The sequence below is a fragment of the Serratia liquefaciens ATCC 27592 genome, from assembly GCF_000422085.1.
Lineage (GTDB): Bacteria > Pseudomonadota > Gammaproteobacteria > Enterobacterales > Enterobacteriaceae > Serratia > Serratia liquefaciens.
Genome location: NC_021741.1, coordinates 1148950 through 1376374 on the forward strand (window position 1 = coordinate 1148950; position 227425 = coordinate 1376374).

Genomic DNA, 227425 nt, shown 5'->3' on the forward strand with positions numbered 1-227425 from the left:
ACAAGCTTTTGCTGAAAGAAAATGTTTCAGCTAAAAATCAGCTTATCGGTCGCGATTGCCCGCCGGTCTATGTTTAGGGTGCGGCAGTGACAAAAGATTGTTGCTGCGCTTCAGTGGCCAGGCGCTGCTGCAGCTGAGCTGCTTGCTGACGATCGCTGAACGGGCCGAGCTGTACGCGGTAGACGCTGCCGTTGGCGGCAACTTTACCCGGTACGCCGAATTTTTGGCTCAGGCTTTGCTGCCAGCTTTGCGCGCGCTCGGCACTGCTCAGCGCGCCGACCTGCACCACATAGCCGCCTGTTGAAGAGGCACTGCTTGCTGCAACGGCTGCGGTCGCGGCGACCGGTGCGGCAATGGCGGCGGGTTCAGGCTCTGAGCTTTCCAACACGCCGGCCGGTACGGCGCTTGGCGCGCCGAGGAAGCCGCTGCGGCTATTGCCGGCGCTGCTTGCCGGAGCCGCGTCGCCGGTGTTCAGGCTGCCGTTGTCAATCGGGCGCACGGCGGCACCGCTGGCTACTGGGACGTCCTGTTGAATGGGAGTTCCCATGCTGCTGGAGCCCAGATCCGGGCGAGCGGGTAGGGCATAGCTTTGTTTGGCGACGGTAGTGCCGATGGTGCCAGGGCCACTGAGGGTGCCATCCGGGGCAACGTTGATGAAATCAACCTTGACCTTGGTGTTGTTGGACAGGTTCAGACGATCGGCGACGGCTCGCGACAAATCGATGATGCGACCTTTGGTGTAAGGCCCGCGATCGTTAACGCGCACTACCAGTTGGCGACCGTTGGCCAGGTTGGTCACGCGTACGTAGCTTGGGATCGGCAGCGTCGGGTGTGCGGCGGTCAGGCCGTTAGGATCAAACTGTTCCCCCAGCGCGGTGGTATTCCCCCTGGCTTCTTCGCCATAGGAACTGGCCAGACCGGTCTGCGAGAAGTTCTGAGGATCTTTTACAATGCGGTAAGTGTCGCCATTAACCTTATAATCCTGCAGGTTATTGGGGTTATAGGGTTCATATTGAGGCTCTACGCCACCGATTTCCACCACCGGTCCGTTATACGGCTGCTGCGGCGGCGCTTGCTGTTCCGTGGTCGGGGCGGTACAGGCGGAAAGTAATACCGCGACTACGCCGACCCAAAGCCATTCCTTACGCATTACTCACCTCTTATAAACTTTTAGACATCATTTTCCGATGCGTGTGGATCGACATGATAATGCCGAACCCAGCCATAAGCACAATCAGCGCCGAACCCCCGTAACTGACCAGAGGCAAAGGTACGCCAACTACCGGTAAAATACCACTGACCATACCAATGTTAACAAACACATAAACGAACAAAATCAGCATCAGCCCGCCGACCATCACTCGGCCGAAGGTGGTTTGCGCCTTGGCGGCGATCATCAAACCGCGGATGATCACCAGCAGGTATAGCGCCAGCAGCACCAGTACTCCGACCAGCCCCAGCTCCTCGGCCAGCACCGCAAAGATAAAGTCGGTGTGGCGTTCCGGCAGAAATTCCAGTTGTGACTGGGTACCATGCAGCCAGCCTTTACCGGACAGACCGCCGGAGCCGATGGCAATTTTCGACTGAATAATGTGGTAGCCGGCGCCAAGGGGGTCGGTTTCCGGATCGAGTAGCATCATAACGCGGTCGCGCTGATAGCCGTGCATCAGGAAGAACCACAGCACCGGGATAAAGGCCGCCAGCAGCACGGCGGCTACGGCGATCAGCTTCCAGCTCATGCCGGACAGGAATAGCACGAACAGGCCGGAGGCGGCGATCAGAATCGAGGTACCCAAATCCGGCTGTGCGGCAACCAGCAGCGTAGGCAGGAAAATCAGTACCAGCGCAATCGCCGTATTCTTCAGCGAAGGGGGGCAGACGTCGCGGTTCATAAAGCGCGCTACCATCAGCGGTACCGCGATTTTGGCGATCTCGGACGGCTGGAAACGCACGAAGCCGAGATCCAGCCAGCGCTGGGCGCCTTTACTGATCTGGCCGAAAGCATCCACCAAAATCAGCAGTATCACGCAGAAAATATACAGATACGGTGCCCAGCTTTCATAGACCCGCGGCGGGATTTGCGCCATGACGGCCATGACGATCAACCCCATGACAATCTGGCCGATCTTGCGCTCCATCATGCCGATGTCCTGGCCGCTGGCGCTCCACATCACGAAAGCGCTGTAGACCAGCAGGGCCAGAATTAACAGCAGGAATGTGGGGTCGATATGGATTTTGGTCCAGATCGACGCTTTTTGTTGGCTTTCAGTCATGTTCTACCTTAATCACCTTCTACACCAGGCGGCAGCGGAGCCGCGTCCGGTAATTGCGTATTGTTGTCGCCCAGCAAGATATGGTCGAGGATCTGACGAGTGATCGTCCCGACCGCTGGACCGGCACCGCCGTTTTCCAGAATGATGGCGACCGAAACCGTCGGATTATCGAAGGGAGCGAAGGCCGTCATCAGTTTGTGGTCACGCAGGTGCTCTGCGAGTTTGTGGGCGTTATAGGTTTCGTAACCGAATACCTGTGCGGTCCCCGATTTCGCCGCGGCTTTGTATGGCGTACCTGCAAAGTACTTGCGTGCCGTCCCATTTGGGCGGTTGGCCACGCCATACATGCCGTCTTTGGCAATTTCCCAGAAGCCGGAATGAATATCGCCGATCTGCGTGCTCTCTTCCTGCTGGAAAGGCACCAGCACGCCATTGATACGGGTGCTCTGCAGCAGGTGCGGCGTTTTGACGTTGCCGTCGTTAATCAGGGTGGTCAGCGCCTTGGCCATCTGGATCGGCGTCGCCGTCCAATAACCCTGGCCGATACCTACCGGAATGGTGTCCCCCTGATACCAGGGTTTTTTATAGCGCTTGAATTTCCAGTCACGAGTCGGCATCAGGCCGGAACGCTCTTCTGACAGATCGATGCCGGTATATTCGCCGTAACCGAACTTGGTCAGCCAGGTTGACAGGCGATCGATGCCCATGTCGTAAGCGACCTGATAGAAGAAGGTATCCGCGGACTCTTCCAACGCTTTGGTGACGTTCAGGCGGCCGTGGCCCCATTTTTTCCAGTCGCGGAAGCGTTTTTCCGAGCCGGGCAATTGCCACCAGCCGGGATCGAAGACGATGGTGTTCTTGGTGATCACCCCGGCGCTGAGCGCCGAAACGGAAATATACGGCTTCACCGTGGAGGCGGGTGGGTAGAGCCCTTGCGTGGCACGATTGATCAGCGGCCGGTTCGGATCGTTGAGCAGCCCCTGGTAATCCTTGCTGGAGATGCCGTCGACGAACAGGTTCGGGTCATAGCTGGGGTTGGACACCATAGCCAGAATGCCGCCGGTGCGCGGATCGCTCACCACCACTGCCGCACGGCTGCCCACCAGCAGCTGCTCGATATAGCGCTGCAGGTTGAGATCCAGCGTCAGATAGACGTCTTTGCCGGCGGAAGGCGGTTGCTCATGCAATTGGCGGATCACCCGGCCACGGTTGTTGACTTCAACCTCTTCGTAGCCGGTTTTGCCATGCAGGGTTTCTTCGTAATAGCGTTCGATGCCCAGCTTGCCGATGTCGTGCGTCGCAGCGTAGTTGGCCAGCTTGCCGTCTTTATCCAGGCGTTCGACGTCACGGTCGTTGATCTTCGACACGTAGCCGATCACATGGGTCAGGGCGGAACCATAAGGGTAATAGCGACGCTGGTAGCCTTTGACCTCTACGCCGGGGAAGCGGAACTGGTTAACCGCAAAACGCGCCACCTGCACTTCACTCAGGGCGGTTTTCACCGGGATAGAGACGAAACGGCGCGAGCGCTTGCGCTCTTTTTCGAAGTTTGTGATGTCGTCATCGGTCAAATCGACCACCGAACGCAGCGCCTGTAGCGTGGCTTTCAGGTCATCGACCTTTTCCGGCATCAACTCCAGTTGGTAGATGGTGCGGTTGAGCGCCAGCGGAGTGCCGTTGCGATCGTAAATAATGCCGCGGCTGGGCGCGATCGGCACCAGTTTGATGCGGTTTTCGTTGGAGCGGGTGCGGTAATCCTCAAAGCGGACGATTTGCAGGTTATACAGATTGGCGATGAGGGTGCCGGTCAGCACCAGGATGACCAAGAACGCCACCAGGGCGCGGCGTACAAACAGGGCGGATTCGGCCGTATAGTCGCGAAAAGGGTTACGTTCTATTTTCATCCCGCTGCTTTATTTCACTCTGTCACTATTACCACCGGTTATTCCCGGTGGTAAGGATGATTTGTTGTAATGCTCCAGGCGCGATAGAGGCTTTCAGCCACCAGCACGCGCACTAAAGGATGCGGTAATGTCAACGGTGAGAGCGACCAACTCTGTTCGGCGGCGGCCTTACACGCCGGGGCCAGCCCTTCCGGGCCGCCAATCAGCAGGCTGACGTTGCGGCCGTCCTGCTTCCAGCGTTCGAGTTGTTGCGCCAACTGCGGCGTTTCCCACGGCGTACCGGGAATATCCAGCGTGACAATGCGATTGCCTTTGCCTACCGCAGCCAGCATCTGCTCGCCTTCCTTTTCCAGAATGCGTTTGATATCGGCATTCTTGCCGCGCTTGCCCGCCGGGATTTCGGTCAGCTCAAACGGCATGTCTTTCGGAAAGCGGTGCAGATAATCCATAAAGCCGGTCTGCACCCAGTCTGGCATTTTAGTGCCGACGGCTACCAGTTGCAGTTTCACCGCTTAGCTCCAGAGTTTTTCCAGCTCGTACAACTGACGGCTCTCTTCCTGCATCACGTGAACGATCACGTCACCCAGGTCGACAACGATCCAGTCGGAGGCTTCCTGGCCTTTCATGCCGAATAGTTCCATACCGGCGGTGCGGGCTTCCTGCACCAGGTGGTTGGCGATCGACATCACGTGACGGGTAGAGGTCCCGGTGCAGATGATCATGCAATCGGTGATGCTGGATTTGTCTTGTACATCCAGAGCGATAATGTCTTGGCCTTTCAGGTCATCAATTTTATCGATGACGAAATCTTGGAGCGCTTTACCTTGCAAAGGTTCCCCTCGGGTGTGTTCTGTTCATTCGACTGCGGCGGGCAACTTGCCCGTTTTGCGGCCTGAATCAATGATAAGTCGGCAGGATGCCGCTGAAAGCCAGCTGGTGACTGCCCGGCCAGCTAAGGATTCCGGGGTTTTCAGCGAATACCTGAAAAATAGCGGCGCAGTATATCACGCGGCTGTTGCTAGCGATATAAACCCTGTAACTCGATATAGCGCTGTACTGAACGCGGCAACAGGTCGTCACAGTTGAGTCCCTGATGGCGACGCTGACGAATTTCCGTGGCCGAAATCTCCAGCTGTGGCGTATCGGCCAGATAAATAAATCCGTGAGGATGCCGGCTGAGCTGGGCGGGATCGCTCACCTGATGTTGCTCTAGCCACTGCTGTAGCTCAGGCGTATCCATGCGATCGTTGTAACCAGGGCGAGCGAGCACCAGCAGATGACAGGTATCCAGCAGCGACTGCCAGCGGTGCCATTTGTGCAGCGTCAACAGCGAGTCCTGGCCAATGATAAACGCCAGAGGCAAGGCGGCGCCACGTTCTTTACGAATGGCTTCCAGCGTCTCGATGGTATAGGAAGGGGTGGTGCGATGCAGTTCACGATCGTCAACCGCAAACAGCGGGTTATCGGCAATGGCCAATTCCACCATTTTCAACCGTTGCTGAGCGTTCGCTTCGGGCTGAGGGCGGTGCGGCGGAACATGGTTCGGCAGCAGCGTGACCCGGTTCAGACCAACCTCTGCGGCCAGCGCTTCCACCGGCCGCAGATGGCCGTAATGGATAGGGTCGAAGGTGCCGCCAAACAGGGCGTGCAGAACGGGAGTGCCTTGCGGATTAGTGGACATCTGAAAAACTCGTGGCCAGAGGTTTGCCGCACAGCAGCATCGACAGGGTTTCCAATTCAGACCAGACCGACTGGCCGTAATCCTGCTTAAGGGTGATTTCTATCTGCGCGAGCAGATGAACCGCTTGCCGCAGCTGGGTGCCGGACAGCCGTTGCAATGCCTGAGTTACCAGGTTACGGCGGTTTTGCCAAACCTTGTATTGATCGAATAGCGTACGCAAAGGCACTGTCGCCATGCGGCGTTGCAGGTTGAGCAACTGCAGCAGTTCCCGTTGCAGGGTTCGCAGCAGGATCACCGGCTCGACATCTTCCTGCTGCATCTGCTGCAGGATATGCCAGGCGCGTTTGCTTTTTCCGGCCAACAGGGCGTCCAGCCAGTGGAATGGCGTGAAGTGGGCGGCATCGTTCACGGCCAGTTCAACGCGCGGCAGCGTGAGTTTGCCATCCGGATGCAGCAACGACAGCCGCTCCAGCGCCTGCGACAGTGCCAGCAGGTTGCCTTCGTAGCAGTAACACAGCAGTTGGTTTGCCGCGTCGTCCAGTTCCAGCTTCAGGGTTTTGGCTCGTTGAGCGACCCAGCGGGGGAGCTGCGCCTGTTCCGGCGTCTGGCAACTGACGTAAGCGCCGTGCGGGCTGAGCGCCTTGAACCAGGCACTGTTTTCTTGCGCTTTGGTCAGGCGTGGCCCACGCAGCATCAGCAAAATGTCGTCATGCAGCAGTGCGGCCAGTTTGATCAGCTGTTCGCCGATCGGTGCCGTCGGCCCGTTCTCAGGGAAGATCAGCAGCAGCGTCTGACGGCTGGCGAACAGGCTCATGGCCTGACAGATGCTGAAGATGGCATCCCAATCGGTATGGGCGTCGAGCGAAATGCTGTAATGCTCGGTGAACTGCTGCTCTTGGGCCGCGTGGCGGATCAGATCCTGGCTTTCCTGCAGCAGCAGCGGCTCGTTGCCGGTCAATAAATAACAAGCGCGCAGCCCCTCTCGGAGCTGCGCGGCAAGTTGTTCAGGGTAAATACGAATCATTGATCTACGCGACTGGCCGCTTTTTCACCGGCGGCAGCGGCTTTCTGTTGGGTTTCTTCTTCCGCAGCGTGCACCGTCAGCAGCTTACGTACCAGCTGTTGGGCGGCCTGCTCGCGCATTTCCTGGCGAATAATGTCTTGTTCGGAATCTTTTGCCAGTGCGGTCAACGGGTTATCGAAGAACGAACGGAAAACTTTAACGTTTAGCGGATACAGATCGTGACCCGGGATCAGCACCTGTGCCTGAACGGTCAGTACCATTTGGTACTCAGCGGTTTTACCGTCCTGGAAGATAGAGGCGGTATCCTGGCTCTCCGTGGCGCCAATGATGCGCAGGGAAGGGAGATCCTTACGCTTGGCATCCTTGACGATGGTCACGTCGCTGAGACGTAACTGCTCACGCACCGCGCGGGTCAGCGGACCATAAGGGTCCGAGCTGTCCAGCAGCAGTGTCTTCATTTCCGAAGGGACCTGCGTGGTACCACGCAGGTGAAAACCGCAGCCAGCGGTGACCAGCACCGCCAACCCCAGCAACAACGTCAGAATACGATGTCGCACAACGCCTCCTTGTGTTAACCCACAACCAGGTTAAGCAATTTGCCCGGAACATAGATCACTTTACGAACCGTGACCCCGTCCAGATATTTAGCGACCAGATGCTCCTCAGCGGCACGCGCACGTACCTGCTCTTCGGTTGCATCGGCAGCCACGGTGATTTTAGCGCGAACCTTACCGTTGACCTGCACCACCACCAGCTTGGAGTCTTCGACCATAGCCTGCTCGTCGGCTTGCGGCCAGGCTGCGGTATCCACATCGCCTTCACCGCCCAGCGCCTGCCACAGTGAGAAGCACACGTGCGGAGTGAACGGATACAGCATGCGAACGACTGCCAACAGCGCTTCCTGCAGCAGGGCGCGATCTTGCTCGCTCTCTTGCGGTGCACGGGCCAGCTTGTTCATCAGTTCCATCACGGCGGCAATCGCGGTGTTGAAGGTCTGACGGCGGCCGATATCGTCGGTCACTTTGGCAATGGTTTTGTGCAGATCGCGGCGCAGCGCTTTCTGATCTTCGCTCAGCGTTGCCACGTTCAGCGGCTGAACGGCGCCTTTTTCCAGGTGTTCGTAGGCCAGTTTCCACACGCGTTTCAGGAAGCGGTTTGCCCCTTCTACGCCGGATTCCTGCCATTCCAGCGTCATTTCTGCCGGTGAAGCAAACATCATGAACAGACGGACGGTATCTGCGCCGTATTTCTCAACCATCACCTGCGGGTCGATGCCGTTGTTTTTCGACTTCGACATTTTGCTCATGCCAGCATAGACCAGTTCACGACCTTGTGGATCGGTGGCTTTGATAATGCGGCCTTTGTCATCACGTTCAACGTTGGCGTCGACCGGGGAAACCCAGACGCGTTCGCCGCTGTTGCCGGTGTAATAGAAGGCGTCTGCCAGCACCATGCCCTGGCACAGCAGGCGTTTTGCCGGCTCGTCGGAGTCGACCAGGCCAGCGTCACGCAGCAGCTTGTGGAAGAAGCGGAAATACATCAGGTGCATGATGGCGTGTTCGATGCCGCCGACATACTGATCGACCGGCAGCCAGTAGTTGGCAGCGGCTGGATCCAGCATCCCCTGGTCGTACTGCGGGCAGGTATAGCGCGCGTAGTACCAGGACGACTCCATAAAGGTGTCGAAGGTGTCGGTTTCGCGCAGCGCCGGTTGGCCGTTAACGGTGGTTTTCGCCCACTCAGGATCGGCTTTGATCGGGCTGGTAATGCCATCCATCACCACGTCTTCCGGCAGGATCACCGGCAGCTGGTCTTCTGGAGTTGGCATCACGGTACCGTCTTCCAGCGTGACCATCGGGATTGGTGCGCCCCAATAACGTTGGCGGGAAACGCCCCAGTCGCGCAGACGGTAGTTAACCTTGCGCTGACCAACGCCTTTGGCGACCAGTTTGTCGGCAATGGCGTTGAAACCGTCTTGGTGATCCAGACTGTCAAACTCGCCGGAGTTGAACAGCGTGCCTTTCTCGGTCATCGCTTCGGCTTGTACATCCGGTTGGCTGCCGTCGAGGGCCAGAACGACCGGTTTGATTGGCAGGCCGTATTTGGTGGCGAATTCCCAGTCGCGCTGATCGTGAGCCGGAACCGCCATCACCGCGCCGGTGCCGTATTCCATCAGCACAAAGTTGGCGACCCAAATTGGCACTTGCTCGCCGGACAGCGGATGGATGGCGAACAGGCCGGTCGGCATGCCCTTTTTCTCCATCGTCGCCATTTCGGCTTCGGCCACTTTGGTGTTGCGGCACTCTTCGATAAATTCAGCCAGCGCCGGGTTGTTCACCGCGCCTTGCTGCGCCAATGGGTGACCTGCGGCTACGGCCACGTAGGTCGCGCCCATAAAGGTGTCAGGACGGGTGGTGTAAACCGTCAGCTTTTCGTCGCTGCCCGCTACGTCAAAGGTGATATCCACCCCTTCGGAACGGCCAATCCAGTTGCGCTGCATGGTTTTCACCTGTTCTGGCCAGCTTTCCAGCGTGTCCAGATCGTTGAGCAGCTGATCGGCGTAGTCGGTGATTTTGATAAACCACTGAGGGATCTCTTTACGCTCAACCTTGGTGTCGCAGCGCCAGCAGCAGCCGTCGATCACCTGTTCGTTGGCCAGCACGGTCAGATCGTGTGGGCACCAGTTCACCGCGGAAGTCTTCTTGTAGACCAGGCCTTTTTCGTACAGCTTGGTGAAGAACCACTGTTCCCAACGGTAGTAGTCCGGATCGCAGGTGGCGATCTCGCGATCCCAGTCATAGCCGAAACCCAGCAGTTTCAGCTGGTTCTTCATGTATTCGATATTGTCGTAGGTCCACGGAGCCGGTGCGGTGTTGTTTTTAACCGCAGCGCCTTCCGCCGGCAGGCCGAACGCATCCCAGCCGATGGGCTGTAGCACGTTTTTACCTAACATGCGCTGGTAGCGCGAGATCACGTCGCCGATAGTGTAGTTACGAACGTGCCCCATGTGCAGACGGCCTGATGGGTACGGCAGCATGGATAGGCAGTAATACTTTTCCTTGCTCGCATCTTCGGTAACTTTGAAAGTTTGCTTCTCTTCCCAGTGAAGCTGTACGTTCGATTCTATGTCTTCTGGACGGTATTGCTCTTGCATGGCGGCTGGTGGTCCTGTAGGTGTAAAACAGCTCCCCCTTCATCTTTCAAGCCACAGCGTTGTTGGCTGCGTACACTCAACCCAGTCACTTACCTTTGTAAGCTCTTGGGTTTCACGTACTGGCCGCCTGGCCGTGACTCGAAACCTATCGGGGGGATTTCTGTAGCATTCTGTTGAGTACTTATAGATCCGCATAGCATAGCTGATAAGACCTCCCGGCAACAACACCAAGCGCCCGACTCGACGTATTTAAAAAATACCGGCCATGATATGACTCACATCTTGAGGAAACCATGTCTTGCCAAGTGACATCAGCAATTTACGGCTAAAATGATAAGGGATAGTTTATACCCATCATCTTTCAAGCTGCAGCGTTGTTACCTGCTTACAAGGCCCATCCATGGTCCTTGCCCTTTCAGGGCCGCTGCAAGCAGCGTTCAAATCTGTTCCCGACAGATTTGTCGCTCACCCCAGTGACTTACTAAAGTAAGCGCCTGGGGATGAGTGAACCGGGCGCTTAGCTGCAACTCGAAAGCTATAGGGTATGGGAGGTAAGCCCAGTCACGTAAGTTCATCGAGGAGAGATTATGAACAAGGTTGCTCAGTACTACCGCGAATTGGTGGCATCTCTGACAGAACGCCTGAAAAATGGCGAGCGTGATATTGACTCGCTGGTCGCGAGCGCAGAAAAACGGCTAAACGAAGCGGGTGAACTGACGCGCGACGAAGTTGAGCAGGTTACACAGGCGGTACGGCGCGATCTGGAAGAGTTCGCTCGCAGTTATCAGGAGAGCCGGGACGAGTTTACCGACAGCGTTTTCATGCGGGTTATCAAGGAAAGCCTGTGGCAGGAACTGGCGGATATTACCGACAAAACTCAGTTGGAATGGCGCGAGGTGTTCAAGGACGTCAGCCACCATGGCGTTTACCACAGCGGTGAGGTTGTCGGGCTGGGTAATCTGGTGTGCGAAAAATGCCACCATCATTTGGCGTTTTACACGCCGGAAGTGCTGCCGCTGTGCCCGAAATGCGGTCATGACCAGTTCCAGCGTCGGCCTTTCGAACCTTAAGCTTGCTGCGCGCCCTGGCCTCTCCGCTGGAAAAGGTCAGGGCAGGCGCTGCTCTTAGCCAAACAGTTTTTTCATCAGGTTGCCAAGAAAGCTTCCGCCAGCCGAGGCCGTAGCCACTTCAGCCTGAGGGGCGGTGTCGATTTTGGCGGGCACTTTCTGTGCCACCGCAACCCGGCTTTCCTGAGCGGCTTTTTCTGCTGCTTCAGGGCCGTAAGCAAATCCTTCCGCCAGCACGAACTCGACGTCGGTAATGCCGATAAACGCCAGGAACAGCTTCAGATATGGCGTGATCAGATCGGTTGGCGTATCCGCGTGGATACCGCCGCGGCTGGAGATCACAATCGCTTTCTTGCCGGTGACCAGACCTTCAGAGCCTTCAGAGGTGTAGCGGAAGGTTTGGCCGGCGCGCGCCACCAGGTCGAAATAGATTTTCAACTGCGTCGGGATGTTGAAGTTGTACATCGGCGCGCTGATGATAATGGTGTCGTGCGATTTCAGCTCGGCGATCAGCTCATCGGAAAGTGCCAGCGTCTTTTGCTGATGCGGTGTTAAAGGTTTGTCACCGGCGCTAAACCCGCCAATCACTTCTCCATCCAGCTCCGGCAGTGTCGGGTTGGCTAAGTCGCGAACCGTAAAGCTGTCATTGGGGTGTGCTTCATGCCACTGTTGAACAAAAAAATCGACTAATTTTCCAGACTGGGAGTAATCACCCAGGATACTTGATTTCAGGACCAGTATACGACTCATTGGGCTATCTCCAGGCTTGGTCTAAGGTATCAGCGATGCTGTGCGTTTAACAGCATCTTAGAGGCAAGCCTGGGCCAGTGATAGCGTAAAAATTCGCTGAGTTAAATCAAAAATATTGAATATCAGGGCGGTTTCCCGCCCGGTGGTCAATAGCGGGCTACGCGCTCGGCCAACAGATCGATAAAGCCTTCGCGATCGATATCGGTCAGCACTTCAACGTTGGCCGGCTTGCCGTTCTGGCCGAAGGTATCCACCACGGTCATGCCGAGGGTATATTCCCCTTTGGTTTCCACGCCGACCCAGCGTTCGATACTGTCAAACAGCTGTGGCGCCAGCAGCCAGGCGATGGTGCAGGGGTCGTGCATCGCGGCACCGGGCAGCCCACGCGGATGGCTAAGGTACAGCGGCAGGTAGAAGTCGAGCATTTCGGCCACCGCCTGCGCCACCGGGTTGTTTATCTGACGGATGCGTTCGATATCCTGTGGCAGCACCAGCGCCTGGTGAGTCACGTTCAACCCGGCCATGGTCAGCGGTACGCCGGATTTCAGTACCATTTCGGCGGCTTCGGGATCGACATAGATGTTGAACTCTGCCACCGGGGTGGTGTTGCCGGCATTCATGCCTCCCCCCATAAACACGATGCGTTCAATGTTACCTTTCAGCTCTGGGTGTTGGGCCAGCAGCAGGGCGATATTGGTCATGGGGCCAGTGACCACCAGCGTGATCGGCTGCGGACTGCTGCGTAGCAGGCTGGCGATCAGCTCTACGGCAGTTTGCGCCACCGGCTGGATGGCGGGCGTTGGCAGATGGGTATTGCCCATGCCGGTTTTGCCGTGAACGTAGTCGGCAATCACCAGGTCTCGCATCAACGGCGCGGCAGCACCGGCAGCGACGGGAATGTCTTCACGTTTCATCAACGTCAATAGACCCAGCGCATTGTGCAGGGTTTTTTCCGGCGTCTGGTTACCGGCGGAGGTGGTAATGGCTTTAACGTCCAATTCTGGTGAACTCAGCGCCATGGCAAGGGCAATGGCATCGTCCAGACCAGGGTCGCAATCGATAATGATAGGGCGGGGCATGTTTATCTCCTTATTTGTTATCCAGTGAGCATCGGATCAAAATCGGGGAGAAACAAGTGCTTTTAGTGCCGGAAAGAGGGAATGAAACTGCGCCCCGGGCGGGGCGCAGGCGAGGCATCAGTGCAGGATTTTCGCCAGGAAGTCCTTCGCCCGTTCGGACTCCGGATTGTTGAAGAAGTCGTCTTTATTACGGTCTTCGACGATTTTGCCTTCATCCATAAAGATCACCCGGTTCGCCACTTTACGGGCAAAGCCCATCTCGTGGGTTACCACCATCATGGTCATGCCTTCATTGGCCAGTTCGACCATAACGTCCAGCACTTCGTTGATCATTTCCGGATCGAGCGCCGAAGTGGGCTCATCGAACAGCATGGCGATAGGATCCATGCACAGCGCTCGGGCGATAGCCACGCGTTGCTGCTGGCCGCCGGAAAGCTGGCCGGGGAACTTGTTGGCGTGTGCGGTCAGGCCGACGCGCTCCAGCAGTTTCAGGCCTTTCTCGCGCGAGGCGTCTTTGTCGCGTTTGAGCACTTTCACCTGCGCCAGCGTCAGGTTATCGATGATCGACAGGTGTGGAAAAAGCTCGAAGTGTTGGAATACCATACCGACCTTGGAACGCAGCTGCGCCAGATTGGTTTTCTTGTCGTTGACCGGGGTACCGTTCACCAGGATATTGCCCTGCTGGATCGGCTCCAGACCGTTGACGGTTTTGATCAGGGTAGACTTGCCCGAGCCTGAAGGACCGCAGACCACCACCACCTCGCCTTTTTTTACTTCGGTGGTGCAATCGGTCAGAACCTGAAAGTGACCGTACCACTTAGAAACATTTTTCAGGGATATCATCAAACAGTCCTTTTCTTCAAATAGCTTACCAGCGCCGAGGCGGCGAGACTGATAACAAAGTAGACAAAGCCGGCAAACAGGATCATTTCAACCTGGGTGCCGTCGCGCTCGCCAATGGTCGAGGCGGTACGGAAGAAGTCAGCCAGGCTCAGTACGTACACCAGGGAGGTATCCTGGAACAGTACGATGCCCTGGGTCAGCAGCAGCGGCACCATGGCGCGGAACGCCTGCGGCAGGATCACCAGCTTCATTGACTGCCATTGGGTCATGCCCAGTGCCAGCGCGGCGGAGGACTGGCCGCGTGAGATGCTGATGATACCGGCGCGGATAATTTCCGAGTAATAAGCCGCTTCAAACAGGGAAAAGGCTACCATAGCCGAGATCAGGCGAATATCGGTTTTCGGCGACAGCCCTAGAACCTGTTGTAATAAGCTTGGAACCACCAGATAGAACCACAGCAGCACCATCACCAGAGGGACGGAGCGGAACAGGTTGACGTAAACGGCAGCGAACCAGCTGATCGGTTTGATGGGCGACAAGCGCATTACCGCCAGAACGGTTCCCCACAGAATACCGACGACGATGGCGGTCACGGTGATCTTCAGCGTGATCAACAGGCCCTGCAGCAGATAAGGGAAACTTGGGACAATCGATGCCCAGTCAAATTCGTACATTATTTACTCCCCAAGTTGCCGGGCAACTGCACTTTTCTCTCTACCAACCGCATAAACAGCATGATCACGGCGTTGATGGCGATATAGGCCAGCGTAATCGCGGTAAAGGATTCATAGGCATGCGCAGAGTAGTCCAGCAGTTTGCCGGCCTGGGCAGCCATGTCGACCAACCCGATAGTGGAAGCGATGGCGGAGTTTTTGACCAGGTTGAGCATTTCTGAGGTCATCGGCGGCACAATCACCCGGTAGGCATTCGGCAACAGCACGTAGCGGTAGGTTTGCGGCAGCGTCAGACCCATCGCCAACCCGGCCGCTCTTTGACCGCGCGGCAGTGACTGAATGGCAGCACGTACCTGCTCGCAGACGCGAGCCGCGGTAAACAGCCCGAGGCACAGCATCGAGGAAACAAAGAATTGCACGTTAGGATCGAGTTCGGTTTTGAACCACATGCCGATATTCGCCGGCAGCAGTTCCGGGATCACCAGATACCAGGTAAAGAATTGGACGATCAGCGGCACATTACGGAACAGTTCGACGTAACAGGTACCGAGCGTGGAAAGAAAGCGGTTGGGCACGGTACGCAAAATACCGAATAGCGAACCGACAAAGAAAGCGATAATCCATGCACAGACGGAGAGGGCTACCGTGACCTGAAAGCCGGACCAAATCCAGCCGAGGTAGGTGGTATTCCCAAACGGGGCCTGCTGCAGGAAGATACCCCAGTTCCAATCTATTGACATAACAAACTCCGTTAAGCGGGCGCAGAGCGCCTAAAGATTGATGACTATTCAACGCCGAGGGCGCCGCGGCCAGTCGGGCTGACTTATGTGTGCGGGCATCGGTAATGCGTTATGGGAAAAATACGGGAGGGGAACGGCCTCCCGTATTCCTGTCTGTCCCAGCCATCAACAGGGCTGGTTTGGCCTGGCGGCCGCCCCAGCTCTTGTTCTATTAGTTCAATGCTTTATCGTTAGGCTCTTTGAACAGTTGCTTCATGTCGTCGGACAGTTCGAAGTTCATGTTGAGGTTCTTCGGTGGAATAGGCTGTTTGAACCACTTATCAAACCATTTTGTTGCTTCGCCTGAAGTTTGAGCTTGAGCGATGGTGTCATCGACCAGTTTTTTGAACTCAGGATCGTCTTTACGCAGCATACAGCCGTAGGCTTCTTTCGACTGCGGTGTGCCCAGAATTTCCCATTGGTCCGGCTTCTTCGCTTTCGCGCGTTCACCCGCCAGCAGGGCGTCATCCATCATAAAGGCTACTGCACGACCGCTTTCCAAGGTACGGAAGGAGTCGCCGTGGTCTTTGGCGCTGATGATGCGCATGTTCATCTTGCCGCTGTCGTTCAGTTTATTGAGCAGCACTTCAGAGGTGGTGCCTGAGGTCACCACGACAGGTTTGCCCGCCAGATCCTTGAAGTCTTTGACGTCAGAGCCTTTTTTCACCAGCAGACGGGTACCGACCACGAAGATGGTATCGGAGAAGGCCGCCTGTTTTTGGCGTTCGAGGTTGTTGGTGGTCGAGCCGCATTCGAAGTCAAAAGTGCCGTTTTGCAGCAGTGGGATACGGTTCTGTGAGGTGATCGGCAGCATTTTGACCTGCAGATCAGGAGCGTTCAGTTTTTTCTTAACCGCTTCAACGATTTGGTTGGAGTAGTCCTGGGAGTAACCCACAACTTTTTGCTGGTTGTCGTAGTAGGAGAACGGCACTGACGATTCGCGGTGGCCGACAACGATCACGCCGTTGTCTTTGATTTTCTTCAGCGTACCGGTCAGTTCTTCCGCATGGGCTACGTTACCTGCCATACCGATCAGCAGTAACGATAACGCCAATTTACGCATTTGCATGGTCCAACTCCTTTGCTGTTGTGGTGGCTCAAATTCAAAGAGCATCAGATTCTAAATGGAGATTTATTGCTCAAGTATAAAGATAGTCTTAGAACACATAACCGTTAGAAAATAGCCGATTGTGAATGGATTGAAACTAAAATGTTTCTTTTTTTGAGACGCCACGCGCACCAAATTAATGCAACAAAACCCCAATGCACCTTTGTGGTGCCGGTCATGCTCTTGAGTTGTGCACAGGTGCGACAAAACGTCAGTAAAAGTAAATCGGCTCTCTATAACAGCGTAATTAAAGCAAGGAGTGTGCCAGAAGCATTGATTTGGCGACGCTTTATGCTAGTCGCGTGGGAGAGTGCGGCGTGGAAAGCTGCAAGGTGGATGAGGGAAACGGGGCGCTGACGGGCAGCGCCCCGGGGGGGTTATTTACGGCGCAGGCCGAGGATCAACGCCAGGCCGCCAAGCAGCAGGGTGATTATCCACAATGGCGTGGCGCCAAAACGGGCATAAGGTGTTATGCCAGTGGTTGGTGTGACTTTCACCTCCAGCACCTTGCGGGTGAACTGAGGGATCTCTGCGATCACCTCACCGTTGGCGTCTACCGCGGCGGTGACGCCGTTATTGGTGCTGCGCAACAGAGGGCGACCCAGCTCCAGAGCACGCATGCGCGCCATCTGGAAGTGCTGCCATGGGCCGATGGAATGGCCGAACCAGGCGTCGTTGGAGATGGTCAGCAGGAAGTTGGTGTCCGGCCGGAAGTTGTCGCGAACCTGCTGGCCGAGAACAATCTCATAACAGATCGCCGCCGTCAGGTTATAGCCTTTCACGCTGAGCTGTGGCTGGACGTAGTCGCCACGACTGAATGAAGACATCGGTAAATCGAAGAACGGTGCCAGCGGGCGCAGCAGCGTTTCCAGCGGTACAAACTCGCCAAACGGCACCAGATGGTGCTTGTTATAGCGGTCCTTGGCCGGATAAACGTACGGCGTCGGCTCGCCCAGCACGATGGCGCTGTTGTAGATTTGCTGGCCCTGCGGCGTAGCACGCACATCAACAATACCGGTGATCAGGCTGCTGTTTTTGGCGCGCATCAGGTCATCCATCATGGTCAGGAAGCCGTTCTGGCTGGCTTCGTAATCCGGAATGGCAGACTCCGGCCAGATGATGATCGGCGCTTTGCCCATATAAGGACGCGTTTCGTCCAAATAGGTTTGCAAGGTGCTGACCAACGCTTTCGGATCCCACTTCATCGACTGAGCGATATTGCCCTGCACCATCGCGACGTTGACCGCCTTGTCCGGTTGCGGGGTAAACCAGTGCAGCTGGCGCAACGGCCACGGCAGCAACAGCAGTGCGATGGCAACCCCTGCCGCGGCGATCCGGCGTTGATTGACGGCGTACACCAACAGCCCGGCGATCGCCATCAGCATAAAGGTGATGGTATCTACCCCGAGCAACGGCGCCACGCCTTTCAGCGGGCCGTTAATCTGGCTGTAGCCAAATTGAAGCCAGGGGAAACCGGTCAGCACCCAGCCACGTAAAAACTCGGTGACTTGCCACAACACGGGGGCGGCAATCGCTAAACGGTACCAACTGGTGGTCGGCCACAGACGTGCCAGTAACCCGGCGAACAGCCCGGTATACAGCGACAGGTAAGCCGCCAGCAGCACAACCAGGAAAATGTTGATGGAGAAAGGCATGCCGCCGAAGTCGGCAATGCTGACGTAAACCCAGTTGATTCCCGTCCCGAACAGACCGAAACCCCAGCAAAAACCGAGCAAGGCAGACTGTTTGGTGGTGCGGTTCAGGGTTACGGCCAACAGGCCGAACAGAGAGACAAGGGCCGCCGGCCAGATATCGTAAGGGGAAAACGCCAGCGTGCCGCTGGCGCCGGTCAACAGCGCCAGCAGGGCGCGAACCCACTGGCGTTCAAGGAAAGAGGCTTTAGCCATGTTTGATTTATTCTTCCAGTTTCGGTTGCGGAGAATCGTCCGGAATTTTTACATGAACCTGGATGATACGTCGACTGTCCGCCATCGCAACTTTAAATAGGTAACCTTCGATTTCAATGGTTTCCCCGCGTGCAGGCAGGTGACCGAAGGCTTGCATCACCAGGCCGCCGATGGTGTCGACCTCGTCGTCGCTGAAGTGGGTGCCGAAGGCTTCGTTGAAGTCTTCAATTGGCGCCAGCGCTCGCACGGTATACATATGGCGGCTGAGCTGGCGGATATCCAGATCGTCTTCGTCGTCGTATTCGTCTTCGATTTCGCCGACAATCAGTTCCAGAATATCTTCGATGGTGACCAGGCCGGACACGCCGCCGAACTCATCAATGACAATCGCCATGTGATAACGCTGGGAGCGGAACTCCTTCAGCATCCGGTCTACTCGCTTGCTTTCAGGCACCACCACGGCGGTGCGCAGCACCTTGTCGATGCTGAATTCCTCGGATTCCGCGCGCATAAACGGCAGCAGATCCTTGGCCATCAGAATGCCTTCGATGTGATCTTTATCTTCGCTGATCACCGGGAAGCGCGAGTGGGCGGATTCAATGATCACGTCCAGGCACTCTTCCAGCGTTTGGTTACGCTTGAGCGTCACCATCTGGGAGCGCGGGATCATGATATCGCGCACGCGCTGCTCGGCGATATCCATCACGCCTTCCAGCATGTCTCGGGTATCGGGATCGATCAGGTCGTTTTGCTCGGAATCACGGATCAGCTCTACCAGATCGCCACGGTTTTTGGGTTCGCCGTGGAACAGCTGGTTAAGGATAAGAGTAAAGAACCCCTTCTTGGGACTGGGGCTGTCATTGCTTTGTGAATGGTCGTCGCTCATGGCGTTTTAGTTAATATCACTCATGTCAGAGTTAGGGGAGTCAGCGGCAGCCCCATACGGGGGCTGCGGGGAAATCAGCTGACGTCAGAGGGGGTCTTTTTCCGCCAGGTACGGGTCCGGGTAACCCAGTCCGTGCATGATTTCGGTTTCCAAAGACTCCATTTCTTCGGCTTCATCGTCTTCGATGTGGTCATACCCTAGCAGATGAAGGCTGCCATGGACAACCATATGCGCCCAGTGGGCCTCCAGCGCCTTCTCTTGCTCGACGGCTTCCTGTTCAACCACCTGACGGCAGATGATCAGATCGCCCAGCAGCGGCAGCTCGATACCCGGGGGAGCTTCGAACGGGAAAGACAGCACGTTGGTCGGTTTGTCTTTGCCGCGATAGGTCAGGTTCAACTCGTTACTTTCCGCTTCATCCACCAGGCGAATGGTGACCTCGGCCTCCTCCTGAAACTGCGGCAGCACGCCTTCCAGCCAGCGCTGGAAGGTGGCTTCATCCGGCAGGCCGTTGCTGTCTGCACAGGCAATCTGCAGATCCAAAATCACCTGGCTCATGGTGTCTCCTGCTCGGAGGCGATGGTTGCCTCGCGTTTACGTTGTTCGGCAATCGCATCTTTGCGTTTTTGTTCGGCGGCTTCCCAGGCTTCATAAGCGATGACCACGCGGGCCACCACCGGATGGCGTACCACGTCTTCGCTATGGAAGAAATTGAAGCTCAGTTCTTCGACGTCCGACAGCACTTCCACCGCGTGGCGCAGGCCGGATTTTTGATTGCGCGGCAGGTCTATCTGCGTCACGTCACCGGTGATGACCGCCTTGGAGTTGAAGCCAATACGCGTCAGGAACATCTTCATCTGTTCGATGGTGGTGTTCTGGCTCTCGTCGAGGATGATAAACGCGTCGTTCAACGTACGGCCGCGCATATAGGCCAGCGGCGCGACTTCTATCACGTTACGTTCGATCAGCTTCTCCACGCGCTCAAAGCCCAGCATTTCGAACAGGGCGTCATACAGCGGGCGCAGGTAAGGATCGACCTTCTGGCTCAGATCCCCCGGCAGGAAGCCCAGTTTTTCACCGGCTTCAACCGCTGGACGGGTCAGCAGAATGCGGCGGATCTCCTGGCGTTCCAATGCGTCCACCGCAGCGGCGACCGCCAGGTAGGTCTTGCCGGTACCGGCCGGGCCGATGCCGAAGGTGATGTCGTGATCGAGAATATTGGCAATGTATTGCGCCTGATTCGGCGTGCGCGGTTTCACCATGCCGCGTTTGGTTTTGATGGTCACCGCCTTGCCGTAATCCGGCACGCTGTCGGCAACCTGTTCCAGCACCCGGCTTTCTTTGATCGCTAAATGGATCTGCTCCGGGTCGATATCCGGGATCACGCCGCGAATGGGGGCGGTGTCCACATACAGATGGCGCAAGATATCGGCGGCGGCAACCACGCACGGGTTCTTGCCGACCAGCTTGAAACGGTTGTCACGGCGGTTGATCTCAATGCCCAACCGGCGTTCGAGTTGTTTGATATTGTCATCAAACGGGCCGCACAGGCTGAGCAATCGCTTATTGTCTGCCGGCTCTAACAAAATTTCTTGTGTTGCGACGTTCAAACTATTCCTCAAGGCTCATATCGGGCCTGGTTGGTTTTCGGTACGCGCGTCCAGGGCCAAGCCTGAACTCTCTACCTTGAATTATTCATGGTGCGCCGCACTGGCGCAAGTTTACCCATGATCTATCTGTGCGTCGGCGGCAAAATTCAAGGGCCGAAGGAGGAAAAACGCGGCCAAAACAGCCGCGTAATGCTTTGGAGATTCAGGGCTGGCGATCAGTTCTTTTTCACGAATTCGGATTTCAGCTTCATCGGGCCAAAGCCATCGATCTTGCAGTCGATGTTGTGGTCGCCTTCCACCAGGCGGATGTTCTTCACTTTGGTGCCGATTTTCAGCATGGAAGAGCTGCCTTTGACCTTGAGGTCTTTCACTACGGTCACGGCGTCGCCGTCGGCCAGCAGGTTGCCGTTGGCGTCTTTGACAATCAGCGTATCGCTGTCGTCCGCCGGCGCGCTGTCGCTCCACTCGTGGGCGCACTCAGGGCAGATAAACAGGTTGTTATCCTGGTAGGTGTATTCGGAGTTGCACTTTGGGCAGTGTGGGAGTTGCATGTTATGTCGCCTCTTAATCAAAAAAATAAAAAAAAAGAAAATAGCCGGGCATCGAGACCCGGCTGATAAGTCATAAGGATAATCGCTGACGTGGCGTCGGGCGCCACGGCTTACAGCACTGCGGAGAGGGCGTCAGGGCTGATAAATGCCGACGCCCAGCGCGTTCTCTTTTCGGGTTCGGGCGATGACTGACTGCGGGGATTCATGCACGCGCAGGTCCATCTGCTGTTCGGTACGTACCACTGCGCCACGCAGTGTGTTGGTCAAAACCTCGGTGATTTCCACATCAACGAACTGACCGATCATATCCGGCGTGCCTTCAAAGTTCACCACGCGGTTGCAGGCTGTCCGGCCCGCCAGCTCCATCACGCTTTTGCGGGAAGTGCCTTCCACCAAAATACGCTGTACGGTTCCGAGCATCCGGCGGCTGAACTGCAGCACCTGCTGGTTGATGCGATCCTGCAGGATATACAGACGCTGTTTCTTTTCCTCTTCGCTGACGTCATCGACCATATCGGCCGCCGGTGTGCCAGGGCGGGACGAGTAGATAAAGCTGAAGCTGGTATCAAAGTTGATCTCGGCAATCAGATTCATGGTCTGTTCGAAATCGGCCTGGGTTTCACCCGGGAAGCCGATAATAAAATCGGAGCTGAGCTGGATGTCCGGCCGCGCCTTGCGCAGCTTGCGAATGATCGCTTTGTATTCCAACGCGGTATGCGCGCGCTTCATCATGGTCAGTATACGGTCTGAGCCGCTTTGTACCGGCAGATGCAGGAAGCTCACCAGCTCCGGCGTGTCTTCATAAACCGCGATGATATCGTCGGTGAATTCAATCGGATGGCTGGTGGTGAAACGGATGCGGTCGATACCGTCGATGGCCGCCACCAGGCGCAGCAGTTCGGCAAACGAGCAAATTTCGCCGTCGTAAGTCGCGCCGCGATAGGCGTTGACGTTCTGGCCGAGCAGGTTGACTTCGCGTACGCCCTGCGCCGCCAGTTGGGCGACTTCAAACAGGACGTCATCGCTTGGGCGGCTGACTTCTTCACCGCGGGTATAAGGCACCACGCAGAAGGTACAGTACTTGTTGCAGCCTTCCATGATGGAGACGAAGGCGGTAGGGCCTTCGGCACGCGGTTCCGGCAGACGATCGAATTTTTCGATTTCCGGAAAGCTGATGTCGACGATGGGGCTGCGGGTGCCCTGCACGTGGTTGAGCATTTCCGGCAGGCGGTGCAGGGTCTGCGGCCCGAACACGACGTCGACGCAGGGCGCGCGGCTGCGAATGTGTTCGCCTTCCTGTGAGGCCACGCAGCCACCGACGCCGATGATCAGCGCCGGGTTCTTTTCTTTCAGCAGTTTCCAACGCCCTAACATGGCGAAAACTTTTTCCTGCGCTTTCTCACGGATCGAGCAGGTATTCAGCAGCAGCACGTCCGCTTCTTCAGCGTTGTCGGTCCATTGGTAACCGTGTGTGCTTCCCAGTAAGTCCGCCATTTTCGATGAATCATATTCATTCATCTGGCAGCCCCAGGTTTTGATATGTAGTTTTTTGGTCATTGACTTGCCATTACTCAGTGCGGACGAAAGTTGCGATACGCGACATGCAGGGCGCTTATTGTAAACATTTGACGCCGTTGTGACCAGCGCGGGGAAAACACCATGCGACCTGAAGCCAAATTAAAAATCCGTTACACTGGAGCCAAACGCCATGCCGGTGGGAATGGCGATAATTCACTAAGAAAACATAGCCAATATGAACGTATCTCAAAAACGGTATGACGCCGTGGTGGTAGGCGGCGGAATGGTCGGCGCGGCCGCCGCATTGGGGCTGGCGCAGGCCGGTTGGTCGGTGGCCTTGCTGGAACATCAGGCGCCGCAGGCGTTCGATGCGCAAAGCCCGCCGGATCTGCGTATTTCCGCCATCGGCTGCACCTCGGTGGGGTTGCTGAAACAACTCGGCGCCTGGCCGGCGGTGCAAGCGATGCGCTCGGCGCCTTACCGCCGATTGGAAACCTGGGAGTGGGCCTCTTCACGGGTAGCGTTTGACGCCGCCTCGCTCGGCCTGCCGGAGCTGGGTTTTATGGTAGAAAACCGTATTTTGCAACTGGCGCTCTGGCAACAGCTGGAGCAGTGCGAAAATCTGACGCTCTATTGCCCCGCCAGGCTGCGTTCGCTGCAGCGGAATGACGACCACTGGCAAGTGACGCTGGACTCTTCACAGACGCTACAAGCGCGTTTGGTAGTGGGGGCCGATGGAGCCAACTCGCAGGTGCGCAATTTGGCCGCTATCGGCACCAGCGGCTGGCAGTACCGCCAGTCCTGCATGCTGATCACCGTCGATACCGGCGCGCCGCAGCAAGATACGACCTGGCAGCAGTTTTTCCCTTCCGGTCCCCGGGCTTTCCTGCCGTTGTATGATCAATGGGCCTCGCTGGTGTGGTACGACAGCCCGCAGCGCATCCGCCAGCTGCAGGCGATGCCGCCAGCGCAGCTTGATAAAGAGATCGCCGAAGCCTTTCCTGCCCGCTTAGGGGAAGTGAAGGTGCATGCGGCCGGATCTTTCCCGTTAGCGCGCCGCCATGCACAACGCTACGTGTTGCCGGGGTTGGTGTTGCTCGGTGACGCGGCACATACCATCAACCCGTTAGCCGGGCAGGGAGTAAACCTGGGGTATCGTGACGTAGAAGCCTTGCTGGCGGTTTTGTGTGATGCACGCGAGTTGGGTGAAGACTGGAGCAGCGAAGCGGTGCTGATGCGTTATCAGCGTCGCCGTCGCACCGATAACTTGCTGATGCAAAGTGGTATGGATCTGTTTTATACCGCTTTCAGCAATAATTTGTCGCCGCTTTGCGTGGCGCGCAATATTGCGTTGATGGCGGCCCAGCGGGCGGGCAAGTTGAAGGAACATGCGCTGAAATACGCGCTGGGGCTGTAGGCGGCCCTTCCTACAAGGGCGCAGTTCAATGTCGCGCCCTTATTCATCCGGTCTCGCCAAATTCCAGATAGCAAAAAGCCCGCCGAAGCGGGCTTTTCTAAATGTGGCTGGGGTGCCAGGATTCGAACCTGGGTATGCTGGTATCAGAAACCAGAGCCTTACCGCTTGGCGACACCCCAATGGTGTAACAGTAAAATATGGTGGCTACGACGGGATTTGAACCTGTGACCCCATCATTATGAGTGATGTGCTCTAACCAGCTGAGCTACGTAGCCATTTTTCGATATTTTACTTTAAAAGTCAACAGCATTGGTATGGCTGGGGTACCTGGATTCGAACCAGGGAATGCTGGTATCAAAAACCAGTGCCTTACCGCTTGGCGATACCCCATCAACACGTTTAACTTTTTTGCAACATCCCCATCCTAAAAAAGATGGCTGGGGTACCTGGATTCGAACCAGGGAATGCCGGTATCAAAAACCGGTGCCTTACCGCTTGGCGATACCCCACCTGTTGCCTGCAACTCGATGAAAAGAAATGGTGCGGGAGGCGAGACTTGAACTCGCACACCTTGCGGCGCTAGAACCTAAATCTAGTGCGTCTACCAATTTCGCCACTCCCGCAAAAAAGATGGTGGCTACGACGGGATTTGAACCTGTGACCCCATCATTATGAGTGATGTGCTCTAACCAGCTGAGCTACGTAGCCATCTTTTTTCGCGCAACCTTCATCGGCGTTGCGGGGCGCATTATGCGTATATGGCCGTTTTGCGTCAACAAGTTTTTTCCCGAAAAAGCGGCTGGATGTGTCGTTTGTCTGGGTTGTGAACAGTATGGCGATAAAAGCATCAGTTCAGGCAATTAATGGTTGAAAACATCAGCAAAAAGGCGGGCCCAGAGGCCCGCCTTGGGGAGAAAACCCGGCGTGATTATTTGTAGGCGGACTGGTGAACGCCGACTGCACGACCAGAAGGATCGTCCATTTTCTTGAATGACTCGTCCCATTCGATGGCTTTGGCTGAGGAACAGGCCACTGACGGGCCGCCAGGCACGCATTCTGCCGCGCTTGGCAGCGGGAACAGCTCTTCGAAAATTTCGCGATACAGGTAGCCTTCTTTGGAGCTCGGCGTGTTGTACGGGAAACGGAAACGTGCGGTTTCGAGCTGTTGATCGCTGATCTGCTTGGCAGCGACCTCTTTCAGCGTGTCAATCCAGCTGTAACCCACGCCGTCGGAGAACTGCTCTTTCTGGCGCCAGGCGACGCTGGCCGGCAGATAGGATTCAAAACATTCGCGCAGGATATGTTTTTCCATTTTGCCATTGCCGCACATTTTGTCCTTAGGGTTGATGCGCATAGCCACGTCGAGGAATTTTTTATCCAGGAAGGGCACACGGGCTTCCACACCCCAGGCGGACATCGCCTTGTTGGCGCGCGCGCAGTCAAACATATGCAGTGCTAACAGTTTACGTACGGTTTCGTCGTGGAACTCACGGGCATCCGGCGCTTTATGGAAGTACAGGTAGCCGCCGAACACTTCGTCCGCGCCTTCGCCAGACAGCACCATCTTGATGCCCATCGCCTTGATCTTGCGTGACATCAGGTACATCGGGGTGGAAGCGCGAATGGTGGTAACGTCATAGGTTTCGATGTGATAAATCACGTCGCGAATGGCGTCCAGACCTTCCTGTACGGTGAAGTGGATCTCATGGTGCACGGTGCCCAGGTGATTTGCCACTTCCTGCGCGGCGCGCAGATCCGGTGAACCCTCCAGACCCACGGCGAAGGAGTGCAGCTGTGGCCACCAGGCTTCGCTGCGCTCTTGATCTTCGACACGGCGTGCCGCGTACTTTTTGGTAATGGCGGAGATCACCGAAGAATCCAGGCCGCCGGACAGCAGGACGCCATAGGGTACGTCGGACATCAGGTGGCTTTTCACCGAGTCTTCCAGCGCGTTGCGCAGGGCATTGGCGTCGGTCACGTTGTCTTTAACGTTGTCGTAATCGAACCAGTCACGTTGATAATATTCGCGGATCTCGCCGTCCTGGCTCCACAGGTAGCTGCCCGCCGGGAATTCTTTAATGGTGCGGCAAACCGGCACCAACGCTTTCATTTCAGAGGCGACATACAGGTTGCCGAATTCGTCATGGCCCATGTACAGCGGGATAATGCCCAGATGGTCGCGGCCAATCAGGTAAGCGTCTTTCTCTGAATCGTACAGCGCGAAGGCGAACATCCCTTGCAGTTCGTCGAGGAAGTCAGGGCCTTTCTCCTGGTACAGCGCCAGAATCACTTCACAGTCGGAGCCGGTCTGGAATTGGTAGCGATCGCTAAACTGCTGGCGCAGCGCCTGATGGTTGTAGATCTCGCCGTTAACGGCCAGAACGTGGGTGTGCGCAGCGTTGTACAGCGGTTGGGCACCATTGTTGACGTCGACAATCGACAGGCGCTCATGCACCAGGATGGCTTTATCGCTGGCGTAAACACCGGACCAATCTGGGCCGCGGTGGCGCATCAGACGGGACAGCTCCAGCGCTTTCTTACGCAATTCAACGGGATCGGACTTCAGATCGAGCACACCGAAAATAGAACACATATACCGACTCTCCTAACGACTTTTTTATACCTGTCATACTTCAAGTGGCTTGGGTGTTGGCTGCCTTCACTCACCCCTTGAGTAAGCTCCTGGGGCTTCGCTCAGTTGCCGCCGACAAGCAACTCGAATTATTTTGGGCATAGACTGTGATGTTGTATTTGCTGTTATAGGCAGCATGGCCGCTGCATCAACGATGGCGCGGTTTTGCTGCGTTGTGTTTATGAAAATGCGTCAAAACCGGCAGGGGATGCAAGCGTTTTAGCGCTGCGCCGAAAAATAGTTGTTTGGGGGAGGTCGAAAATTAGCGGATGTTCAGTTAAATGATATAAAAATTGATGAATATTCATTTTTTCAATCAATGGATGAGTTGCCGGGTAATTTTACCGGCAACTCATTGCCGACTATCAGGCGATCAACTGCCACAGGGTGAAGGCCGCATCCGGCGTCCATCCCGCATTGGAGGTGTGCGCCTGCAGGCAGGTGTATTTCTTGCCTTTATACGTCACCACGTCACCGGCTTTATAGCTGTGGTTGTTCTGCCACTCGGCCACGCCCGGATCGGGAGGCGTACCGCCGTCCGAGGTTTTAACTGCCAGCGCACTGCTTGGCAGCGACGTATTGCCTTGGTTGTCGGTGGCGGTGACAAAATAGCTGTACTGTGTGGCAGCCGTCAGGCCGCTGTCCTGCAGCGACAGGCCACCGGTTTGGCCAATGGCGCTGCCGTTACGGTAAACCGTATAATGGCTAATCGGTTTGACGCTGCTTGCCGCAGCCCAGTTCAACGTCAGCGACGTTGCGGTAATCGCACTGGCGTTCAGCGCGGTAGGCGCTTCAGGCTTTCCCGGCGGCGGGGTGACTCCTCCCTGAATAAGCGCGGCATAACGAGTTTTGAATTCCCAGTTATAGGCCACGCCAGCCTTACTCTTGCCATTGTCCCAGTTCACCGACCAGGTCATCAGGCCCTTGATCGACAAGCTTTTGGCGTCAAGGCGCGCGAAAGCGTTATAGACCGCCTGTTTGTCGACCACATAACCGGTGGCGGCGGCATCATTGTTGGTAGGTAAACCGATCACAAATTTGGATGCCGGGATTTTGGTGTAGCCGCGGGTGCCGGTAACCAGGCTTTCGGTCAGGTAATACAGAAAGTCTTCTTTCATCGCGTCGTTATTCTGGGTGATCCAGGCGCCTTTGCCGCCATTGGCTTCATCGACCCAAATACCGTCACCGCCCTGGTTATAATATTGCGGTGCAATAAAGTCATAAAACCCTTCGAGAGCGGTAATATAATCCAGGTAAGTCCCATTAGTCCGCAAATAAGGGAATTCTGGCGCCATGCTGACAATAAAGTTTTTACCTTCGGCGGCATAATGCGCTTTTACTTTTTTCAGTGCGGCAGGCAAAACGGTTTTATTATTGGCTGCACCGATAGCCGCCTGTTCCAGATCGATATCCAGACCGTCAAAACCGTAGGTTTCCACCAGACGGATAATTTCATTGCTCAGTTTGTCTTCGTCGCCGGTTTTCAATTCGATATGCGCGTCGGCGCCGCCCAGAGAAATCAGTACCGCGCGGCCTTGGCTGTTCAATACGCCGACCTGGCGACGGAACTCGGCATCGGACAGGTTGTAAGGTTTGAAGGTTGGGATACCCACGCCCTTCATAAAGGCTACGGCCACCACGTTATATTCGGCCGGGATGTCGGTCAGGTTCATATTGGCGAATTGGCCCTGCTGATAACCGTCACTGGCGCCGGCGGCCCAGTTGTGCCAAAAACCCATCATGATTTTTTTATTGGACATATCCGGCATGGCGGCTGCGTCATCTGCAGCTTGTGCATTGATAATGTTATCGGAGCTCATAGTAACCTCGTTATTTTAGGTAAGATTAATTCCACACGCCGTCAATAGGGATTATTGACGGGGCGTAAATACATAGTGCGGATTTTTAACGAGGGCGGGGTGAAACCTTTTCGCGACAATAATAAATTAAATTCAAATTGGGGCGAAAATAAGGTGGCCGCGATGGCCACCTCAGCGATTAGAAAATATTGATATCGGCAACGGAAGGGAAGATGTAGCTCGGGCGGAACGGCATGGTTTCCACGTCGTTCAACGTCGAGACGCCGGACAACACCAGCACGGTTTCCAGACCGGCCTGGAAGCCCGCCAGGATATCGGTGCGCAGGTTGTCGCCGACGATCACCGTTTCTTCCGAATGCGCCTGCATTTTGTTGAGCGCGGCGCGGATGATCCACGGGCTGGGTTTGCCGACGTAAAACGGCTTGCGGCCGGTGATTTTCTCGATCGGGGCGCACAGCGCGCCGCAGGCAGGCACAAAGCCATGGCCGTGAGTATCCGGGTTGGTCGCGATAAAGCGCGCACCGTTATTCACGAAGTAGGCGGCCTTATGCATCATGTCCCAGTTATAGGAGCGGGTTTCCCCGACAATCACGAAGTCCGGGTTGATGTCGGTAATGGTGAATCCGGCTTTATACAATTCATGGATCAGCGCGCCTTCGCCCACCACGTAGGCCTTTTTGCCTTCCTGACGGCGCAGGAAATCGGCGGTGGCCATGGCGGAGGTATAAAACGCGCTTTCCGGGACTTCAAGCCCGGCGGCGGAGAAGCGGTTCGCCAGATCCTGCGCCGTCTGCGACGGGTAGTTGGTCAGCACCACCAGCGGCATGCCCTGTTCCTGAATCCGCGCCAGGAAAAGATCGGCGCCGGGAACTGGCGTGTTGTCATGCAGCAGCACGCCGTCGATATCACATATAACGTTTTTGATTGTCATTGTTGCTGTTTCTCATGATTGGCGGCAGGCAAAACGCGAAGATAACACACCTGCCTTAGGCGGCGGATCAGCTTTCCAGCAATCGCTGCAATAGCACGCCGTTGAGCATTGCTCGCTTGGCCAGGGCGAAAGCCCCGATCGCCGAGCGATGATTGAGTTCGGAGGTGACCACCGGCAGGTTCTTGCGGAAGTCCTTCAGCACCTGAGTATTGATGCAGCTTTGGATTGCTGGCAGCAGCACTTTTTCCGCCTCGGTAATTTCACCGGCGATCACCACTTTCTGCGGATTAAACAGGTTAATGGCAATGGCCACGGCTTTGCCGAGGTAGCGGCCGACGTGTTCGATTACTTCGCTGGCCAGCAGATCCCCGCGGTTGGCGGCCTTGCAGATGGCGGAGATGCTGCAGTCGTCGAGTGTCAGCTTGCTCGGGTAGCCCTGAGTCAGTAACTGGCGCACGCGGTGTTCAATCGCGGCATTGGCAGCGACGGTTTCCAGACAGCCGAAGTTGCCGCAGTGGCAGCGTTCGCCCAGCGGGTCGATTTGAATATGGCCGATTTCGCCGACGTTGCCGTTATTACCCAGGAAAATCTGACCGTTGACGATAATGCCGGCACCGGTGCCGCGGTGCAGACGCACCAGAATGGAGTCTTCGCAGTCGCGTGTGGCGCCAAAATAGTGCTCGGCCAAAGCCAGGCTGCGGATGTCATGGCCGACAAAGCTGGTGACGTTAAAACGTTGCTGCAGGTTGTCTACCAGCGGCCAGTTGCTGACGCTGATGTGCGGCATATAGCGCACCACACCGAGCGCCGGGTCAACCAGACCTGGCAGGATCACCGCGATGGCGATCAGTTCGCGCAGCTTGCGCTGGTAGTCTTCGATAAATTGCGCAATGGCGGTGAACAACGCATTTTCCAGTGTTTCCTGGGTCCTTTCCGGCAGCGGATAGTGCTCTTCACCGAGCGATTTTCCGCTCATGTCGTACAGGGTGATGGTGGCATCGTGACGCCCGAGGCGAACGGCCACGGTGTGGAAATGCCGGGTTTCGGAGACAATGGAAATGGCGCGGCGGCCGCCGGTGGAGGCTTGCTGATCGACTTCTTTGATCAGCCCGCGCTCCAACAGCTGGCGAGTAATTTTAGTGACGCTGGCGGGCGCTAGCTGGCTCAGTTCGGCTATTTGAATGCGCGAGATCGGACCCTGTTGGTCGATCAGGCGGTAAACTGCCGCGCCGTTGAGTTGTTTGACTAAGTCAACGTTCCCTATCTGTGCCTGTCCGCCAGTACTCATCAATAATTTTACTCGCTGTTCATGAAATTAAACCTCGTTACCGTTAACGAGCGTCTTGGTGATGCTAAAGTCGCGGGTAAACGCGGTCAGGTTTGCCACCTTACCGGCTTCGATCGTGCCTAAACGATCGTCCACGCCGATAGCACGCGCCGGATAGAGTGTCGCCATACGCAGCGCTTCATCCAACGCGATGCCGACGTGTTCAACGCTGTTTTTCAACGCGTCAATCATGGTCAGCGCAGAGCCGCTCAGGGTGCCGTTCTCGTCCACGCACAGCCCATCGCGATAGTATATTGTTTTACCGGCAAAAATAAATTGGTCAATATCGGCACCCGCCGGGGCGGTGGCGTCGGTGACCAGCACCAATTTATCACCTTTCATGCGTTTGGCGTTACGGATACTCGCCCAGGCCACGTGATGGCCGTCGGCGATAATGCCGGTGTAGACTTCAGGCGTGTCGAAAATTGCCCCCATCAGCCCCGGTTCGCGCCCGGTGATATACGGCATGGCGTTATACAGGTGCGTGGCGAAAGTGATGCCGGCAGCAAAACCGGTGCGGGCCTGTTCGTAAGTCGCATTCGAGTGACCGGCGGACACCACGATGCCGGCGTCGGTCAGTTGCTTGATAAAGTGCGGCTCTACCATTTCCGGTGCCAGCGTCACCTTGGTGATCACATCGGCATTCGCGCACAGGTAGTCGATCATCTCGCTGGTTGGCTTGCGGATAAACGCCGGGTTATGGGTGCCTTTTTTCAACGGGCTAAGGTACGGCCCTTCAAGGTGCAGACCCAACGCCTGATTCTGGTGTTTTTTCAGATAAGCGCGCATCACTTCGATGCTGTGCTTCATAAATTCGTCGCTGCTGGTGATCAGCGTCGGCAGATAGCTGGTGCAGCCGGATTTTTCGTTGGCACGCTGCATAATTTCCAGCGTCTCTTCCGAAATGGCGTCCAGCGAATCGTTAAATTGCACGCCGCCGCAGCCGTTAAGCTGCACGTCGATCAAACCGGGGGCCAGGATAGCGCCACCCAGATCGCGCGTTTCAATGCCGGCCGGCAGTTCAGCCAGCGGGCAAACTCGTTCAATCAGCCCATCAGCGATTACCACTGCATGGTCGTCAAGTACGTCGTGGCCGGTAAAAATACGGCCGTGGGTTAAAGCGAACATCGTAGCCCCCTGCAGGAATTAAAGACTCTTCACGCTTTCCGCTTCTAATTCGCGGAAATACTTAACGGTTTTGACTTTCAGCTCCATGGTGGATGGCTCATCGCACACCACAACGGCTTTGGCATGCAACTGCAGGCAACTGATGGTCCACATGTGGTTGATGTTGCCTTCCACAGCGGCTTCCAGCGCCTGAGCCTTGGCGTGGCCGGTCACCAGAATCATCACTTCCTCAGCGTCGAGCAGCGTGCCCACGCCCACGGTCAGTGCAAACTTCGGTACCAGGCTAACGTCGCCGCCAAAGAAGCGGGAGTTGGCGATGCGGGTATCTTCGGTCAGGGTTTTGATGCGAGTGCGCGAGGCCAGAGATGAAGCCGGCTCGTTAAACGCGATATGACCGTCGATGCCAACGCCACCCATGAACAGGTTGATCTTGCCGTAGGATTTGATTTTCGCTTCGTACTGGCGGCACTCGGCGTCAACGTCCGGTGCATTACCATTCAGCAGGTTGATATTTTCGCGTGGGATATCAACGTGATCAAAGAAATTACGGTACATGAAGGTATGATAGCTTTCCGGGTGTTCCTGCGGCAGGCCAACGTATTCATCCATGTTGAAAGTCACCACATGCTTAAAGCTTACTTCACCTGCTTTGTGCATCGCAATCAGATGTTTGTACGCTTCCAGCGGAGTACCGCCGGTTGGCAGGCCGAGCACAAACGGACGCTCCGCAGTAGGCTTGAATGCGTTGATGCGCTGGACGATATGGCGTGCGGCCCATTTGCCGACTTGTGCAGTATCTTTCAGTGGGATAAGTCTCATCTAACACCTCTTGGGGTAAGTAAACTAAAGCTATACTGGTTCGTGCCTGAACGAGAGTCTTAAGCCTAACCCAGGTTTATGATTCTCACGTGATGCGTCAGGTTCGATGATTTTTTTAATGATAAAATAAGTTTTGTGTGATGGCTAGCAATGTGGCAGCTTAAGACTGCTTTTTGGTGATATAAATCACAAAAAAGGAGGTTTTAATTTGCGATACGAAATAATTTTTTTACACTCCACTTTGTTGTCGTTCGTCCAGAGTTAATCGCAGTGTGTGATGGCGCTAGCGTAAAATATGATAAAGCCCATAAAAGGGCATTAGGGGGAATATTAAGGTGAACATACTCGGCTTTTTCCAAAGATTGGGCAGGTCGTTGCAACTGCCAATCGCAGTACTGCCCGTGGCGGCGCTTTTGCTCCGCTTCGGCCAGCCCGACTTACTCAATATTTCGTTCATCGCACAGGCCGGTGGATCAATCTTTGATAATTTGGCGTTGATCTTCGCTATCGGTGTGGCAGCAACCTGGTCGAAAGACAATGCCGGTTCAGCAGCACTGGCGGGTGCGGTAGGTTACTTCATCCTGACCAAAGCGATGGTCACCATCAACCCGGCGATCAATATGGGTGTGCTGGCCGGTATTATTACCGGTCTGGTGGGCGGGGCGGTTTATAACCGCTGGTCCGGCATCAAACTGCCTGAGTTCCTTTCCTTCTTCGGCGGTAAACGCTTCGTTCCTATCGCAACCGGCTTTTTCTGTTTAATCCTTGCGGCGATCTTTGGTTATATCTGGCCACCGGTTCAGAATGCCATCCACGCCGGCGGTGAATGGATTGTGTCCATGGGCGCTGTGGGTTCCGGCATCTTCGGTTTCGTTAACCGTCTGCTGATCCCAACCGGCTTGCATCAGGTATTGAACACCATCGCCTGGTTCCAGATTGGTGAATTCACCAATGCCGCGGGCACCATCTTCCACGGTGACATCAACCGCTTCTACGCGGGCGACGGCACTGCCGGGATGTTCATGTCCGGCTTCTTCCCAATCATGATGTTCGGTTTGCCGGGTGCGGCACTGGCCATGTATTTCGCTGCGCCGAAAGAGCGTCGCCCAATGGTTGGCGGTATGTTGCTGTCTGTGGCACTGACCGCGTTCCTGACCGGTGTGACTGAGCCGCTTGAATTCCTGTTCATGTTCCTGGCTCCGCTGCTGTATCTGGTCCATGCTATTTTGACCGGTATCAGCCTGTTTGTAGCCACCCTGCTGGGCATTCACGCTGGCTTCTCCTTCTCTGCAGGCGCCATCGACTATGTGTTGATGTACAACCTGCCGGCCGCCAGTAAAAACGTCTGGATGCTGGTCGTGATGGGTCTGGTCGCCTTCGCGGTGTACTTCGTACTGTTCTCCATCATTATCCGTGCATTCAACTTGAAAACTCCGGGTCGTGAAGATGCGTCTGACGATATCGTTGCACCGGAAGCCAACAGCAATACCGACGAAGGCTTGCGCGCGCTGTCTCGCAGCTATATCGGTGCCATCGGCGGTTCAGACAACCTGACCGGCATTGATGCTTGCATCACCCGTCTGCGTCTGAGCGTGAAAGATTCTTCGAAAGTGCTTGATGCAAGCTGCAAACGTCTGGGTGCCTCCGGCGTGGTGAAACTGAACAAGCAAACCGTTCAGGTCATCGTGGGTTCTAAAGCGGAAGCCATTGCCGACGGTATGCGTGCGGTTATCGCAGCCGGTCCGGTTCCTGCGGCAGAAGTGGCACCGGCAGCCGGTGTGACCGCAGTAAAAGCACAGGCGGTGCCTAATGCGGTGAAAGTGGCCTTCGAGTCGCTGGTGGCTCCGGTCACCGGTGAAGTGGTGGCGCTGGATCAGGTTCCTGATGAAGCCTTTGCCAGCAAAGCGGTAGGTGACGGTCTGGCGATTCGCCCAACCGATAAAACCGTCGTGGCGCCGGCTGACGGCACCATCGTGAAAATCTTCAACACCAACCACGCCTTCTGCCTGGAAACGGACAAGGGTGCGGAGATTGTGGTGCACATGGGTATCGACACCGTGGCATTGAACGGTCAGGGCTTCAAGCGTCTGGTTGAAGAGGGCGCTGAGGTGAAAGCCGGTCAGCCAATCCTTGAACTGGATCTGGACTTCCTGAACGCCAACGCACGCTCGATGATAAGCCCGGTAGTGGTCAGCAACGCTGACGATTACGCCGGTCTGTCGGCGCTGGCGACCGGTTCTGTGGTCGCAGGCCAGACCAAACTGTTCGAGATCCAAAAGTAAACCGATTTACCTGAGTAGTACCCGGGGTGTTTAACGAGTCATGACGGAACGCACCCTACCTTTGGCGGGAAGAGAGCAATCTCTTCCCGCTTTTTTATGGGCGATAGGTGACGAAAGTTGCCCCGATGTGGTGCGGCGATCTGTCGTGGTGCAGCGCCCCGCATTTTTCATGAAACAAACGGTTGTTTCCGGGCGTGGCTTGTTGGATCATAGGCGGTTATGTGTAGCGCTTTGCATTGAGGAATAGTGAAATGAGTGAGGCTGAAGCCCGCCCAACCAATTTTATCCGTCAGATCGTCGATGAAGATCTGGCTTCAGGGAAACATACGTCGGTACATACCCGTTTCCCGCCGGAGCCGAATGGTTATCTGCATATCGGCCATGCTAAATCCATTTGCCTGAACTTTGGCATCGCCAAAGATTACCAGGGCCAGTGCAACCTGCGTTTCGATGACACCAACCCGGTAAAAGAAGATATCGAGTTTGTTGAATCCATCAAACACGACGTGGAGTGGCTGGGCTTTGAGTGGAGCGGCAACGTCCGTTACTCCTCAGATTACTTCGATCAGCTGCACCAGTATGCGGTAGAGCTGATTAACAAAGGGCTGGCCTACGTCGACGAGCTGTCGCCTGAGCAAATCCGTGAATATCGCGGCAGCCTGACCTCTCCGGGCAAAGACAGCCCGTACCGCGGTCGCAGCGTGGAAGAAAACCTGGCGCTGTTTGAAAAAATGCGCAACGGCGAATTTGCCGAAGGTAGCGCCTGCCTGCGTGCCAAGATCGACATGGCGTCACCGTTTATCGTGATGCGCGATCCTGTGCTGTACCGCATCAAGTTCGCGGAACACCACCAGACCGGCAACAAATGGTGCATCTACCCGATGTACGATTTCACCCACTGCATTTCCGATGCGTTGGAAGGGATCACCCATTCGCTGTGTACGCTGGAATTCCAGGACAACCGTCGTCTGTATGACTGGGTATTGGACAACATCACCATCCCTTGTCATCCGCGTCAGTACGAATTCTCACGCCTTAATCTCGAATACGCCATCATGTCTAAGCGTAAGCTGAACCAGTTGGTGACCGAGAAAATCGTTGAAGGTTGGGATGACCCGCGTATGCCGACCGTTTCCGGCCTGCGTCGTCGTGGCTATACCGCCGCATCCATCCGCGAATTCTGCCAGCGTATCGGCGTGACCAAGCAGGATAACAACGTTGAAATGGTGGCGCTCGAAGCTTGCATCCGTGAAGAGCTGAACGACAACGCACCGCGTGCGATGGCGGTGCTGGATCCGGTTAAGATTGTCATTGAAAATATGACTTCCGGCGTGGAAATGGTGACGATGCCTAATCACCCGAACAAGCCGGAAATGGGCAGCCGTGAAGTGCCGTTCAGCCGCGAGGTTTATATCGACCGTGCTGACTTCCGCGAAGAAGCCAACAAGCAATACAAGCGTCTGGTGCTGGGGAAAGAAGTGCGTTTGCGTAATGCCTACGTGATCAAAGCGGAACGCGTGGAGAAAGACGCAGAAGGCGAGATCACCACTATCTTCTGCAGCTACGATCCGGATACCTTGAGCAAAGATCCTGCCGATGGCCGTAAGGTGAAAGGCGTGATCCACTGGGTGTCTGCCGAGCACGCGTTGCCGGCGGAAATTCGCGTGTACGATCGTCTGTTCAACGTGCCAAATCCGGCAGCGGCAGAGGACTTCCTTGCCACCATTAACCCTGAGTCGCTGGTAATCAAGCACGGCTTTGTGGAGCCAAGCCTGGCAACTGCACAGCCGGAAAAAGCCTATCAGTTCGAGCGTGAGGGCTATTTCTGCGCCGATAATCGTTACTCCTCGGCAGAGCATCTGGTGTTTAACCGCACCGTTGGTTTGCGCGACACCTGGGCTAAAATCGGTGCCTGAGTGATAAGTGGTTAACGCAATAAGAGCGCAACTTCGGTTGCGCTTTTTTTATGTCTGTCGCCGTTATTTACCTTTCCTGTTGCGATGTAGTTCGCTCAATCAATGTTTAAATTTTTATCTGGCCGTTGTATCCGTAATTTCTTGATATAAATCATCACTCATATAACATTGTCTTATATATTCGTGATGCGAATTAATGTCATCTGGAGAGCGCTCTCATATTTTTTCCTCTGGCTGACTTTTTTGATTCGGCTGAAACCATTAATCGTCTTATATTGACCTCATATCATTATTTATTCTGATTTTATTGAATTTTTTATTCGACACTCTCCTTGCATAGCCGCGTAACAAAATCTCATCGATATGTGCTCTTTGTCATACTTTGACAAATCTCTCTGATATTTCATTTGATAATTCGCGTCGCGAAAAATAGTCTGTCTGTAGCAATAAGTGCTGTGGGGTTTTAGCCCTGTCAGCAATTTTTTTTACCCGATTGGGTTTTTATTGGCAGTCGTGCAGGGCAGTGGTGAACACGGGCGGCTGCAACTTTTAAAGTTAAGTCAAAGAGGAATTTCATTATGGGTACGCACGGTGCTCAGCGTAAAACGCTGGCGCTCGCAGTCGCGGGTGCGCTGTTGGGAACAGGGTTTGCCATGGCCCCTGAGGCGAAAGCCGCAGGATTTATCGATGATTCCACGATGACCGGCGGCGTATATTACTGGCAACGTGAGCGTGACCGTAAAGATCTCAATCCGACCAGTGACGATTACAATAAATACACCACCAACTTGTCGCATTCGACGGCCAACCTGAGCCTGGATTTTGCCTCGGGCTATGCCTGGGACATGTTCGGCCTGGACGTCGGCGCCTTTACCGCCATCGAGCTGGCTGAATCCAGCGCCAGCGGCCACCCGAATGAAATCGCGTTCTCTTCCAAAAACCGTACCTACGATGAAGACTACTCCGGCGACAAAGGCGGCATCAGCCTGTATAAAGCCGCCGGTAAATTCAAATATGGCCCCGTCTGGGCACGTGGCGGTTATATCCAGCCAAGTGGCCAAACTCTGTTGGCGCCGCATTGGAGCTTTATGCCCGGCACCTATCAGGGTGCAGAGGCCGGTGCCAAGTTTGACTACGGCGATGCCGGTGAGTTGAGCTTCTCTTATATGTGGACCAATAAATATAAAGCGCCATGGCATATCGAGATGGACGACTTCCGCCAGAACGATAAAAAAACCGGTGTCTCCTATCTGCACTCGCTGGGTGCCAAATACGACTTCAAAAACGATTTGGTGCTGGAGGCGGCATTCGGCCAAGCCCAGGGCTATGTGAATCAGTACTTCACCAAGGCATCTTATAAATTCGATCTGGTAGGCAACCCGCTCACCACCAGTTACCAATTCTATGGCACCGAAGACCGCATTAACGACAAGAACGACCCGAACAGTATTTACGACGGCCTGGCCTGGCTGCAGGCACTGACCTTTGGTTACACCACTGGCCAGTTCAACTGGCGCCTGGAAGGGACCATGGTCAAGGCCGAAGGCAACCAGGGCTACTTCCTGCAGCGTATGACGCCAACCTACGCTTCTTCTAATGGCCGTCTCGACGTGTGGTGGGATAACCGTTCCGACTTTAACGCCAACGGCGAAAAAGCGGTTTATGCCGGGGTGATGTATGACCTGAGCAACTGGAACCTGCCGGGCATGGCGGTGGGCGGTTCTTACGTTTATGCCTGGGACGCCAAACCGAGCACCAACCCTATGTACGATCAGAGCCAGCGTCTGAAAGAGAGCGCCTGGAGCCTGGACGCCATGTACACCATTCAGGAAGGCCGCGCCAAAGGCACGCTGCTGAAACTGCACTACACCCAATACGACAACCACACCAATATCCCAAGCTGGGGCGGGGGTTACGGCAACATCTTCCAGGACGAGAAAGACGTCAAATTCATGGTTATCGCGCCATTCACCATTTTCTAAACCTACCTAGAGCTTTCGAGTTGCAGCTGGTGCAGATAACGACGCTGCGGCTTGAAAGATGGCGGGTATATTCCCCGGCGGCAGCGCCGGGGTCATTTAACGGGAATAACACGATGAAAAAAATCATGATGATGTTGGCTGCGGTAGCCACGTTGAGCGCCTGTGTACAGCCTGCGGCACCGCCGGAAGATGCCAAATTGAAACAGGCCTACAGCGCCTGTATCAACACCGCGGAGGGCTCACCGGAAAAATTGCAGTCATGCCAGGCAGTGCTGAACGTACTGAAACAAGAGAAACAGCATCAACAGTTCGCCGAGAAAGAAACGGTGCGGGTGATGGATTATCAAAACTGCATTCAGGCAGTTCATAGCGGTAACGGCCAGGCCTATGACGCCAAATGTGGCCAGATTTGGAAAGAGATCCGCGATAACAACAATTAAGGACGATGATAAAAATGAATAAATTCAAATTGAGCGCGCTTGCCGCACTGACGGCAACCATTGGGTTATTTGGCAGCGTGGGGAACGCGATGGCCAATCAGCCGCTGGTGGATCAACTGAGCCAGTTGAAACTGAATTTGAAAATGGTCGATAACCGGGCAGCCGAAAACGGTCTGGATTGCGGCAAGCTGGGTGCCGACTGGGCGGCTTGCAACAAGGTGCTGATCGGCCTGACCAACGACAATCAGGAGATCAAGGGTCAGGACTGGGCGATTTACTTCCACAGCGCCCGTCAGACCCTGCGTGTGGATAACGACAAGTTCAAGATATCTCACCTGACCGGTGATCTGTACAAGCTGGAACCTACCGACAAATTTACCGGCTTCCCTGCGGGGAAAACGGTAGAGATCCCGATTATCACTGAATATTGGCAACTGTTTAAAACCGACTTCGTGCCACGCTGGTACGCCACCTCGGGCGATGCAAAGCCTAAAATTCTGGTCAATACCGATACCGAAGATCTGAACCAGTTCGTTGCGCCCTTTACCGGCGACCAGTGGAAGCGTACCAAAGACGACAATAACATCCTGATGACGCCGGCCTCGCGCTTTACGAAAAACGCCGAGCTAAAAACCTTACCCACCGCGTCGTTACGCGGTCAGATAGTGCCAACGCCGTTGCAGGTTAAAGTGCATGCGCAGGATGTTGATCTGAGCAAAGGCGTTGCATTGGAGCTGAGCGCATTGTCCAAACCGGCGGCGGACGCCGTAGCCCAGCGTTTCGCGCTGTTGGGAATAACCAGTAACGCAGCCGGTTATCCGATCAAGACCGATATTCAACCGGGAAAATTCAAAGGCGAGTTGGCGGTACCAGGCGCTTATGAATTGATCATCGGCAAGCAGGAAGCGCGAGTCATTGGTTTCGATCAGACCGGGGTGTTCTATGGCCTGCAGTCCATCTTGTCATTAGTGCCTACCGAAGGTAGCGCCAAAATCGCTACGCTGGAGGCCAAAGATGCGCCGCGCTTCCAGTATCGTGGCATCTTCCTGGATGTCGCACGTAACTTCCACCAGAAGGATGCGGTGTTGCGCTTGCTGGACCAAATGGCGGCGTACAAGCTCAATAAATTCCACTTCCATCTGAGTGATGACGAAGGTTGGCGCATCGCCATTCCGGGCTTGCCGGAACTGACCGAAGTCGGTGGGCAGCGTTGCCACGACTTGAGCGAAACCACCTGCCTGTTGCCGCAGTATGGACAGGGTCCGGAGGCTTATGGCGGCTTCTTCTCTCGCCAGGATTACATCGACATTATCAAGTACGCCAAGGCGCGCCAGATTGAAGTGATCCCGGAAATCGATATGCCGGCGCATGCCCGTGCGGCGGTGGTCTCAATGGAAGCGCGCTATAAGAAACTGCATGCCGCCGGTAAAGAACAAGAGGCCAACGAGTTCCGTTTAGTGGATCCAACCGATACCTCTAACACCACCTCGGTGCAGTACTTCAACCGCCAAAGCTATCTCAACCCTTGCCTGGATTCATCCAAACGTTTTGTTGACAAGGTGATCGGCGAGATTGCCCAGATGCATAAAGAGGCCGGGCAGCCGCTGAGTACCTGGCACTTTGGCGGTGACGAGGCGAAAAACATCCGGTTAGGTGCTGGTTATACCGATGTGAACAAGCCGGAAGCCGGCAAAGGCATCATCGATCAGAGCAAAGAAGACAAGCCATGGGCAAAATCTCAGGTCTGCCAGGCGATGATCAAAGATGGCAAGGTCGCCGATATGGAGCACCTGCCAAGCTACTTCGGAGTAGAAGTCAGCCAATTGGTGAAAGCGCATGGGATCGACAGAATGCAAGCCTGGCAGGATGGCCTGAAAGATGCCAAAAACGCCAAGGCCTTTGCTACCCAGCGTGTCGGGGTTAACTTCTGGGATACGCTGTATTGGGGCGGGTTCGACAGTGCCAACGACTGGGCGAACAAGGGCTACGAACTGATCCTTTCAAACCCGGATTATGTCTACATGGACTTCCCGTATGAGGTGAACCCGGACGAGCGTGGTTACTACTGGGGAACGCGTTTCAGCGATGAACAGAAAATGTTCAGCTTTGCGCCAAACAACCTGCCGCAAAACGCCGAAACCTCGGTTGATCGCGATGGTAATCACTTTACCGCCAAGAGCGACAAGCCCTGGCCGGGGGCTTACGGTATTTCCGCGCAGATGTGGAGCGAAACCCAGCGTACCGACGAGCAAATGGAGTACATGATCTTCCCTCGTTCGCTGTCGGTGGCCGAGCGCGCATGGCACCGGGCAGAGTGGGAGCAGGATTACCGGGCGGGCCGGGAGTATAAAGGCGGCGAAACCCACTTCATCGATACCAAGAAGCTGGACCGCGATTGGCTGCGCTTTTCCAACCTGCTCGGTCAGCGTGAGCTGGCAAAACTGGACAAAGGTGGCGTGAACTACCGGTTGCCGGTGCCAGGCGCCCGAGTGGTGGGGGGCAAGCTGGAAGCCAATATTTCGCTGCCGGGTCTGGGCATTGAATATTCCACCGACGGTGGCAAACAATGGCAACGTTACGATGCCAAGGCCAAGCCTGGGGTTAGCGGTGAGGTACTGATCCGCGCGGTGAGCCCGGACGGCAAGCGTTACAGTCGCGCTGAGAAAGTGTAAACCTGAAACTCGGCCCCCTGTTCGCAGGCGGGCCGTTGTTACTCGACCAGGGCAGCGTCCGGCGTAATCGGACATGAATTTGACTATCGGTTGCGTTTTTTCCGGGATTGCCGGTACCTGTTAATACCGAACCAAGCTCTGTTGCTCATCCGCGTGTCGGCGGGTGGGGTAGTGCTGAGAGTGTAAGTGGGAAGCGAGAGAAGTGCTGTAGAGAAGTGCCGCTGCAATTGTTGTATTTAACGCTGTGAACTTTCCCCGGCCTGTCCGGGGATTTTTTATCCTATTATCGCAGGCACAAAAAAACCGCCGTTAAGGCGGTTCTCAATGCCGGTTAGGACATTATTTTTTGTCGTGCAGGGTGTCGTCTTCGCGGCAGTCACCTGTTTCACAGTGGCCGTACAGGTACAGGCTGTGGTTGGTGAGCTTGATGCCGTGTTGTTTGGCGATATCACGCTGACGCACTTCGATAGACTCATCGCTGAATTCGATCACTTTGCCGCAATCCAGGCAAATCAGGTGATCGTGGTGATGTTGCTGGGTCAATTCGAACACGGACTTGCCGCCTTCGAAGTTGTGACGGGTCACAATGCCGGCATCATCAAATTGGTTCAGTACGCGGTAAACCGTAGCCAGGCCAATTTCTTCGCCCATATCTATCAGTTTTTTGTACAGATCTTCCGCACTGACGTGATGGCATTCCGGATTTTGCAGTACTTCCAGGATTTTGAGTCGCGGAAGCGTGACTTTTAAGCCGGCCTTCTTCAATGCGGTGTTGTTGTCAGTCATGCGGATTCAGTCCTGTTACTATGCTAATCAAGTTGAGGCGTTCTCGCCTTTGGCATCGGTCGGCACAAAGAGTTAATTGCGTCTCATTATAGAACCGGTTGCTCTAAATGGAAACCGCCGGTTGTTAACAAAGCTATAATTGCACAATTGCATGTTATACATGCAACGTCTTGATGAATGGGATAAACCGAAAACTCAGTCTACCTTGATGGTGTGGGAAGTTACAAATCTGTAGCTTCTATTGCAGTAATTTGTACTGCCAATGATGGCCCTGCCGGCACACTATGCACTTTGCAGGGCTTTTGTTCAACCTTTGGCGTTACCCGACGATTTCGGCCAGGCTCAGCTCTTCGACGATTTGTTTTACCCAGCCTTCGACACGTTCGTTGGTCAGCTCAGGTTGGCGATCTTCGTCAATGGCCAGGCCGATGAAATGGCTGTCGTTAACCAAGCCTTTGGAGGCTTCAAAGTGGTAACCCTTGGTTGGCCAGTGGCCTACGATCGCGGCGCCACGCGGTTCAATGATGTCGCGAATGGTACCCATCGCATCACAGAAATACTCTGCGTAGTCTTCCTGATCGCCACAGCCGAACAGCGCAACCAGCTTGCCGTTGAAGTCAATTTCTTCCAGCGTTGGGAAGAAATCGTCCCAGTCGCACTGCGCTTCGCCGTAGTACCAGGTTGGGATACCGAGCAGCAGGATATCGAAAGCTTCCAGATCTTCTTTGCTGCTTTTGGCGATGTCATGAATTTCAGCCACATCTTTACCAAACTGCTGCTGAAGAATTTTCTGGATCATCTTGGCAATGTTTTCGGTATTGCCAGTGTCGCTGCCAAAGAAAATGCCTACATTAGCCATATCGCGTATAACCTTTAAATTCAATAAATTGCATTCACGATGTTAGCGTTGACTACGATAACACCGATTAAAATGATGCCATGGCAAGAGGTTATCTCTTACCGGTAAGTGCGTATCATGCCAGAAATTTACCCCGGGTATTTATCACTTTAATGCGATGCCGGGTGGAATAAAGCGGTGTTGATCGGGCGTCATCCTTAACGCCGCGCCGCATGTGCGGCTGCAATGATCAATGTTCTGGCTGCTCGTCCGCCAGTTGTGCCAGCAGCATTTGCTCAATAAGCTCGCTGCGGCTGATATTACGCTGTTCCGCCAGTTTGTTCAGGGCGTCCACCGCATCCGCATTGATCTTCAGTTCCACACGCCGTAAGCCACGGACTTTATCGCGTCGAAGCTGATTACGCTTATTGATTCTAAGCTGTTCATCTCGGGATAGCGGGTTGGTTTTCGGGCGCCCCGGACGGCGTTCATCTGCGAACAGATCCAGCGTCGTGCGATCCGTTTGTTCTTTTGCCATAGGTAGCGGTACTGCAAGGGAGTTTGCATCAAAAAGCGCTTACACGCTTCCGGACGGTTCGGTTAACACACTTCGGGCCAATAAACCCTAACCCAAATTCACCCCAGCCTGACGTTAGCGAACACGCTCGGCACGGCGGCAAAATTATAGCGCGCCATATTACCCCAGCAGGTAGAGCGACGACAATGCTTAACTGAGCCGAAAACGCGCTAAGCCGTTATCTTTAGCGCGTTTTTTCATCAGATGGTGACTTTGGGAGAGAAACGGCCCATTTGTCGGGCCTGGCGCGACTCAGGCTTCGCCGAGAAAGCGGTGAATGGCGCGCAACACCGCCTCCGGTTTTTCCGCATGAACCCAGTGTCCGGTACCGGCAACGACGTGAGCGCGAGCCTGCGGGAATTGACGGGCAATATCTTCGCGATAGCTGTCCTGCACGTAAGGCGACAGGCCGCCGCGGATAAACAGCGTCGGGTGAGGCCAGGCCGGCACTTCCTGCCAGCCGGTGATGTTCTCGTACTCTTCGATCAGCACCGGCAGATTGAAACGCCATTCGCCTTGATGGAAGGATTTCAGCAGGAACTGGATCACGCCTTCCTCTTTCAGGTAGCCACGCATCAATTCCGCCGCCTGCTGGCGTTGGGTAATGCCGGCGGCGCTCACCGCCTGCAACGCGACAAAAATTTCGTCGTGGCGGCGCGTTTGATAGTCCACCGGCGCAACGTCAATGATGATCAGCTTCTCCACGCGCTGCGGGGCGATTGCCGTCAGCGCCATGGCCGCTTTGCCGCCCATCGAGTGGCCAATGACAATGACCTTCTCCAACTGCAAATCGTCCAGCAACGTCAGCAGATCCTGCGCCATCTCCGGGTAGGTCATGACCTCAGAACGCGGTGACAGGCCGTGGTTGCGCAGATCGACTTTAACTACGCTGTGCTGCTGGTTCAGGTCGCGCGCCAGCACGCCCAGGTTGTCCAAATTGCCAAACAGCCCGTGGATCAGGATCACCGGCAGTGCATCGGACTCGGTGGCCAGCAGTTGATAATGTAATTTCATGGCGAAGTTCATACTGAGAGAGATTCAGATTAGGTTATCATGATTAAAACACTCGATGAATAAACCCGTCGCCTTTCAAGCGGCAGCGTTGTTCGCGGTACTTGCTGCAACTTAAAATCCATAGGATAAAACGTGGATTTTTCATGATAAGGTGCAGGTTTGGCAGCGCCGGTGTCCGGTGGGCTATAGGTAATAGTCTGCTTTTGCCGCATTGGGGCACATTGTTATGTTCGCCTCTGCGCTTTTAACCTTATAATCCCATGGCTTGAATGCCGGATCTGGCTTCAGGTTCTAAGTAGAAAAAAACAGTACTGGATAAAGATGAAAACTATTGAAGTCGACGAAGAGCTCTACCGCTATATTGCCAGCCACACGCAACATATTGGTGAGAGCGCGTCCGATATTTTGCGCCGTATGTTGAAATTTACCGCAGGCCAGCCGTTACGTGCAGCGCCGGCCGCCAGCGCTCAGAGCGCCGAACAGGATAAGATCGTCGCCGTGTCGCGCCCGCGCGATCGCGTGCGTGCCGTGCGTGAGCTGTTGTTGTCGGATGAGTATGCCGAGCAGAGCAAAGCGGTGAACCGTTTTATGCTGGTACTTTCCACCCTGTATACCCTCGATGCGGCCGGCTTTGCCAGCGCCACCGATGCGTTGCATGGCCGTACCCGTACCTATTTTGCCGGCGATCAGCAAACCCTGTTGGCGAACGGAACGCACACCAAGCCAAAGCACGTTCCGGGCACGCCTTACTGGGTGATCACCAATACCAATACCGGTCGCAAACGCAGCATGGTTGAACACATCATGCAGGCTATGCAGTTCCCGACGGAACTGACTGAAAAAGTTTGCGGCACTATCTAATTTAGCGAACAGCCCGTCATGGTGGCCGTGAGCGACATATTGCCAGGCCGCAGGACAGGGATTAGGGAGATATGTCGATGGCGAATAACCCACGTGCCGGGCAGCCGGCTCAGCAAAGCGATTTGATCAACGTAGCCCAGCTGACGTCGCAGTACTATGTACTGCAACCGGAAGCGGGCAACGCCGCACACGCGGTCAAGTTCGGGACTTCAGGCCATCGCGGCAGTGCGCTGCGCCACAGTTTTAACGAAGCCCACATTCTCGCGATCGCGCAGGCGATTGCCGAGGTGCGTCATCAACAGGGTGTGACCGGTCCATGCTACGTGGGTAAAGACACCCATGCGCTGTCGGAGCCTGCCTTCATTTCAGTGCTGGAAGTGTTGAGCGCCAACGGCGTTGATGTGATCGTGCAGGAAAATAACGGCTTCACGCCAACGCCTGCGGTCTCCCATGCCATCCTGTGCCACAACCGTAACGGTGGGGCATTGGCCGACGGCATCGTGATCACCCCGTCCCACAATCCGCCTGAAGATGGCGGCATCAAATATAACCCGACCAACGGCGGCCCGGCGGACACCAATCTGACCTCGGTGATTGAAAAGCGCGCCAATGAATTGCTGTCTCTGCAGCTGAAAGGCGTTCAGCGTCAATCGCTGGATAAGGCCTGGGCCAGCGGCCGTGTGCATGCACAGGACCTGGTGCAGCCATATGTTGAAGGGCTGGTGGACGTGGTTGATATGCCTGCGATTCAGCGTGCCGGCCTGAAGCTGGGTGTCGATCCGCTCGGCGGTTCCGGCATCGCCTACTGGCAGCGTATCGCCGAGCATTACAAGCTGGATCTGACGCTGGTGAACGATTCTATCGATCAGACCTTCCGCTTTATGCACCTGGACCACGACGGTGTGATCCGTATGGACTGCTCTTCAGAACCGGCGATGGGTGGCCTGCTGGCATTGCGCGACAAGTTTGACCTGGCGTTTGCCAACGATCCGGATTACGACCGCCACGGCATAGTTACGCCTGCGGGGCTGATGAACCCGAACCATTATCTGGCGGTTGCCATCAACTATCTGTTCCAGCATCGTCCACAGTGGAGTGCTAACGTAGCGGTAGGCAAGACGCTGGTTTCCAGCGCGATGATTGACCGCGTGGTGGCTGATTTGGGCCGCAAGCTGGTGGAAGTGCCGGTGGGCTTCAAATGGTTCGTTGATGGCCTGCATGACGGTAGCCTGGGCTTTGGCGGCGAAGAGAGCGCAGGGGCTTCGTTCCTGCGTTTCAATGCTACCCCGTGGTCTACTGATAAAGACGGTATCATCATGTGCCTGTTGGCTGCGGAAATCACCGCAGTGACCGGAGAAAATCCGCAGCATCACTACGAAGACCTGGCCAAGCGTTTTGGTGCCCCGAGCTACAACCGCATTCAGGCACCGGCAACTTCTGCGCAGAAAGCGGCGTTGTCCAAGCTGTCACCGGAAATGGTCAAGGCCGATACTCTGGCGGGTGATCCTATTACCGCACGTTTGACGGCGGCACCGGGCAACGGCGCATCGATTGGTGGCCTGAAAGTGATGACCGACAACGGTTGGTTCGCAGCACGTCCTTCAGGGACCGAAGAAGCCTACAAGATTTACTGTGAGAGCTTCCTCGGTGCTGAGCACCGTGAAAAGATCGAGCACGAAGCGGTAGAAATCGTCAGCGAAGTGCTGGCTTCTGCCAAGTAAGGCCTCTCTCCCTTGAAAAAAAGCGCTGTAAAAACAGCGCTTTTTTTATGCCTGCAATTTAGATATATCTTTTTCATTCTTCCCCTCTTGCGCATTTAGATATATCGATCTAGATTAGATATATCGAAGTGACTTAGATATATCTAAATCACCTCGTCAACTGATTATCCAATGCGAGGTACAGACTATGTTTCACCGTTTAGATTTACACCGTCGTCACGGCTGCCGCCATGACAGCGAAGAAGGGCACGAACATCACCATCGTCGTCGTGGCGGTCGCCATCATTTTGGCGGCGACCATGGTGAAGAGCATGGCCGGGGAGGGCGCGGCGGTCGTGGCGGCCGTTACCGCATGTTTGAACACGGCGATCTGCGGCTGGTGCTGCTGGCGCTGGTGGCGCGTAAACCGAGCCACGGTTACGAACTGATCAAGGCGATCGACGAGGCGTCTTCCGGTCTCTATGTGCCAAGCCCAGGGGTGATTTATCCGACACTGACGCTGCTGGAAGAGCAGGATTTCCTCGAGCCGATCACCAGCGGCAACGGCCGTAAAAGCTATCAGATCACCGAGCTGGGCCAGAGTGAATTACAAAAACACCAGGCCGTCGTCGATGTGATCCTGGCCCGTTTGGCCGGTGCCGGTCGCGGCCACCATCATCATGGCAATCTGGCGGAAGGCATCTCCGACGCCATGAACCGCCTGCGCAGTTTGTTGCGTGGCAATGTGATGCGCGCCGATCTTTCGCCACAGCAGGTCGAACGCATCAATGCGGCGCTGCTCACCGCGGTGGCGGCAATTGAAAGTGAAATGAACATTGCTCCAACAGATACAGATAAGGAAAACAACTGATGCCTGGCCACCGTTTCCGCATTACCGTTGAAGCCCTGAGCGATCGCCAAGGCGAGCCCGTTGAGAAAACGCCACTGAGTTTTGAGGTGGAAAACCACGACGATATTCTTGGCATCGTTGAGCGCATCAAAGCGCGCGAAGATCTGAACTTTGGCGAGAATAACAGCGCGGCCTTCGCCGTCGGCTTGAAGCTGTTCTCTGAAGTGATGATCGAAAACCGCAAGCACCCGGTGTTTGCCCCGCTGCGCGAGGCGTTCAAAGAATTTATGGTTGGGCTGAAGAAAGGCCAAAACGTGTAGGGGTGCCACATGCTGCACCCGTTTAATCGAATTTTGCATCAGCTTAACCGTATGCTGCGCCGTTTCACCTCATGGCATAAAGCGGTAACCGACGCCGGTTTCGGTCAGCAAGTGTTTTGGCCGGGCCGGATCGGCCTCCAGTTTTTGCCGCAGATGCCCCATATAAATTCGCAGATAGTGGCTGTGTTCGACGTAGTTCGGTCCCCAGACGTGGCTTAATAGCTGACGCTGGGTGATTACCTTGCCGGAGTTGGCCAGCAGTTCGGCCAGCAGGCGAAACTCTATCGGTGTCAGATGCAGATCTTCACCCTGGCGCAGTACCCGGCGGTTGATCAGATCGACGGTGATTTCGGAAAAGCTGACCAACGGACTTTCCTGTAGGCTGCCTGAATGGCGGCGCAAGGCGACTCGCACGCGGGCCAGCAGTTCGCCGATGCCAAACGGTTTGCTGAGATAGTCATCCGCCCCGGCGTCCAGCGCGGCAATTTTGTCTTCTTCGGCATTACGCGCCGACAGCACAATCACCGGAATGGCGCTCCACTGGCGTAGATCGCGGATATAGTTAAGCCCGTCACCGTCCGGCAACCCTAAATCGAGAATAATCAGATCCGGCTTGCGCGTGCCGGCTTCAATCAGCCCGCGCTGCAGCGTTTCGCTTTCAAACACCCGTAGCCCCTCACTTTCGAGCGCGGTACGGACGAAGCGCCGGATCTCTTTCTCATCTTCGACAATCAGAATATTGGTTGGCGTGCTGCTCACAAGGCTCCCTGGAGTTGGTTAGAGATCAAAGGCTTCGCTGTCTATTTCCGGTGGTTTTTCCAGCGGCAGCACAAAGCGGAAGCTGGCACCGCCGTTAGCGCCGTTTTCCGCCCAAATGCGGCCGCCGTGCACTTCAATAATGGCACGGCAAATCGCTAACCCCAAACCTACGCCGGGAATGGCCGACTCTTTATTGCCGCGGGAAAACTTATCGAAGATAAGCTGTTTTTTCCCTTCAGGAATGCCTGGGCCATCGTCCCAGACTTCGACTTCCAACCAGTCGGGCAGCGTATGGGCGCGAATGCCGATAGTAGCATCGATACCGGCGTATTTATTGGCATTTTCCAACAGGTTAGTGAAAACCCGCTCCAGCAGGCTGCCGTCGCAGTTGACCAATATCAGCTCCGGCGGCAGCTCAACCTTGATCTGGTGTTGGGTCATCAGCGGTTCCAGCATGTGCAGCGAAGCGCCGACGATCTCCTCCAGCGACTGCCACTCTTTTCGCAGATTAAAGCCACCGGATTGAATGCGTGCCATATCCAGCAGGTTGTTCACCAGCCGGGTGGTGCTCAATACCTGCTGGCGGATCTGACTGGCCTGCGGAGCATGGTTGGAGCCTTCCGCGGCCAGATCGAGCGTCAGAATTTCCGCCTGGCCGAACAGCACCGTCAGCGGTGTGCGCAAATCGTGGGACAGCGCCGCCAGCAGCGAGTTGCGCAGCTGCTCCCGCTCGGCGTCCAGTTTGGCTTCCTCGGCGCTGCGCGCCAGATGCAATCGTTCCAGTGCGCTGGCGATCAGCACCGCAAAGGTTTGCAGCAGCCGCTGTTGTTCCGGCACCATCAGTTGGCGCAGGTTACTGGGTTCGATAGCCAGCAGGCCGAAGGTTTGTTTCGACGTGGTGAGCGGGAGCAGTTGGTAAGGCACGCCAGGCAAGGTGTCGGTACCGGCGCCGGCCGGCATGCCCTTGTCGAAACTCCAACGGGCGATAGCCTCATCCACCGACAGCAGCCCGCCCGTTTCGCCAACCATTTGCTGCAGCTTGCCGTCTTCCTGCGGCAGCAGCAGGACGGTTTTGGCCTGGAAGCTGCTGGAAAGGAAGTGGCGGCTGGTTTTGGCGATATCTTCGGTGGTCAGCGCCTGGCTGAGCCCACGAGATATTTCATACAGGTGCCGAGCTCTTTGCTCACGATAACGGGCCACTCGCGCCTGATAACGCACGCCAGCGGTCAGGTTGCCGATGGTGATGCCGACGATCAGCATGACGCCGAAGGTCAGCAGATACTGCATATCGCTGACGGCAAACGACCATTCAGGCTGGACGAAAAACAGATCAAAGCTGGCGACGTTAATCACCGCCGCCAGTACCGAGGGCCAACGACCGAAGAACAGCGCGACGATCGCCACCCCGAGCAGATACACCATCACCAGGTTGGCCTGGTCAAAGCCCGGCAACAACCATTGGGAGAGCAGGGTAATCAGGGCGCAGAGTGCAACGGCCACGGCGCAGCCGCGTAATTGCATGCGCCATTTTTCGGTAAAGTTGCGGCCATCATGTTCTTTCCCCTGCGGTGCAGGGGTGTCGTTTTCCAGCGCGACGATCACCAGATCGAGATCGGGTCCCAGGCGACCGAGACGATCGGCAAAGCTGCCGCGCAGTTTCCAGCGTTGTTCGCTGCGGCGGCCGATAATGATTTTGCCCAGGTTATGTTCGCGGGCATAGCGCAACACTGCACGTTCTTCATAAGGTTCAGACAGGGTGGCGGTTTCAGCCCCCAGCTCCTGCGCCAGCCGCAGCGCCCGCAGGATCGCCCGGCGTTGATTCTCCGGCAAGCGGTGCAGTTTCGGTGTTTCTACATATACCGCGTGCCAGTGGCAACCCAATCGGGCCGCCAGCCGCGCCGCGATACGCACCAGTTTCTCATTGCCGCTGCTATGCCCCACGCACAGCAAAATGCTGTCGCGAGTGTGCCATACCCGCTCGCGGCCCTGAGTATCGCGAAAGGCGCGCATCTGGTCATCGACCCGGTCGGCGGTGCGGCGCAGCGCCAGTTCGCGCAGCGCGATCAGATTGCCCTTGCGGAAAAAGTGCTCGATGGCGCGCTCGGCCTGGCCGGGAATGTACACCTTGCCTTCATTTAATCGCTGACGAAGATCGTCTGGCGGCAGGTCAACCAGCACCACCTCGGTGGCCTCGTCGAACACGTGATCGGGCACCGTTTCACGTACCCGCACGCCGGTCACGCCGCCGACCACGTCGTTCAGGCTTTCCAGATGTTGGACATTGACGGTGGTCAGCACGTCGATACCGGCGTCCAACAGCTCTTCCACATCCTGCCAGCGCTTCGGATGACGCGAACCGTAGGCGTTACTGTGCGCCAGCTCATCCATCAGGATCAGTGCCGGGTGGCGTGCCAGCGCGGCATCGAGGTCAAATTCCTGCACTAAGCGTCCGCGATGCTGGATGCGTTTTTGTGCCAGCAGATCCAAGCCATTCAGCAGCGCTGCGGTTTCGCTGCGGCCATGGGTTTCCACCACGCCGACCAGCACGTCCAACCCCTGGCTGCGCAGCCGCTGGGCTTCCTGCAGCATGGCGTAGGTTTTGCCCACCCCGGCACAGGCGCCGAAGAAAACCTTCAACCGGCCGCGGGGCTTTTCATTGGCCAGCGCCAGCAGGCTGTCAGGGTCAGGGCGTTGTTGTTCCTCATCCACCATCGGAGTTCCTTTTGCAGCAATGTACCCGTCATACTGCAAGCTGCTTGGGTGTTGGCTGCCTTCACTCACCCCAGGAACGATCTTGAGTAAGCTCCTGGGGATTCACTCAGTTACCGCCTACAAGCAACTCGAATTATTTTGGGTATATATATCGGGTTCGGCACGCCGAACCCGATACTTATCCTTTAACACGCAACGGATTATTTCAATGCGTCGAGCGCCAGGTTCAATTTCAGCACGTTTACCACCGACTCGCCCATAAAGTTGGGGGTGGCCTGATCGGTGCTTTGATCAATCAGCTTGGCGATTTGCTCCGGCGGTAGTTGGCGCGCCGCCGCAACCCGGGCCAGTTGATATTGCGCCGCCGCGAGAGAGATCTGCGGATCCAGTCCGCTTCCCGAGGCCGTCAGCAGATCGACCGGGATCGGGCCCTTCATCGCCGGGTTGACCAGACGCAATTGCGCGGCACGCTCGGCGATGGCTTTATCCAGCGCCGGGTTGGTGGCGGCCAGGTTGCTGCCGGCGGACGCCATCGCATTATAGGCCGAATCGCCGGTGGCAGAAGGGCGGCCCCAGAAATACTCGGGTTTGGTAAAGTTTTGGCCGATTAACGCGGAGCCGACCACCTTATCGCCCTGATACAGCAGCGAACCATTGGCCGCGCCGGAAAACAGCAGTTGCGAAAGTCCGGTCGTCAGCAACGGGTAGGCGATACCGGTAATCAACGTCAGCAGAATCAACATCACCAACGAAGGGCGTAAATAAGACATTTTCATTTCCTCTCAATGATTAACCGGCGATGTGCAAGGCGACCAGGATCAGGTCGATCAGCTTGATGCCGACAAAAGGCACCAACAGACCGCCCACGCCATAGAGCCACAGGTTGCGTCGCAGCAGTGCAGCGGCGCTCATCGGTTTATAGCTCACCCCTTTCAGCGCCAGCGGGATCAGGAATACGATCACCAGGGCGTTGAAGATCACCGCCGACATAATGGCGGAGGCCGGGGAGTGCAAATGCATCACGTTCAGGGCGTTAAGCTGCGGATAGGTTGCCGCAAACGCCGCCGGGATAATGGCGAAATACTTGGCCACGTCGTTGGCGATGCTGAAGGTGGTCAATGAACCGCGCGTCATCAGCATTTGTTTGCCGATGTGCACCACTTCAATCAACTTGGTCGGGTTAGAATCCAGATCGACCATGTTGCCCGCCTCTTTAGCGGCCTGAGTGCCTGAGTTCATCGCCACCGCCACATCAGCCTGAGCCAGCGCTGGGGCGTCGTTGGTGCCGTCACCGGTCATCGCTACCAGACGGCCTTCCGCCTGATATTGGCGAATCAACGCCAGCTTGGCTTCCGGCGTCGCTTCCGACAGGAAGTCGTCTACCCCGGCTTCGGCGGCGATCGCGGCGGCGGTCAGTGGGTTATCACCGGTGATCATCACCGTTTTGATGCCCATTTTACGCAGCTCGGCGAAACGCTCTTTAATGCCGCCTTTGACGATATCCTTCAGCGCTACCACGCCCAATACGCGCGGGCCTTCCGCTACCACCAGCGGCGTACCGCCAGTGCGCGCCACGCTGGCGACCAGCTCGTCCACCGCCTGCGGGAAGTGGCCCTGATTGGACTCCACGTGACGACGAATGGCGTCCACCGCGCCTTTGCGGATCATCCGGTCCTGCACGTTGACGCCGCTCATGCGCGTTTGGGCGGAGAAGGGCACGAAAGTGGCGTTCAGCGCCTGCAGGTCACGTTCGCGCAGGTTGAAGCGTTGCTTCGCCAGCACCACGATGCTACGGCCTTCCGGCGTTTCGTCCGCCAGGGATGACAGTTGGGCCGCGTCGGCCAGATCTTGCTCCTTCACGCCCGGCGCAGGCAAGAACTCGGAGGCCTGACGGTTACCCAGCGTAATGGTGCCGGTTTTGTCCAGCAGCAGCACATCAACGTCACCAGCGGCTTCCACCGCGCGCCCGCTGGTGGCGATCACGTTGGCCCCCAGCATTCGGCTCATCCCGGCCACGCCAATGGCCGACAGCAACCCGCCGATGGTGGTAGGGATCAGGCAGACCAGCAGCGCCACCAGCACGGTAATGGTGACTACCGAACCGCCGTTGGCGGCGTCCACGCTGTACTGCGAGAACGGAAACAGCGTCGCGGTCGCCAGCACGAACACGATGGTCAGTGCGACCAGCAGAATGGTCAACGCTACTTCGTTTGGGGTTTTACGCCGTTTGGCGCCCTCCACCATGGCGATCATCCTGTCGAGGAAGGTTTCGCCCGGATTGACGCTGCACTGCACCACCAGCCAGTCGGACAGCACGCGGGTACCGCCGGTCACCGACGAGAAGTCACCGCCGGATTCGCGGATCACCGGGGCGGATTCGCCGGTAATGGCGCTTTCGTCCACGGAGGCGCCACCTTCCAGCACTTCGCCGTCGCAGGGGATGGTATCGCCGGCTTCCACCAGTACGATGTCACCCTTGCGCAGGCTTTCGGCGGACACTTTCTCGGTGGCACCATCACGGCGCGGCGCGGCCAATTTTTTCGCCCAACTGGTTTTCTTGGTGCCCCTCAGGCTTTCCGCCTGGGCTTTGCTGCGCCCTTCGGCCAGCGCTTCGGCAAAGTTGGCGAACAGCACGGTGAACCACAGCCACAGCGCGATGCTGCCGGTGAAAGCCGCGCTGCCGTCGGTCTGTCCGGCGAGGATCGCCAGCCAGATGGCCGTAGTCAGGATGCTGCCGATATACACCACGAACATCACCGGGTTACGCCACTGGGTGCGTGGATCCAGCTTTTTCAGCGCATCGATCAGCGCGGTACGGACCAGTGCCGGTTCAAACAGCGCACGTTGTTTGCGAGTCATCACTTAATCTCTCTCTTTATTTCATTCCCTATGGATTTCGAGTTGCAGCTAGGCACCCAACTCGCTCATCCCCAGGCGCTTACTTGAGTAAGTAACTGGGGTGAGCGAGTGCCAGGTAACAACGCTGCGGCTCGAAAGGCGACGGGAATGCGCCTGTTATTTGGCCAGCCAAAGTTGCAAATGTTCGGCCACCGGTCCCAGCGCCAGCGCCGGTACGAAGGTCAATGCGCCCACCAGCAGCACGGTGCCGATCAGCAGACCGATAAACAGCGGCCCGTAGGTTGGCAGAGTACCGTTGCCCGCCGGCTGACGTTTCTTCGCACACAGCGAACCGGCAATGGCCAGCACCGGCAGGATCACCCCAAAGCGGCCGACGAACATGGCGAAGGCCAGCAGCAGGTTATAGAACGGCGTATTGACGCTCAGGCCGGCAAAGGCGCTACCGTTGTTGTTGGCGGCGGAAGACAGCGCATACAGCACTTCGCTGAAGCCGTGCGCGCCCGGGTTAAGGATGCCTGCACGACCGGCGTCGGTGGCGATGGCCAGTGCCGTGCCCAACAGCACCAGCGTCGGCGTGACCAGGATCGCCAGAGCGGTCATTTTCATGTCGTAGACGTCGATCTTTTTGCCCAGGTATTCCGGTGTGCGCCCGATCATCAGCCCGGCAATAAACACCGTCAGCAGGACGAACAACAGCATGCCGTACAGGCCCGAGCCCACACCGCCAAACACCACTTCGCCAATCTGCATCAGCCACATCGGCACCATGCCGCCCAGCGCGGTGAAGGAGTCATGCATCGCATTCACCGCACCGCAGGACGCCGCGGTGGTCACCACCGAGAACAGGCTGGTGGCGAGAATGCCAAAGCGCGACTCCTTGCCTTCCATATTGATGTTGCTGGCACTGCCCAATTCGCCCAGATGAGGGTTACCCGCCAGTTCGGCGAACATCACCACCACCACGGCAACCACGAAGATCAGCGCCATCGCCCAGATCAGCGCGTGGCCCTGGCGGTTTTCACCGGCAACCTGACCGAAAGCAAAACACAACGCGCAGGGGATCAGGAAGATCGCCAGCATTTGCACAAAGTTGGTCAGCACGGTCGGGTTTTCGAACGGGTGAGCCGAGTTGGCGCCGAAGAAACCGCCGCCATTGGTGCCGAGCATCTTGATCGCTTCCTGAGAGGCCACTGGCCCCATCGGCAGCGTCTGCTGCGCGCCTTCCAGCGTGTTGATGTGCAGGTAGGGCAGGAAGTTTTGCAGCGTGCCCTGGCTGACGAAGAACAAAGCGATCAACAGCGAAATCGGCAGCAGCACATACAGCGTCACGCGGAACATATCGATCCAGGCGTTGCCGATAGTGGCGCTGGAACGACGGGTGAAGGCGCGGATCAACGCGAAGGCCACGGCGATACCGGTCGCGGCGGACAGGAAGTTCTGCACCGCCAGGCCGGCCATTTGGCTGAGATAGCTGAGAGTGCTTTCACCGCTGTAGGCTTGCCAGTTGGTGTTGGTGACAAAGCTGACCGCGGTATTGAACGCCAGATCCCAGGACAGGCCGGGGAAGCCCTGTGGGTTAAGCGGCAGCGAGCCTTGTGCCATCAGCAACGCGAACAGCAGCACCAGACCGAGCAGGTTAAACCACAGGATCGCCAGTGCGTATTGCCACCAGTTCATTTCGGCGGGGGTTGTGCCACAGCAACGCCAAATGCCGGCTTCCAGCCGACGCAGCGCCGGCAGCGGCTCTCCTTCAATCAGGCGTGCCAGGAAACCGCCCAACGGTCGCGCCAGCAACAGAAGCACCAGCAGGAAGCTGGCAATCAATAAAAAGGCTGAAGCTGCCATCAGAAATCCTCCGCATTGAACAGGGCATAAACCAGATAGCCCAACAGCAGCAGAACCAACAGCGCACCACCAATAACGCTGATACTCACGGGACACCTCCAGAGGTGTAGTTTTTGATAGAGCGAGTGTAGGGAGGGCGGTAGAAAGAAGATGAAAAAATAGCGTTGGCCGGTGTAAAAAAAGTATAAAAATGGCTGAAATTACAGCAGAAAATGGCTTTTTAGCCTCGATTTTGGGGGGCGTAGCGCGATTGGACTCCTGTTTGGGGGCGTGAAGATGAAGGTTTGCGTAAACAGGGTATAAATAACCACAATGTAACCAATGATTAGTTAATTATTAACCTTGATGTAACAAAATTACGGATTAGGCGAATTATTTGCGATTTTTTGTGCGATTCAGTGGTCGGATGAGTAGTAAACTTTCATCAATTGCGCTAAAATTTTGTCCAGTTACCAAATGGTCTTGTTTCTATTGTTTACGCCAGCGCTGTTTCGCAGTAAATCAACGGCCAGGCGTTTTTGAGGAGGTTCGCATGTCTACTTATCACGCTTATTCATTGCATCGGATTCTCCTGCGCCGCAGCGCAGTGATCCTGGCAGGTGTGTTGGCTTTACCGGTAATGCTGTTCCGCAGCGACCGCGCCCGTTTTTACAGCTATTTGCACCGCGTCTGGTCAAAAACCAGCGATAAGCCGGTCTGGCTGCAACAGGCGGAACTGGCGTCCTGCGATTTCTACTGATCGCAGCTTGCCCAACGAAAACCCTCGCTCTCCAGCGGGGGTTTTTTTATGGCTGCGGTTCGGGCATGGTGTCGATAGCGTTCGTGTCATAGCGCGAATTCTTCTACACTTTTAGTCACATCCAACGCTGCGGGAGCCTATCAATGAGTGACAAAATTCCGGTCGGTATCAGCGCTTGCCTGCTTGGCGAGACGGTGCGTTTTGACGGCGGCCATAAACGGCTGGCCTTTGCGGTGGAACAACTGGCCCCTTTTGTGCGGTTTGAGCCGATTTGCCCGGAAATGGCCATCGGTTTACCGACCCCGCGCCCGGCGCTGCGGTTGATCAAAAAACAACATCACGTGGCACTGCGCCACAGCAATGACGATAGCATTGACGTAACCGAGCGGATGCAGCAGTTTTCCGAGCAGCGAATCGCCGCTTTGCAGCACCTGTGCGGCTACATTGTTTGCGCCAACTCGCCAAGCTGCGGCATGGAGCGGGTCCGTCTGTATGATGAGAACGGTAGCGGCGCGCGTAAAAGTGGCGTCGGATTGTTCACCGCCGAGCTACTGCGGCAAATGCCCTGGCTGCCGGTGGAGGAGGACGGGCGGCTGAACGACGCCACACTGCGGGAAAACTTTGTCGAACGCGTTTATGCGCTGTATGAGTTAAACATGCTGTGGCGTAAAGGCCTGAGCCGCGGCGGCCTGATCGCCTTTCACAGTCGCTATAAGCTGTCGCTGTTGGCGCATTCGCAGCAGGAATACCGGGAGCTTGGGCGTTTTGTGGCGGGCATCGATAAATGGGATTCGCTGGAAGCCTTCACCCTCGAATACCGCAGTCGCCTGATGAAACTGCTGGCGCACAAGGCTACCCGTCGTAACCACACCAACGTATTGATGCATGTGCAGGGCTATTTCCGCAATCATCTGAGCTCCGCGCAGCGCCAGGAACTGGCGCAGTTGATCGATCGTTATCGGCAGGGCGTGCAGCCGTTGTTGGCACCGATAACCCTGCTCAAACATTACATGGCCGAATACCCCGATCGTTATCTGGCCGACCAACGCTATTTCGAGCCCTATCCCGAGGCGCTGCGCCTGCGTTATGGCCACTGATTGACAAGGAGTTTTATGACCACACATCTGGTCTGGTTGCGTAACGATTTGCGTATCACCGACAACAAAGCCCTGCACGCCGCCTGTAGCGATCCCGAAGCTCGGGTGATGGCGGTGTTTATCGCCACGCCGCAACAATGGCAGCAGCACCAAATGGCGCCACGTCAGGCGGCGTTTATCCATGCGGGTTTGCTGCAGGTGCAGCAGGCCCTTGCCGAGCGCGGCATTCCCCTTAGCTATCACCAATGCGACGACTTCTCAGCTGCAGTGGATTGGCTGGTGGCGTACTGCACACAGGAGCGGGTGGATGCGCTGTTTTACAATCGCCAGTACGAAATCAACGAGCGCCAGCGCGACCAACGGCTGGAACAGCGTTTAGCCGGGCAGGTGATTTGCCAGAGTTTCGACGACAGCCTGCTGCTGCCGCCGGGGAGCGTGCAAACCGGCGGCGGTGAAATGTACAAGGTCTATACGCCTTTTCGTAAAGCCTTTATCCAGCGTCTGACCGAATCCGACATCCGCTCTGTTCCCGCACCAAAACCGCGAGCCGGTGGCGCACTGCCCACCCCTGCGGTACCCGAGGCGTTCGATTATCCGCCGGCAGAGCCGAGCGGGGATTTTCCAAGCGGGGAAGAGGCGGCTTTGCAGCGATTACGTTCTTTTTGCCGGGAGCAGGTGCAAGACTATCTTAAGCAGCGCGATCTGCCGGCCATTGCCGGTACCAGCAGCCTGTCGCCCTATTTGGCGATTGGCGTGTTGTCACCGCGCCAATGCTTTAACCGCCTGCGTGCTGAATGCCCACAGGTGCTGGAAAATCCCGACGGCGGCGCTTTTAGCTGGTTGAATGAACTGATCTGGCGCGAGTTTTATCGGCATTTGATGGTGGCCTATCCTGCGTTATGCAAGCACCGTCCCTTTATCGATTGGACGGATAAGGTACGCTGGCGGAACGACCGTGAGCTGCTGCAGGCCTGGCAGCAGGGCGCCACCGGCTATCCGATCGTTGATGCCGCTATGCGCCAATTGAATAAAACCGGCTGGATGCATAACCGGTTACGCATGATCAGCGCCAGTTTTCTGGTGAAAGACTTACTGATCGACTGGCGCGAAGGTGAGCGCTATTTCATGTCGCAACTGCTGGACGGCGATCTGGCGGCCAACAACGGCGGTTGGCAGTGGGCGGCCTCCACCGGTACCGACGCCGCGCCGTATTTCCGCATCTTTAACCCGACCACTCAGGGCGAACGTTTTGATCCGCAAGGCACTTTTATCCGTAAATGGTTGCCCGAGCTGGCGGATGTACCGGACAATGCTATCCATCAACCCCATCGCTGGGCAGAACAACAGCAGCGCGTGCTGGATTATCCGCTGCCGATTGTCGACCACAAGCAGGCGCGGCTGGAAACGCTGGCGGCCTTTGAGGCGGCGAAGCGCGGGGAATATTAAGGCAACAGCAAGGAGCGAAATAATGATGAAAAAGGTGCTGGCCCTGTGCCTGAGCGGCTATTCAGCCCTGGCGCTGGCCGGTTTTGACGTGGTGGCGCTGGGCGTGGATGGCGGCGTTAGCGACGGCAATCTGACCTCTTATCTGATCCGCAGCGACAACCAACCGCAGTATCTGGCGCTGGATGCCGGCTCGTTGTTACCGGGTATTGCTAAAGGGCTGGAGAAGGGGAGTTTCCCGCAGGTGACCCCTGAACTGGCGGCGCCTTATACTCCGCAGGGTTATGTATTCCGCCAACTGATCGGCGCTTACTTTATCAGCCATGGTCATCTGGACCACGTGGCGGGGTTGATTATCGGTTCGCCGGAGGACAGCAAGAAGAATATCTATGCCCAGGCCGATACCATTCTGACCCTGCGCAATCATTACTTTAACTGGAAGGCCTGGCCCAACTTCACCGATTCCGGCAACGGATCGCGATTGGGGACTTACCGGCTGCAAACCGTGCGCCCGCAGCAGCGTGTGACCTTGGGCGTGACCGGTTTGAGCGGCGTAATGTATCCGCTCAGCCACGATCGGTATCCTTCTTCGATGATGCTGGTCTCCGATCGCAGCGGCTCTTTCGCCTATTTCGGCGATACCGGCCCGGATGCGCTTGAGCAGTCGCGCAATCTGGACGGCGCCTGGCGCGCGTTGGGGCCGCTCATCGAGCAGAAAAAGCTGAAAGGCATGATCATCGAAAGCTCCTATCCCAACGAGGTTGAAGATAAAAATCTCTACGGGCACCTGACGCCGGCATGGTTGTTGAAAGAGTTGAAAAACCTGACCCAGTACAGTGGGGGAGAAGGATCGCTGAAGGATTTCCCGGTGGTGATCAGCCATATCAAACCCAGTCTGAAGCAAGGGCAAGATGTGCGGGCGACCATCAAACAGCAGTTGGAACAGGGCAACGATCTGGGCGTGAAATTTATCCTGATGGAACAGGGCGACCGCCAGACATTTTGAATTGAAGAGAGAATTTTTATGCGTAACCTCGATCTTGAAAAGTTGATCAACACCGAACTGAATACCGTCGCGTTTCAGGATTACGGCCCTAATGGGTTGCAGGTGGAAGGGCGGCCCCATGTGCAGCGTATCGTTACCGGCGTTACCGCCTGTCAGGCGCTGCTGGATGCGGCGGTGGAACACCAGGCCGACGCCGTTGTGGTACATCACGGCTATTTCTGGAAAAACGAGGCACCCTCGGTACGTGGCATGAAGCGCAATCGGCTGAAAACGTTGTTGAGCAATGATATCAACCTGTACGCTTATCACCTGCCGCTGGACGCGCATCCGGTGTTGGGCAACAACGCGCAGCTGGCTTATCAACTGGGCATTCGGGTGATTGGCGAAGTGGAACCGCTGGTGCCGCATGGCGAATTCGAGCAGCCGCTGACCGGCGTTGAACTGCAGCAACGTATTGAGAGCCGCCTCGGACGGGCCGTTCTGCACTGTGGTGATAACGCCCCGGCGCATATCCGCCGTGTGGCCTGGTGCACCGGTGGCGGTCAGGGCTTTATCGACAGCGCCGCGCGATTTGGTGTCGATGCTTTCATCACCGGGGAAGTTTCTGAGCAAACCATTCACAGCGCGCGTGAAATGGGCATTCACTTTTTTGCCGCCGGGCATCATGCCACTGAACGCGGCGGCGTCAAGGCACTCGGTGAATGGCTGGCTGAGCAGCATGGTTTTGATGTGACCTTTATCGATATCCCGAATCCCGCCTGATTTCCCTCCGAGGATCCAGCCCGGTTTATACCGAGGCTGAATCCTTTTAATAGCCTAATCCCTTATTTTCTCGAAGGTTGTTCTATTGACAGCCGGAGCGCTGTCGCGCATAACTGATGTGTTTTCATCGCGATAATAATAAGGAGAAAAGGGTGCAACGAGCACGATGTTACCTGTTAGGTGAACGCGCGGTAGTGCTTGAACTGTCGCCGCCGGTGACGCTGCCAAGCCAGCAGCGGATTTGGGCGCTGGCCGAAAAGCTGAATCATCATCCCGACGTGCGCGAAGTGGTGCCCGGCATGAACAACCTTACGCTGCTGCTTAAGACGCCGCAGGCCGACGCCGAAATGATGTTAGCGCTGTTGCAACAGGGATGGGACAGCGAGGAGATCCTGGTGCCGGAATCACGTCAGGTGGATATTCCGGTGATCTACGGCGGCCAGGACGGGCCCGATCTGGATGAGGTAGCGCGCCACACCGGCATGACTCCGCAGCAGGTGGTGGAGTGTCACTCCTCTGCGGATTACGTAGTCTATTTCCTTGGTTTTCAACCTGGTTTCTCCTACATGGGCGGCATGCCGGACAAGTTGGCAACGCCGCGCCGTGCCGAACCGCGCCTGTCGGTGGCGGCTGGCTCCGTGGGTATCGGTGGCAGTCAGACCGGTATTTATCCGCTGGTGACCCCCGGCGGCTGGCAGTTGATTGGCCGTACACCTCTGGCGTTGTTTAATCCCTATGAAATGCCGCCGACCCTGCTGCGCCCTGGCGACAGCGTGCGGTTTGTGCCACAGAAGGAGGGCGTATGCTGAAGATCCTGCGTGCGGGCATTTACACCACGGTGCAGGATTTGGGCCGTAACGGTTTCCGTCGTCTGGGCGTCAGCCAGGGCGGCGCGCTCGACGAACCCGCGTTGAGGATCGCCAACCTGCTGGTGGGTAACGATACGAATGCCGCCGGGCTGGAAATCACCCTCGGGCAATTTAGCGCCGAATTTGCCCGGCCAGGCTGGATCGCGCTGACCGGCGCCGGTTGTGATGCGCAACTGGACGGCAAGCCGCTGTGGACCGGCTGGCGTTATCAGGTCAGTGCGGGCCAACAGCTGATGTTGAAAATGCCAAAACGTGGCATGCGCAGCTATCTGGCGATAGACGGTGGTATCGCCGTGCCAGAAATACTCGGCTCACGCAGCACCGACAACAAAGCCGCTTTTGGCGGGCTGGAAGGGCGTAACCTGCGAGATGGCGACTGCCTGCCGTTGGGAGCGGGGCGCGAATTGCAAAAGCAAAGCACCGGCGTGAAACAACTGTTGTTTAACAACCGTATCCGGGCCTTGCCGGGGCCGGAATATGACGAATTCAGCGAAGAGGCGAAGGAGTTTTTCTGGCGTACTGCCTGGCAACTGAGCCCGCAGAGCAACCGCATGGGCTACCGCTTGCACGGCAGCAGCGCGCTGAACCGTACCACCGAACGCGAAATGTTGTCGCATGGCCTGTTGCCGGGCGTGGTGCAGGTGCCGCATAACGGTCAGCCTATCGTGTTGATGGCCGATGCTCAAACTACCGGTGGTTATCCGCGCATTGCCTGCGTGATCGAAGCCGATCTCTATCATTTGGCGCAAATCCGTCTGGGCGAAGCTATCCACTTTGTACCCTGTACCCTGGCCCAGGCGCAGCGCGCCAAGGCCGAACAGGAGCACTTTATCCAACAGATTGCCTGGGGGTTAGATGAACGTTGATTTGAATGCCGATCTTGGCGAGGGCTGCGCTAACGATCAGGCGCTGCTGCAATTGGTCAGTTCGGCCAATATCGCCTGCGGTTTTCACGCCGGAGATGCGCAAACCATGCGCCAGTCGGTGCGTTGGGCGCTGCAGTACGGCGTGGCGATTGGCGCGCATCCGAGTTTTCCCGATCGCGAGAACTTTGGTCGTACCCGCATGCAGTTGCCGCCGGAAACGGTGTATGCGCAGGTGGTGTATCAGCTCGGTGCGCTGGCGGCGATTGCCCGTGCAGAAGGCGGGGTAATGGTGCACGTGAAGCCGCACGGCATGTTGTACAACCAGGCGGCCGTGGAGCCGGCGCTGGCGGAAGCCATTGCCCGCGCGGTTAAAGCAGTCGATCCGGCTTTGCGCCTGGTGGGGCTGGCGGGCAGCGAACTGATCCGCGCCGGTGAAAAGCAAGGTTTGGCGACGCGACAAGAGGTCTTTGCCGATCGCGGTTATCAGGCCGATGGCACGCTGGTACCACGGGGCCAGCCAGGGGCTTTGATTACCAGCGACGAACTGGCGCTGGCGCAAACGCTGGAAATGGTACGCCACCATCGGGTTCGCACTCTGGACGGCACCTGGGCCGCCGTTCGGGCCGAAACCGTCTGCCTGCATGGCGACGGTGAACATGCGCTGGAATACGCGCGCACGCTGCGCCAACGTTTTGCCGTGGAAGGCATTAACGTCAGCGCAGAATAAAAATAATTAAATATACACAACACACAACACAATAATACCCAATGGATTTCGAGTCACCGCTAGGCAGCAAGGGGGTAAATCTCCAGGAGCTTACTTAAGTAAGTGACTGGCGTTTGCCCATGCAGCTAACAACGCTGTGGCTTGAAAGACGAGGGGGAAAAGGAAGGCGCTATGGAACAGGTTGTTAACTTATGGCCACTGATTGGCATTGCCGCCATCGTGGTCGGGTTTGTTTTACGCTTTAACCCCGTGCTGGTGGTGATTGTCGCCGGCATTATCACCGGGCTGGCGGCATTGATGCCGCTGGATGTGATCCTGGAAAAACTCGGTGAGGGCTTCTTGAATACCCGTAACCTGCCGCTGATCCTGCTGCTGCCGTTGGCGGTGATCGGTTTGCTGGAACGCCACGGTTTGAAAGAGCGTGCACAGGCATGGATCGCCAAAATCAAAAGCGCCACCGCTGGACGTTTGTTGATCGTCTATCTGTTCGTGCGTGAAATTACTGCCGCCATGGGGCTGACCAGCCTGGGCGGGCACCCACAAATGGTGCGTCCGCTGTTAGCACCCATGGCGGAAGGGGCTGCGGAAAACCGTTACGGTGAGCTGCCGGAGCGTACGCGTCACCGCCTGCGTGCCATGTCTGCCGCGACGGATAACGTCGGGTTATTCTTTGGCGAAGACATTTTTGTGGCCTTCGGCGCGATCATCTTCATGCACAACTTTATGCTGGAATCCGGCGGTATCCAGACCGAGCCGCTGCATATCGCCTTGTGGGGCATTCCCACCGCTATCTTCGCCTTCCTGATCCATGCGTTTCGACTTTACCGGATGGATAAGCAGCTCAGCGCTGAATTGTCGCAGCTTAATCAGGCGGCACTGCAGGCCAAAGGAGATGCCCAATGACTTTCCAACAACAATATCTCTATTGGCTGGCCGGCGTGGTGCTGCTGATTGTCGCCGTGATGTCGTTCCGCGATCGCGCCAACCCGCGGCGTATTACCACCGGTTTGTTCTGGGCGTTGTACGGTGTGGTGTTCCTGGTTGGCGACTGGACCTATAGCCTGTTGGGCGACGTGCTGGGGGAGGGCAGCAACGAAAAACGCATGCTGCATATTATCGTCGGCGTGGTGGTCGTGGTGATGGCGTTGATCGCCGGCTTTGGCGGTGTGCGTCTGGGGAGCTATCATCAACGCACCCCACAGCAGCGCGAAGAGAGCGCGAAACGTCTGGGTAACCGGCTGTTTATTCCGGCGCTGGCCATCCCGGTGGTGACGGTGGTTGGCGTGCTGCTGTTCAACAATATTCCGGCATTGCAAACGGCGGTATTCGGCAGCGGTAACCACGCAACCTTGATTACTCTGTTCTCGATGACCGTCGGTTGTTTGCTGGGGTTGGTCATTGCGGTGAAAATGACCCATGAGAAAGCGCTGCAGCCGATTCAGGAAGCGCGCCGCCTGCTGGACTCCATCGGTTGGGCGTTTATTTTGCCGCAAATCCTCGCCACGCTGGGCCTGCTGTTTACCTCCGCAGGCGTCGGTACCGCCATCTCTCATCTGACTCAAGAGTATCTGGCGGTGGATAACCGCTTTATCGCGGTGGCGGTTTATGCCATCGGTATGGCGCTGCTGACCATGGTGATGGGTAACGCCTTTGCTGCTTTCCCTATCGTCACCGCCGGTATCGGTATCCCGATCCTGGTGCTGCAACACGGTGGTAACCCGGCTGTGATGGCGGCCATCGGCATGTTTTCCGGCTATTGCGGCACGCTGATGACGCCAATGGCTGCTAACTTTAATATTGTACCGGCGGCGTTGCTGGAATTGCCGGACAAGAATGCGGTGATCAAGGCGCAGGTACCGACCGGGGTGCTGCTGCTGCTGGTGAACGTGTTCCTGCTTTATTTCCTGATGTTCCTTTAAGGAGAACGCATGCAAAAGGTATTGATCACGGGCTTTGAGCCCTTTGGCGGCGAGCGCGTTAATCCTTCGTGGGAAGTGGTAAAGCAACTCAATGATATGGAGCTTTCCGGCGCGCGCATTATTGCGCGCCAGCTGCCCTGCGTATTCGGCGCGGCGCTGGAAGCGCTCAATGAGGCGATTGATGACGTGCAGCCAGTGATGGTGTTAGCTATCGGCCAGGCCGGTGGACGGACTGACATTACGCTGGAACGCGTGGCAATCAATATCGACGATGCGCGTATTCCGGATAATCAGGGGCAGCAGCCGATAGACGAGCCTATCGTTGAAAAGGGGCCTGCGGCCTATTTCAGTACCTTGCCCGTCAAGGCTATGGTCGAGGCGATGCGTGAAGCGGGTATCCCTGCTTCGGTATCGCAAACGGCCGGCACCTACGTTTGCAACCATGTGATGTACGGCTTGTTGCACCGTTTGAGCAAACAGCAGGCGATCAAGGGCGGGTTCATTCATATCCCTTATCTACCGGAGCAGGCTGCTGCCCATCCTGGTGCCCCCAGTATGGCGGCAACCACGGTCCTGTTTGCGCTGGAATTGGCCGTTTCCATTGCGCTGCAGGTTGAACACGATTTGAAAGTCGTCGGTGGCGCGACGCATTAATCGCCGTTTTTACCCCGGCGCGGTTTGTCGCGTCGGGGGCTACTCAGGAGTGATTCTATGCCGGAAGGACCGGAGATTCGCCGGGCGGCAGATGCATTGGCAGAGGCGGTGATCGACCAGCCGCTGACCGACGTCGGTTTTGCCTTTCCCCAGCTTAAACACTATCGCGACAGGTTAATCGGTGAGCGGATCATTGCTATCGAACCGCGCGGCAAGGCGTTACTGACCCACTTTTCCAATGGGCTGACGCTTTATAGCCATAACCAATTGTATGGCGTGTGGAAGGTGGTGAACGCGGGGGAAACGCCTGAAACCAAACGGGATCTGCGCGTACGGCTGGAAACGGCGGAGCGGGCAATTCTGTTGTACAGCGCGTCAGATATTACCCTGGGGCCGCGCGAAGAAATTGAACAGCATCCGTTTTTGCAACGTATCGGCCCCGACGTGCTGGATATGACGCTGACGGAAACCGCGGTAGAACAGCGACTGTTGTCGCCGAGGTTTCGTCGCAGGCAACTGGGTGGCATGTTGCTCGATCAGGCGTTTCTCGCCGGGCTGGGCAATTACCTGCGTGCCGAAATTCTCTGGCAGGCCGAACTGGCACCGCAGCATAAGCCGCAGGATCTGTCACCGGAGGCTTTGCAACGGCTGGCAAAGGCCCTGCTGGCGGTACCGAGGCTGTCTTACCAGACTCGCGGGCAGGTGGATGAGAACCGTCATCACGGCGCGTTATTCAGTTTCAAGGTGTTTCACCGCAGCGGTGAACCCTGTGAACGTTGCGGCGCGATGATCGTCCGTACCTCGTTGTCGTCGCGGCCGTTTTATTGGTGCCCAGGCTGTCAGAAATAGCAAAAAAAAAGCCGCCCATCGGGCGGCTTGTGCTGCTTTATGTAGGGTAAAGCGGCGTTATTTGTTTTTCACCTGGGATTTGAAATCGCGTTCGGCATAGCCGGTGTACAGCTGGCGCGGACGGGCAATTTTGATGCCTTCGTCGTGCATTTCGTTCCAGTGTGCAATCCAGCCGATGGTACGGGCGATGGCGAAGATTACGGTGAACATGGATGAAGGAATACCCATTGCCTTCAGAATGATACCTGAGTAGAAGTCGACGTTCGGGTACAGCTTCTTCTCGATGAAGTACGGGTCGTTCAGCGCGATGTGTTCCAGCTCCATCGCCACTTCCAGCAGGTTGTCGTCCTTCTTGTTCAGTTCTTTCAGCACTTCGTGACAGGTTTCGCGCATCACGGTGGCGCGTGGGTCGTAGTTCTTGTACACGCGGTGGCCAAAGCCCATCAGGCGGAAGGAGTCGTTCTTGTCCTTGGCGCGCTTGATAAACTCAGGGATGTGCTCAACGGTTTTGATCTCTTCCAGCATTTTCAGCGCGGCTTCGTTGGCGCCGCCGTGTGCCGGCCCCCACAGGGAGGCGATACCGGCCGCGATACAGGCAAACGGGTTAGCGCCTGAAGAACCTGCGGTACGTACGGTAGAAGTGGAAGCGTTCTGCTCGTGGTCTGCGTGCAGGATCAGGATGCGATCCATTGCGCGTTCCAGCACAGGGTTCACCACGTATTCTTCACACGGGGTTGCGAACATCATGTGCAGGAAGTTACCGGCGTAGGACAGGTCATTACGTGGATAAACGAACGGCTGGCCCAGGGAATATTTGTAACACATGGCCGCCACGGTAGGCATTTTGGACAGCAGGCGGAACGCGGTGATCTCGCGGTGACGCTCGTTGTTGACGTCCAGCGCATCGTGGTAGAACGCCGCCAGGGCACCGGTCACGCCGCACAGTACTGCCATTGGGTGTGAGTCGCGGCGGAAACCACGGAACAGATGGGTAATCTGGTCGTGGATCATGGTGTGGCGGGTTACGGTTGTTTTAAAGGTTTCGAACTCTTCTGCGGTTGGGGTCTCGCCGTACAGCAGGATGTAGCACACTTCCAGGTAAGAAGACTCTTTCGCCAGCTGTTCAATCGGGAAACCGCGGTGCAGCAGCACGCCTTTGTCACCGTCGATAAAGGTGATTTTTGATTCGCAGGAAGCGGTAGAGGTAAAGCCGGGATCAAACGTGAAATAACCTTTGGAGCCCAGGGCGCGGACATCGAGGACATCGGGGCCCAGTGTCGGGGATAATACGCCCAGTTCGATTGGAGCTTCACCATCATTAATGGTTAGCGTCGCTTTCTTATCAGTCATTTACTGTCTCCTTAGCGCCTTATTTTAAAAACCTCTAACAACTGAAATACCTTAATTCTCCTCAGGTTGCCCGCAAAAAATGGTGCGGACGCTAACTCTGTGAGCGACTGCGCAAATGCGCGGGTAGGGTACAGAGTGCTAACCAGGCGAACGAGGCGGGTGACCAGTTGTTAACGATTCATCGGAATTCGTTATATTCTGTTAATCTTACCTACGACGTGTTCGGGGGTTGTTGAACCTATCCCAATAAACTGTTTTATATGCCTTATTTTGTTTAATCTGCGGCGAACTGCTGCAAACATGTCCGGCAAAAACCGCTATTGGGATAGGTTCTGCCAAATACACTGTTGCATATCTTGAACACAGGGGGAAGTGTATCTGCTGACCTATAGCGCATCATAGGACCGTTTGTGCCCCTATATGTAATGGAATTGTTGATCTCTTGTCAAATCAGATAATTAATTTTGTGCCAATTGTGAAATTCGTGATCTAAATCACTGTTCGGGGGAAATGTTACCAAAGGGATTGTATGGGAATTGTAATCAGAATGTGATCCTCCTATACTGCCGCCAGGTCTCCGGGATACCCTGAAGTAGGAGCACCCAGCGTTATAACTACGCGCCGTTTAAGCACAGAGGATGTTGTTGTTTGAGCGCGTGACGTGTGAGGGTTTTGGCTCTTAACGCTGTCTGATCCCCGCCCAGGCCGGAGGAAGGAAAATAATAAGAGCTGTGTGGGCAAAAACGTGAAAAAACAAAGACCTGTCAACCTGGATCTGCAAACGATCCGGTTTCCCGTAACTGCGATAGCGTCCATCTTACACCGAGTCTCTGGCGTAATTACCTTCGTTGCCGTGGGTATCCTCCTCTGGCTGCTGGGCCTGTCTCTCTCTTCTCAAGAGGGGTTCATGCAGGCTGCCGCCATCATGAATAGCTTCGTTGTCAAATTCATATTCTGGGGCATCCTCACGGCGCTGGCCTATCACATTTGCGGTGGTATTCGCCACTTGTTAATGGATTTTGGCTATATCGAAGAGAGTTTAGCTGCCGGTACCCGTTCTGCCCAGGTGGCGATCGGTCTGACCGTCGTGCTGTCAGTTCTGGCTGGAGTCCTCGTATGGTAAACAATGTTTCTGCATTAGGACGCAACGGCGTACACGACTGGTTGTTACTGCGTGCTTCCGCTATCGTCATCACCCTGTATGTTCTGTATATCCTGGGCTTCTTCGTTACGGCTCCGGATCTCACCTACGAAATCTGGCGCGGCTTCTTCGCCACCTCTATTACGAAAGTGTTCACTCTGCTGACGCTGCTGTCGATTCTGGTTCACGCCTGGGTCGGTTTGTGGCAGGTATTGACGGATTACGTCAAACCTTTGGCGGTACGTCTGGTGTTGCAACTGGCGATTGTTGTCGTGTTGCTGGTCTATTTACTGTACGGAACAATCGTAGTGTGGGGTGCATAAGATGAAACTGCCGATCAGAGAATTTGATGCTGTAGTTATCGGTGCAGGCGGCGCAGGTATGCGCGCGGCACTGCAAATTTCTCAAGCAGGCTCCAGCTGTGCCCTGCTGTCCAAAGTATTCCCGACCCGTTCCCATACCGTGTCTGCGCAGGGCGGTATCACCGTTGCGCTGGGTAACAACCACGATGATAACTGGGAATGGCATATGTATGACACGGTGAAAGGTTCCGATTATATCGGTGACCAGGACGCCATTGAATATATGTGTAAAACCGGCCCGGAAGCGGTTCTGGAGCTGGAACATATGGGCCTGCCGTTCTCCCGTACGGACGAAGGCCGCATTTATCAGCGTCCGTTCGGCGGCCAGTCACTGAACTTCGGTGGCGCACAGGCGGCACGCACCGCTGCGGCGGCTGACCGTACCGGTCACGCGTTGCTGCACACCCTGTACCAACAGAATTTGAAAAACCACACCACTATCTTCTCCGAGTGGTATGCGCTGGATCTGGTGAAAAACCAGGATGGCGCAGTGGTTGGCACCACGGCTATCTGCATCGAAACCGGTGAAGTGGTTTACTTCAAAGCCAAGGCCACCGTGCTGGCGACTGGCGGTGCGGGCCGTATTTACCAGTCCACCACCAACGCCCATATCAACACCGGCGACGGTGTCGGCATGGCGCTGCGCGCCGGCGTGCCGGTGCAGGACATGGAAATGTGGCAGTTCCACCCGACCGGCATCGCCGGCGCCGGGGTATTGGTGACCGAAGGTTGCCGTGGCGAAGGCGGTTATCTGCTGAACAAACACGGCGAGCGTTTCATGGAGCGCTATGCGCCGAACGCCAAAGACCTGGCGGGCCGTGACGTCGTAGCCCGTTCTATCATGATTGAAATCCGCGAAGGCCGCGGCTGTGACGGTCCATGGGGCCCACACGTGAAGCTGAAGCTGGATCACCTGGGCAAAGAAGTGCTGGAATCCCGTCTGCCGGGCATTCTGGAACTGTCGCGCACCTTCGCGCACGTCGACCCGGTGAAAGAGCCGATTCCGGTTATCCCAACCTGCCACTACATGATGGGCGGTATTCCGACCAAAGTGACCGGCCAGGCGTTGACCGTGAACGAAAAAGGCGAAGACGTGGTGATCCCGGGTCTGTTCGCCGTGGGCGAAATTGCCTGCGTTTCAGTGCACGGTGCCAACCGTCTGGGCGGCAACTCGTTGCTGGACCTGGTGGTGTTCGGTCGTGCCGCCGGCATGCATTTGCATGAGTCTCTGGCGGAGCAGGGCGAAAGCCGTGATGCCAGCGATTCTGATGTAGAGGCGTCGCTGGATCGTCTGAACCGCTGGAACAACACCCGTTCCGGTGAAGATCCGGTCGAAATCCGTAAGGCGCTTCAAGCCTGCATGCAGCACAACTTCTCGGTATTCCGCGAAGGCGATGCGATGGCGAAAGGCCTGGAAGAGCTGAAAGTGATCCGTGAACGTCTGAAGAACGCACGTCTGGACGATACCTCCAGCGAGTTCAACACCCAGCGCATCGAATGCCTGGAGTTGGATAACCTGATGGAGACCGCGTTTTCCACCGCCGTGTCGGCCAACTTCCGTACCGAAAGCCGTGGCGCACACAGCCGCTTCGACTTCCCGGAACGTGATGACGCCAACTGGCTGTGTCACTCGCTGTATCAGCCGCAATCGGAAAGCATGACGCGTCGTGAAGTGAACATGCAACCGAAGCTGCGCCCGGCATTCCCGCCGAAAGTGCGTTCTTACTAATTGCGGAGATCGATTGATGAAACTCGAATTTTCAATTTATCGCTACAATCCGGATGTTGATGACGCTCCGCACATGCAGGATTACAGCCTGGAAGCGGAAGAAGGTCGCGACATGATGTTGCTGGATGCCTTGATCCTGCTGAAAGAAAAAGATCCTAGCCTGTCGTTCCGTCGTTCCTGCCGCGAAGGCGTTTGTGGTTCCGACGGGATCAACATGAACGGTAAAAACGGCCTGGCATGCATCACCCCGATCTCGTCGCTGCGTAAAGGCAACAACAAGATTGTGATCCGCCCGCTGCCTGGCTTGCCGGTAGTGCGCGATCTGGTGGTGGATATGGGTCAGTTCTACACCCAGTATGAAAAGATCAAACCTTACCTGCAGAACGACGGCAAGAACCCGCCGGCGCGTGAACACCTGCAATCGCCAGAGCAGCGCGCCAAGCTGGACGGACTTTATGAGTGCATTTTATGCGCTTGTTGTTCGACCTCTTGCCCGTCATTCTGGTGGAACCCGGACAAATTCATTGGCCCGGCTGGCCTGCTGGCGGCATACCGCTTCCTGATTGACAGCCGCGACACGGAAACCGAAGAACGTTTAGACGATCTAGACGACGCTTTCAGTGTTTTCCGCTGCCATAGCATTATGAATTGTGTCAGTGTATGTCCTAAAGGCTTGAACCCGACGCGTGCTATCGGTCATATCAAGTCTATGCTGCTGCAACGCGGCGCATAAGCGGAATGAGATGCTGCGCCGGGCAGTTTCCGGCGCACATCACAAAGGAGGGAGCCTCTAAAAACTGACCCGTGGCTGCGGCACTATGCAGCCAGGTTCACCCGCCGGTTTTTAGAGGTTCCTTGTAAGGGACCGCAAGGTCCATAGCAGAACGTACCGTAAAAGTACGTCGAGTGAACCGTTTCTACGGCAAACCGTATCCATCACGGTAATTATGTTAACCACGGCGAAAACTAAAGCTTCAAAGCTTAAGGGATCATGATGCAGAACGGCGCAATGAAGGCCTGGCTGGATTCCTCCTATCTGGCGGGCGCGAACCAGTCTTACATAGAACAGCTCTATGAAGACTTCTTAACCGATCCGGGCTCCGTTGAAGATAGCTGGCGTTCCATTTTTCAACAGCTACCAACCGCGGGTGTAAAACCCGATCAGCTTCACTCTCAAACGCGTGACTACTTCCGCCGCCTGGCGAAAGACTCCGCGCGTTACAACACCACCATCAACGACCCAGACACCGATGCCAAACAGGTCAAGGTACTGCAGCTGATTAACGCCTTCCGTTTCCGCGGACATCAGCATGCCAACCTCGATCCGCTCGGTCTGTGGCAGCGTGAGCAAGTTCCTGACCTTGAACCCGCCTATCACAACCTGACCGAAGCCGACTTCCAGGAAACCTTCAACGTGGGTTCTTTCGCTATCGGCAAAGAAACCATGAAGCTGGGCGACCTGTATGCCGCGCTGAAGCAGACTTACTGCGGCTCGATCGGTGCGGAATACATGCACATTACCAACACTGAAGAGAAACGCTGGATCCAGCAGCGTATTGAATCGGTGGTGGGGCACGCCAGCTTTACCGATGATGAGAAACGCCGCTTCCTGAACGAACTGACCGCAGCGGAAGGTCTGGAGCGTTACCTCGGTGCCAAATTCCCAGGGGCGAAACGCTTCTCGCTGGAAGGTGGCGATGCGCTGGTACCGATGCTCAAAGAGATGGTGCGTCACGCCGGTAAGAACGGTACGCGCGAAGTGGTATTGGGCATGGCCCACCGCGGCCGTCTGAACGTGTTGATCAACGTACTGGGCAAAAAACCTGCCGATCTGTTCGACGAGTTTGCCGGCAAGCATAAAGAACACCTCGGCACCGGTGACGTTAAATATCACCAGGGCTTCTCCTCCGACGTAGAAACCGAAGGCGGCATGGTTCACCTGGCGCTGGCGTTTAACCCGTCGCACCTGGAGATCGTCAGCCCGGTGGTCATGGGCTCAGTTCGTGCTCGTCGTGACCGTCTGGACGAAGCGCGCAGCAATATGGTACTGCCAATCACCATCCACGGTGACGCCGCCATTACCGGCCAGGGCGTGGTTCAGGAAACCCTGAACATGTCGCAGGCTCGCGGCTACGAAGTGGGCGGCACGGTGCGTATCGTGATCAACAACCAGGTTGGTTTCACTACCTCCAACCCGTTGGATGCGCGTTCTACCGAATATTGTACTGACATTGCCAAGATGGTGCAGTCGCCGATCTTCCACGTAAATGCTGACGATCCGGAAGCGGTGGCCTTTGTGACCCGCCTGGCGTTGGATTTCCGTAACACCTTCAAACGTGACGTGATGATCGATCTGGTCTGCTACCGTCGCCATGGGCATAACGAGGCCGATGAGCCAAGTGCAACCCAGCCGGTGATGTACCAGAAGATCAAAAAACACCCTACGCCGCGCAAGCTTTATGCTGACGTGCTGACCGAACAAAAAGTCGCCAGCCTGGAAGATGCCACGGAAATGGTCAACCTGTATCGTGATGCACTCGACCGCGGCGATTGCGTGGTTGAAGAGTGGCGTCCGATGAACCTGCATAGCTTTACCTGGTCGCCGTACCTTAACCACGAATGGGATGAAGAGTACCCAAGCAAGGTTGAGATGAAGCGCCTGCAGGAACTGGCCCGTCGCATCAGCACCGTGCCGGAAGCGATCGAAATGCAGTCACGCGTAGCCAAAATCTACGCAGACCGCGCAGAGATGGCGGCAGGCAACAAAGCGTTCGACTGGGGCGCGGCGGAAACGCTGGCCTACGCCACCATGGTCGATGAAGGCATCCCGATTCGCCTTTCCGGCGAAGACGCCGGTCGCGGTACCTTCTTCCACCGTCACGCTGTGGTGCACAACCAGAAAAACGGTTCGGTCTACGTTCCGCTGGCCAATGTTCACAGTGGGCAGGGCGAGTTCAAAGTGTGGGACTCCGTGCTGTCGGAAGAAGCCGTACTGGCGTTCGAATATGGTTACGCCACCGCAGAACCGCGCACCCTGACCATTTGGGAAGCGCAGTTCGGTGACTTCGCCAACGGCGCTCAGGTGGTGATCGACCAGTTCATCAGCTCCGGCGAGCAGAAATGGGGCCGTATGTGTGGCCTGGTGATGCTGCTGCCGCACGGTTACGAAGGCCAGGGTCCAGAGCACTCCTCTGCGCGTCTGGAACGTTACCTGCAGCTGTGTGCTGAGCAGAACATGCAGGTGTGCATCCCGTCCACTCCGGCACAGGTCTACCATATGCTGCGTCGTCAGGCGCTGCGCGGTATGCGCCGTCCGTTGGTGGTGATGTCGCCGAAATCTCTGCTGCGTCACCCGCTGGCAACCTCGTCTCTGGAAGAGCTGGCTAACGGCACCTTCCTGCCGGCTATCGGCGAGATCGACGAGTTGGATCCGAAAGCGGTCAAACGCGTGGTCATGTGCTCCGGTAAGGTCTATTACGATCTGCTGGAACAACGCCGCAAGAACGACCAGAAAGACGTGGCTATCATCCGTATCGAGCAGCTGTACCCGTTCCCGCATCAGGCCGTTCAGGCGGTGCTGGAGAAGTATGCTCACGTGCATGATTTCGTCTGGTGTCAGGAAGAGCCGCTGAACCAGGGCGCCTGGTACTGCAGCCAACACAACTTCCGTGAAGTGGTGCCGTTCGGGGCTTCTTTACGTTACGCAGGACGTCCAGCCTCTGCCTCTCCGGCAGTCGGTTACATGTCCGTACACCAGAAGCAGCAACAGGCTCTGGTTAATGACGCGCTGAATATTGTTAAAGATTAAGGGAAAGCTAAATGAGTAGCGTAGATATTCTGGTACCTGACCTTCCTGAATCGGTTGCGGATGCGACTGTAGCCACCTGGCACAAGAAACCAGGTGACAGCGTCCAGCGTGACGAAGTTCTGGTTGAAATCGAAACTGACAAAGTGGTTCTGGAAGTTCCGGCAAGTGAAGCCGGGATCCTCGATGCGATCGTGGAAGAAGAGGGCGCAACCGTGCTTTCTCGCCAACTGCTAGGCCGCATCCGCCCGGGCGACAGCTCCGGCAAGCCGACCGCTGAGAAGAGCCAGGAGAAAGAAGCCACGCCTGCACAGCGCGCGACTGCCAGCCTGGAAGAAGAGAGCAACGACGCGCTCAGCCCGGCGATCCGCCGCCTGATTGCCGAACACGATCTCGATGCTGCCGCCATCAAAGGCAGCGGCGTGGGTGGCCGTATCACCCGTGAAGACGTGGAAGCGCATCTGGCTAACGGCAAAAAAGCCGATAAACCTGCCGCTGCCGCCGTTGAAGCCGCACCGCAGCCTGCTCTGAGCAGCCGCAGCGAAAAACGCGTGCCGATGACCCGCCTGCGCAAACGCGTGGCCGAGCGCCTGTTGGAAGCGAAGAACAGCACTGCGATGCTGACCACCTTCAACGAAATCAACATGCAGCCGATCATGGATCTGCGCAAGCAGTACGGTGAAGCCTTCGAAAAACGTCACGGTGTACGTCTGGGCTTCATGTCCTTCTACATCAAGGCGGTGGTTGAAGCCCTGAAACGCTTCCCGGAAGTGAACGCTTCCATCGACGGTACCGACGTGGTGTACCACAACTACTTCGATATCAGCATTGCGGTATCTACCCCACGTGGCCTGGTAACCCCGGTACTGCGTGACGTGGACACCATGAGCATGGCGGACATCGAGAAGAAAATCAAAGAGCTGGCAGTTAAAGGCCGTGACGGCAAATTGACTGTGGAAGAGCTGACCGGCGGTAACTTCACCATTACCAACGGCGGCGTATTCGGTTCACTGATGTCTACCCCGATCATCAACCCACCGCAGAGCGCCATCCTGGGCATGCACGCCATTAAAGATCGCCCAATGGCGGTTAAAGGCCAGGTTGTGATCCAGCCAATGATGTATCTGGCACTGTCTTACGATCACCGCCTGATCGACGGTAAAGAATCCGTCGGTTACCTGGTGACGGTAAAAGAGATGCTGGAAGATCCGGCTCGTCTGCTGCTGGACGTATAACCCTGATGGGCGCGTATATCTTAAATCATTGAAGTTGCATCGCGGCGGCAACGGAGCGAATCCCCAGGAGCATAGTCAACTATGTGACTGGGGTGAGAGAAGGCAGCCAACAAAGATGCAGCTTTAAGGATGACAGAGATTGCCGCGCCCACACTCTGTGCTATGTGGCCGACGAAAGTCATGCGGTTTTCCGCCAAAATGACTCGGCTAAAACCTTCAGAACTGAATGGATAGAACATCATGAATTTACACGAATATCAGGCAAAACAGCTGTTTGCTCGGTATGGCATGCCGGCACCAACCGGTTACGCCTGTACCACACCGCGTGAAGCGGAAGAAGCCGCATCCAAAATCGGCTCCGGCCCGTGGGTGGTTAAATGTCAGGTTCATGCTGGCGGCCGCGGTAAAGCTGGCGGCGTTAAAGTTGTAAACAGCAAAGAAGATATCCGCGCTTTCGCTGAAGCCTGGCTGGGCAAGCGTCTGGTGACCTACCAGACTGACGCGCTGGGCCAACCGGTTCACCAGATCCTGGTAGAAGCCGCGACCGACATCGATAAAGAACTGTACCTGGGCGCGGTAGTAGACCGTGCCAGCCGTCGCGTGGTGTTCATGGCATCCACCGAGGGTGGCGTTGAGATTGAGAAAGTTGCGGAAGAAACGCCGGAACTGATCCACAAAATGACCATCGACCCACTGGCAGGCCCACAGCCTTACCAGGGCCGTGAACTGGCCTTCAAACTGGGCCTGACCGGCAAGCAAGTTGGCCAGTTCGCCAAGATCTTCATGGGCCTGGCGACCTTGTTCCTGGAGCGCGACCTGGCGATGGTTGAGATTAATCCGCTGGTGGTGACCAAGCAGGGCGATCTGATCTGTCTGGACGGTAAACTGGGCGCTGACGGTAACGCACTGTTCCGTCAACCTGAGCTGCGTGAAATGCGCGACCTGTCTCAGGAAGACGAGCGTGAATCCCGTGCGGCACAGTGGGAGCTGAACTACGTTGCTCTCGACGGCAACATCGGCTGCATGGTTAACGGCGCAGGCCTGGCGATGGGGACCATGGACATCGTTAAGCTGCACGGCGGTGAGCCAGCCAACTTCCTCGACGTGGGCGGTGGTGCAACCAAAGAGCGCGTGACCGAAGCCTTCAAAATCATCCTGTCCGACGACAAGGTGAAAGCGGTATTGGTTAACATTTTCGGTGGTATCGTGCGCTGCGACCTGATCGCTGACGGTATCATTGGCGCAGTAGCCGAAGTGGGCGTTAACGTCCCGGTGGTGGTGCGTCTGGAAGGGAATAACGCCGAACTGGGCGCCAAGAAACTGGCGGACAGCGGTCTGAATATCATTGCTGCGACCAGCCTGACTGATGCGGCTCAGCAAGTTGTTGCGGCAGTGGAGGGTAAATAATGTCCATTTTAATCGATAAGAACACCAAAGTTATCTGTCAGGGTTTCACCGGTAGCCAGGGGACCTTCCACTCCGAACAAGCTATCGCTTACGGCACCAAAATGGTCGGTGGCGTGACACCGGGCAAAGGCGGCACTCAGCACCTGGGCCTGCCGGTGTTCAACACCGTGCGTGAAGCGGTAGAAGCGACCGGCGCCACGGCGTCCGTTATCTACGTACCGGCACCATTCTGCAAAGACTCCATTCTGGAAGCTATCGATGCAGGCATCAAACTGATCATCACCATTACCGAAGGCATCCCGACGCTGGATATGCTGACCGTCAAGGTGAAGCTGGATGAAGCCGGCGTGCGTATGATTGGCCCGAACTGCCCAGGCGTTATCACCCCGGGCGAGTGCAAAATCGGCATCATGCCAGGCCATATCCACCTGCCAGGCAAAGTGGGCATCGTTTCCCGCTCCGGCACCCTGACCTACGAAGCGGTGAAGCAAACCACCGATACCGGTCTGGGCCAGTCTACCTGTGTAGGCATCGGCGGTGACCCGATCCCAGGTTCTAACTTCATCGATATCCTGAAGTTGTTCCAGGAAGATCCGCAAACTGAAGCGATCGTCATGATCGGTGAAATCGGCGGCAGCGCAGAAGAAGAAGCAGCGGCGTACATCAAAGAACACGTGACCAAGCCGGTAGTTGGCTACATCGCAGGTGTTACCGCGCCGAAAGGCAAGCGTATGGGCCATGCCGGCGCCATCATTGCCGGCGGCAAAGGCACTGCGGACGAAAAATTCGCAGCGCTGGAAGCGGCAGGGGTTAAAACCGTGCGCAGCCTGGCTGACATCGGCGAGGCAGTTAAAGCGGTTCTGAACCGCTAATTTAATCTGCGGTAGTCCGTATTCAAGCAGGGTCAGACCAAGTGTCTGGCCCTGTTTTTTTTTGCCTGCGCGAGAGGGAATAGGGCATTGCGGTGGCCGTGGTGAGCGTTAGCGGCATCAATTAAAGGGGGGGATGGGCGGACGTATTTAAGCGCTGCTTTATCGATAATTATTCTTTTTATTGCCTACAATTATCAGAGTAAAAAAATAAGCTAAGCTTGTCCTATTAGCAGGTTAATAAGCGTTAACATCATTCACACTCGAGACTTCATTTAAATACAGATAACCATTAAATATCACATCTATTTAACACAAAAAGTACCTAGATAGACTACGAAACCATTATGTAACATAACCACAAGATAATTATGAGAAATTGTGAGCTGAATCTGGAAATAAAATTCAGATAGGCTTAAATTGTTCCAGATCAAATTAGGGCTGAGTACCTCTTTGGGCTAAAATTTGACCTGTAACCAAAAGTCTAACCCATATCACGTAAAAACCTATTTATTGTGTGGGATTGGGCGAGTATCATCCATGGTGAATATGGATGGTTGATCTTGTTGCATTTGTTACCCGTTGTCGGTTTTCAGTGGTGTGTTTAGTACACTGGCCAGTACGGCCCGCGTCGAATGCATGGTTGAAAGCGGAGAAGCTGGATCAAATTTTTGTTGTGTTTAAGGGCATTCACTGCGGGGCGTTACCGGTAGCTTCACCCGAAGTCATATCGATAACCGCATGTCGGAGTCTTCCTGCGAGGAGCAAGGAGTCAAGATGTTTGATATTGTCGAACTGTCGCGCTTACAGTTTGCTTTAACGGCGATGTACCACTTCTTATTTGTCCCATTAACGCTAGGCATGGCGTTTTTGCTGGCAATTATGGAAACGGTATATGTACTGTCAGGCAAACAAATCTATAAAGATATGACCAAATTCTGGGGCAAGTTATTTGCAATTAACTTTGCTCTGGGTGTGGCCACCGGTTTGACCATGGAGTTCCAGTTCGGGACCAACTGGTCATATTTCTCACACTACGTCGGTGATATTTTCGGGGCCCCTCTGGCCATCGAAGGTCTGATGGCGTTCTTCCTTGAATCGACGCTGGTCGGCCTGTTCTTCTTCGGCTGGGATCGTCTGGGCAAGGTGCAGCACATGGCCGTAACCTGGCTGGTGGCACTGGGCTCAAACTTCTCCGCGCTGTGGATCCTGGTGGCCAACGGCTGGATGCAGAACCCTATCGCCTCGGACTTCAACTTCGAAACCATGCGCATGGAGATGCTCAGCTTCTCCGAACTGGTACTCAACCCGGTTGCGCAGGTTAAGTTCGTTCACACCGTAGCTGCCGGCTACACCTGTGGTGCGATGTTCGTACTGGGTATCAGCTCTTACTACCTGTTGAAAGGCCGTGATACTGCCTTTGCCAAACGTTCCTTCGCAATCGCTGCCAGCTTCGGTATGGCTGCCGTACTGTCCGTAATCGTACTGGGTGATGAATCCGGCTACGAAATGGGTGACGTGCAGAAAACCAAACTGGCCGCCATCGAAGCCGAATGGGACACTCAACCGGCTCCGGCTTCCTTTACCCTGTTCGGTATTCCGAATCAGGATAAAATGGAAAACTCCTACGCGATCCAAATTCCTTATGCGCTCGGCCTGATTGCCACCCGCTCAACGGATACTCAGGTCACCGGCCTGAAAGATCTGATGGCGCAGCATGAAGTGCGTATCCGCAACGGGATGAAAGCCTACCAACTGCTGGAAGAGTTGCGCAGTGGCAATACCGATCCGGCGGTTCGCGCCGAGTTCAATAAAGCCAAGCAAGACTTGGGCTACGGTTTACTGCTGAAGCGTTATACCCAGAACGTCACCGACGCGACGGAAACGCAGATCCAGCAGGCGACCAAAGACTCTATCCCACGCGTAGCACCGCTGTACTTCGCCTTCCGTATCATGGTGGCCTGTGGCGTGCTGATGTTACTGATTATCGGTCTGTCGTTCTGGAGCGTGCTTCGTGGCCGCATTGGCCAGAGAAAGTGGCTACACCGTGCGGCGCTGTATGGCCTGCCGCTGCCGTGGATTGCCATCGAAGCCGGCTGGTTTGTGGCTGAATACGGTCGTCAACCTTGGGCGATTGGTGAGGTGCTGCCGACTGCGGTTGCCAACTCTTCACTGACTGCGGGCGACATTCTGTTCTCGATGGGGCTGATTTGCGGCTTGTACACCCTGTTCCTGGTGGCTGAAATGTACCTGATGTTCAAATTTGCACGTCTGGGTCCAAGCAGCCTGAAAACTGGCCGCTACCACTTTGAACAACCGACTGCCGCCGTGCAGGAAGCGCGCTAAACAGGAGTCCACGTATGTTTGATTATGAAGTACTGCGATTTATCTGGTGGGTCCTGATTGGCGTACTGCTGATCGGTTTCGCCGTCACCGACGGTTTCGACATGGGGGTCGGCATCCTGGTGCGCATTATCGGTAAAACCGATACCGAGCGCCGGGTGATGATCAACTCCATCGCGCCGCACTGGGACGGTAACCAGGTGTGGCTGATCACGGCCGGTGGTGCGCTGTTCGCCGCCTGGCCAATGGTCTATGCGGCGGCGTTCTCCGGTTTCTACGTCGCCATGATCCTGGTGCTGTCCGCCTTGTTCTTCCGCCCGGTCGGTTTTGACTACCGCTCGAAGCTGGAAAGCAGCCGCTGGCGCAACATGTGGGACTGGGGCATCTTCATCGGCAGCTTCGTGCCGGCGGTGGTGTTCGGGGTGGCGTTCGGCAACTTGCTGCAGGGCGTGCCGTTCCACATGGACGAATACATGCGTCTGTTCTACACCGGCAACTTCTTCCAACTGTTGAATCCGTTTGGCCTGTTGGCGGGTGTCGTCAGCCTGACCATGCTGGTGACCCAGGGGGCAACCTACCTGCAGATGCGTACTAGCGGCGAGATCCACCTGCGTGCACGTGCTGCGGCGCAGATCTCCACGTTGGTGATGGCGGTGTTCTTCCTGTTGGGTGGCATTTGGCTGGTGAAAGGCATCGATGGTTATGTGATTACCTCGGCGCTGGATACCATGGCGGAGTCTAACCCGATGCGTAAAGAAGTGGCTCATCAGGCCGGTGCCTGGTTGATCAACTTCAACAAGTATCCGCTGCTGTGGGCATTGCCTGCCCTGGGTGTGGTGCTGCCGCTGTTTACGGTGCTGTTCTCCCGCATGTCGAAAGACGCGCTGGCGTTCGTGACTTCGTCACTGACCATTGCCTGCGTGATCCTGACTGCCGGTGTGACCATGTTCCCGTTCGTGATGCCGTCAAGCACCGTGCCTAACATCAGCCTGACCATGTGGGATGCCACCTCCAGTCTGTTGACGTTGGAAGTGATGACCGTTGTCGCGGCGATCTTCGTGCCTATCGTTCTGGGGTACACCAGCTGGTCGTACTACAAAATGTTCGGCCGTCTCGACAAAAACTTCGTCGAGAACAACAAGCATTCGCTGTATTAAGGATAGGGAGCTAAACCATGTGGTATTTTGCCTGGATTCTCGGAACGCTTCTTGCCTGTGCCTTCGGTATCATCACGGCGCTGGCGCTTGAGCACCACGAAGATTCAAAAGCACAGCAAGACGGTAAGTGATGAGTTCGTCATTAACTGACAAGCTGTACGCCATGACTGACAAGGGCCCTGTCCGGGCCCTTTCACTGGTGCTGGCGTTGATTTTGGCGGGCTGTATTTTTTGGGATCCGACCCGCTTTGCGGCGAAGACCAGCTCGCTGGAGATTTGGGAAGGGCTGCTGCTGATTTGGGCAGTTTGCGCCGGGGTGGTTCACGGCGTTGGCTTCAAACCGCAGCGGACGTTATGGCGCGCTTTTTTCGCGCCACTTCCGGCAATTGTGATCCTCGCCGCAGGATTACTTTACGTTTCTTTATAATCTCCGTTATAACCCCGAGTTATGGGCCCTTCCGGCCCATAATTATTTTCGTTCCCCTCTTGTAACCCATTCCCAACCCGATCTGTCTTGCGTATAGTAGCACCGTTAAATTGCATTGCTGGGAAGTAGAGTGAGTAATACGTTGTTTCGATGGCCGGTTCGCGTTTACTACGAGGATACCGATGCCAGTGGTGTGGTCTATCACGCCCGCTATGTCGCCTTTTTTGAAAGAGCGCGCACCGAGATGCTACGTCATCACAACTTTCATCAACAGCAGCTGCTCAGTGAACATGTCGCTTTCGTGGTTCGGCGCATGACGGTGGATTACCTGGCTCCGGCTCGTCTCGACGAACAGCTGGAAGTGCAGAGTGAAATCACCTCAATGCGCGGGGCCTCTCTCACGTTTGCCCAACGCATTGTCAATTCTGACGGGACTCTTTTGAGTCAGGCCGATGTGTTGATTGCATGCATTGATCCACACCAAATGAAGCCGATAGCGCTTCCTAAGTCTATTGTCGCGGAGTTTAAGCAGTGACTGACATGAACATCCTAGATTTATTCTTGAAGGCGAGCCTGCTGGTTAAGCTTATCATGTTGATTTTGATATGCTTCTCAGTGGCCTCTTGGGCGATCATCATCCAGCGCACCCGCATCCTGAATGCGGCCACGCGTGACGCCGAAGCCTTTGAAGACAAATTCTGGTCCGGTATCGAGCTTTCTCGCCTGTACCAGGAAAGCCAGGCGCGTCGCGATAGCCTGACCGGCTCAGAGCAAATTTTCCACTCTGGTTTCAAAGAGTTCGCTCGTTTACACCGCGCTAATAACCATGCGCCGGAATCGGTGATCGAAGGGGCGTCACGCGCCATGCGTATCTCTATGAACCGCGAGCTCGAAACGCTGGAAAACCACATTCCTTTCCTCGGCACCGTGGGTTCGATCAGTCCGTATATCGGTCTGTTCGGCACCGTGTGGGGGATTATGCACGCCTTTATCGCACTGGGCGCGGTGAAGCAGGCCACGCTGCAAATGGTAGCACCGGGTATCGCCGAAGCACTGATCGCAACCGCCATCGGTTTGTTCGCCGCTATTCCGGCCGTTATGGCTTATAACCGCCTCAACCAGCGCGTCAACAAGCTTGAGCAGAATTACGACAACTTTATGGAAGAGTTCACCGCTATTCTGCATCGTCAGGCCTTCTCCAGCGACAGCAAATAAGTAGGAGGTAGCATGGCGAGAGTTCGTGGACGTAATCGGCGCGAGCTGAAGTCCGAAATAAACATCGTTCCGTTGCTCGACGTGTTGCTGGTGCTGTTGCTGATCTTTATGGCAACGGCGCCGATTATCACGCAGAGCGTTGAGGTTGATCTGCCGGACGCCACCGATTCCAAGACGGTGTCCAGCGATGATAACCCGCCGGTGATCCTTGAGGTTTCAGGCGTGGGTCAATACACCCTGGTGGTGGATCACAACCGCATGGAGCTGCTGCCGCCGGAACAGGTTGCCGCCGAAGCCAAGTCGCGTTTAGCGGCTAACCCGAAAACGGTCTTTTTGATCGGTGGGGCGAAGGAAGTACCGTACGATGAGATTATCAAGGCATTGAATATTCTCCATCAGGCGGGCGTGGCTTCCGTGGGGCTAATGACCCAGCCAATCTGACCCTAAGGTCAGTGGCAACCCGGTTCCTGTGCCGTTGGCTCAGGAACCCCGTATAAGCAACACCAGTTTTTGGGAATCTATTTTGGTAAAGGCAACTGAGCAAAACGATAAGCTGAACCGCGCCGTTATTGTTTCGGTCGTTCTGCACTTTGTATTGATTGCCCTGCTGATTTGGGGATCGCTGCAAGAAAACGTCGACATGAACAGTGCCGGCGGCGGTGGCGAAGGTTCTGTCGTCGGTGCAGTGATGGTCGATCCCGGGGCAGTGGTGGAGCAGTACAACCGCCAGCAACAGCAGAGTAACGACGCGCAGCGTGCTGAAAAGCAGCGCCAGAAAAAAGCGGAACAACAAGCCGAAGAACTTCAGCAGAAGCAAGCGGCGGAGCAACAGCGCCTGAAAGAGCTGGAGAAAGAGCGTTTGTCTGCGCAGGAAAAAGCGGCGCAGGACGCGAAAGAACAGGCTGAACAGCAAAAGCAGGCCGCAGAGCAGCAAAAACAGGCAGCGGAGCAACAAAAGCAGGCTGCTGAACAGCAAAAAGCGGCCGAGAACGCCGCGGCGAAAGCCAAAGAACAACAGAAAGTAGCGGAAGCGGCCGCCGCCAAGGCCAAGGCCGAGGCAGATAAAGTCGCTAAAGCACAGGCCGACGCGCAGAAGAAAGCGGAGTCTGAAGCCAAGAAAGAAGCGGCTGCTGCCGCTGCCGCCAAGAAACAGGCGGAAGAAGCGAAGAAAGCCGCTGCTGCCGAAGCTGCAGAGAAAAAGGCCGCTGCCGAAGCCGAGAAGAAAGCTGCAGCTGAAGCCGAGAAGAAAGCGGCTGCAGAAGCTGAGAAAAAAGCCGCCGCTGCCGAAAAAGCCGCCGCTGAGAAAGCTGCTGCCAAGAAGGCCGCAGACGCCAAGAAGAAAGCGGCTGCCGCAGCTCAGTCTTCAGACGTCGATAGTTTGTTTGGCGACCTGGCGGACGGTAAAAACGCGCCGAAAGGCGGCGGGGCTAAAGCGAAGGGTGACGGTAAACCGGCCGGTCAGGGCAATGCTAAGGCTGCAGGGGCGAGTGGTGCCGATATTGATGGCTATGCGGGGCAGATTCGCACAGCAATTCAGAATAAGTTTTATGATGCCAGTTCGTTTGTCGGTAAGACCTGTGACCTACGCATCAAGCTGGGGCCTGATGGCTTTTTGATTGACGTGAAATCGGTAGGTGGCGATCCTGCCCTGTGTCAGGCGGCTGTAGCTGCTGCGAATCAGGCGAAGATCCCGAAACCACCGAGCGATGCCGTTTATCAGCACTTTAAGAATTCGACCCTTGTATTTAAGCCACAATAACGGTTGATTAGCTAAGTCATATCGCAGGGATGTACTAAGGTAACCAACAGGGATTATGTAGTTTTGTTTGCGTTGGTTTGTTAAAATTCTGCTAATTTATCGCAGGCATCCCGCCTGGATAAGGGAGATGAGATGAAGCAGGCATTTCGAGTAGCGTTAGGTTTTTTAATACTGTGGGCCTCCGTTCTTCACGCGGAAGTTCGCATTGAAATCACCCAAGGGGTCGACTCCGCTCGCCCGATTGGTGTGGTGCCGTTTAAATGGGCTGGCCCAGGCACGCCTCCGGAAGATATTGGCAAGATTGTCGGCGCAGACCTGCGCAACAGCGGCAAATTCAACCCAATTGACGTAGCGCGTATGCCGCAGCAACCGACCACCGCGTCTGAAGTGACGCCGGCGGCCTGGACTGCATTGGGCATTGACGCAGTCGTGGTCGGTCAGGTTCAACCTGGTGCGGACGGCGGCTACCTGATCTCTTATCAACTGGTGGACACTTCAGGTTCTCCAGGCACCGTATTGGCGCAGAACCAGTATAAAGTGACCAAGCAGTGGTTGCGTTATTCTGCTCACACCGCCAGTGACGAAGTGTTTGAAAAGCTGACCGGTATCAAGGGCGCATTCCGTACCCGTATCGCTTACGTTGTGCAGACCAACGGCGGGAAATTCCCGTACGAGCTGCGCGTAGCGGATTACGACGGCTACAACCAGTTTGTGGTACACCGTTCACCGGAACCACTGATGTCCCCGGCCTGGTCGCCGGACGGCAGCAAACTGGCGTACGTGACCTTTGAAAGCGGCCGCTCTGCGCTGGTGGTTCAGACCCTGGCTAACGGTGCTATCCGTCAGATCGCCTCGTTCCCGCGCCACAACGGTGCACCGGCGTTCTCACCGGACGGCAGTCGTCTGGCCTTCGCGCTGTCTAAAAGCGGCAGCCTGAACCTGTACGTGATGAATCTGGGCTCTGGCCAGATCACTCAAATCACCGACGGGCGCAGCAACAATACCGAACCGACCTGGTTCCCGGATGGCCAGTCTCTGGCATATACCTCGGATCAGGGTGGCCGGCCACAGATTTATAAAGTCAGTGCCAGTGGCGGTGCGTCACAGCGTCTGACATGGGAAGGCTCTCAGAATCAGGATTCTGAAGTCAGCTCTGATGGTAAATTCCTGGTGATGGTGAGCTCAAACAATGGTGCTCAGCATATCGCCAAACAAGATCTCGGATCGGGTGCAGTTCAAGTTTTGACCGGCACCTTCCTGGACGAAACGCCTAGTATTGCGCCAAACGGCACCATGGTGATCTATAGCTCCACGCAAGGTATGGGCTCCGTGTTGCAACTGGTATCGACTGATGGGCGTTTTAAAGCGCGTCTTCCGGCAACTGATGGACAGGTCAAATTCCCTGCCTGGTCGCCGTATCTGTGATGCATGTGTAAATATGTATGGCAAACTATAAAAGGATTAAAGAAATGCAACTGAACAAAGTGCTGAAAGGGCTTCTGCTGGCACTGCCAGTCCTGGCTGTAGCAGCTTGTAGTTCTAACAAAAGCGCAAACAACGACCAATCTGGTCTGGGCGCTGGCGCTGGCACTGGTACAGAAAACGGCAGCAGCAACCTGTCTTCTGAAGAACAAGCTCGTCTGCAGATGCAAGAACTGCAGAAGAACAACATTGTTTACTTCGGTCTGGACAAGTATGACGTGAGCTCTGAGTTCGCTCAGATGCTGGACGCGCACGCTGCATTCCTGCGTAACAACCCGTCTTACAAAGTGACCGTAGAAGGCCACGCGGATGAGCGCGGTACGCCGGAATACAACATTGCTCTGGGTGAGCGTCGTGCTAACTCCGTGAAAATGTACCTGCAAGGTAAAGGCGTTTCAGCTGACCAAATCTCTATCGTTTCTTACGGTAAAGAAAAACCAGCAGTACTGGGCCACGACGAAGCGGCTTATGCTAAAAACCGTCGTGCAGTTCTGGTTTACTAAGAGAATCGCATGAACAGTAACTTCAGACGTCACTTGTTGAGTCTGTCGTTACTGGTTGGCGTAGCGGTCCCATGGGCCGCTACTGCCCAAGCGCCAATCAGTAATGTCGGCTCCGGCTCGGTCGAAGACCGTGTCACCTCGCTTGAGCGCATCAGCAATGCTCAAGGCCAGCTTTTAAACCAACTCCAGCAACAACTCTCTGACAATCAGCGCGATATTGACTCGCTCCGCGGGCAAATCCAGGAAAGCCAATATCAACTGAATCAGGTCGTTGAACGCCAAAAGCAAATCTATCAGCAGATGGATAGCATCAGCCAGGGCGGCGCTCAGAGCTCTGCTGCCGCAGCGGGTGCCGCGGGTGGAGCAGCAGCGGCTGCGTCCTCCGACGGTGCTGACAGTGCGTCTGCGGGCGCTACAGCAGCAGCGCCGGCCAGCAAGGGTGATGAAAACAGCGACTACAATGCCGCTGTTTCATTGGCGCTGGAAAAAAAACAGTATGACCAGGCAATTTCTGCTTTTCAGACCTTCGTAAAACAGTACCCAAAGTCTACTTACCAGCCTAATGCCAACTATTGGCTGGGCCAGTTGTATTACAACAAGGGTAAGAAAGACGATGCGGCTTACTATTATGCGGTCGTGGTGAAGAATTACTCAAAGTCACCTAAGGCGCCGGACGCCATGTACAAGGTAGGTATCATCATGCAGGAGAAAGGGCAGGCCGATAAAGCCAAAGCCGTGTTCCAGCAGGTGATTAAACAATACCCAACCAGTGCGGCGGCCAAACAGGCGAAAAGTCGCGTAGCCGGTTAGTCAGAAAAAATAATGAGCCCAGAAGTTAGTCGATTTGACCGCTTTCTGGGCTCATTCGCGTGAAGAACAAGCAGTTGAACCCCTTGTTCAAAAATTTAGGTTGCGCTGCCAAGATAAATTAGTAATATATGCCGCCGTTGCCAAGACATCTTGCAAGATGTTAAAGCAGCAAGGAAATTGGGTCGTTAGCTCAGTTGGTAGAGCAGTTGACTTTTAATCAATTGGTCGCAGGTTCGAATCCTGCACGACCCACCAATTTCTGAAGTAGTAGCAGTAACCACGTCAGTGGGTGATTAGCTCAGTTGGTAGAGCATCTCCTTTACACGGAGGGGGTCGGCGGTTCGAGCCCGTCATCACCCACCACTGCTGTGGGTCGTTAGCTCAGTTGGTAGAGCAGTTGACTTTTAATCAATTGGTCGCAGGTTCGAATCCTGCACGACCCACCATTTCAGAATTGTTTTTCCTCAATCCAGGCTTCGGTTTGTATTGGCTGTTCAGCAGTAAACCACGTCAGTGGGTCGTTAGCTCAGTTGGTAGAGCAGTTGACTTTTAATCAATTGGTCGCAGGTTCGAATCCTGCACGACCCACCATTCTTGCAGCGAGTTCCTCTCCTGCTTACGCGGTTCAGCAGTAAACCACATCAGTGGGTCGTTAGCTCAGTTGGTAGAGCAGTTGACTTTTAATCAATTGGTCGCAGGTTCGAATCCTGCACGACCCACCATTCTTAAAGAAATACCCCCCCTTATTAAAAACTCTGAATTGGCATATAGCACGAATTGTGTCGGTGAGAAGCTGCGTTCAGATTCGTGAAAATCTCCGGTACTTCCACCTTCCGCCATTTTTGTTGGCATGCGCACTCCATTCTCTCTATCACGAAAGCACTTTCCCCCTGCAGATCTCTCTCTTTGATCAAAAATTCAATCTATTAAACTTCATTGGCGTGATCTTGAAAATATCAGCGGACTTTTCGCTCAATTTTAGGTATTTTGTTTAGTATATAAAACGAAGGGGGTTGCGATGGGTAATACCCGGGCAGCAGACACCCAGCCTAGCACAGAGATTGCAGCGATGAGTGAAATGTTTGATGTTAATGCGGCGGTGTACCCGTTCCCGCCCAAACCCGTGCCGTTAGACGTCGCGCAGAAGGCGTTTTATCGTGAGAAGATTAAAACCCTGCTCAAGCAGCGCAATGCGGTGATGGTGGCCCATTACTATACCGATCCTGAGATCCAGGCGCTGGCGGAGGAAACCGGCGGCTGTGTGGCGGACTCGCTGGAAATGGCGCGCTTTGGCAGCAATCACCCAGCTTCGACCTTATTGGTCGCCGGCGTGCGCTTTATGGGCGAAACCGCCAAAATCCTCAGCCCGGAAAAACAGGTGCTAATGCCGACGCTGCACGCAGAGTGCTCGCTGGATCTTGGCTGTCCGGAAGAAGAATTCCATGCATTTTGCGACAGCCACCCCGATCGCACCGTGGTGGTCTACGCTAATACCTCGGCGGCGGTAAAAGCTCGCGCGGACTGGGTAGTTACCTCCAGTATCGCCGTTGAACTGATTGAGCACCTCGACAGCCTGGGCGAGAAAATCATCTGGGCCCCGGACCGTCACCTGGGCAACTACGTGCAAAAGCAGACGGGCGCCGACGTATTGTGTTGGCAGGGGGCCTGTATCGTCCATGACGAGTTTAAAACCCAGGCCCTGATGCGCATGAAGGCCTTATACCCTGACGCGGCGATACTGGTGCACCCTGAGTCGCCACAGGCGGTGGTTGATCTGGCCGATGCGGTAGGCTCAACCAGCCAATTGATACAGGCGGCGAAAACTTTGCCTAATCCGCAACTGATTGTCGCCACCGATCGCGGTATTTTTTATAAGATGCAACAGGCCTGCCCGGACAAGGAGCTTTTTGAAGCACCGACCGCCGGTGAAGGCGCCACCTGTCGCAGCTGTGCGCACTGCCCATGGATGGCGATGAACGGCCTGAAGGCGATTGCCGACGGGCTGGAGCAGGGCGGTGCACTGCATGAGATCCACGTGGATGCGGCGTTACGTCAAAAGGCGTTAATCCCGCTGAACCGGATGTTGGATTTTGCTGCCCAATTAAAAATGCAGGTAAAAGGCAACGCTTAACCGTTTAATAAGGATAATAAAATGAGCTTTTTCAGTACCAGCAATATCTTGGTGCATATCCCGCTGGGCGCGGGGGGTTATGATCTGTCATGGATTGAGGCGATCGGCACCCTGTTCGGTTTGTTGTGTATCTGGTATGCCAGCAAAGAGAAAATCATCAATTACCTGTTCGGCCTGATTAACGTCACGCTGTTCGCGGTGATTTTCTTCCAAATCCAGCTTTACGCCAGCCTGCTGCTGCAGCTGTTCTTTTTTGTTGCCAATATCTACGGCTGGTACGCCTGGAGTCGCCAGACGCAGGATAATCAGGCCGAGCTGAAGATTCGTTGGTTACCGCTGCCGAAGGCATTGGGCTGGGCGGCGGTATGCGTGATCGGTATTGCACTGATGACCTTTAATATCGACCGCGTTTTCGCCTGGTTGACGCAGGTTGCGGTGACGGTAATGCAGGGCTTGGGCCTCAGCGTGCAAATGCCTGAGCTGCAACCGGACGCCTTCCCGTTCTGGGATTCGGCGATGATGGTGCTGTCGATCGTCGCGATGATTCTGATGACGCGCAAGTACGTGGAAAACTGGTTGCTGTGGGTGGTGATTGACGTGATCAGCGTGGCGATTTTTGCCTATCAGGGCGTTTACGCCATGGCGCTGGAATACGTGATCCTGACGCTGATTGCGCTGAACGGTTCCTGGCTGTGGATCAAAAGCGCCGGCAACAACCAATCGCGGCCTTTGTCTTCCGCACCTTAAAATATCGCCGGGGCGCCCTACAAGGCGCCCCGTTTGTTTTAATGATGATGCCCCAGATCGGAATGCGAGCCGGAATGTGAGTGGTCACTCGGCTCGGGAGCCCGATTAATTCCGCAGTCGGGCGTATCACAATGCTGGTATTCCATTTGAATGGTCACGTGGCCAATCCGGTAGTGTTCCAACAGATAGCCCTGAATGCGGCGCAGCAAGCCATCATGGTCATTCGGCGGTATCACCTGCGCATGCAACGTCATCAGCTTCTGTTCACCAATCTGCCAGACGTGGACGTGGTGGATATTGCGTACTTCCGGAATATTCAGGCACAGGTCTTTTTGCAGTTTGGCGATATCCACTTCCTGTGGCGTACCTTCCAGCAGCTCGTGGAAGCTCTCCTTCAGCAGCCGCCAGGCACTGCGTATCACCAGGCAGGATACCAGTACCGACAATATCGGGTCGATCGGCGTCCAGCCGGTGGTCAGGATCACAATCGCCGCGGCAATGGCACCCACCGACCCCAGTAAATCCCCCAATACGTGCAATGCCGCGGCCCGCACGTTGATGTTCTTCTCTTCGCTACCGCGGTGCAACAGCCAGAAGGCGAACAGGTTAGCCAGCAACCCCGCTATGGCGATAATCAGCATTGGGGTACCCATCACCGGCTGTGGTTCGAAGAAACGCCGTATCGCCTCCCACAGTATGAATACCACGATCACCAACAGCGCGGCGGCGTTGAGGAAAGCCGCAAGCGTCGTCAAGCGCAGATAACCGAAGGTATGGCGTGCATTGGGCTTACGCTGCGAGAAGTGCACCGCCATCAATGCCACCAGCAGCGCCGCCGCATCGGTGAGCATATGGCCGGCATCGGCCAGCAGCGCCAGGGACCCTGAAATTAACCCACCGATCACTTCGGCGATCATGAATACCGCAGTGACTAAAAAAGCGGTCAGTAGGCGTTTACTATTACTGTCTTTCGGTAGGTGTACGTGCGGGCTATCCGACATTATTCATCCTTATGATGCATAGCAATATACGACTCGTTAGCGCTGACCAGATCATCCAGTTCTATCAGTATCTGTTCCACTAACGTACTTAGTTCAGTATAGGCGTCCTGAAGCAATGTTCCTTCACGACCGCTTTCCACCAATTGTTGGCACAGGCTGGCCGCTGCTGGCAGTTGCAACATCAACAGGCTACCCTTAATGCGATGCGCGGCTTGCCCAAGCTGTAGCCAGTCCTCGCTTTGTGCCGCTAGCGCGAGCCGCTGTCGGTCTTGCTGCAGGGTTGTCAGCAGCGTTGTCGCCAAACGTTGGATCATCGGTCGGTCATTACCGGCCATATCGGCCAGGGACTGCTGAAGGTCAGTAAGGACTAACTGCTGCTCCAGCGCCTGGGGTTGCTGTGGCAACGCTTGGGCGAGTGCGTCCAGCGAGATGGGCTTGGTTAAAAAGCGATCTATGGCCACCAGCTCCGGCGGGATACGGGTAAATTCCTGCACGTCCGCCGAGCAGAGGATAATTTGGCAAGCCGGGCGTCGATGGCGTTGCTCGTCGCGGCGTATCAGCCTCGCCAGCGTCAGGCCATCCGGGCGCGGCATATTGTAATCAATGAACAGCAGATCAAACGGCTGCCGACGATGGGCTTTCAGCAGCGGATAACCCTGCTCGAACAGCGTCGGCTGCAGACCGAAGTGGCGCAACTGTCGTTCCATCAGCAGGAGATTGGTGGGATGATCGTCAATCAGCGCCACGCGCAAACTCGGCGGCGGCAGGTTGAGCGGCTTATCGGTTTGCTGTGTCGCCGAGTCAAGAGCAACCTCGGTGACCGGTACCGACAGGGAAACCTCAGTGCCGACGCCGAGACGCGAGTGCAACTCAATCCGTCCGCCCATTTGTTCGATAATTTCCTTGCAAATAGACAGCCCTAATCCGGTTCCCTGCACGGATACTCGCTGCGCACCGCGCGCGCGGTAAAACGGCTGGAACAGTTTGCCAATCTCATCGGCGGCGATGCCACACCCGCTGTCGGTTACCGTCAGCAACAGTTCCCCTAGTGGGGCAGACTGCTCACGCCAGCCGATGCTGACCTGAATACTGCCGCGCGGGGTGAACTTAATCGCATTATTTATCAGATTGTTAGCGACCTGAAGTAAACGCTCACCATCAATAAGAACGGCTGCGGGCAGGTTGTCGGCCGCACTCACGTTTAGCGTCACCGGGCGTTCGCCAATCAGCGGTCGGTACAGGGCGCTAATGTGGGCCACCCAAGGGTGCAGGGCTACGGCCTTGGGCGCTAAGGTTAACGAGCCGGTGGCCAGCCGGGCATGATCTTGCAAGTCATTGAGCAGGTTGAGCAACGATGATGCCGAGCTGTAGATCACCGGCAGCCCCTCGGGCGTTGGCTGACGTTTCAGCTCTAGCTCCAACAAACCAAGAATGGCGTGCATCGGAGTGCGCAATTCATGGCTGACGGTAGCCAGGAATTTACTCTTCATTCGGTTTTCGGCTTCCGCATGCCGACGAGCCTGTTCAAGCACTTCACGTTCGCGCTTATCCCGTCTCTGCAGGATAAACCGGCGCAGGGTCAGCCCAAGCAGCAACAGGATTGCCGCAGCCAGCAGCGCCAGCAGCCACGTGGTTTGTGGCTGCATACGGTTTTCATTCACGGCGTCAATCAGGTTACTACGATCGACAATCCACTCATCGCGCAGTGATTGCAGCGTTTCCGACGGGATCTGCATCAGGTTTTTATCGAGGATAGCCAACAGTAATGGCTGATCCTGCCGCACGCCGAACGCTACCGGGTAGGCAATATTATTGGCGGCGAACGCCAACTTTATCGCCCCGGAGTAACGAGACAAAGCGACAAAGTTTGCCGAAATCACATTATCCACCAGCGCATCCAACTGGCCATTAGCCAGAGCGTCATACATGGCCTTACTGTCGGCAAAACGGATCTGTTCTTCGTTGGCAGGCACCAGGCCTTGTGCCAGATCGCCTTGCAGTACGCCGATGCGTTTACCGGCCAGATCGCTCCAGGTGGAAATCCCGTTGTCGTGTTGGCCAACATACACCCCCCACAGCGAACGGTGGATGGGCATACTTGCGCTGTAGCGCGCTTTAACCCCACGCGCCAATGGCAACGCGGTGCGAAAGCTGGCCTGGCCGGATTGCACCAATTGATCGGCCTGTTCGGCATTGCGCGCCCACAGCGGAACAAAGCGCAACCCGGTGTTTTGCGCAATGATATTCAAAATGTCGATGGCATAACCGCGCGCGCTTGCCCACCGGAACCGCGGTAAGCGAAGGGGAAGTTATTCTCGATGGCGGCGTAATAGACGGTGGGGTGAGTCTTCACCCAGCTTTTCTCCATCTGCGTCAGATCGGCATTGCCGGTATCGAGATAGCTGGGGATCTTTTTACTCCAGCGGCTTTGGATGGCATTCATCAACTCCATCGGGGTGTCGGCGATGGCCACGTTGAGGGTCTCGATCAGCGCCGGGTTGGCGGCGGCAAATACGAACGACAGGTTGCCGAGGTTGAGGGTACTTTCGATCTGATAAAGCTGACCGAGCTGCAGCTGGTCGATAATAAAGCTGGCGCTGGCTTCATCGGCAATAAAGTAGTCGCTGCTGCCATTGAGCAGGGCATACACCGCCTGAAGGTTGTTGTCATAGCGTTGTACGTGGGACGACACCGTCTTTAGCGCATTGCCGGCCTGCATATCGGTCAGGGTGCTGATCGCCACCCGGGCATTGGCGGAGTTGAGCATCACTTTGCGATCGTTGCTGCGATCCCGCAGTACGCGCAGGTTACTGACGTAATAAGGCTGAGAAATTTTCAGGCCGTGTAGCGCTTCGTTTTGTGGAATGCCGTACACCAGATCGACAGTCCCGTCATGCAGCGCTTGCTCGAGTTTCGCCAGATCGGAGAAGCCGTAGATCTGAAAGTGGATGCCGGTGACCTGCTGAACATAGCCCAGGTAGTCGGCATTCAGACCGTACAGGTCGTCATCCACAATAATGTTATAAGGGCTGGTATTTTCACTGATGATACCGATGCGCAGCGTCGTGTCGCGCCAGGGATTTTTCTCGCTGGCGATCAGCAGGTCGGGCGGGATATTCAGGTTGCTGACCAATTGATAACGTACCGGCTGCGCCGCGTGCGCCAGACTGCCGACGCACAGCAACATCGTTACCAGCAGCAAAAGCGCACGCATCATGGCGCCAGCTCTTTAAACACCGCCACCAGCTCCAACAGATTACTGGCGCCGGTCTTACGCAGAATATTCTTCTTGTGGGTACTGACGGTTTTGTTGCTGATGTTCAGCATCTCGGCGATTTGCAGATTGGACAAGCCTTTGCTGAGCAGCCCGAGCACCTGCAGTTCTTTTGGCGTCAGCAGTGTACCTTCTGCCGGTAGCGCCTCCTCGGTCATGGCGGTGGCGGGAAAGCTCAAGCTTCCATCCAGTACGGTTTCAATCGCCAGCACCAGTTCTTCAAGGCGGCTGCCCTTGTGCACAAATCCGTTGGCGCCGGCCGAATAGGCCATACGGGCGTAGATATCTTCTTCCTGTGCGGTATAGATCAGGATCGGTTGCTGCGGATAGTGGCGGCGGATTTTTTTCAATAATTGCAAACCGTCCACCTGTGGCAGACCGATATCGAGGATCACCAGCGCAAAGTCGGCCGTGGCCAATTGGGCCATTGCCTGAACGTCGTCTTGCACCGCCTGCAGGTGAAAGCGGCGGGATGACTTGATTAGCGCCGCTTCCAGTGCGACATGAACCACCGGGTGGTCATCAACTAATAACAAAGAGGGCATGGCTTGGCTCGAGTAACAGTATCCTGGCCGTTAGCATAACGAAAAAGGAGCCACTGCGCTCCCCTGATGAAACAGCACAATCCACTGTTAATTTAGAGGTTCATTCGGCAGGTGGCAAAGGTGATTTACAGCGTTATCCGCACAGGCTAAATTGGTTGGATCTATGCTCTGCGAAATACCGCCTCTCGATACCGAATGGAAAAGTTATGAATTACCAAAACGACGATTTACGCATTAAAGAAATTAAGGAACTCCTGCCACCGGTGGCTCTGTTAGAGAAGTTTCCGGCTACTGAACGTGCAGCAGAGACGGTGTCAAAGGCACGCAGTGCCATTCATCAGATCCTTCGCGGCAGTGACGATCGCCTGCTGGTGGTGATTGGCCCTTGTTCAATCCACGATACCAAAGCGGCGAAAGAGTATGCCGGTCGCCTGCTGTCGCTGCGTCAGGAACTGAGCGGCGAGCTGGAAGTGGTGATGCGGGTTTATTTTGAAAAGCCGCGTACCACCGTGGGCTGGAAAGGGTTGATCAACGATCCGCAAATGGATAACAGCTTCCAGATCAACGACGGTCTGCGTCTGGCCCGTAAGCTGCTGCTGGATATCAACGATACCGGTTTGCCGGCGGCGGGCGAATTCCTCGACATGATCACCCCGCAGTATCTGGCAGATCTGATGAGCTGGGGCGCGATCGGCGCTCGTACCACTGAATCTCAGGTGCATCGCGAGCTCTCTTCCGGCCTGTCTTGCCCGGTTGGCTTCAAGAACGGTACCGACGGCACCATCAAGGTTGCTATTGACGCCATCAATGCTGCCAGCGCACCGCACTGTTTCCTGTCGGTGACCAAATGGGGCCATTCAGCCATTGTGAACACCAGCGGTAACGGCGATTGCCACATTATTCTGCGCGGCGGCAAAGAGCCGAACTACAGTGCAGCGCATGTGAAAGAAGTCAAAGAAGGCCTGGTCAAAGCAGGTCTGCCAGCGCAGGTGATGATCGATTTCAGCCATGCCAACAGCAGCAAGCAATTCAAAAAGCAGCTGGAAGTGAATGCTGACGTTTGCAAGCAGATTGCCGGCGGCGAAAAGGCGATTATGGGCGTGATGATTGAAAGCCATCTGGTGGAAGGCAACCAAAACCTGGAAAGCGGCGATCCGCTGGTTTATGGCAAGAGCGTCACCGACGCCTGCATCGGTTGGGAAGACACCGAAACCGTGCTGCGCGAGTTGGCAACAGCGGTGAAAGCGCGCCGCGGTTGATAAACCGATATTTATAGGGCCGCCTAAAAAGGTGGCCCTTTTTTTATCTATTTAACTAAAAATATATAAATATTTTGTATTTTAAAATTTAAATCATTTTAAAAAATGATATTTATGTTTTTTATTTATTACTTATGACGATTTTAAGAATAAAATGTTTGCTGTCATCTGAAAACTATGATTACATAGCCCGCTTTCTATATTCCGTTAAGCTGTTCCCTTTATTTGCGAGGGGACATGGAACGTTATTTATTACCTTCAGGATGAAAGGGTTATGGCTGAAAACAAGTCGCAGCTGCAAGGGCTGCATCGTATGAAATTCACTGGTAAAAGTAGCGAATACTTTTTTATTTGGTTAACTAATATTTTCTTAATAACGATAACATTGGGCGTGTATTCTGCCTGGGCAACGGTGCGCGAACATCGCTATTTTTATAATCATATGGAGCTGGATGGCGAAAAATTTGATTATCACGCACAGCCATTGCAAATTCTCATCGGCAGATTATTGGTGGTTGCCGGTATCGTCATTTTATTCTTTCTTTTAAAAATGGCACCAAAGCAGGGATTAGCAGTATTGCTGTTATTGATGGCGTTGATTCCTTGGGGAATTATTCATAATTGGCGTTACAATGCCGTCATGTCAAGCTATCGCGGCGTCCGATTTAATTACACTTGTCGTGTTTTGCGTACATATTGGGTTTTAATGCTGTGCCCAGCCCTACTGGGTGCTGGCGTTTATACCGCACTGGCGGTGTTAGCCGGTATCAGTAGTATCTTTGGATATGCCATTATGCTACTGACAGTTGTTATTTTGATAGTGCCAGCGTTGGCGCTGATCAACGGTATACTTTGTGCGATGCAATATGATCTGTACGTAAAAAACATGTACTTTGGTCATAGCCCGTTCGTCGTTAAATTGAAGAAGTTATCCTTTATAAAAATTTATCTTGTTAGTTGGTCAATTATCATATTATTTTTGATTAGTTCGCTCGTGCTTGGCAGAACATTTTATATTTCCCTGTATCAGACGGTGGTATTGGGGAGGGTATTTGATGTATTGTCCTTGCTGCAGGATAATGGCGGTATTCTACTTTTGAATATGTTTGTATTACTGTTCGGTATCCTGATTGCCAATAGTTACTATACCGTGGCTCAGCGAAATTATCTTTATAATCAAATGACGTTGAATACGAATATCAGGTTTCACTCTTCTGTGAAAATGTTCCCATATATGTGGTTGATACTGAGTAATAGCCTTATGACTGTACTCACCTTAGGCTTTGCTTTCCCTGTGGCGAAAGTCAGATTTGCCCGATATATGGCGAACTGTACAGCAGTCGAAGGGGATCTCTCAACGCTGGATACGGCAACTCACCAGATGACAGAGAACAGTGCAGAGGTTGAAGCTGTCGCAATGGTATAACAGATAAATCGTTACGCTAAACGATAAAAGCCCCTGGCCAAAACCGGGGGCTTTTTAGATCACGCGGAGAAAATTACTTCGCTTTACCCTGGTTTGCCACGGCGGCCGCTTTAGCAGCGATCTCGTCGGCATTGCCCAGGTAGTAACGTTTGATTGGCTTGAAGTTCTCGTCAAATTCATACACCAACGGCACGCCGGTTGGGATGTTCAGCTCGAGGATCTCGTCTTCGCTCAGGTTATCCAGGTATTTCACCAGCGCACGCAGGGAGTTGCCGTGTGCAGCAACGATAACGCGCTCGCCGCTTTTGATGCGTGGCAGAATTTCTTCGTCCCAGTAAGGGATCACGCGATCGATGGTCAGCGCCAGACTCTCGGTCAGCGGCAGCTCTTTCTCGGTCAGCGCGGAATAACGCGGATCGTGGCCCGGGTAACGTTCGTCATCTTTGGTCAGCTCTGGTGGAGTAACGGCGAAGCCGCGACGCCATTGCTTAACCTGCTCGTCACCGTATTTTTCTGCGGTTTCAGCCTTGTTCAGACCCTGCAGCGCGCCGTAGTGGCGTTCGTTCAGTTTCCAGGATTTCTCAGTCGGCAGCCAGGCCTGATCCAGTTCGTCCAGAATGTTCCACAGGGTGTGGATGGCGCGCTTCAGTACGGAGGTGTAAGCAAAGTCAAAAGAGAAACCTTCGTCTTTCAACAGTTTGCCTGCGGCTTTCGCTTCGGTGCGGCCTTTGTCGGACAAATCAACATCATACCAACCGGTGAAGCGGTTTTCGTTGTTCCACTGGCTTTCGCCGTGACGCACCAGAACCAGCTTAGTTACAGCCATAGCTTAACTCCTTAATAATCTGACATTTCAATGATAACGAAAATCATTATATTGCCGCGGCCGGGGGCTCGGCAATCGATAGTGTTTAACCATAGCCAATTTCTTGCCGCAAAGTAAGTGCTGTTCTGAGGAAAAGCTGAATCGATCAGGCTGGTGCAGACAGGGAGTGCGGCACGGCGAAGGGAGATTCGGCCGTGCCGTGGGGAAGGGCAATCAGGCTGCTTTTTTCAGGCAATTGCTCATAAAGGTTTTGCGCTCGTCACCCTTCAGGCTTTTGGTCTTGGCGTCGGCGTTACAGGTTTTCATTTTCTGCTGCTGAGGAGTCAGCGTTTTGGTCGCAGCGGTGCCTTCGGATTTCAGGCAGGTGCTCATAAAGGTAGAGCGATCCGCGCCTTTCAGCGTTTTGCTGGTGGCCTGTTGATTACAATCGGTCATGCGTTTCTGCTGCGCGGCCTGTGCCGGTGATGGCGTTTTTGCTGCGGTCTCGGCAGCCATCAGATTGGTGCTCAGCAGTAAACCCGCCAGTAATGGAAGTGCAGTAATCAGACGCATAGGTGTTCCTTCAGCTATTGGCCGGCCGGGGTGGCCGAAAATTGTGACGTTGCACAAGGTGTTGTGCTTATCACCGTAGCCTGATTCTAGTGCGCACTTTGGAATAAGGAAAGGCAGCCCTCGGCGCGGCAGCGGGGTAAAAAGGTAAGCATTTATAACAAACGGCCCCTCGCCGCGTGGCAAGGGGCGTAGCGGGTCAGATAGGATAAAACTGATAATGGGTGGCGCTCAGGTATTGTTGCCCCGGCTGCAGCCAACAGTTGGGCTGCGGCCATTCCGGGTGGTTCGGGCTGTCTGGCAAAAACTCGCTTTCCAGCGCCACGCCGGCGTAATTGGCATAGCTGCCGCCTTCGCGTGCCGGGGTTCCGCCCAGATAGTTGCCGCTGTAGAGCTGCAACGCCGGCGCACTGGTGAAGACGCTCATTTGTACCTGGCCATCAGCCGACCAAAGATGGGCCGCCGGGCAGTCCAATGCGCCACAGGTACGATGCAGCAAAAAGGCATGATCGTAGCCTTTTACCCGCTGTTGACAGCGATCGCTCAAAAAATCCTGCAGCAGCGTTTTTGGTTGGCGGAAGTCCATGCCGCTGTCTGCCACCGGGGTTAGATCGGCACAGGGGATGCCTTCGCTGTCGACCGGCAGATAGCGGTCGGCAAACAGCTGTAGCCGCTGATGGCGGGCGTCGGTTCCGGCCCCGTCGAGGTTGAAGTAGGCGTGGTTGGTTAAATTGACCGGGCAGGCGCTGTCGGTCCGCGCCTGATAGCTGATTTCCAGTCTATTGTCGGCAGTGAGTCGATAGTTGACCTGAACGTCGAGATTGCCGGGAAAACCCTGGTCACCGTCTGGCGAATGCAAGGCGTAGCTCACCTGCTGCTGATCCTGTTGGGTAATGCGCCAGCGGCGGGCATTAAATCCCTCTGGCCCACCGTGCAGCTGGTGTTCTCCCTGATTGGCGACCAGCGGATGCGGTTTGCCATCAATCTGCAGGCTGGCGTGCGCGATGCGGTTGGCGTAGCGCCCGACGGTAGCGCCCAGGTAGGCCGCTTGATTCAGGTAGTCCGCTGGGGTACGACACCCCAGCAGCAACTCGCGCGTTTTGCCCGATTTCAGCGGCAATACTGCGGAGAGCCAAGTGGCGCCCCAATCCATCAGCGTTACCGTCATTCCGCCAGCGTTTTTCAACTGGGTCAATTGGTAGGGCTGGCCGTCAGGGGCCAACGTTTGACTGTCGCTCAGCATCTGCCGGCCCCCTCTGACGCCTTACAGACGTAAAAGGTTTCTTTCAGCCCATGGGTCTGCTGCGGGTATTCGCGTGCTACTGCCTCGCGGACCGGCTCGACCAGCGCCTCTGGCATCAGCGCCACGATGCAGCCGCCAAAACCGCCGCCGGTCATGCGCACGCCGCCGCGGTCGCCGATAACGGCTTTGACGATCTCCACCAGCCGGTCGATCGGCGGCACGGTAATTTCAAAATCATCGCGCATCGAGGCGTGCGACTCCGCCATCAGTTTGCCCATCAGCTTCATATCTCCGGCGGCCAGCGCATCGGCAGCAGCCAGTGTACGATCGTTTTCGCTGATCACATGACGCGCTCGTTTGGCGACGATCGGGTCCAGCTCATGCTGGATCGGGAAAAACAGATCCGGGCTGACATCGCGCAGCGCTTTGACACCGAAGAAGCGCGCGGCTTCCTCACACTGCTTGCGACGGGTGTTGTATTCGCTGTCTACCAGACCGCGTTTCACATTGGAATTGATGATCACCACCGCGATATCTTCCGGCACCGATACTGCGCGGGTTTCCAGCGTTCGGCAGTCGATCAGCAAAGCATGATCCCGTTCGCCGAGCGCGGAAATCAGTTGATCCATAATCCCACAGTTACAGCCGACAAACTGGTTCTCTGCTTCTTGACCATTGAGGGCCAGCGCTACGCCATCCAGCGGCAGGGCATACAGTGCCTGCATGGCCTGACCAACGGCGACTTCCAAAGAGGCGGAAGAACTGAGGCCGGCACCTTGCGGCACATTACCGGAAATCACCAGGTCCGCACCGCCAAAATCGCTGTTGCGTTGCTGCAGGTGTTTGATCACGCCGCGTACGTAATCGGACCAGCGTTGGGTTGGATGGCTGACGATCGGTTCGTCGAGCGAAAACAGATCCTGCTCGGCGTCGTAATCGGCGGCGATCACCCGGATCTGACGGTCGTCGCGTTTGGCGCAGGCGATCACCGTCTGGTAATCGATGGCGCACGGCAGCACAAAACCGTCGTTATAGTCGGTATGCTCGCCGATCAAGTTCACCCGGCCCGGGGCCTGGATAGTCAGTGCGGGCGCGTAGCCAAAACGTTCGGTAAAAAGGGTGTGGGTAAGGTTCTTTAAACTCATTGTTGGGCTCCGGCTTCACGGTAATGAACATCGCTAACGGCACGCAGACGTTCTGCGGCCTGTTCTGCAGTCAAATCGCGCTGGGTTTCTGCCAGCATCTCGTAACCCACCATAAATTTACGCACCGTGGCGGAACGAAGCAGCGGCGGATAGAAGTGGGCGTGTAGTTGCCAATGGCGGTTATCTGCGTCGTTAAACGGGGCTCCGTGCCAGCCCATGGAGTAGGGGAAGGAGCACTGGAACAGGTTGTCGTAACGGCTGGTCAGTTTTTTCAGCGCCACGGCCAGGTCACGGCTCTGTTCGGCGCTGAGATCGGTAATGCGCTGCACGGAACTCTTCGGCAACAGCAGCGTTTCAAACGGCCAGGCCGCCCAGTAGGGCACCACGGCCAGCCAGTGTTCGGTTTCCACCACCGTACGGCTGCCGTCAGCCTGTTCGCGCTGGACGTAATCCGTCAACATCGCGGAGTGGTGCCGTTGGAAATACTCGCGTTGCAGCCGGTCCTCATGCTCGACTTCGTTCGGCAAGAAGCTGTTGGCCCAAACCTGGCCATGCGGATGCGGATTAGAGCAGCCCATCGCGGCGCCTTTGTTTTCAAAAACCTGCACCCACGGATAGCTGCGTCCCAGATCGGCGGTCTGTTCCTGCCAGGTGGCAATCACTCGTTCCAGCGCTTGCAGCGGCAGTTCCGGCAGTGTCTTGCTGTGATCGGGCGAGAAACAAATCACCCGGCTGGTGCCACGGGCGCTCTGGCAGCGCATCAACGGATCCTGACTTTCCGGTGCCAGCGGGGTATCCGTCATCAGCGCGGCAAAGTCGTTGGTGAATACGTAGGTGTCCTGATAGTTCGGGTTTTTATCGCCGGTAACACGGGTGTTGCCCGGGCAGAGGAAACAGTCGGGATCGTGCTGCGGCAACGTTTCCTGCTGTGTTGACTCCTGCTGGCCTTGCCACGGCCGTTTGGCACGGTGTGGCGAGACTAATACCCATTGGCCGGTCAGCGGGTTGTAGCGGCGATGGGGATGATCTACGGGGTTAAAATCCGTCATGGTGGTTCCTTTTTCTGGGGCGATGCGGCGCGGTGTAATCGCTTTCATCTGCCGCTAACCTACCCTTGACTCATACAAATGGATAACTATGAGCAAAAAGATAGCACGTCCCACAGGGGAAAAAGGTGATCCAGAGCGAAAAATGGAATCGTTTACACTGTGTGATGCAAGTGAGAAAACCGCTGGCAGTGTAGGAGGGGGAAAGCTAAAAATGTTGGCATCGGGCTGGGAGTGATAGCGTTTTCACACTGGTAACCAGCAGGCGTTCACCTGCCGGTTATGGCGATCAGGAATGCTGGTACAGCGGATAAGTGAACAGCAGCAGATGGGTCAGATTAAGTCCGAAGTGGAATAAAATCGGCACCCACAAGCGGCCACTCCACATCCATGCCAGACCGTAAATCAACCCGGCAAGCGTGGCGAAAATGACCATCAGCATGCCACCGGCCAGATGCGCGGCGCCAAAAATCAGCGCGGCAATAATCAATGCCGGCCAGGCCCCCAACCATTGGCTCAGCCGTTGCTGCAGATAACCGCGGAACAGCGCTTCTTCAGCCATGCAGACAAAGAACAGGTTGGCCATGATAAACGGCAGGATCCAGGCTGGGGTATGTAGCTCAATCTTCAGGCCGCCGAGCGCCACCGCCAGCAACAGCAAGGCCGGAACGCTGATAATCAGCGCCGTCCAGGCCGATGTACCTACGCTTTTTTCAGGTTTATCGCGTTTAAACAGCGTTGGCAGACAGGCGAACAACAGGAAGGGCACTATAGCCTTGTCAAAGTTGTAATACATGGTGAAAGGGGCGCTTAAGGGGCCTGCTTTATCGCCGTCGATCATCAATTGGTTATTGATCCCCGGCACCAGGTGCAGGAAGAGCGCCACACAGCTTAAAACCACTAACACTTCGAGCGGGACAGCCAGATTACGCCGTGTCCGAAAATGGTGTCGCAGCCCTGCGAGGGCGGCAATGCCTAATAAGCAAGTCAGGCTGAGTGGGGTGAGTACCGCGTGGTACATGCCCATCCCCGCCGATGCGGCCAGAATCAACCAGGCAATAAGCCGGTTAAATGGCAAAAAGAATAACGAAGAAGCCAGTACGCCCCACATAACTATGTCCCTTTAAAATATGCACACGGTACCCATTACCGAAGGCAATCATTGCTTTATCGGTGTGCGAATGATCGGTGAGTTGGGCACTATGCCGGATAGTAGCACAGCGAAATGACGATAAAGGTCGGTGCAGTGGGTGAAATAGTGCTGTTAACCCTTCATCCAGGCTTGCGAACGGGTGATTTCCGCCAGGTTCTGCAGGATATCCAGACTCTGTTGGTGGATTTCCTGCGTCGGTGCGGCGCATAAGTCCTGCAAGACCGTCACCTGAAAACCGGCGTCGTGCGCCTGTCTAGCTGTGCTTTCGATCGCCAGTGGGGTACTGACCCCGCCAAGCAGCAAATGATGGCAGCGATGCTGCTGCAGCCAGGCTAACAAATTGTTACCGGCAAAGGCGCCAACGCCGTGCTTTTCGAACTGAATATCCGTTGGCAGCACCTGCAAATCCTTATCCCATTGGCAGCCGGGGCTGCTCAGACGCAGTGCGCCAATCTGTTTCAGGTGGCTGAACAGCGGAGAGTGAGCGGGAATGTCGTGATAATCGTCGGCAAAACCGACGCGCACCCAAATCACAGGAATTTTACGTACCCGTGCGTAAGCCGCGGCGGCGTTGGTGTTGGCAATCAGGTTTAGTGCCAACACCTGCTCACGGCAATGATTCGCACGCCCTTTGGGGCCAATCAGATCGTCGATAAGATCGATAATAATCAGTGCGGCGGACATGGTGTCTCCAGAAGCGGATCCTTTACTCCTTATGATAAAAGGCCAAATGTGATGTGTTGCAGAGGAAGTGTTGCCGGATATGTCATCGGATGAGTAGCGGGGCTACCCATCCGCGCGGATTATCGAGGATTTCAGATCAGCGTATCCAACTGATAACGGTAGCCGTCTCCATCAGGGACAAAGCTCAGGCGGTGGGTAATACTTTGCGGCGCGTCTTCCGCATGGTGGGAGACAAACAGCAGTTGGGTCGATCCCTGGCCGATCAACACGTCGACAAAGCGACGGACCAACTGGCGATTGAGCGGATCCAGCCCCTGCAGCGGTTCATCGAGGATCAACAACGCCGGGTGTTTGACCAGTGCGCGGGCGATCAGCGCTAACCGTTGCTGGCCCCAGGAAAGGCTGTGGAAGGGGGCCTCGCCGTTTGCACCGCCCAGCCCCAGCAACGCCAGCCACTGGTCAGCCAATTGCCGTTGGCGATCGGATACCGCCTGGTAAATGCCGATCGAATCGAAAAAACCGGACAGGATCACGTTGCGCACGCTGGCGCTGACGCGGTAATCCAGATGTAGACTGCTGCTGACGTAGCCGATATGGCGTTTGATATCCCAGATGGTTTCCCCGCTGCCGCGCCGCCGGCCGAACAGGGTAAGATCGTTACTGTATCCCTGAGGGTGATCGCCGGTGATCAGGCTGAGCAGCGTCGATTTACCGGCGCCGTTCGGGCCGACGATCTGCCAGTGTTCGCCGGGATTAACCTGCCAGTCAAGGTTATTGAGAATAGGTCGATCGTTGTAGCTGACCCTCCCGTCGCGCAGGATAATTAACGGTTGATCCGCCGGCAGCGTGGTTTTCTGCGCCGGATCTTCGGTTTCCGGCAGCGCCAGGCCATCCAGATTCTCGCTGTGCGCCAGTTGCGCTACCAGCGCTTCCGCCATCACCTGCCGGCGCGTCCCCTGGCTTGCCAGGGTGCAATCGGCAAGCACGCCCACGTTACGGATAAAGTCCGGCACTTCGTCAAAGCGATTGAGCACCAGCACCAGGGTATAGCCATGCCCGGAGAGGTCATTCAACAGCGTAGCCAACTGAGCGCGTGAATTCACGTCCAGCCCGTCGAAGGGTTCATCCAGGATCAGTAAATCGGGTTGTGGCATCAGCGCCCGGCACAGCAGGGTTTTGCGCGTTTCGCCGGTAGAAAGGTATTTAAAGCGACGTGACAACAGCGAGGTAATGCCGAACTGCTCCGCCAGCTGCGCGCAACGCGTGGGGTCTTTGACCTCTTCCTGAATGATTTCCGCTGCGGTGCGTCCGGTATCTTCCTCGCCCGGGCTGAGCAGGTCGGTATTGTTACGTTGCCATTCGTCGCTGACCAGCTTTTGCAACTGTTCGAAGGAGATGCGCACCGCATGCTTGAAATCGCTGTGGCGCTCGCCGTTGAGCAACACCAGTTCATCGGCCAGTGCGCGTGCCAGGGCGGATTTGCCGCTGCCGTTGGCGCCGACAAAGGCCCAGCTGTCGCCGGCCTGAATCTCCAGCGCTTCCAGCGTCAGGGTACGGGTATCGCTTAAGCGAAATGAACCTTGCGAAATGTGCAACGACGACATCACCTGTTCCTTTTTATGCAATTATTTTGTTTAGAAATAGGCGCATTGCGGAGCGATGTCAATCGGCAAAAATGCAACGTTACGTTGCGTTTAGCACAACGTGGCGACAATCACCCGATCGGCGTTAAACAGGGCGTGAACCTGGCTGCCGGGGCGCAGTTTAAGCTGCTGCAGCTCTGGGTTGGCCACGGTGGCGCACAGGGTTTCACCGCCCGTCAGCGTGACCAGCACCTCGCTGTGATCGGCACCCGGTTGAATGCTGGCGACCACGCCCGCCAATGCGTTGTCCGCTGCCCCGACCAGGGCCGGATCGGTATTCAGTTTCACCCAGGGGGCTTTAATCAGCGCCAGCACTTCCTTGCCGGGGGAGAGCTGCAGCCGATCGGCGCTCTGTTGGGTGATGGCCGCGCTGAGACGGGTTTTGCCGTCGTTAAGCAGAATATCCAGATGCTGCTGCACCTGCTGGTGATCGCGTTCGATCACGGTGCCAAAGAACTGGTTGCGGGCGCTGGTTTGCAGCGAGAAACGCGAGATTGCCGCTAACAGGCTATCGAGCGGCAACTCGTCCTGTTGCAGCACGTCGAAGGCTTTTTGTTGGATCTGCCCCAGCAGATCGTAAAGCTGGATCAACCTCTCACCATAGCGAGTCACCTGCGCACCGCCACCGCCTTTGCCGCCGGTGGCACGTTCCACCACCGTCTGCTCCGCCAACTGGTTCATTTCGTTAATCGCGTCCCAGGCACTTTTATAGCTGATGCCCGCCAGTTTGGCGCCCTGGCTGATGGAACCGGTGTGCCGGACCTGTTTAAGCAGCGCGATGCGGCGCGGGTCGGCGAACAGCTTCTGCTGAAGTTTTAGGGTAAGAAGAATTTCGGCCTGCATAACGCGTCCTGTCGGCTGCAAAAGCCTTATTGTCGCCGATTTAGCCGCAAAGCGCCAAAGGATGCGTCGGCTACAGTCAGGGCTCGGTAACAATAAAAACTGGCCTTCAATAATTGAAATGTTATAACATAACAAAAAATATAATGATTGATGCCGGCCACGGCGGGTTTTTATTTCACCAAAGGGATGCTGTAAATGAGTGCTGCACGTCTGGGTTTCGTCACGCCCAAAAAACCACCTTATTACCTGATTACCGCTTTGCTGTTAAGCCTGACGAACGCCGTGCTGGCCGTAGGCGCTTGCGACAAAATCGAAAAGTCATTACGTTGCGAAGACAGCTTAACCGTGCAGGCATCCAGCCAGCCCCAGAGCACCTATGGCTCGCTGGAGGTCGTCACCCAGTCGGCTTCGCGCCTGGGGCTGACCAATCTGGAAACCCCACGCAGTATTGATGTTATCAGCGCACAGGCTATCCAGCAGCGGGGTGATAAATCGCTCGCCGCCGTTGTCGAGCGTGCTCCCGGCATGTCCGGCGTGGCTTCCCCCACGCTCAGCAATAACTTTTCACTTCGCGGTTTCAGGCCGGTGTCCTGGCTGTATAACGGCGTCGAAACGCCGGGCAGCACCCTTCAGCTAGCGGATCCTTCCCATTACGGCAGTGTAGAAGTGTTGCGCGGCCCCGGATCGGTGCTCAATGGCCTGAGCGCCGCCGGCGGCAGCGTCAATCTGCTTTCGCGCCAGCCGACCTTCAGCCGCCAGCCCATCGAGCTCGACTATGGTTTGTCGAGTTATAACAGCCAGCGCCTGCACCTGGGAGCGGGAGGGACGTTAGTCGACGACGTGGCAGCTTATCGTCTGGACGTCAGCGGCAGCGACAGCGGCACCAATGTGCAATATGAGCGTGACAAACAGAAACGGGTATCCGGCGCGCTGCTGTTTAAACTGTCTGATAATGCCCTGCTGACGTTAAGCCTGGATCGCATGCTTAATCGCACCAACAACCCTTACTACGGCACGCCGCTGGTGGAAGGGAACATCGCCCGCGAACTGCGCGATATCAACTACAACAACCTGACCGACAGCCGTATCCAGAGTAATGCCACGTCGTTTCAGGCCATCCTGGATTGGTTCACCACGCCTGAAATTGAGCTGCATAACCAGTTCTACTACTACAGCGGCTTTCGCGAATGGCGCAATGTGGAACGCTTTCGCATCTCGGCGGCCACCCAGCCCGGCTATGTCAATCGCGATTCGTTCGGGGCGCTGGCCCACGATGACGACCTGATCGGCAACCGCAGTTCCCTGGTGTTCGACCGGCCGTTGAGCGGCTTCGATAACCGGTTTATTGTCGGCTTTGATCTGAGTAAACGTCGCTTTCAGTACTACTCCAACGGCTTCCCCGGTTCCGAAGAGATTCCGCTGCAGGCACCGATCAGAGAAAGTTTTTCACAGGGCACCGCTAGCCAACGTTCTCCGGTTCGCCACGTTACGCAAAACCAGTACGCCGCTTTTATGGAAGACCGCTTCAGCCTGACTGAACGTCTAACCCTGCTGGGCCAGTTGCGCTACAACCATATGGATATGGATTGGCATTTTCAGGGCCCGCAAGAAGAGCGCTCCGCGCAAACCTACGCCTTCAGCGTCTGGAGCCTTGGCCCCAGCTATGCGTTGACCGATAACATCAATATTTACGCCAACTACACCACCGGCAAGGAGCCGGGCAGCGACCTGTTCTTTTTAAGTCCGGCGCAAACCGGTCTGCCGCTCACCCGGGTACGCCAATGGGAAGTCGGCGCCAAGGGGCAGTTTTGGGATAACAAGGGAGAGGCCACGCTGGCGTTGTACGAACTGCGCAAGGACAACCTGTTTGTGCCCAATGCGCAGCAGCCGGATACGCTAAATGCCGTTGGCCAGCAGACCTCGCGCGGCGTGGAATTAAGCCTGATGTTGCGCCCCAGCGATCGCTGGGAGCTGGCCGCCAATGCGGCCTACACCCACGCCCGTTATGATGAGTACCGCGGCGGCAGCCCGCTACGTAGCTATAACGGTAATCGTCCGGCCTACATCCCTGACTGGACCGCCAACCTTACGGCACGTTATATGCCGACGGAACAGTGGGGGCTCACCTCATCGCTGCGCTACGTGGGCAGCAGTTATAACGACGACGCCAACCAGCGTAAAATGCCGTCCTACACCACGCTCGATTTGGCGACGGACTATCAGATCACCCGGACCGTGGGTGTGGGCGTGCGTATCAGAAACGTCACCAACCAGTTGTATGCCTATCAACGTACTTACCCGGATCAGGTGCTGATTGCGCCATCACGCACCTATGAAAGCTTTATTTCGGTGAGGTTCTGATCCTGCCATGCAGCCGATAATCTGCCTGCTGGTGGCGCTGGGCCTGTCGTTTCATGCGCTGGCACAGGCCGGTGCTGTCACCCTCAATAACTGTGACCAGGCTTACCGCTACCCCACGGCGCCTGAGCGGGTGCTGGTTTACGCCAACCCCGCGTTGGAAAACCTGCTGGCGCTGGGACTGGCGCAGCGCATCGTCGGCATTATCGGTTATGACTATGCACGGGATACGGCTCCGTCTCCGACGACGTGGGGCAAAGCCCTGAGCCAGCTGTCGGCCGCCGCACCGCCGGCGGCGGAACCTTTGCTGTTGCTCAATCCGGATTTGGTCTATTCGGCCAGTTACTACTGGTTTAACAGCCCGGAAACGCCCAGCCGCGATCGGCTGACGGAGTGGGGAATCGCCACCTATCTCTCGCCTGACGTCTGCAGTGGCCAACAAAGTACCGTAAGCCGCTCGGCGAGCTTCGAGGGTATTTTTGCCGAATTGCGTGAAATTGCCCGAATTTTTCACGTCACCGGCGTGGCTGAGCGCTTAATTAAAAAGCAGCAGTCACAACTGCGGGAACTGGAGCGACAGGCGGTGTCCTTGCCCCAACAGCGGCTACTTTGGTGGTATGCCGGTACGCAAACCCCTTATGTGGCGGGGTGCTGCGGCGCACCTGCACTGTTGACCCGTCAGATTGGCAGTCAAAATCTGTTTGGGGATCTGCCCGAGCTTTGGCCCACCGTATCCTGGGAAACCATTGCCGCCCGCGATCCCGACGTGATTGTGCTGGGCGATTTACCCCGTGGCGGCCTCGGCGACAGTGCCAAAGATAAGATCCATTTTCTGGAGCATCACCCCCTGACCTCAACCCTGCGCGCCGTGCGCCAAAAACGCTATGTCATTTTACCCGGCTACGACCTGGATCCCTCGGTGCGTACCCTGGCAGCTTTGCAACGTTTAATTCAGGGCCTGCAGCAACAGGCCCTAGGATCGTCCATTCTTAAAAAGGAACCCTGATATGTCTTCTCTTTCATTCTCCTCACTGTTGACCTCGTGGGATCAGCAACAAGGGGCTTACATCGCCGAGCGAGAAGCGCGTTTTAATGCTCAACTCGAGGTGTTAGCGCTTTCGGTCGGCGAGGATTTTCACGTACTAGATCTGGCTTGTGGGCCGGGATCGCTAAGCCTGCGCATCCTTCAGCGTTTCCCGCAGGCCAAAGTGACGGCGATGGATCTCGATCCGTTACTGTTGGCTATCGCCCGCGGTGCCCTGGCGGAATATGGCGACAGGATCCGCATTCTTCAGGCCGATCTCGCCGATCCTGAGTGTTTCTCATCGCTCGAGGGGGCAACGTCTGACGCGGTGGTTTCCAGCACGGCGCTGCACTGGTTAATGCCGGAACAGCTGACGGTGCTGTATCGCAACATCGCCGAACGGCTGCCCAAGGGGGGCGTATTTTTGAATGCTGACCACCAGCGTTATGACCATCGACAGCCACGCGTTAAAACGTTGGCTGAACTGCACGATAACCAGACGCAGCAACAGGCCTGGCGCAACGGTGTCGAAGACTGGGAGCAGTGGTTTGACAAGGTGCAGCAGCTGCCGGAGCTGGCGCAATATCGGCAACAGCGGGAAAAGCTGTTCGCCGGGCGTCCTGTCCCTCCGGCGACGGCATTGGATTTCCAACTTGCCAGCCTGACGCAGGCGGGGTTTACCGAAGTAGGGCCGGTCTGGCAGTTGTTGGATGACTACGTGATTGCAGGCTGGAAATAGTATGGACGGATCGGTACGTCGGGGGGCCAGGCGTTCAGGCGGCTGGTTGTGCATGCTGGCGCTGGCGTTGCCGCTATTTTTGCTCGCTGCCTCGTTGTACGGACCGGCGCCAATATCGCTGCATGACGCGTGGCGTATTTTGTCTGCCCCTGGCGCCGCTAACGCCGAGGACGGTAGCGAGATTTATCAACGGATAATCTGGTCATTGAGAATGCCGAGGGCGCTGTTGGCCGCGGTGGCGGGGGCCGGTCTGGCCCTGGCCGGCACCGTCCTGCAATCGCTGACGCGCAACCCGTTGGCCGATCCCTGGGTGCTGGGGATCTCTTCCGGGGCAGGCGTGGGCGCTGTTCTGGTGCTGGTGTTGGGGCTCGGCGGCGGCCTGTTGTCGGTGTCTGGCGGAGCATTTATCGGTTCGGCCGGGGCCTTTGCCCTGGTTTTACTGCTCGCCGGGCGTTCCTTGAACGCCGAGTCATCGCTGTTTATTTTGGCGGGGGTCGCGGTCACGCAACTGCTTTCGGCACTGACCTCGCTGATTACCCTGTGGCAAGCGGACGCTAACGCCACGCGTGGCGTGATGTTCTGGTTACTGGGTTCCTTCAGTGACGCCCGCTGGTCGCAGGTGGGGCTTTGCGCTCTGCTGCTGGCGGCGGCACTGGCGATTTGCTGGATGAAAGCGGGCGAGCTGGACGCATTGGCGTTCGGCGGCCTGACCGCGGCGTCGTTGGGAGTGGCGGTGGCGCCGCTGAAGCTGCTGCTGTACGGCATTGCCATGGCGCTGACGGCCGTTATCGTCGCATTCAGCGGCGCGGTGGGGTTTATTGGGCTGACGGTGCCGCACGTCGCCAGACTGCTGGTCGGGCCGCGTCACCGGTTGCTGTTGCCGGCCAGCGCGCTGTGCGGCGCGTTGTTTGCCGTCGCGGCGGACACCCTGGCCAGAACCTTGTTTGAACCGCGCGAACTGCCGGTGGGCGTCTTGACCGCGTTGTTGGGTGTCCCGGTATTTCTCGCCTTGCTGTATCGGAAAATAAACGCATGAACATTGAAAGCCGGTTATCGGGGCTGCGTGCCGAAGGGTTGGGGTGGTCAACGGCAGAAAGAGTGGTGCTGAATAACCTCAGTTTTCACGCCCGGCCCGGTGAAATTACCGGCGTGCTCGGCGTCAACGGCAGCGGAAAATCTACGCTGCTCAAGTTACTGGCGGGATTGATTCCCCCCAGCCGTGGCCGGGTGTATTTGCAGCAAACCGATATTGCCTCACTGAAAGGGCGCGAACGAGCCAAATCCATGACTTTCCTCGAACAGTCCGGGCCCGGCGCCTTTGCCATTGCGGTGAAAGACGTGGTGTTGCTCGGGCGTCTGGTTTACGCCAGCCGCTGGGCAGGGTTCAGCGCGGTAGATTATCGCATTGCCGGCCAGGCGATGGAGCAGGTCGGCATTTCGCACCTGGCCGAGCGTGAATGGCATCAGCTGTCCGGCGGGGAACAGCAGCGCGTTCATCTGGCACGCGCGCTGGCGCAACAAACGCCATGGCTGTTATTGGATGAGCCTGCCAACCATCTTGATATTGCCCATCAGCAGCAGTTTATGGCGTTATTGCGGCGGCTGGGCATCAGCGTAGTGGTTTCGCTGCACGACCTGAATTTGGCGGCCTGCTACTGCGACCGGCTGATGTTGTTAAAGCAGGGCGGTTTACACGCGTTCGGCCCCCCGCAGCAGGTGCTGACATCGGAGACGATAGACCGGGTTTATGGGGTAGAGGCCAGGCTGGCGGCGGTTAGCGATTATGCCGCGCCGCTGATCTATTACCCTGTTCAATAGCGTGCGCCGCAGGCCGATAGGCGCCACCGGAGCACAAATGGCACGTTTGGCCGGTTACAAATTCCGCCCAGTCTTTAAAATAACCCCGTTTTAGTCGGGTTTTTGGTTTAAACTAGAATTTACGTGGCGGTGTTCATTACCGCTCAATGGGCAGTTAAGTGAGGCTACCATGTTGGATTTATTGAAAAGTTTGCTGTTCGCTGTGGTCATGGTTCCGGTTGTGATGGCCATCATCCTCGGCCTGATCTACGGTTTGGCGGAAGTGTTCAACATTTTCTCCAAAGTGGGCCGTTCGAAAGAAAATCGTACCCAGCACTGATCGTTACCCATCCCCATTTCAAAGCCTGCCGGCGTCGTTCGGCAGGTAGATATATGCCCTAAATAATTCGAGTGGCTTGTAGGCGGCAACGCAGTGAATCCCCGGGAGCTTACTCTGGTAAGTGACCGGGGTGAACGAGGAGAGCCAACACCCAAGCAGCTTGAAGTATGACGGGTATATCAAGATATCTCACACCCTGCCGATAAACCGCATGACAAGCTTCTGCGCGACGTTATATTATTTTTTATATAACGAAGAGTGATAATGCATGTTAACTTGCGGAGAAAACAATGAAACAGCAATGGACTAAGTGGGTCGGCGGTATCGTATTGGCATCCGGTATGGTTATGCAGGCATCGGCAGCGGATAAAATTACCGTTTTTGCGGCCGCCTCGCTGACTAACGCACTGCAGGATATCGCGACCCAATACCAGAAAGGCAAGGATGTGCAGGTGGTTTCCTCATTCGCCTCTTCTTCCACGCTGGCGCGCCAGATTGAGCAGGGCGCCCCGGCCGATCTGTTTATCTCTGCCGATCAGCAGTGGATGGATTACGCCATCGACAAACAGCAAATGGTCAAAGACACCCGTTACACCCTGTTGGGCAACGAACTGGTGTTGATCGCGGCAAAAGACGCCAAACCGGCTAAAATCACGCTCGACAAGCAAACCGACTGGGCAAAACTGCTCAATGGCGGCCGCCTGTCGGTGGGTGATCCGGATCACGTGCCTGCCGGCATTTATGCCAAGGAAGCGCTGCAGAATCTCGGAGCCTGGACCGCGCTGGAACCTAAGTTGGCACGGGCCAACAACGTACGTAGCGCCATGGCACTGGTAGAACGTGGCGAAGCGCCGTTGGGCATTGTTTATGGTTCAGACGCGGTAGCCAGTGATAAAGTCAGCGTGGTGGCCATCTTCCCGGAAGACAGCCACAAACCGGTGGAATACCCGATGGCGATTGTGAAAGGTCATCAAACCCCGGCCGTCAGCGCGTTCTACAGCTACCTGAAGAGCCCGGAAGCGGCTGCTATTTTCAAACATTATGGATTCTCCCCGCGTAAATGATCCTGAGTGAGTACGAGTGGCAGGCCGTTGAACTGAGCCTGAAAGTGTCCGCCCTGGCGGTGGTGTGCAGTTTACCCTTTGGCATTCTGATGGCCTGGGTACTGGTACGCTGCCGCTTCCCGGGTAAATCGCTGCTGGACAGTATTATTCACCTGCCGCTGGTACTGCCACCGGTGGTGGTCGGTTATTTATTGCTGATCGCCATGGGGCGGCGCGGCGTGATTGGTGAATGGCTGTATGACTGGTTTGGCTTCAGTTTCAGCTTTAGCTGGCGCGGTGCGGCGCTGGCTTCTGCCGTGGTGGCGTTCCCGCTGATGGTGCGCGCCATCCGGTTGGCGCTGGAGGCGGTGGATACCCGGCTGGAGCAGGCTGCCCGCACCCTGGGGGCCAACCCGTGGCGGGTGTTTTTCACCATCACGCTGCCGCTGTCGCTGCCCGGCGTGATTGTCGGTGTGGTATTGGCCTTTGCCCGTTCTCTGGGCGAGTTTGGCGCCACCATTACCTTTGTTTCCAACATTCCCGGCGAGACGCGCACCATACCGCTGGCGATGTATACCCTGATCGAAACGCCGGGGGCTGAAGCCGCCGCCGCGCGCCTGTGCGTGATTGCCATAGTGCTGTCACTGCTTTCACTGATGGTTTCCGAGTGGCTGGCCCGCTGGGGTCGTAAACGGATGGGCGTGTAAATGCTGGAGCTGGATTTCTCCCAACGCCTTGGGGATTTAAACCTTAACGTGCGCGCCGATCTGCCCGCGCAGGGCATCACCGCGATTTTTGGCCTGTCGGGTGCGGGTAAAACTTCCTTAATCAATGCCATTGGCGGCCTGACGCGCCTGCAGCAAGGCCGCATTGTGCTCAATGGCCGTACGCTGGTGGATACCGCCAGCGGCCTGTGCCTGCCACCGGAGAAGCGGCGGATTGGCTACGTGTTTCAGGACGCGCGCCTGTTCCCGCATTATCGGGTACGTGGCAACTTGCAATACGGTATGGCGACCAGTATGCGTGCTCAGTTCGACAACATTGTTGAATTGCTGGGCATCGGCCCCTTGCTTAACCGCCTGCCGTTGACGCTGTCCGGCGGTGAAAAACAGCGGGTGGCGATTGGTCGCGCTTTATTGACCGCGCCGGAGTTGCTGCTGATGGATGAGCCTCTGGCGTCGCTGGACCTGCCGCGCAAGCGCGAACTGCTGCCGTATCTGGAGCGGTTGGCTCAGGACGTCAATACGCCGATCCTTTATGTCAGCCACAGCATGGATGAAATTCTGCGTTTGGCCGAGCAGGTGATGGTGCTGGATAACGGTCAGGTAAGGGCATTCGGCGGGCTGGAAGAAGTGTGGGCCAGCAGCGCACTACGGCCATGGTTGCAGCGTGAAGATCAAAGCAGCGTGCTGCGCGTCAGCGTAATTGAACATCATGCGCGCTACGCCATGACGGCCCTGGCGTTGGGCGACCAACGCCTGTGGGTCAGCGGAGTCGATGCCGCGTTGGGCGCTCAACTGCGCATCCGAATTAACGCCGCCGACGTTTCATTGGTGCTGCAGCCGCCGGTCAACAGCAGTATCCGCAACGTACTGCCGGCCAAGGTGACCGAGTGCCTGGACGTGGATGGGCAGGTGGAGGTGAAACTGGCGGTGGGAGAGAGCGTGCTGTGGGCGCGTATTACGCCGTGGGCGCGTGATGAGTTGGCGATCCGACCGGGTCAATGGTTGTATGCGCAGGTGAAAAGCGTGTCGATCAGCCGCGAGGCGCGTTAAATAGCGCCCTCCCTGTGAGGGAGGGCAATCAGATTACTGACCCAGCACGCGCGTGCGGATCACCTCGGCGATGCCGGGCTGCAGGTGATCGGCGATCACCAAATCGGCGCGCTGCTTGATAGCGTCATCGGCATTGCCCATCGCCACGCCCAGACCTACCGCTTCCAGCATGCTGAGGTCATTGTAGTTATCCCCGAACGCCACTACCTGATCCATGCTCAGGCCCTGCGACTCGACCCACTGCTGCAGGCGTTTCCCTTTGCTGTTGCCGCCTTTGGCGATATCGACCTGATCATGCCACGACCATTCGCAGGCCAGCCCCAGCTCTTTTTCCACCGTTTCGGCAAACTGGCGCAGCGCGGGAATATCGGCGTGCGAAGTGGCGAATTTCCAGATGGATTGTGCTTCATCGGCCGCCTGTACCAGGCTGTTGACCTGCAACAGCGTTGGGCGCTGCGCCGGTGGCAAAGTTTCCGCCCAGGCAAGTGAACGGGTGACGTGGCCGCTGGGTTCCTGATACAGCATGGCGTCGTCCACGTACATCAGGCCGTGAATGCCGCTTTGTTTCAGCATTTGCAGCACCAGTTTGGCCTGATCTTTGGCCAGCGGATCGGCGGCCAGCACTTTTTGCTGCTGGAAGTCATACAGATAGGTGCCGTTGCAGCAGATTGCCGGGGTGTCTATCTCCAGCGCCTGATAAAACGGGTGGATCGCCACGTGATGGCGGCCGGTGACGACAATCACTTTGATACCGGCAGCGCGCGCTTGCGCCAGGGCTGCCAGCGACTGCGGTAAAATGCGTTTTTGGTTGTCCAGCAGGGTGCCATCCAGATCGAGGGCAATGACGCGGTAGCTCATAGGGATCTCATTATCGTTAGCAACAAAATTAAACCGATGGTACACCGGATAAGCGATGGATAAAACAGCACAGATTTCCTCAGCAACACAGGGTTGTTATGTCACGGATGTGAGGTAAGCTAGGGGAAACCGAAAAACCTGAAACCGGTTTCTCTCTTACCCTATTCAAGGAGAACACATGAAGCAAATCGTTTATGTCGCCAGCCCGGAAAGCCAACAAATTCACGTCTGGCAGTTAGGCGATGCAGGGGCCCTGGCGCTGCTGCAAACCGTCGAAGTCCCGGGTCAGGTGCAACCGATGGCGATCCACCCGGACCGAACGCACCTGTACGTCGGCGTGCGCCCGGCGTTCGGCATTGTCAGCTACCGCATCGAGGCGGATGGCACGCTGCAACAGGCGGGCATGGCACCGCTGCCGGGCAGCCCGACCCATATCTCCACCGATTTGCAGGGGCGTTATCTGTTCTCCGCCTCCTACAGCGGCAACTGCGCCAGCGTCAGTCCGATCGGCCATGACGGCGTAGTGGGCGCACCTCTTCAGCAGATTGACGGGTTAACTGCGCCGCATTCGGCCAATATCGATCCGACCAATCAGCTGCTGCTGGTGCCTTGCCTGAAAGAAGATCGCATTCGTCTGTTCAATTTGGACCAACAGGGTGAACTGACGCCGCATGCTCAGGAAGCGGTTGCAACCGCCGCCGGTGCTGGCCCGCGCCACATGGCATTCCACCCTAACGACAAATTTGCCTACTGCGTCAACGAGCTGGACGGCACGGTAGACGTGCTGGCCATCAGTGAAAACGGCGCTAAATACACCCTGGCGCAAACGCTGGATATCATGCCTGCCGATTTCAACGGCACCCGTTGGGCGGCGGATATTCACCTCACGCCGAATGGCCGCTTCCTCTACACCAGCGACCGCACCGCCAGCATTTTGACCATTTTCAGCGTCTCCGAAGACGGCAGCACCCTGTCGGTCGTTGGCTACCACCCGACTGAAGAGCAGCCACGCGGCTTCAACATCGACCACAGCGGCCGCTTTGTGATCTCGTCCGGCCAGAAGTCCGATCATATCGGGGTATATGAAATCGATCAGGCCAGCGGCAAGCTGACCACTCTGGCACGTTACCCGGTGGGTAAAGGCCCGATGTGGGTAAGCGTATTAGCGAAGTAAATGATACCCGGTTGCCGTAAGGGTGAATGAATAATGAGGGCGCAGCTTGCTGCGCCCCTACAGTCTCTCGGGTTGGGGTTGTTTTTCCCGAAAATCAGCTGTATTTCACCGTCAGCGTGGCGCTGCCAAGGCTATGGAAGTGCACGTTGAAACCGACCAGCGCGCCGCTGGAACCTTCATCCACCTCAATACTTTCTACGTCCAGTGCGTGGACGGTGAAGTGATAGCGGTGGCTTTCTCCCTGCGGTGGCGCCGCACCGCCATAGCCGGCGGAACCAAAATCGGTGCGGGTCTGCACGGCGCCGGCCGGTAAGCCGCCCTTGCCGGAACCTGCGCCCTGCGGCAGTTCACGCGTGGCAGCCGGGATATTGGCTACCACCCAGTGCCACCAGCCGGAGCCGGTCGGGGCATCGGGATCGTATACCGAAATCACGAAACTCTTGGTGCCTTCCGGCACGCCGTCCCATGCCAGATGCGGCGACAGATTATCGCCATGATAGCCCATGCCGTTGAATACCTGGCGCTCCGGCATTTTCGCGCCGTCCTGCAAATCGTTGCTGTACAAACGAAAGCTCATAATGACTCCATTGGTCGGTAAAAGCTGAATGCCTAAGCTAGACCTTTTTGACGTAATAACACAAGCCTCATTGCGCCTCGCCAGCGGCCTGCTCTATGAGTTATCCTCGTTAACGCCGAAGCTACATACGCGACATCAATAATTCACAGATCGATACAAGCAATCATGATTTCATTAAAAAAACGCACGCCGTGGTTTGGTTGGCTGCGCCGCTGGGCCAAGGGCATCAAGCGCGACATTTATGCTCTTTGGCTGGCCGCCCGTGACCGGCGCACGCCCTGGTATGCCAAATTGATCGCCCTGCTGGTGGCGGGTTATGCGGTATCGCCTATCGATCTGATCCCGGACTTTATTCCGGTGCTGGGCTATCTGGACGACGTGATTATTGTGCCGCTGGGCATAATGCTGGCGGTGCGGTTGATCCCCAAGCCGCTGATGGTGGAGTTCCGCGAGAAGGCGCAAAGGCGTATCGACAATCCTACTGGGCGGATGGCGGCGGTAATGATCATTTTGCTGTGGGTGTTGTGTCTGGGATTGCTGGCCCGTTATCTGGACCAGCATTGGTAATCTGTTATTGGACCGCGGCGGTGACTGCGGCGGTCAGTTTGCTGAGCTGTTCAGGCTCGATGATGTAAGGCGGCATTAAATAAATCAGTTTGCCGAACGGGCGGATCCACACGCCGCGCTCGACGAATCCGCGCTGTAGCTGCGCCATATCCACCGGCTCGCGCATTTCCACTACGCCAATCGCCCCCAATACCCGCACGTCCGCTACTTTTGGCTGCATTTTCAGCAGCAATAGCTGCTGTTTCAACTGGGTCTCGATGGCGGCCACCTGCTGCTGCCAGCGATTTTCCGCCAGCAGCGACAGGCTGGCATTCGCCACTGCGCAGGCCAAAGGATTGCCCATAAAGGTAGGACCGTGCATAAAGCATCCTGCAGCGCCGTTGCTGATGGTTTCCGCCACGTGGCGGGTGGTCAGGGTGGCGGAAAGCGTCATATAGCCGCCGGTCAACGCCTTGCCCAGACACAGAATATCCGGTACTACCTCGGCATGTTCACAGGCGAACAGCTTGCCGGTGCGTCCGAAGCCGGTAGCGATCTCGTCGGCAATCAGCAGCACCTGATAGCGGTCACAGAGTTCGCGTACCCGTTTAAGGTAAGTCGGGTGATAGATGCGCATGCCGCCCGCTCCCTGGACCACCGGTTCCAGGATCACCGCCGCCACTTCACCGGCGTGTTGTTCCAGCAGCGCGGCGAACGGGGCGATATCATTTTCATCCCAGGCCTGATCGAAACCGCACTGCGGCGCGGTAGCGAACAGGTGCGGCGCGAGATAGCCCTGATACAGGCTGTGCATCGAGTTGTCCGGATCGCATACTGACATCGCGCCGAAGGTATCGCCGTGATAGCCGTGACGCAGGGTCAGAATGCGCTGCCGCCGTTCCCCGCGCGCTTGCCAGTATTGCAACGCCATCTTCAGCGACACTTCCACCGCCACCGATCCGGAATCCGCCAGGAACACGCATTGCAGCGCTTCCGGCGTCATAGCGACCAACTTGCGACACAGTTCAATCGCGGCGGGGTGGGTAATGCCGCCGAACATCACGTGCGACATCTTTTCCAACTGCTGCGTGGCGGCCAGGTTCAACTGCGGGTGGTTATACCCGTGAATGGCCGCCCACCAGGACGACATACCGTCAATCAGGCGTCGGCCATCGGCCAACTGCAGTTCAACGCCGCTGGCGGCCTCTACCGGATAACAGGGCAGTGGGTGGCTCATCGAGGTGTAAGGGTGCCAGATATGGCGCTGATCGAATTCCAGGTCGGAGTCAGTGACAGACATACTTGTAAACCAAATCATGTGTGTAATGGTTGACAGTATATCCACAATATCTAAACTGACGACACTTTTTTCATTTTTGGAGACGCCGTGATGGCCGATCGCATTCACTGGACAGTGGGTCTCGCCCAGACCCTGTTTGATAAACCCCTGCTTGAGTTATTGTTTGAAGCCCAGACGGTTCACCGCCAGCATTTTGATCCGCGTCAGGTGCAGGTGAGCACGCTGTTATCAATCAAAACCGGCGCCTGTCCCGAAGACTGCAAGTACTGTCCGCAGAGTTCCCGCTACAAAACCGGCCTGGAGTCGGAGCGGTTGATGCAGGTGGAACAGGTGCTGGAATCGGCGCGCAAGGCCAAGGCCAACGGTTCGACCCGCTTCTGTATGGGCGCGGCATGGAAAAACCCGCACGAGCGCGATATGCCTTACCTGCAGCAGATGGTGCAAGGCGTGAAGGCCATGGGGATGGAAACCTGCATGACCCTGGGCACGCTGGATGGCTCACAGGCGGAACGCCTGGCCGAAGCCGGGCTGGATTATTACAACCACAACCTGGATACCTCGCCGGAATTCTACGGCAATATCATCACCACCCGTAGCTATCAGGAACGCCTGGATACGTTGGGCAAGGTGCGTGGTGCGGGTATCAAAGTCTGCTCTGGCGGCATCGTTGGGCTGGGAGAAACGGTGCGTGACCGCGCAGGGCTGCTGGTACAGTTGGCCAATCTGCCCACGCCGCCGGAGAGTGTGCCGATCAACATGCTGGTGAAGGTTAAGGGGACGCCGCTGGCGGACAACGACGACGTCGATCCTTTTGATTTCATTCGCACTATCGCAGTGGCACGCATCATGATGCCGTCTTCTTACGTGCGTCTTTCAGCCGGTCGCGAGCAGATGAACGAACAAACCCAGGCGATGTGCTTTATGGCCGGTGCCAACTCCATCTTCTACGGCTGCAAGCTGCTGACCACGCCAAACCCGGAAGAGGACAAGGATCTGCAATTGTTCCGCAAGCTGGGCCTCAACCCGCAGCAGACCGAAACCGAGCACGGCGACAACCAGCAACAAGAAGTGCTGGCTGCGCGCCTGATGCAGGCCGATACCGCTGAGTTTTACAACGCGGCGCTGTAATGAGCTGGCAACAACGTATTGAACAGGCGCTGGAGGAGCGGCAACAGAGTGCCGCTTACCGCCACCGTTTGGTGAATCAGGGCGGCAATGGCCGCCATCTTCAGCTTAACGACCAACGCTACCTGAATTTTTCCGGCAATGACTATCTGGGCCTGAGCCAGAATGCGCAGGTGATCGCTGCCTGGCAGCAGGGCGCGCAGCAATATGGCGTGGGGGCCGGCGGTTCCGGCCACGTCACCGGTTTTTGTACTGCGCATCAGGCGCTGGAACAACAATTGGCGCAGTGGTTGGGTTATCCGCGCGCGCTGCTGTTTATCTCTGGCTATGCCGCCAATCAGGCGCTGCTGGCGGCGCTGATGCAGGAAGAGGATCGCATTCTGGCCGATCGGCTTAGCCACGCCTCGCTGCTGGAGGCGGCAGTTCACTCACCGGCTCAGCTGCGACGCTTTCGCCATAACCAACCGCAGGCGTTGGCCGATTTGCTGGCAAAACCCTGCGGCGGCCAGACGTTGGCGGTCACCGAAGGGGTATTCAGCATGGACGGCGACAGTGCCCCTTTGGCAGAGCTGCATCGTTTGACCCGCGACGCAGGCGCCTGGCTGATGGTTGACGACGCACATGGCATTGGCGTTCAGGGTGAGCAGGGGCGCGGCAGTTGCTGGCAGCAGGGCGTACGGCCCGAGTTGTTGGTGGTCACTTTCGGCAAAGCCTTTGGCCTCAGTGGCGCTGCGGTCCTGTGCGATGAATCTACGGCCGAATACCTGTTGCAGTTTGCCCGCCATCTGATTTACAGCACGGCGATGCCGCCGGCACAGGCCTGTGCGCTGCAGGCAGCGTTGCATTGTATCCAGCAGGGTGACGAATTACGCACGCGGTTGAATACGAATATTCAGCGATTTCGCCAGGGGGCGGCCCAGTTGTCGCTGACGCTGACGGAGTCTCTAACCGCCATTCAGCCGTTGCTGGTGGGGGATAATCAGCGAGCGCTTGATTTGGCGCAGCACCTGCGGGGGCAAGGCCTGTGGGTGAGTGCGATCCGCCCGCCAACGGTACCGCCGGGCGGTGCGCGTTTGCGTATTACCCTGACGGCGGCGCATCAGCCACAGGATATCGATCGTCTGCTGGAGGTATTGCATGACGTCAGCGTTTGAACAGGTTAACAAGCAAGCGGTCGCCTCGGCCTTTAGCCGTGCGGCCGTGGGTTATGACGCGGCAGCGGTATTGCAGCGTGATGTGGGTGAGCGCTTACTGGGGATGGGGCAGGAGCACCAGGGCGAGCAACTGCTCGATGCCGGCTGTGGCACCGGTTATTTCAGCCGCCGCTGGCGTGAACTGGGCAAGCAGGTGACGGCGCTCGATTTGGCACCGGGCATGCTGGCCTTTGCCCGCCAGCAGCAGGCAGCGGATCATTATCTGCTGGGCGACATCGAAAATGTTCCCTTAGCCGATGCTGCCGTGGATATCAGTTTCAGCAGCCTGGTGGTGCAATGGTGCAGCGATCTGCCGAGGGCGTTGGCAGAGTTGTACCGCGTTACCAGCCCGGGCGGCGTGATTTTATTTTCCACCCTGGCTGAAGGTTCGCTGCATGAATTGGGTGACGCCTGGCAGCAGGTGGACGGTGAGCGCCATGTTAATGATTTTCTGCCGTTGGCGCAGATTGAGGCGGCCTGTGCGGGTTATCGCCATCACCTGCAGGTGGAATGGCAAACCCTGAATTACCCGGACGTAATGGCGTTGATGCGATCCCTCAAGGGGATAGGTGCGACCCATTTGCATCAGGGACGAGAGGCTGGGTTACTGTCCCGACAGCGCCTCGCCGCCTTGCAGGCAGCCTATCCCTGCCGTCGTGGACAATTTCCGCTCAGCTATCATCTGGTTTATGGAGTGATTTATCGTGATTAAGCGTTGGTTTGTCACCGGCACCGACACCGAAGTGGGCAAAACCGTGGCCAGTAGCGCCTTGCTGCAGGCAGCCAATTTGGCGGGTTACCGCACGGCCGGCTACAAACCGGTAGCTTCAGGCAGCGAGATGACCACGGAAGGGCTACGTAACGGCGATGCGTTGGCATTGCAGGCCAATAGTTCGGTGGCGCTAAGCTATGGAGAAGTAAACCCTTATGTGTTTGCAGAACCGACCTCGCCGCACATTGTCAGCGCCGACGAAGGGCGGCCGATCGAACTGGCTCAGCTTTCCGCCGGGTTACGTCATCTGGAGCAGCGGGCCGAGTGGCTGTTGGTCGAAGGTGCCGGGGGTTGGTTTACGCCGCTTAGTGAGCAACATACCTTTGCCGACTGGGTGCAGCAGGAACAACTGCCGGTCATTTTGGTGGTGGGAATACGGCTGGGCTGCATCAACCATGCCGTGCTGACCGCACAGGCTATCCGGCAGGCGGGATTGCCGCTGGTCGGTTGGATCGCCAATGACGTCTGCGCACCGGGTCGTCGCCATCAGGAATATATGGCCACGCTGCGCCGCATGTTACCGGCCCCGCTGCTGGGGGAGATCCCCCATCTGCCCGAAGCCGAACGGCAGGCGCTGGGGCAGTATCTGGATTTGAGCGTTTTATAAAGGGACTGGGGGAAATTTCTCCCCCCATATCCTGTTCGTCACACCGCCAGATAGGCATTGATCAAGTCCTCATCCAACTGTTCCAGCGTACCATCCGCCACGCTGCGGCCCTTATCCATCAGGCAAAAGCGATCTGCCACGCGGCGGACAAAGGGCAGTTTGTGCTCCACCAGCAGGATAGTCATGCCCAGTTCCCGGTTAAGTTTGCGGATCACGTTGCCGATATCGGCGGCGATAGACGGTTGAACACCGCTGGTGGGTTCGTCGAGGATCAGCAGCTCTGGTTCCAGTACCAGTGCGCGGCCAATCGCCAGCTGCTGCTGTTCACCGTCGCCCAAATCGCCGGCCCGACGTCCGCGCATCTCCCGAAGGTTGGGGAACAGGTTATAAATCAACGGCGGGATGCGGCGGGATTTATCGCGTCCGGCCATCAGCGCCACCTGCAGGTTTTCCTCAACGCTGAGTTGCGAAAATATCTGTCGCCCCTGGGGAACGTAGCTGATCCCCAGCTCCGTTCGGGTTTCTACCGGCTGCTGCAGCAGATTTTGCGGGGGTTCGTCTGCCAACTGCCAGGTCATGCTGCCGCTGACTACCGGCAAATGGCCCATAATGCAATTGACCAGCGTAGTTTTGCCCACGCCGTTACGACCGATAAGTACCGTGCATTGGCCACGCGGCAGTTCCAGATTGATATCCCACAGGGTATGGTTTTGCCCATAAAACTGATTCACTGACCTTAAACTTAACATCCGGCATTCTCCTCAAAGACCTGTCTTCCACTCGTGGTTGTACGCCCATAGTGGGCGTCGGCGTAACGCGGCGTTAACAGGCCGCGCCGATTTCACCTGCCGGAACCGCAGGGCGGCCGGTGCAGGGAAGGGGGACGAACCCCTTCTTCCTCGCTTAATCCACTCCCTACTGCGATTTCCGCCTTAGCGGTTTCTTTCCCGAGTGTTTCAATGTCTGGAACAAAATGCTGATCTGCTACCTTCAACGAGGTAGTTAAGTTTTGACTTAAGCGAGCAATACATAGGTGAAAATGGCACCTAAAGGCCATTCGTCAGCGCTCTCTCATGTTTATGTCGCCAATGTCAGTTGATTCGCATTGGCGTGACGCTAAACCCCGAGCAGCTCATTCTGCCGTTTCGGGGCGTAGATTTCCCCGAGCCCACTTTCGCCGTTAAAGGGTAATGCAACCCTTGGGCCAACTTTTTGAACGCTGTAAATCAGAGATTGTTATTGCCTTGTTAACGGCCTGGCGTGCCTACAGCGGCCCAGGCAGCCCTGGTGAAAATAGGGTCGAAAGTTAACGCGGACAATTTTTGCACTCTTCCAGTGCTGCCAGGAATAGTTATGGTGCAAACTATTTCGCCTGTCGCTGCAAGATGCAGCAGTTGAGGGTAACAATGGGATAAATCTGTTTTTGGCAATGGGGATTTTTAGCATTAATCGGCATAAACAAAGCGATATTTTTGTGAAAAAATAACTAAAAAAGCCATCTTGGCGAGAAGAAACGCCAAAAAGCGTTCTTTCTGCAACTCCCGCCGGGGGCGGGGCGGTGAGAGTTATCCACTATTCCTGTGGATAACCTTGTGCATTAGATTTAGAAAACCGGTTTAAAGCGAGAGCGGACGCGGGTTCTGTTCGCTTTGTCCGCAATCTCGTCTCTTTTATAAATTCATTATTTATCAATAAATTAACTAAAATCAAGCGGCCTCTGTATTGATGAAGTGTCTATGTATGATTTTTGGCCGTAGTGCTATCAATAAGTTAATTCGTGACGGATTTTGGGGATAAAACTGTTATTGACAATAAAAATGTCACGCCGCTGTAACCCTGGCGGTGCATGCAGCCCGGTTTGACGCACGCCAAAGCAACGAACCGCTTGAAGCTGGTTTTATATCCAGTATCATAGGCACTGGCGAAAATCGCCGGGGCTTTCCATAATTAGAGGCCATTCACCGAGCAACAGCTCCATGGCCGCCTGAGCGCGCGCATCTCCACAGGGTAGCCGAGTCAATGAGTAAAACGTTCAAACTGCATTCCGAATTCAAGCCGGCCGGCGACCAGCCGGAAGCCATCCGTAAGCTGGAAGAGGGCCTTGAAGACGGCCTGGCTCACCAAACGCTGCTGGGCGTAACCGGCTCGGGCAAGACATTCACCGTCGCTAATGTGATCGCCGATCTCAACCGGCCCACCATGGTGCTGGCGCCTAATAAAACTTTGGCGGCGCAGCTGTATGGTGAGATGAAAGAGTTCTTTCCCGAGAATGCGGTCGAGTATTTCGTTTCTTACTACGACTACTATCAGCCGGAGGCCTACGTCCCCAGCTCCGACACCTTTATCGAAAAAGACGCCTCGGTGAATGAACACATCGAGCAGATGCGCCTTTCCGCGACGAAAGCGCTGTTGGAACGTCGCGATGTGATCGTGGTGGCGTCGGTATCGGCGATCTACGGCTTGGGCGATCCGGATTTGTACCTGAAGATGATGCTGCACCTGACCAAAGGCATGATCATCGATCAGCGGGCGATCCTGCGCCGTTTGGCGGAGCTGCAATATAGCCGCAACGATCAGGCTTTCCAGCGCGCGACGTTCCGCGTGCGGGGTGAAGTGATTGACGTCTTCCCGGCCGAATCGGATGAATTGGCGCTGCGCATCGAGCTGTTTGACGAAGAGGTCGAACGGCTTTCGCTGTTTGATCCCCTGACCGGCCAGATCGAACAAGAAGTGCAGCGCTTTACCATTTACCCCAAATCGCACTATGTGACGCCGCGTGAGCGGATCCTGCAGGCGATGGAAGAGATCAAGGTGGATCTGGCCGAGCGGCGCAAGGTGCTGTTGGCCAATAACAAGCTGCTGGAAGAACAGCGTCTGACGCAGCGCACCCAGTTTGATCTGGAGATGATGAACGAACTGGGCTACTGCTCCGGCATTGAAAACTATTCGCGCTACCTGTCCGGACGCGGCGAGGGTGAGCCACCGCCAACGCTGTTCGACTATTTGCCGGCAGATGGTCTGCTGGTGGTTGACGAGTCCCACGTGACCATTCCGCAAATCGGCGGTATGTACAAAGGCGACCGTTCACGCAAGGAAACGCTGGTGGAATACGGTTTCCGCCTGCCGTCGGCGCTGGATAACCGCCCGCTGCGCTTTGAAGAGTTCGAAGCGCTGGCGCCACAGACTATCTATGTGTCTGCTACGCCGGGCAAATACGAGCTGGAAAAATCCGGTGGTGACATTATCGATCAGGTGGTGCGCCCAACCGGGCTGCTGGATCCGCAAATCGAAGTGCGGCCGGTGACCACCCAGGTGGACGATCTGCTTTCCGAAATCCGCAAGCGGGTGGCGATCAACGAGCGTGTGCTGGTTACCACGCTGACCAAACGCATGGCGGAAGATCTGACCGAATACCTGGAAGAGCATGGCGAGCGGGTGCGCTACCTGCACTCGGACATCGATACCGTGGAACGGGTCGAAATCATTCGTGACCTGCGCCTGGGCGAGTTTGACGTGCTGGTGGGTATCAACCTGTTGCGTGAAGGGCTGGACATGCCAGAGGTGTCGCTGGTGGCGATTTTGGATGCCGATAAAGAGGGCTTCCTGCGTTCCGAACGTTCATTGATCCAGACCATTGGGCGTGCGGCGCGTAACCTCAACGGTAAAGCTATCCTCTACGGTGACAAAATTACCGACTCGATGGCCAGAGCGATCGGCGAGACCGAGCGTCGCCGTGCCAAACAGCAGGCGTTCAACGAAGAAAACGGCATTGTACCGCAGGGCTTGAACAAGAAAATTTCTGATATTTTGCAGTTGGGCAAACCCAGTACCCGCAGCAAAGGCAAAGGGAAGGGGAAAGCTGCGGAAAACGCCGCCCAGTACCAAAATCTTACGCCAAAAGCGCTGGATCAGAAGATTCGCGAGTTGGAAGCGCAGATGTATACCCACGCGCAAAACCTGGAGTTCGAGCAGGCGGCGGGCTTGCGTGACGAAATCCACCAGCTGCGCGAGCAGTTTATTGCCATTTCATAACCCATTGGCGCGCTGCAGACCGCGGCGCCGCCAAAACATAAAATCCTTGTCGCCTCCGCCAAAGCTGATTATGGTGTGCGGCCATTTGACTACTGCGAGCCACCGACCATGACCCAACACCAGTCCAAAGACCCGATGCACGGCATCACTCTGGAACAGCTTCTGAATAAACTGGTGGAAAACTACGGTTGGTCAGGGCTGGCTGAACGCATTCGCATCAACTGCTTCAGCAGCGATCCCAGCATCAAGTCCAGCCTGAAATTTCTGCGTCGCACGCCGTGGGCGCGCAAACAGGTGGAAGATCTTTATCTCGACATGGTTGAGCAGGCCGCCAGTGATAACCCGTGGCTACGTGGCGGCAAATAAACGCTTAGGCGCGGGCACCTAACTCGATCAACGCTTGATCCAGCGCCTGGCGCAGCAACTGACGATCGTGGCGGTAAGGAATATCCTGCGCTTCCAGCGGCTGTTTGATCACCACCCGATCTTGCACTTCACGGGTATCCGCCGTTGGCCCGACAATGACGGCATCAATCATCTGGCGGCCAATTTTCGCCTCCATCAATTCCAGCTTGTTCTTCAGCGTCAAGGCTGCCGCCGCGACGCTTAATTCGCGTCCGAGGTTGTCGATATAAATCATATTGGCGCTACTGCGACGCAGAGCCTGCGTAAGGTCATCGAGCAACAGCAGAGGCATCAGGCTGGTCAGAAAACTGCCCGGTCCTATCAGGATCACGTCGGCCTGCGCGATAGCATCCAGCGCCTCGCGCGTTGCGTTGACGTGAGGTGACAGCATCAGCTCCTGTGGCATGTCGGTCAGTTGATCGACATTCACCTCGCCGTAAACGTGGTTGCCTTCATGATCGTGCGCCATCAGGTCCACCGGCTGTTCGGACATCGGGATCAGCGCCGCGTCCACCTTCAGCAGGCTGCGCACCAGGTTGATCGCTTCCAATGGGCGTACGCTCAGGTGATCCAGGGCTTTCAACATCAGATTGCCGAGGTTGTGCCCAGACAGTTCGCCATTGCCGCTGAAGCGGTATTCGAACATCGCGGAAGCCACGCTCGGTTCGGTGATCAACTGATTCAGGCAGTTACGGGTATCGCCCCAGGCAATGCCCCCTTCCGAACGGCGAATACGGCCGGTAGAACCGCCGTTATCGGTGGTGGTGACAATACCGGTTAAACGGGAGCCTAAAGACGACAGGGAAGACATCACGCGACCAAGACCATGACCGCCGCCTAATGCCACTACCCGATCGAGATCGGCCAGGGTTCGATTACGCATAAATTTCCTTACAAGGGGGCTTAACTGCCCGCATAAAGTAGCGGATTTGGCGTAAAAACGCGAAAAAGAGTGTGGTTTGCGTGATTCCGGTCAATTCGTCTCCCTAAAGGCTGTTTATCATGGTTTACCAGATTAGGAATCGCCTAAAATCGCTGTATACACAATTATATAGCGAAATTGCGCGTTGGCTATCGCGTTTGTTTAGCGCTAGAATTCCGATGAAAACCACGGTTTCGTTCCGGCTACTCCGACTGCGGGAACTGAGACCAAAACTCCTAGCCTCTGGGCCTACGTTGTTCCTGCGAACAATATGGCACTTGGGCCGTGGCGAAGTCAGCCACCAGGGTGCAGAGCGGAAACGTTCGCATCTCCCGACTTTGGAAGGTGTTATGGTGCCGCAACTCATTGATGCTTATGAGCGCAAGTTCTATTACTTGCGCCTGTCGATCACCGACGTGTGCAACTTTCGTTGCACCTACTGCTTGCCGGACGGCTACCGCCCGAACGGCAGCCCGAAAACATTCTTGTCGCTTGATGAGATCCGACGCGTCAGTCGCGCATTCGCCGAACTGGGCACCGAAAAAGTGCGCCTGACCGGCGGAGAGCCTTCTCTGCGCCGCGATTTCACCGAGATCATCGCTGCCGTGCGTGAAAACCCGGCCATCCGCCAGCTCGCCGTGACCACCAACGGTTATCGTATGGCGCGCGACGTCGCCGGCTGGCGTGATGCCGGCCTGACGGCGGTCAACGTCAGCGTCGACAGCCTGGATCCCCGCCAATTTCATGCCATTACCGGGCAGGACAAGTTCCGCCAGGTGATGGACGGCATCGACGCCGCCTTTACCGCCGGTTTCAGCAAGGTGAAGGTCAACGCGGTGCTGATGCGTGACGTTAACCACCAACAGCTGGGCGCCTTCCTTAACTGGATCAAAGACCGCCCGATTCAACTGCGCTTTATCGAACTGATGGAAACCGGCGAGGGGGGCGATCTGTTTCGCAAGCACCACGTTTCCGGTGAAGTGATCCGTTTGCAGCTGGAACAGCAGGGCTGGCAGCGTCAGCCGCGCGGCCGCAGCGACGGCCCGGCGCAGGTGTTCAGCCATCCGGATTATCAGGGTGAAGTGGGCTTGATCATGCCGTATGAAAAAGACTTCTGCGCCAGCTGCAACCGGCTGCGTGTTTCCGCTATCGGCAATTTACACCTGTGTCTGTTCGGCGAGCAGGGCATTGGTCTGCGCGATCTGCTGACGAATGATCAGCAGCTTGATGAACTGAAGGACCGCATCCAGGGCGGGCTGCTGAGTAAGAAACAGACTCACTTCCTGCATCAGGGTAACAGTGGCATAACGCAGAACCTGTCGTTTATCGGCGGCTGATCCCCGGCATCTTTCAAGCCGCAGCGTTGTTGGCTGCGGGCGCTCACCCCAGTCACTTACCTGAGTAAGCTCCTGGGGATTTACGGCCTTGCCGCCTAGCTGCAACTTGAAATCTATTGGGTATCCTATGAATAGGAGCAAAGTGAACAATGAGTCATGCCAACAGTGAATTCATTCCGGTACATATCGCTATTTTGACCGTTTCGGACAGCCGTGGCGAAGCGGAAGACACCTCGGGCCAGTACCTGCAAGAAGCGGCGCTTGAAGCCGGACATCGGGTAGTGGATCGCGCTATCGTCAAAGACGACAAATACCTGATCCGCGCACGCGTTTCCACGTGGATTGCAGACGAAACGGTACAGGCCGTGCTGATCACCGGGGGCACCGGCTTTACCGCCAGAGACTACACCCCGGAAGCGCTGCTGCCGCTGTTCGATCGCGAAGTGGAAGGGTTCGGCGAACTGTTCCGCATGGTGTCTTACGAAGAGATTGGCACCGCCACTGTCCAGTCGCGCGCGCTGGCCGGTATGGCCAACCAGACGGTCATTTTTGCCATGCCGGGGTCAACCCGCGCCTGTCGCACCGCCTGGGAACGCATTATTGAAGAGCAGTTGGACGCGCGTCATCGCCCGTGCAACTTTCTGCCACATCTGAAGAAATAAAAATTATGACGCAGCTAACCCACATTAACGCCGCGGGCGAAGCCCATATGGTTGACGTTTCAGCCAAAGCAGAAACGGTGCGCGAGGCGCGCGCCGAAGCTTTCGTAGAGATGTTGCCGACCACGCTGGCGATGATTATCGAGGGCAGCCACCACAAGGGCGACGTGTTCGCCACGGCGCGCATCGCCGGTATTCAGGCGGCGAAACGCACCTGGGAGCTGATCCCTCTGTGCCATCCGCTGATGCTGAGCAAGGTCGAAGTGCAGTTGGAGGCCCAACCGGAACACAGCCGTGTGCGGATTGAAACCTGTTGCCGACTGGCCGGTAAGACCGGTGTTGAAATGGAAGCGTTAACTGCGGCTTCAGTGGCCGCGTTGACCATTTACGACATGTGTAAAGCGGTACAGAAAGACATGGTGATCGGCCCGGTGCGGCTGCTGGCGAAAAGCGGCGGCAAATCCGGTGATTTTAAGGTGGAACTATGATTAATATTCTTTTTTTTGCTCAGGTACGCGAACTGGTTGGCACCGGCGATTTATCGATGCCGGCAGATTACCCGACGGTTGAAGCGCTACGTAAGGCGCTGTGCGAACGTGGCGACCGTTGGGCATTGGCGCTGGAGTCCGGCAAGCTGTTGACCGCAGTGAACCAGTCGCTGGTGGCGGCCGAACATCCGCTGCGCGCCGGCGATGAAGTCGCTTTCTTTCCACCGGTAACCGGAGGTTAAGAGTGGAAAATACCCGTATCCGCGTGGGGGAAGCGCCGTTCAGCGTCGGCGACGAATACCAGTGGTTGGCGCAGTGCGACGATGATGGCGCCGTGGTCACCTTTACCGGCAAGGTACGCAATCATAATCTGGGCGATGACGTCAGTGCGCTGACGCTGGAGCACTACCCTGGCATGACCGAAAAAGCGCTGGCCGAGATCCTGGACGAAGCCCGTAGCCGTTGGCCCTTGCAGCGCGCGACGGTGATCCATCGCGTGGGCGAGCTGTTTCCTGGTGATGAGATTGTCTTCGTTGGCGTGACCAGTGCGCACCGCAGTATGGCGTTCGAGGCTGCCGAGTTCATTATGGATTACCTGAAAACCCGGGCGCCCTTCTGGAAACGCGAAGCCGTCGGGCAGGGAGACCGTTGGGTCGATGCGCGCGACAGCGATCGCCAGGCAGCGGAACGCTGGCATAACGCAGATAAATAACCGTTAAACAGCGGAAACAAATCAATACCTTTGCCGCTTTGCCATCGGGTTTTATGTGGTACGCTTATAGCAGGCCGAGCCCCATAAATGGGGGTCGAAATCTTGTTTCATACGCAAAAGGTAACCGTCATGGACCGATATCCACGCTCTAATGGTTCAATCGTCGAACGTGCCAACAGCGGCATTCAGGCTTATATGGCGCAGGTTTATGGCTGGATGACCTGCGGTATGCTGTTGACGGCGTTTGTTTCCTGGTACGCGGCCAACACGCCTGCGATCCTTAACTTTATCTTCTCCAGCCAGATCACCTTCTTTGGCCTGATCATCGCGCAGTTGGGGCTGGTGTTCGTTATTTCCGGCATGGTCAATCGTCTTAGTGGCACGGTCGCCACCTCGCTGTTTATGCTCTATTCGGCGCTGACCGGGCTGACGCTTTCCAGCATTTTCATCGCTTACACCTACAGCTCGATCGCCAGCACCTTCGTGGTGACCGCCGGCATGTTCGGTGCGATGAGCCTGTACGGCTACACCACCAAGCGCGACCTGAGCGGTTTCGGCAGCATGCTGTTTATGGCGCTGATCGGGATTGTGCTGGCTTCGCTGGTCAATATCTGGCTGAAAAGCACGGCGTTGATGTGGGCAATTACCTATATCGGCGTGGTGGTGTTTGTTGGCCTGACGGCGTACGACACCCAGAAACTGAAGGCCATGGGCGAGCAACTGAATGCCGATGATAAAGACAGCTTCCGCAAATACGCCATTGTTGGCGCGTTGACGCTGTATCTCGATTTCATCAACCTGTTCCTGATGTTACTGCGCATTTTCGGCAACCGCCGTTAAATCCGTCGTCTTTCAAGCTGCAGCGTTGTTGACTGCGCTCGCCTACCCCAGTTACTTACTTAAGTAAGTAACTGGGGATACACGAGTTGGTCGCCTAGCCGCAGCATGAAATCCATAGGATTTACAGCGAATAGAAAGACTCTGCGATCTCGATCGCAGAGTCTTTTTTTATGCAATTTTACGGCGGAACATGGCATAGGCGGCGCTGCCGGTGGTGGCGGTAATGGCCAACAGCGGCCACAGGCTGTGCCAGATGATGCTGAAACTGGCGTCTTTCAAATAGATCTGTTTGGTGATGTCGGTGAAGTGGCGGATGGGGTTTACCCAGGTGAGGTTTTGCAGCCACACCGGCATATTCTCCACCGGTGAAACATAACCGGAGAGCAGGATGGCCGGCATCATAAACACGAACACGCCGATAAACGCCTGTTGCTGGGTGGCGCACAGCGACGAAATCAGCAGGCCGAACCCCACCAGCGACAGCCCGTAAATCAACATGGTGCCGTAGAACAACAGCAGCGACCCGGCGAACGGGATCTGATAGATAAAGATGCCGATCAGCAACACTATGCTGGCCTGGAAGGTGGCGACGATCAGCGCCGGCACCGCTTTGCCGATAAAAATCTGCCAGGTGGTTAACGGCGACACCAGCAGTTGCTCCAGCGTGCCCTGTTCACGTTCGCGCGCCACCGACAGCGAAGTCACTATCAGCACGCCAATGGTGGTGATCATGGCGATCAGCGACGGCACCACAAACCACTTGTAGTCCAAATTCGGGTTATACCAGTTGCGCACCACCAGTTCGCTGTTGTTAGGCTTGGCACGGTTGCCGATCAGCTCATTTTGGTAGTCCTGCACAATCTGCTGCACGTAGTTGGCGGCGATCTGTGCGCTGTTGGAGTTACGCCCATCGAGCAACAACTGCAGCGGGGCCGTATTGCCGCTGGCGATATCCCGTGAAAATTGTGCCGGGAAACGGATCAGCAGCAGCGCTTTTTGGTTATCGATAACGCTTTGTATCTCTTGCGGGCTGCGCAATAGCAGCACGTGGGAGAAGGCCTTGGCCTTGGCAAAGCGCTGGGTCAGCTCGACCGAGGCATGGCCGCTGTCTTCGCTGTACACCGCAATGGTGGCATTGGTCACTTCCAGCGTGGCGGCGAAGGGAAACAGCAGCACCTGCAGAATAACCGGCAAAATCAGAATGGCGCGGGTCTGCGGGTCGCGCAGCAGCGATTGCATTTCCTTAATGATTAACGTCCAGAGACGGTGAAACATCTTCTTTCCCCTTAATCCAGCCGCCGCTGGGTTTTCCAGGCCGTCAGGCCGATAAATACCACCGCAGAAGCGATCAGGAACAGCAGGTTAATCATCAATACCGTGCCGACGTTGCCCGCCAGGAATAGCGTTTGCAGCGTGCTGACGAAGTAACGCGCCGGAATGATGTAAGTGATGGCGCGTACGATGGCCGGCATGCTGTCGATCTGGAAGATAAAGCCGGACAGCATAATCGACGGCAGAAAGGCGGCGTTCAGCGCCACCATCGCCGCGTTGAACTGGTTGCGGGTAATGGTGGAAATCAGCAGCCCCATGCCGAGCGTACTGGCGAGGAACAGGCTGCTGATGACGAACAGGATCAGCAGAGAGCCGCGATAGGGCACCCCGAGCACCCACACCGAAACCACCATGCACAGCACCATGGCGATCATGCCGAGGAAGTAGTATGGCACCAACTTCGACAGCAGCAGTTCGGTTCGCGTCACCTGAGTGGAAAGCAGCGCTTCCATGGTGCCGCGCTCCCATTCGCGGGCGATCACCAACGAGGTGAGGATAGCGCCGATGACCGTCATGATAATGGTGATGGCGCCGGGAATGATGTAATGCCGGCTGATGGCCGCCGGGTTAAACCAGTAGCGCATTTGCACGTCGATCAGCGGTTTTTCTTCGCGCCCGCTGTCGGTGGCGCGCTGCTGTTGCCAGATTTGCCACACTCCCTGGGTATAGCCCTGAACGAAGTTGGCGGTATTGGGTTCACTGCCGTCGGTAATGATTTGCAAGGGGGCGCTGTCGTGCGGCCGTGCCATGCGTTGGGCAAAATCATTGGGGATCACCACCAGCCCGCGGATGCGCCCGGCTTGCATCAGCTGGATCAACTGCTGGCGATTGTCGCTGATGGTGGGCTCGATATAGGGCGAACCGGTAAAAGCGTTAGCCAGATCGCGTGCCTCTTCGCTTTGTTGTTCCATCAAAATCCCCAGCCGCAGCTTGCTGGAATCCAGGTTGATGCCGTAGCCAAAAATAAACAGCAGCATCAGCGGAATGACGAAGGCGATCAGCCCGCTGCTCGGATCGCGCATAATTTGCCGCGTCTCTTTCAGGCACAGCGCGCGCAGCCGCCGCCAGGAGAAACCGCTGTCGTCGGTGCTGGCCGTTTCGCTATTCATGCTTTTTCCTCCTGATCATAACCCTGCACCAGTTCGATAAATGCCTGCTCCATCGAAGGGTTGGGGTTCTCGCTGCTGGCCACCTGATGCTTGAGATCGTCCGGGGTCCCGGCGGCGATGATTTTGCCGCGATACACCAGCCCGATGCGGTCGCAATATTCCGCCTCGTCCATAAAGTGGGTGGTGACCATGACGGTGACGCCCTTGTCTACCATACCGTTGATATGCAGCCAGAATTCACGCCGGGTGAGGGGATCGACACCGGAGGTGGGTTCGTCGAGAAACAGAATATCCGGTTCGTGCATCAGCGCGCAGGCCAACGCCAGCCGTTGTTTGAAGCCAAGCGGCAGGGAATCTGGCGTCTGGTTAATGATGGGGTCGAAGTTGAAGGCGCGGGACATCTCACTGATTTTTTCGCGCTGCGCCTTGCCGCTCAGGCCATACACGCCGGAGAAAAATTTCAGGTTTTGCGCCACCGTCAGGTTGCCGTACAGCGAGAATTTTTGCGCCATGTAGCCCAAATGCTGGCGCGCCTTGCCCGAGCTGGTTTTCAGGTCCATTCCCAGCACCAACGCCTTGCCTTCGGTTGGCACCAGCAGCCCGCACATCATTTTGAAAGTGGTGGACTTACCGGCCCCGTTGGGGCCCAGCAGGCCAAAAATCTCGCCGCGCTGCACTTTAAAATCCACGTGGTCGGTGGCGGCAAAGTCACCGAATTTCTTCGTCAGTCCCTGCGCTTCGATCACGGTTTCGGTGCTTTCCCCTTCGACGGTTGGCATGATTTCCGCCAGCGCCGACTTGCTGTTCGGCCCGCCGCCGAGCAAATCGATAAATGCATCCTCAAAGCGCGGTTCCGCTTCGCTCAGTTCGGCGTCCGGCAGATCCAACGCCTGCAACACCTGGCGGTGATCTTCGCCTTCTTTCAGGATCAGGCGCAGATATTTGCCCTGGATCACGCCGTCGGTGACCGCAGGCAGGCAGATCGCGCGTTGCAGCAAGGCACGGTGGCTGCCGGCTGGTGGTGCTATCAACACCGTGCGCCCGGCCATGCGCTGGGTGAGATCTTTAGGTGCGCCGCTGAACAACAGTTCCCCTTCATTGAGCAACAGCACTTCACGGCATTGTTCCGCTTCGTCCAGATAGGAAGTGCTCCACAGGATCAGCATGCCGTCGTTGGCCAGCTCATGCACCATGCGCCACAGCTCGCGGCGCGAGATCGGATCGACGCCGACGCCGGGCTCATCGAGCAACAGCACCTGCGGTTGCCCGACCAGCGTACAAGCCAGCCCAAGCTTCTGCTTCATGCCGCCCGACAGTTTGCCCGCCAGCCGGCTGGTGAAGCGGGTGAGATCGGTAAATGTCAGCAGCCGATCAAAAGTCTGTTTACGCAGATCGCCAGTGACGCCGCGCAGATCGGCATACAGCGTCAGGTTCTCCATCACCGTCAGATCTTCGTAAAGGCCAAACTTTTGCGGCATATAACCGAGGATCGCGTGCAACTGGCGATCCTGAGCGATCGGATCCAGCCCGGCGACGCGTAACGTTCCGCTGCTGGGTTTGAGCAAACCGGCCAGCATGCGTAGCAGGGTGGTTTTTCCGGCGCCGTCCGGGCCAACCAGCCCGGTAACCGCGCCGCTGGTCAGCCGGGTGGTCAGGCTGGCGACCGCCGGTTTTTGCAGCGACGGAAAACGTTTCTCCAGCGCTTCCAGCTCAATCACCTGTTCCATCACCGTCCCCTCAAGGTTTGGCAAAGTGAACGGTAACCGGCATCCCCTGGCGCAGCGCGTCATCGGCATCGGTGACGATCACCCGCAAGCGGTACACCAGATCGGTTCGCAGGTCTGGGGTTTCGACGCTTTTCGGCGTGAATTCAGCGGTCGGTGAGACAAAACCGATTTTGCCGTGATAGGGCTTGTCCGGTCGGCTGTCGGTATAAATTTCCAGTTCGGTGCCCGGCGTTGCTTTACCCAGGTTGACTTCATTCACGTAGGCACGTACCCAGACCGGACGGGTCAGCGACAGAGTAAACACCGTGCCGCCGGCATTAAGCATGGTGCCTGGCTCAACGGCCCGAGTCAGTACGGTGCCGGCCGACGGGGAAACCAGAGTGGTGTCGTGTAAATTAAGCTGTGCCTGAGCCAGTGCGGCTTCGCTCTGCGCCAGATTGGCTTTGGCTTCTTCAATCTCCTGCGGCCGGTTGCCTTTCAGGTATTGCGCCAGCTTGTCCTTTGACGCCTGCAGGTTGGCCTGCGCCTGATTGCGTGCGGTACGGGCATCTTCCAGCGCGTCGGCAGAAGTGGCGTTTTTCGCCCACAGCCCTTGCTGACGCTTCAGATAGCTGTCGGCGTAGCTGAACGCGGACAGGCGCTGCGCCATTTCCGAACGCACCTGGGCGATTTCTTCGGTGCGATAACCGGCCAGCAGCAGAGCCAGTTTGGCTTTGGCACTGCCGACGTTAGCCTGCGCCTGCTGCAGGGCGTTGATGTAAGGCGCGTCGTCCAGTTTCCCGAGCAATTGCCCCGGCTGAAGGGCATCGCCTTCATCCACCGTCAGCGACGCCAGCCGCCCATCGACGCGGAAGCCCAAATTCACCGTGCGGATATCCACGTTGCCATACAGCGTCAGCGGTTTGTCCTGCTGCTGCTGGTAATACCAAACCCCGTAAACGGCCGCGGCGATCAGCACAATAGCCGCCACAATGAGGGCACTGCGTTTCTTGTTCATAACACTCCCTGCCTGAATTTACGCGCCATAGCGTTGGCGCAGCCCATTAACCAGAATCTCGATATGTTCAGCCAGAACCTCGCTGATTTGTTCCGCCTCGGCCGCGCCGATCTGCTGCCAGCCGGCCTGACGGCGAACGGTTTCCCGCGCCACGCGAAACGACAGCACTTCGCCGATCAGCGCGTGGGTATGCAGCACGATTTTGGTCGAATTCCCATCCAGGCCGGTGTAGGCCGCCAGCAGGCGACAAAGCTTGTCATGCAGCGGTGCGACCACCTGCTGGTGGATCAGCGGGTAGGCATCGGTGGGGGAAAGCTGCTCGCGCGACATGATTTTGCTCAGGTTCAGCGTCTGCGGTTGCGTCATCAAATCGCTGAACGCCAGCAGGCCGCGCTTCAGGTGGTCGAGGTAGTGCTCCGGCAGGCGTTCGGTGGCCGGCAACTGCCAGAAGCGATCAATCTCGTCGGCCAGGGGGCGAAACGCCTGCTGGATAAAATCGGCAATCCACTGTGCAACGGCCAGATACAGGCCTTCTTTGGAATTGAAGTAGTAGGTGATGGCGGCGATGTTGTGCCCGGCGCGCTGGGCGATATCGCGGGTGGTCGCACCCTGAATGCCATATTCGCCGAACATCTCGATGGCGGCGGCGATCAGCTGCTGTCGCGCCTGCTCACCCCGTGCCCGGCTGGCGGTCTGGTTATTTGGCATTGATGGCACTCGCTAAAGTTAATCAATCATATGATTAACTTTATGCCAGCTTGGGTAAAATGCAACCAGTAGGCATCGTTTATTTAAGGTTATTTTTTCGGACTAGGCTGAATTCCCGGCATATTGTGCTTTGAGCCAGTAAAATTGCGTTTTCTTGTTCGAGTTCTGCTACAATCGCCCGCTTGGTGCACTGCAGTTTGTGCCAATCCCTCGTGGTCATGCTTAATGTCCCGTCTGATAATCCTCCCAGGAAACTGCACCGAACACTGTTAGGTTAGGGGGGATCTGGAGTTTTTCTCTTTATGTCATTTGAAACCCTCGGCTTAAGTGCTGAAATTCTGCGCGCTGTTGAAGAACAGGGCTATCGCGAACCTACGCCAATTCAACGCCAGGCGATTCCTGTCGTATTGGAAGGTCGTGACCTGATGGCCAGCGCCCAGACCGGTACCGGTAAAACCGCTGGCTTTACCCTGCCGCTGTTGCAGCTGCTGAGTAAGCATGACCATCCGGTCAAAGGCCGCCGTCCGGTACGCGCGTTGATCCTGACGCCAACCCGTGAGCTGGCAGCGCAGATCGGCGAAAACGTCGAAGCCTACAGCAAATACCTGCGCCTGCGTTCGCTGGTGGTATTTGGTGGTGTGAGCATCAACCCGCAGATGATGAAACTGCGCGGCGGCGTCGACATTCTGGTGGCAACACCGGGTCGTCTGCTGGATCTGGAACACCAACGCGCCGTTGACCTGTCCAAAGTTGAAATTCTGGTGCTGGACGAAGCCGACCGCATGCTGGATATGGGCTTTATCCATGATATCCGCCGCGTGCTGGCCAAGCTGCCCGCCAAGCGTCAGAACCTGCTGTTCTCTGCGACCTTCTCCGACGATATCAAAGGGCTGGCCAACAAGCTGTTGCACAACCCGGCATCGGTTGAAGTGGCGCGCCGCAATACCGCGTCTGAGCAGATCGAACAAAGCGTGCACTTCGTAGACAAGAAGCGTAAGCGGGAATTGCTGTCCCAGATGATCGGTGAAGGTGACTGGAAGCAGGTGCTGGTGTTCAACCGCACCAAGCACGGTGCTAACCACCTGGCCGAACAGTTGAACAAAGACGGCATTACGGCCGCTGCGATTCACGGCAATAAAAGCCAGGGCGCTCGTACCCGTGCGTTGGCCGATTTTAAAGACGGCAAAATTCGCGTATTGGTTGCTACCGACATCGCGGCGCGTGGTCTGGACATCGACCAGTTGCCACACGTGGTGAACTACGAACTGCCTAACGTACCAGAAGACTACGTACACCGTATCGGTCGTACCGGTCGTGCAGAACGTACCGGTGAGGCTATCTCACTGGTGTGCGTGGATGAACACAAGCTGCTGCGTGATATCGAACGCCTGCTCAAGCGTGAAATCCCACGTATTGCCCTGCCAGGCTACGAGCCGGATCCAAGCATCAAGGCGGAGCCGATCATTAACGGCCGTCAGGGTGGTGGACGTGGTGCGCCGCGCGGCAACGGCGGTGGTCAACGCGCCGGTAACGGTGGCGGCCAGCGCAGTGGCAACGGCGGCCAGCGTGAAAACCGCGGTGGCGGCAGCGCCCGCCCACAGGGTGATGGCAAACCGCGTTCAGGCGCACCTTCGCGTCGTCCGCGTAGCCGTCCGGCCGAGTAAGCTGATACCTGATGATAAAAAAGCCACCGTTTACGGTGGCTTTTTTTTAGGTGAAACCCAGATGATCGCGTCAAAGCGAGGGGCAAAAACTCTCAGCGCATTTCGAGTTCCGGCACCACCGACATACCGACCCGCAACCGTGCCAGGTCAGCCTGGTTCGGCTCCAGCAGAATTTTCACCGGCAGGCGTTGCACCACTTTGGTGTAGTTGCCGGTGGCATTATCGGCGCTGATGGCGGCAAAGGTGGCGCCGGTGGCGGGCGCTATGCTGTCGACATGACCGCGCAGCGTTACGCCGGGCAGAGCATCTACGCGGATCGATACCGGTTGGCCGGCGGAGACATTGGCCAACTGGGTTTCCAGGAAGTTGGCGACGACATAGCTCTGCTGCAGTGGCACTACCGCCAGCAACCTCGTACCGGCAGAGACCCAGGCTCCTTCGCGTACCGCTCGCTGGCCCACGGTGCCGGCAATGGGCGCGATGATTTGTGTATAAGAAAGATTGAGGCGTGCCTGGTCAACGCTGGCCTGTGAGGCGGCAATATTGGCTTCGGCCTGTTTCCTGCTGGCCTGCAATACCCCGACCTCTTTGCGTGCAGAGACCACGCCAGCCTGGTTTTGCTTCAGCTGTGCCGCGGCGGTTTGCATCGCGGAGGCGGACTTTTGCTGTTCATCGGCGGTTGCGGTGCCGGTTTTTAGCAGCCGGCGATAGCGGTCGGCATTTTGCCCCGCGTAGTTGAGCGTGGCCTGGCTGGCGCTGACGCCGGCTTCCTGTTGGGCAATATTGGCCTGTTGTTGATCCAGCTGCGCTTGAATACTGGCCAGCTTGGCCTGGCTAATTTGCAGATTGGCCTCTGCCGTTTCCAGCGCCACGCGATAGTCGCGGTCGTCGATAGTGGCCAATACTTCGCCGGGTTTAACCTGCTGGTTATCGGTCACGTTAACGCTGCGGATATAGCCGGAAACCTTGGGCGCCACCAGTGTGTAATCGGCCGTCACCACCGCGTCGTCGGTACGAAAATGGTGGCGGGTAAGCGATGAATAGACAAAGAAAGCGATGGCCAACAGGATGACCAGCAGCAGCGCCAGAGTTAAGGTTCGTTTTGCAGGAGTGAAGCTCATGGTTATGATCCTGATGTTTTTGGAACTAAAGGTAAAAGGGTTTGCGGCGGGTAGACGCGGGTCGGTAGCCAGGCAGTCAACAGCACCAGCAGCAGGGCACAGCAGATAATCAGCAGATAGGCATCACTGATGCTGAGGATCATCGCCTGATGTTTCACCAACGTTGAAAAATGCCCGAGGTTTTCCGCAGAACTGACCGATCCGTCCGGCAATAACGGCATGGCGCCGCTAGCTTGTTCTGCGTTCTCTGCGGTCATTAGCCATGGGCTATTGCCCAGTCGATCCACCAGCACCTGAGAGTGGAACTTCTCCCGGTGACTCATGAAATTCTCCACCAGACTCCCCGCCGCCACGGTCGAGAAGCCGCGTACGGTGTTAAACATCGCCGAGGCGAAAGGCCCCTCGGGTGCCAGCACGACGCTGGTGGAGGTCATCAGGACCGGCAAAATCATCATCGGTTGACCAAACGCCAGCAGGCTCTGGATCAGCCAGAAGTTTTGCCGTGCCCAATCATCGGTTAATTGCATACCCAGCAAGCAAGCGCTGACGATGAGGCCCGCGCCGGCGGCGAGCATCCAGCGACAGTCGATCCAACGGAAATTCAGCAGGGTAGCCACGAGCGGTGCTATCACTAACTGCGGTAAGCCAATGGTCAGCGCCAGTGGCGCGAATTGTGCGGTGCGGAAACCTTCAACCTGCGAGAAATAGAATGAAGGAAGCAGTGAGCCGGATAGCCCCAGTATCAGTACGCCTGCCAGCGTCAGCAGACTATGAGACAGGTTTATCCGCTTCAGCATTTGCAGCTTGAACAGGGGGAGCGGGTGATACAATTCGTTGATTAAAAACGTCACCAGCAATGCGATGGATACCGGCAGCATCAGGCAAATCAACGGCGAATTAAACCAGTCGAGCCGCTCTCCCTGCGTCAGCGACAGGATCAACAATGCAATGCCACTGCAACCGGTCAGCATGCCGAACAGATCGATCTGGTGTAAACGTTCAAGGCGTAATGGATCCTGCGGTAGCCCCCATCCCATCAATAAAGAAGCGATAAAACACAGCGGGATAGCCTGCCAGAAGACAAACTGCCAGCCCAGATGATCGGTCCACAGCGCCGCCAGCGGCGCCGCGACGTTGGGACCAAAGGTGGCGGTGAGCGCGTAGGCGGCCAAACCATAAAGTTTGATACCCGGCGGCAGAAAACGCAGCGCGACCGTCATCAGCAGCGGCGGCAGGGCACCGCCAAACAGACCTTGAACGATTCGTAGCGTAATAAACAGCGTGGGATCTGAGATTAAGGGTTGGAGTACGCCGACCGCAGCAAATCCGCTGACCATCACCAGGGCAAAGCGCCGCAGTGAGAACGTCACGGCAAACCAGGGCGCGACCATCATTGCTGCCACCTCCGCAGCCTGATAAGACGAGGTGATCCAACTGGCTTCGTCATAGCCAATGCCGATTGCCGCACGAATATCCGCCAACGCCAGATCGCTTAACCGGTCATTCAGCCCCGAAGTCAGGGCAGCAATCAGTACCCCCACCAGGCCTAATGCCAGGCGCAGGGTGAAAGGATGCGCTGCAGCGGCAGGCGCAGGCTGAACATTCATAGTGTGACTCCGGAAACGAAACTAACGATGCACTGTATTGCATCGTGGTACAATGTGATGCATGCTACATTGTGGTTCGCTGTATTGCAATGTGGTACATCGTGTCTGGGGGAATAAAAAAATGTTACAGTGTGGGCCAAAAGTCAGGGAGAGAGCCTCAATGTCTGAACCTACAACCTACTGTGATGATGAAAGGGCCGGTGGTATTCAGGTCATTACCCGTGCAGCGAAAATCCTTGATGCCCTGGGTGAAAAACCGAACGGCATGAGCCTGGGGGAAATCGCTGCGGCGGTCGATCTGCCGCGCTCCACCGTGCAGCGTATTGTCAATGCGTTGGATTCTGTACAACTGGTGCGTGGCGGAGCCGGAGGCGTACGCCTGGGGCCGTCGCTGTTGCGGCTGATTGCCAGCGTACATACTGAAATGGTGGCGATTGCCACCCCCTGGTTGCAGGCATTGAGCGATGCTACCGGTGAGACGGTATCTCTGGGACGAGCCAGCGGGCTGCAGTTGGCTGTAGTGCACTACATCGTGGCGGATCGGGAGCTGCGAGTCGTACCGCGCATCGGCATGAATTTGCCGCTGTACAGCACCTCCGGCGGGCGCGCGCTACTGGCGTTGAACAGCGATGATGCGGCGCGGGATCTGTTGGGTGAAGCCTATCAGGCGGTGACTGACTTGACGGTACGTGATTTTCCCGGGCTGATGGATCGCTTGGCTGAAATACGCCGTACCGGGCTGGCTTACGACCGGGAAGAAACGCTGGAAGGCGTCTCCACCATGGCGGTGGCTATCGACACTATCCTCGGGCGCTTCTCCATCAGCCTGTTAGTGCCCAGCAGTCGCTTGATCAAAAACGAAGCTCGCTATCGTGAGGAGATCCTCAAATGCAAAGAGGCGCTGATCGATGAGATTGGTAAAGGCACATCGCGAGATTGACGGGAGAAGACGATGAAAACGCTGTTGGTCGCAGTTGATAATTCCGCCACTGCTCGTAAAGTTATTTCACTGGCTGCTGAACAGGGGTTGGCCCAACGGGCAACGGTAGTGGTGCTATGCTGTGTGGACCTCAGCTATTCCACGACGGGCCCCTATGACATTGCCGTCGGTGAAGATCCGGCGGATTTTGGCTGCGCACAGGATGAACAAGGCGCAGCGGCAGCCGTAGTGCGTCAGGCGCTGAGTGAATTGAAAGATGCCGGTGTCAGCGCGCGTGGCAAGGTAGTGCCCGGAGAACCGGCGGAAACCATAGTGGCTCAGGCTAAAGAGCTGAATGCCAGCATGATTATTATGGGCCGCAGGCATCTTTCACCCTTTAACCGTTTGTTGAGAGGCTCGCACAGCGCTTTGGTAATAGAAAACGCCGACTGCCCGGTGCTGATCGACGTACGCGCTGATTGACTGTCTCTGCTTCCCGGAGCCGAAGATGAAATTGAAGTGTGCAATTCTTGATGATTATCAGCAGGTGGCGCTTGGCATGGCGGACTGGTCGGCTATTGCCGATCGGGTAGAAGTATTCGCCATGAGCCAGCATTTTACCGACGAAGCGGAGTTGGCCGTGCACCTGCAGGATTGCGACATTCTGGTGATCATGCGCGAGCGTACGCCAATCACGGCCTCGCTGTTGGTGCGTTTGCCTAAGTTGAAGCTGGTGATCACCTCGGGTATGCGCAATGCGTCTGTCGATCTGGCCGCGGCGGCTCAACGTGGCGTTGTGGTCTGCGGTACCGCCAGCGGTTCGGCCGCGCCGATGGAGCTGACCTGGGCGCTGTTGCTTGGGCTGGCGAAGCATATCGTGCCGGAAAACGCCGGGCTGCGTAATAACGGCCCCTGGCAGCAGGCGCTGGGCGTGACGCTGCAAGGGAAAACGTTGGGGCTGTTGGGCCTGGGCAAGATTGGCAGCCAGATGGCGGTGGTCGCGCAGGCCTTTGGCATGCGAGTGGTGGCCTGGAGCCAAAATCTGACGGCGGAAAAAGCCGCGCAGCAGGGGGTTCACCTGGCGGAATCTAAACAGGCGCTGTTTGAACAAAGCGATTTTGTTTCCGTCCATCTGGTGCTAAGTGAACGCACTCGCGGGCTGGTGGGCCAGCAGGAGCTGCAGGCAATGAAAAAAACCGCTTACCTGATCAACACCTCACGTGCGGCCATTGTCGACCGTGCTGCGTTGATTGACGCCTTGCAGAACCAGCGGATAGCTGGGGCCGGGCTGGATGTGTTCGAAGTCGAGCCTCTGCCGCTCGACGATATCTTCCGCCGTCTGCCCAATGTGTTGGCGACGCCGCATCTGGGCTACGTGGCGGATGATAACTATGGCATTTATTTCCGCGAAGCGATCGAAGACATCGTGGCGTTTCTCGCCAATGAACCGATACGCCGTTTGAGCTAGCCGGCTTTTATTCCCCTGGATGCTTGTCTGATGCGGGTATTCGCCCGTATCATTGCGCGTCTTTTTTAGCTGGGGTAATCATGCGCGTATTATTGGCTCCGATGGAGGGCGTTCTCGATTCTTTGGTGCGTGAGTTACTCACCGAAGTGAACGACTACGACCTGTGCATCACCGAATTTCTGCGCGTGGTCGATCAGCTGTTACCCGCCAAATCTTTCTATCGCCTGTGCCCCGAACTGCATCATGCCAGCCGCACGCCGTCCGGCACCCTGGTGCGCATCCAATTGCTGGGCCAATATCCGCAGTGGCTGGCGGAAAACGCCGCCCGTGCGGTTGAACTCGGGTCCTATGGCGTCGATCTCAACTGCGGCTGCCCGTCCAAGCTGGTCAACGGCAGCGGCGGTGGCGCGACGCTGCTGAAAGATCCGGAGCTGATTTATCAGGGGGCCAAAGCGATGCGTGCGGCGGTGCCGGATCATTTGCCGGTCACGGTAAAAGTTCGGTTAGGTTGGGACAGCGACAGCCGCAGTTTTGAAATCGCCGACGCGGTGCAACAGGCGGGTGCCACCGAACTGGCGGTGCATGGCCGCACCAAAGAGGACGGCTACAAGGCCGAGCGCATTAACTGGGCGGCGATTGGCGAGATCCGCAAGCGGCTGACCATACCGGTGATCGCCAACGGTGAAATCTGGGACTGGCAAAGCGCACAAGATTGCCTGCAAACCACCGGCTGTGATGCGGTGATGCTGGGGCGCGGCGCGCTTAACGTGCCGAACCTGAGCCGGGTGGTGAAGTATAACGAACCGCGCATGCCCTGGCCGCAGGTGGTGCAGCTGCTGCAAAAATATGTTCATCTGGAAAAGCAGGGCGATACTGGCCTTTATCACGTGGCGCGCATCAAGCAGTGGCTGGGTTATTTGCGTAAGGAATATGACGAGGCGACCGAGCTATTCGGCGAAGTGCGAACCTTGAATAATTCAAAAGATATCGCCCGGGTAATTTGCCGCTCGGAATAATAAAAACCCGCCTAAAGCGGGTTAGCGTAAATTCGTATTATCAGGACTCACTGTCGAGACGATTTATTTCTATCTCGATATCCTGAATGGTTTTTTCCAACCCTTCAAGGCAGGCACCCTGTTTATTCAGCAGGTCGCCAATCGCCCCAGCGAATTCCTTATGTTTATATTCGCCTTGGTCGAAAGCCAGCCATTGCGCAGACAGCGTCTCGGTATTGGATTGTGCATAGTGTCTCATTTCCTTCAGCTGAGAAACCACATCACGTAAATTATCAATCTGCGTTTTGCTGTTTTCATTGTCACTCATGCATAGCTCCTTGGGGTACGTCGTTTAAATAATTGCGACTGCCAGATAAAGACTACCCTATCTGGAAAAATATATCAGTGCTATGAGCTGCCATGACTGATTATCGTGGGCTATATATCGTTAAAATTGCTTTATAAACAAAATAATATGCCAATTGTAAAATTTTATAAATTATCATTATTAAATCGTTTTTATGGGTGTTAATTAAATTGTCAATAGTCTGTGTCTTATATTTTGAAGGCGGAAGGAAAACGTAAATATTTAATTTTCGTAGCGGTATAAAATAGAGGGAATATTCCCTCTTGAAAGGGGCGTTATTTCCCTGTTGGCGGCTTAGCCCTTTTTATACTGCGCCACCGGGCCATGCCATAGCTAATTCAGAGCGTCAGTTGTCCAGATCGATACCAAAATAGCGCATCAGCGCTTCACGGCGCTCCTGTTCCGAATGCAACGTCGACTCCCGACGGTGGTGATCTTCGGTGATAATCAGCTTGTTCTCACTGATCGTCACGCGGCCATTTTCTGTGGCGTGGGAACACACCAGTTTTTGGGTGAAGTGCGACTGCGGTGAAGTGCTGTGGTATTCACACATGTCGGCAAACTCGTTGAGCTCGCGTTTTTGCAGGGTAAAGCGGTACAGGGTTTTGGCATGCGAACGGTTGTCGCCATTGCGGCGTTCCAGATAGTAGATTTCGCCTTCCTGTTCCAGATGGAAAGTGCCACTGGTTTGCGGCTGTTGTTCGGTGGTGGTTATCTTTAAGGGCGTCAGGAAGGAATCACCAAACCCCACGTCCACCAGATACGGCTGATCCAGCGCTACCATCAGCGCCATATGATCGAAGGGCGCGCCGAAGCTGCCGTCGCGGGCGCGGATCTCGCCGGAAATAAAATTCACCTTGAAACCGATGTCTTTCAGCAGCAGGGCGAACAGCCGGTTCAACTCATAGCAAAAACCGCCACGGTTGCGTTCGACAATTTTATTGAACAGCGCCTGTTCTTCCAGATGAATGCCCTGATGGTAAATAATGCTCAGGTTCTCAAAGGGCACGCTCAGCATATGGCAGCGGTGTAATTGCTGCAGCGTCAGGAGGTCTGGTTGGGGGATGCCCGCGAATCCAATATGTTGCAGGTAGCGTTGTCTATCCACGGTGTGTCTCGCAGCAAAAAATTTGATTATATCTTTCATACTTCAAGCTGCCTCTTTGTTGACTTCCTGCGCTTACCCAGTCACGTACTGTTTGTACGCTCCCGGGGATGCGCTTAGTTGTCGCCGCGATGCAACTCGAATTATTTTGGATATATAAAATAGATGGATTTTTCGCACCTGTGGGAGCAATAAGTGCTGCGTCAGAACGCCGGGGGTTTACCGGCCGCCTGTAGCAGCAAATTCACCCAGCGGCGGGTGGTGGTGCTAACGAACGCGCTGTCCGCCCAGCACAGGCGATATTGATAGGCTGCGGGCAGTTGTTGGTTTTCGCCAAACACCCGAACCAGCTTGCCGGCAGCCAGGGCGTCCTGAGCGACCGCCAGGCTACCGAGTACCACGCCGTTGCCGTCGATGGCTTCTTGCAGCGCATGCCCGACGCTGTTAAAGGTGATTATACCGCGTGGCGCGGTGGTGCCTTCGCCAAAGGCGGCAAACCAGTCCTGCCAACCGGCAACGCCGAGCTTATGCCCGTCTTTCCACGGCGAATGGATCAGCTGCAACGATGCCAAGTCAGCGGCGGTGATCGGCGCTGAATGGGCGGCGAGAAAGCTTGGGCTTGCCAGCGGGGCGAAGGCATCGGCGAGGAGTTCGTGCGAGTGTGGCGGCGGGTTGTCAGTGGGGCTATAGCGGATAGCAATGTCGGCTTCACCACTGGCCAGATCGCGTAAGCTTTCGTTGGCATCCAACACCAGAGAAACATCAGGATCGGCACGGCGTAACGCCGGCAAACGTGCCGCCAGCCAATGGCTGGCGATCCCCAGGGTACAGGTCAGTTTCAGCGTTTGCTGTTGCTCTGGCCGGGCGCGGTCACTGGCTTTTTGCAGCAGCGTCAGCGCGTGGGTGACATCAATCGCCAGCCTTTTTCCGGTCTCGTTAAGCGCTACCGCATTGCCCTTGCGGTGAAACAGTTCCACCCCCAGCTCGTTCTCCAGATGACGTATCTGGCGGCTGACCGCACCCAGCGTCACGTTCAACTCTTCCGCCGCTTCGGTAAAACTGGCGCAGCGGGAAGCAACCTCGAAGGTATGCAAGGCTTTCAGCGACGGCAGGCGAGGTTGAGCGTTCAGCTTGAGTTTCATTCAACCATATTGCCAATCTATCGATGTTCCACAAGCGATTTTTTGCTTACTTTTGGGGCAACAATCGGACGGGAGTATCGCGTGGACGTAATGATGGGGCTGGCCGCCGCGCTGTGCTGGGGCAGCACGGATTTTTTGATTGGCATTAACGCCCGAGCGGTGGGGGTGCGCAGAGCGGTATTTTTCTCGCAGGCGATTGGCTTTGTGATTTTTAGCGCGTGGTTATGGGCCACTTCGGCCCCTTGGTTAGAAGCTTCAGCTTCCATTTGGGGGCTGGCGCTGCTGGCCGCGAGCCTGACGGTGGGGGGAACGCTTGCGCTGTCGCAGGCCTTCGCTATCGGCAAGGCGGCGATGGTGGCGCCGCTGGTCACCAGCTACGGTGCGGTCACTACGCTGTTATCGTGGATCAGCGGTGAACGGCTGGGAGCTTTGACCCTGGTAGGGCTGGCGGTGTGTCTGCTGGGCGTCATGTTGACTGCCGTGAGCCCGGGGCGTCAGCCGGGCAGATCGCGCTCGACTTTGCCCGCAGTGACCTTTGCGCTGATCGCCGCCTTTTGTTATGGCACCGGTTTCTGGTTACAAGGGAAATACACGCTGCCGGTGCTGGGGCCGAGCCTTAGCCTGTGGCTTGGTTATACGGTGGGGCTGACGGCTGTGCTAGCGCTGAATACTGACCGACGCGCTTTGGTAAGCCGACCTAACTGGCGACAAGGAGGACTGCTGTTGCTGGCCAGCCTGCTGAGTCTGGCGGGCTTTAGCGCATTTGCCATGGGGGCCGGTAGCGGATCGCTGGCGATTGTGACGGTGCTGAGCACCCTGTCTGGCGGCATTGCCGCATTGCTCGGCGCGCTGTTACTGCGCGAGCGGCTATCTTCCTTGCAGTGGCTTGGGGTATTGACGGTATTGGCGGGTGCCCTGGTGCTGCATATGAAGTGACCTAACCCATAACCAGCAGCGTTTTAATTTGGGCCGTTGTTTGCATTGATGATCTGAGCGGGCGATATTCATTCCTACCCTGAATTTCGCCCGGTTTTACTGCGTGGCCTGCTATTTTTCGCAAAAACGCGTGGGTCGATAACGCTCGGGGATTTCCCGGTTTTTACCGTCGATCAGTTCTTCACTGACCCACCTTCCAACCGTGGCGGCGCAGGTTACCGCCGGATGCATCACGGCCACATAAAGCCCAGTAACCTCACCGATAAACCCCATGACGGGGCATTTGTCCTCGGGTACGGGCCGTTGTCCCACCGATTGGCTGAGCAGGCGTGCGGATCCTGTCCCTTTCAACCTTTTGGCTATTGCCGCCAAGGTGTCGGAAGCCATCTCATCAGCACCACCAACGGCCGGATAATCTTCAGCGGCCAGGATATCGCCGTTGCGGGCATGGCGAACTTCTATATCATCCCCTGAAATGAGGGTATTGATGACGTGGTCCTGCGTGCTGTAGCGCAGCAAAATTGCCGGCGAAGCTTTAATCGGAAGTGAGATGCCAATGGCGTTTAGCAAAGGGGAAATACCCGTTCCGCAGGCCAGCACGACACAATCTGCGTTGAACGTTCCCTGCAGGGTGTCAACGCCGGTAATGGCATCGCCTTCTCTGACGAGTCCGATGACCGGCGTCTGGGTTTTTAATACAGCGCCGAGGCTGCAAGCCCTATCCAGCAAGGCGTGGGTGGCGTCGATAGGGTCAACGGCGCCATCCTGTTTTGCATAATAAGCCTGTGGAGGCGGATTATTCATCGCGGGTTCAAGCTGGGAGATCACGGATTGCTCAAGCATTTTTTCATGGGCCTGAGCCGCCAATGAATCGCTGTCGTAACTCAGTGCGCCGGCCCAATGCAGCCAAAGCTCCGGCACTTCTTTCTCCAGCCGATGCCAGTCGGCCACGGACGTACGGCGGAGCAGGACATCGGGCGCATCATCACTCACCGTGCTGTGGATCCAGCCGAAAGAGCTGCCGGTGGCACCTGATGCCGGGTGGTGTTGGTCAATGACGGTGACCTTCACACCACGGCGAGCCAAATGATAAGCGATGATCGCGCCGATAATGCCTGCGCCCACAATAAGAATATGCCTGTCAGAGAGATCCATACCCACGTTCTACCTCGCATGTACTGGGCACAAACTATCCCATAAATTAACGGTTTCATGCAGATAAATGTGCTTTGCTCCCCGAAGCCTACCAACCTCAACCGGCGTGCTGAGTGCGTCTGATATAGGTCCAGGGGTTCAGCGAACGCAGATGCATTTGCAATACCGCGCCACGGCGGAAGAAGTAGTTAAGCAGGGTCAGTGACAACAGCTCTGTCAGCAGGGTGCTATAAGCGGCGCCCATCATGCCGTACTGGCGGATCAGAAAGTACGACAGCGGGATGTTGATGATAAACACCAGAAACATCTTCTTCGACAGGAAGCCATAGCCGGAGAAGAGCACAATGTATTTGTAGGCTACGGTGCCCAACGCGGAAAGCAGCGTTGAAACCGCCAAGACGCCCATCGCCGGATAGGCTGCCAAATATTGCTCCCCGTACAGCAACACAATGACCGGTTTGCCAAGCAAAACGATACCGGCCACGATGGCGGCGGCGATGGCCAGCACCAGCCCATTCAGTTTGGCGGCGGTGCGCATTGCGTCATCGCGGTGATAGGCAAAGATTTTGGCGAAAAACGAGGTGATCACCGCATCGGTAACAAACATCCAGGCGGTTGCCAGGGTGATGGCAACCGAGTAAATGCCCAGCGCTTGCGCCGAGACGAACCACATCAGGAACAGCTGCGCCAGCCGGGTATAAATGGCAATGGAGACATTGGATACTGCCAGTGGCAGGCCGCTGGCGAGCAAATAGCGCACATATTTACGCCGCACGCGCTTGGGTGCGACAAAACGCGGATAACGGCGGTGGTAGATATGGTGGCGAATCAGGTAGGGGATCAGGTAAACCATCACGATCGGGATTGCCAGGAAATACAGGTGCAGATCAAGATAAACAATCAGATAACGCACCAGCAGTGCGCTGCCCAACCCGGCTACGTTAGCCAGCGTATTGAAGCGTGATTCCAGCCGGGCGTCGTGATAAATGGTGAACACGTCTCTGAGCGAGAAGAAGCTGGCGACAAAGGTGGCGGCGCAAAAATAGAAGGTAATGAAATCTTCACGCAGCCCGGTGTAAATCAATATTGCCGCAGAGAGCAGCACAAAGCAGCCCTGTCGCAGCCGGTTGGTGGAGAACATCAGGGCGGTTCCGGAACCTGGGTTGCGGCTAATCCGCTTGAACAGCACGGTATCGGAGCCCAGCAGCGCCAGCGTTTGGGTAATGGCGAAAATAGCGGTAGCGAAGGTGATCTTGCCGAAGCTTTCCGGGCCAATGTATTTCGCCATATAGGCGGTAATGAAAATGACCCCCAGAATAGAGACCATTTTTTCGGATATCATCCAAAACGCATTTCTCACAATATTGATATCTATGAATTTTAATTTCATTGGTACTTTCCCTGTCGCCTCTAATAATAGGAATCGTCCGATTATTCCCTTACCCACTGTAAGGGATGCCCCGCAGGGTTTTATAATTGAGATGCAATAATCGGAATGTGAGAAGCATTCCTGCGTATGCTATGTTCATGGAAGAAAGAGAAGAATGAGAAAACTCGCAAAACGACTCTATCGGGCGGCACCCGATTTTATCTATTACCAAGTCAGCCATTATCTTGCCCACGGCTCTTGGATTAGCTTCAAAAAACCGAAAACATTTTCAGAGAAGATTTATCATCGCATGCGCTACCCGCATAATGATTTCAGTATGTTAGCGGATAAGGTGGCGGTCAGAGAGTATATTTCTCAGCGGGTTTCAGATAAATACCTAACGCCTATTATCATGATCGTAGATAATTTTAGCGAACGGGACTACCTGGCCTTGCCACAATCATTTGTTATCAAAACCAATAATGCCTCGCAGCAGGTCAAGATAGTTAAAGATAAAAGTAAGGTCACCTATCAGGATATTACGAAAATTCTTAGCGAATGGTCTGGAATAACCTATTGGAAAAGATTTCGAGAAAAGCACTACGCCAATATTCCGCAGAAAATTATCGTTGAGGAGCTGCTGGATATTGAATGTGACGGTGAGCTGATAGATTACAAAGTGCACGTGTTTAATGGCAAATACTCTTATTTATTCGTTGAGTTGTTACGTGGCGGGCCAGAGCCGACTTCGCTGGAGTTTTTGGACGAATATGCCCACCATTGTTTTTTCACCCAGGGTGACATTCCGCAGATCAATACGCTGAACCAGAAACCGGCGTTTTGGGATGAAATGATCCAGGTGGCGAAAGCGGTCTCGGCAGATCTGGATTATTGCCGCGTCGATTTTTATCTCACTCGCGACCAGATCTACATTGGCGAATTGACGCTCACGCCCGGCGCAGGCAACGAAGTTTATCTGCCGCGCGCGACGAATCTGCTGCTGGGCGAGATGATGTCCAAAGACGGGTAAACATTGCGACGCCGCTTACCGCGCGCTGTCCGCCGGTGCGATGCTTTGCAGCCACGCCAGAAATTCGGCGGCTTTGGGTTTGTCCAGCGTGCGTTGCGGGTAGACCACATAGTAAGGCTTGCTCAGCGGTAGCGTCGGTTCTGCCAGCGGCACCAGGGTTCCCTGAGCCAGTTCACGCTGGATCAGCTGCTGCTGGCCGAGTAAAACGCCGTGGCCCTCAACCGCGGCGTCAATCGCCAGCGAGGTCAGATTATAAGTCAGGCCGCGCCGCTGCGGCGGTGGTAACCCGGCGGCGCTGAACCACTCATGCCAGCCCGGCAGAAACTGGCTCTCCTTTCCCCAATCCACCTGAATCAGCGGCTGTTGAGTCCAGTCGCCGATGCTCTGTAACTGCGGGCTACACACCGGCTGCACGCAGTCCTGAAACAGCCGCACTTTTTCCATCAATGGATAGTCCTGATCGCCAAAGCTCAGGGCAAAATCCGCCGTTGAAGCGGCAAAATCGACCTCGGCGTGGGTGGCGTGCAGGCGAATATCCATCTGCGGATGCTGGTTCAGCCACTTGCCGATGGCCGGGTTCAGCCATTTTGACGCCAGGGCCGGCAAGGCAAAAATCGTCAATGCCTCTTGGCCCCGTTGGCGATCGACATGCTGTTGCGCCACGCGCAGCGTTTCAAACGCCTGCTGCACGTAGGCCAGATAATCCGCCCCTTGTTCAGTCAGCGTCACGCCGCTATTGGCGCGAATGAACAGTGTGATGCCCAGATGCTGCTCGAGCTGGCGGATCTGCTGGCTGACGGCGGCGGCGGTCAGCGCCAGGCTGTCTGCCGCTCTGGCCAGGCTGCCGGTACGGGCAGCGGTTTCAAACGCCAGAATGGCGCTCAGTTTGGGCAGGCGGCTGCGGGAAGGTGCGTTCATGGTGGCTATCGCTAAGAATTGGTTAGCTCATCCTTAACGCATTTTTGTTATTACGGCAATCCGACATTCGCTACAGTGAGGTTATCCGGCCCTTATGCCCTCAGGAGTTCAGCATGCAGCAACTTGCTCATATCATTGATTTATCCGCCAACCCGATTGGCGATGCTGCCTTTCAAGCCCGTTGCCGGGCGACGCTGGATGCGGCAGGGGCGCTGGTGCTGCCGGGCTTTTTGACCGCTGCGGCGCTGGCGACGGTGCGTTTGGAGGGGGCAGAGCACAGCCCTGCGGCGTTTTATGCCGCCAGCAAGCACAATGTCTACCTGAAACCGCAGGACGACGCCTTGCCGGCCGATCACCCACGCAACCGGCTGGTGGTTTCTTCCAAGGGGTGCATTACCGACGAGGATATCCCGGCGCAGTCGCCGCTGCGTACGCTATACGATGCGCAATCCTTCCGCGATTTCCTCTGTGCGGTACTGCAAGAACAACAGCTGTACCCTTACGCCGATCGGCTGTCTTCAATCAACCTGCATTATGCCCATCGCGGGCAGGAGCTGGGCTGGCATTTTGACAATTCGTCGTTTGCCATCACGTTGCTGATCCAGAAACCGCAGGCCGGTGGGCAATTCGAGTACGTGGAAAACCTGCGGGATGCCGATCGTGGGGGGATGAATTACGCTGGCGTGTCGCAGGTATTGGACGGCGAACGGGCGGTTAAGACCTTGGCGATCGAAGAGGGGGATTTGGTGCTGTTCCGGGGACGCAATGCCATGCACCGCGTCACGCCAACCGAAGGCGATACCACCCGCATGCTGGTGGTGCTGGCCTATAATGCCCAGCCGGATATCGCGCTGTCGGAGAGCGCCAGAATGACCTTTTACGGCCGACTTTAAGAATAAAAAATTCAGGGGGCTGACAAGCCCGCATAAGGGTTAACCGATAGGGGGCGAACATGTTCGACCCGATTTAACCGATTGATTATGCGGTAGGGCGCGGCATGCAGCGCCCCTACTACGAATAACTGCCCCGAAAGGGGCAGTTAAGAGACTTAGTGGTGGGCTTCTTCGTGAGCCTGCTGTTCCAGCTTCACTTCCTGAGCCCGCTTGCGCAGGCCGAACCAGCCCAGCGTCAGCAGCACCGCCAGCACCGGAATGGTGGCGATAGTCCAGGTGCCGTTCGGGTAGTCGAACGCCATCATGATGACGACCGCCAGCAGGAATGCCAGCGTTAGCCAAGAGGTGAAGGGCGCGCCGGGCATTCTGAAGGATACCGGCTGGGCGCGGCCTTCGCGTACGGCTTTACGCAAACGCATCTGGCACACGATGATAAACGCCCATGAGGCGATAATGCCCAGCGAAGCGATGTTCAGCACGATCTCAAACACCCGCGAAGGCACCAGATAGTTCAGCAAAACGCCAATCACATAGATGCCGCAGGTCACCAGAATACCGGCGTAAGGCACTTGCTGGCTGCTCATTCTAGCCATGAATTTCGGCGCTGACCCGCCCATCGACAGTGAACGCAGGATACGGCCGGTGGAGTACAGGCCGGAGTTGAGGCTGGAAAGTGCTGCGGTCAGCACCACGATATTCATGATGGTGCCGATATAAGGCACGCCCAGCTTGCTGAAGAAGGTAACGAACGGGCTTTGGCCCGCCTGGTAGGCGTTCCACGGCAGCAGCAGCACCAACAGTACCACCGAACCGACGTAGAACAGGCCAATGCGCCAGATCACGCTGTTGATCGCTTTTGGCATCATTTTGGCCGGATCCTTACACTCACCGGCGGCGGTGCCGATCAGCTCAATCCCGGCGAAGGCGAAAATAACACCCTGCACTAACACCAGCGCTGGCAGCAGCCCGTGCGGGAACATGCCGCCGTTTTCAGTAATCAGGTGCAGGCCGGTGGTGTTGCCTGCCACCGGGGTACCGGTGCCGAGGAACACTACCCCCACCACCAGGAACAATGCGATGGCGACGACTTTGATCAGGGCGAACCAGAACTCCATTTCGGCGAACCACTTCACGCCGATCATGTTCATGGTGGCAACCACGCCGAGGGCGCAGAGCGCGAACAGCCATTGCGGGACGTCGGCGAAGGTGCCCCAGTAGTGCATGTACAGCGCCACCGCGGTGATATCGACGATGCCGGTCATTGCCCAGTTGAGGAAATACATCCACCCGGCGACGTAAGAGGCTTTTTCGCCGAGAAACTCACGGGCATAAGACACGAAGCTGCCGCTGGACGGGCGGTGCAGAACCAATTCGCCCAATGCGCGCAGAATGAAGAAAGAGAATATACCGCACACCAGATATACCAGCGCCAGTGCCGGGCCGGCCAATTCCAGACGGCCACCGGTACCGAGGAACAAGCCGGTACCGATTGAACCGCCGATAGCGATCATCTGTATTTGTCGATTGCCCATGCTTTTGTGATAACCGGATTCATGGGAGTCTAACCATCGTCTTCTGGCTGCGTGCTTGTCATGCGCAGACTTTTTATTTGATTGCATTATCCGTCCTGTTTACCTGTCTATGGAATTACCCTGCTCTGGCTTCAGAGCAAACGATTGCTATGGACAATCGTTATGAGAATGAGGTCATGGCATCATTCTGCTGTTTATTGTGTATACAAGCCGCCACGAAATAACGGCGAAGCATGCTACCTTTTCTCAGTAAATGTGGCAAAAAATCCTGCGTATAAATCGTGAACAAGTGTGTTTGTTTTTTGTTCTATATATAAAAGAATATATTATTCAATAAGATGGTTGATTTTATCAAGACGGAAATATCGAGGAATAAAAAGTGATTAAAATCACATAATAATAATTACCGTGCAAACTACAGGGAATTTTTCTTATTAATGGGTGAGGTGAAAGGAGGGGGATAATAAGACCTCCCAACCTGTGGTGATATTGTCCGCAGGCGGGAGATAATAAAGGGAGAGATTTGGCCGATTTTTAGGCGGATTCACCGGCCGGCAGAGCCGAAGTCGGCAGGCCGAATACCTTGTCGAACACCCAGTTAAACACAAAGGTGTAGCACGGGATAATCACTATCAGGGCCATATCCAGCAGCAGCGCCTGCCACAGCGTAATCCCCATCCACCAGGCAATCAGCGGGATCAGGTAAACCACTAACGTTAATTGAAAGCCTACGGCGTGCAGAATACGGCGTTTAAGCGTACGGCCGCGTGAGGCCTGGCGACTTTCCCACAGCTCAAACAGCGAGTTGTAGATGAAGTTCCAGGTGACGGCGATAGTGGTAATGATCACCGCCAGCGGCCCGGTGCTGCTGGGGGCGCTGCCGGAAAGCAGCGCCAGCCCGAGCGCTGAGATCGTCATGCCGATAATTTCATAGGCGGTGACATACACCAGTTTGCGTTTAACGCCTTGCATTACTCATCTCCTGACTGATTTCTTGGCTTTGTGGTCGAGTGACCTTTTGCCGTCTGGCGGGTAAGATAACGTCAACTACATTGATAGAAAAAGTCAGGAGCTGTCAGTTTTACTGACAGGAAGGCGCAATGAATTTTTCCAGCGACAATATTGAGCTGTTTCTGGCGGTACTGGATCGCGGTTCGTTTTCCGCCGCGGCCCGATCGCTGCGCCGCGTACCTTCGGCGGTGAGTATGGGGATCGCCAATATGGAGGCGGAACTGGGGTTTCAACTGTTTGATCGTTCGCACCGCGAGCCGGTGCCGACCGCGTTGGCATTGGCCCTGGCGCCCCATGCGCGACTGATAGCCGAACAGCTTAAGCAGTTGCAGAACCACGCTATCGAACTGTCGCAAGGGCTGGAGAGCACCTTGTCGATTGGCGTTGCCTCGGACATCAACAGCAGCGGCCTGCTGACGGCGATCAACACGCTGGCGGAGCGCTATCCGCTGCTGAATATTGAAGTGCTGACCGCTCCGCAGGATGACGTGGTGCATATGCTGCATCAAGAGCGAGTCGACGTTTGCCTGGCATTTGGCGGACTAAACATCAACAGCCAGGAACAGTTTCACTTCGTCGGCGCGGAATCGCTGGTTGCCATGCTTTCGCCACGGCACCCGGCGTTGCAGGGGGCGCCGGATGAGCTGTTCCTCGAGGATTTGGTCAACGTGCGGCAGATAATGGTGGCCAGCCGTGATTTGCCGATCGCCGATCTGCGGCCGCGGGTGGCGGAATCTTACTGGCGCACCGACAGCCTGCCGATGGCGCTGAACATGGTCGAGGCGGGTTTGGGGTGGGGCAATTTCCCGCTATCGCTGACCGCACCATTGTTAGCTCAGGGGCGGTTGATCAGGCTGAAATTTAAAAACACCAAAAATGAGCTGCGATTGCCGATACACCTTGTCTGGCTGAAAAGCCGACCGTTGGATAAGGCCGCCCGCGAACTGGTGGCCCTGATGCGCGACGCGTCGCAGGCGGAATAATCCCGGCGGCCGTATTGCTTTTGTTTTCATCGCTGGGCTACTTTGAACCGTGGCATTTATGAAGGGGCGGAAAGCATGATCAGCGAGACGGCATTATCGGTATTGAGCATTACTGGCGCCATTGCGCTGGGGGCAATGAGTCCGGGACAAAGCTTTATTCTGGTGGCGCGTACGGCCGTGGCATCGTCGCGCCGCGACGGTATGGCAGTGGCGCTGGGTATGGGCGTCGGCTGCTTTATTTTTGCACTGGTGGCTCTGTTGGGGCTGCAGTCATTGCTGTTGGCATTGCCATGGCTGTACTCCACGCTGAAAGTGCTGGGAGGCGCTTACCTGGTCTACCTGGCGTTCAAAATGCTGCGTGGGGCGAGTCAACCGTTGAACGTGGAGGCCGTCGGCGCGCAGTCTCTGGGCTTTTGCAAGGCCTTTACCACGGGGCTATTGACCCAGTTGAGCAACCCGAACACCGCCATCGTGTTCGGCAGCGTGTTTGCCGCCTTGCTCAGCCATAAAATCTCGCCGCTGATGTACATTATTCTGCCGGTGATCGCCCTGACGGTTGACGTCCTCTGGTATGCCTTCGTGGCCTTTGTGTTGTCATCACCACGTCCGCGTCGCGCCTACCTGCGTTTTAAAGCCTGGTTCGATCGGGTAGGCGGCGGAGTGTTGGCCTTGCTCGGTGTGAAACTGATGCTGAACCGATAAGCTTAATCGGCATGCCGACGGCGCCACCAAAACCGTACTAGCAGAATGGCGGCGATCACCAGCGCGCAGAACAGCACGCTGGTGAGTCTTTTGTCGAAGCCCGAGATAAAGCGGCCGATCGCCTCGCCACCAAAATAGCCCAGCAGCACAAAGATTGTTGCCCACAGGATGGCGCCCAAAATGTTCAGTGGCACAAAGCGCGACGGCGGCAGCTTGCTGGCGCCGATCAGAACCGGGCCGATAATGCGGAAGCCATACATAAAACGTACGCCAATCACGAACAGCATTGGGTGGCGTGCGATCAGCTTTCTGGCGCGTTCGATGCGTTTTTCCTGGCTTTTCATGCGTGAAATGACCCGTCCGCCGAAGCGACGGCCCAGGAAAAACAGCAGTTGATCCCCCAGCGTGCCGCCCAACGCCACCACCGCAATAACCCAGGGCAGATGTAACAGTCCCTGATGTGCCGCAATGCCGCCCAGCAGCGTGATGGTTTCGCCTTCGGCCAGACAGCCGATAAACAGCGCCCAATAACCGTAGTCCGTAATGTAGTGGGCTAAATCCGCCATTCTGATCCCCTATGTCTTTAACACATAAGGTGAAGTATACGCCCTGTGCGCTAGCCGCGGGCGGCAATCTGCGCCACCAACGCTCGACGTTGCCGCAAACTGTCGGCCATTTGCGCCTGAACCCGGGCCAGAACATGCGCCGGCGCCAGTTCCGGCGTCCCTCCCTGGAAAGGCGGTGCCGGCGCATATTCCAGATACAGTTGGATCACTTGCGCGGTTTCCTCATCGTGCAATTCGGCGATTAATGCTAGGGCGAAATCGATGCCGGCAGTCACGCCGCCGCCGCTGATGACGTTACCATCACGCTCTACCCGGGCATGACTGGGGAGGGCACCGAACAGCGCCAGGCTCTCGCGCATGCTCCAGTGACAGGCGGCGCGTTTGCCCTGCAGCAAACCGGCAGCGGCCAGGATCAGCGAACCGGTACATACGGAGGTCAGATAGCGGGCATCAAGTCCCAGGCGGCGGATTTGGCTCATGAAGGCGCCGTTTTCCAGCGCCTGAGTGCAGCCGGCGCCGCCCGGTACGCACAGCACGTCGCAACGCGCGACTTCTTCCAGCTTCTGCAACTGGGTAAAGTGCAATCCTTCGGCGCTGATATCTGCGCCACCGACGGAGGCCACGACAATTTCGGCCCCCGGCATGTGTCGCAAGAACTGCAGTGGCCCGGTAAAGTCCAGCTGGGTGACGCCCTGATAGATCGGAAAAACAATCACTAATGGTTCAGACATGATATTCGCCTCAGTTTTGTCATTTGCTTTGGGTCATAATAGCGGCCCTGTTTTTGGCTGATATGACGGATAACCCTCAAAAAGCGCCATGATGAAAAATATCGGCTTTGTGGTCTTCCCCGGCTTTAACCTGCTCGACTTCGCCGGGCCACTGGCGGCCTTTGATAATGCCAACCAGTTTACGGCGACTCAGGCCTACCGGTGTCTGCCGCTCTCGGAGCGGGGCGGCAGCGTGGTGAGCTCTTCGGGTGTGGAAGTGCTCACTCAGCCGTTTGGCGAACATCGCCTTGATACGCTATTGATTGCCGGAGGCAGCGGCAACGTCGTCGCCACCCAGTCGGCGGGGCTATTGGCGTTTCTGCACCGGCAAAGCCGGCAGGCACGGCGCATGGCCAGCGTGTGCACCGGCGCATTTATACTGGCGGCTGCCGGGTTGCTGGACGGCAAGCGCGCGACTACTCATTGGTACCATGCCGCACGGCTGCAACAGAGTTATCCGCGTATCCGCGTCGACAGCAATCGTATTTATATCCGCGACGGTGCGATCTGGACTTCGGCGGGCATCACTGCCGGTATCGATTTGGCGCTGGCGATGGTCGAGGAAGATCTCGGTAGCGCATTGGCGGCCAGTGTGGCGCGGCAACTGGTGGTGTATCACCGGCGTCCGGGCGGGCAGTCGCAGTATTCCTTGCTGCTGGAGCTCAACCCGTCTTCAGATCGCATTCGCAACGCGCTCTCTTATGCTCGCGAACACCTCCATCATCCGCTGACGGTGGGCGATCTGGCGGACGCCGCCTGTCTGAGCGAGCGGCAGTTTGGCCGCTTGTTCCGCGCCGAAACCGGCCAGACGCCGGCCAAGGTGATTGAACAATTGCGAGTCGAGGCCGCCAGGGTCAGGATTGAAGAAGGTCACGAAGCGCTGGAGAGCATCGCCCGCGCCGTCGGGTTCAGTGACCCGGAGCGTATGCGGCGGGCCTTCATCCGTCTGTTTGGCCTGTCGCCACAGGCGATAAAGCGCCTGAGCCGCAGTGGTTAAATCATTCTGCCGTGCCCCGGTGGCGCGGCGCAGTAGAGGAGCGACAGATGTATCAGGATTTTGAAAGTGAGCTGAACTGGGCGATGCGTCACATGCCGCGTACCCGGGCGGCCGTTGCTGCACTGCCGGATTTAAGCGGCGTGCGTCTGGCGTGCAATATGCACCTGGATCTGAAAATGGCCCCGCTGGTGGCGGGCCTGTTGGATAAGGGCGCTGCCATCTATCTGACCACCTGCAACCCGACCACGGTGCAGGATGACGTGGTCGCCTGGCTGGAACACCGTGGGGCACAGGCTCACGCCTGGCGCGACATGAGCGACGCCGATTGGTCGGCATCGTTTGACCGCGCGCTGGCCTGGGGGCCTACCCACCTGTGCGAAATGGGGGCGGATCTGACTACCCGCCTGCACCAGTCTGCGGACGGCCCGCAGATTATCGCCGGGCTGGAAGCGACAGGTTCCGGCATCAGTCGACTGAACGGTATGGCACCGCGCTATCCTATTTTTAACTGGGACGATTTGCCGGTAAAAGAAGGGCTGCATAACCGTCACATGGTCGGCTTGACCGCCTGGCATACCTTCTTCCAGACCACCCATTTGACGCTGCATGAGAAATGCGTGCTGGTGATTGGCTATGGTTTGGTTGGGCAGGGCGTTGCGGCAGCGGCGAAAGCTTACGGCGGCCAGGTGATCGTGGCGGAAATCGATCCGGCGCGTGCGCTGCAGGCGCGTTATGACGGCTGGGCGGTCGTTGATTTGGCCAGTGCGGTCGGCCAGGCCGATGTAATTGCCACGGCAACCGGGGCAAAAAACGTGCTGTCAGCGCAGCATCTGCAACAGGCGAAAGACGGGGTGTTCATCCTCAACGTCGGCCATGTAACGGCGGAAATTGACGTCGGTTTCCTGCAGAACCTGCCGCACAGCGAGCCTATGCCGTTTGTAAATGCCTACCAACTTGGCGACAAACAGTTGTACTTGTTGGCCAACGGTTCAATGTTCAATCTGACGGCGGGCTACGGCGACAGCCTGAATGCCTTCGATGTGACGCTGGCGGTGATGGCTGCAGGCATTAGCCATATCGTCGGGGACGGCGCACGCCAGGCCCCTGGGTTGTACCTGTTGCCGCAGTCGGCCTGGCAACCGGCACTGTAACTTTTTCAACGCGGGCGTTCATCCCAGAGCGCTCGCGGTTTGCGCAATTATCTCTCCGACAGAATTTGTCACAAATCGGCTGACATAATCCCAGTGCCAATGGGAGAACCCTCACATATAATTCGGCCAAATAAGACCTTCATCTTCTTCAGTGACAGAGTAATGCATGTGAAAAAACGTGTTTTGGTACTAGCCCTGCTCGCTTTGCAGGCAGGGGCAGGCTTCGCGCCGCGCGCGCTGGCCAGCGAAAATAACGCCGTCACCCGGGCCGCCCAGCCTGAGCTGGCTTCCGGCAGCGCCATGGTGGTGGATATGCAGACCCACAAGGTGATGTATGCCCGCAACCCGGATGAAGTGGTGCCGATCGCCTCCATCACCAAGCTGATGACGGCAATGGTGACGCTGGACGCCCATCTGCCGCTGGATGAAATGCTGTCGGTGGATATTCACCAGACGCCGGAGATGAAAGGGGTCTATTCGCGCGTACGGCTGAACAGTGAGATCAGCCGTAAAGATATGCTGCTGTTGGCGCTGATGTCGTCGGAAAACCGCGCTGCTGCCAGTCTGGCGCATCATTACCCGGGTGGGTACGGTGCATTTATCAAAGCGATGAACGCCAAAGCCAGGGCGCTGGGCATGACCAACACGCGTTATGTGGAACCGACCGGGCTGTCGATCAAAAACGTCTCTACCGCCCGCGACCTGACCAAACTGTTGATCGCCACCAAGCAATATCCGCTGATTGGCCAGCTCAGCACCACCACCGAACGCATGGCGAGCTTCAAGGATCCGAACTATACCCTGCCGTTCCGCAATACCAATCATCTGGTATACAACCCGAAATGGAACATCCAGCTGACCAAAACCGGTTTCACTAACGAAGCGGGACACTGCCTGGCGATGCGCACCATGATCGGCAGTCATTCCGTGTCGCTGGTGGTGCTGGACGCCTTTGGCAAGTATACCCACTTCGCCGATGCCAACCGCCTGCGCAGTTGGATCGAAACCGGTAAGGTGACGCCAATCCCTGCCGCTGCCCGTGACTACCGTCGTCAGAAAGACGCCCGTCTGGCGAAGAACGAAACCGAATAATCGATGCTGTGGCCTGCGGAGCTTTTCGCAGGCCGTTACCGTCCCTCAGGACGCCGGATCACAAAACCCCGCTCCCGATCGCCGTCGAACCCGGCGCGCAGATACAGCTGATGTGCCCCGGTGCGCTGTTGACCGGAGAGCAGCATCACTTTGTAGCAACCTTTCCGCCATGCCAGTTGCAATGCGTATTCAAGCATCGCTAAAGCAATACCTTGTCCGCGATACGCCTGAGCAGTGACCACGTGCTCAATGATGCCGAAGGGTTGCCCCTGATTCACTAGCCCCGGCACCATCGCCAGCATGCAGGTCGCCACCGGTTGGTCATCGACCACGCTGACCACCAGACGAATCGCCGGGTTGTCCAGCAGGCGTTGCAAAGTACGCTGGGCATTATCCGGACGCAGTGGCTGATCCTGCGGGCGTAACTCCCTGTACAGCGCCTGCAGGCCGGCAAGATCGCTCAATTGGGCCTGACGGTGGATGACGGTCATATTTCCTCCTTTCAATCGCCGTGAAGGCGTATCCATCCGCTATCATCAATTAATACCATATTGCACGCGAGGGCAGCATCCCATGAGCCACGTTTCTACCTTTGTCATGTTTCAGGGCCAGGCCCAACAGGCGATAGATCTTTATAGCGAACTGTTTGCCGGTTTCCAGGTTCAGCAACTGCTGCATTTTGATGAGCGCGATGGCGGGCCGCGACGGATCAAGCAGGCTACCATCGATTTTGATCGGCATAATCTGGTGTTTATTGACAGCCCGGTCAGCCACGACTTCAGCTTTACCCCGGCGGTCTCGCTTCACGTGAACTTAGCCACCGAGGCGGAGCTTGAAAGGATTTTCGCCCGCTTGGCAGAGGGCGGCGAGGTGCTTATGCCGATTGATGATTATGGTTTCAGCGCGCGCTTCGGATGGCTGAACGACCGCTTTGGCCTGTCCTGGCAACTGAACGTGCCTGCCGGTGATGCCGGCTGAGATACCCGCACCCGCTCTTTTATGGTATTTAAGCGTTCAGAAAATTTGCGCAGGGATGGATGGGTATGTTCAAGATAATGGGCTGGTTAGCGTTGGCTCTGCTCTCCAGCGGCGGGCTGACAGCCTATTTTTTGCAGCAGCAGTACGAAGAGAAAAGCGCTGATTTTCGTATACTTTATCGCGACGTGACGGTGAAGCTTTCACAGCACGACGCCATCATTCCGCTATTGCCGGCCAGTCAATACAGCCGGGAAGTGCAGAGGATCTTTCCGCAAATCATCCATTGGCGTTCTCATCCTGGTATTGAACCGCGACGGCTCATCGTAGTGGAACAAAATGGGCGCTACTGGCTCAATGCCGGTAACCAGTCGTTGTTGATCGATCTGAACCAATTGATGAACGAATTGGTGGGAGAAAACGGCTTCCGGCACCTGGTGGTACGTTGGAACGATCAGACCTTATTTGAGCGGGGGGCGGCGCAGGCTTCCTACTATTGGCAATGGGAAAAGGTGATAGCCAGCCAGTCGCAGCCTTTTGTGCTGGCCGCCGGTGACGATCCGAACTGGGCTACGCTGCCCTGGCCCCTGATCCTGTCCCCTGCATTGTTTTGGGGACTGGTACTTTACTTAATTAACCAATATCGAACTAACCGTCGGCGGCGAGATATCGCCGATCTGCGTGCCCATTACGCCGAGATCACACGGCTCAATACCTTGGGCGAACTGACCGCCGGTATCGTGCATGAACTTAACCAGCCCCTCACCGCGATTTTGAGTTACAACCAAACGGCCTTGCGTCTGGTTCGGCAACAGCATACCGAACAGCTGCCGCAGTTGCTTGAGGCCGCCGTGGTTCAGATCAAGCGCACCGACGCATTGCTGCAGCAATTTCGTCAGAAGCTGACCAGTGAGCGAGTCGATTATCAACCCGTCGCGCTGGGCGCACTCTGGGCCCGGGTGAGGACGCTGTTGGACAATGAAATTCGGGGCAATAAAGTCAAAATTAACAGCAGCATTCCTGACAATTTGCCCAGGCTGTTTGCTCCGCCGCTGTGGATAGAGCAAATTCTGCACAACATCGCCAGCAATGCGATTCAGGCGCAAGAAAATAATGCTGTCGGGACGGCCTGGATCAACCTAGAAGCCACGGCCACCGACGAGGGGATTGCTTTAACCCTGACTGACGGTGGCCCAGGGCTATCGGAACAGGCTCTGCAGCATGTATTTATGCCGTTTTTCACCACGCGCGCCCAGGGCATAGGATTGGGGATGGCCTTGACGGATACGCTGATCCAACGTCTTAACGGCACCATCGAAGCGACGAATATTGTCGGGCAAGGGGCCTGCTTCCGACTCTGGTTACCGATACACCCTGAGGAGAGATGATGAACCAAACCATTTACCTTATTGACGACGAACCGGCCATTCTCTCCTCGCTTAGCGCCTTGCTGGGTACCGTCGGTTGGCAAACCCGTACCTACAGCAGTGCGCTGGCGTTTCAGCAAGGCGTCGGTGAGCTGCATGGTTTAACCGGCTGTCTGCTGCTGGATATCAGGATGCCGGGCAAAACCGGGCTGACGCTGTTGGAGGAATGGCAACGGCAAGGGTTGGCGATCCCGGTGATCATCATGACCGGGCACGCGAACATTGATTTATGCCGCCGGGCCTTCAAAAACGGCGCCTTCGAATTCCTGACCAAACCGATCGACGCCGATTTACTGTTCGAAGTGGTCGGCAGCGCATTGGAACAGCAGCAGAACTTGCAGGAGCGGCAACAAAAAATACGCCTGATGCAACACCGGCTGGCTACGTTGACTGCCCGCGAACAGGATATTTTTGAGCACATTATGCAGGGGAATTCGAGCAAGGAGATCGCTCGCGTTTTTGCACTGTCTCCGCGCACCGTGGAGGCCCACCGAGCCAATATCTTCGCCAAGCTGGACGTCAATTCTCTGCCCAAACTGATGAACGAATATGGCGAGCTGGCGCTGCTGAAAAAAATGTAAAAACGCTTTGTTATCGATGAAAATGGGCCACAACTCCCGTCCCAAGGGCATTCTAGGTAAAATTACTTAATCGCGTAGGTAATCACGCCAATAGTGTGCTGCGGCTGCACCTTTTACTATCCCTGATATCCACAAGGGACAAGCAAGGAGCAAGCCAGTATGAAAATCATCATTTCAAGCATCATTTTACTCAGCAGCGTGACGTCGTTCGCCAGCATGGCCGGTGGCGTTCTCAGTGAAAAAAACCTTTCCCTCGACCTGGCCGATAAACTGGCTCAGAGCGCTATTCAGGCCTGCAGTGCGAAAAACTATAACGTCGCCGTTACGCTGGTCGATCGCGCCGGTACCCCGCTTGTCATCAAGAAAATGGATAACGCCGGTCCGCATACGATCGAAGCCAGCCGCATGAAGGCGTTTACCGCCCTCAGCACCAAAAACCCGACGGAAAACGTGATGAAGAATGCTCAGGCTAACCCAGGGGCGGCAAACCTGCGCGATATCCCGGGCTTCTTGTTGCTGGCGGGCGGCGTACCGGTGAAATCTGGGGACGTGGTCATCGGTGCCATTGGCATTGGTGGGGCACCGGGCGGGGATCTTGACCAGCAGTGCGCGCTGGAAGCCTTGAAAAATAACCAGAGCAGCCTCAATGCCGGGTGATTTTTTTTAACGGTTATCGCCGCTTCTTAGGGGGCGTTAACCCGATGACCGGCACGGCTATACGCTTTCACCCACTGGATGATTTGCTGCAACCACCTGGGCAATCATCCAGCAATACTTCCTGTTTATCCCCCGTCTCTCCTCCCAATCGTTATTTCTCCACTAAAATATTCATTAGCAAATCGACAATCATTAATGTTGTAGTATGAATCTCGACGAAGAGATCGTGACTCGTGAATATGAAAAGGATGAACCACTTTGGCTGGAAGTAGCTTACTGACTTTAATCGACGATATTGCCTCACTGCTGGACGACGTCTCGCTGATGACCAAGATGGCGGCGAAAAAAACCGCCGGGGTATTGGGAGACGATCTGGCACTTAACGCTCAGCAGGTCACCGGCGTAAAGGCCGATCGCGAGCTGCCGGTGGTGTGGAGCGTGGCCAAGGGCTCGTTTATCAACAAGGCGATCCTGGTGCCGCTGGCGTTGCTGATCAGCGCATTTGCCCCTTGGGCGATCACGCCGCTGCTGATGGTGGGTGGGGCTTACCTGTGTTACGAAGGGTTCGAGAAGGTGTTCCACAGCCTGACCCACAAAAAACAGGATGGGGAAGAGAATAAAGATGCGCTGAACGCCAATGAAGACGTGGCGGCCTATGAACAACGCAAGGTGAAAGGGGCTATCCGCACCGATTTTGTGCTGTCGGCCGAAATTATTGCCATTACTCTGGGCACCGTGGCCGGAGCGACCTTCAGCCAGCAGGTGATTGTGCTGTGCGGTATCGCGATTGTGATGACGGTGGGGGTTTACGGCATCGTGGCCGGCATCGTCAAACTCGACGACCTGGGGTTGTATCTGAGCCGTAAAAGCAGTGCGCTGGCCCGCTCAATCGGCAGCGGTATTGTCAGTGCGGCGCCTTATCTGATGAAGACCCTGTCGGTAGTCGGTACCATCGCCATGTTTATGGTCGGGGGCGGTATCCTGACCCATGGCTTGCCGCCGGTGCATCATTTGTTTGAGGACTGGGCGTCGTACGCCACCGTGGTGCCTACCTTCGGTCAGATCCTGCAGGGCGTGATTCCCGCCTTGCTCAACGTGGTGTTTGGTCTGGTTGCCGGCGGCGTAGTCCTGCTGGTGGTTTCGGCTCTGGGGGCGATCCGGGGACGTTTAAAGGCCTAAGCTAATCCCGCGCCTCTCGGCGCGGGGTCATTTAAAAGATCAGCTTGAACACGCCGGTGATGGTGAGCAGGCCAACGATAAAGATAATAGCGACAATCCACAGAATGATTTTCATTCGTCTCTCCCAATTGATTTGAATGACGGCGCGAGTTTTCGCTAACCTGATGAAATCATTATTTACTGTAGTCGATAATTCGCAAATTGCTCGCTGCAAGCCCATCAGGGGGGATTGTCGCCACCTTCGCCTAACGCACGCTGCATGATATGGGTGTCGCGCCACTTACCCAATTTAAACCCTACCGCCTTTAGCGTCCCCACGCTGCCAAACCCCAGTTTTTGATGCAAAGCCAGCGAGCCATGGTTTTCCCCGGCATTGCCGACGACAGCCAACATTTGGCGCCACGGCCCCTGCTCGCAGCGGGCAATCAGCTCGATCAGTAACGCTTTGCCGATGCCCTGACCCTGTTGCCCTTCGGCGATATATACCGATTCTTCCACGGTGAATCGATAGGCTGGACGCGGTCGATAAGGCGTGGCGTAACAGTAGCCCACGACGAGATGATCCCGCTTGGCCACCAGCCAGGGCAGCCCGGCCTCTTGCACTTTGCTCAGCCGCTGCCGCATTTCTTCCTGCGTGGGGGGCGTTTCTTCAAACGAAGCGGCGCCGAATAACACGTGATGGGCGTAAATCTGTTGGATGGCGGCTATGTCGTCCGGCGTAGCGTCGGCGAGGTTCAGCGGAGCGGTGTGGGGCATAGTGATTCATGTTTACCTTGGAAATCAGAAGATAAGCGCATTATGCGCCGCGCCTGGCGACAAGGAAAATTGGGCTTTCTTATGCTGAAGATAAAAAAAAGTTATACCCGGCCGCGAAACGAAAAAATGGCGCATGACGATCTTCGCCATGCGCCGGGAGCCGCTGCGAGCAGCATTCGGACGGGGAAAAAACCGGGCTAGCCGCGCATGAAGTGCGCCACCGCCTGCTGCAGGTAGCGTAATAGCGGCGGGGTCAGCCAGGTGCCTTCCGTCAGCGTCGGTTCCTGCTCCATGGCCTGGCGGATTTTCATCTGGGTGGCCGGGTGGGGACCGGCGTAGGACTGGAACAGTTCAAGCCATTGGGCTGCCAGCTGTTTTGCCCGCGCTGACTCTGGCGGTATGCCCTCATTCAGCGCCTGATGGAACTGGGCGATCAGTGCCGGCCATTCCTGCAGGCGGGTAAAGTAGTGCTGGCGCACATGGGCATATTCTTCCGCCGACAGGTATTTTTGGTAGATTGACAGCTTGGTTTCGGCGAATGCCCGAGTCACATAGTCGGTCATAGCCGGGGTAATGCCGGTTTGTTCGCGTATCGCGGGCTCATCGGCGTGCATGGCGTTGAGTCGGGTGAGAAACGCCGGATTACGCGCCGTATCGCGTTCCAGCATCAGCATCCAACGACGCGCCAGCGCCTGAGCCTGCAACGCTTGCGGTTCAACGCCGCCATCGATCAACTGGCGCATGCTGCTGACCAACTCGGCCCACTCCTGATTGCGGCTCGGGTCGGCCTGATAGAAAGGCAATTGGGCCAGTTCGTCTGCGGTAAAATATTTATCGTACATGGTCATTAACTCCAACGTAGTCAGCCAGTCGTTCAGTTCCGGTTCGTCTCCGGCGGTGAGCTGAGCATGCATATGCTGCAGACGATCGCGCAGCGCGGCGGTCTGTTCCAACTGCCGCTCCAGCATGACGATTTGCTGTTCTATCACCGAAGTGAGCGCCATCCCCGAACGCGCCAAAATTGCCCCGACCTCTGCCAACGAGACGCCCATTCGGCGCAATGCCTGAATGTGGTGCAAGCGAGTGATGTCAGCCCGGTTGTATAACCGATACCCGGCGTCGGAACGCGCAGAAGGAACCAGCAAGCCAATGCTGTCGTAATAATGCAGCGTCCGGACGGTAATGCCGGAACGGCGGGCCAGTTCGCCCACTTTCAATAACATCGGTGTGCTCCTCCCTTGTGCGTTCCGGGATACTAAAACCTGACGTAGCGTGAGGGTCAATAGCGGAGTTAAGGATATTTTTGGCAATGGAGGAGGGGCTTTGCCTTAGGGAACATTGGCGAAGTGCTCTGTTGTTTCGTAGTAGGGGCGCTGCATGCTGCGCCCTATTACATAATCAACAGATTAAATCGGGTGAACGTGTTCGCCCCTTACCGACTTAACCCATATGCAGGGGTGTCAGCAGTCTGAGCCCAGCCAGGGGGCTGGGCTTTGTGGATCTATGTGCTGCTACCTTTCGCTGACGAGCAGCTCAAACAGCGTGTCGATTTCCTGCTGGGTGTTGTAATGCATCATCCCAATACGCAATACGCCGCCGCTGTCTTGCAGGTTCAGCCGTTGGATTAAGCCTTGCGCATAGAAGTGCCCGCTGCCGACGCAGATATTGTGCCGGCCTAATCGGCGCGCAATCTGTTCGGGGGCATGTCGCTTAAAGGTCAGTGCAAAGGTGGGCGTGCGGCGTTGGCAATCCGCCTGAGGGGAACCGTACAGTTGCACATCGTCTATTTGCTGTAAGCGCTGCAAAAAATAACGGCACAGGTTCTCTTCATGGCGATGGTAGTCGGCAAAACTTTCCTGCAAACGCTGCCTTAAGGACGCGCCGGGCGTTCCCCATTGCGCCAGGTAGTCAATGGCTGCCGTGACTCCTGCCAGCCCTTCAAAACTCTGAGTACCCGTCTCAAAACGTCCTGGCCCCACGTCGGTAGCCGGTTCGACTTTATAGGGTTGCAGCCGCTGTAACCACTGCGGCGCGATATAGGCCATGCCGATGTGCGGACCAAAGAATTTATAGGCGGAGCACACTAAAAAATCACAGCCCAATGCCTGCACATCGATCAGATTGTGTGGGGCATAGTGCACGGCATCGACATAAACCTGAGCGCCGACCCGGTGAGCGGCTTCGGTGATGGTTTTTATATCGACGATGCTGCCGGTAACGTTGGACGCGTAGGTCACCGCCACCAGACGGGTTTTAGCGGTGATCTGTTCGCACAGTCGGGCAACATCCAAAGAACAGTCTGCTTGTTGCAGGGGGATTTGATGCACGGTGACTTGTTTATCGTTTGCCGCCTGTTGCCAACTGGAGACATTGGCGTAGTGATCCAGTTCGGTGACGATAATCTCATCGCCGGCCTGCCAGTGACGGCTAATGATTCGGCTGAGATGGAATGTCAGCGAGGTCATATTCATGCCAAAAATGATGTTATCGGGCGTCGGCGCGTTTAATAAGGCGCGCACCGACTCCCTGGCATTATTCATCACTTCGCCGGTCACGTGGCTGGAAAAATAGTGCCCGCCCAGATTGGCGTTATATTTCCCCAGGTAGTCCGTCATTTTTTCCAGTACGCCTCGTGAAACCTGAGACCCACCAGGGCCATCGAAGAAGATCACCGGTTGATCGTTATAATGCTGGGTCAGCGCGCTAAACTGGGCTCTGGCGAGTTCGGGCGTAAAAGTCATGCTTTTTCTCCGCGGGCAGTCAGGACAAAGATATCCAGGTGTCCTTCTTCTTCCGGGACAATGGCGCTGATCGGCGTGGCGTTATGCCATAACTTGCTGTCCGCCAGTAAAACGGCTTCGCCGTCCGCCAGCGCTTTTTTAAAGAAGGGAGGCTGGTGATTATCGGCGTATAACATGATTTCGCCGCCGACAATATTCTGCCGATGAATAGCAATCATCGCGATATGATCAAAACCATCCTGATGGATCCCTTCCGGCGCGACCTGCGTTTCATTATGAATGGCGACCACGCGCATCTGGTGAATTTCTATCTCCGCGCCTTCGGGTAAATCATTACTTTCCGCGAACAGATTACACATTTCATCCATGCCGGCGCTTTGCAACACGTCGCTATCAATGGGTTCAAAATGGCGTACCACGTTGCCCTGGAAGTGATTGATCTCATCGGACTGCACGAAATTGCGTTGGCCAACCTCTACCACATGGCCATTGAGATGTTTGACTACCGAATAGCGCCGTAAGCGGTATTTTCCGTCAGCGTGTTGCGTATGGGGCAATGCAGAAAACGACGGCGTTAATTGTTGGGTGGCCTGACGGCTAAGCGTAGTCATACTTATTACGTTTTCGTGTTTCTGTAACATAATCACCTCTAATATTATTGAATGATGACTTTGTAGGGAGGTATTTCGATTGAATTGTAGTCGACACTTTTGCCAAAGCAATTTTTGGCCGTCGCCCCGCAAATGTGGCTGTAAACGGGGATGAACGCAGAGAATGTTGGGTGTTGCGCGGCCAATGATTTACCCGGTGCGGTGAGGCTGGCGTTCGGGGCTGTAATGAGCTGCGGAATGGTTTTGGCTGGCTGCCGGACCGAGGGCGGCGATGGTCGGGGGACTGAACCTGGGGAGAGATTAAAAGTGCGAGCACCTGCACAGGTGCTCGCCAGTGGAGCGCTGTTTTACCAGCCTTTGACCGCACCGCCGTTAAAGATCTTTTCGGCGGCTTTGGCCACTTCATCCGACTCGTAGGCTTTGATGAAGTTTTGTACGTTCGGCGCGTCCTTGTTGTCTTCACGCGTCACGATGATGTTGGTGTACGGCGAATCCTTGTCTTCGATGAAAATGCCGTCTTTGGTTGGCGTCAGGCCAGTTTGATTAATGTAGGTGGTGCTGATGATTGCCACGGTGACTTTCGGATCATCCAGCAGCTGCGGCAGCTGTGCGCCTTCCAGCTCCATAATCTTGTAGTTATGCGGGTTGGCGCTGATATCCAGTGAGGTCGGCAATAGCCCCTTGCCCGGTTTCAGCTTAATCAGGCCAGTTTTTTCCAGCAGCAGCAGCGCACGGCCGAGGTTGGTGGGATCCAGCGGAATAGCGATAACCGCGCCGTCCTGAAGCTCTTTCAGCGATTTGATTTTTTTCGAATAGCCGGCCATCGGGAACACGAAGGTATTGCCTACCGCAACCAGTTTGTAGCCGTGATCTTTATTCTGTTGTTCGAGGAATGGCCGGTGTTGGAAAACGTTGGCATCCAGTTCACCTTTGTCGGTGGCGTCATTGGGCAGCAATGAACCGCTGAAACCGACCAGTTCAACATCCAGGCCGTACTTCTCTTTCGCCACCTGCTTGGCGACTTCCGCTACGTCCTGTTCCGCGCCGTTGATGACCCCTACCTTGATGTGATTCTGATCGGTTTTCTGTTCACAGCCCTGCAGTGCCAGCACCGCGGCAAACGCCGCCAGCAGAGGGGTATAACGCCAGCTTTTGGTCATCGAGTGCTCCCTGAAAAAAACAATGAAATCAGTTGGTTTTGTGCTGCTAGCTAAGCCTGAACCTGCGGGGAAGTCAAACGCTTGCTCAGCACAAACGCTTATAGCTCATAACGGGAAGTTTTAAATCCCCCTTCTTGCAAGACGCTACGCCGTTAGCGGCAAGCGCAAAGCCTGAAGGGGGAGGGGAATGTTATTTGGCGCGCAGCACCACGATGCCTGGCGTAGCCTGGACGTACTCCATAAACGGCGAGTCCACCACCTGCATATTCTCTTTACGCGACGAGGCATTGCGCAATACTGGGCCGTTTTCGGTCATGATATAGATACCGGTATGGGTGACGTCCAGACCGGCCAGGTTGGTATAAATACCGATGTAATCACCGGTGTGCAACCGGGCCAGAACCTTGTCGTCAATCGCCTCGCTGGGCAGGTAGGTAATGCTGCGTCGAACGTTTTTCAGCCCTGGCAGATAGCTGCTGCCGTCTGATTTTTGATTGAGGTTTTTCACCAGCGTCACGGCATGCGGGCTGAGCGTGGCTGTAACGTCCGTTACGTTGGTTTTGGCCTGATGCGACCAGTCGGTGAAGAAGTGTTTACGCTTCAGGAAGCTGATATCGCCATTGGCATAGCGGATTTGAATCAGCCGCTGTACAAAGTCAGCCTGGCTGTTGGCCTGGCGCAGCGCATCGACATAGTCGATGTAGGTGAAGCAATCCAGACCGCGGAAGTCGATCACCAGTTCTTCCGGCGTAGTCTGCGAGCCAATCAGCCGGTTGGCGACGTAGGGCGTACCGAGGAAAGGTCGTGACAGCAGGTCGATCATGCGGCCGTTATCCTGCCGTTGCTCGGGCGTTGCCTTGGCGCGCAGGGCGAGAAGCTCATTGAGTTTGTTTAACGTGTCGTTGTCCATGCTGGCCTTGAGATCTGCAGGTGGGGTAGTGATGGGTTCAGGTGTTTGCCCGACCGGAATTTTATCTGCACAACCGCTAAGCGCAATAGCCAATATCATTGAAACTACCCTGTACATTTTACCCTCCAATGGTTCGGCTTGTGATCGTAGAAATGATAACAGTTCTCACCATGGCCAGGATGGTTAATGTTTAAACATAGCCTCAACGTTCGGCGATCGCTTAATACCCGATTTCGCTGTTAAACGGCAGATACCAGAACAGGGCAATTTCGTGATCGGGAATATCAGGTTGAGCACGATACAGCAGATGATCGATGCCGCCGAGGATAAACCCAAAGCGCTGGTAGCAGCGGCAGGCAGGCAAATTGGTGTTTTGCGTTTCCAGCATCAGCCCGGCGGTTTCGTGACGTTGCGCCCAGAGTCGTGCGCTCTCCAGCAGCGCGGTGGCGACGCCGAGTCGGCGCACATGAGCACTGACGACAATCTCCTCGATGAGCGCATAGCCATTCCAGTTATTGCTCAGCGTAATATGGCCAACCGCCTCCCCGCGATGACGTGCCAGAATGGTTTCGCTTTCATCATTGACGAACGGTGCCAGCGGGTAGTGCTTGCGAAACGGCGTCACCGGCAGCAGCGGCCAGCTGTCAATCGGCGCGTTGAAAATCGGCTGGGCGTAGTGGGCAATCTGAAAGCTGAAGTCGCAGCCGGTCAAGTATCCGTCGGGCAACTGGGTCACCGGGGTAATTTGAATCGCTTCGCTCATGGGGTCAGTTCCCTTAGCAGGCGGGCTGGATTGCCGGCGTAAATCCCCTTGCGGGTGATGTTTTTGGTGACCACCGCACCGGCGCCGATCACCACTCCGCTGCAGATTTCCACCGCCAGTACCGTGGCGCCGGACCCGATGGAGACGCCGTCGCCAATCCGCGCGCGGCCCCAGCTTGCCGGATCGGCATTGGGGGCGCCACCTTTGAACAGATCGTTGGCGAAGGTCACGTTGTGGCCGATAAAACAGTCCTCGCCGATGGTGACATATTCGCAGATAAAGCTGTGAGACTGGATTTTACTGCGGGCGCCAATGCTGACGTTTTTTTGGATTTCGACAAAGGGGCCGACGAACACCCCGTCACCGAGTCGGCAGCCGTACAGATTACAGGGCTCTACGACGGTGACATTTTGCCCGGCGTCGACATCGACGATGCCGACCTGGCGAATCTTGATGGCGGATGACATGGCATTCCTCACGGCGGATAAGCAGGCGGGAATTATAAAACAAACTGCCGCCGCGTCTGCGCTTTCTGAACGTTTTTTCAGCGAAAGACTATAATTAGTACAGGGGAGAGAGCCCCGTGGCCGCAATCCTCGTACGGTTAGCAATCCGTCAGAGGGGTAAATTCGTTCGCCGATCGCGACCTACGGCGATGGAGGAGGTGTCTCATGGTTAATCATGTTTGGGGACTTCTGGCGCATCCAAGCACCGAGTTCGAACACATTAAAAGCGAGAACGAAAGCGTCTCGCACCTTTACACCCACCACGTGCTGTTGCTGGCGTTGATCCCGGTGATCTGCGCGTTTATCGGTACCACCCAACTGGGCTGGCTTTCCGGCGAAGGGCACGCTATCCGGCTCGATATGTTTACGGCTTCCTATACGGCGGTCGCGTTTTACCTGCTGATGCTGGCAGGCGTAGCTATCATGGGGAAAGTGATCCACTGGATGGCGCGCCGTTATGAGGTTCGTCCCAGCTTGCATCGTTGCATGGTGTTTGCCGGTTATGTCGCCACCCCGATGTTCCTCAGCGGCATCGTGGCGTTATATCCCGTGGTGTGGTTGTGTCTGTTTGTCGGCGTGATTGGCCTGTGTTATTCAGGCTATCTGCTGAACCTGGGCATACCTCACTTCCTGAATATCGACAGTAAAGAAGGTTTTATTTTCTCCAGCTCTACCTTTGCCATCGGCATCCTGCTGCTTGAGTTACTGCTTGGGGTTACGGTGCTGCTGTGGGGGTATGGTTCCTGGTTGTTCTGAAGTGATTGAGTGTTAGCCCCTCACGCCGGCCTGGCGTGAGGGGCTTTTGCTATTTAAGGTTGGCGAAACACCAGCATCACGCCGAGCAGAATGGCCGCCATGCCCAGCATGCTGATGGCCGCCAGCGCGTGGCCGAGCAGCAGATAGTCCAGCAGGGCGGTAACCGCCGGGATCAGATAAAACAGGCTGGTAACCTGCACCAGATTACCGCGCTGAATCAGCCGGTACAGCAGGAAGGTGGCCAACACCGAAATCACCACCGCCATCCACAGCAGCGGCAGAACAAATGCCAGACTCCAATCGACCCGCAGCGGTTCAAACGGCAGCACCAGCGAACACATCAGCAGCCCAACTGCATACTGCAGCGGTAATACCGCCAGCGGCGGTTGGCTAAGCCCTTTTTGCAGCAAAGTCCCGGCGGTTATGCAGCCCAGCGCGATAAAGGCGCACAGCATACCGACCAGTGAGAAGTGGGCAATCATCAGGCTTTGATACACCACCAGCGTCAGTCCGGCCATCGCCAGCAGCAGGCCCAAGCCGCGCAACCCTGAGCAGCGGCGTTCGGTAATGAACTGGGTGAGTATCGGCTGAACGCCGAGCAGCGTCGCCAATACGCCGGGGGTAATGCCCTGTTCCAGCGCCAGCAAATAACAAATCTGATAGCTGCCGATCATCAGCAGACCGATCAGCGCCACCCGAAGACGGGTGCCCGGAGCCGGCAAGCACTGCCGTTGCCACAGGCCGATAGCCAACAGCAGCGCCAGTGCGATGGCGCAACGAAAGAAGAGAAAAGCGAAGGCGGAAGCATGCTCCAACCCCCAGCGCGAGAAAATTGCGCCGCTGCTCCAGAGCAGAACGAATAGCGTAGCCAGGCCGACGTTGGCCCAGTGAGAAATCAATCGCATTTTGTTTTCACCTGTCGTGAAAATAACAAGCTCCAGCACGCGCGGCGTTCTACGCCTGAGCGCAAAGCAAGGAAAGCTGGAGGTGAGGAATTCGGTTTGGCTTAACGCACAACCACGGCGTGTGGTGGGTAAGCGGCTACCGCGGTAACGACAGAGAAAACGGCGGGTGGGGCTGAGGATGCGCACAGCAGAACGACGGCCGCAAGCGGCGTGTTTTCTGGATCGGTAGCGTGCGCAAACTCTGTCATGGATATTCCTGAATACAGGGAGTGATTAACCTCTTCAAGATAGTCAAGTTTGGCGGAGGGCGCAACCTAAAAACGGCGCACTCCGCAACCGTTCTCAGTACAGCTCCAGATGCAGACGCCCTTGTTGCGTCAGCCTTTGCCACAGGCTGTCCGTCGCGGTTTCGGCCCCTGGAGCACAGGCCTTTTCCAGCGCCTGCGCGACGGCGGTTTCAAGATACTGTCGGTTGCCGCACAGGTAGAGGTGTGCCCCCTTAAGCAACAGCTCCCTCACGTAATCGGCATGTTCTTCGATCGCGTGCTGCACGTAGTATTTGGCGGCACCATCGCGGGAAAACGCGGTAATGAGCCGATTCAGTACGCCATTCTTGCACAGTGACTCAAGCTCTTCGCGGTATAGGAAGTCTTCGTCGCGGCGTTTTTCGCCGAAGATTAAGGCGGTTTCTCGCTGTCCGCCGTCGATCGCCATTTCACGCAGCAAGCCTATCAACGGCGCGATACCGGTACCGGTGCCGATGAACAGCACGGGAGTTTGCGGATCGGGCGGCAGGTAGAAGTTGGGATTGGCGCGGCAGAAGACACGGAAGGGGCCCGGGTTATCGAGCAACCAGCCGGTGGCCGTGCCGTTTCGGGGGCGCCCATTACGCTCGTAGCGAACCTCGCGAACGCACAAATCCAGGCTGTCTTCTCGCGAAGCCGAAGCGATCGAATAGGCGCGCGGTAAGCAGGCAGGGAGCAGCGTTAGCAGATCATCCAAAGTGACCGACTGCGGCGTGCAAAACTCTTGCAGCACGTCCAGCAGATCGGCGCCGTACAGGTAGGCTTCCAGCGCTTTGCGCTGGCGGATTTTCAGCATCCCCTTAAGGTCTTCGCTACCGGCAAGCTGCGCCAGTTCGCGCAATGTCGCTTTGCTTATTTGGCGCAGTTCCCGGCGGCGCAGCGCGTCTGCGGCCTCCGGCCGGTCGAACCAGGCTGACAGACGAAGCAGTAAATCCTCGTCGTTTTCCGGCAACAGGTAGAGCGTATCGCCTGCCCGGTAGGCGATGCCGCTGCCGCTGATATCCAGACGAAGATGCCAGGCATGCGGCGCGCGGGCACTGAGCGAACGGCGTTCCAGCAGGCCGGCGGCAAAAGCATTGTCCTCGCCATAGGCGGTGACGCGCAGATGCAGATCGCGACCGGCCTGCCAATCCCCCGCAATCACCTGTTCCACTACGGCTGACCAGGTGGTGAAAAAGCTCTCGAAGTTTACGTCGGCATCAACGCGGTTGACGATGGCCTGCGCGCCGCGTTCGGACAACCCGGCGTCAAGCCATTGCGTGAAACCGCAAAAACGCGGGTACGCCGTGTCGCCCAAGCCGAAAATGGCGTAGCGCAGGTGCGCGAGGTTTGGCGTGTGTGTCAGAACGTCGAAAAAAAGCTCGGCGTTGGCGGGCGGCTCCCCGTCACCAAACGAACTGGATACGATGAGCAATAGGTCGCCTTTCCCCAGGTTTGCCGGTGAAATTTCGTTGAGGGTCAATAGGGTAGGGGCGTAAGGGTGCAGAAAAGGTAACTCGCCCAAGCGCGTAGCCAGCGCCTGGGCTTTGCCCGATTCCGAACCGTAGCCAATCAGGATACGTTCGATGATATCGGCCATGTTTCTTACTTATCGTAGTGGTTGTCGAACTGTTCTTTGGAGAATTCGACGGAGTCGAAATCGGTCATTAGATCGTTGATCACACGGCGGATACTGATGTAGGCCTCGATTTTGCCCTGAGCGTCATAGAGCGGTTGCACGGTGGTGTCGACCACATACAGCACGCCACCCTTGCCAACGTTGGGAATGATGCCGGTCCAGATATTTCCGGCTTTAATGGTATCCCACATCTCTTTATAGATGGCCTTGGGGACGGAAGGGTGACGCACGATGTTGTGGGGTTGCCCGACCAGTTCTTCCCGGGTAAAGCCGGTGAGCTGGCAAAACAGGTCGTTGACATAGGTGATGGTGCCTTGCAGGTCGGTGGTGGAGATCACCATCACTTTATCTAGTGCAGACAGTAGTTGGGCGGAATCGAGGGTCTGGCTCATGGTAGGTTCCTTCTCATTAATTTTGCGGTGAACGTCACGGCAGATGTCACGTATCCGTCATGACAAATTTGTTATTGATTCTTATTTACACCGCATAATAATCAGCAGACTTTAAAGTTGCAATAAAAATGCATCTTTAAGATTGCAAAAGAGGGAAGCATCTTGAGGGAGGGCTCGCCCGTGCAGCGGCGAGCCGGAGGGAAGAAGGTTATTGACCGTTACCGGCCCAGTGCTTCCGCTTGCTGGTTTTGCCCAGACCGGGGTTAAAGCTGTTGGTGGGATCGGCGCTGCGGTAGAACGCCTGCAGATCCGGCTTGGCGGTGTACAGATGGCCGACGTTATGTTCCGCCGGGTACTCCGCGCCGCGTTGGTTGAGGATCTCCAACATCTTTTCCTTGAGCGCATGGCTGTCGACGCCTTTTTTCACCACATAATCCTGATGGAAGACGTGACACATAAAGTGGCCGTAATACAGCTTGTGCACCAGTTGGCTGTCGATTTCCGGCGGCAGGGTTTCGAACCAGTCGGTGTCGTTGCGGCGCAGCGCGATATCCAGCGCCAAAATATCCTCGACCTTGTCGGCGTGCACCGCATGGTAACGCACCGCGGCTCCGGCGGCGGCAAAGCGGTGCAGGAAAGCTTTCTTGCCTTCATCCGGGGTGCAGACGAAGAACGCCCCGTTGGCCTGAGCAAAGTATTGGCTCAGGTACTGCTGCGCCTCTTCAACGCCCGGCCCGGCCATTTTCAGCAGCAGGTGGTGTTCAAAGCGCTCGCGATACTCTTTCATGCGTTTAGGCAGGTGGCTGGGCGCCAGATGGCTCAGGCCCTGCATCAGGCGGTCGGTCAGGTTATGCGGTAGCAACGGCAGCTTGTTGAGGCTGGCGTCCATGCGGCCTTTCAGAGTGAAGAAGGTCGGCATCTGATCGGTGCCGAGCTTATCGATCATCATAAAGGTGTCTTTGCCGTACACTTCGGCGATATCAAAAATATCCCGATGCATGTATTCGCCGGCAACCGGCAGGTTGTCAAACTTGCTCAGCATGTGGCGGCGCAGTTCGGTCAATACGGCAGTGTCGTTAGTCCCGATGTAAAATACCTGCTCTTTGCCTTCTTTCTCGAAGGTGTCCAGCCGCACGGCAAATACCGCCAGCTTGCCTGCGCAGCCGGAGGCTTCGTACAGGCGGCGCTTGTCGGCGTTAAAACGGGAGGGCGTATCGGCATCAACGTCGCGTACGCGGCTGGCGTATTCATTGTCGGAGGCACGCAGTTCGCCGTGCTCGACATCTTCCGGCCGGTAGTCGCCTTTCTCCAGGCGGGTAAGGATCTCTTCCGGCGTGTCCCCGAGGTTAATGCCCAGGTGGTTAACCAGACGCAACTGACCGTCTTCACCCAGTTGGGCATACAGCGCCATCTCGGTATAGGCAGGGCCGCGTTTGACCAGTGAACCGCCGGAGTTGTTGCACACGCCGCCGATCACCGAAGCACCGATGCAGGACGAGCCAATTACCGAATGCGGTTCGCGACCATAAGGCTTGAGCAATTTTTCCAACTGGTTGAGCGTACTGCCGGGGAAGCCGACCACCTGTTTGCCATTGTCCAGCACCTGCACATGGTTGAGCCGCAGGGTGCTGATAATGACGATATCACGGTCATAGTCGTTGCCGCTGGGCGTTGAACCTTCGGTCAGACCGGTGTTCGCCGCCTGCATGATGACGATTTTATCGGCGGCGACGCAGGCCTCAAGCAACTGCCACAACTGCAGCAGGCGTGTCGGGAACACCACCGCCAGCGCCTGGCCCTCGCCGGAGCGGAAGCCCTTGCGGTAACGTTCGGTGCTGCGTTCACCGGTCAGCAGCTGCGGGCCACCGACGATGCTTTTGAGCTTACTGAGAAACGCCTGGTTGGTGGCGCTGGTGGACTGCGTCATGCCGATCTCCCTGTCGTCCCCATCGTTTTCCACCGGGCAGCCTTGTCGATTGCCCGGTGAAATCCATGAGGTGATTAATTTAGTAAGTCATTAACTTGGTAGCTTAATGGCTTAATAACTTAGTATCGTTCTTTGTAACCAGCCTGGCGCTCTTCGTCGCGCAGCGTCAGGATTTCCACGCCGTCGGCGGTGACCGCCACGGTGTGCTCCCACTGGGCAGACAGCTTTTTGTCGCGCGTAACCACTGTCCAACCGTCTTTCTTTTGCTTGATGCGGTGGTCGCCCTGATTGATCATCGGCTCGATGGTAAACACCATGCCTTCCTGCAGCACCATTCCGGTACCCGGTTTGCCAAAGTGCATTACCGCCGGCTCTTCGTGCATCTCGCGGCCGATACCGTGGCCGCAGTACTCCCGCACGATGCTGTATCCGGCCTGTTCTGCATGCTGTTGAATCGCATGGCCGATATCCCCCAGCGTCGCGCCCGGTTTCACCACGCGGATGCCTTGCCACATCGACTCATACACGTTATTCACCAGCCGTTTGGCCAGCGGCGTGATCTGCCCAATGCAGTACATTTTACTGGAGTCGGCAATATAACCGTCGTGTTCCAGCGTAATGTCGACGTTAACGATCATGCCGGAGCGCAGTATTTTGCTGACCGACGGAACGCCGTGACAGATCACTTCGTCAATCGAGGTATTGAGCACATAGGGAAAACCGTACTGTCCTTTTGTAGACGGGCGCGATTTCAGCTCATCAACGATAAAGGCTTCGGCGCGGTCGTTAATCTCCATCGTGGAGATACCTTCGACCATCACCTCATCGAGCATAGCAAACACCTTTGCCAGCAGCGCGCCAGAGTGACGCATTTTGACAATCTCTTCCGGTGTTTTGATCACAATCTGTTTCACCCGACAATCTCCTTTAACGTCATCGCGTTATCTTTCATCATTTTTTTTACCAGTTGGGGGTAGGTCAGTTCCGGATGGAACTCCGCCAGCATGCCGATCTTGATCCAGTATTCCGCCTGCGCGTTGATCGAACGCGTCATCGTCAGGCTGGCGAGGCGCAGATCGTCATGCAGCGCGTCTGAAATTTTCACAATGCCCATAGGCTGCTCCTCAGTGAGTAATATACGAAGTGTATACGTTTTGGATGGTCGCAATTTGGCATTCCGTGGGGTGGTCATTTTCCGGGTTGCAACGATTGCTGCCACGGGGCAATGCGTTTATTGTGATAAACGACTTTTTTGCCATGATTTTTCAGAAGGATTAGGGCGTGACCAAATTACGTGTTGGGGTGATCTTCGGCGGTAAATCGGCGGAGCATGAGGTTTCACTGCAGTCGGCAAAAAACATTGTGGATGCCATAGACAAAGAGAAGTTTGACGTCACATTGCTGGGGATAGACAAGCAGGGGCATTGGCACATCAACGATGCGTCCAACTACCTGCTGAATGCGGAAAACCCGGCGCTGATTGCGTTGAACCGCTCAAATAAAAATGTAGCGCTGATCCCCGGTCAGGAAAAACAGCAGTTGATCGAGTCAGGCAGCGCCGGTGCGCTGGGTCAGCTCGACGTGGTGTTCCCGATAGTGCACGGCACGCTGGGGGAAGACGGTTCATTGCAGGGGCTACTGCGGATGGCGAATTTGCCGTTCGTCGGCGCTGGCGTGCTGGGGTCTGCGGTCAGCATGGACAAAGACGTCACCAAACGCCTGCTGCGTGATGCCGGGCTGGCGGTCGCGCCCTTTGTAACCTTGACGCGCAGCAACCGCGCCAAATTCACGTTTGAACAGCTCAGCGAACGCCTGGGGCTGCCGCTGTTTGTTAAACCGGCTAACCAGGGTTCTTCGGTGGGCGTCAGCAAGGTGCAGGATCGCGCCGGCTATGAGGCCGCAGTGGCGCTGGCGTTCAGTTTCGATCACAAGGTGCTGGTGGAGTCGGCGATTGTCGGCCGCGAAATCGAGTGTGCGGTGCTGGGCAATGATGATCCGCAGGCCAGCCTGTGTGGCGAAATCGTGCTGAGCGACGCCTTCTATTCGTACGACACCAAATACATCAATGAGCAGGGTGCTCAGGTCGTGGTACCGGCGGCGATTACGCCGGAGGTGAGCGACAAAATCCGTGAGGTGGCGCTGAAAGCCTTCCGGGCGCTGGAATGTTTCGGTTTGGCGCGCGTGGACGTGTTCCTGACGCCGGACAACAACGTGGTGATCAACGAGATCAACACGCTGCCGGGCTTCACCAATATCAGCATGTATCCCAAACTGTGGGCCGCCAGCGGCATCAGCTATAGCCAACTGATTACCCGTCTGATTGAGCTGGCGCTGGAGCGCCATCAGCAGGATCGTGCGTTGAACAGTTCGGTATTCGATCGCTAAAACAGTCAGGGGCGAAGCGATTTTCGCCCCTGATTTTTACTTCACCGTTACGTCAATATCGCCAAAATATTTCTTCGCCAGCTCGCTCACCGTGCCTTGCTGCTTCACTTTGACGATCGCCTCATTCAGTTTTTTCTTCAGCGCCTCATCGCCTTTACGCAGGCCGAAAGCAATGCCCTCGCCAAGGATTTTGTCGTCGCTGACCGCATCGCCGACGAAGGCAAAGCCCTTACCGTCCGGGTGCGCCAGGAAGCCGCTTTGTCCCGACGGGGCCATCACCAGCGTGGCGTCGAGACGCCCGGCGGTCAGGTCCAGATAGGCCTGGTTCTGATCCTGATAAGACACCACGTCCACGCCCTGCGGCGCCCAGTGAGCCTTGGCATAAGTCTCCTGAATCGAGCCTTGCAGCACGCCGACGTGTTTGCCTGCCAGCGAGGTGGCGTTCGGCAACAGGCCGCTGTCGGCCTTGGCGATCAGGCGGTTCGGTACCTGATAGATTGAATCGGTGAAGTCGATGGCCTGGCGACGCTGATCGGTGACGTTCATCGCCGAGTTGATGGCGTCAAACTTGCGCGCCTTCAGCGCCGGGATCAGGCTGTCGAAAGAGGTTTCAACCCAGCTGCATTTCAACTGGGCGGCGGCGCAAACGGCATTGCCCAGATCGATATCAAAACCGACGAGCTGACCGCTGGCAGATTTGGATTCAAACGGTGGGTACAGCGCTTCCAGGCCAAAACGCAAGGTGTTTTCCGCCGCCAGCGTGGAACCGGCGGCCAGCAGGCAGCCTGCGGCGATCAACGTTTTCAGTGATTTCATATTCAGAGCCCTTTTCCCATGGTCAAAGCAAAAGTGAATGCATTACACCTGACACAGACGGCGTGCGCCCTCCAGCAGGGTCTGGTTATCTTTTGAAAAACTCAGTCGAATAATGCCGGTATTGGTGCCGTCGCTGTAGAACGCCGACAGCGGGATAGTGGCGACTTTGGCTTCGCGGATCAGACGCACCGCAAAATCGTTGTCGCTTTCGCTGCTGAAACCGCTAAAGCGGGCCAGCATAAAGAAACTGCCACGGCTGGGCAGTAATTCAAAGCGCGAATCTTGCAGGGCGTTCGCCAGCAGGTCGCGTTTCTGCTGGTAGAAAGCCGCCAGCCCTAAATAACTTTGCGGGTTAGCCAAGGCTTCGGCGAAGGCGTACTGCATCGGGGTATCGGCGGAAAACACCATAAACTGGTGTACCTTGCGGATCTCGTCCATCAGCGCCGCCGGTGCCATGCAGTAACCGACGCGCCAGCCGGTGACGTGATAGGTTTTGCCAAACGACGAAACGATCACGCTGCGTTCGGCCAGCTGCGGGTGGCGTGCCATGCTGTGATGAATATCGCCGTCGAACACCACGTGTTCGTAAACTTCGTCGGACAGAATGACGATGTCGGTATTGCGAGTCAGGGCGGTCAGCCGTTCGATATCATGCTCACCGAATACGCTGCCCGTTGGGTTGTGCGGGCTGTTGACGATGATCATCCGCGTTTTGCTGTTGATGGCCGCAGCGACCTCATCCCAGTCAATATGCAGATCTTCCAGCGACAGTTTAATGGCCACCGGAGTGGCGCCCTGCAGACGCACGATCGGCGCATAGCTGTCGAACGCCGGTTCAAAATAGATCACCTCATCGCCAGGGTGCACCAGTGCGCTGATGGCGGAATACAACCCTTCGCTGGCGCTGGCAATGACCGTGATTTCTTCGTCGGCGTCATAGCGTGTGCCATATAAACGTTCAACTTTATCCGCCAGCGCGATACGCAATGCTGCCACGCCGCTCATCGGCGCGTACTGGTTATGTCCTGCACGCATGGCTTGCGACACTGCCTCAACCAATTGCGGTTCACAGGCGAAGTTTGGCGCGCCCTGCGACAGATTCAGGGCCTGGTGTTCGGCGCTGAGCTGGCCGATAACGGTAAAAATAGTGGTGCCGACGTCCGGCAACTTCGAGCGTTGTGCGCATGCGCTCTGCATGAGTGGCTCCAGGGAATAGGGGGATATCGCTTGATTAAGCATCAATGACGGTAGGCCAACAAGGGAAAGTTTGTCATACTTGCCATGCACTCAGATCATGACTGATTCCTCTTCATTCTTGAAACGATCTCGGCGTTGGCTGCGCTTACTTACCCGAATCACTGACTCATGTCAGCTCATCGGGTTGCGTTCACTGGCCGCCTTGATGTCGTTCCAATTATTTGGGGGAATCCTTGGAATTTCAGGGGATATCAAGGAACTCGCCATGTCGTCATCACTGCCGTCGCTCGACGTATTGAAAACCTTTTTGGTGGTGGCCCAGCGTCTTAATTTCACTCACGCCGCCCAGAGCCTGCACCTGACGCAGGGCGCGGTCAGCCGGCAAATACTGGGGCTGGAACAGCATCTGGGTTATCCGTTGTTTAGCCGTCGCGCACGTGGCCTGACGTTGACACCGCAGGGAGCCATGCTGTTGGCCCCGGTGCAGCAAGCCCTGGGACAGTTGGATGAGGCGCTGAGCAGAATCGGGGCGCAGCCGGGGACCTTGCGGATCAAGTGCCCGACCTGTGCCATGCGCTGGGTGTTGCCGCGTATTATCCGGCTTCAAAACGAGCGACCGGAAATGCATATTGAGCTGACCGCTTCGGTATCGCACGGGCTGGATTTCGCTGCGGAACACTTCGATGCCGCGGTGGTGTTCGGCCAGCCGCAGGGCAAAAAACTGACGGTGCATCATCTGTTCGATGAAATTCTCACGCCGGTCTGCACGCCGACTTACCTGCCCGATTTATCCCGCCCGCCGACGCCGGCCGATCTGGCGGAGAAAACGCTGTTACATCCCACGCGCGATCGCCGCGACTGGCTGCTGTGGCTAAAGGCGGCGGGGCAGGAAGCGCTACCTTCCGGTAAGGCGCAGCATTTCGATACGCTCGATCTGGCGATGAGTGCGGCACTGCAGGGTTTTGGCATCGCCATCGGTGATTTATGTTTGCTGGAGGAAGACATTCAGGCGCAGCGTATCGTTACGCCGTTCCCACTCAGCGTGCTCAGCGGTGCGGCTTACTATCTGGTCTATCCTGAACGAGCAGTGCAATCGCCGGCATTAACTACGCTGGTGAATTTCCTGGGCGACGAGGCGGCGCAAAGCCGCACCCGGCTGAAAAACTATCGCCCGGCCCGCGCTAATAGCTTGTAACCTTTAACATTACAAAGTATTTCTGCGGTGAAAAGGAGTATGGCACACTGCCTTTTCACATCGATTAATCATCTCCGCCGCGGTCTGCGACGGGAGCATGCCTGAGATAAAAAATATGAAATGGCTTTGTGTGGTGAGTATGTTGTCCGGTCTGGCCATCAGCCCGGTTTTTGCACAGGAAAACGCCGTAACGCAAGGCGTTAATGCCCAGCAGCGCGATGCCTTTGTTTCCAACCTGATGAAGCAGATGACGCTGGAAGAAAAAATCGGCCAGCTGCGGTTAATCAGCGTCGGCCCGGATAACCCGAAAGAGGCGATCCGCGACGGCATCAGCAAGGGGCAGATTGGCGCGATCTTCAACACCGTCACCCGGCCGGATATCCGCGTTATGCAGGATCAGGCGATGCAGCTCAGTCGCCTGAAAATCCCGCTGTTCTTTGCCTATGACGTGGTGCACGGCCAACGTACCGTGTTCCCAATCAGCCTCGGGTTGGCGGCCAGCTTTGATCTGGAAGCCATCGCACTCAGCGGTCGAGTGTCGGCGCAGGAAGCCAGCGACGACGGCCTGAACATGACCTTCTCGCCGATGGTCGATATCACCCGCGATCCGCGTTGGGGCCGGGTCTCTGAAGGCTTCGGTGAAGACACCTGGCTGGTGTCCAAAATCGCCAAGGTGATGGTGGACGCCTACCAAAACGGTGACCCGTCCAAGCCCGGCTCAATCATGGCCAGCGTGAAGCACTTCGCGCTGTACGGCGCTACTGAAGGCGGCCGCGACTACAACACCGTCGATATGAGCCCATTGCGGATGTATCAGGACTATCTGCCGCCCTATAAAGCGGCGGTGGAAGCCGGCAGCGGTGGCGTCATGGTGTCGCTCAATTCGGTGAACGGCATTCCGGCCACCGCTAACCCATGGCTGCTGAAGGACCTGCTGCGCGATCAGTGGGGCTTCAAGGGCATCACTATCAGCGACCACGGTGCGATCAAAGAGCTGATAAAACACGGTGTGGCTGCGGACGCGCGTGATGCAGTACGACTGGCGATCACCTCTGGCGTCGACATGAGCATGAGCGACGAATATTACGACCAATACCTGCCGGGGCTGGTGAAAGACGGGCTGGTGTCGGAAAGCGACATTGACCGTGCCTGTCGCGACGTGTTGAACACTAAATATGATATGGGCCTGTTTAAAGACCCTTACACCCATCTTGGCCCGGCAGGTTCCGACCCGCAGGACACCAATGCCGAAAGCCGCCTGCACCGTGCCGAAGCGCGCGTGATCGCGCGTAAGACTATGGTGCTGTTGAAGAACGACCGGCAGACATTGCCGTTAAGCAAACAGGCGACCATTGCGCTGGTTGGGCCGATGGCCGACAGCCAGCGTGACGTGATGGGCAGCTGGTCAGCGGCCGGGGTAATCAAACAGTCGGTGACCCTCCGCGAAGGGCTGGAACGTGCGGTGGGCGACAAGGCGAAAATCCTCTATGCCAAGGGGGCCAACGTCACTCAGGACAAGAGCATTATCGACTACCTGAACGAGTATGAGCCGGCGGTGGCGTTTGACACCCGTCCACCGCAGCAGATGATTGACGAAGCGGTACAGGCGGCGAAGAAAGCCGACGTGGTGGTAGCGGTGGTCGGGGAATCGCAGGGTATGGCGCATGAAGCGTCCAGCCGCGCCGATATTACTATCCCGCAAAGCCAGCGCGACCTGATCGCGGCGCTGAAAGCCACCGGCAAGCCTTTGGTATTGGTACTGATGAACGGCCGACCGCTGGCGCTGAGTTGGGAAAGCCAGAAGGCGGATGCGATGCTGGAAACCTGGTACAGCGGTACCGAAGGCGGTAATGCGGTTGCCGACGTGCTGTTTGGCGATTACAACCCGTCGGGCAAGTTACCGATGACCTTCCCGCGTTCGGTCGGTCAGATCCCGATGTATTACAACCACCTGAACACCGGCCGTCCGTTCGGCAAGGAAAACCCGGGCAAATACACCTCGCGCTACTTTGACTCGCCGAACGGTCCGCTGTATCCCTTCGGTTATGGCCTGAGCTACACCAGCTTCAGCCTGTCGGACCTGAAACTTTCCAGCCCGACAATGGCGCGCAACGGCAAGATCACCGCCAGCGTCACGCTGAAGAATACCGGCAAATATGATGGTGCCACCGTTGTGCAGCTGTACCTGCAGGACGTGACCGCCTCGGTCAGCCGTCCGGTGAAAGAGCTACGCAACTTTAAGAAAGTGATGCTGAAAGCGGGCCAGGCGCAGACGGTAGAATTGCCTGTCACCGAAGAGGATCTCAAGTTCTATAACGCCAGCCTGAAATGGGGCGCGGAACCGGGCAAGTTTAACGTGATGGTGGGTCTGGATTCCGACAACGTGCAAACACAGAGCTTTACGCTGAAGTAATCACCCTCTCTGACCCTCTCTCATCGCGGTGGGAGAGGGTTTGCGTTGCTTTTGAGATCCCAAGCTCTTCAACGCATAACCGTTCTGCTTTCGCATGGAAAATCCCGTTGTTTTGATCCCGCTGATTGTTTCGCCACAGCTATCGCTATATGATTTTATATATAACGATAGCTCACCGGAAACCCCCATGTTCAAACGCTTGTTGCTGATTTTTATTCTTTTCTCTTCCGCCGCACAGGCGGATCGCCAGGTCACCGACCAACTCAACAGACAGGTCACATTGCCCGATACCATCACCCGCGCGGTGGTGCTGCAACACCAGACGCTGAACCTGCTGGTGCAGCTCGACGCGCTGCCGCAGGTGGTGGGTGTGCTCAGTAGCTGGAAGAAACAGCTGGGGCCGAATTATCTGCGGCTGGCACCTGGGTTGGCAAAAATGCCGATGCCGGGCGATCTCACCTCGGTGAACATCGAAAGCCTGCTCAGCCTGCACCCGCAGGTGGTGTTTGTCGCTAACTACGCACCACCGGAAATGATTGCCCAGATTGAACGGGCCGGTATTCCGGTGGTGGCTATTTCGTTGCGCCGTGAGGCGGCGGATCAGGCCGGGAAAATGAACCCGGTACTCAATGATGAAGATCAGGCCTATAACCTTGGCCTGCAGGACGGTATCCGCCTGATCGGCAAGGTAATGGGGCACCAGCCGCAGGCAGAGGCGATGATCCAGGACGTTTTTCAGCAGAGAACGCTGGTGGCCGACCGGCTGCGAGACCTGCCTGCGGACCAACGGGTTCGGGTGTATATGGCCAATCCGGATTTAACCACCTACGGTTCGGGCAAATACACCGGGCTGATGATGCAGCACGCCGGTGCGCTAAACGTGGCGGCGAAGGACATTCAGGGCTTTAAGCAGGTATCGATTGAAGACGTGCTGAAGTGGAACCCGGCGGTGATTTTCGTTCAGGAGCGTTATCCCGAGGTGGTGCAGCAAATCCTCAGTTCGCCGCAGTGGCAGGGGATTGACGCGGTAAAAAATAAACGCGTCTATCTGATGCCGGAATACGCCAAGGCCTGGGGCTACCCGATGCCGGAAGCGTTGGCGCTGGGTGAACTCTGGATGGCGAAAAAGCTGTATCCGCAGCGTTTTAGCGACGTCAATTTGCAGCAGCGGGTGGATGCCTATTACCGGCAGTATTATCGCAGCAGCTGTTGCCAGAGCGAGCAATGAGGCTTGGCTGGCTGCTCCTGCTGACGTTGTTTTGCGCGCTGCTGTCGTTGGGGATTGGCCGTTACCCGGTATCGGCAGCTCACAGTCTGATGATCCTGCTCGAGCCGTTGACCGGCCCGAACGGCGCTATCGATGCGGTTCAACGTCAGGTGATTCTGGGGGTTCGCGTACCCAGAGTGTTATTGGCTATGGGGGCCGGTGCCTCTCTGGCCCTGTGTGGCGCCGCGCTGCAGGGGGTCTTTCGTAATCCGCTGGTGGATCCGCATATCATCGGCGTCTCTTCCGGTGCGGCCTTTGGCGGCACGCTGGCGATTTTACTCAGCCTGCCGATGGCCGCGCTGTTGCTGTCTGCATTTGTATTCGGTATGGCAGCGTTGCTGCTGATTTTTGCCATTACCAGCGCCATCGCCCGGCGCAATATTTTGTCGCTGGTGCTGGCTGGGGTGATCCTCAGCGGCTTTTTCTCCGCCTGCGTCAGCCTGTTGCAATACCTGGCCGATACCGAAGAGAAACTGCCGAGCATCGTGTTCTGGCTGCTGGGCAGCTTCGCCACCGCCGACGACAATAAACTGTTGATGCTTTTCCTGCCGTTGTTGTTGGCTGGCGGGCTGTTATTGGCATTGCGCTGGAGAATCAATTTGCTGTCGATGGGGGATGAGGATGCCGCTGCACTGGGCATTAACGTCGAGCGCACCCGCTGGTTGATCCTGACGCTGTGCGCCGCGATTGTCGCCGCACAGGTGGCGGTCAGCGGCAGCATTGGCTGGGTCGGGTTGGTTATTCCGCACGTTGCCCGGCTGCTGGTTGGCCCCGATCATCGTCGTCTGTTACCGGCTTCTCTGTGTTTGGGGGCGTTGTATATGGTGTTGATCGACGATTTGGCACGCACGCTGAGCAGCAGTGAAATTCCGCTGGGCATTTTAACGGCATTGATTGGCGCACCGCTGTTTGCGTTGCTGTTGCGCCGTGCGCAACTGAGAGGTTGGCATGGCTGAGACATTACTGACGGTTAAAGATCTCAGTTTTGGTTGGCCCGGCCAAGCGCCTTTGTTTAACGCGCTGAGCCTGCAATTGTCGCGTGGCGAAGTCTTGGCGGTACTGGGCCCCAACGGGCGCGGCAAAAGTACCCTGATGCAGCTGTTGCTCGGCACCCTGCCGCTGCAACAGGGGGCGGTTGAATGTGCCGGCGGCATCGGTTTTGTGCCGCAGCATTTCACGGCGCCTTTTGCCTATCGGGTGCTGGATATCGTGCTGATGGGGCGAGCGCGTTATGTGGGGTTGTTCCGCTCTCCTTCGGCGCAGGATCATCGGCTGGCGAAAGAAGCCCTGCAGTCGCTGGATATGTTGGGCTTTGCCGACCGCAAATTTGGCAGTTTATCGGGCGGACAGCGGCAACTGGTGCTGATTGCCCGCGCACTGGCGATGAGCTGCGAGGTACTGATACTGGATGAACCCACTTCGGCATTGGATCTTCATCACCAGGATCGGGTGCTGAGCCTGATCTCGTCACTGGCGCGGGAACGACAGATGGCGGTGATGTTTTCGACCCATCAACCCAACCATGCTCATGCGGTGGCCGATCGTGCCTTGCTGCTGGGGGCCGAGGGACAGCATCAAATCGGGCCCTGTGCCAGGGTGCTGACGGCCGAGTGCTTGTCGCCACTGTTTGATTTGGCGATTGAGCGGGTGGCTTTGCAGATTGAGGGGCGGCAGTTTGAAACGCTGGTGCCTTTATATCGCAGTCAAAGGGAGCGTCATCATGAGTAATCTTCTGCTGTTTGCCGCCGGTAGCCTGCGTGTGGCATTTGGGCCGCTGCTGGCCGCGTTTCAGGCACAAACCGGCGAGGTTGTAGATGCGGTATTTGGTCCCGCAGGCCTGCTGCGTCAGCGCATTGAAGCCGGTGAACGGCCGCATGTTTTCGCTTCGGCCAATCTGGCGCATCCGCAGCGATTGGTCGATCTGCATTTATCGCCACGGGTACAAACTTTTGCCCGTAACCGGTTATGCGCGACGGTACGTAATATTGCCGGACTAACAGAACGCCCGTTGTTGGAGGTACTGCTGGACTCGCGTTGGCGGGTGGCGACCTCCACGCCGGGTGCCGATCCTTCCGGTGACTATGCGCTGCAATTATTTGAACGTATTGAATTCCTGTTGCCGGGGCAGGGGACAGCCCTGCGGCAACGGGCTTTGGCTCTGGTGGGCGGCCCAGATTCAGCGCCGTTGCCGATGGACCGATCGGCGGCTGAGTATCTGCTCAACAGCGGGCAGGCGGATATCTTCCTCGGTTACGCCAGCTATGGTGCGGCGTTGGCAAGGTTTCCCGAGCTGGTGGTGCGGCAGTTACCGCCTTCGCTGACGATTGAGGCCGACTACGGTCTGTGTCTGTTGGATGGACGGGCACAGCCCTTGGCCGAGTTTATTCTGGCGGAAGAGGGGCAGGCGATACTGCGTGAAAAGGGGTTTTTACCTGCCAACCTGGTGAGCTAATGGCTTATTAAGTTGGCAGGTTAAGAGGCTATTACAGCTTTTTCAGCAGTTGCATCAGATGTTCTTCGCTCTTCTCCGCCAGGCCGTCAATCGCCAGCTTGATGATATCGGAGCGGGTAATGCGCACCACGCCGTTACGCGCCGCCTGCACAATGATTTCATCGATGGCGTCGACGTGATTATCGGTCAGGCTGACTGAAATGGCTTTGTAAGTGCGTTTGCGACCCTGCGGCTTGGCTTCGGGGGCGGGAACCAGCAAAGTGTGCGACGTGGCGCTATTGATAAATTCGTCTTCCGACATGCGGTGGGTTGGTGTGCGTTTTTTCACAGGATCACCTCCTTCACCAGGCTTTCGATTTCCGCCTGCGCTTTTTCGTTATGCGCCTCATGCACGGTAATCGCCTCGCCCCAGGCGTCGCGGTAAATCTTGCGGTCGCACAGGCGGTTACTGACCAGCGTCAGTTCCGGGTATTCGCTTAATACTTGCGCCGCTTCGTTGGCTTCATTAATGAAGATGTTGGTCGGGCACATGTTCAGCACGATGTAGCCTTTCACCTTCTCGTTATATTCTTGCGCCGTGGCGAACATTTCAGACAGATACCCGACGGTGTCCAGATCCATCTGCGACGGGCGCAGCGGAGAAAGGAACAGATCGGCGGCCAACAGGCCCGAGCGCAGTTCGGCGCTGTCGCGGCCGGCGGTGTCGACAATCACATAATCGTAATGGCGATCCAGCTCCAGCAGCGTCTCTTTGATTTTACCCGAGGCGGCAACCACCGGAATATGCGGCAGACCTTCAACATTTTGGCGATCGTTATACCAGGTCATGATTGATTTCTGATCGTCGGCATCGACGATGATGGCCGTTTTTCCCTGCTTGAGGATCAGATATCCGGCGATATTGACCGCCTTGGTCGATTTCCCTACGCCACCCTTTTGCGAGCCAATCAAAACAATCATGCTGCCATCTCTCAAGTTATTAAGCTGGTAACTTATTAAGTTAATATGCTTATTAGGTTGATAACTAAACAGGTTAACTACAACAGAGCCTGAACAATATGCACCAATGTCGGCGGCTTGCCAAGCCAGTATGCGGTTAACTTTACAGCCTATTTTGCTGGTAACGTAGTCAGCGGGTAAGTAGGAATGTTCTGGGAAGGGGGGACAAGCGGAAGGATTTTTTTAATTTAGCAGCTTAATAAGTTATTAAGCTGCTAATGATGACGCTGCCAGAACGCTACTTTTTCAACATCGACTTCAGGTTGGCGAACGGGTTATGGGTCGCGAGACCGACGTCTTTTTGCGCATCTTCACCGGCAACAACCGTTGAGCCATACTGATCGGCTTCGGTGTATTTTGAATGCTCATGGTCGTGACAATAAAGGCACAGCATTTCCCAGTTGCTACCGTCTTCCGGGTTGTTGCTGTGGTCGTGATCGATATGGTGAACCGTCAGTTCGCGCAGGTTGGAGTACACAAACTCACGCGAGCAGCGTCCGCAGACCCAGGGAAAGATTTTCAGCGCTTTTTCGCGGTAGCCAGTCTCCAGCCTCGCGTAGTTTTTTGGGATATATGCCATGGTGTATGCCCGTCGGGTGATAATAATAATGCGTAAAATAATACCACAAAGCGCCGGCTTACAGCGTGCGGCACATCACCGTGACGGTTTCGCCACAAACTTCACGTTGCTCAACAGGTTGCCAGCCCAGTTTCTGATAAAGCGGTTGTTGGTCGGGCGTGTAGAGATACAGCGCGGTGATCTGTTCCCGTCGGCAGTGGGCAATGCACTGGGCGATCAGTTCGCTAGCCACGCCCTGGCCGCGGTGTTGTGGATGGGTAAAGACTTCCCCCAGCCAGAACTTGCGCTCTGGCTTATCTGCCAGTTCGTAAACGATCAGGCTGGCGGTTCCGAGGATCTGTTGTTGCGGTGACAGAGCCAACAGCGCCAGCCCGGGGTGCTGTGGTTCACAGCGCTGTTCCAGGCGCTGGCTGATTTTCTCTCGGCAGCTCCACGGGGGGAAGTCCTGCCACTCCTGATGCAGTAAAGCGGCCAGTTCACCAATGCGCTGGCGATGCGCAGAAAGTCGTTCGATACGCATGATTAGGTTCATTTTTTGCCCAAGGGCAGACAACTATAGCGACGATTTTCGCCTATTTGAAGGTCTCGATCGCCCAATCGATAAATACCCGCATTTTGGCGCTCAGATGGCGGTTGGAAGGGTACACCACATACATCTGCTCAGCCGGTGGTTGCCAGTCGTGCAGCAGGCTGACCAGCTCGCCGCTGTCCAGATGCGGTTGTGCCATAAAACGGAAGGTTTGGATGATACCCAATCCGGCCAGCGCCGCCGCCAGCAGCGCATTGCTTTCGTTGACGCTGACGTGATAGCGGTGCTGGATATCGATTTCTTTGCCTCGATCGACAAAGTGCAGCGGCAGGATGCGATCGTTCAACGCATGACGATAGTGTGCCAGCGGATACCCCAGTTCCAGATCACAGGGATGCTGCGGCGTACCGTAATGAGCCAGATAGGCCGGGGTTGCGCAGGTTACCCATTCAAGCTCGAACAACCGGCGGGCAATCAGGCTGGAGTCGGCCAGCGGACCGCTGCGGATCACGCAGTCGGCGCTGTCGTTGATCAGGTCGATGAGTCGATCGCCCACGCCCAGATCAATCTGTATTTGCGGATAGCGGGCAATAAAGTCCGGCAGCGCCGGCAACAGCAGCTGGCGAGCGGTGGCACCGCCAACGTCGATGCGCAGCACGCCCTGCGGCGCACTCTGCGACTCGGTCATGCTGCCTTCCATTTGCTCCAGCTCTGCCAGCCATTTAACCGTTCGTTGGTAGTAACATTCGCCTTCGGGCGTTACCGACACGCTGCGGGTGGTGCGCTTGAACAGCTTGGTTTGCAGGTGATCTTCCAGGCTCTGGATCAGCTTGGTGACGGTGGCTTTGGGCATCCGCAACGAGTCTGCGGCACGGGTGAAGCCGCCGGTTTCCACCACGCGGTTAAACACCCGGATAGCGAGTAAATGATGATCCATAGCGTTCTCAGTGCAAACCCCGGCGGCAAGCCGGGGAGTGTTTCTGCCAGTAAATAATGATTATGACTGTTTAGCGCTAATCATGCCGGAGCGCAAGGTCAGGCCGAATACCAGCGCGGCGGACAGGGTCAGTGCGCCACCGAACAACATGGCGCTGCTGACGCCCTGCCAGTCAACCACTTCTCCACCCAGCAGCGCGCCGGAGGCCAGGGCTATCTGGATCACGCAGACCAACAGTGCCTGGCCGGCCTCCGGTGCCTGCGGTACCGCAGCGAACATCCAGTTGGTAGCGCACACCGGCACGGCGCCGAACGCCAACCCCCATACCATCACCATCAGCGTAGCCCCGGCGATGCCGCTGAGGAACGGCGACACAATCAGGATGGCGGCCAACATGGCGGCAATCAGGATAAAGGTGGCGCGCAGGCTGCGTTCGGCCAGCCTCTCGCCCAAAAATGTTCCGAGCAGGCCAATGGCACCATAGGCCAACAATTGCAGCGAAATCGCCGACGGGCTGAGGACGAATACCTGCTGCAGCAGCGGTTTCAGGTAGGTGTAGGCGGCAAAATGGCCGATAAACAGCAGCACGATGGCAATAAGCCCGGTACGCGCCATCGGCAGACGCAGCGGCAACAGCAGATCGCGTGGCGTAACCGGCCGGGTGGGGGGTACCGATGTCAGCAGGCGCAGCTGTGCCAATAACACCCCGACCGCCAGCACCGCGCTGCCAAAGAAAGCGGCGCGCCAGCCGAACAGGTCTCCAATCAACGCACCGGCAGGAACGCCGCACACGGCGCCGACCGAAATGCCGCTCAGGATAAGCGCAGTGGCCCGGCCCTGGCTGGCTTCCGGCACCAGATGGCGGCCGTAGTTGGCGGCAAAGGCCCAAAAACCGCCGACGCAGATGCCCAGCAGCACGCGGCCCAGCAACATCATGGGGAAGTTTACCGCCAGTGCGGAGACCAGGTTGGAAACCGTCAATAGCACGCTCAATGCCAGCATCAGCAGACGACGATCGAGCCGACCGGCCGCCAGACTGAGGGCAGGGGCGGCGATTGCCGCGACGATACCGGGCACGGTCACCATCAGTCCGGCTTTGCCGGTGCTGACGTCCAGCGATGGGGCGATATTGGTCAGCAGGCCAATCGGTAGAAATTCGGTGGTAACCATCACAAAGCAGGCGACGGTCAGCGAGAAGATCGCCAGCCAGGGTGATGGTGCAGGTTTCTCATTATTATTCAGCATAGTACCGCTCGTCCCAGGTGGATGCGTAAACCGCGCGGTAGGCGCGGAGTGACAGAGATCACAATTTACGCAGGCCTCTGCGGCGGATAAATCCGTTTGCGGTGGTTACACTGTTTCTGAGGGGGAATAATCGCGCGCGGCCAGTCTGGCATGGGTTATCGGCCGTCAGGCTGGCTAAATGTTTAATTGGCATAAGCTTATGCGATGGGTGCAGCAGGCTGCACCCGCTCGTGTATTACAAGCCCGGCGCTTTCCACATCGAGGTGGTCAGGCCGTGATCGACCAGGGTGAGCTGATCGGCATACACCTGACGCCAGGTTTCTTTTTGCTGTCGGTACAGCTCATGGTTGGCCATATCCGGCTGATATTCTCGCTCCCAACGCACCAGCTGTTCCCCGGTTTGCGCCAACGATTCATACAGTCCCGCCCCCACCCCAGCGGCAATTGCGCAACCCAGCGCGGTGGCTTCTTTCACCACCGGCACACGCACCGTCAGGCCGGTAACGTCGCTAAGGATTTGGCTCCACAGCTTGCCCTTCGAGCCGCCGCCGGCGAACACCAGCGAACGGGCCTGCACGCCGGAGAAGCTGGCGATTTGTTCCAGATTGCAGGCCGACACAATGGCGGCATTTTCTTCCAGCGCACGGAACAGGGTCTGCTTATTGCAGCGTTCCGGGTCGAGCGACAGGTTAATAAACGACGGCGCGGCGTGGTACCAGGTCTTGAAATGCATGGCGTCGGAAAATATCGGCATCACGCTGTAGGCCCCAGGCGGCACGCGCGCCGCCATCTCTTCCAGCAGGCTGTAGGCATCGACACCCAGCCGTTCCGCCAGCAGCTTCTCTTCGGCACAGAAGGCGTCGCGGAACCAGCGCATGGTCAACCCGGTGAAGAAACTTATCGACTCCGCTTGTGCCATGCCGGGGATCACGTGTGGGTTGATGCGAATGTTCATCTCCGGATCGGTGGCCGGTTCCGGCAGATTGACGATCTGTTGCCAGAAGGTGCCGCCCAGCACGGCTGTCTGCCCGGCATGTACCACCCCCAGCCCCAGGCTGCCCAGTTGCACATCGCCGCCGCCCATCACGACCGGTGTGCCGCGCAGTAAGCCGCTTTGCTGTGCCGCCTGTTCGGTGATGTGCCCCAGCACACAGCCGGTCTCTTTCACCGGCGACAGCATATCGGCACGCAGTCCGGCCATATCGAGCAGCGCCGGACGCCAGTCGCGGTTGACCAAGTCGAGCATGCCGGTGGTACCGGCGTTGGAGGGATCTACCGCCAATTCACCGCTGAGCATATTTGCCAGCCAGTCGCTGATCATGGTCAGCGTTGCCGCCTGGCGGTAAATGTCCGGCCGGTGATGCGCCAACCACAGCAGGCGCGGCATGGCGCTCAACGCCAGCGTTTGGCCTGAATACTGGTAAACCTCGCGCTCAAAATTATGGTTATGCAGCTCTTTCAGTTCGCTGACTTCCTGGCTGGCACGGGCATCAACGTTGGCGCAGGCCCAGATCGGCACGCCGTCGCGATCGTAGAGTACGATGCCTTCACGCATGGAGCAGCAGGCCACGGAACGGATGGCCTGGCCAGAGAGACCGGCGTTTTGCAACGCCTGGCGGATACATTGGCAGGTCAGCTGCCAGTTGTGGCTGAGGTCAAACTCCATGGAACCGGGCACGCCCGGCACGGCCAAATGCCGCCATTCCGCCTGGCCCTGAGCGATCTGGTTACCCGCCAGATCGAAGATTACCGCGCGAACGCTGCCGGTGCCTGCATCCAGCGCCATCAAATAGTTATCCATAGCTCACACTCTCTGGGGAGGAACCTTAACTATAGATGCCGTACTGTTCGCCCCGGTGGGGGAAGCGACAGGCCTGGCGGGATTTGTGAGCCAGGCTGCAAAATTACCCTTGCGGAGGGGCAATCTGTGGGATTAAACCTATGGTTGGAAAGAACATTGACCTTCGAGGTTTAACAAGGAGTCGCCATGCACGTCACACTGGTAGAAATTAACGTTAAACAGGACAAAATCGACGAGTTTATTGAGGTCTTCCGCGCCAATCATCTGGGGGCGATAGAAGAGCCGGGCAACCTGCGTTTTGACGTATTGCAAGATGAATCCATCCCGACGCGGTTTTATATTTATGAAGCCTATCGGGACGAGCAGGCGGTCGCCGCTCATAAAAAGACGCCGCACTATCTGCAATGCGTGGAGAAACTGGAAGCGCTGATGACCGGCCCACGCAAGAAAACCAGCTTTATCGGCCTGATGCCGGGTTAGCGCCGGCGTAGGGTAATTCTGTTCAATACATTGACAAGCCAAGCCGTCAGTCTGGCATCTGTGAACTCTTTCTCAGGTGCCTTTAATGAATATCTATCTTTCCATGGCAGCATTTGCGCTGGCCGCTTCCATCACCCCCGGTCCGGTCAATATCGTTGCCCTTAGCGCGGGGGCACAATTCGGTTTCAACGCCACTCTGCGCCATGTTTCGGGTGCCACGCTGGGGTTTACTCTGCTGTTGATCCTGCTAGGTCTGGGGCTGAATACGCTGTTGGTGCTGTGGCCGGTGCTGACGCAGGTTATCCAGTGGGCGGGCATCGCGTTTTTGTTGTTTATGGCGTATCAACTGGCGTTTGATGACGGCCGCTTGGGGCAGGGTAGTCAACCACAAGCCCCTTCTTTCTGGTACGGCGCGCTGTTGCAGTGGCTGAACCCCAAGGCCTGGCTGGCATCGGTGGCCAGTCTGGGAGCGTTTGTTGCCGATGGCGATCGCCTGCTGCTGTGGCAGTTCGCGGTAATTTACTTTGTGATCTGTTATGCCTCGGTGGCCTGCTGGGCTTACACCGGCGCGATGTTGACCGGCCTGCTGCAGCAGGCACGCAACGTACGGCGTTTTAATCGCTTGATGGCGCTGCTGTTGGCAGCCAGCGCCTGCTATCTGTTGGCCGACGGCATTTAGCGTGGGTTTTGGTACTGGCCGGGGGTGGCGGCCAGCAACAGTTTGAAGGTGCGCTGAAAGTGCGCCTGATCGGCAAAACCGCTTTCGCTGGCCGCTGCGGCGATCGGATAACCGCGTTTCAGCAACCGGTGACCGAATTGAATGCGTTGGTTAACCAGATAAGCATGCGGCGTCATGCCGTAACGCTGTTTAAAGGCGCGTATCAGGTATGAGGGCGAAAGCGCTGCCGCCTGGCAGATGGCTTCCAGCGTGAGCGGTTGGGTGCAATGCGCGTTGATAAAGGCTGCCGCCGCCGCCAATCTTGGGTGCTCGTAGGGGGTTACCGGCGTATTCCCCAAAGAGGTCTGCAAATCGCTGAAGTATTCCACCAGAGCGATCTGTTTTTCCAAATGGCAGCGCAGTGGGTCGATCAGTAGCTCATACAGCCGGTTCAGGCCACCAAACAGTTCGGGGTCACGGCTGAGCACCTGAGTGAAGGGGATAAAACAGCCGTCGCCGCCGACGATTTCTTGCTGCAATTTACCCAGCCAGGCGGCATCAATATAAAACATGATGTATGACCAGCGCTGGTCGCCGATGGGGTTACAGGCGTGGGCCTGCTGCGGATTGATGATCACCACATCGCCGGTGCTCACCTGCAACGCTTGGCTGCCGTTAATATAAATACTGGTGCCGTCGGTGATGGCGCCGATGGAAAAGATTTCATGGCTGTGCAGGGCGTAACAAACCTTGCGGCCATCTTCAATGGCGCGGGCCTCCACGAAGGGGAGCTGCGGATCACGCCAGAACTGCGGCGCATTAGCGGTCATTGTCTTTCCTTTTCGATGCGGCGGGGCTAGCTTGTGTTATAGCCTAAAACGCGCCGGGGAGGGAGTGCGGGTGATGATTTTTAATGTGTTCGGCCGCCTGCTGGGGGTCAAACGGGCAGGGGGGCAGTGGCAGCTGTTTCGCGTGACGTTGCCGGAGCGCAAGTATGCGCGCAGTTACGACATCGTGTTGCCGGATGAATTGACCGAAAGCGAGATAGCTGGCTATCTGGGGGACATTTACCACGAAGCCGCGACGGAACGCCATCCTGACGTCGTCAGGATCGAATAAACCCCGGCCCGATAAAAAGGGCCGGAGGATTAATCTTCTTCGTTGCGGGCCATCAGTTGGCGTTGGTGCTCTTCGCTGGCCGCCTGGATCTCTTCCAGGACGGAACCGACATCGGCGCGTTTGTTGCTCTCGACAAACTTGCCGGTAAGCACGCTCGCCGGGGTCAGATTACCTTCCTGGTACAGCGCCCAAATCTCTTTGGCATATTTGCTGCCGAGCAGTTCCGGTGCATACTGACCGTAAAACTGCGACATGTTGTTGATATCACGTTCGAACATGCTTTTGGCGTGGTTGTTGGCGGCGGCATCCACCACCTGCGGCAGATCGATAATCACCGGCCCGTTTTTGTCCATCAGCACGTTGAATTCCGACAGGTCGCCATGCACCAGCCCGGCACACAGCATGCGTACCGCGTAGTTCATCATCAATGCGTGATCGGCCCGTGCCTGTTCCGGCGTCAGGGTAACATCGCTCAAGCGCGGCGCTACCAGGCCTTCTTCGTCGGTGATCAGTTCCATCAGCAATACGCCATCCAGACAGATATCCGGCTGCGGCACGCGAACGCCCGCTTTGGCGAGCAGGTTCAGCGCATCGACCTCGGTGTTCTGCCAGGCTTCTTCCTGCTGCTGGCGGCCGAATTTAGAGCCTTTGCTCATGGCGCGCGCATCACGGCTGTTGCGCACTTTGCGCCCTTCCTGATAGTTCACGGCCTGCTTGAAGTTACGTTTTTCTGCTTCTTTGTAGACTTTGGCGCAGCGGATCTCTTCGCCGCAGCGCACGATAAAGACGTCGGCTTCTTTGCCACTTTTCAAACGGCGGATGACGTCGTCAATTAAACCATCATCTACCAATGGCTGGAGTCGTTTTGGAATTTTCATGCAGCCTTGTACCCTATTTAGGCTCCGGTGTGAATGGTTTGCTAAGGTGTTACCCCAATTTAGACCTGAAAGGCAAAAAATAGTTTGCCGCCGTTGCGACCGAACGCCGCAACGGCGCACCCGCTACAGGGTTTCCGCCAACACCCAAACGCTGACGCTGCCGCCGTTAACCGGGAAAGTTGCCTGCCCCAGTTCGTCGGTGATGACCTCATCCTGACGGTTGCCGAGCAGATCACGCCAGCTTTTATGTGCCAGAGCATCGCCCAGCGAAACCGCTTTGCCGCTTTCAGCTCCGTTGGTGAGCACCACCACGCAGCCAGGGGCATCGGCGGTGCCGCTGCGGGTGAAAGCGACGCAGTTTTTATCATCAAAATAATCGGTTTGCACGCCGTTGGCAAAGCGTTGACGCGCCTGGATCAACTTTTCCAATTCCGGGATCACCGGCATATCAATTTGGTATTCCTGGCCGTCACTGCCTTTATCCTTATAGCTGGCACCGTACAGATCGGGATAGAACACGCAGGGTACGCCTTGTTCGCGCAGCAGGATCAGAGCATAGGCCAGCGGTTTGAACCAGGGTTCGACCGGAGCTTCCAGCGATTGCAGCGGCTGGGTGTCGTGGTTGGCGACCAGCGTGACCGAATGGGCCGGATCGGCGGCGGTCAGGGTGTCGGTGAAAATCTGCGCCATATCGAACCCGTCCCCCTGCTTGGATGCCTGATGAAACTTCAGGTGCAAGGCTACGTCGAACAGCATCACTTTGCCCTCGACCAGGTCAATATACTGTTGTAACGCAGCCAGATCGTGCGACCAATATTCGGCGACGATAAACAGATCGCGCTGCGCGCTGTCACGCACATGATCAGCCCACTCTTTAAAGAACCAGGCCGGGATGTGTTTGGCGGCGTCCAGCCGGAAACCGTTGCAGGGCAGGGTCTCCATCAGCCAGCGAGCCCAGTATTTCAGCTCCTCCGTCACGGCGGGGTTGCGAAACTCAACGTCGGCGCCCATCAGGTAATCGTAGTTGCCTTTCTCGTCGCCGACCTGATCGTTCCAGCCGTCGTCGCCGTAATCATTGGCGATTTTGAAAACGCCTTTTTCATCGGGCTGTTCTACGTAATCCACTCCGCCGAAGCATTTATAGTCCCAAATGAATTTGGAATAGGTACCTTGCCGCCCTGGAAAGGTGAAGCGGGTGTAGGCCAGGGCGTCAAAACCCTGATCGTTGATGTCATTGCGGTTGTTGGCATCCGCTTTGTACACGTGCACCTGCTCTTTTTCGTCGGCGCCGAGCTTATGGTTAAACACCACGTCGTAAATGACCCTTACGCCGTTGTCGCGTAGCCGGTTGGCGGCAAGGGCCAACGCCTCTTTATCACCATATTTGGTGGCGCGACTGCCTTTTTGATCGAACTCCCCGAGGTCGAACAGATCATAGCTGTCGTAACCTACCGAATAGCCGCCGGAAGCGCCTTTATAGGCAGGGGGAAGCCACAGGTCGGTGATGCCGATCCCGGCAATTTGCTCTGCGCGTTCGGCGGCTTCCTGCCATAACTTACCGCCATCGGGGTAATACCAATGGAAAAACTGCAGCAACGTGGTTTTTTTCGTCATGAGCAAGCCGTCCTGTTTGCCAAAAGGAGGTGCAAGATGAGCGGTAGCTCACCCCATCACTGTTACAGCATGGGCTACTTTTGGCAAAAGGGAAACCAGGTTTGGGCGGCCGGATATGCCGCCCTTGGAGGTTAGCGTTGGCTGGCGTAATGCGGTGAGCGCGGGCCATACAAAATGGCGCCGTTCTGGCCGTTTGCTGACAACAAGCGGGTATTGGCGATGGCACCAACATCGAACCCCTTGTCACTGATGGTATCGGCAATTTGCGCGATGGCGGCGCTGATTACCATACCCAGCAGACCGCCGCTGGAGTTGTTGTTATTTTCGTTGCTGGAGGCGGTAGCGCTGCCGGCCCAAAGTTGTTTGCCGTTACGCAAATCGACCAACCTGGCTTTCACGGTAACGCGCGTTTCGCTGTTAATAACGATATAGCTGGTGCCGTATTGTGTGACATCCAGGTACAACACAGCGTCGGCACCGAAGATCTTATGCAGCTTTTGGATACTGACCGCACGGATATCGTTGGCGTTAGTCAGGCCGTTTTGCTGAAAAGTCTCTTCGACCACGGCGACCGGCAGCACATAGTAACCGGCTTCCGCCAACGGCAGCGTGGTGCTTGCAAGGACGCTATGGCTGGCTTTGACATCCGGCGACTGATTGACAGGGGGGAGCACCAGGATGGATTTCGGCTTGCTCTCGTGGAAGGCTGCATAATCGTAAGGTGCTTGTTTGGCGCAGCCGCTCAGCAGCAGGGTAACGGCGACGCTGAAGAAACCTAATGCACGTTTCATTTAAAGCTCCCCTTATCCTTAGCCATCAGGAAATTCATAAACGGCGCTGATTCCGGGAACAGCGTTTTCTCTGTATTGAACTCGGTCATGGCCTGGCCGGTATTGCCGGTTTTGCTGTACAGCAACCCCAGTTGTGCATGCAGGCCCGGCGGCACGGCTTTATTCTTGGCGCGAGATTTTTCGGCAATTTCTTTTAGCGTCAAAATCTGTTGTTCAGGGCTTTGGCCATCCTGTTGGTAATATTGGTAAATCGAAGTTTGATAGCCATCCCAGTTGTAGAGCGTTTTTGGCGCGGCGCAGCCGGCCAGCAGGGTCGCTGCGAACAGCGCCCCACCCATTTTTTTAGTTATCATATTGCTGCTTCTATTCCGTTAGTTAGCAGGGCGCCATGCGCCACTTTCGATACCGGCAACCAGGTTATTGACCGCTTCGCGTACGGCCAGATCCAACACTTTGCCGTTGAGGGTGGAATCGTAGCTGGCGGTGCCGCCGAAGCCGATGATTTCACGGTTGGATAGTTGGTACTCGCCGGCACCTTGGGTGGAGTAAACCACTTCTGAGGTCTGTACGTTGACCACATTCAAATTGACCTTGGCATAGGCCACCTGCGTTTTACCGCGTCCCAGAATGCCCCACAGCTGATGATCGCCCACTTCTTTACGGCCGAATTCGGTCACGTCACCGGTGATCACGTAGTTGGCGCCTTTCAGCGTCTGGGTTTGGCCTTTAATGCCGGCTTCGGTTTTCAACTCATCCATATTGGCGCGATCAAGCACGTTGAAGCGGCCGGTTTGCTGCAGATGGGTGATCAGGATGGTTTTTGACTGGTTGCCCAGGCGATCGACGCCATCGGAGAAGATGCCGTTCATATAGCTGGAGCGGTTATCGAACTTGCCGACGGAGATAGGGCTGCGCTGCCCCTGGTAGCTGGTGTTGTAGGACGCCACTTTAGGCACTTCCAGAGAGCGCGAGGATTCAGTAGCACAGCCTGCCAGCAGGCTGACGGAAAGGGCGACTGAGCAGACAACGAGTGATTTTTTCATCGGAATACAATCTCTCCATGATTATAAAAGCGCGCAAGACAGACCGTTTTGCGCCAGGAATTTAAACGGCAGGGGAAATAACAGGTGCTATTTAAACGGGGCAATCCTGCCATGGATATGTAACAAAATACAACTGAATATCGACATAATTGGCGCTATTGGGGATTAAATAACTCATTCAAATACAATGGATTGTGTAAGGATATCATTCGTATTTTATCTGGTTTACTGAATTGCCCGGTTTTTGATGGGTTTATTATTTGTAAAATATATATTTTGTGGCTTTTTATTTTGTAAATTTAATTCATTAAAGAATGTAATTCTGCATGAGGCGACAGATTGCTGCAGGTGTCTCGTCAGGTTGAGATTTCACGCCGTTTAAAAATCCGTTATGGTAATGAATATTAGGTAACACTATCAACTAAGTGAAGTGTTTTAGCGCTGGTAGCAACGGGGACATTGATTGTGAACATCAGAGATTTCAGGGCATTGTCGCGCAACCTGGTCAGAGAACTGGGCATGCTGAATAAACAGAGTAACGGCAGCCGTTTTTCACCATTACAGATCCATATTCTGATTGAGATCAGCACGCTACCCCTGGGCGTGACCGAACTGGCCACCCGGTTGTGTATCGATAAGGCCAGTGCCAGCCGGGCGGTGCGTAGCCTGGTTGCCGCAGGCATGATTGAAGCGGTGGATTATCCGCACGATAAACGCCACAACCTGAATCAACTGACCCGTTTGGGCCGTAAAACGCTGGCGGCGATAGACACCAATGCCGATGGTTTTATGCAGGATGCATTGGCGCAGTTGGACGATGATGAGTTGGCTGCCACTACGGCCGCGATGAAAAAGATGACCTCGGCATTACGTAACGCACGTAAGCAGCGTGACGCCGCTTTGCGGGTTCGTCCGATAACCCAGGATGATGATGCCGCGATGGCGGGGATTATTTGCAACGTATTCCGCGAGTACGGCATGGATAAAATGGAAGGCGTTAGTCTGCACGATCCCGATTTGGATCGCCTGACCGGCGTTTACCAGGATAACGGTGGAAAATATTGGGTGCTGGAACAGGAAGGCCAGGTAGTGGGGGGCGTCGGCATTGCCCCTTTGGCGGGCGGTGATGTCGGTTACTGCGAGCTGCAAAAACTGTTTTTCAAACCCAGCGTACGCGGGTTAGGCATGGCGCGTTATATGGTGGTGCAGGCGCTGAAAGCGGCGCGGGCAGCGGGGTACCGCTACTGTTATCTGGAAACCACCGAGCAGTTGAAAGAGGCGCTGGGATTGTATTATGCGCTGGGTTTTACGCTGCTGACGGAAAGACGCGGCAATACCGGCCACCACGGCTGCAATATCTACCTGCTCAAGAATCTGCAAAGCGACTGAGTACCAACCATAAAACAAAAGGCGGCCCAAGGCCGCCTCTTTGCGCAATGACTGATTCAGCCATTAATTGTAGATGATCGCAGTACCGTGCAGCTTGTTGTCGCCGGTCGTTGAGATGATCTGGAATGATTTAGCGCCTGCCTCATCCGCTTTGGCCGCCAGTTTGTTTTCCAGGCTGGTCAGGTCGGATGCACCGCTGACGGTGACTACGCCGGCTTTTTGCAGATCTGCCGGTTGAGCGTTAACCAAATCGGCGGCAAAGCTGCCGAATGAAGCGGTGGCCAGTGCGATGGCTGCGATGGTGATTTTCAGGTTTTTCATAGTCTTATTCCTATCTTTATATTCTGTATACGGTTTTGTCTGTTGGGTCGTTAAATTAATTAACGATCGATAATTTAATGTTAGACGCCTGTTCGACGCTTTGCAACTATTTTTTTAGTGTTCGTTAATTAATTTTTTCTGACAGCTTTTTGCTGGAAGGCCAAAAGCCGTAGCCACTCCAGCGTTATTTAATCAACTTATTGTTATTTATAAATTAATGCGGTGCCGTGCAGTTGGTTGTTGCCGCCTGCGCCAACGATCTGGAACGATTTTGCCCCGGCTGCGTCAGCCTTGGCCGCCAAACCGGCTTCCAGAGCGGTGAGGTCTGAAGCCCCGCTGACGGTGATCACCCCGGCTTTCTGCTGATCTGCCGGTTGGCTGTTAACCAGATCGGCGGCGAAGCTGCCGAATGAAACAGAGGCCAGCGCAAGGGCTGCAAGCGTCATTTTTAAGTTTTTCATGAAGTTATTTCCTGTTTTATCAACGTAAATGGGTGTATTTGAATTGGTTGTCGCTAATTACTTAACGATCGATAACTAAATGGTAATCTCTTCTCGACGAGAGCGCAATATTTTTTTATAATGACCGTTAATTTAATTGGCAAGCCCTGCTGCAGAGCGGGATAAGAGAGGGTCTATGAGCATCAATGAAGAAGTCTGCGCCAAAAAAACGCGTGGCAGACCGAAGCAGTTTGATCGCGACCGTGCGCTGGAAAGCGCACTCGATCTGTTCTGGCTGCATGGTTATGAATCCACCTCGATGGCCGATCTGGTCGAGGTGACCGGTGCCAAAGCGCCTACGCTGTATGCGGAGTTCGGCAATAAAGAAGGGTTGTTCCGCGCAGCGGTAGAGCGCTACCTGGAAAAATACACCACGTGCATCAACCAACGGCTGGAGCAGGATTTGCCGGTGGCGGAGATCGTCGAGGATTATGTGCGTTCTCTGGCGCAGCTGTTCACCGATCCGGAAAAACCGTCCGGCTGCCTGATGGTTTGTGCGTCCGCGGCGTTATCGTCCTCTTCCGGTGATGTGGCCGAGATGCTGCGCAAAAAGCATCATATGCAGGAGGCCAGCCTGAAGGCTTGCTTCGACCGCAAGGTAGAACAGGGCGAACTGTTGGTGAAAACCGATACCGCGCTGCTGGCCAAATTTATCATTTGTACCATTGAGGGCATGTCGACGCAGGCACGCGAAGGCGCCAGCCGTGAAGATTTGTTGCGTTTGGTTGATGCGTTGATGCTGGTCTGGCCGCGCCTGAGTCAGGTGGGCAATAAGGTCTAAGAAGGGCACACGGCAGGAATAAAGGCCGCATCGCTGCGGCCTTGGTCGGTATTATTGGTTAACCGGGATCACCGCACCCTGGTATTTTTCGCGGATGAAATCCTGAATCGCCTTGGAGTGCAGCACCTTCACCAGCGCCACAATTTCCGGCTTGTTCACGTCGGCCTTGTGCACGGTGATGATGTTGGCATAAGGGTTGTTTTCGCCGCTTTCCACCGCAATCGGGTCTTTGGTCGGGTTCAGCCCGGCGTCGATGGCGTAGTTGGCGTTAATCACCACCGCATCGCCCTCGTCGTTGTTGTACATCTGCGGCAGCAGTGCACCTTCCACATTGGCCTGGAACTTCAGGTGTTTCGGGTTTTCCACCACGTCAGAAATGCGCGCATCCACCTTGCTCACGCCCGGCTTCAGTTTAATCACGCCCTCTTTTTCAAAGATCGACAAAATACGACCTTCTTCCGCCACCGCGTCACGCATGATGATTTTGCCGTTGTCCGGTAAATCCTTCAGGCTTTTGTACTTCTTGGAGTAAATACCGATAGGTTCGATATGGATAGCGCCGGCGCTGACAAAGTCATAGCTCTTGTCGTCAGCATGATCCTTAAGCACCGAATTCAGGTAAGGCACGTGTTGGAAATAGTTGGCGTCAATATCGTGGCTGGCCAGCGCGGTGTTCGGCAGGATGTAGTCCTGGAAAGGTTTGATCACCAAATCTATGCCTTCCTTCGCCAGTATCGGCTTGGCCTGCTCGAGGATTTCCGCGTGCGGCACGTTAGATGCGCCGACCACCAGCTTGGTTTCCGCCGAGGCACCCAAAGAGGCCAACGCGGTCAGTGAGGCGAAAGCCAGCATCATAATTTGTTTTTTCATCATCATTATTCCCTGGTTATTTATCGTTTATCGAGCGTGGTTGTAAGGGTGTCGCCAATGAACTGGATAACGAAAACGATCAATAAAATCGTCAGCGTTGCGGCCAGCGTCACGTCACCGTGGTTGCGTTGAAAACCTTCCAGATAGGCCAGATTGCCCAGCCCGCCTGCGCCAATCACCCCGGCCATCGCGGTGTAGCTCACCAGCGCGATCAGGGTAACGGTAATGCCTGAAACCAGTGCCGGTGAAGATTCCGGCAGCAGCACGCGGAAGATAATGGTGCTGGTTTTGGCGCCCATCGATCGCGCCGCCTCAATCACTCCTTTGTCGACTTCGCGCAGGCCAATCTCGACCAATCGGGCGTAGAACGGTGCCGCGCCGACGATTAGCGCCGGCAATGCCGCATCGGCGCCCAGAATGGTGCCGATCAACGTCTTGGTGAACGGGATCAACAACACGATCAGAATGATGAAAGGAATGGAGCGGAACACGTTGACCAGCACTGAAATCAGCGAATAGACGGCGCGATTTTGCAGCAGCTGACCGCGGGAGGTCAGGAACAGCAACACCCCGAGGACGATGCCGAGTACCAGCGTCGCCAAACCGGCGATCCCGGTCATATACAGGGTTTCCCAGGTGGCATTCAACAACGAATCAAGACGCAGGTGAGGGAACAGTGACTCAAGCATGTTTAATGACCTCAACGGCGATCTGTTGCTCTTTCAACAGCTTCAGCATGCTGTCGATTTGCAGGTCGTTGCCTTCGACGTGAATGTAAAGTTCGCCAAAGGAACCATTCAGGGTTTGACTGATTTTGCCGTGCAGAATGTTGATACTTACCTTGTAACGCAGGATAACGTCGGAAATCACCGCCTGATGGGTCTGCACGCCGACAAACGTCAGCTTGAAAATCGCGCCCGACAGATGTTGGCTCAACAGCGGATTGAAGCTTTCCTCGGTTTCCTGATATTGCGAAACCTGTTTGACGAACTGTTGGGTGATCGGCTGCTGCGGCCGGGTGAACACGTCAATCACCGGGCCTTCCTCAACGATGCGACCGTTTTCCATCACTGCCACCCGGTGGCAAATTTTGCGCACGACGTGCATTTCATGGGTGATCAGCACAATGGTCAGGTTCAGTTTGCGATTGATGTCCAGCAGCAAATCGAGAATCGAGTCTGTGGTTTGAGGGTCGAGCGCCGAAGTGGCTTCATCGCACAGCAGAACCCCCGGATTATTGGCCAGCGCGCGGGCGATGCCGACGCGCTGTTTTTGTCCGCCGCTCAACTGCGACGGATAAGCATCTTCGCGGCCCTGCAGCCCAACCAGTGCGACCAGCTCCGCCACTCGCGGTTTAATCTGTGCTTTGGGCACGCCGGCGATTTGCATGGAAAAAGCAATGTTCTGACTGACGGTGCGTGACCACAGCAGGTTGAAGTGTTGGAACACCATGCTGATTTTCAACCGCGCCTGGCGCAAGGCGTTGCCTTCGGCTCCGGCGATATCGAAACCTTCAACCTGAATGCTGCCGCTGCTGGGCGTTTCCAGCCCGTTCAGCAAGCGGATCAGCGTGCTTTTACCGGCGCCGCTGTAGCCGATGATGCCGTAGATTTGCCCGGCCTCGACCGTCAGGTTGACGTCATCCACTGCGACAACGCGGCCCTGTGCGCTGTCAAAAGTTTTGCAAACGTTCGAAAGAACGATCATAGAGAAGCGAATCCTTATTTAATACATCACAGAATTCCGTCCGGAGCGCGTCACGCCGGAAAGGTATCGGCTTCTTGGGATAAGGGCAGACGGAACCTCTGTTGCTGGTGAATACGGGCCAATCCTACCGGGGGTTTATAGTGACAGGAAGAATGTAAATTCTATTAGTTATTCTGATTTGGTATATCAAGTGATGAGCGGAAGTGATGGTAAAACGACGGCCAGGGCAGACCATGGCCGAGGGGTTGGCGTTAGCGTTTGGCGAGCTTCATGTGCAGCAGCGGGAAAGGGTTGCCCTGGCCGTCGAGCGCGGAACGCCCGGTGATTTCAAACCCGTAGTGGCGATAAAAACCGCTGGCCTGCGGGTTCTGTTCATTAACGTCCAGCTGCAACTCGTTATGCAAGGTTTCCGCATGCTCCAGCAGTGCCTTGCCGACGCCCTTGCCGCGCTGATCCTGATCGATAAACAGCATTTCCACTTTGTTGCCGCTCAGTCCGATAAAACCGCAGGGCTGGCCGGTGCCGTCCACGGCAACCCAAACGTTGACCGCAGGCAGGTAATCGTTCAGCACCAACGGATAGAGCTTGGCGATGTCTTCTTCGGTAAGAAAATGGTGGGTAGCGCGTACCGAACGCTGCCAAATCTCCACCAGTTGCGCATTGTCTTCTGCCGCGCGAGCTCGGATAGTGAACATGGTAACTCCCGTATTTGGACTCATTTATTTTAAACCCGGCCCCACAGTCTGGCTACGGTCAGGGCGATAAAGGCTTCCAGCTTGGCGGATTGCCGCCTTTCGGGCAGATAGACCAGGTGCATCGGGCGCGGCAGTGGTGAATACTCCGGCAGTACCCGGACCAATCTGCCGGCGGCGATATCTTCATCCAGCAGCAGAGTGGCATGCAGCGCGATGCCAAAATCCGCCAATGCCGCCCGGCGTACCCCTTCACCGGAGTCCATTCTCAATCGAGGCCTGACCGGTACGCTGATCTCTCCCGGCGGCCCCAACAGCCGCCAAAAGTGGTTGCCATCCCACTGGCTGAAACCAAAGCAGCAGTGTGCGCTGAGCTGCTCCGGCCGTGTGGGTTCACCGTGCTGTGCCAGATAATCCGGCGAGGCAGCCAGCGTCATGCGGTAATCGGGCAGGGCGCGCGCCACCAGGCCGTCGTCCGCCACCGGCCCGATGCGAAACGCGGCCTCGTAGCCTTCTTCGATCAAATCCACTTTGCGATCCGACAGCACCACTTCCGCTTCCACCTCCGGGTGCCGTTGCAGGAACTCGGTCAGTATCGGTGTCAGAACGCGGTTGCCGAAGGTGACCGGCGCGCTGATGCGCAACAGCCCGCTGGGGGAGCTTAACAGCGCCCGCGCACTGGCTTCGGCCGCGTCGGCATCGGCCAGCAGTCGGCGGCAGCGTTCGTAAAACACCCGACCGGCCTCGGTCAGCCCCTGACGGCGGGTAGTACGATTAAGCAGCGGCGCATTCAACCGTTGTTCCAGAGCGCGAATGTGTTTGCCAACCATGGTCGGTGAAATAGCCATCTCTTCGGCGGCGGCGACGAAGCTGCCTTTTTCCACCACCCGTACAAACACCGCCATGCTGGTTAATCGATCCATTATAAACCCCTGGTGTTTTCTGAATGCTTTTTAGGCCACTGTTGCCGAGTATAGCGCTTTGCGATAATCAATCTATCGACCGTCAGTGTGTTATTGGCGGAAATTTTCCGGAGTGGCGATATGCAGGCATTAGCGTTTGAACAATTTGGCGGGCCGGACGTGCTCGAATACCTTGAGCTGCCGACGCCGGCGGTACCTGCGGGTGCGGTACAGGTACGCATGGGTGCCGCCGGGCTGAATTTTGCCGATATCTATCGCCGTAAGGGCAATTACGTGCTGCACGGCAATCCCCCTCATATTGGCGGTTACGAAGGGGTCGGCACCATCATTGCCTTGGGTGAGGGCGTTCAGGGGTGGCAACTCGGAGAGCGGATTGGTTTTGCTGACGTACCTTTTTGTCATGCCACTCGCATCAATGTGCCGGTGGAGCACGCGCTGCGTCTGCCACAGGCATTGAGCGACGTTGAAGCCGCCTCTATTTTGCTGCAGGGGCTGACGGCGCAGTACCTGATCAATGACAGTGTTCAGGTCAAGGCGGGCGATCGCGCCCTGGTGCATGCCGCCGCCGGCGGTGTCGGACAGATCCTTACCCGGATGCTGGTGGCGCGTGGCGCGCAGGTTTACGCCGTTGTCTCTTCGGCGCATAAACAGCAGATTGCGTTAAACAACGGCGCGGCGGCGGCCTTCACTTATCAGCAGGATTGGGTCACGCAGATTGCCGCTCTGACCGACGGCGGCGTTGAGTACGGTTTTGACTCCGTGGGCATCACCCTGCAACAAAGCATCGACGCGCTGCGCCCCGGCGGTCGAGTGGTCACCTTCGGCATGGCCGGGGGTGAGGCACCGGCGATCTCTGCCTATCAGCTGATGATGGATTCCAAAGGCGTAGTGGGGGGCGATCTCTGGACTTACCTCAATAGCGCAGAGGCGCGACGTACGCGGGCCGAGCGTCTGTTCAGCAGTTGGCAGAATGGCGAGTTTGCTATCCCGCACATCGAAACCTTCCCGCTCAAAGAGGGGGCGTCGGCGCACCGTCGCCTGGAAGATCGCAGCTTTGCCGGCAAAATTGTGCTGCTCAACGATAGCGACCCGCGGAGTTAAAAGCCGTATTTCGCTTCATGTTACACTGGCCGCCAGAAGCTAAACGGGGCCAGTCAGGATGGAAGTGATACGCGCAGCGATAGAAAAACAGGTCATCAGCCTGACCGGGCTGGCGCTCGGCGACATTGATTTTGAAAATCCGCCGGGGGATCCGGGCCTGTTCGGCCCGCAGTCGGTTATCTGGCAGGTGCACAACGATTTTACCTCGATGCTGTGCGGGGGCGTCAGCGCCTTGCTGATGCAGATGCTGCACCCGCTGGCGTTGGCGGGAGTGTGGGATCATTCCAACTTTCGTGAGGATATGCTCGGCCGCCTGCGCCGTACCAGCCAGTTTGTCTCCGTCACCACTTTTGGCCCCACCGCCGAAGCCGAACGCCTGATTGCCAAAGTCAAAGCTATTCACCTGCGGGTCAACGGCGTCAGCAGTGACGGCAGGCCTTACGCCGCCAGCGATCCTGAGTTGCTTACCTGGGTGCACGTGGTGGAAAGCAGCCGTTTTTTGGCCAGCCATTTACGCTACCGCAACCCGTCTCTTCCCCGTGAAAAGCAGGACCAATATTACCGTGAGGCTGCACGCGTAGCCGCAGCCTTGGGGGCGGAAGAAATCCCAACCTCCTGCACGGCGGTAGAGGAGTATCTGCAACGGATGCGTCCGCAATTGGTGTGCGATGAACGCACGCGGGAAGTTGCGCGTATTCTGCTGGCCGCGCCGGCCCCCAGCGCATTGGCCCGGCCTTTTGGCGCTTTGGTGATGCAGGCGGGTATCGACCTGTTGCCAGACTGGGCGCAACAACAGTTTGATTTTCATCCCGGAAACTTACGCCGCCGCCTGGTGCGCACCGGTGCAGGGGGCGTCGGTAAAGTGCTGCGCGCCTCAATGCGTAATGGTTCATATCAGCGCGCGCTGCGCCGAATTAACCGACAGGCCTGAATCGGCGCAGACTATAATTCTTACCAATAACCCGATGTTTCGGGGCACTTTTGAGACTTTTACGGGTGATCCGAGCGGTAATGCGCTTTACACTGGATAAAAGCCAATTTCCATTTTATTTAGCGTGCAGCATTATTCTGCGCCTTGAGCCTATTTGAGGTTATATGAACGAGTCACACGTACTTGCTGAAGTCAGTAATGAGAACCAGACGCTGGTCGCGGTGGTTCAGCAAGATCACCGGGCTGCTTATTTTTATATTTACCCTTCAGAAGAAAATAGCGAACGTTTTCAGGTGCGCGCTTGCTGGCTGCGTAACCTGGCCGCTGCGCCGCAGCAGGAAGACAGCGCGGCACTGGCGCTGGGGCAGCCACCGATGCTGGCGGCCGAGTTTTGCCGCAATCTGGAAGGGGAAGCGCCGCTGAACCCGGAAGGGCTGACGGTGGTTTGGACCGAGAGCGACGACGGCGCGGCACTGTGGTATTACGGCCAATTGCTGGCGGTGATCCCCGGCTGGAGCCTGTATATCGACCATTCGGTATGTTATTCCGCCAGCTGCATTAAAGAGAGCCCGCTGGCTTATCCGCTAGGCTCCGCTTCCACCAATACCCAGTATGCACTGGCGGAAAGTACCCGTCAGTTCTGGCGCAGTTGGCAGCGGGAGGAAGGGAATCCCTGGCCCAAGATGCAGAGCGATTATCAGGCGCATTACGAGCAGCATTTTGGCCCCTCGGTGAAATACTACGCCATCGATCAGGGCAAGTGGCCGCCGATGGCGATCACTCAGCATGAACGCGACGGCATCTACTATTTCCTTACCCTGGGCGTCAGCATCCGGCCGATGCCGTGGGTAGAGATCCTGTTTAACGACGACGCCTCCCGCTATCGCCGTATGGAAATGGGTATCGCCATCGACGGTCAATACATGACCGAGGAAAATGCGATACAGATGGCCAGCGCGTTGGCCGGTTTCGCCCACGTGCCTTGGTCAAAAATCACCTGGTTTGGCGAAGGGCATACCCTGGAGTCCGAAGTGGCGCCTCAGGGCTATGAGGGCTACGTGCTGTCTTCCTCCTTTTATCCGTATCACGAGCATCTGAGCTTGCCGAAACAGTATGGCGATCCGGTCAATATTTTCTGGGCCAGCCCAGTATTTGAAGCCGAGCGTCTGCTGGCGCATGCGACGCCGAATGGGGGTCATGAGTTGGTTAACAAACTGCGTGAGCAGGGCGTTGACCATATCTTCCGTCCGCGTCAGCCGGTATGCTGAGACGGAATTTATTCTCTGGAGCCAATCATGAAGTCAGCGCTGTTGGTTATTGATGTGCAGAAAGGGTTGTTTACACCGCCGCCGGCGGATGCCGAAGCGACGATCGATCGCATTAACACCCTGAGCGCCGCTGCCCGTCAGGCTGGCGTGCCGGTGATTTTCATTCAACATCAAACGCAGCATGATGAGTTGGCGCACGGCAGTGACGCCTGGCAACTTGATCCCGGTTTGCAGGTAAAGGCCGGCGATCATCGGGTAGAGAAAACCACGCCGGACTCATTCCTGCGTACCGGATTGGGGCCGCTGTTAATTGCGAACGGTATCTCGCATCTGGTGGTTTGCGGCTATTCCACCGAATTTTGCGTGGATACCACCACTCGCCGCGCCGCCGCGCTGGGTTACCCGGTGACGCTGGCGGCCGATGCGCATACCAGCCATGACAAAGCGCATGCCTCCGGCCTGCAGATCCGCGCCCATCACAACGCCACACTGTCGAATATCGAAAGCTTTGGTGTCCTGATCGACGCACTGCCAACGGCAGAAATTCGTTTCTGACGGCCAGATAAAAAAGCCCGGAGCGATCCGGGCCTATCAGGATTACTTCAATCCGGCTCTGCGTGCCGCCACTTTGGCCAATGCCGACCAATCCAAATCTGCGTCGCCTTGCGCCACCGCGTCGAGGAAGTTGTCCTTTAGCACGCTGGCGAACGGCATTGGCGTGTGGCTGTTGGCACCGGCCTCTAGCGCCAGGCCGACGTCTTTCATCCCCAGGCTTAATTTAAAACCCGCAGGTTCAAACTTTTCTTCGGCGATCAACCCTCCATAACCCTTGTAAGCCGGAGAGGCAAACAGGGTACTGGTGAGCATGTGCAGATAATCCGCGCCGGAAACGCCGTAGTTGCGCACCAGAGCACTGCCTTCCGCCATCGCCTCAATGGCGCTGGCCAACGTGAAATTGGCGGCGATTTTAACGATGTTGGCCTGCTCGGGCTGATCGCCAAAATGCCAGGTCTGCTGGCCGAGCACCTCAAACAGCGGCTGCACTTTGGCGAGCAACAGCGGATCGCCCGCCGCCAGAATATTCAGCTTGCCGGCTGCGGCTACGTCCACCCGCCCCAACACCGGTGCGGCGATATAACCGACGTTGCGCTCCGCGTGCAGCAACGCCAGCCGTTTGGCCAACGCCACCGAGACCGTCGCCATATTGATGTGAATCGCTCCCGCCCGCAGCTGTTGCAGCAGCCCGCTTTCCACCACTACCTGCTCGGTGGCGGCATCGTTGGCCAGCATGGTGATCAGTACGTCCACCTCCGCCAGTTCTTCCGGCTGCCGAGCCTGCACGGCCCCGGCGCTCACCAAAGGCTGTGCTGCCTGGGGCGAACGGTTCCATACCTTTACCCCATAGCCAGCCTGCAACAGGTTGGCGGCCATCGCGCTGCCCATACCGCCCAGGCCGGCAAATCCGATCTTCATATCGCGTTCCTTTTCTCAGGTTATCTTCCTTCACCCTAACGCGACGCTCGGAGAACGCAAATGGCGGAATGTAACGCTTTCTTAACCGACCCGCGCCCCCCCGTTAATCGAGGTAACGGTTCCGGTGATGAAAGAGGCCTCTTTCGAAGCCAGCCACAGCGCGGCGCTGGCGATATCCTCTACCCGGCCGGTGCGCCCCATCGGTGTTTCGGCCGCGATGGCGTCAATGCGATCCTGCGGCAAACCGGTACCGAAAAAGCGAGTATCGGCGATAAAGCCCGGCGCAATGGCGTTGACCGTGATGCCTGCTTCGCCCAGTTCGCGTGCCAGGCTGAGGGTAAAACCTTGCACGCCGGCCTTGGCGGCAGAGTAGCCCAGAGCACCGGCGCTGCCGCTGCCGCATTGGGCGGCGATCGAACTCAGGTTGATGATGCGACCGCCCGGTTTACGCAGATGCGGCAACATCGCCAACGTAAACAAAAAGGTACTTTTCAGGTTCCCGTCGATCACCGCGTCCCATTCCTGCTCGGCCTGTGCCAGGGGCGTATCGGCGGCAATCACCCGGGTAAAACCGGCGTTGTTGATCAGCACATCCAAAGTGCCCAGATCGGCGGCCAACTGGGCGGCCACTTCTTCCACCGCGCCACGTTGGCTCAAGTCAGCCGCATAATGGCGGGTGCCGTGGCCAATTTGCTGCGCCGCCTGTTGCAGGCGTTGAGGGTTACGCGCCACGATGGCGATGCGGTAATCCTGTTGTGCCAGTTGCTGGGCGATGGCCAGTCCAATACCGCTGGATCCGCCGGTAATCACCGCTGTACGTTGCGTCATAGCTGATTCTCCTGTGCCCGTGGTCCACGCCGGAATGGCGCAGCACTTGAGGGTTCGGAAAGTATTGGCTTTCGCTATCGATACATCCAATACTCTATTTATGCTTCCAAAATACGAAAAAGGTATCACGTGATTGAGCTACGCCAACTGCGGCAATTTGTCGCCGTCGCCGAAGAGATGAGCTTTCACCGCGCCGCCGAGCGTTTGCACATGGCGCAGCCGCCGTTGACGGCCGCCATCAGAAAGATTGAGCAGGAGCTGGGTGTCCCCTTACTGGAACGCGGCAACCGGATCACGCGCATCACCGAGGCTGGGCAGGTGTTTCTGATCGAGGCGCGGCGGACCTTGGCGCAGTTTGAGCGCACCCTTGGCAATACCCGACGTGCGGCGCGTGGCCTGACGGAATCGCTGCGGTTGACCTTTGTCGATAGCACGGTGAATGCCCTGCTGCCGGGGATCCTGCGCCAGTTTCGTCAGGCGCACCCGCAGGCGGAGTTTCATTTGCAGGAGGCCACCACCGCCGAACAGCTGATCGCGCTGCGCGACGATCGCGCCGATATCGGCATGGTGGTCCTGCCGATAGCGCCACAGGATGAGCTGCAGATTCTGCCTTTTTTACAGGATCGCATGGTGCTGGCGCTGCCGGATCACCACCCTTTGGCGACGCAACGGCACGTGACGCTGAGCGATTTGGCCGATCAGCCCTGGGTGCTGTTTCCGGCACATTATGGGCCGGGGATGCACGCGGCGATTTTGCAGGCCTGTGCGGTGGCGGGGTTCAGCCCGCGTATCGTGCAGGAAGCTCGGCAGATGCAAACCATCGGCGGGCTGGTGGCCGGTGGGGTGGGGATTGCACTGATGCCGGCTCTGTTTGCGGTACTGAAATCACCCGGCGTGGTGTTCCGCGAACTGAGTGGCGCAGGTAGCCCGGTGCCCTATACGCTGGCGCTGGCGTTACGCACCCCTTCACCGCTGATCGAGGCATTTTGTCGTATCGCCGGCGAACAGGCGGCGGCCTGGCAGCGTGCGGTTATTGACAACCGGCGCAGTGGGGGGATACCTTAAAAGCATGAATATGCCGATGCACTCCACTCACAGCCAGTCCTGGTGGCGCCTCCTCTGAAGGCGGCACGGGTATTCACACCTCTTTTCAATGCCGCCGGTTCTGGCGGCATTTTTATTGCGTTGATCCGGTGGTGTATTTACTTTCAGGAGCAATGCAATGAGCTACACCATTTTGACCGGCGATCGCGCCACCGGATCCCTGCATTTAGGCCACTACGTCGGATCCTTGCGCCAGCGCGTTGAGCTGCAACAACAGCATCAGCAAACGGTGCTGGTCGCGGACCTGCAGGGGCTGACCGATAACGGCAACAATCCGCAAAAAATCAGCGCCAACGTGCTGAATCTGGTCGCCGACTACCTGGCGGTCGGCATCGATCCGCAGAAAACCACGATTTGCCTGCAATCCGCGCTGCCGGCGCTGGCTGAGCTGACGATGTATTATCTCAATCTGGTCAGCGTGGCACGGCTGGAGCGCAACCCCACAGTGAAAAGCGAAATTATCGAAAAAGACTTTTCCCGCAGCCTGCCGGCCGGTTTTCTGATTTACCCGGTCAGCCAGGCGGCGGACATCACCGCATTTGGCGCGACCCACGTACCGGTTGGTGACGATCAGCTACCAATGCTGGAGCAGACCAACGAGATCGTGCGGCGCTTTAATCACATCGTTGGCAGACCGGTACTGACAGAATGCCAGCCGTTGTTGAGCAACGTCGGCCGCCTGCCGGGGCTGGATGGGCAGGGCAAGATGTCGAAATCGCGCGGCAACACCATTACTCTGGGCGCCGATGCCGAGCAGGTGCACAAGGCGGTGATGAGCATGTTTACCGATCCTGGTCACCTGAACGTTAAGGATCCCGGCCGCGTGGAGGGCAATATGGTGTTCACCTATCTGGATGCTTTCTGTGAGGATGCCGATCTGGTTGCCGATCTGAAGGCGCATTATCGTCGTGGCGGGCTGGGGGACATGAAAATCAAACGCCTGTTGGAAGATTGCCTGCAAAGCCTGCTGGAACCAATCCGTACCCGTCGGGCCGAGTATCTGGCCGACAAGGGCGAGCTGTTGCGCATTCTGCAGCAGGGCACCCAGCGTGCCGATAAGATCAGCAAGCAGACGCTGGCACAGGTGAAAGGCGCGTTGGGGCTGGATTTCTTTAGCCGGTGTTGAACGCACGCCCTCAACCGTGGGAGAGGGCGGCGGAGTGAAATCCTTAGGCGGCGCTGTCAACGATCGGGTGTTTAACCACGAAGATATACGACAGTGCACCTATCAGGGTGAAGCAGGAACAGAGGATGAGCGCCAGGTTGAAAGAGTGGGTGGTATCGAGGATCCAGCCGGTGACCACCGGCGCGAACGAGGCGAAGATAAAGCTGGCGAAGTTTTGAATGCTGCCGACGGAGGCCGTCATGCGCGAGGTTACCGCCACGTGGATCAGGCCCCAGCAGGAGGTGCCGGCAAAGTGGATACAAAACAGCGCCATGCCGATCAACAACACCGCGCTGTAGGTGGTGGTAGCCTGGGCAACCACCGCGGTAAAGGAAGCGGACAGCAGCATGCCGGCCACAATGCAAATTTTGCGGCTTTTCAGCGGTGCCATTCCGCGCCGAACTAAAAAGTCGGTGACGAAACCGTTCGACAACATACCGGCGGCGCCAAACAGGAAGGGGATGGCACTCATTAGCCCGGTGCTTTTCAGATCCAGATGGTAAGTGGTTTGCAGGTAACCCGGCAGCCAGGCCAGATACAGCCAGGCGGTGTAGTTGATGCCGCTAAAGCCGATCATCATGCCCCACATGGTACGGTTCCTGAATAGCCCACGCCACTCGCGAAAGTTCATCGGTTCAGGCCGCGCGCTGACGCTACCGGCGTTCAGATAGGCCTGTTCCTGAGCACTCAGGCTGACGTCCTGCCGGTTGCGATACAGCATGTACCAGCCGATCGACAGGGCGATCCCCAACACGCCGATGGTGATGAACATACCGCGCCAGCCGAAGGCCAGCATCATGGCCGTGAGGATCGGCGGGCTGATCGCCAGCCCGATGGTCGAAGCGGCATTGAAAATGCCCATGGGCATGCCGCGATCTTTAATGTTGAACCAGTCATTGATCACCTTTACGCCGCAGGGATTCATTGGCGCTTCGCCGATCCCCAGCCCGATACGTACCCAGATAAACTGGGTGAAGTTATGGATCATGCCGGACAGCGTTTGAAACAGCGACCAGACAAACATCCCGATCCCCAGCATCAGACGTGGGCCTTTTCGATCCAACAGCGGCCCGCAGGGCAGTTGGGCGATGCCGTAGGCCAATGAAAAAGCCGACAGCAGCAAGCCGATTTCGGTACCGCTCAGCCCCATTTCTTCCCGAATGGTGGAGTTCGCCACTGAGAGCGAGCTGCGATCGAGAAAATTGATTATTGCCGCCAGAAATAGCAACAACATGGCCGTAGTTTGGATTTTTTTAATTTTTGCCGAGCGGACTAACATGCCCTCCGGCGGCATAGGAATTATGTTATCGGAATAGGGATCCGTTTGTGGTTTTCCGCTATCGACGGTATGGGTTCTTTCCATCTTTCTTTGCCTCCAGAATTTCGCATTAATAATATTTATTATTCCGGGTATTCCCCTGGGAAGTGCATTAGCAGGTGGTCGGCAGTAAGCCTAGTGGGCGAAATGGGGTTGGCGGTGTGTTTTGTCGCGGTTCCGTGCAGCAGTCAATATTTTGCTGCTTTTTATCGGTTTTAAATGCTGTGGGGGTGTTTTTTATCAATAAAGAGCGCCACCCCGAATCAGGCGATGCTCTGATTGATCGAGCGGATCATGGACTGCTTGGCGGTGTCCAGATGGCGGTGCAGGCCGTTGATGGCTTCCTGATCGTTACGGCAGATCAACGCGCTGAGAATAGTCATGTGTTCTTCAATGGCGACGATATTGCGCTGTTTAAGATCGGTTTCACCCCACTGGTAGTGGAAATGGAAAATCACGGAAATGATCTCCAGCGACTGGTTGAAGAACGGGTTGTTGGCGGCGGAGAGGATCAGCCCGTGGAAATCGCGATCCAATTGGGAAAACAGGCGATAGTTGTCGCTGATGTTTTCCCGCAGTTGGCGGTGACGGCTCAGCAGCTCTTTGGCCTGCAGCCAGCGCTCGTCGTGCATCGGCAGATTGATAAAGTGGGAAAGGGCGTGCGTTTCCAGCATCTGGCGCAATTCAAACAGCTGTTCGGCGTAGCGTTGATCAAATTTCTTCATGCTCCACTGACCGCGCCGGACGCTGTCGATCAGGTTGTAACGGCTGAAGTGCAGCAGAAACTCCCGCACCACCACCGGGCTCACGTTGACCGCACGCGACAGCTGCAGTTCGCTGAAGGTATCGCCGGCGCGCAGCTGCTTTTGGTTGATCATTTGGTAGAACGCCTTTTCAAACTTTTTCCCCTGTTCATCAAGAGAAAGGCTCTGGCAGTCGAAGCCATCTTGCGGCAGTGCCCGGCGTAAAATAACGTAGTCATCGCCGACTTTTTCCAGCACGCCACACTGGGACAAGTGCGCCAGCGTATGGCGCACGGTGGTGCGGCTGATGTTGTACATTTCGGCCAGGGCGGCCTGAGACGGCAGCGGCGAGCGCAGGTGACCGTTATTGATGCTGTCGATCATCTGGTTTACTACGTTTTGCCGCAGGTTTTGGGTTC

Annotated in this window: 219 protein-coding genes, 11 tRNA genes, 1 pseudogene and 1 riboswitch (1 of these 232 cut by a window edge); of the genes and pseudogenes, 111 read left to right on the plus strand and 120 right to left on the minus strand. The window is 56.3% G+C overall.

The genetic code is table 11. The features are described 5' to 3' along the window. Positions 1–73 precede the first annotated feature (73 nt). The 9 genes from rlpA to leuS form a co-directional block, all read right to left on the minus strand. Complete coding sequence (gene rlpA / locus M495_RS05300) at positions 74–1150, minus strand: endolytic peptidoglycan transglycosylase RlpA (RefSeq protein WP_020825615.1); 1077 nt, start codon at positions 1148–1150, stop codon at positions 74–76. Between the two features lie 10 nt (positions 1151–1160). After that, positions 1161–2273 carry a peptidoglycan glycosyltransferase MrdB gene (gene mrdB, locus M495_RS05305; RefSeq protein ID WP_020825616.1) on the minus strand — a complete coding sequence of 371 codons (1113 nt, stop codon included), beginning with the start codon at positions 2271–2273 and terminating at the stop codon, positions 1161–1163. An 8-nt stretch (positions 2274–2281) separates the two neighbouring features. Further along, positions 2282–4177, minus strand: coding sequence for a peptidoglycan DD-transpeptidase MrdA (gene mrdA / locus M495_RS05310; RefSeq protein ID WP_020825617.1), 1896 nt, complete (start codon positions 4175–4177; stop codon positions 2282–2284). 38 nt (positions 4178–4215) lie between these two features. Beyond that, positions 4216–4686: a 23S rRNA (pseudouridine(1915)-N(3))-methyltransferase RlmH gene (gene rlmH / locus M495_RS05315; protein ID WP_004949595.1), complete on the minus strand. Its 471-nt coding sequence runs from the start codon at positions 4684–4686 to the stop codon at positions 4216–4218. Between the two features lie 3 nt (positions 4687–4689). Continuing rightward, entirely contained in the window at positions 4690–5007 is a 318-nt protein-coding gene (rsfS, locus tag M495_RS05320) for a ribosome silencing factor (protein WP_020825618.1), read from the minus strand. A 188-nt stretch (positions 5008–5195) separates the two neighbouring features. Further along, positions 5196–5858, minus strand: a complete 663-nt coding sequence (gene nadD / locus M495_RS05325; protein WP_020825619.1) for a nicotinate-nucleotide adenylyltransferase — start codon at positions 5856–5858, stop codon at positions 5196–5198. After that, positions 5848–6882, minus strand: a complete 1035-nt coding sequence (holA, locus tag M495_RS05330) for a DNA polymerase III subunit delta (RefSeq protein WP_020825620.1) — start codon at positions 6880–6882, stop codon at positions 5848–5850. Before holA ends, nadD begins: the two co-directional genes overlap by 11 nt. Beyond that, entirely contained in the window at positions 6879–7439 is a 561-nt protein-coding gene (gene lptE, locus M495_RS05335; RefSeq protein WP_020825621.1) for an LPS assembly lipoprotein LptE, read from the minus strand. Before lptE ends, holA begins: the two co-directional genes overlap by 4 nt. A 14-nt stretch (positions 7440–7453) precedes the next feature. Beyond that, positions 7454–10036, minus strand: a complete 2583-nt coding sequence (gene leuS / locus M495_RS05340) for a leucine--tRNA ligase (protein ID WP_020825622.1) — start codon at positions 10034–10036, stop codon at positions 7454–7456. 587 nt (positions 10037–10623) lie between these two features. On the opposite strand from leuS, the gene M495_RS05345 reads away from it, so the two are divergent. Continuing rightward, entirely contained in the window at positions 10624–11106 is a 483-nt protein-coding gene (locus M495_RS05345) for a zinc ribbon-containing protein (RefSeq protein WP_020825623.1), read from the plus strand. 54 nt (positions 11107–11160) lie between these two features. Here M495_RS05345 and M495_RS05350 read toward each other — a convergent pair whose 3' ends face one another. The 12 genes from M495_RS05350 to miaB form a co-directional block, all read right to left on the minus strand. After that, positions 11161–11853, minus strand: coding sequence for an FMN-dependent NADH-azoreductase (locus M495_RS05350; protein ID WP_020825624.1), 693 nt, complete (start codon positions 11851–11853; stop codon positions 11161–11163). Positions 11854–11999: 146 nt separating this feature from the next. Next, positions 12000–12932, minus strand: a complete 933-nt coding sequence (gene rihA / locus M495_RS05355; RefSeq protein ID WP_020825625.1) for a pyrimidine-specific ribonucleoside hydrolase RihA — start codon at positions 12930–12932, stop codon at positions 12000–12002. Between the two features lie 117 nt (positions 12933–13049). After that, on the minus strand, positions 13050–13775 hold the full coding sequence (locus tag M495_RS05360; RefSeq protein WP_020825626.1) for an amino acid ABC transporter ATP-binding protein: 726 nt from the start codon (positions 13773–13775) through the stop codon (positions 13050–13052). Beyond that, complete coding sequence (gene gltK, locus M495_RS05365) at positions 13775–14449, minus strand: glutamate/aspartate ABC transporter permease GltK (RefSeq protein ID WP_020825627.1); 675 nt, start codon at positions 14447–14449, stop codon at positions 13775–13777. Before gltK ends, M495_RS05360 begins: the two co-directional genes overlap by 1 nt. Next, positions 14449–15189: an amino acid ABC transporter permease gene (locus M495_RS05370; RefSeq protein WP_017891917.1), complete on the minus strand. Its 741-nt coding sequence runs from the start codon at positions 15187–15189 to the stop codon at positions 14449–14451. The genes gltK and M495_RS05370 overlap by 1 nt, the downstream gene beginning before the upstream one ends. Positions 15190–15400: 211 nt before the next feature. Continuing rightward, positions 15401–16297: an amino acid ABC transporter substrate-binding protein gene (locus tag M495_RS05375; RefSeq protein ID WP_020825628.1), complete on the minus strand. Its 897-nt coding sequence runs from the start codon at positions 16295–16297 to the stop codon at positions 15401–15403. A 416-nt stretch (positions 16298–16713) separates the two neighbouring features. Beyond that, on the minus strand, positions 16714–18243 hold the full coding sequence (gene lnt / locus M495_RS05380) for an apolipoprotein N-acyltransferase (protein WP_020825629.1): 1530 nt from the start codon (positions 18241–18243) through the stop codon (positions 16714–16716). A gap of 7 nt (positions 18244–18250) precedes the next feature. Further along, positions 18251–19129: a CNNM family magnesium/cobalt transport protein CorC gene (gene corC / locus M495_RS05385; protein ID WP_012005653.1), complete on the minus strand. Its 879-nt coding sequence runs from the start codon at positions 19127–19129 to the stop codon at positions 18251–18253. An 84-nt stretch (positions 19130–19213) separates the two neighbouring features. Continuing rightward, positions 19214–19687: an rRNA maturation RNase YbeY gene (ybeY, locus tag M495_RS05390; RefSeq protein WP_020825630.1), complete on the minus strand. Its 474-nt coding sequence runs from the start codon at positions 19685–19687 to the stop codon at positions 19214–19216. Beyond that, complete coding sequence (locus tag M495_RS05395) at positions 19684–20739, minus strand: PhoH family protein (protein WP_020825631.1); 1056 nt, start codon at positions 20737–20739, stop codon at positions 19684–19686. Before M495_RS05395 ends, ybeY begins: the two co-directional genes overlap by 4 nt. A gap of 215 nt (positions 20740–20954) precedes the next feature. After that, a complete protein-coding gene (locus M495_RS05400) occupies positions 20955–21290 on the minus strand; it encodes a zinc ribbon domain-containing protein YjdM (RefSeq protein WP_020825632.1) in 336 nt (111 codons plus the stop codon). A gap of 132 nt (positions 21291–21422) precedes the next feature. Further along, on the minus strand, positions 21423–22847 hold the full coding sequence (miaB, locus tag M495_RS05405; RefSeq protein WP_020825633.1) for a tRNA (N6-isopentenyl adenosine(37)-C2)-methylthiotransferase MiaB: 1425 nt from the start codon (positions 22845–22847) through the stop codon (positions 21423–21425). Between the two features lie 196 nt (positions 22848–23043). Between miaB and ubiF the strand changes: the two genes are divergently transcribed. Beyond that, positions 23044–24225, plus strand: coding sequence for a 3-demethoxyubiquinol 3-hydroxylase (ubiF, locus tag M495_RS05410; protein ID WP_020825634.1), 1182 nt, complete (start codon positions 23044–23046; stop codon positions 24223–24225). A 104-nt stretch (positions 24226–24329) separates the two neighbouring features. Here ubiF and M495_RS05415 read toward each other — a convergent pair. The 12 genes from M495_RS05415 to nagB all read right to left on the minus strand — a co-directional run bounded on the left by M495_RS05415 (position 24330) and on the right by nagB (position 32882). Continuing rightward, positions 24330–24404 (minus strand) — tRNA-Gln (locus tag M495_RS05415). A 19-nt stretch (positions 24405–24423) separates the two neighbouring features. Next, positions 24424–24500 (minus strand) — tRNA-Met (locus M495_RS05420). A gap of 40 nt (positions 24501–24540) precedes the next feature. Continuing rightward, positions 24541–24615, minus strand: a tRNA-Gln gene (locus tag M495_RS05425). 44 nt (positions 24616–24659) lie between these two features. Further along, positions 24660–24734 (minus strand) — tRNA-Gln (locus M495_RS05430). Between the two features lie 29 nt (positions 24735–24763). Beyond that, positions 24764–24848, minus strand: a tRNA-Leu gene (locus M495_RS05435). A gap of 8 nt (positions 24849–24856) precedes the next feature. Next, a tRNA-Met gene (locus tag M495_RS05440) sits at positions 24857–24933 on the minus strand. 220 nt (positions 24934–25153) lie between these two features. After that, positions 25154–26818 carry an asparagine synthase B gene (gene asnB, locus M495_RS05445; RefSeq protein ID WP_020825635.1) on the minus strand — a complete coding sequence of 555 codons (1665 nt, stop codon included), beginning with the start codon at positions 26816–26818 and terminating at the stop codon, positions 25154–25156. A gap of 404 nt (positions 26819–27222) precedes the next feature. After that, positions 27223–28677: a carbohydrate-binding protein gene (locus M495_RS05450; protein ID WP_020825636.1), complete on the minus strand. Its 1455-nt coding sequence runs from the start codon at positions 28675–28677 to the stop codon at positions 27223–27225. 178 nt (positions 28678–28855) lie between these two features. Next, complete coding sequence (locus M495_RS05455; RefSeq protein WP_020825637.1) at positions 28856–29608, minus strand: HAD-IIA family hydrolase; 753 nt, start codon at positions 29606–29608, stop codon at positions 28856–28858. Positions 29609–29675: 67 nt separating this feature from the next. Continuing rightward, positions 29676–30896, minus strand: a complete 1221-nt coding sequence (gene nagC, locus M495_RS05460) for a DNA-binding transcriptional regulator NagC (protein WP_020825638.1) — start codon at positions 30894–30896, stop codon at positions 29676–29678. A 27-nt stretch (positions 30897–30923) separates the two neighbouring features. Then, positions 30924–32063: an N-acetylglucosamine-6-phosphate deacetylase gene (nagA, locus tag M495_RS05465; RefSeq protein ID WP_020825639.1), complete on the minus strand. Its 1140-nt coding sequence runs from the start codon at positions 32061–32063 to the stop codon at positions 30924–30926. Positions 32064–32081: 18 nt separating this feature from the next. Beyond that, entirely contained in the window at positions 32082–32882 is an 801-nt protein-coding gene (nagB, locus tag M495_RS05470; protein WP_020825640.1) for a glucosamine-6-phosphate deaminase, read from the minus strand. A gap of 335 nt (positions 32883–33217) precedes the next feature. On the opposite strand from nagB, the gene nagE reads away from it, so the two are divergent. From nagE to M495_RS05495, 5 genes are all read left to right on the plus strand, one after another. Then, positions 33218–35164 carry a PTS N-acetyl glucosamine transporter subunit IIABC gene (nagE, locus tag M495_RS05475; RefSeq protein ID WP_041414298.1) on the plus strand — a complete coding sequence of 649 codons (1947 nt, stop codon included), beginning with the start codon at positions 33218–33220 and terminating at the stop codon, positions 35162–35164. Between the two features lie 251 nt (positions 35165–35415). Further along, positions 35416–37080, plus strand: coding sequence for a glutamine--tRNA ligase (gene glnS / locus M495_RS05480; RefSeq protein ID WP_020825642.1), 1665 nt, complete (start codon positions 35416–35418; stop codon positions 37078–37080). Between the two features lie 578 nt (positions 37081–37658). After that, a complete protein-coding gene (gene chiP, locus M495_RS05485) occupies positions 37659–39062 on the plus strand; it encodes a chitoporin ChiP (protein WP_020825643.1) in 1404 nt (467 codons plus the stop codon). Between the two features lie 113 nt (positions 39063–39175). Next, a complete protein-coding gene (gene chiQ, locus M495_RS05490; RefSeq protein WP_020825644.1) occupies positions 39176–39502 on the plus strand; it encodes a ChiQ/YbfN family lipoprotein in 327 nt (108 codons plus the stop codon). A 14-nt stretch (positions 39503–39516) separates the two neighbouring features. Further along, positions 39517–42174: a beta-N-acetylhexosaminidase gene (locus M495_RS05495; protein ID WP_020825645.1), complete on the plus strand. Its 2658-nt coding sequence runs from the start codon at positions 39517–39519 to the stop codon at positions 42172–42174. Between the two features lie 339 nt (positions 42175–42513). On the opposite strand, the gene fur is transcribed toward M495_RS05495, so the two are convergent. The 4 genes from fur to ybfF all read right to left on the minus strand — a co-directional run bounded on the left by fur (position 42514) and on the right by ybfF (position 45401). Next, positions 42514–42960 (minus strand): ferric iron uptake transcriptional regulator, encoded by a 447-nt coding sequence (gene fur, locus M495_RS05500; RefSeq protein WP_020825646.1) that lies wholly within the window; start codon positions 42958–42960, stop codon positions 42514–42516. A 319-nt stretch (positions 42961–43279) separates the two neighbouring features. Further along, positions 43280–43819 carry a flavodoxin FldA gene (gene fldA / locus M495_RS05505; RefSeq protein ID WP_020825647.1) on the minus strand — a complete coding sequence of 180 codons (540 nt, stop codon included), beginning with the start codon at positions 43817–43819 and terminating at the stop codon, positions 43280–43282. Between the two features lie 229 nt (positions 43820–44048). Beyond that, positions 44049–44336: a LexA regulated protein gene (gene ybfE, locus M495_RS05510; RefSeq protein ID WP_004949692.1), complete on the minus strand. Its 288-nt coding sequence runs from the start codon at positions 44334–44336 to the stop codon at positions 44049–44051. 291 nt (positions 44337–44627) lie between these two features. Next, positions 44628–45401, minus strand: a complete 774-nt coding sequence (gene ybfF / locus M495_RS05515; protein WP_020825648.1) for an esterase — start codon at positions 45399–45401, stop codon at positions 44628–44630. Between the two features lie 309 nt (positions 45402–45710). Between ybfF and seqA the strand changes: the two genes are divergently transcribed. From seqA to M495_RS05535, 4 genes are all read left to right on the plus strand, one after another. Beyond that, the gene (seqA, locus tag M495_RS05520; protein ID WP_020825649.1) at positions 45711–46250 is read left to right on the plus strand and encodes a replication initiation negative regulator SeqA; all 540 of its coding nucleotides are present in this window, start codon (positions 45711–45713) and stop codon (positions 46248–46250) included. A 77-nt stretch (positions 46251–46327) separates the two neighbouring features. After that, on the plus strand, positions 46328–47971 hold the full coding sequence (gene pgm, locus M495_RS05525) for a phosphoglucomutase (alpha-D-glucose-1,6-bisphosphate-dependent) (RefSeq protein WP_041415244.1): 1644 nt from the start codon (positions 46328–46330) through the stop codon (positions 47969–47971). Between the two features lie 187 nt (positions 47972–48158). Further along, positions 48159–48821 (plus strand): PadR family transcriptional regulator, encoded by a 663-nt coding sequence (locus tag M495_RS05530; protein ID WP_020825651.1) that lies wholly within the window; start codon positions 48159–48161, stop codon positions 48819–48821. Beyond that, positions 48821–49120 carry a DUF3861 domain-containing protein gene (locus tag M495_RS05535; protein ID WP_020825652.1) on the plus strand — a complete coding sequence of 100 codons (300 nt, stop codon included), beginning with the start codon at positions 48821–48823 and terminating at the stop codon, positions 49118–49120. The genes M495_RS05530 and M495_RS05535 overlap by 1 nt, the downstream gene beginning before the upstream one ends. 69 nt (positions 49121–49189) lie before the next feature. Here M495_RS05535 and kdpE read toward each other — a convergent pair whose 3' ends face one another. The 6 genes from kdpE to M495_RS05565 form a co-directional block, all read right to left on the minus strand. Beyond that, on the minus strand, positions 49190–49879 hold the full coding sequence (kdpE, locus tag M495_RS05540) for a two-component system response regulator KdpE (protein WP_020825653.1): 690 nt from the start codon (positions 49877–49879) through the stop codon (positions 49190–49192). An 18-nt stretch (positions 49880–49897) separates the two neighbouring features. After that, positions 49898–52591: a two-component system sensor histidine kinase KdpD gene (gene kdpD / locus M495_RS05545; RefSeq protein ID WP_020825654.1), complete on the minus strand. Its 2694-nt coding sequence runs from the start codon at positions 52589–52591 to the stop codon at positions 49898–49900. Positions 52592–52791: 200 nt separating this feature from the next. Further along, a complete protein-coding gene (gene kdpC, locus M495_RS05550) occupies positions 52792–53361 on the minus strand; it encodes a potassium-transporting ATPase subunit KdpC (RefSeq protein WP_020825655.1) in 570 nt (189 codons plus the stop codon). A 19-nt stretch (positions 53362–53380) separates the two neighbouring features. Further along, positions 53381–55450: a potassium-transporting ATPase subunit KdpB gene (gene kdpB, locus M495_RS05555; RefSeq protein WP_020825656.1), complete on the minus strand. Its 2070-nt coding sequence runs from the start codon at positions 55448–55450 to the stop codon at positions 53381–53383. A 156-nt stretch (positions 55451–55606) separates the two neighbouring features. Beyond that, the gene (gene kdpA / locus M495_RS05560) at positions 55607–57295 is read right to left on the minus strand and encodes a potassium-transporting ATPase subunit KdpA (RefSeq protein WP_020825657.1); all 1689 of its coding nucleotides are present in this window, start codon (positions 57293–57295) and stop codon (positions 55607–55609) included. Further along, the gene (locus tag M495_RS05565) at positions 57295–57384 is read right to left on the minus strand and encodes a K(+)-transporting ATPase subunit F (protein WP_004949718.1); all 90 of its coding nucleotides are present in this window, start codon (positions 57382–57384) and stop codon (positions 57295–57297) included. The genes kdpA and M495_RS05565 overlap by 1 nt, the downstream gene beginning before the upstream one ends. 443 nt (positions 57385–57827) lie before the next feature. Here M495_RS05565 and M495_RS05570 point away from each other — a divergent pair, with 443 nt between their 5' ends. The 12 genes from M495_RS05570 (at position 57828) to nei (ending at position 68226) form a co-directional block, all read left to right on the plus strand. After that, the gene (locus M495_RS05570) at positions 57828–58034 is read left to right on the plus strand and encodes a YbfA family protein (protein ID WP_020825658.1); all 207 of its coding nucleotides are present in this window, start codon (positions 57828–57830) and stop codon (positions 58032–58034) included. Positions 58035–58177: 143 nt separating this feature from the next. Then, on the plus strand, positions 58178–59131 hold the full coding sequence (locus tag M495_RS05575) for a YbgA family protein (RefSeq protein ID WP_020825659.1): 954 nt from the start codon (positions 58178–58180) through the stop codon (positions 59129–59131). 15 nt (positions 59132–59146) lie between these two features. Beyond that, positions 59147–60577 carry a deoxyribodipyrimidine photo-lyase gene (gene phrB, locus M495_RS05580; RefSeq protein WP_020825660.1) on the plus strand — a complete coding sequence of 477 codons (1431 nt, stop codon included), beginning with the start codon at positions 59147–59149 and terminating at the stop codon, positions 60575–60577. A gap of 22 nt (positions 60578–60599) precedes the next feature. Beyond that, on the plus strand, positions 60600–61580 hold the full coding sequence (locus M495_RS05585; protein WP_020825661.1) for an MBL fold metallo-hydrolase: 981 nt from the start codon (positions 60600–60602) through the stop codon (positions 61578–61580). An 18-nt stretch (positions 61581–61598) separates the two neighbouring features. Then, positions 61599–62342: a type 2 GTP cyclohydrolase I gene (locus M495_RS05590; RefSeq protein ID WP_020825662.1), complete on the plus strand. Its 744-nt coding sequence runs from the start codon at positions 61599–61601 to the stop codon at positions 62340–62342. Between the two features lie 152 nt (positions 62343–62494). Next, positions 62495–63151: a 5-oxoprolinase subunit PxpB gene (gene pxpB, locus M495_RS05595; RefSeq protein WP_020825663.1), complete on the plus strand. Its 657-nt coding sequence runs from the start codon at positions 62495–62497 to the stop codon at positions 63149–63151. Next, entirely contained in the window at positions 63145–64077 is a 933-nt protein-coding gene (pxpC, locus tag M495_RS05600; RefSeq protein ID WP_020825664.1) for a 5-oxoprolinase subunit PxpC, read from the plus strand. Before pxpB ends, pxpC begins: the two co-directional genes overlap by 7 nt. Then, positions 64067–64804: a 5-oxoprolinase subunit PxpA gene (pxpA, locus tag M495_RS05605; RefSeq protein ID WP_020825665.1), complete on the plus strand. Its 738-nt coding sequence runs from the start codon at positions 64067–64069 to the stop codon at positions 64802–64804. Before pxpC ends, pxpA begins: the two co-directional genes overlap by 11 nt. Before the next feature lie 171 nt (positions 64805–64975). Beyond that, entirely contained in the window at positions 64976–65707 is a 732-nt protein-coding gene (locus M495_RS05610) for a DUF969 domain-containing protein (RefSeq protein ID WP_020825666.1), read from the plus strand. Then, the gene (locus M495_RS05615; protein ID WP_020825667.1) at positions 65704–66723 is read left to right on the plus strand and encodes a DUF979 domain-containing protein; all 1020 of its coding nucleotides are present in this window, start codon (positions 65704–65706) and stop codon (positions 66721–66723) included. Before M495_RS05610 ends, M495_RS05615 begins: the two co-directional genes overlap by 4 nt. A gap of 9 nt (positions 66724–66732) precedes the next feature. Next, positions 66733–67377, plus strand: a complete 645-nt coding sequence (gene pcp, locus M495_RS05620; protein ID WP_020825668.1) for a pyroglutamyl-peptidase I — start codon at positions 66733–66735, stop codon at positions 67375–67377. Between the two features lie 57 nt (positions 67378–67434). Continuing rightward, positions 67435–68226, plus strand: a complete 792-nt coding sequence (gene nei, locus M495_RS05625; RefSeq protein WP_020825669.1) for an endonuclease VIII — start codon at positions 67435–67437, stop codon at positions 68224–68226. Positions 68227–68283: 57 nt separating this feature from the next. Here the strand turns inward: nei and M495_RS05630 are convergent, their stop codons facing one another. Further along, on the minus strand, positions 68284–69576 hold the full coding sequence (locus M495_RS05630; RefSeq protein WP_020825670.1) for a citrate synthase: 1293 nt from the start codon (positions 69574–69576) through the stop codon (positions 68284–68286). A gap of 733 nt (positions 69577–70309) precedes the next feature. Between M495_RS05630 and sdhC the strand changes: the two genes are divergently transcribed. From sdhC to pnuC, 26 genes are all read left to right on the plus strand, one after another. Continuing rightward, complete coding sequence (gene sdhC, locus M495_RS05635) at positions 70310–70699, plus strand: succinate dehydrogenase cytochrome b556 subunit (protein ID WP_020825671.1); 390 nt, start codon at positions 70310–70312, stop codon at positions 70697–70699. After that, positions 70693–71040, plus strand: a complete 348-nt coding sequence (gene sdhD, locus M495_RS05640; RefSeq protein WP_020825672.1) for a succinate dehydrogenase membrane anchor subunit — start codon at positions 70693–70695, stop codon at positions 71038–71040. The genes sdhC and sdhD overlap by 7 nt, the downstream gene beginning before the upstream one ends. Before the next feature lies 1 nt (position 71041). Further along, positions 71042–72808: a succinate dehydrogenase flavoprotein subunit gene (gene sdhA, locus M495_RS05645; RefSeq protein WP_020825673.1), complete on the plus strand. Its 1767-nt coding sequence runs from the start codon at positions 71042–71044 to the stop codon at positions 72806–72808. A gap of 16 nt (positions 72809–72824) precedes the next feature. Then, positions 72825–73541: a succinate dehydrogenase iron-sulfur subunit gene (locus tag M495_RS05650; protein WP_020825674.1), complete on the plus strand. Its 717-nt coding sequence runs from the start codon at positions 72825–72827 to the stop codon at positions 73539–73541. A 261-nt stretch (positions 73542–73802) separates the two neighbouring features. Beyond that, on the plus strand, positions 73803–76616 hold the full coding sequence (gene sucA / locus M495_RS05655; protein ID WP_020825675.1) for a 2-oxoglutarate dehydrogenase E1 component: 2814 nt from the start codon (positions 73803–73805) through the stop codon (positions 76614–76616). An 11-nt stretch (positions 76617–76627) separates the two neighbouring features. Beyond that, positions 76628–77848 carry a 2-oxoglutarate dehydrogenase complex dihydrolipoyllysine-residue succinyltransferase gene (gene odhB, locus M495_RS05660; RefSeq protein ID WP_020825676.1) on the plus strand — a complete coding sequence of 407 codons (1221 nt, stop codon included), beginning with the start codon at positions 76628–76630 and terminating at the stop codon, positions 77846–77848. A gap of 240 nt (positions 77849–78088) precedes the next feature. After that, positions 78089–79255 (plus strand): ADP-forming succinate--CoA ligase subunit beta, encoded by a 1167-nt coding sequence (gene sucC, locus M495_RS05665; RefSeq protein WP_020825677.1) that lies wholly within the window; start codon positions 78089–78091, stop codon positions 79253–79255. Beyond that, entirely contained in the window at positions 79255–80127 is an 873-nt protein-coding gene (sucD, locus tag M495_RS05670) for a succinate--CoA ligase subunit alpha (RefSeq protein ID WP_020825678.1), read from the plus strand. Before sucC ends, sucD begins: the two co-directional genes overlap by 1 nt. Before the next feature lie 774 nt (positions 80128–80901). Then, positions 80902–82470, plus strand: a complete 1569-nt coding sequence (gene cydA / locus M495_RS05675; RefSeq protein ID WP_020825679.1) for a cytochrome ubiquinol oxidase subunit I — start codon at positions 80902–80904, stop codon at positions 82468–82470. Between the two features lie 14 nt (positions 82471–82484). Further along, positions 82485–83624: a cytochrome d ubiquinol oxidase subunit II gene (gene cydB, locus M495_RS05680; protein WP_020825680.1), complete on the plus strand. Its 1140-nt coding sequence runs from the start codon at positions 82485–82487 to the stop codon at positions 83622–83624. A gap of 17 nt (positions 83625–83641) precedes the next feature. Continuing rightward, positions 83642–83755, plus strand: coding sequence for a cytochrome bd-I oxidase subunit CydX (gene cydX, locus M495_RS24860; RefSeq protein WP_004949761.1), 114 nt, complete (start codon positions 83642–83644; stop codon positions 83753–83755). After that, positions 83755–84051 carry a cyd operon protein YbgE gene (ybgE, locus tag M495_RS05685; RefSeq protein WP_020825681.1) on the plus strand — a complete coding sequence of 99 codons (297 nt, stop codon included), beginning with the start codon at positions 83755–83757 and terminating at the stop codon, positions 84049–84051. Before cydX ends, ybgE begins: the two co-directional genes overlap by 1 nt. A gap of 130 nt (positions 84052–84181) precedes the next feature. Further along, positions 84182–84586 carry a tol-pal system-associated acyl-CoA thioesterase gene (ybgC, locus tag M495_RS05690; protein ID WP_020825682.1) on the plus strand — a complete coding sequence of 135 codons (405 nt, stop codon included), beginning with the start codon at positions 84182–84184 and terminating at the stop codon, positions 84584–84586. Then, positions 84583–85266, plus strand: a complete 684-nt coding sequence (gene tolQ, locus M495_RS05695) for a Tol-Pal system protein TolQ (RefSeq protein ID WP_039992358.1) — start codon at positions 84583–84585, stop codon at positions 85264–85266. The genes ybgC and tolQ overlap by 4 nt, the downstream gene beginning before the upstream one ends. Before the next feature lie 12 nt (positions 85267–85278). After that, positions 85279–85707 (plus strand): colicin uptake protein TolR, encoded by a 429-nt coding sequence (gene tolR, locus M495_RS05700; RefSeq protein ID WP_020825683.1) that lies wholly within the window; start codon positions 85279–85281, stop codon positions 85705–85707. Between the two features lie 82 nt (positions 85708–85789). Continuing rightward, positions 85790–87025, plus strand: coding sequence for a cell envelope integrity protein TolA (tolA, locus tag M495_RS05705; protein WP_041415247.1), 1236 nt, complete (start codon positions 85790–85792; stop codon positions 87023–87025). Between the two features lie 132 nt (positions 87026–87157). Beyond that, positions 87158–88450, plus strand: a complete 1293-nt coding sequence (tolB, locus tag M495_RS05710) for a Tol-Pal system beta propeller repeat protein TolB (protein ID WP_020825685.1) — start codon at positions 87158–87160, stop codon at positions 88448–88450. A 44-nt stretch (positions 88451–88494) separates the two neighbouring features. Continuing rightward, positions 88495–89010: a peptidoglycan-associated lipoprotein Pal gene (gene pal, locus M495_RS05715; protein ID WP_020825686.1), complete on the plus strand. Its 516-nt coding sequence runs from the start codon at positions 88495–88497 to the stop codon at positions 89008–89010. Between the two features lie 9 nt (positions 89011–89019). After that, positions 89020–89820 (plus strand): cell division protein CpoB, encoded by an 801-nt coding sequence (cpoB, locus tag M495_RS05720; RefSeq protein ID WP_020825687.1) that lies wholly within the window; start codon positions 89020–89022, stop codon positions 89818–89820. Between the two features lie 179 nt (positions 89821–89999). After that, positions 90000–90075, plus strand: a tRNA-Lys gene (locus M495_RS05725). A gap of 32 nt (positions 90076–90107) precedes the next feature. Continuing rightward, a tRNA-Val gene (locus M495_RS05730) sits at positions 90108–90183 on the plus strand. Between the two features lie 7 nt (positions 90184–90190). After that, a tRNA-Lys gene (locus tag M495_RS05735) sits at positions 90191–90266 on the plus strand. A gap of 69 nt (positions 90267–90335) precedes the next feature. Beyond that, positions 90336–90411 (plus strand) — tRNA-Lys (locus M495_RS05740). Positions 90412–90466: 55 nt separating this feature from the next. After that, a tRNA-Lys gene (locus M495_RS05745) sits at positions 90467–90542 on the plus strand. A gap of 347 nt (positions 90543–90889) precedes the next feature. Continuing rightward, a complete protein-coding gene (nadA, locus tag M495_RS05750) occupies positions 90890–91951 on the plus strand; it encodes a quinolinate synthase NadA (RefSeq protein ID WP_041415250.1) in 1062 nt (353 codons plus the stop codon). A gap of 21 nt (positions 91952–91972) precedes the next feature. Continuing rightward, positions 91973–92698: a nicotinamide riboside transporter PnuC gene (gene pnuC, locus M495_RS05755; RefSeq protein WP_020825689.1), complete on the plus strand. Its 726-nt coding sequence runs from the start codon at positions 91973–91975 to the stop codon at positions 92696–92698. Between the two features lie 38 nt (positions 92699–92736). Here pnuC and zitB read toward each other — a convergent pair whose 3' ends face one another. The 3 genes and pseudogenes from zitB to M495_RS05770 all read right to left on the minus strand — a co-directional run bounded on the left by zitB (position 92737) and on the right by M495_RS05770 (position 97518). Then, positions 92737–93699, minus strand: coding sequence for a CDF family zinc transporter ZitB (gene zitB / locus M495_RS05760; RefSeq protein ID WP_020825690.1), 963 nt, complete (start codon positions 93697–93699; stop codon positions 92737–92739). Beyond that, positions 93699–96916, minus strand: a pseudogene (locus M495_RS05765) (ATP-binding protein). Before M495_RS05765 ends, zitB begins: the two are co-directional and overlap by 1 nt. Beyond that, a complete protein-coding gene (locus M495_RS05770; protein ID WP_020825691.1) occupies positions 96913–97518 on the minus strand; it encodes a response regulator in 606 nt (201 codons plus the stop codon). Before M495_RS05770 ends, M495_RS05765 begins: the two are co-directional and overlap by 4 nt. A gap of 206 nt (positions 97519–97724) precedes the next feature. Between M495_RS05770 and aroG the strand changes: the two genes are divergently transcribed. Both aroG and M495_RS05780 read left to right on the plus strand, forming a co-directional pair. After that, positions 97725–98777 (plus strand): 3-deoxy-7-phosphoheptulonate synthase AroG, encoded by a 1053-nt coding sequence (gene aroG / locus M495_RS05775; protein ID WP_020825692.1) that lies wholly within the window; start codon positions 97725–97727, stop codon positions 98775–98777. A gap of 274 nt (positions 98778–99051) precedes the next feature. Continuing rightward, a complete protein-coding gene (locus M495_RS05780) occupies positions 99052–100203 on the plus strand; it encodes a YjgN family protein (protein WP_020825693.1) in 1152 nt (383 codons plus the stop codon). A gap of 73 nt (positions 100204–100276) precedes the next feature. On the opposite strand, the gene gpmA is transcribed toward M495_RS05780, so the two are convergent. The 9 genes from gpmA to modE form a co-directional block, all read right to left on the minus strand. Beyond that, complete coding sequence (gene gpmA / locus M495_RS05785; RefSeq protein WP_004941818.1) at positions 100277–101029, minus strand: 2,3-diphosphoglycerate-dependent phosphoglycerate mutase; 753 nt, start codon at positions 101027–101029, stop codon at positions 100277–100279. Between the two features lie 213 nt (positions 101030–101242). Next, on the minus strand, positions 101243–101581 hold the full coding sequence (locus M495_RS05790; RefSeq protein ID WP_020825694.1) for a PsiF family protein: 339 nt from the start codon (positions 101579–101581) through the stop codon (positions 101243–101245). Between the two features lie 196 nt (positions 101582–101777). Continuing rightward, positions 101778–102821 (minus strand): galactose-1-epimerase, encoded by a 1044-nt coding sequence (galM, locus tag M495_RS05795; RefSeq protein WP_020825695.1) that lies wholly within the window; start codon positions 102819–102821, stop codon positions 101778–101780. Then, positions 102815–103966 carry a galactokinase gene (gene galK, locus M495_RS05800; protein WP_020825696.1) on the minus strand — a complete coding sequence of 384 codons (1152 nt, stop codon included), beginning with the start codon at positions 103964–103966 and terminating at the stop codon, positions 102815–102817. Before galK ends, galM begins: the two co-directional genes overlap by 7 nt. After that, positions 103963–105015: a galactose-1-phosphate uridylyltransferase gene (galT, locus tag M495_RS05805; protein WP_020825697.1), complete on the minus strand. Its 1053-nt coding sequence runs from the start codon at positions 105013–105015 to the stop codon at positions 103963–103965. The genes galK and galT overlap by 4 nt, the downstream gene beginning before the upstream one ends. Positions 105016–105301: 286 nt before the next feature. Next, the gene (locus M495_RS05810) at positions 105302–106123 is read right to left on the minus strand and encodes a CPBP family intramembrane glutamic endopeptidase (protein ID WP_020825698.1); all 822 of its coding nucleotides are present in this window, start codon (positions 106121–106123) and stop codon (positions 105302–105304) included. Between the two features lie 153 nt (positions 106124–106276). After that, positions 106277–106849, minus strand: coding sequence for a cysteine hydrolase family protein (locus M495_RS05815; protein WP_020825699.1), 573 nt, complete (start codon positions 106847–106849; stop codon positions 106277–106279). A 131-nt stretch (positions 106850–106980) separates the two neighbouring features. After that, positions 106981–108453 carry a molybdate ABC transporter ATP-binding protein ModF gene (modF, locus tag M495_RS05820; protein ID WP_020825700.1) on the minus strand — a complete coding sequence of 491 codons (1473 nt, stop codon included), beginning with the start codon at positions 108451–108453 and terminating at the stop codon, positions 106981–106983. Positions 108454–108543: 90 nt separating this feature from the next. Continuing rightward, complete coding sequence (modE, locus tag M495_RS05825; RefSeq protein ID WP_020825701.1) at positions 108544–109335, minus strand: molybdenum-dependent transcriptional regulator; 792 nt, start codon at positions 109333–109335, stop codon at positions 108544–108546. A 195-nt stretch (positions 109336–109530) separates the two neighbouring features. Here modE and M495_RS05830 point away from each other — a divergent pair, with 195 nt between their 5' ends. From M495_RS05830 to modC, 9 genes are all read left to right on the plus strand, one after another. Beyond that, complete coding sequence (locus M495_RS05830; RefSeq protein ID WP_020825702.1) at positions 109531–111696, plus strand: TonB-dependent receptor; 2166 nt, start codon at positions 109531–109533, stop codon at positions 111694–111696. 7 nt (positions 111697–111703) lie between these two features. Beyond that, complete coding sequence (locus M495_RS05835; RefSeq protein WP_020825703.1) at positions 111704–112699, plus strand: ABC transporter substrate-binding protein; 996 nt, start codon at positions 111704–111706, stop codon at positions 112697–112699. A gap of 1 nt (position 112700) precedes the next feature. Beyond that, positions 112701–113456, plus strand: a complete 756-nt coding sequence (locus M495_RS05840; RefSeq protein ID WP_020825704.1) for a class I SAM-dependent methyltransferase — start codon at positions 112701–112703, stop codon at positions 113454–113456. A 1-nt stretch (position 113457) separates the two neighbouring features. Continuing rightward, positions 113458–114492 (plus strand): FecCD family ABC transporter permease, encoded by a 1035-nt coding sequence (locus tag M495_RS05845; protein ID WP_041414304.1) that lies wholly within the window; start codon positions 113458–113460, stop codon positions 114490–114492. After that, entirely contained in the window at positions 114489–115274 is a 786-nt protein-coding gene (locus M495_RS05850; RefSeq protein WP_020825706.1) for an ABC transporter ATP-binding protein, read from the plus strand. The genes M495_RS05845 and M495_RS05850 overlap by 4 nt, the downstream gene beginning before the upstream one ends. Before the next feature lie 169 nt (positions 115275–115443). After that, the gene (locus M495_RS24865; RefSeq protein WP_020825707.1) at positions 115444–115593 is read left to right on the plus strand and encodes an AcrZ family multidrug efflux pump-associated protein; all 150 of its coding nucleotides are present in this window, start codon (positions 115444–115446) and stop codon (positions 115591–115593) included. Positions 115594–115883: 290 nt separating this feature from the next. Continuing rightward, entirely contained in the window at positions 115884–116657 is a 774-nt protein-coding gene (modA, locus tag M495_RS05860) for a molybdate ABC transporter substrate-binding protein (RefSeq protein ID WP_020825708.1), read from the plus strand. After that, complete coding sequence (gene modB / locus M495_RS05865; protein WP_020825709.1) at positions 116654–117343, plus strand: molybdate ABC transporter permease subunit; 690 nt, start codon at positions 116654–116656, stop codon at positions 117341–117343. The genes modA and modB overlap by 4 nt, the downstream gene beginning before the upstream one ends. Then, the gene (gene modC / locus M495_RS05870) at positions 117344–118411 is read left to right on the plus strand and encodes a molybdenum ABC transporter ATP-binding protein ModC (protein ID WP_020825710.1); all 1068 of its coding nucleotides are present in this window, start codon (positions 117344–117346) and stop codon (positions 118409–118411) included. A 33-nt stretch (positions 118412–118444) separates the two neighbouring features. On the opposite strand, the gene M495_RS05875 is transcribed toward modC, so the two are convergent. After that, positions 118445–119269: a pyridoxal phosphatase gene (locus M495_RS05875; protein ID WP_020825711.1), complete on the minus strand. Its 825-nt coding sequence runs from the start codon at positions 119267–119269 to the stop codon at positions 118445–118447. A 178-nt stretch (positions 119270–119447) separates the two neighbouring features. Between M495_RS05875 and pgl the strand changes: the two genes are divergently transcribed. Continuing rightward, positions 119448–120443, plus strand: a complete 996-nt coding sequence (gene pgl / locus M495_RS05880; protein WP_020825712.1) for a 6-phosphogluconolactonase — start codon at positions 119448–119450, stop codon at positions 120441–120443. Positions 120444–120537: 94 nt separating this feature from the next. Here the strand turns inward: pgl and M495_RS05885 are convergent, their stop codons facing one another. Beyond that, positions 120538–121020 carry a kinase inhibitor gene (locus M495_RS05885; RefSeq protein ID WP_020825713.1) on the minus strand — a complete coding sequence of 161 codons (483 nt, stop codon included), beginning with the start codon at positions 121018–121020 and terminating at the stop codon, positions 120538–120540. 165 nt (positions 121021–121185) lie between these two features. Here M495_RS05885 and M495_RS05890 point away from each other — a divergent pair, with 165 nt between their 5' ends. Beyond that, complete coding sequence (locus M495_RS05890; protein WP_020825714.1) at positions 121186–121587, plus strand: YkvA family protein; 402 nt, start codon at positions 121186–121188, stop codon at positions 121585–121587. A gap of 4 nt (positions 121588–121591) precedes the next feature. Here the strand turns inward: M495_RS05890 and bioA are convergent, their stop codons facing one another. After that, entirely contained in the window at positions 121592–122866 is a 1275-nt protein-coding gene (gene bioA, locus M495_RS05895; protein WP_041415252.1) for an adenosylmethionine--8-amino-7-oxononanoate transaminase, read from the minus strand. A 90-nt stretch (positions 122867–122956) separates the two neighbouring features. Here bioA and bioB point away from each other — a divergent pair, with 90 nt between their 5' ends. From bioB to bioD, 4 genes are read left to right on the plus strand one after another with little or no spacing between them, the layout of a single operon-like run. Further along, on the plus strand, positions 122957–123994 hold the full coding sequence (bioB, locus tag M495_RS05900; RefSeq protein WP_020825716.1) for a biotin synthase BioB: 1038 nt from the start codon (positions 122957–122959) through the stop codon (positions 123992–123994). Beyond that, the gene (gene bioF, locus M495_RS05905) at positions 123994–125145 is read left to right on the plus strand and encodes an 8-amino-7-oxononanoate synthase (protein ID WP_020825717.1); all 1152 of its coding nucleotides are present in this window, start codon (positions 123994–123996) and stop codon (positions 125143–125145) included. The genes bioB and bioF overlap by 1 nt, the downstream gene beginning before the upstream one ends. After that, complete coding sequence (bioC, locus tag M495_RS05910; RefSeq protein ID WP_020825718.1) at positions 125129–125896, plus strand: malonyl-ACP O-methyltransferase BioC; 768 nt, start codon at positions 125129–125131, stop codon at positions 125894–125896. Before bioF ends, bioC begins: the two co-directional genes overlap by 17 nt. Continuing rightward, positions 125889–126563: a dethiobiotin synthase gene (gene bioD / locus M495_RS05915; protein WP_020825719.1), complete on the plus strand. Its 675-nt coding sequence runs from the start codon at positions 125889–125891 to the stop codon at positions 126561–126563. The genes bioC and bioD overlap by 8 nt, the downstream gene beginning before the upstream one ends. A gap of 38 nt (positions 126564–126601) precedes the next feature. On the opposite strand, the gene M495_RS05920 is transcribed toward bioD, so the two are convergent. After that, positions 126602–127312: an ATP-binding cassette domain-containing protein gene (locus M495_RS05920; RefSeq protein ID WP_041414306.1), complete on the minus strand. Its 711-nt coding sequence runs from the start codon at positions 127310–127312 to the stop codon at positions 126602–126604. A 1270-nt stretch (positions 127313–128582) separates the two neighbouring features. Here M495_RS05920 and uvrB point away from each other — a divergent pair. Together uvrB and M495_RS05930 are read left to right on the plus strand one after the other, a co-directional pair. Continuing rightward, positions 128583–130595, plus strand: coding sequence for an excinuclease ABC subunit UvrB (gene uvrB / locus M495_RS05925; protein ID WP_020825721.1), 2013 nt, complete (start codon positions 128583–128585; stop codon positions 130593–130595). 108 nt (positions 130596–130703) lie between these two features. Then, a complete protein-coding gene (locus M495_RS05930) occupies positions 130704–130961 on the plus strand; it encodes a VF530 family protein (RefSeq protein ID WP_020825722.1) in 258 nt (85 codons plus the stop codon). A gap of 4 nt (positions 130962–130965) precedes the next feature. Here M495_RS05930 and M495_RS05935 read toward each other — a convergent pair whose 3' ends face one another. Beyond that, positions 130966–131883, minus strand: a complete 918-nt coding sequence (locus M495_RS05935; protein WP_020825723.1) for a gluconeogenesis factor YvcK family protein — start codon at positions 131881–131883, stop codon at positions 130966–130968. Positions 131884–132143: 260 nt separating this feature from the next. Next, positions 132144–132286, plus strand: a riboswitch (molybdenum cofactor riboswitch). Here M495_RS05935 and moaA point away from each other — a divergent pair. From moaA to M495_RS05965, 6 genes are all read left to right on the plus strand, one after another. Beyond that, the gene (moaA, locus tag M495_RS05940) at positions 132273–133259 is read left to right on the plus strand and encodes a GTP 3',8-cyclase MoaA (protein WP_020825724.1); all 987 of its coding nucleotides are present in this window, start codon (positions 132273–132275) and stop codon (positions 133257–133259) included. It overlaps the preceding riboswitch by 14 nt. A 149-nt stretch (positions 133260–133408) precedes the next feature. Continuing rightward, the gene (gene moaB, locus M495_RS05945) at positions 133409–133921 is read left to right on the plus strand and encodes a molybdenum cofactor biosynthesis protein B (RefSeq protein ID WP_020825725.1); all 513 of its coding nucleotides are present in this window, start codon (positions 133409–133411) and stop codon (positions 133919–133921) included. Positions 133922–133926: 5 nt separating this feature from the next. Then, on the plus strand, positions 133927–134406 hold the full coding sequence (gene moaC / locus M495_RS05950; protein WP_020825726.1) for a cyclic pyranopterin monophosphate synthase MoaC: 480 nt from the start codon (positions 133927–133929) through the stop codon (positions 134404–134406). Then, a complete protein-coding gene (gene moaD, locus M495_RS05955; RefSeq protein ID WP_012005757.1) occupies positions 134403–134648 on the plus strand; it encodes a molybdopterin synthase sulfur carrier subunit in 246 nt (81 codons plus the stop codon). Before moaC ends, moaD begins: the two co-directional genes overlap by 4 nt. A 2-nt stretch (positions 134649–134650) precedes the next feature. Further along, positions 134651–135118, plus strand: coding sequence for a molybdopterin synthase catalytic subunit MoaE (gene moaE / locus M495_RS05960; RefSeq protein WP_020825727.1), 468 nt, complete (start codon positions 134651–134653; stop codon positions 135116–135118). A 129-nt stretch (positions 135119–135247) separates the two neighbouring features. Next, positions 135248–135958 (plus strand): Bax inhibitor-1/YccA family protein, encoded by a 711-nt coding sequence (locus M495_RS05965; RefSeq protein WP_020825728.1) that lies wholly within the window; start codon positions 135248–135250, stop codon positions 135956–135958. A 168-nt stretch (positions 135959–136126) separates the two neighbouring features. On the opposite strand, the gene M495_RS05970 is transcribed toward M495_RS05965, so the two are convergent. The 5 genes from M495_RS05970 to cecR are packed head-to-tail and all read right to left on the minus strand — an operon-like array spanning position 136127 to position 141831. Further along, positions 136127–137233 carry an ABC transporter permease gene (locus M495_RS05970; RefSeq protein ID WP_020825729.1) on the minus strand — a complete coding sequence of 369 codons (1107 nt, stop codon included), beginning with the start codon at positions 137231–137233 and terminating at the stop codon, positions 136127–136129. An 11-nt stretch (positions 137234–137244) separates the two neighbouring features. Next, complete coding sequence (locus M495_RS05975; RefSeq protein WP_020825730.1) at positions 137245–138399, minus strand: ABC transporter permease; 1155 nt, start codon at positions 138397–138399, stop codon at positions 137245–137247. Then, positions 138396–140126, minus strand: a complete 1731-nt coding sequence (locus M495_RS05980) for an ATP-binding cassette domain-containing protein (protein WP_020825731.1) — start codon at positions 140124–140126, stop codon at positions 138396–138398. The genes M495_RS05975 and M495_RS05980 overlap by 4 nt, the downstream gene beginning before the upstream one ends. A gap of 10 nt (positions 140127–140136) precedes the next feature. After that, complete coding sequence (hlyD, locus tag M495_RS05985) at positions 140137–141123, minus strand: secretion protein HlyD (protein WP_020825732.1); 987 nt, start codon at positions 141121–141123, stop codon at positions 140137–140139. Between the two features lie 18 nt (positions 141124–141141). Next, entirely contained in the window at positions 141142–141831 is a 690-nt protein-coding gene (cecR, locus tag M495_RS05990; protein ID WP_020825733.1) for a transcriptional regulator CecR, read from the minus strand. Positions 141832–142133: 302 nt separating this feature from the next. On the opposite strand from cecR, the gene rhlE reads away from it, so the two are divergent. After that, positions 142134–143495 carry an ATP-dependent RNA helicase RhlE gene (gene rhlE / locus M495_RS05995; protein WP_020825734.1) on the plus strand — a complete coding sequence of 454 codons (1362 nt, stop codon included), beginning with the start codon at positions 142134–142136 and terminating at the stop codon, positions 143493–143495. Between the two features lie 92 nt (positions 143496–143587). Here rhlE and M495_RS06000 read toward each other — a convergent pair whose 3' ends face one another. Next, on the minus strand, positions 143588–144616 hold the full coding sequence (locus M495_RS06000) for an HlyD family secretion protein (RefSeq protein ID WP_020825735.1): 1029 nt from the start codon (positions 144614–144616) through the stop codon (positions 143588–143590). Between the two features lie 2 nt (positions 144617–144618). Further along, entirely contained in the window at positions 144619–146223 is a 1605-nt protein-coding gene (locus M495_RS06005; RefSeq protein WP_020825736.1) for an MFS transporter, read from the minus strand. 160 nt (positions 146224–146383) lie between these two features. Here M495_RS06005 and M495_RS06010 point away from each other — a divergent pair, with 160 nt between their 5' ends. The 4 genes from M495_RS06010 (at position 146384) to dusC (ending at position 149626) form a co-directional block, all read left to right on the plus strand. Continuing rightward, complete coding sequence (locus M495_RS06010; protein ID WP_020825737.1) at positions 146384–147163, plus strand: IclR family transcriptional regulator; 780 nt, start codon at positions 146384–146386, stop codon at positions 147161–147163. Between the two features lie 12 nt (positions 147164–147175). Further along, positions 147176–147625, plus strand: coding sequence for a universal stress protein (locus tag M495_RS06015; RefSeq protein WP_020825738.1), 450 nt, complete (start codon positions 147176–147178; stop codon positions 147623–147625). Between the two features lie 25 nt (positions 147626–147650). Next, positions 147651–148610: a D-2-hydroxyacid dehydrogenase family protein gene (locus M495_RS06020; RefSeq protein WP_020825739.1), complete on the plus strand. Its 960-nt coding sequence runs from the start codon at positions 147651–147653 to the stop codon at positions 148608–148610. Positions 148611–148690: 80 nt separating this feature from the next. Then, positions 148691–149626 (plus strand): tRNA dihydrouridine(16) synthase DusC, encoded by a 936-nt coding sequence (gene dusC, locus M495_RS06025; protein WP_020825740.1) that lies wholly within the window; start codon positions 148691–148693, stop codon positions 149624–149626. Positions 149627–149666: 40 nt separating this feature from the next. On the opposite strand, the gene M495_RS06030 is transcribed toward dusC, so the two are convergent. From M495_RS06030 to M495_RS06040, 3 genes are all read right to left on the minus strand, one after another. Further along, positions 149667–149933 carry a hypothetical protein gene (locus tag M495_RS06030; RefSeq protein ID WP_020825741.1) on the minus strand — a complete coding sequence of 89 codons (267 nt, stop codon included), beginning with the start codon at positions 149931–149933 and terminating at the stop codon, positions 149667–149669. Positions 149934–150318: 385 nt separating this feature from the next. Next, a complete protein-coding gene (locus M495_RS06035; RefSeq protein WP_041415254.1) occupies positions 150319–151080 on the minus strand; it encodes an arylamine N-acetyltransferase family protein in 762 nt (253 codons plus the stop codon). Positions 151081–151280: 200 nt separating this feature from the next. After that, positions 151281–152219 (minus strand): LysR substrate-binding domain-containing protein, encoded by a 939-nt coding sequence (locus M495_RS06040; RefSeq protein WP_020825743.1) that lies wholly within the window; start codon positions 152217–152219, stop codon positions 151281–151283. A 90-nt stretch (positions 152220–152309) separates the two neighbouring features. Here M495_RS06040 and M495_RS06045 point away from each other — a divergent pair, with 90 nt between their 5' ends. Beyond that, positions 152310–153155 carry a DMT family transporter gene (locus tag M495_RS06045; RefSeq protein ID WP_020825744.1) on the plus strand — a complete coding sequence of 282 codons (846 nt, stop codon included), beginning with the start codon at positions 152310–152312 and terminating at the stop codon, positions 153153–153155. Between the two features lie 111 nt (positions 153156–153266). Here M495_RS06045 and M495_RS06050 read toward each other — a convergent pair whose 3' ends face one another. Together M495_RS06050 and M495_RS06055 are read right to left on the minus strand one after the other, a co-directional pair. Next, a complete protein-coding gene (locus M495_RS06050) occupies positions 153267–154310 on the minus strand; it encodes an NAD(P)/FAD-dependent oxidoreductase (protein WP_041414310.1) in 1044 nt (347 codons plus the stop codon). Between the two features lie 97 nt (positions 154311–154407). Further along, a complete protein-coding gene (locus tag M495_RS06055; RefSeq protein ID WP_020825746.1) occupies positions 154408–155700 on the minus strand; it encodes an oligosaccharide flippase family protein in 1293 nt (430 codons plus the stop codon). 154 nt (positions 155701–155854) lie between these two features. On the opposite strand from M495_RS06055, the gene M495_RS06060 reads away from it, so the two are divergent. Continuing rightward, complete coding sequence (locus M495_RS06060) at positions 155855–156709, plus strand: ATP-grasp fold amidoligase family protein (protein WP_020825747.1); 855 nt, start codon at positions 155855–155857, stop codon at positions 156707–156709. A 15-nt stretch (positions 156710–156724) separates the two neighbouring features. On the opposite strand, the gene M495_RS06065 is transcribed toward M495_RS06060, so the two are convergent. Then, positions 156725–157627 (minus strand): LysR substrate-binding domain-containing protein, encoded by a 903-nt coding sequence (locus M495_RS06065; protein WP_020825748.1) that lies wholly within the window; start codon positions 157625–157627, stop codon positions 156725–156727. Positions 157628–157740: 113 nt separating this feature from the next. On the opposite strand from M495_RS06065, the gene M495_RS06070 reads away from it, so the two are divergent. Then, positions 157741–158520 (plus strand): HalD/BesD family halogenase, encoded by a 780-nt coding sequence (locus tag M495_RS06070; RefSeq protein ID WP_020825749.1) that lies wholly within the window; start codon positions 157741–157743, stop codon positions 158518–158520. 155 nt (positions 158521–158675) lie between these two features. On the opposite strand, the gene ansP is transcribed toward M495_RS06070, so the two are convergent. Both ansP and M495_RS06080 read right to left on the minus strand, forming a co-directional pair. Further along, positions 158676–160139, minus strand: coding sequence for an L-asparagine permease (gene ansP, locus M495_RS06075; protein ID WP_041414311.1), 1464 nt, complete (start codon positions 160137–160139; stop codon positions 158676–158678). A gap of 447 nt (positions 160140–160586) precedes the next feature. Further along, positions 160587–161024: a PACE efflux transporter gene (locus M495_RS06080; RefSeq protein WP_020825751.1), complete on the minus strand. Its 438-nt coding sequence runs from the start codon at positions 161022–161024 to the stop codon at positions 160587–160589. 128 nt (positions 161025–161152) lie between these two features. Between M495_RS06080 and M495_RS06085 the strand changes: the two genes are divergently transcribed. Next, positions 161153–162046 (plus strand): LysR family transcriptional regulator, encoded by an 894-nt coding sequence (locus tag M495_RS06085; RefSeq protein WP_020825752.1) that lies wholly within the window; start codon positions 161153–161155, stop codon positions 162044–162046. Between the two features lie 75 nt (positions 162047–162121). Next, positions 162122–162748, plus strand: coding sequence for a LysE family translocator (locus M495_RS06090; RefSeq protein WP_020825753.1), 627 nt, complete (start codon positions 162122–162124; stop codon positions 162746–162748). 2 nt (positions 162749–162750) lie between these two features. Here the strand turns inward: M495_RS06090 and M495_RS06095 are convergent, their stop codons facing one another. Both M495_RS06095 and M495_RS06100 read right to left on the minus strand, forming a co-directional pair. Then, the gene (locus M495_RS06095; RefSeq protein ID WP_020825754.1) at positions 162751–163314 is read right to left on the minus strand and encodes a DedA family protein; all 564 of its coding nucleotides are present in this window, start codon (positions 163312–163314) and stop codon (positions 162751–162753) included. A 50-nt stretch (positions 163315–163364) separates the two neighbouring features. Continuing rightward, the gene (locus M495_RS06100) at positions 163365–164045 is read right to left on the minus strand and encodes a DJ-1/PfpI family protein (RefSeq protein ID WP_020825755.1); all 681 of its coding nucleotides are present in this window, start codon (positions 164043–164045) and stop codon (positions 163365–163367) included. A gap of 91 nt (positions 164046–164136) precedes the next feature. On the opposite strand from M495_RS06100, the gene M495_RS06105 reads away from it, so the two are divergent. The 3 genes from M495_RS06105 (at position 164137) to pbpG (ending at position 167324) form a co-directional block, all read left to right on the plus strand. Next, complete coding sequence (locus M495_RS06105) at positions 164137–165081, plus strand: GlxA family transcriptional regulator (protein WP_041415257.1); 945 nt, start codon at positions 164137–164139, stop codon at positions 165079–165081. Positions 165082–165128: 47 nt separating this feature from the next. After that, positions 165129–166232, plus strand: coding sequence for an adenosylhomocysteinase (locus tag M495_RS06110; RefSeq protein WP_020825757.1), 1104 nt, complete (start codon positions 165129–165131; stop codon positions 166230–166232). A 162-nt stretch (positions 166233–166394) separates the two neighbouring features. Next, positions 166395–167324 (plus strand): D-alanyl-D-alanine endopeptidase, encoded by a 930-nt coding sequence (pbpG, locus tag M495_RS06115; RefSeq protein WP_020825758.1) that lies wholly within the window; start codon positions 166395–166397, stop codon positions 167322–167324. Positions 167325–167359: 35 nt separating this feature from the next. Here the strand turns inward: pbpG and M495_RS06120 are convergent, their stop codons facing one another. Further along, positions 167360–167815, minus strand: a complete 456-nt coding sequence (locus M495_RS06120) for a GNAT family N-acetyltransferase (RefSeq protein WP_020825759.1) — start codon at positions 167813–167815, stop codon at positions 167360–167362. 82 nt (positions 167816–167897) lie between these two features. Here M495_RS06120 and M495_RS06125 point away from each other — a divergent pair, with 82 nt between their 5' ends. The 5 genes from M495_RS06125 (at position 167898) to M495_RS06145 (ending at position 172143) form a co-directional block, all read left to right on the plus strand. Continuing rightward, positions 167898–168302, plus strand: coding sequence for a VOC family protein (locus M495_RS06125; protein ID WP_041414313.1), 405 nt, complete (start codon positions 167898–167900; stop codon positions 168300–168302). Positions 168303–168367: 65 nt separating this feature from the next. Beyond that, positions 168368–169687, plus strand: coding sequence for a sensor histidine kinase (locus M495_RS06130; protein ID WP_020825761.1), 1320 nt, complete (start codon positions 168368–168370; stop codon positions 169685–169687). After that, on the plus strand, positions 169687–170307 hold the full coding sequence (locus tag M495_RS06135; RefSeq protein ID WP_020825762.1) for a response regulator transcription factor: 621 nt from the start codon (positions 169687–169689) through the stop codon (positions 170305–170307). The genes M495_RS06130 and M495_RS06135 overlap by 1 nt, the downstream gene beginning before the upstream one ends. A 159-nt stretch (positions 170308–170466) precedes the next feature. Continuing rightward, positions 170467–170964 (plus strand): GlcG/HbpS family heme-binding protein, encoded by a 498-nt coding sequence (locus M495_RS06140; RefSeq protein WP_020825763.1) that lies wholly within the window; start codon positions 170467–170469, stop codon positions 170962–170964. A 258-nt stretch (positions 170965–171222) separates the two neighbouring features. Then, positions 171223–172143, plus strand: a complete 921-nt coding sequence (locus M495_RS06145) for a DUF808 domain-containing protein (protein WP_020825764.1) — start codon at positions 171223–171225, stop codon at positions 172141–172143. A 31-nt stretch (positions 172144–172174) separates the two neighbouring features. On the opposite strand, the gene M495_RS26250 is transcribed toward M495_RS06145, so the two are convergent. The 9 genes from M495_RS26250 to M495_RS06185 form a co-directional block, all read right to left on the minus strand. Further along, entirely contained in the window at positions 172175–172363 is a 189-nt protein-coding gene (locus tag M495_RS26250) for a small membrane protein YohP (RefSeq protein ID WP_442476002.1), read from the minus strand. Further along, positions 172363–172899, minus strand: a complete 537-nt coding sequence (locus M495_RS06150; RefSeq protein WP_020825766.1) for a GNAT family N-acetyltransferase — start codon at positions 172897–172899, stop codon at positions 172363–172365. Before M495_RS06150 ends, M495_RS26250 begins: the two co-directional genes overlap by 1 nt. A 197-nt stretch (positions 172900–173096) precedes the next feature. Further along, on the minus strand, positions 173097–174122 hold the full coding sequence (locus M495_RS06155; protein WP_020825768.1) for a MerR family transcriptional regulator: 1026 nt from the start codon (positions 174120–174122) through the stop codon (positions 173097–173099). A 288-nt stretch (positions 174123–174410) separates the two neighbouring features. Further along, the gene (locus M495_RS06160; protein WP_020825769.1) at positions 174411–175640 is read right to left on the minus strand and encodes a cysteine desulfurase-like protein; all 1230 of its coding nucleotides are present in this window, start codon (positions 175638–175640) and stop codon (positions 174411–174413) included. Then, entirely contained in the window at positions 175637–176251 is a 615-nt protein-coding gene (locus tag M495_RS06165) for a 2OG-Fe dioxygenase family protein (protein ID WP_104410908.1), read from the minus strand. Before M495_RS06165 ends, M495_RS06160 begins: the two co-directional genes overlap by 4 nt. A gap of 347 nt (positions 176252–176598) precedes the next feature. Continuing rightward, complete coding sequence (locus M495_RS06170; RefSeq protein WP_020825771.1) at positions 176599–177411, minus strand: MetQ/NlpA family lipoprotein; 813 nt, start codon at positions 177409–177411, stop codon at positions 176599–176601. 190 nt (positions 177412–177601) lie between these two features. Beyond that, positions 177602–178438 (minus strand): DUF1460 domain-containing protein, encoded by an 837-nt coding sequence (locus tag M495_RS06175; protein ID WP_041414317.1) that lies wholly within the window; start codon positions 178436–178438, stop codon positions 177602–177604. 103 nt (positions 178439–178541) lie between these two features. Beyond that, positions 178542–179084, minus strand: a complete 543-nt coding sequence (locus M495_RS06180) for a GNAT family N-acetyltransferase (RefSeq protein ID WP_020825773.1) — start codon at positions 179082–179084, stop codon at positions 178542–178544. Continuing rightward, positions 179081–179551 (minus strand): acyltransferase, encoded by a 471-nt coding sequence (locus tag M495_RS06185; RefSeq protein ID WP_020825774.1) that lies wholly within the window; start codon positions 179549–179551, stop codon positions 179081–179083. The genes M495_RS06180 and M495_RS06185 overlap by 4 nt, the downstream gene beginning before the upstream one ends. 204 nt (positions 179552–179755) lie before the next feature. Between M495_RS06185 and M495_RS06190 the strand changes: the two genes are divergently transcribed. Next, the gene (locus M495_RS06190; RefSeq protein ID WP_020825776.1) at positions 179756–180346 is read left to right on the plus strand and encodes a Yip1 family protein; all 591 of its coding nucleotides are present in this window, start codon (positions 179756–179758) and stop codon (positions 180344–180346) included. Positions 180347–180399: 53 nt separating this feature from the next. On the opposite strand, the gene M495_RS06195 is transcribed toward M495_RS06190, so the two are convergent. The 6 genes from M495_RS06195 to M495_RS06220 all read right to left on the minus strand — a co-directional run bounded on the left by M495_RS06195 (position 180400) and on the right by M495_RS06220 (position 186607). Next, positions 180400–181251, minus strand: a complete 852-nt coding sequence (locus M495_RS06195) for a DMT family transporter (RefSeq protein ID WP_020825777.1) — start codon at positions 181249–181251, stop codon at positions 180400–180402. Positions 181252–181593: 342 nt separating this feature from the next. Continuing rightward, positions 181594–183135 (minus strand): flavodoxin domain-containing protein, encoded by a 1542-nt coding sequence (locus M495_RS06200; protein ID WP_020825778.1) that lies wholly within the window; start codon positions 183133–183135, stop codon positions 181594–181596. A 5-nt stretch (positions 183136–183140) separates the two neighbouring features. Then, complete coding sequence (locus M495_RS06205) at positions 183141–183566, minus strand: PAS domain-containing protein (RefSeq protein ID WP_020825779.1); 426 nt, start codon at positions 183564–183566, stop codon at positions 183141–183143. Between the two features lie 208 nt (positions 183567–183774). Next, positions 183775–185493 carry a D-lactate dehydrogenase gene (gene dld, locus M495_RS06210; RefSeq protein ID WP_020825780.1) on the minus strand — a complete coding sequence of 573 codons (1719 nt, stop codon included), beginning with the start codon at positions 185491–185493 and terminating at the stop codon, positions 183775–183777. A 119-nt stretch (positions 185494–185612) separates the two neighbouring features. Next, a complete protein-coding gene (gene map / locus M495_RS06215) occupies positions 185613–186407 on the minus strand; it encodes a type I methionyl aminopeptidase (protein WP_020825781.1) in 795 nt (264 codons plus the stop codon). Beyond that, complete coding sequence (locus M495_RS06220) at positions 186404–186607, minus strand: ParD-like family protein (protein WP_020825782.1); 204 nt, start codon at positions 186605–186607, stop codon at positions 186404–186406. Before M495_RS06220 ends, map begins: the two co-directional genes overlap by 4 nt. 167 nt (positions 186608–186774) lie before the next feature. Between M495_RS06220 and ddlA the strand changes: the two genes are divergently transcribed. Beyond that, on the plus strand, positions 186775–187878 hold the full coding sequence (gene ddlA, locus M495_RS06225) for a D-alanine--D-alanine ligase (protein ID WP_020825783.1): 1104 nt from the start codon (positions 186775–186777) through the stop codon (positions 187876–187878). Positions 187879–187914: 36 nt separating this feature from the next. On the opposite strand, the gene M495_RS06230 is transcribed toward ddlA, so the two are convergent. Both M495_RS06230 and M495_RS06235 read right to left on the minus strand, forming a co-directional pair. Continuing rightward, a complete protein-coding gene (locus M495_RS06230) occupies positions 187915–188694 on the minus strand; it encodes an ABC transporter substrate-binding protein (protein WP_020825784.1) in 780 nt (259 codons plus the stop codon). Positions 188695–188736: 42 nt separating this feature from the next. Further along, positions 188737–189891: a pyridoxal phosphate-dependent aminotransferase gene (locus M495_RS06235; RefSeq protein ID WP_020825785.1), complete on the minus strand. Its 1155-nt coding sequence runs from the start codon at positions 189889–189891 to the stop codon at positions 188737–188739. 265 nt (positions 189892–190156) lie between these two features. Here M495_RS06235 and M495_RS06240 point away from each other — a divergent pair, with 265 nt between their 5' ends. The 6 genes from M495_RS06240 (at position 190157) to M495_RS06265 (ending at position 197218) form a co-directional block, all read left to right on the plus strand. Next, positions 190157–191086 (plus strand): LysR substrate-binding domain-containing protein, encoded by a 930-nt coding sequence (locus M495_RS06240; protein ID WP_020825786.1) that lies wholly within the window; start codon positions 190157–190159, stop codon positions 191084–191086. 115 nt (positions 191087–191201) lie between these two features. Further along, positions 191202–193499 carry a beta-glucosidase BglX gene (gene bglX, locus M495_RS06245; protein ID WP_020825787.1) on the plus strand — a complete coding sequence of 766 codons (2298 nt, stop codon included), beginning with the start codon at positions 191202–191204 and terminating at the stop codon, positions 193497–193499. A gap of 187 nt (positions 193500–193686) precedes the next feature. Then, entirely contained in the window at positions 193687–194727 is a 1041-nt protein-coding gene (locus M495_RS06250) for an ABC transporter substrate-binding protein (protein WP_020825788.1), read from the plus strand. Next, the gene (locus M495_RS06255) at positions 194724–195722 is read left to right on the plus strand and encodes a FecCD family ABC transporter permease (RefSeq protein WP_020825789.1); all 999 of its coding nucleotides are present in this window, start codon (positions 194724–194726) and stop codon (positions 195720–195722) included. Before M495_RS06250 ends, M495_RS06255 begins: the two co-directional genes overlap by 4 nt. Further along, positions 195715–196494, plus strand: coding sequence for an ABC transporter ATP-binding protein (locus M495_RS06260; RefSeq protein ID WP_020825790.1), 780 nt, complete (start codon positions 195715–195717; stop codon positions 196492–196494). The genes M495_RS06255 and M495_RS06260 overlap by 8 nt, the downstream gene beginning before the upstream one ends. Further along, positions 196487–197218, plus strand: coding sequence for a substrate-binding domain-containing protein (locus M495_RS06265; protein ID WP_020825791.1), 732 nt, complete (start codon positions 196487–196489; stop codon positions 197216–197218). The genes M495_RS06260 and M495_RS06265 overlap by 8 nt, the downstream gene beginning before the upstream one ends. Before the next feature lie 31 nt (positions 197219–197249). Here the strand turns inward: M495_RS06265 and M495_RS06270 are convergent, their stop codons facing one another. The 7 genes from M495_RS06270 to lsrK form a co-directional block, all read right to left on the minus strand. Next, positions 197250–197546 (minus strand): hypothetical protein, encoded by a 297-nt coding sequence (locus tag M495_RS06270; protein WP_020825792.1) that lies wholly within the window; start codon positions 197544–197546, stop codon positions 197250–197252. Continuing rightward, positions 197543–198178 carry an AAA family ATPase gene (locus tag M495_RS06275; RefSeq protein ID WP_020825793.1) on the minus strand — a complete coding sequence of 212 codons (636 nt, stop codon included), beginning with the start codon at positions 198176–198178 and terminating at the stop codon, positions 197543–197545. Before M495_RS06275 ends, M495_RS06270 begins: the two co-directional genes overlap by 4 nt. 277 nt (positions 198179–198455) lie before the next feature. Continuing rightward, the gene (gene yajD, locus M495_RS06280) at positions 198456–198797 is read right to left on the minus strand and encodes an HNH nuclease YajD (RefSeq protein WP_020825794.1); all 342 of its coding nucleotides are present in this window, start codon (positions 198795–198797) and stop codon (positions 198456–198458) included. Between the two features lie 58 nt (positions 198798–198855). Next, a complete protein-coding gene (locus M495_RS06285) occupies positions 198856–199317 on the minus strand; it encodes a GNAT family N-acetyltransferase (RefSeq protein WP_020825795.1) in 462 nt (153 codons plus the stop codon). A 52-nt stretch (positions 199318–199369) separates the two neighbouring features. Continuing rightward, positions 199370–200263: a LysR family transcriptional regulator gene (locus M495_RS06290; protein WP_020825796.1), complete on the minus strand. Its 894-nt coding sequence runs from the start codon at positions 200261–200263 to the stop codon at positions 199370–199372. A 60-nt stretch (positions 200264–200323) separates the two neighbouring features. Beyond that, on the minus strand, positions 200324–201508 hold the full coding sequence (locus tag M495_RS06295) for an MFS transporter (RefSeq protein WP_020825797.1): 1185 nt from the start codon (positions 201506–201508) through the stop codon (positions 200324–200326). Between the two features lie 235 nt (positions 201509–201743). Then, complete coding sequence (lsrK, locus tag M495_RS06300; RefSeq protein ID WP_020825798.1) at positions 201744–203309, minus strand: autoinducer-2 kinase; 1566 nt, start codon at positions 203307–203309, stop codon at positions 201744–201746. A gap of 186 nt (positions 203310–203495) precedes the next feature. Between lsrK and lsrG the strand changes: the two genes are divergently transcribed. Together lsrG and M495_RS06310 are read left to right on the plus strand one after the other, a co-directional pair. After that, entirely contained in the window at positions 203496–203789 is a 294-nt protein-coding gene (gene lsrG, locus M495_RS06305) for a (4S)-4-hydroxy-5-phosphonooxypentane-2,3-dione isomerase (protein ID WP_020825799.1), read from the plus strand. A gap of 85 nt (positions 203790–203874) precedes the next feature. Next, positions 203875–204468, plus strand: coding sequence for a LysE family translocator (locus M495_RS06310; RefSeq protein ID WP_020825800.1), 594 nt, complete (start codon positions 203875–203877; stop codon positions 204466–204468). Here M495_RS06310 and M495_RS06315 read toward each other — a convergent pair. Beyond that, on the minus strand, positions 204465–205277 hold the full coding sequence (locus M495_RS06315; RefSeq protein WP_020825801.1) for an AraC family transcriptional regulator: 813 nt from the start codon (positions 205275–205277) through the stop codon (positions 204465–204467). The genes M495_RS06310 and M495_RS06315 overlap by 4 nt on opposite strands. Positions 205278–205347: 70 nt before the next feature. On the opposite strand from M495_RS06315, the gene M495_RS06320 reads away from it, so the two are divergent. After that, positions 205348–205566, plus strand: coding sequence for a DUF7661 family protein (locus M495_RS06320; RefSeq protein WP_041414319.1), 219 nt, complete (start codon positions 205348–205350; stop codon positions 205564–205566). A 29-nt stretch (positions 205567–205595) separates the two neighbouring features. On the opposite strand, the gene M495_RS06325 is transcribed toward M495_RS06320, so the two are convergent. From M495_RS06325 to M495_RS06345, 5 genes are all read right to left on the minus strand, one after another. Continuing rightward, positions 205596–206444, minus strand: a complete 849-nt coding sequence (locus tag M495_RS06325; RefSeq protein WP_020825803.1) for a PA4780 family RIO1-like protein kinase — start codon at positions 206442–206444, stop codon at positions 205596–205598. Between the two features lie 123 nt (positions 206445–206567). Then, positions 206568–208058, minus strand: coding sequence for an alpha-amylase (gene amyA / locus M495_RS06330; RefSeq protein WP_020825804.1), 1491 nt, complete (start codon positions 208056–208058; stop codon positions 206568–206570). Between the two features lie 131 nt (positions 208059–208189). Next, positions 208190–208849 (minus strand): DUF799 domain-containing protein, encoded by a 660-nt coding sequence (locus M495_RS06335; RefSeq protein WP_020825805.1) that lies wholly within the window; start codon positions 208847–208849, stop codon positions 208190–208192. Continuing rightward, positions 208846–209202 (minus strand): DUF4810 domain-containing protein, encoded by a 357-nt coding sequence (locus M495_RS06340; protein WP_041414320.1) that lies wholly within the window; start codon positions 209200–209202, stop codon positions 208846–208848. Before M495_RS06340 ends, M495_RS06335 begins: the two co-directional genes overlap by 4 nt. An 18-nt stretch (positions 209203–209220) precedes the next feature. Then, positions 209221–209892 carry a CsgG/HfaB family protein gene (locus M495_RS06345; RefSeq protein ID WP_020825807.1) on the minus strand — a complete coding sequence of 224 codons (672 nt, stop codon included), beginning with the start codon at positions 209890–209892 and terminating at the stop codon, positions 209221–209223. A gap of 465 nt (positions 209893–210357) precedes the next feature. Between M495_RS06345 and M495_RS06350 the strand changes: the two genes are divergently transcribed. Continuing rightward, positions 210358–211281, plus strand: coding sequence for a bifunctional helix-turn-helix transcriptional regulator/GNAT family N-acetyltransferase (locus tag M495_RS06350; RefSeq protein WP_041414322.1), 924 nt, complete (start codon positions 210358–210360; stop codon positions 211279–211281). 63 nt (positions 211282–211344) lie between these two features. On the opposite strand, the gene bhsA (M495_RS06355) is transcribed toward M495_RS06350, so the two are convergent. Together bhsA (M495_RS06355) and bhsA (M495_RS06360) are read right to left on the minus strand one after the other, a co-directional pair. Next, complete coding sequence (gene bhsA, locus M495_RS06355) at positions 211345–211602, minus strand: multiple stress resistance protein BhsA (protein WP_020825809.1); 258 nt, start codon at positions 211600–211602, stop codon at positions 211345–211347. 203 nt (positions 211603–211805) lie between these two features. Then, positions 211806–212063, minus strand: a complete 258-nt coding sequence (gene bhsA, locus M495_RS06360) for a multiple stress resistance protein BhsA (RefSeq protein WP_020825810.1) — start codon at positions 212061–212063, stop codon at positions 211806–211808. A gap of 175 nt (positions 212064–212238) precedes the next feature. Here bhsA (M495_RS06360) and M495_RS06365 point away from each other — a divergent pair, with 175 nt between their 5' ends. Further along, positions 212239–212883, plus strand: a complete 645-nt coding sequence (locus M495_RS06365) for a TetR/AcrR family transcriptional regulator (RefSeq protein ID WP_020825811.1) — start codon at positions 212239–212241, stop codon at positions 212881–212883. Between the two features lie 51 nt (positions 212884–212934). Here M495_RS06365 and M495_RS06370 read toward each other — a convergent pair whose 3' ends face one another. From M495_RS06370 to M495_RS06390, 5 genes are all read right to left on the minus strand, one after another. After that, positions 212935–213756: a MetQ/NlpA family ABC transporter substrate-binding protein gene (locus tag M495_RS06370; protein ID WP_020825812.1), complete on the minus strand. Its 822-nt coding sequence runs from the start codon at positions 213754–213756 to the stop codon at positions 212935–212937. 17 nt (positions 213757–213773) lie between these two features. Beyond that, a complete protein-coding gene (locus M495_RS06375; protein ID WP_020825813.1) occupies positions 213774–214442 on the minus strand; it encodes a methionine ABC transporter permease in 669 nt (222 codons plus the stop codon). After that, on the minus strand, positions 214435–215460 hold the full coding sequence (locus M495_RS06380; RefSeq protein ID WP_020825814.1) for a methionine ABC transporter ATP-binding protein: 1026 nt from the start codon (positions 215458–215460) through the stop codon (positions 214435–214437). Before M495_RS06380 ends, M495_RS06375 begins: the two co-directional genes overlap by 8 nt. Before the next feature lie 251 nt (positions 215461–215711). Next, complete coding sequence (locus M495_RS06385; RefSeq protein WP_020825815.1) at positions 215712–216155, minus strand: acetyltransferase; 444 nt, start codon at positions 216153–216155, stop codon at positions 215712–215714. Between the two features lie 29 nt (positions 216156–216184). Then, a complete protein-coding gene (locus M495_RS06390; RefSeq protein ID WP_020825816.1) occupies positions 216185–217075 on the minus strand; it encodes a LysR family transcriptional regulator in 891 nt (296 codons plus the stop codon). Between the two features lie 120 nt (positions 217076–217195). On the opposite strand from M495_RS06390, the gene M495_RS06395 reads away from it, so the two are divergent. From M495_RS06395 to M495_RS06410, 4 genes are all read left to right on the plus strand, one after another. Then, positions 217196–218176, plus strand: a complete 981-nt coding sequence (locus M495_RS06395) for a quinone oxidoreductase family protein (protein ID WP_020825817.1) — start codon at positions 217196–217198, stop codon at positions 218174–218176. A 58-nt stretch (positions 218177–218234) separates the two neighbouring features. Further along, positions 218235–219107 carry an oxygenase MpaB family protein gene (locus M495_RS06400; RefSeq protein ID WP_020825818.1) on the plus strand — a complete coding sequence of 291 codons (873 nt, stop codon included), beginning with the start codon at positions 218235–218237 and terminating at the stop codon, positions 219105–219107. Positions 219108–219271: 164 nt separating this feature from the next. Then, entirely contained in the window at positions 219272–220375 is a 1104-nt protein-coding gene (locus M495_RS06405; protein ID WP_020825819.1) for a suppressor of fused domain protein, read from the plus strand. A gap of 27 nt (positions 220376–220402) precedes the next feature. Further along, a complete protein-coding gene (locus tag M495_RS06410; protein WP_020825820.1) occupies positions 220403–220930 on the plus strand; it encodes a cysteine hydrolase family protein in 528 nt (175 codons plus the stop codon). Between the two features lie 42 nt (positions 220931–220972). Here M495_RS06410 and M495_RS06415 read toward each other — a convergent pair whose 3' ends face one another. Beyond that, the gene (locus tag M495_RS06415) at positions 220973–221848 is read right to left on the minus strand and encodes an NAD(P)-dependent oxidoreductase (RefSeq protein ID WP_020825821.1); all 876 of its coding nucleotides are present in this window, start codon (positions 221846–221848) and stop codon (positions 220973–220975) included. Positions 221849–221929: 81 nt separating this feature from the next. Next, the gene (locus M495_RS06420) at positions 221930–222676 is read right to left on the minus strand and encodes an SDR family NAD(P)-dependent oxidoreductase (protein WP_020825822.1); all 747 of its coding nucleotides are present in this window, start codon (positions 222674–222676) and stop codon (positions 221930–221932) included. Positions 222677–222805: 129 nt separating this feature from the next. Here M495_RS06420 and M495_RS06425 point away from each other — a divergent pair, with 129 nt between their 5' ends. Together M495_RS06425 and trpS are read left to right on the plus strand one after the other, a co-directional pair. After that, on the plus strand, positions 222806–223741 hold the full coding sequence (locus tag M495_RS06425) for a LysR family transcriptional regulator (RefSeq protein WP_020825823.1): 936 nt from the start codon (positions 222806–222808) through the stop codon (positions 223739–223741). A gap of 157 nt (positions 223742–223898) precedes the next feature. Continuing rightward, entirely contained in the window at positions 223899–224906 is a 1008-nt protein-coding gene (trpS, locus tag M495_RS06430; RefSeq protein ID WP_020825824.1) for a tryptophan--tRNA ligase, read from the plus strand. A 43-nt stretch (positions 224907–224949) separates the two neighbouring features. Here the strand turns inward: trpS and M495_RS06435 are convergent, their stop codons facing one another. Next, complete coding sequence (locus tag M495_RS06435) at positions 224950–226308, minus strand: MFS transporter (protein WP_041414323.1); 1359 nt, start codon at positions 226306–226308, stop codon at positions 224950–224952. A gap of 218 nt (positions 226309–226526) precedes the next feature. Next, positions 226527–227425, minus strand: the 3' portion of a protein-coding gene (locus M495_RS06440; RefSeq protein WP_020825826.1) for a GntR family transcriptional regulator. It continues 7 nt past the right edge of the window; 899 of the gene's 906 nt are visible here — the last part of the coding sequence; its start codon lies beyond the right edge, outside the window — the gene reads right to left on this strand; its stop codon occupies positions 226527–226529.

What these genes read in the sequence shown, in the direction of transcription:
- M495_RS05400 (WP_020825632.1), bottom strand. Translation starts at nt 21,290, where the DNA reads ATGCAACTCCCACACTGCCCAAAGTGCAACTCCGAATACACCTACCAG.
- leuS (WP_020825622.1), bottom strand. Translation starts at nt 10,036, where the DNA reads ATGCAAGAGCAATACCGTCCAGAAGACATAGAATCGAACGTACAGCTT.
- M495_RS05370 (WP_017891917.1), bottom strand. Translation starts at nt 15,189, where the DNA reads ATGTCAATAGATTGGAACTGGGGTATCTTCCTGCAGCAGGCCCCGTTT.
- rhlE (WP_020825734.1), top strand. Translation starts at nt 142,134, where the DNA reads ATGTCATTTGAAACCCTCGGCTTAAGTGCTGAAATTCTGCGCGCTGTT.
- cydB (WP_020825680.1), top strand. Translation starts at nt 82,485, where the DNA reads ATGTTTGATTATGAAGTACTGCGATTTATCTGGTGGGTCCTGATTGGC.
- M495_RS06175 (WP_041414317.1), bottom strand. Translation starts at nt 178,438, where the DNA reads ATGTACAGGGTAGTTTCAATGATATTGGCTATTGCGCTTAGCGGTTGT.
- M495_RS24865 (WP_020825707.1), top strand. Translation starts at nt 115,444, where the DNA reads ATGTTGGATTTATTGAAAAGTTTGCTGTTCGCTGTGGTCATGGTTCCG.
- ybfF (WP_020825648.1), bottom strand. Translation starts at nt 45,401, where the DNA reads ATGAACTTCGCCATGAAATTACATTATCAACTGCTGGCCACCGAGTCC.
- M495_RS05840 (WP_020825704.1), top strand. Translation starts at nt 112,701, where the DNA reads ATGTCTTCTCTTTCATTCTCCTCACTGTTGACCTCGTGGGATCAGCAA.
- bioA (WP_041415252.1), bottom strand. Translation starts at nt 122,866, where the DNA reads ATGTCTGTCACTGACTCCGACCTGGAATTCGATCAGCGCCATATCTGG.
- nagC (WP_020825638.1), bottom strand. Translation starts at nt 30,896, where the DNA reads ATGAGTACTGGCGGACAGGCACAGATAGGGAACGTTGACTTAGTCAAA.
- M495_RS06125 (WP_041414313.1), top strand. Translation starts at nt 167,898, where the DNA reads ATGAGCCACGTTTCTACCTTTGTCATGTTTCAGGGCCAGGCCCAACAG.
- M495_RS05630 (WP_020825670.1), bottom strand. Translation starts at nt 69,576, where the DNA reads ATGACTGATAAGAAAGCGACGCTAACCATTAATGATGGTGAAGCTCCA.
- M495_RS06030 (WP_020825741.1), bottom strand. Translation starts at nt 149,933, where the DNA reads ATGAGTGACAATGAAAACAGCAAAACGCAGATTGATAATTTACGTGAT.
- nadA (WP_041415250.1), top strand. Translation starts at nt 90,890, where the DNA reads ATGAGTGAAATGTTTGATGTTAATGCGGCGGTGTACCCGTTCCCGCCC.
- M495_RS06380 (WP_020825814.1), bottom strand. Translation starts at nt 215,460, where the DNA reads ATGATCGTTCTTTCGAACGTTTGCAAAACTTTTGACAGCGCACAGGGC.
- M495_RS06160 (WP_020825769.1), bottom strand. Translation starts at nt 175,640, where the DNA reads ATGACTTTTACGCCCGAACTCGCCAGAGCCCAGTTTAGCGCGCTGACC.
- M495_RS06235 (WP_020825785.1), bottom strand. Translation starts at nt 189,891, where the DNA reads ATGCAGAGCGCATGCGCACAACGCTCGAAGTTGCCGGACGTCGGCACC.
- M495_RS05575 (WP_020825659.1), top strand. Translation starts at nt 58,178, where the DNA reads ATGAGTGACAAAATTCCGGTCGGTATCAGCGCTTGCCTGCTTGGCGAG.
- M495_RS06250 (WP_020825788.1), top strand. Translation starts at nt 193,687, where the DNA reads ATGTTCAAACGCTTGTTGCTGATTTTTATTCTTTTCTCTTCCGCCGCA.
- moaA (WP_020825724.1), top strand. Translation starts at nt 132,273, where the DNA reads ATGGTGCCGCAACTCATTGATGCTTATGAGCGCAAGTTCTATTACTTG.
- bioC (WP_020825718.1), top strand. Translation starts at nt 125,129, where the DNA reads ATGACGTCAGCGTTTGAACAGGTTAACAAGCAAGCGGTCGCCTCGGCC.
- M495_RS06435 (WP_041414323.1), bottom strand. Translation starts at nt 226,308, where the DNA reads ATGGAAAGAACCCATACCGTCGATAGCGGAAAACCACAAACGGATCCC.
- M495_RS06415 (WP_020825821.1), bottom strand. Translation starts at nt 221,848, where the DNA reads ATGAAGATCGGATTTGCCGGCCTGGGCGGTATGGGCAGCGCGATGGCC.
- rihA (WP_020825625.1), bottom strand. Translation starts at nt 12,932, where the DNA reads ATGCCCCGCCCTATCATTATCGATTGCGACCCTGGTCTGGACGATGCC.
- chiQ (WP_020825644.1), top strand. Translation starts at nt 39,176, where the DNA reads ATGAAAAAAATCATGATGATGTTGGCTGCGGTAGCCACGTTGAGCGCC.
- M495_RS06080 (WP_020825751.1), bottom strand. Translation starts at nt 161,024, where the DNA reads ATGCAAGGCGTTAAACGCAAACTGGTGTATGTCACCGCCTATGAAATT.
- chiP (WP_020825643.1), top strand. Translation starts at nt 37,659, where the DNA reads ATGGGTACGCACGGTGCTCAGCGTAAAACGCTGGCGCTCGCAGTCGCG.
- cydA (WP_020825679.1), top strand. Translation starts at nt 80,902, where the DNA reads ATGTTTGATATTGTCGAACTGTCGCGCTTACAGTTTGCTTTAACGGCG.
- M495_RS06375 (WP_020825813.1), bottom strand. Translation starts at nt 214,442, where the DNA reads ATGCTTGAGTCACTGTTCCCTCACCTGCGTCTTGATTCGTTGTTGAAT.
- modB (WP_020825709.1), top strand. Translation starts at nt 116,654, where the DNA reads ATGATCCTGAGTGAGTACGAGTGGCAGGCCGTTGAACTGAGCCTGAAA.
- M495_RS06085 (WP_020825752.1), top strand. Translation starts at nt 161,153, where the DNA reads ATGAATTTTTCCAGCGACAATATTGAGCTGTTTCTGGCGGTACTGGAT.
- M495_RS06260 (WP_020825790.1), top strand. Translation starts at nt 195,715, where the DNA reads ATGGCTGAGACATTACTGACGGTTAAAGATCTCAGTTTTGGTTGGCCC.
- pxpA (WP_020825665.1), top strand. Translation starts at nt 64,067, where the DNA reads ATGAACGTTGATTTGAATGCCGATCTTGGCGAGGGCTGCGCTAACGAT.
- sucA (WP_020825675.1), top strand. Translation starts at nt 73,803, where the DNA reads ATGCAGAACGGCGCAATGAAGGCCTGGCTGGATTCCTCCTATCTGGCG.
- M495_RS06285 (WP_020825795.1), bottom strand. Translation starts at nt 199,317, where the DNA reads ATGCGTATCGAACGACTTTCTGCGCATCGCCAGCGCATTGGTGAACTG.
- M495_RS05375 (WP_020825628.1), bottom strand. Translation starts at nt 16,297, where the DNA reads ATGCAAATGCGTAAATTGGCGTTATCGTTACTGCTGATCGGTATGGCA.
- M495_RS06110 (WP_020825757.1), top strand. Translation starts at nt 165,129, where the DNA reads ATGTATCAGGATTTTGAAAGTGAGCTGAACTGGGCGATGCGTCACATG.
- galT (WP_020825697.1), bottom strand. Translation starts at nt 105,015, where the DNA reads ATGACGGATTTTAACCCCGTAGATCATCCCCATCGCCGCTACAACCCG.
- nagB (WP_020825640.1), bottom strand. Translation starts at nt 32,882, where the DNA reads ATGAGACTTATCCCACTGAAAGATACTGCACAAGTCGGCAAATGGGCC.
- M495_RS06050 (WP_041414310.1), bottom strand. Translation starts at nt 154,310, where the DNA reads ATGGATCTCTCTGACAGGCATATTCTTATTGTGGGCGCAGGCATTATC.
- M495_RS06095 (WP_020825754.1), bottom strand. Translation starts at nt 163,314, where the DNA reads ATGGCGGATTTAGCCCACTACATTACGGACTACGGTTATTGGGCGCTG.
- M495_RS06105 (WP_041415257.1), top strand. Translation starts at nt 164,137, where the DNA reads ATGAAAAATATCGGCTTTGTGGTCTTCCCCGGCTTTAACCTGCTCGAC.
- M495_RS06180 (WP_020825773.1), bottom strand. Translation starts at nt 179,084, where the DNA reads ATGAGCGAAGCGATTCAAATTACCCCGGTGACCCAGTTGCCCGACGGA.
- M495_RS05345 (WP_020825623.1), top strand. Translation starts at nt 10,624, where the DNA reads ATGAACAAGGTTGCTCAGTACTACCGCGAATTGGTGGCATCTCTGACA.
- ubiF (WP_020825634.1), top strand. Translation starts at nt 23,044, where the DNA reads ATGAACGTATCTCAAAAACGGTATGACGCCGTGGTGGTAGGCGGCGGA.
- M495_RS06405 (WP_020825819.1), top strand. Translation starts at nt 219,272, where the DNA reads ATGAACGAGTCACACGTACTTGCTGAAGTCAGTAATGAGAACCAGACG.
- galK (WP_020825696.1), bottom strand. Translation starts at nt 103,966, where the DNA reads ATGAGTTTAAAGAACCTTACCCACACCCTTTTTACCGAACGTTTTGGC.
- M495_RS06165 (WP_104410908.1), bottom strand. Translation starts at nt 176,251, where the DNA reads ATGACTACGCTTAGCCGTCAGGCCACCCAACAATTAACGCCGTCGTTT.
- galM (WP_020825695.1), bottom strand. Translation starts at nt 102,821, where the DNA reads ATGCTGAGCGACAGTCAAACGTTGGCCCCTGACGGCCAGCCCTACCAA.
- M495_RS05790 (WP_020825694.1), bottom strand. Translation starts at nt 101,581, where the DNA reads ATGCGTCTGATTACTGCACTTCCATTACTGGCGGGTTTACTGCTGAGC.
- M495_RS05930 (WP_020825722.1), top strand. Translation starts at nt 130,704, where the DNA reads ATGACCCAACACCAGTCCAAAGACCCGATGCACGGCATCACTCTGGAA.
- M495_RS06390 (WP_020825816.1), bottom strand. Translation starts at nt 217,075, where the DNA reads ATGGATCGATTAACCAGCATGGCGGTGTTTGTACGGGTGGTGGAAAAA.
- M495_RS06200 (WP_020825778.1), bottom strand. Translation starts at nt 183,135, where the DNA reads ATGGCCGATATCATCGAACGTATCCTGATTGGCTACGGTTCGGAATCG.
- gpmA (WP_004941818.1), bottom strand. Translation starts at nt 101,029, where the DNA reads ATGGCTGTAACTAAGCTGGTTCTGGTGCGTCACGGCGAAAGCCAGTGG.
- M495_RS06255 (WP_020825789.1), top strand. Translation starts at nt 194,724, where the DNA reads ATGAGGCTTGGCTGGCTGCTCCTGCTGACGTTGTTTTGCGCGCTGCTG.
- modA (WP_020825708.1), top strand. Translation starts at nt 115,884, where the DNA reads ATGAAACAGCAATGGACTAAGTGGGTCGGCGGTATCGTATTGGCATCC.
- M495_RS06150 (WP_020825766.1), bottom strand. Translation starts at nt 172,899, where the DNA reads ATGCCCCACACCGCTCCGCTGAACCTCGCCGACGCTACGCCGGACGAC.
- odhB (WP_020825676.1), top strand. Translation starts at nt 76,628, where the DNA reads ATGAGTAGCGTAGATATTCTGGTACCTGACCTTCCTGAATCGGTTGCG.
- M495_RS05890 (WP_020825714.1), top strand. Translation starts at nt 121,186, where the DNA reads ATGATTTCATTAAAAAAACGCACGCCGTGGTTTGGTTGGCTGCGCCGC.
- yajD (WP_020825794.1), bottom strand. Translation starts at nt 198,797, where the DNA reads ATGGCATATATCCCAAAAAACTACGCGAGGCTGGAGACTGGCTACCGC.
- M495_RS06205 (WP_020825779.1), bottom strand. Translation starts at nt 183,566, where the DNA reads ATGAGCCAGACCCTCGATTCCGCCCAACTACTGTCTGCACTAGATAAA.
- M495_RS06045 (WP_020825744.1), top strand. Translation starts at nt 152,310, where the DNA reads ATGATGGGGCTGGCCGCCGCGCTGTGCTGGGGCAGCACGGATTTTTTG.
- moaB (WP_020825725.1), top strand. Translation starts at nt 133,409, where the DNA reads ATGAGTCATGCCAACAGTGAATTCATTCCGGTACATATCGCTATTTTG.
- pbpG (WP_020825758.1), top strand. Translation starts at nt 166,395, where the DNA reads ATGCATGTGAAAAAACGTGTTTTGGTACTAGCCCTGCTCGCTTTGCAG.
- pgl (WP_020825712.1), top strand. Translation starts at nt 119,448, where the DNA reads ATGAAGCAAATCGTTTATGTCGCCAGCCCGGAAAGCCAACAAATTCAC.
- M495_RS05495 (WP_020825645.1), top strand. Translation starts at nt 39,517, where the DNA reads ATGAATAAATTCAAATTGAGCGCGCTTGCCGCACTGACGGCAACCATT.
- M495_RS05360 (WP_020825626.1), bottom strand. Translation starts at nt 13,775, where the DNA reads ATGATATCCCTGAAAAATGTTTCTAAGTGGTACGGTCACTTTCAGGTT.
- pxpC (WP_020825664.1), top strand. Translation starts at nt 63,145, where the DNA reads ATGCTGAAGATCCTGCGTGCGGGCATTTACACCACGGTGCAGGATTTG.
- M495_RS06275 (WP_020825793.1), bottom strand. Translation starts at nt 198,178, where the DNA reads ATGATTGTTTTGATTGGCTCGCAAAAGGGTGGCGTAGGGAAATCGACC.
- M495_RS05615 (WP_020825667.1), top strand. Translation starts at nt 65,704, where the DNA reads ATGACTTTCCAACAACAATATCTCTATTGGCTGGCCGGCGTGGTGCTG.
- M495_RS06220 (WP_020825782.1), bottom strand. Translation starts at nt 186,607, where the DNA reads ATGGGCATTGTGAAAATTTCAGACGCGCTGCATGACGATCTGCGCCTC.
- ybfE (WP_004949692.1), bottom strand. Translation starts at nt 44,336, where the DNA reads ATGGCAAAAGAACAAACGGATCGCACGACGCTGGATCTGTTCGCAGAT.
- M495_RS05350 (WP_020825624.1), bottom strand. Translation starts at nt 11,853, where the DNA reads ATGAGTCGTATACTGGTCCTGAAATCAAGTATCCTGGGTGATTACTCC.
- uvrB (WP_020825721.1), top strand. Translation starts at nt 128,583, where the DNA reads ATGAGTAAAACGTTCAAACTGCATTCCGAATTCAAGCCGGCCGGCGAC.
- cydX (WP_004949761.1), top strand. Translation starts at nt 83,642, where the DNA reads ATGTGGTATTTTGCCTGGATTCTCGGAACGCTTCTTGCCTGTGCCTTC.
- M495_RS06020 (WP_020825739.1), top strand. Translation starts at nt 147,651, where the DNA reads ATGAAATTGAAGTGTGCAATTCTTGATGATTATCAGCAGGTGGCGCTT.
- amyA (WP_020825804.1), bottom strand. Translation starts at nt 208,058, where the DNA reads ATGACGAAAAAAACCACGTTGCTGCAGTTTTTCCATTGGTATTACCCC.
- M495_RS05570 (WP_020825658.1), top strand. Translation starts at nt 57,828, where the DNA reads ATGTCTACTTATCACGCTTATTCATTGCATCGGATTCTCCTGCGCCGC.
- M495_RS06010 (WP_020825737.1), top strand. Translation starts at nt 146,384, where the DNA reads ATGTCTGAACCTACAACCTACTGTGATGATGAAAGGGCCGGTGGTATT.
- M495_RS05585 (WP_020825661.1), top strand. Translation starts at nt 60,600, where the DNA reads ATGATGAAAAAGGTGCTGGCCCTGTGCCTGAGCGGCTATTCAGCCCTG.
- M495_RS06335 (WP_020825805.1), bottom strand. Translation starts at nt 208,849, where the DNA reads ATGAAACGTGCATTAGGTTTCTTCAGCGTCGCCGTTACCCTGCTGCTG.
- M495_RS06370 (WP_020825812.1), bottom strand. Translation starts at nt 213,756, where the DNA reads ATGATGAAAAAACAAATTATGATGCTGGCTTTCGCCTCACTGACCGCG.
- sucD (WP_020825678.1), top strand. Translation starts at nt 79,255, where the DNA reads ATGTCCATTTTAATCGATAAGAACACCAAAGTTATCTGTCAGGGTTTC.
- M495_RS06140 (WP_020825763.1), top strand. Translation starts at nt 170,467, where the DNA reads ATGAAAATCATCATTTCAAGCATCATTTTACTCAGCAGCGTGACGTCG.
- M495_RS06090 (WP_020825753.1), top strand. Translation starts at nt 162,122, where the DNA reads ATGATCAGCGAGACGGCATTATCGGTATTGAGCATTACTGGCGCCATT.
- kdpC (WP_020825655.1), bottom strand. Translation starts at nt 53,361, where the DNA reads ATGTCTTATTTACGCCCTTCGTTGGTGATGTTGATTCTGCTGACGTTG.
- aroG (WP_020825692.1), top strand. Translation starts at nt 97,725, where the DNA reads ATGAATTACCAAAACGACGATTTACGCATTAAAGAAATTAAGGAACTC.
- M495_RS06055 (WP_020825746.1), bottom strand. Translation starts at nt 155,700, where the DNA reads ATGAAATTAAAATTCATAGATATCAATATTGTGAGAAATGCGTTTTGG.
- seqA (WP_020825649.1), top strand. Translation starts at nt 45,711, where the DNA reads ATGAAAACTATTGAAGTCGACGAAGAGCTCTACCGCTATATTGCCAGC.
- M495_RS05455 (WP_020825637.1), bottom strand. Translation starts at nt 29,608, where the DNA reads ATGACAATCAAAAACGTTATATGTGATATCGACGGCGTGCTGCTGCAT.
- M495_RS06070 (WP_020825749.1), top strand. Translation starts at nt 157,741, where the DNA reads ATGCAGCAACTTGCTCATATCATTGATTTATCCGCCAACCCGATTGGC.
- M495_RS05845 (WP_041414304.1), top strand. Translation starts at nt 113,458, where the DNA reads ATGGACGGATCGGTACGTCGGGGGGCCAGGCGTTCAGGCGGCTGGTTG.
- M495_RS26250 (WP_442476002.1), bottom strand. Translation starts at nt 172,363, where the DNA reads ATGGGCTTGCAGCGAGCAATTTGCGAATTATCGACTACAGTAAATAAT.
- trpS (WP_020825824.1), top strand. Translation starts at nt 223,899, where the DNA reads ATGAGCTACACCATTTTGACCGGCGATCGCGCCACCGGATCCCTGCAT.
- glnS (WP_020825642.1), top strand. Translation starts at nt 35,416, where the DNA reads ATGAGTGAGGCTGAAGCCCGCCCAACCAATTTTATCCGTCAGATCGTC.
- M495_RS05965 (WP_020825728.1), top strand. Translation starts at nt 135,248, where the DNA reads ATGGACCGATATCCACGCTCTAATGGTTCAATCGTCGAACGTGCCAAC.
- M495_RS06345 (WP_020825807.1), bottom strand. Translation starts at nt 209,892, where the DNA reads ATGAAAAAATCACTCGTTGTCTGCTCAGTCGCCCTTTCCGTCAGCCTG.
- M495_RS05830 (WP_020825702.1), top strand. Translation starts at nt 109,531, where the DNA reads ATGAGTGCTGCACGTCTGGGTTTCGTCACGCCCAAAAAACCACCTTAT.
- kdpA (WP_020825657.1), bottom strand. Translation starts at nt 57,295, where the DNA reads ATGGCAGCTTCAGCCTTTTTATTGATTGCCAGCTTCCTGCTGGTGCTT.
- M495_RS05835 (WP_020825703.1), top strand. Translation starts at nt 111,704, where the DNA reads ATGCAGCCGATAATCTGCCTGCTGGTGGCGCTGGGCCTGTCGTTTCAT.
- kdpB (WP_020825656.1), bottom strand. Translation starts at nt 55,450, where the DNA reads ATGACTCGCAAACAACGTGCGCTGTTTGAACCGGCACTGGTCCGTACC.
- bhsA (WP_020825809.1), bottom strand. Translation starts at nt 211,602, where the DNA reads ATGAAAAACCTGAAAATCACCATCGCAGCCATCGCACTGGCCACCGCT.
- pgm (WP_041415244.1), top strand. Translation starts at nt 46,328, where the DNA reads ATGGCGAATAACCCACGTGCCGGGCAGCCGGCTCAGCAAAGCGATTTG.
- M495_RS06365 (WP_020825811.1), top strand. Translation starts at nt 212,239, where the DNA reads ATGAGCATCAATGAAGAAGTCTGCGCCAAAAAAACGCGTGGCAGACCG.
- dusC (WP_020825740.1), top strand. Translation starts at nt 148,691, where the DNA reads ATGCGCGTATTATTGGCTCCGATGGAGGGCGTTCTCGATTCTTTGGTG.
- hlyD (WP_020825732.1), bottom strand. Translation starts at nt 141,123, where the DNA reads ATGAACAAGAAACGCAGTGCCCTCATTGTGGCGGCTATTGTGCTGATC.
- M495_RS06310 (WP_020825800.1), top strand. Translation starts at nt 203,875, where the DNA reads ATGAATATCTATCTTTCCATGGCAGCATTTGCGCTGGCCGCTTCCATC.
- corC (WP_012005653.1), bottom strand. Translation starts at nt 19,129, where the DNA reads ATGAGCGACGACCATTCACAAAGCAATGACAGCCCCAGTCCCAAGAAG.
- nadD (WP_020825619.1), bottom strand. Translation starts at nt 5,858, where the DNA reads ATGTCCACTAATCCGCAAGGCACTCCCGTTCTGCACGCCCTGTTTGGC.
- miaB (WP_020825633.1), bottom strand. Translation starts at nt 22,847, where the DNA reads ATGACCAAAAAACTACATATCAAAACCTGGGGCTGCCAGATGAATGAA.
- pal (WP_020825686.1), top strand. Translation starts at nt 88,495, where the DNA reads ATGCAACTGAACAAAGTGCTGAAAGGGCTTCTGCTGGCACTGCCAGTC.
- M495_RS06130 (WP_020825761.1), top strand. Translation starts at nt 168,368, where the DNA reads ATGTTCAAGATAATGGGCTGGTTAGCGTTGGCTCTGCTCTCCAGCGGC.
- modC (WP_020825710.1), top strand. Translation starts at nt 117,344, where the DNA reads ATGCTGGAGCTGGATTTCTCCCAACGCCTTGGGGATTTAAACCTTAAC.
- mrdB (WP_020825616.1), bottom strand. Translation starts at nt 2,273, where the DNA reads ATGACTGAAAGCCAACAAAAAGCGTCGATCTGGACCAAAATCCATATC.
- M495_RS06065 (WP_020825748.1), bottom strand. Translation starts at nt 157,627, where the DNA reads ATGAACGCACCTTCCCGCAGCCGCCTGCCCAAACTGAGCGCCATTCTG.
- pcp (WP_020825668.1), top strand. Translation starts at nt 66,733, where the DNA reads ATGCAAAAGGTATTGATCACGGGCTTTGAGCCCTTTGGCGGCGAGCGC.
- M495_RS06420 (WP_020825822.1), bottom strand. Translation starts at nt 222,676, where the DNA reads ATGACGCAACGTACAGCGGTGATTACCGGCGGATCCAGCGGTATTGGA.
- M495_RS06155 (WP_020825768.1), bottom strand. Translation starts at nt 174,122, where the DNA reads ATGTTATTGAAAGTGGGCGAACTGGCCCGCCGTTCCGGCATTACCGTC.
- M495_RS06015 (WP_020825738.1), top strand. Translation starts at nt 147,176, where the DNA reads ATGAAAACGCTGTTGGTCGCAGTTGATAATTCCGCCACTGCTCGTAAA.
- M495_RS06135 (WP_020825762.1), top strand. Translation starts at nt 169,687, where the DNA reads ATGAACCAAACCATTTACCTTATTGACGACGAACCGGCCATTCTCTCC.
- bioB (WP_020825716.1), top strand. Translation starts at nt 122,957, where the DNA reads ATGGCCGATCGCATTCACTGGACAGTGGGTCTCGCCCAGACCCTGTTT.
- M495_RS05920 (WP_041414306.1), bottom strand. Translation starts at nt 127,312, where the DNA reads ATGTTAAGTTTAAGGTCAGTGAATCAGTTTTATGGGCAAAACCATACC.
- bhsA (WP_020825810.1), bottom strand. Translation starts at nt 212,063, where the DNA reads ATGAAAAACTTAAAAATGACGCTTGCAGCCCTTGCGCTGGCCTCTGTT.
- sucC (WP_020825677.1), top strand. Translation starts at nt 78,089, where the DNA reads ATGAATTTACACGAATATCAGGCAAAACAGCTGTTTGCTCGGTATGGC.
- gltK (WP_020825627.1), bottom strand. Translation starts at nt 14,449, where the DNA reads ATGTACGAATTTGACTGGGCATCGATTGTCCCAAGTTTCCCTTATCTG.
- M495_RS05970 (WP_020825729.1), bottom strand. Translation starts at nt 137,233, where the DNA reads ATGTTTCACCGTCTCTGGACGTTAATCATTAAGGAAATGCAATCGCTG.
- moaC (WP_020825726.1), top strand. Translation starts at nt 133,927, where the DNA reads ATGACGCAGCTAACCCACATTAACGCCGCGGGCGAAGCCCATATGGTT.
- lsrK (WP_020825798.1), bottom strand. Translation starts at nt 203,309, where the DNA reads ATGGATAACTATTTGATGGCGCTGGATGCAGGCACCGGCAGCGTTCGC.
- M495_RS06230 (WP_020825784.1), bottom strand. Translation starts at nt 188,694, where the DNA reads ATGAAATCACTGAAAACGTTGATCGCCGCAGGCTGCCTGCTGGCCGCC.
- M495_RS06195 (WP_020825777.1), bottom strand. Translation starts at nt 181,251, where the DNA reads ATGCGATTGATTTCTCACTGGGCCAACGTCGGCCTGGCTACGCTATTC.
- modE (WP_020825701.1), bottom strand. Translation starts at nt 109,335, where the DNA reads ATGCAGGCCGAAATTCTTCTTACCCTAAAACTTCAGCAGAAGCTGTTC.
- moaD (WP_012005757.1), top strand. Translation starts at nt 134,403, where the DNA reads ATGATTAATATTCTTTTTTTTGCTCAGGTACGCGAACTGGTTGGCACC.
- M495_RS06170 (WP_020825771.1), bottom strand. Translation starts at nt 177,411, where the DNA reads ATGACCAAAAGCTGGCGTTATACCCCTCTGCTGGCGGCGTTTGCCGCG.
- bglX (WP_020825787.1), top strand. Translation starts at nt 191,202, where the DNA reads ATGAAATGGCTTTGTGTGGTGAGTATGTTGTCCGGTCTGGCCATCAGC.
- M495_RS06060 (WP_020825747.1), top strand. Translation starts at nt 155,855, where the DNA reads ATGAGAAAACTCGCAAAACGACTCTATCGGGCGGCACCCGATTTTATC.
- M495_RS05885 (WP_020825713.1), bottom strand. Translation starts at nt 121,020, where the DNA reads ATGAGCTTTCGTTTGTACAGCAACGATTTGCAGGACGGCGCGAAAATG.
- ybeY (WP_020825630.1), bottom strand. Translation starts at nt 19,687, where the DNA reads ATGAGCCAGGTGATTTTGGATCTGCAGATTGCCTGTGCAGACAGCAAC.
- M495_RS05590 (WP_020825662.1), top strand. Translation starts at nt 61,599, where the DNA reads ATGCGTAACCTCGATCTTGAAAAGTTGATCAACACCGAACTGAATACC.
- pnuC (WP_020825689.1), top strand. Translation starts at nt 91,973, where the DNA reads ATGAGCTTTTTCAGTACCAGCAATATCTTGGTGCATATCCCGCTGGGC.
- M495_RS06410 (WP_020825820.1), top strand. Translation starts at nt 220,403, where the DNA reads ATGAAGTCAGCGCTGTTGGTTATTGATGTGCAGAAAGGGTTGTTTACA.
- modF (WP_020825700.1), bottom strand. Translation starts at nt 108,453, where the DNA reads ATGTCGTCGTTGCACATTTCGCAAGGTTCATTTCGCTTAAGCGATACC.
- mrdA (WP_020825617.1), bottom strand. Translation starts at nt 4,177, where the DNA reads ATGAAAATAGAACGTAACCCTTTTCGCGACTATACGGCCGAATCCGCC.
- lnt (WP_020825629.1), bottom strand. Translation starts at nt 18,243, where the DNA reads ATGGCTAAAGCCTCTTTCCTTGAACGCCAGTGGGTTCGCGCCCTGCTG.
- M495_RS06290 (WP_020825796.1), bottom strand. Translation starts at nt 200,263, where the DNA reads ATGGATCATCATTTACTCGCTATCCGGGTGTTTAACCGCGTGGTGGAA.
- tolR (WP_020825683.1), top strand. Translation starts at nt 85,279, where the DNA reads ATGGCGAGAGTTCGTGGACGTAATCGGCGCGAGCTGAAGTCCGAAATA.
- M495_RS05850 (WP_020825706.1), top strand. Translation starts at nt 114,489, where the DNA reads ATGAACATTGAAAGCCGGTTATCGGGGCTGCGTGCCGAAGGGTTGGGG.
- M495_RS06385 (WP_020825815.1), bottom strand. Translation starts at nt 216,155, where the DNA reads ATGTTCACTATCCGAGCTCGCGCGGCAGAAGACAATGCGCAACTGGTG.
- M495_RS06185 (WP_020825774.1), bottom strand. Translation starts at nt 179,551, where the DNA reads ATGTCATCCGCCATCAAGATTCGCCAGGTCGGCATCGTCGATGTCGAC.
- M495_RS05530 (WP_020825651.1), top strand. Translation starts at nt 48,159, where the DNA reads ATGTTTCACCGTTTAGATTTACACCGTCGTCACGGCTGCCGCCATGAC.
- M495_RS05535 (WP_020825652.1), top strand. Translation starts at nt 48,821, where the DNA reads ATGCCTGGCCACCGTTTCCGCATTACCGTTGAAGCCCTGAGCGATCGC.
- M495_RS06000 (WP_020825735.1), bottom strand. Translation starts at nt 144,616, where the DNA reads ATGAGCTTCACTCCTGCAAAACGAACCTTAACTCTGGCGCTGCTGCTG.
- ansP (WP_041414311.1), bottom strand. Translation starts at nt 160,139, where the DNA reads ATGCAATCAAATAAAAAGTCTGCGCATGACAAGCACGCAGCCAGAAGA.
- M495_RS06395 (WP_020825817.1), top strand. Translation starts at nt 217,196, where the DNA reads ATGCAGGCATTAGCGTTTGAACAATTTGGCGGGCCGGACGTGCTCGAA.
- M495_RS05450 (WP_020825636.1), bottom strand. Translation starts at nt 28,677, where the DNA reads ATGAGCTCCGATAACATTATCAATGCACAAGCTGCAGATGACGCAGCC.
- fldA (WP_020825647.1), bottom strand. Translation starts at nt 43,819, where the DNA reads ATGGCTAATGTAGGCATTTTCTTTGGCAGCGACACTGGCAATACCGAA.
- sdhA (WP_020825673.1), top strand. Translation starts at nt 71,042, where the DNA reads ATGAAACTGCCGATCAGAGAATTTGATGCTGTAGTTATCGGTGCAGGC.
- asnB (WP_020825635.1), bottom strand. Translation starts at nt 26,818, where the DNA reads ATGTGTTCTATTTTCGGTGTGCTCGATCTGAAGTCCGATCCCGTTGAA.
- nei (WP_020825669.1), top strand. Translation starts at nt 67,435, where the DNA reads ATGCCGGAAGGACCGGAGATTCGCCGGGCGGCAGATGCATTGGCAGAG.
- tolB (WP_020825685.1), top strand. Translation starts at nt 87,158, where the DNA reads ATGAAGCAGGCATTTCGAGTAGCGTTAGGTTTTTTAATACTGTGGGCC.
- M495_RS06315 (WP_020825801.1), bottom strand. Translation starts at nt 205,277, where the DNA reads ATGACCGCTAATGCGCCGCAGTTCTGGCGTGATCCGCAGCTCCCCTTC.
- M495_RS06240 (WP_020825786.1), top strand. Translation starts at nt 190,157, where the DNA reads ATGTCGTCATCACTGCCGTCGCTCGACGTATTGAAAACCTTTTTGGTG.
- M495_RS06005 (WP_020825736.1), bottom strand. Translation starts at nt 146,223, where the DNA reads ATGAATGTTCAGCCTGCGCCTGCCGCTGCAGCGCATCCTTTCACCCTG.
- M495_RS06400 (WP_020825818.1), top strand. Translation starts at nt 218,235, where the DNA reads ATGGAAGTGATACGCGCAGCGATAGAAAAACAGGTCATCAGCCTGACC.
- cecR (WP_020825733.1), bottom strand. Translation starts at nt 141,831, where the DNA reads ATGCCAAATAACCAGACCGCCAGCCGGGCACGGGGTGAGCAGGCGCGA.
- M495_RS06265 (WP_020825791.1), top strand. Translation starts at nt 196,487, where the DNA reads ATGAGTAATCTTCTGCTGTTTGCCGCCGGTAGCCTGCGTGTGGCATTT.
- M495_RS06295 (WP_020825797.1), bottom strand. Translation starts at nt 201,508, where the DNA reads ATGCTGAATAATAATGAGAAACCTGCACCATCACCCTGGCTGGCGATC.
- M495_RS05815 (WP_020825699.1), bottom strand. Translation starts at nt 106,849, where the DNA reads ATGTCCGCCGCACTGATTATTATCGATCTTATCGACGATCTGATTGGC.
- kdpD (WP_020825654.1), bottom strand. Translation starts at nt 52,591, where the DNA reads ATGGTGGATGAGGAACAACAACGCCCTGACCCTGACAGCCTGCTGGCG.
- M495_RS05810 (WP_020825698.1), bottom strand. Translation starts at nt 106,123, where the DNA reads ATGTGGGGCGTACTGGCTTCTTCGTTATTCTTTTTGCCATTTAACCGG.
- M495_RS05975 (WP_020825730.1), bottom strand. Translation starts at nt 138,399, where the DNA reads ATGAATAGCGAAACGGCCAGCACCGACGACAGCGGTTTCTCCTGGCGG.
- M495_RS05980 (WP_020825731.1), bottom strand. Translation starts at nt 140,126, where the DNA reads ATGGAACAGGTGATTGAGCTGGAAGCGCTGGAGAAACGTTTTCCGTCG.
- M495_RS06100 (WP_020825755.1), bottom strand. Translation starts at nt 164,045, where the DNA reads ATGTCTGAACCATTAGTGATTGTTTTTCCGATCTATCAGGGCGTCACC.
- M495_RS05875 (WP_020825711.1), bottom strand. Translation starts at nt 119,269, where the DNA reads ATGAGCTACCGCGTCATTGCCCTCGATCTGGATGGCACCCTGCTGGAC.
- M495_RS06040 (WP_020825743.1), bottom strand. Translation starts at nt 152,219, where the DNA reads ATGAAACTCAAGCTGAACGCTCAACCTCGCCTGCCGTCGCTGAAAGCC.
- lsrG (WP_020825799.1), top strand. Translation starts at nt 203,496, where the DNA reads ATGCACGTCACACTGGTAGAAATTAACGTTAAACAGGACAAAATCGAC.
- M495_RS06325 (WP_020825803.1), bottom strand. Translation starts at nt 206,444, where the DNA reads ATGAAAATTCCAAAACGACTCCAGCCATTGGTAGATGATGGTTTAATT.
- M495_RS06120 (WP_020825759.1), bottom strand. Translation starts at nt 167,815, where the DNA reads ATGACCGTCATCCACCGTCAGGCCCAATTGAGCGATCTTGCCGGCCTG.
- M495_RS05935 (WP_020825723.1), bottom strand. Translation starts at nt 131,883, where the DNA reads ATGCGTAATCGAACCCTGGCCGATCTCGATCGGGTAGTGGCATTAGGC.
- zitB (WP_020825690.1), bottom strand. Translation starts at nt 93,699, where the DNA reads ATGTCGGATAGCCCGCACGTACACCTACCGAAAGACAGTAATAGTAAA.
- dld (WP_020825780.1), bottom strand. Translation starts at nt 185,493, where the DNA reads ATGACGCAGTCCACCAGCGCCACCAACCAGGCGTTTCTCAGTAAGCTC.
- ybgE (WP_020825681.1), top strand. Translation starts at nt 83,755, where the DNA reads ATGAGTTCGTCATTAACTGACAAGCTGTACGCCATGACTGACAAGGGC.
- M495_RS05650 (WP_020825674.1), top strand. Translation starts at nt 72,825, where the DNA reads ATGAAACTCGAATTTTCAATTTATCGCTACAATCCGGATGTTGATGAC.
- M495_RS05610 (WP_020825666.1), top strand. Translation starts at nt 64,976, where the DNA reads ATGGAACAGGTTGTTAACTTATGGCCACTGATTGGCATTGCCGCCATC.
- M495_RS06190 (WP_020825776.1), top strand. Translation starts at nt 179,756, where the DNA reads ATGGTTAATCATGTTTGGGGACTTCTGGCGCATCCAAGCACCGAGTTC.
- rlpA (WP_020825615.1), bottom strand. Translation starts at nt 1,150, where the DNA reads ATGCGTAAGGAATGGCTTTGGGTCGGCGTAGTCGCGGTATTACTTTCC.
- M495_RS05770 (WP_020825691.1), bottom strand. Translation starts at nt 97,518, where the DNA reads ATGCCCTCTTTGTTATTAGTTGATGACCACCCGGTGGTTCATGTCGCA.
- cpoB (WP_020825687.1), top strand. Translation starts at nt 89,020, where the DNA reads ATGAACAGTAACTTCAGACGTCACTTGTTGAGTCTGTCGTTACTGGTT.
- nagA (WP_020825639.1), bottom strand. Translation starts at nt 32,063, where the DNA reads ATGTTCGCTTTAACCCACGGCCGTATTTTTACCGGCCACGACGTACTT.
- M495_RS05780 (WP_020825693.1), top strand. Translation starts at nt 99,052, where the DNA reads ATGGCTGAAAACAAGTCGCAGCTGCAAGGGCTGCATCGTATGAAATTC.
- sdhD (WP_020825672.1), top strand. Translation starts at nt 70,693, where the DNA reads ATGGTAAACAATGTTTCTGCATTAGGACGCAACGGCGTACACGACTGG.
- holA (WP_020825620.1), bottom strand. Translation starts at nt 6,882, where the DNA reads ATGATTCGTATTTACCCTGAACAACTTGCCGCGCAGCTCCGAGAGGGG.
- fur (WP_020825646.1), bottom strand. Translation starts at nt 42,960, where the DNA reads ATGACTGACAACAACACCGCATTGAAGAAGGCCGGCTTAAAAGTCACG.
- phrB (WP_020825660.1), top strand. Translation starts at nt 59,147, where the DNA reads ATGACCACACATCTGGTCTGGTTGCGTAACGATTTGCGTATCACCGAC.
- M495_RS06340 (WP_041414320.1), bottom strand. Translation starts at nt 209,202, where the DNA reads ATGATAACTAAAAAAATGGGTGGGGCGCTGTTCGCAGCGACCCTGCTG.
- bioF (WP_020825717.1), top strand. Translation starts at nt 123,994, where the DNA reads ATGAGCTGGCAACAACGTATTGAACAGGCGCTGGAGGAGCGGCAACAG.